Below are 229,434 nucleotides of genomic sequence, written 5' to 3' on the forward strand. Positions count from 1 at the left end.
TCTTCAATACCGCGGGAAAGCTTGTTGGTGTTTGTAACAAAGAGGTCATCGCCGACGAGCTGAACTTTGTCACCGATTGCGTCGGTAAGCTTCTTCCAGCCTTCCCAGTCGTTTTCGTCCAGACCGTCTTCAATCGAAACGATCGGATATTTCTCGACAAGCTCCTGATAGAAGGAAATCATCTCATCCGCCGACTTCACGACGCCTTCGCCTTTCAGGTTATAGCTTCCGTTTTCATAAATCTCCGAAGAAGCAGCATCCATGGCCAGCTGTATTTCTTCTCCCGGCTTGTATCCTGCCTTTTCAATGGCGGTTACAATGGTCTGCAGCGCTTCTTCATTGGAACCAAGATCCGGCGCAAATCCACCTTCGTCGCCTACACCGGTGTTGTATCCTTTGTCTTTCAGTACTTTCTTCAGGTTATGGAAAATTTCCGCACCCATACGAAGCGCCTGTGGAAAGTTCTCTGCACCGACCGGCATGATCATGAATTCTTGAATATCAACGTTATTGTCGGCATGCTCGCCGCCGTTCAGGATATTCATCATTGGTACCGGAAGCGTCTTGGCGTTAAATCCGCCGAGATATTCGTAGAGCGGAATGCCGAGGTCATCCGCTGCAGCATGCGCGGAAGCCGATGATACGCCGAGAATTGCATTGGCTCCGAAATTCTCTTTATTGTCGGTGCCATCAAGCTCCAGCAGCAGGTCATCGATACCGGTTTGATCGGTCACTTCCATCCCAATTACTTCCGGTGCAATATCTTCATTGACGTGATCCACCGCTTGAAGGACTCCTTTGCCCATGTAGCGGTCCCCGCCGTCGCGCAGTTCTACGGCTTCGTGTTCTCCTGTCGAAGCACCGCTTGGGACGAGGGAGCGTCCAAAGGCTCCTGTTTCTGTATAGACTTCCACTTCCACGGTAGGGTTTCCGCGGGAGTCAAGCACTTCGCGTGCGTATATGTCTGTAATCATACTCATTTCTGCATTACTCCTTTGTTATTTTATTAGGGACTGTCCTGTCATTTCTTCGGGTTTGTCCATCTGAAGCAGGTCCACCGCTGTCGGGCATAAATCGGCAAGAATACCTTCCTCCCGAAGGGTCAGCCCCTGTTTGGTCACAATGACGGGAACCTGATTTGTTGTATGAGCTGTCATCGGCTCGTCTTCAAGCGTAATCACTTCGTCCGCGTTGCCGTGATCGGCGGTGATAATCGCCTGTCCGCCTTTTTCGGTAATCAAATCCACAACCCGGCCAAGGCATTCATCTACCGCTTCCACGGCTTGAATGGTGGCGTCAAGTTTCCCGGAGTGTCCAACCATATCCGGATTGGCAAAGTTCAGGACGATAAAGTCATGACGATCAGCGTTAATCTCGTCCAGAAGAGCCTCCGTTACCTGATAGGCACTCATCTCCGGCTGCAGGTCATAGGTGGCAACTTTCGGAGAATCGATGAGAATGCGGTTCTCTCCTTCGAATTCTTCCTGGCGTCCCCCGTTGAAAAAGAAAGTGACATGGGGATATTTTTCCGTTTCCGCAATCCGGAGCTGGCTGCGCCCCGCTTCAGCGAGTGTTTCCCCCATTGTGTTCTTAAGGTCCTGCGGAGGGTAGGCGACTTCGGCCTGCACCGATTCACTGTAGTTCGTCATCGTGACAAAGTGCAGATTCTCCGGAGCTTTCTCCCCGGTATCAAAACCGTCAAACTCTTTACTCGTGAACACTTCCGACAGCTGGATGGCACGATCCGGGCGGAAATTGAAGAACACGACGGCGTCTTCATCTTCAACGAGTCCGGTTGGTTCCCCGTCTTCGTTTTTCAGCACGCAGGGTTCGAGAAACTCATCCCAGATTTCATTTTGATAAGATTGTTCGATCGCTTCTTCCGGGCTGTTAAAGGCCGGACCGTCTCCGTATACAAGCACGCGGTACGACTTTTCAAGACGCTCCCAGCGCTGGTCCCGGTCCATCGCATAGTAGCGCCCATGCAGACTTGCCAGGCGGCCGACACCGATGTCCCTCATTTTCTGCTGAAGCTGTTCCACATACGACTTGGCCGTTGTCGGGCCGACGTCGCGGCCGTCCAGAAAACCGTGCACATACACATTTTCGACGCCTTGAGCCTTGGCAGTGTCGAGCAGGGCAAAAAGATGATGGAGATGGCTGTGAACGCCCCCGTCGGAGAGCAGCCCGTAGAGATGAAGGCTGCTGTTATGTTCTTTAGCGTGTGTCACAGCTCCAGTCAGCGCTTCATTCTGGTAGAACGTTCCTTCTTCAATGGCCTTATTGATGCGCGTCAGGCTTTGATACACCACTCTGCCGGCTCCGATGTTCATATGGCCGACTTCAGAGTTTCCCATCTGTCCTTCCGGGAGACCAACCGCTGTGCCGCAGGCTTCAAGACGGGTATGGGGATACATGTTCCAGTACCGGTCAAAATTCGGAGTAGCTGCCTGCTCCACAGCGTTGCCTTTGGTCTCCCCGCGGAGGGCATAACCGTCCAGGATAATCAGTGCTACCGGCGCCTTGCTCATTTTGCTCCCGCCTCTACAAGCTTAAGGAATGCGTCCGGCTTGAGGCTGGCTCCTCCGACAAGCGCACCATCAATATGTTCTTTTTCCATGTAGCCGTCGATGTTTTCCGGCTTCACGCTGCCGCCGTACTGAATCCGTACTTTTTCCGCTGTGTCCTGATCATACAGTTCCGCCAAAACTTTACGGACCGTGCCGCACGTTTCATCCGCATCTTCAGCGCTTGAGGACTTCCCTGTACCAATGGCCCAGATTGGTTCGTAGGCTACGACAACGTCGGAAGCTTTCTCCGCACTAATTCCTTCGAAACCTTTTGCCACCTGTCCGCGTACGACCTGTTCTGTTTCATTGTTTTCACGCTGTTCAAGGGACTCCCCGCAGCACATAATCGGTGTGATACCGTAGCTGAACGCAGCATGGACCTTCTGGTTGACGCTTTCGTCGGTTTCATTGAACATCTCACGGCGCTCGGAGTGTCCGATGATCGAATACGTGATGCCAAGGTCTTTCAGCGCAGCCGGACTGATTTCACCGGTGAATGCGCCGCTTTCTTCAAAATGCATCGTCTGGGCCCCGATGTGTACATCCGAGCCTGCTGCTTTATCGTTCATTTCCTTTAAAAACAGAGCTGGTGCGCACACTACCGTTTCCACTTCGTTACCGGAAGGGACATGTCCTTTGATTTCTTCGATGAAGGACACGGCTTCTTCATGCGTTTTGTTCATTTTCCAGTTTCCTGCAATAATCGGCTTTCTCACACGTAAAACTCCTTCCTGTCTTCTGTAAGTTTTATCTGTCATTCAGTGCTGCGACACCCGGCAGTACTTTGCCTTCCATAAACTCAAGCGATGCTCCGCCGCCTGTGGAAATATGGCTCATCTGATCGGCGAGACCAAATTTCTCAACAGCTGCCGCCGAATCGCCGCCGCCAATAACCGTGTAGGTGTTGTCAGCCTGCGCAAGCGCTTCGCCTACGCCTCTTGTACCTTTGGAAAACAGGTCAAATTCAAACACACCCATCGGTCCATTCCATAGTACCAGTTTGGAGTTCTGAACGACATCGGTATACGTATCGATCGTTTTCGGTCCGATATCAAGCGCTTCCCAGTCGGAAGGGATATTATCAATGTTGACGATTCTGGTATCCGCCTCATTGCTTAAGTCATCCGCGATGGTGACATCAAGCGGCATATAAAAGTTGACGCCGTTTTCTTCGGCTTTTTTCATATAGTCTTGCGCCAGCTGCAGTTTATCTTCATCCAGCAGCGATTTGCCGATTTCGTATCCTTTGGCTTTGACGAATGTATAGGCAAGTCCCCCACCGATGATAAGGTTGTCGACTTTATCGAGCAGGTAATCGATGACTCCGATTTTGTCTTTTACTTTCGCGCCGCCGATAATAGCGGTGAACGGGCGGTCCGGATCTTCAAGCGCCTGGCCGAGCACTTCAAGTTCTTTTTCCATCAGAAGTCCGGAAACCGACGGCAGATGACGGGCGATGCCTTCTGTGGAAGCGTGGGCGCGGTGGGCGGCACCGAATGCATCGTTGACATAAACATCCGCAAGGGACGCGAGGTTTTTGGAAATAGTTTCATCATTTTCTTCCTCGCCCGCTTCAAAGCGGAGATTTTCAAGAAGCAGCACTTCTCCTTCAGTCAATTCTCCCGCTGCTTTTTCAGCTTCTTTTCCATAAACTTCATCCACTTTTTTTACGTCTTTCTGGAGAAGTTCTCCAAGCCGCACCGCTACAGGGCCGAGACGCAGTTCGTCGTGGGCTTCGCCATCCGGACGGCCGAGGTGGCTTCCGAGAATGACTTTTGCCCCTTGATCGATCATATGCTGAATCGTCGGCAGAGCAGCCCGGATCCGTGTATCATCCGTAACCTCTCCTTCTTTCATCGGTACGTTAAAATCAACACGGCAGAAAACCGTTTTTCCTTTTAAATCGATATCTCTGATCGACTTCTTATTCATGAAAGAGCCTCCTTTATTTCCTTCCCTTTTGTCCATGTTCCCGGAGAACCAGGATGAAAAACCGAAAGTCTGCGGGGCATCCGCAGAAAAGGTCTTTGACATGGAAAAGAAAGGGAGTATCTGTTACTCCCTTTCCGTTATTTTCCGGTTTGTTTTACTGCTGTTTGGCCATATAAGCAACAAGGTCTACGAGACGGCTGGAGTAGCCGAATTCGTTGTCATACCAGGAAATGACTTTTACCATGTTGTCTTCCATGATCATGGTGGAAAGCGCATCTACCGTGGAGGAAGTTGGTGTGCTGTTGTAGTCTCCTGATACGAGAGGCTCTTCACTGTAGCCGAGAACGCCTTTCAGTTCATTTTCGGAGGCTTCTTTCAGCGCATTGTTTACGTCTTCAGCCGTTACATCCTGTTCAAGCTCTGCAACAAAGTCAACGAGGGATACGTTTGGTGTCGGAACACGCATCGCAGCGCCGTTAAGCTTGCCATCCAGTTCAGGAAGGACAAGAGCAACCGCTTTGGCAGCACCTGTTGATGTCGGGATGATATTCTCAGCAGCTGCGCGCGCACGACGGTAGTCTTTATGCGGCAGGTCGAGAATCTGCTGGTCGTTTGTATAGGAGTGAACCGTGTTCATCAGACCACGTTTTACACCGAACTTGTCGTGAAGAACTTTCGCTACCGGTGCAAGGCAGTTTGTTGTGCAGGACGCATTGGAAACAACGTCGTGTGCTGCTGGATCGTACGTATTTTCGTTAACGCCCATAACAAACGTAGCGTCTGTTTCTTTACCAGGCGCGGAGATGATAACTTTTTTGGCGCCGGCTTCAAGGTGCTTGGCAGCGTCGTCGCGTTTTACAAACAGACCGGTCGATTCAACAACCAGTTCAACGCCGGCTCCGCCCCAGTTGATGTCAGCCGGATTTTTCTCCGCTGTTACGCGGATTTCTTTCCCGCCGATTACGAGGTTATCGCCGTTTACTTCCACTTTTTCTTCAAGACCGCCGTGCACGGAGTCATAACGGAGAAGGTGTGCCAGCATTTCCGCGTCTGTCAGGTCGTTGATCGCTACAACCTCTACATCGTCATTTTTAAGTGCAGCGCGGAATACAACGCGTCCGATCCGTCCAAAACCATTAATACCAATTTTCGTTGCCATAAATAAAATCCTCCCTTTAATAATAATTCCTTTATTAACAGTCCGTCGGCGTCCTTCTGGAAGCGCCGGCAGAATGTGAGCATGATCAACATCCGGGACGGGTCAATCCCCAAGCACCGCCTGGGCGGCCCCTTCATCTGTAATCAGTACATCACTCGGTCTGTAATTCATGTAGGCGCTGATAGCCTCAGCCTTTGAAGCACCGCCTGCCACCGTTATTACTTTCTGGTTTTCCTGCAGTTCATCAAGCTGAAGCCCGATTGTCTTTTCCTTATGAACGATTTGTCCATTCCGGTCAAAATAGTACCCAAATGCTTCTGCTGCTGCCTCTTTTTCCTGGAGAATGTGAAGGATGTCATCTTCGGCTCCTCGGCGCGCTGCCATGGTCGAGGCCGCTCCAACGCCGTGAACAACCACTCCTGCGCGCCGTATCAGGCGCAGGAGTTCTTTAATGCCGGGTTCCAGTACGAGAGACTCTCTGGCTTCCCGGCTCAGCTGATCCGGTACATGCAGCAGCCGGTAGTTCCCTTTTGCTTTAACGGCCATCGTAGAGCTGATGGTGTTGGACTGGATTTCCACCTTTTCACCAAGTCCGCCGCGGGCCGGGACAAATGTAACGGAACTGAATTTTTCATCGGGGGTCATCATCTCTGCCACATCCGCAAGAGTTGTTCCTCCTGCAACAGCAACAATATCTTCCGGCTGCAGCATGTTTTTCATCTGCTGGATGCAGGCTCTTCCTAATTCTTTTTTTACCCACGAATAGCGGTCACTATTCCCGGGTACGATAATGACCCGGTCAATCTGAAGCCGTTCAGCTACTTCTTTTTCCCGGTCGGCAAGGCCTGTGACAGATTTCATCGTCTCTTCCAGACCTTCAAGCAGCGCTTCTCCGTCTTCGGTCAGCACCATACCTCCCGATCCGATATGGATGAGGTTCTGTTCTTTTAAAAACAGCACTTCACCTCGGAGAATACGCTCCGAAATCTCAAGGCTCCCTGCCAGAGTCCGTCTGCCGACTGGCTGCATCAGACGCAGGTACTGAAGAATCCGGTATCTTTTTTCCATCACCTCTAGTACATCCGGCTGGAGTTTTTTTTGTAATTCAATTAATTGTCGCATATGTACTCCTCACCAGATTCACATACGGGACAAAAATTGTCCCGGTGTGACATTTTAAGTCCCGCTTAAGGGCAAAAAAAGAAAGGTTCCTCTCTCTTATATTTTATCAATATATGAACAGACAGGCAATAAAAGTTTTTGTTTATGATGCCCGTGTTCAAAGCTGCAGAAAATATTCTTTCCCACCGGTATCATCAGAAGTTTGAATCCTTGAAAAAACGGATAGTATACAAAAGGATTACCGTTTCCCTTATCGAATAAGAAAAGATAGTGAAATCTCTTCCGGTAAATTGTTCGAGGTTTTTGTTTCCATCGTGTACAATGAAGGACGAAACATCATTCAGTAAGCAGTCCTTATCATTTGACCAATATTGACCATTAGGGTATGATGGGATCATCAGCTGAGCAAGGGCTGCACGCACTTAACGAAGGAGGATGTAATACATGAACTTGATTCCTACAGTAATTGAACAGACCAACCGCGGAGAACGCGCGTACGACATTTATTCAAGGCTGTTAAAAGACCGCATTATCATGCTGGGTTCCGGCATTGACGATAACATTGCCAACTCGGTGGTGGCCCAGCTGCTTTTCCTCGCTGCTGATGATCCGGATAAAGATATTTCCATTTATATTAACAGTCCGGGCGGCTCGATTACAGCAGGCATGGCTATCTATGATACGATGCAGCACATCAAACCGGAAGTTTCCACTATCTGCGTAGGTATGGCTGCCTCCATGGGCTCCTTCCTGCTTGCTTCAGGTCAGGAAGGCAAACGCTATGCGCTTCCTAACAGTGAAGTCATGATTCACCAGCCGCTTGGCGGCACGCAGGGTCAGGCAACAGATATTGATATTCATGCCCGCCGGATTCTTGAAATCCGCTCGAAACTGAACAGTATTCTGTCCGAACGTACCGGCCAGCCGATTGAAGTCATCGAGCGCGATACCGACCGCGATAACTTCATGACAGCTGACGAGGCAAAGAACTACGGCCTTGTCGACGACGTTCTGTACAAATAAGTTTGTCCCATACGCTCCCGATTATCCCGGATAGTCGGGAGCGTATTTATTCTCAGCCCATTCCTTTAAAGAATGGCAGCGCACTTTTGATCCAGCATAAAAAAACCGGCACCTTTCAAAAAGGATGCCGGTTTTTTTATTCCTCTTTTTCCACAAAGCGGGCCAGTTCTTCCGCTGCTTCCTGTTCATCTTCTCCATCCACCGAGAACTTAATCGTTTCCCCGGTTCTCGCGGCCAGACTCATGATGCCCATGATACTTTTGGCGTTCACTTTTTTATCTTCTTTTTCAATAAACACATTGGATTGAAAGCGGTTTGCTTCCTGAACAAATAAAGCGGCGGGCCTGGCCTGCAAACCCGTCTTTAATCTCACTTCAGCTTTTTTTTCTATCAACCGGTATTTCCTCCCTTTCCTTATTTACTCTGCATGCACCCCGTTTTCCGGTATCACAATCTCTTCCCCGTTGCGTATCTTCTCAGCCAGCTGATCGATTTTGCGAAGCCTGTGATTGACGCCGGACTTCCCGACAGGGCCGCTTGGCACCATCTCTCCCAGTTCTTTCAAGGTAACATCCTGATATTTCACCCGCATCTCTGCCATCTCCCGGACTTTCTCAGGAAGGTTTTCAAGACCGATGCGTCCTTCGACAAGCTGAATGTTCTCCACCTGCCGCAGTGCCGCTCCAACCGTCTTGTTCAGGTTGGCTGTCTCACAGTTCACCAGACGGTTCACCGAATTACGCATGTCTTTCATGATTCTGACATCCTCAAAATAGAGAAGGGCCTGGTGGGCACCAATCACATTTAGAAATTCCGTTATTCTTTCACTTTCTTTAATGTAAAGGATAAATCCTTTTTTTCGTTCCAGACTTTTTGAAGAAAGATCAAATTCCTGAAGCAGTTCCCTGAGAGACCGGTTATGTTCTTCATACAATGAAAATATTTCCAGATGATACGAAGAGGTTTCCGGATGATTAACCGAACCTCCTGCGAGAAACGCTCCTCTCAGATACGCGCGTTTGCAGCAGGTGTCTCTCAGTATATCGCGGGATATCGTGCGGATAAAACGGTAACCATCCTCCATGATGCTTAAATCCCGGAGCATGTGCCTGGCTTCCTCTACAATCCGTACGATATATACATTGTTTTTTTTCAGCCGCATTTTTTTACGTACCATTAATTCGATGATGGTCTCGGGATACACTCTTTTAATAAGTTGATAAATACGGCGGGCAATAGCCGCATTTTCCGTTGACACATCAAGAACCAGTTCCCCGCTGCTGAAAGAAATCGAACCATTCATGCGTACAAGCGCGGCAAGTTCCGCCCTGGCGCAGCAGCCCTCTTCTTCAAACCGGGTCAGTTCTTTTTTTGTCATAGCTGCAAAAGATGACATTTTATCACCTTCACCGCCTTTCCCTTTCCACCTGTCTGACCTCTCATTACATTTGGGCAAGCAGCGACTGCGAGACTTTTACCGCATCATGACGGAACAAATCGTCCCGGTAATGCATAAAAGCATCCTGAACAACGCGGCAGCCCAGACCCTTCACCCGGGCTTCATCAAAAACGACCGGATAGGCCGATTCTTCCTTGTAATTGGCAAGTATTTCAGAAGGTATCTCGGTATTATTAACAAGCACCGTTTCTATCAGACTGCGGCCGGTATGTTTCTGAATCGCTTCGACATGGTCGGCGACTGTAAAATAATCAGTTTCTCCGGCCTGGGTCATTCCGTTGCAGATATACACCTTCCGCGCCCGGGCTTCTTCCACCGCTTCTGCAATCCCGGGGACAAGCAGGTTCGGAATGACGCTGGTATACAAGCTCCCGGGACCAAACACTATCACATCCGCTTCCCTGATGGCGTCAAGACTCTGCTCGAGCGGATGGACGGTGTCGGGCGAGAGGTATACCCGGCGTATCCGTTTCCCGGAATTGGGAATATTGGATTCTCCGGATATGATCGTGCCATCTGTCATTTCCGCATGCAGTTCAATGCTTTGATTGGATGCCGGAAACACGTTCCCCTTCACGTTCAGCACGGTACTTAATTCACTGATTCCTCTTGCGAAGTCCCCTGTGATGGATGTCATACCGGCAAGAAGAAGATTCCCGAGGGAATGACCTGTCAGTCCGTTTCCATTTTCAAACCGATGCTGAAACATCTGCTCAATCATTGGTTCCACTTCGGCCAGTGCCACCAGTACATTTCGTACATCTCCCGGCGGCGGAATATCAAGTTCTTTACGCAATCTTCCTGAACTGCCGCCGTCATCGGCTACTGTCACTATCGCTGAAATGTTAACAGGAAATGTTTTCAGTCCTCTTAACAGCACGGACAATCCAGTCCCCCCGCCGATGACGACAATATTTGGTTTCTCCACGATGACTATTCCTTCCCTTTCTCCATATCGCGGTGGGTTTTATGCACAGCATATCCCCCGGCGAAATAATCAGCTGTATATTCGGCCAGCGCGACCGAGCGGTGTTTGCCTCCGGTACAGCCGATGGCAATAATCAGCTGGCTCTTTCCTTCCCGTTTGTATTGTGGAAGCATAAAGCTTAACATATCAAGCAGTTTTTCCATAAATTCTTTCGTCTCTGTCCATTTTAACACATAGGATGATACTTCTTCTTCCAATCCGGTTTTTGGCTCGAGGTGGTCAATATAATGAGGATTGGGAAGGAAACGCACATCAAACACGAGATCAGCATCAATCGGCAGACCGTATTTGTAACCAAATGATAGAATATTAACCGAGAACGCATCCTTTTCCGGTGCTGAAAACGTCTGTATAATTCTCTCCCGCAGCTGCTTTGGATGCAGCCCGGTTGTATCAATAATCTGGCGCGCCCGTCCTTTCAGATCTTCCAGAATCTCCCGTTCCTGATGAATTCCCTCAAGCGGTGTCTCCGCGGCTGCAAGTGGATGAGAACGACGCGTCTCTTTAAAACGCTGGACAAGCACGTCATCTTTGGCATCCAGAAATAGAATGTGAGTGCTTAAATGAGCTTTCAGCCGCAGGTTATCCACCGCTTCAAATAAGTGGTCAAAAAATTCTCTTCCCCTGAGGTCAATAACAAGCGCCACTTTATTCATCTGCCCGCCTGAATTTTCAATCAGTTCCACAAACGTGGGAATCAGCGCCGGCGGCAGATTATCCACGCAGTAATAGCCCATGTCTTCAAAACTCTGGACGGCAACAGTTTTGCCCGCTCCGGACATACCGGTAATAATGACAATATGAATATCCTCCTGCGGTTGTTCCATTTGTATATCCTCCCCCTCGCTATCTGCCAATCACAGCTCCTCCTTATCAAAATGAGAATGCAGGAGATGGAAATCCCGGTCATAGTGAAACGTGCCGTAAAGGATTCCTGTATCTTCCAGAACATGACGAAAAATCGTCCGGTCCCCCTCAGCCATCGGAAGGCCGGCCGTTCTTTGCACCGGAACCATCTCCAGTTTTCCTTCCGGCGACTCTTCCAGCATCGTGCCGCGGCTGGACCGGGCTTCAAAACTGAACATCATCCACTCCGAGAACAGATCCTTATGATCCATCACCATAAATGTGAAAACTCCCCGAAGCAGTGGATCAAGCAGTGTCAGACCTGTTTCTTCCCGGTATTCCCGCAGAACAGCTTCCCTTACAGATTCTCCTCTTTCCATTTTTCCACCCGGCGGAACCCACCAGTTCCGGCTCGGTTTCTGCAGTAAGAGAACATCTTTTGTATTGTGAAGAAAACAGTTTGTTATCCGCTGCATGGTACTCCCTCCGCTCTTTCTCTTCTCAGTATACTATGCAGGAGGGCATCTGCTCAATTTTTTCAGTAAGAACAGACGAAGAGAACCCTGCGGCAGACAGTAAGGAATCCGTTTTTTCTGTCAAAAAAAAAGAGCACAGGCCTATGCCTGCGCTACTCCATATCATATTTTAAAGGGGGTCAATTACTGTATTCATCTTATCATGTTTACTGTTTCACAGTAGTTACAGTTCCGTTAAAATCCCTTTAAGTTTTGTAAAGAGAACGTTCAGACATTGACCGTGCTCATCAGTTCTTCGACGTATTCCTGAGCCGTCTGCGCTGCGATGGATCCGTCTCCGGTCGCTGTCACAATCTGGCGGAGTGATTTTTCGCGGAGATCTCCCACTGCATAGACTCCCGGAATTTTTGTTTCCATTTCTTCATTCGTTTCAATGTAGCCTTCTTCGTTGGTGATACCAAGTCCTTTGACGGCATCATTCAACGGAATCATCCCAATATAGATGAAAGCACCGCTCGTTTCGAAATCGTAGTCCTCGCCGGAATTCAGATCGGTGAGTGTTACACTGCCGACTTTGCCGTCTTTATCGTTGATTTCTTTGACGACATGGCTCCATTTAAAGTCAATTTTGTCGTTCACAAACGCCCGCTGCTGCAGGATTTTCTGCGCTCTCAGTTCATCCCGGCGGTGGATCACCGTTACTTTGGAAGCAAAGCGGGTCAGGTATACCGCTTCTTCGACAGCAGAATCCCCGCCGCCGACGACAACGATTTCCTTGTCACGGAAGAAAGCTCCGTCACAGACCGCGCAGTAGGATACACCGCGGCCGCCGAGTTCCGATTCACCGGATACGCCGAGCTCCTTGTAGACAGCACCGGTTGCCACAATGACCGAACGGGCTTTGTATTCTTTTTTGCCGGCCCGGACAATTTTGTAGTCTTTGTGATCTTCAATTTCTTTCACGTCGCCGTAGGCATACTCGGCTCCGAATTTCTTGGCGTGGCTGAACATTTTATTAGAAAGGTCCGGTCCGAGAATGTGTTCAAACCCGGGAAAGTTCTCCACATCTTCGGTATTGGCCATCTGTCCTCCAGGGATTCCCCGTTCGAGCATCAATGTCGACATTTCCGCTCTGGATGTGTAAACAGCTGCCGTCATACCAGCCGGACCGGCGCCGGCAATAATAACATCATAAATTTTTTCTTCTGTCATGATGATTCACTCCTCTTCCTCCTCCATAATATCCCCTTAGGCATTCGTACACATGCATTTGTGTCTGCTTTACGGCTATCTTAAGCAATTCCTGCGCTTACGTCCAGAAATGTGCCTGATGATTTACAGCAGGGGGCCGGACCATAATTCGTGCATCACATCACTGGAGAATAACAGATCATGTTCCATCTTATCCAGTAGAACATCTGCTCCTGTGTGGTCTTTGGCGCGGGCGGTGTTCCATCGTTTCTCCACTTCCCGCACGTAACCGGCCTGATAGGCAGCAGCTCCGTAGTAAAAGAAAAATTCCGCTTGTTCAGGAGCAAACCGCTGCCGGTACCTGTGGAAGAAGTATAAGGCGTCCTCCCCTTCTTCCAGCAGCGTAAGTGCCGCTGCTGTCCGGTATAAGTGGTCACGGTCAAGCGGGACAATGTGTTTCAGCACATCGGTCATCTCTGAGGATTCCCTGTCCCTGCCCGCTTCTTTATACAAAAGCGCAAGCTGGCATGCTGCCGGCACGTAGTAATGCTCGTGCCAGACTTCTTTTGCATACACCAGTGCTTCCTCCACCTGTCCCTTTAAATACAGAACACGGACCAGACTGCTCTGGGCTGCCGGATAGTACGGGTAGGCGGCGATAAGATCTTCCAATGTGTTCCCGGCTTCAAACAGACGGTTCTCTCCTATCATACGAAGCGCTCGTTCATACGTTATAATGAGTTCATCATCGGCTTCGGAATCGTCTGAAAGAGAACCTTCCTCTTCATTTTCGGTTTCCAGCATTTCCAGAAGATACTTTGCATCCTCGGCAAAATCCCCCTGCGGTGCCAGAACAAGATACTGCCCCGCTGTTTCCCCGGCTTTATCAAACAAGCCTTGATAGGCATAATTATTGGCCATAAAAAAATAACATTCATACAGCGTTTCATCGAGATGTTCAAGGACATGCGACAAAAGGTCATTAGAGGCAGTATAGTGGCCCATATCAGAATAGATGGCTGCCAGCTGACACTGAAAGACGCCCTGTTCCGGATTCAATTCCACAGCGCGTCGAACATATTTAACGGCGCGCTCCAGCTCTTGTTTCTGGTAAGCATGAACGCCCCGCTTGAAAAAATAATCACTATGATGAATAAATGGGATTACCTGTCCCTGAGATTGTTGTGTTTTCACCGGCATCCCCTCCAACGGAGAAAAGCATTCGCGTTGAGCCTAGTATATCATCAAAGAAACCGTAAGAAAAGTGAGGGGATTAGAAGTCTCCGCCCTGCAGCAAATTCAAAGTTTGGCACAGCATTGATCTTAGTCTTTTTGGGGCGCTGCGACATGTTCACCTGCATTCCTGCCGCCCCGGGAACGGATGCAGCGTGAGGCCGGCGTGATAGGAGGCAGCCAATAAGAAAAGACGGAGCGGGATCTTTCTCCCAGATTCCGTCTTTTAGAATAAGCTGTTACTTCCCGTGCCGTTCATTCAGTACCTGGAGTACATCGTTAAATGGAAGGCGCTGTTCCCGCAGCAGGACAAACAGATGATACAACAGATCGGCACTTTCCATGCTCAGTTCTTTCGAATCCCTGTTTTTAGCGGCGATGAGCACTTCGCTCGATTCTTCCCCGACTTTTTTCAGAATTTTGTCCACGCCTTCGGTAAACAAATACGTGGTGTAGGCCCCTTCGGGCATTTCAGCGGAGCGCTTGGCAATCGTCTGTTCGAGAGTGTTCAGAATCTCAAACCGCTCCCCGGACGCCGGCGTCGTTTCCGCGTGTAGAAGAGATTCGGTAAAACAGCTGTATGTACCTGTATGGCAGGCCGGTCCGTTCGGGATGACTTCCACCACAAGCGCGTCCTGGTCGCAGTCGTACCGGATATCGGTCACCTGCTGGGTATAGCCGGAACTTTCCCCTTTGTGCCAGAGCCTGTTTTTGGAGCGGCTGTAAAACCACGTCTCCTTCGTTTCCATTGTCGTTTGAAGCGATTCTTTATTCATATAGGCCAGTGTCAGCACTTCCCGGCTTGCCGCATCCTGTACCACAGCGGGAATCAGTCCGTTTTCATCAAATTGAAGGTCGTCTATATTCATCGCACCCGCACTCCTTTTTCACGTAAATGCTTTTTCACTTCTTCGACGGATGTTTCTTTGTAATGAAAGATGGAGGCCGCCAGCGCTGCGTCGGCATTGGTTTCGGAGAACACTTCGCTGAAATGTTCTTTTGCTCCGGCGCCTCCCGAGGCAATCACCGGAACAGATACGGCGTTGTTTACCGTTTCGGTGAGAGAGAGGTCAAATCCGTCTTTGGCTCCGTCCTGATCCATGCTCGTAAGCAGAATTTCACCGGATCCGCGCTTCACCACTTCCTTCGCCCAATCCGTCACTTCCCAGTCCGTCGGTGTTCGTCCGCCATGGGTATATATTCTAAAGGACCCAAGTTCTTCATCAAACTTCGCATCTATGGCCGTCACCATGCACTGGGAACCAAAATAATCCGCCCCTTCACTGATCAGCTCCGGCCGTTTCACCGCGGCGGTATTCAGTGATACTTTGTCCGCGCCGGCTCGGAGAATCGTGCGCATGTCATCGAGCGTGTTAATGCCGCCTCCGACCGTGAAAGGAATGGCCAGCGTCCCCGCCACTTCTCGAACAACATTCACCATCGTTTTGCGTCCTTCGTGAGACGCGGAAATGTCGAGAAAAACGAGTTCATCTGCGCCCTGCTCGTCATAAAAAGTAGACAGTTCCACCGGATCTCCGGCGTCACGCAGACCAACAAACTGCACCCCTTTCACGACACGACCTTCCTTCACATCCAGACAAGGGATTATCCGTTTTGTAATCACGGCCTGTTCACCTCCTGCAGTGCTTCTTCCAGGTTCAGCTTCCCGGTGTATACGGCCTTTCCGGTGATGGCCCCTGCAATGCCGTCCCCGCGGTGCGCGGCCAGTTCTCTCACATCCTCAATCCGGCTCACTCCGCCGGAAGCGATGACCTCTGCTCCGGTTTCCCGGGCCAGCTCCGCCGTTGCTTGGACATTCGGTCCTTCCATCATGCCGTCCTTGGAAATGTCGGTAAAAATAAACGTCTCTGCTCCGTATTCCACCATTTTTCTGCCGAGAGCCACCGCTGTCACATCCGACGTTTCAAGCCAGCCGTTCACCGCGATACGACCGTCCCGTGCATCCAGTCCGATGGCAATCCTGCTGCCGCCGTAGCGGGCAAGCATGTCTTTGGCAAAATCCGGATGGTGAAGCGCCACACTGCCGAGAATGACACGGTCTACACCGCGTTCAAGGTAATAGGCCGCGTCCTCTTCGGTCCGAATCCCGCCGCCTGCCTGTATGTTCACATCCAGAGACCGGGCAGCCTCCACGATATGCGCGTGGTTCACGCGCTGTTTCTCTCTGGCGCCGTCCAGGTCAACCATATGAATCCAGGAAGCCCCCGCCTTCTGAAAGTGCTCCGCCATAGCTGCCGGGGAGTCTCCGTAGACCGTCTCTTTTTCATAATCTCCCTGAAGAAGACGAACGCATCTGCCGCCGCGGATATCGATGGCCGGATAAAGCTCGAATTTACTCATAAGTGTTTCTCCCTTCCGCCACAATACGGCCGAAGTTCTCGAGAATCTTCATGCCGATGGTGCTGCTTTTTTCCGGATGAAACTGCGTGCCGAGTACACGCCCGCGCCCGACGACCGCCGGAACGTTTTCATAATAATCACTGTCAGCGACCAGCACATCGTCGTCTTCAGTTTGAATCACGTACGAGTGGACAAAATATACGTGACCTTCTTCCACATCTTTTAAAAGATCATGCTGCGGCTGCTTAAAGATAAGCTTGTTCCAGCCCATATGCGGTACTTTGTACGCCGTGCCGTCTTCTGTTATGCCGGGGAAGTGTTTCGCATAACCGGGCAGAAAGCCAAGACCGGCTGTATGTTTGTTTTCTTCACTTCCGTCAAACAGAAGCTGCATGCCAAGGCATATCCCAAGCAGCGGCCGGCCGTCCGCCGCCCATTTTTTGATAAAATCCTCCTGGCCTTTTTCTTTCAGCAGATTCATCGCATCGTGAAACGAACCGACTCCCGGGAGAATCAGACCATCCGCTTTGGCAAGCTCGTCCGGATCTTCCGACAGAAAATACGAAAGATCCAGCCGCTCCAGTGCCTTGCTGACACTATGGAGATTTCCCATTCCGTAATCAATAACCCCGATCATGTCCTTTTCCACACCCTTCCTTACAACATTCCTTTTGTCGAGGGGACTCCTTTCACCCGGTCATCCAGCTGCGCCGCTTCATCGAGCGCTCGTCCAAGCGCCTTGAATACAGCTTCTACGATATGATGGGTGTTGTGTCCGTAATGGACGATGACATGCAGATTGATTCTTGCTTCCAGTGCGAACTTCCAGAGAAATTCATGCACCAGCTCCGTATCAAATGTACCAATGGATGCAGCCGGGAGCTCCGCCCGGTATTCCAGATGAGGACGGTTGCTGAGGTCAACAACCACCTGCGCGAGCGCGTCATCCATCGGGACCATCGCCTGGCCGTAACGGTGAATGCCCTTTTTATCCCCAAGAGCTTCCTGAAAGACATGGCCGAGACAAATGCCGATGTCCTCTGTCGTGTGATGATCATCCACGTCTGTGTCGCCGTCTGCATCAATCGTGACGTCGAAATGACCATGTTTTGTGAATAAGTCAAGCATATGTGTTAAAAAAGGGACGCCGGTCGAGATGGATCCGTTCCCTTCCCCGTCCAGGTCCATATCCAGCCGGATATCCGTTTCTTTCGTTTTTCTTTCAATGGAACTGCGGCGTGCTGTCATTGGTTGTCTCCTTTCCCGCGGCGCTCCACGGCGCGCGCATGACCTTCCAGTCCTTCCAGACGGGCGATTTCAGCAATATCATCGGCATGTTCTTCAAGCGCTGCACGACTGTAGGAAATAACACTCGATTTTTTCGTAAAATCATCCACACTGAGCGGACTCGAAAAACGGGCGGTGCCGTTTGTCGGAAGCACATGGTTCGGTCCCGCCATATAATCGCCGACTGGTTCCGAGCTGTAGGGACCGAGAAAGATGGCGCCCGCGTGCCGAATCTTTCCGAGCAGGGCGTGTGGATCGTCCACAAGCAGTTCCAGATGCTCTCCGGCAAGCTGATTCACAGCCTCAACGGCCTGCTCCATTGTATCCGCAAGGTACACAGCTCCGTGATTGTTCAGTGCTGATCCGGCGATATCTTGTTTTGGGAGGGTCTCAAGCTGTTTATCGACTTCGGCTTTCGTCCGCTCCGCTACGCTGCGGGAAGTAGTGACAAGCACGGCCGAAGACATTTCATCATGTTCAGCCTGGGAGATCAAATCCGCCGCTGCCAATTCGGGGGATGCCGTTTCATCGGCAAGCACGACGATTTCACTGGGGCCTGCGATCATATCAATATCCACCTGCCCGAACACCGCCCGTTTTGCAAGAGCGACAAAAATATTGCCGGGGCCGGTGATTTTATCCACCCGGGGGATGGTGCCGGTACCGTAGGCAAGAGCTGCCACCGCCTGAGCACCGCCTGCTTTCAGAATGCGGGTGACACCAAGTTCAGCCGCCGTCACAAGCACACCGGGCGTCAGGTTTCCTTCTGCATCCGGCGGGGAGGTCATAATAATCTCTTTGACACCGGCAGTCTGGGCCGGGATGACATTCATCATAATCGTCGACGGATAAGCAGCCTTCCCGCCCGGCACGTAAACACCGGCACGATCGAGCGGCGTGATTTTCTGCCCGAGCATCGTTCCGTTTTCCTCTGTCGTCATCCAGGACTGCCGGACTTGTTTTTCATGGAAAGAGCGGATGTTTGTAATCGCCCGGCGCAGCGCTTTCAGGGTTTTTTCCGAAAAATTCTGGTACGCGTCTTCCATTTCCCCGCGAGTGACAAAAAAGGAATCCATGCGGACGCCGTCATATAATTCCGTCATTTCACGCAGTCCTTCGTCCCCTTTCTCCCGGATTTTTGCCACAATCGCTTCCACCGTTTCTCTTTCTTTTTCCGTATTCTGTTCCAGGTTTCGTTCCAGGCTCACTTCAGCGCCGAGTTCCATGATGTTCATTGTACGTCCTCCTCTATCACTTCCGCGAGCCGCACGGCTATTTCATCAATCCGGCTGTCTTTCATCCGGTAACTGACCGGGTTCACAATCAGCCGGGAGGTGATGGATACAATCGTCTCCAGCTCCACAAGGCCGTTTTCCTTCAGCGTCTGACCGCTGGAGACAATATCGACAATACGGTCGGCGAGACCGACAAGCGGAGCAAGTTCAATAGAACCGTTTAATTTAATAATTTCCACCTGTTCGCCTTGTTCCTTAAAATACCGGGAGGCTAGATTCGGATACTTGGACGCGACTTTCGGGTTGATGTCTGTTTTTTCATACCCGGGAAGCCCCGCTACAGCCATGTAGCACGGGCTGATTCCAAGGTCGAGCACTTCATGCACGTCGCGCTCTTCTTCTATCATCGTATCCTTGCCGGCTACGCCGATATCAGCCACTCCGTGCTCCACATACGTCGGTACGTCCATCGGTTTGGCAAGGATGAACCGCATACCTGCATCTGGGGCGTCGACAATCAATTTTCTTGAATCATCAAATTCCGGAGGCAGGGAAAAACCAGCCCGGCGGAGAAGTTCGACCGCTTCTTCAAAAATCCGCCCTTTTGGCATCGCTATTTTTAATGGCTCTGTCATCAGCCCTCGTCCTCCTTCTTCGTTCCGTTCAGATCAATCCATTCACTGAAAAGACTGCGCAGCTGCTCCACATTCTCCACGCCGTCCTCATCCTGAAGCACCACCCGTTTTCCGAGATTCCGCTGCCGGCGCGCCTCTTCCACCGCTTCGCTTCTTCGTTCACGGCTGAATAAAATGCACGTCTGAGCGGGTTTTTCTCCTGTATAGCCGAGCGCTTCCACAAGAAGGTCGAGACGGATGCCGAATCCGGTGGCGCGGCCCGGGCGTTCGAATTTTTCAAGCAGTTCATCGTACCGGCCGCCGCCTGCCAGTGGAAAACCAAGCCGGCTTCCGTATCCTTCAAAGACAACACCGGTGTAGTAACTCATATGAAGCACAAGGTTAAAATCAAAAGTAACGTGCTGTTCCACTCCATAGCACTCCAGCACATCACGGATCTGACGGAGGTTCTCGAGTGCTTCTGCGGCGTTGCCGTTATGAACGAGCGCGTCCGCTTCATCCAGTTTTTCCGCCCCGCCCCGCAGCTGGAGCAGCCCCAGCAGACGGTTTTCGTCCTCTTCGGGAAGCTCGAGCGATTTCACGTGCTGCCGGAATCCGACATGATTTTTTTCATATAAAAAGCGGCGCAGATTGTCCACCTGGTCATCGCTTGCGAGAACATCAAACAACAGGGCATTGACGTAACCGATATGGCCGACCGCCACCTGGAAATCTTCGAGTCCCGCTTCTTTCAGGGCGGCTGCCATCAACGCAATCACTTCTCCGTCTGCACTGGCGGTGCTGTCGCCTACCAGTTCCACGCCCATTTGTTCAAATTCAGCCGGCCGGCCGCCTTCGCGCTGCTGGGCCCGGAACACATTGGTGTGATACGACAGACGTATCGGAAAAGACTGCTCCTTCAGGCTCGATGCCGCAACTCTTGCGATCGGCGCTGTCATATCAGGACGCAGAACCAGGGTATGTCCCTGCTGGTCCAGCAGTTTGAAGAGCTGCTGGTCAAGAATGGCCGAGGCACGGCCTACCGTGTCGTAGTACTCCAGAGCGGGTGTTTCGATGGGAAGATACCCCCAGCTTCCAATTTCAGACTCCAGGCGGTCCGCCACCCCGCGTTTTGTCTGGTAATAAGCCGGAAGTGTATCCCGCATGCCTAGTGGTTTTTCAAACATAAATGGCTGAGTCAAAACGGGAACTCCTTTCGTATCGATGTATTTTGTTCACTGCATCTATTATGTATGCAGGGAAATAGTAGATTCCCTTTTTTCATTTCAAAATAGAAGAAACACGATGCTTTAGTCTGCTAATGCAATAGAGAGATAAAGTGTATATCATGTAGTTTACACCCCTTCGCAGGCCGCGTCAATCGGGAAAGTAACCGATGAAAAAAGCCCTTTTCCGGCGCAGACGGGTGCACTGGTAAAAGGGCTATCTGGAGGTTTGAAGGAGCTGAAGCGGATTTCCTCCGACAACGGTCCCGGCCTCCACATCTTTATGGACGACCGAACCTGCCGCTACCACCGCATGATCCCCGATCCGCACCCCGGGCAGAATAGTTGAATTCGCTCCAATCATGACGTGGTCGCCGATTTCAACGGCACCAAGCCGGTATTCGGTAATCAGGTATTCATGCGCGAGAATCGTTGTGTTATATCCGATGACGCTGTTATTTCCTATCGATATCTTTTCAGGATACATCACATCCGGCATCATCATTAACGCAAATGCCGTTTTGTCCCCTACCTGCATGCGCAGAAAAGTTCGGTACATCCAGTTTTTAAGCGGCAGAAAAGGAGTCAGGCGGGCGGTCTGAATGACAATGAAATTTTTGACGACTTTCCAGAAAGACACCGTTTTGTACATCTGCCACAGGGAGTTCGAGGACTCGACCGGATACCGCTCCGTACGCCTCATGCCTGCTTCACGCCAAGATACGAAAGAATGTCCGGCATTGTCTGCAGCATAATATCCGGCTCATAAGACTGCAGGTGTTCTTCTCCTTTAATGGTCCAGGCCACACCGGCTGTCGTCACCCCGGCGTTTTTTCCGGCAAGAATGTCATACTTGCTGTCTCCGACCATCATCGTTTCCCCGGGCTTTGATCCGAGCGCTGCCATCGCCCGCTCGAGCGGCTCCGGATCAGGTTTTGCCCGTTCTACATCGGCAAGCGTAATAACGGTTGGAAAATAAGGAGCCAGACCGGACGTCGCAAGGCCCATCAAGGCTGTTTCCTTTCGTTTTGTCGTCACCACAGCCAGATGATAACCCTGCTCGTGCAGGGTCTGGATGGTTTCTGTGACTCCCGCGTATTCTTCCAGCAGCGCATCATGATGATCAAGTGTGAACTGCTGATACATCCCAATCATCTCCTCCGACCGATCAGGGTCGATGGCGCGGAAATTCTCGGGAAGGGGGGTGCCGATAAAGCCGATGATATCCTCCCGCGAATACCGCCCGGGATAATACGCGTCCAGCACGTGTTCAAACGAAGATATAATGAGGGGATTGGTGTTCACAAGCGTACCATCAAAATCAAACAAAATCGTATCTACCTTCATAGGATGCCTCCTCACGGTCCGTTTTTACTTTTTCCTGCTGGATGAAGATTTCTTTTTTGGTTTGGGCACTCCGCTTCCATCCTCATCCAGATAACGCGCGGAGGCAAGGCCGGTTTTCCTGCGGTAGGCCCACACGAGAGCCGAACCAATAATCAGAACAACGGAAATGACCTGGGCAGCCTGCAGGGTGTCACCGATCATCAAGCTGTCTGTCCGCATCGCCTCGATAAAAAAGCGGCCGGCGGAATACCAGATGAGGTAGCTCAGGAACAGTTCGCCCCGCTTCAGATTAACGCGCCGGAGCAGAAGCAGAAGAATAAGCCCGAGCACATTCCAGACGGATTCATACAGAAAGGTCGGGTGATAATAGGTGCCATCAATGAACATCTGCTCGATGATGAATGGCGGAAGCTGCAGGTTCTCCAGAAAATCCCGGGTGACCGGGCCTCCGTGTGCCTCCTGGTTAATGAAGTTACCCCAGCGTCCCACAGCCTGTCCCAAAATAATACTCGGAGCGGCAATGTCTGCCATTTTCCAAAACGATACCCCGCGTTTTCTTGTGAATATGACGGCTGTGAGGGCGGCTCCAATCAGTCCGCCGTGAATGGCAAGACCGCCTTCCCATACAGCCAGTATCTCCCCGGGGTTATCCGCGTAGTATCCCCACCGGAAGATCACGTAATAAAGGCGGGCGAATAATATCGAAACCGGAATGGCAAAAATAAGAAGATCTGCAAAAATATCTTTAGGAAGGCCTCGTTTTTTCGATTCCCGGTTAGCAAGCAAAAACCCGAAGAGGGCTCCGAGCCCGATAAGAATGCCGTACCAGTAGACCGGCCACGACCCGATTTCAAACGCGACACGGCCAATCGGTGGTGCTGTATATATCATCTGTCTTCTCTCCTATCCTTAAAAATCCTCCCGGTTCCCCTCTTCAATGACATCGGTGAGACGGTCGGAAAACTGCTTTGCTGTGTTGATTCCCATTCGCTTCAGACGGAAATTCATCGCTGCCACTTCAACAATAACAGCCAAGTTCCGCCCGGGCCGGACAGGAATCGTATACTTCGGTATTTCCGTGTCAATAACCTGAAGGGTTGCTTCTTCCAGGCCGAGACGGTCGTATGCTTTGTTTTCATCCCAGAGTTCAAGATGGATTGTCAGCCCGATACGTTTAAAGGGACGCACTGCTCCTGCTCCAAACAATGTCATTACATCAATGATACCCAGTCCCCGGATTTCAAGCAGGTGCCGTATCAGTTCCGGCGCGCTTCCGACAAGCGTATCTCCGTGCTGCTGGAAAATTTCAACCGAGTCATCCGCTACAAGCCGGTGTCCGCGGCGGACAAGGTCCAGGGCGGTTTCACTTTTACCGACCCCGCTTGCTCCGGTTAACAGCACACCGATACCGTAGATATCAACGAGAACCCCGTGAACAGCGGTGGACTTTGCCAGCCGTGCCTCGAGAAAGTTGGTAAGCTGACTGCTCAGCCGCGTTGTCGTTACATCTGAACGCATGACCGGAACACCCACATTCTCGGCGCTTTCCAGAAGTTCAGGCGGCGCAATCAACCCACGTGAAATAATAATGCCGGGTGTGTCATATGTACAAAGGTTCGTCATTCGTTCATTTTTTTCTTCTTCACTCAGCTGCTGGAAAAAAGAAAGTTCGGTGCGTCCAAGGAGCTGCAGCCGTTTGGCGGGATAATACGTAAAAAACCCGGCCATTTCGATTCCGGGCCGCGAAATGTCACTTGTCGTAATAGCCCGGTATACCCCGTCCTCCCCGGCGAGCACCTCCATATTGAATTGTTTTACTAAATCATTGGCGCTTACTTTAGGCATACATACCCCTCTACCTTGGTCCATCCCGGAGGACCATGCTCCGGAATCGAATCATCAGAATTTTTCTAGTTATGCTTCTATTATTGTAGCACGATTTCACCGTCTATTGGAAATCAGGTTTGGGAAAGGTTATGTCCAGCCGGGCAGATAAAGGGGCAGGCAGTGGACGCTAAATCATGGAACAGAAGCTTTAGTATCCACAAAAAGTGCTGCAAGGGACATTAGACCGGCAGCCCGGACGAATAGGGACCCCCGGCCGTTCTCAAGGAACCACTACGGCCAAGTTTTGGCGCCGTAGTGTCCACAATAATGATGTTTTACAGACACAAAGCCTTTCTACTATCTGACAGCAGACGGAGACGAAGTACCGGATACCAAAAGAAAGAGCGCTTCCGACAATCATTTTTGATCATCGGAAACGCTCTTCATCCTTTAGAGACTCAGGACCGCTCCCTGCGCAGCGGCTCTACAATAAAGTTGTTGATAAGCACATTCAGCAGAGCAATAAGTACCGCTGCGAGCAAAGCCATGCCAAAGCTTGAAATCTCAAATAAATCCCCCATCAATTCGGATGTGAGCATGAGCAGTGCCGCATTGATGATAAAAACAAAGAAGCCGAGTGTCACTACCGTAATCGGCAGGGTCAAAATGACAAGCAGCGGACGAATCAGCATGTTAATGATGGACAGCAGCAGCGCCGCGGTAAACGCTGCCCCGGGACCATCCAGTTCAAAACCGGGGAAGAAACCGGCCACGACCATCAGGGTTACCATGTTAACGAGAAACGGGACGAGACACCCCATTATTCTACAGTGTCTCCCTCATTCGGCAGGACAAATGTGAGCACAAGGTAAGCGATGGGAACCGGGAAAAACCATGTTACAAAAAACAGAACAACGGTAATAATGCGGATCAGCGTCGGATCCACTCCAAAGTAATCGGCAATTCCGCCGCATACCCCGGCCAGTTTTCGGTTTGTCCGGCTTCGAACTAATTTTTTCATCCTATCTGCCTCCTCAGCTGTCTTCGGGTTTCACAGAAATGGATCCGGTCTTCGTCTGTGCGTTCAGACGCAGACGCGGGGATGCTCCCATATTGGATGTGAAGCGCAGCGATTTCTGAATAAAATCTTTCTTCTCTTCATGAATCTCCATATCGCTTAACGAATGATTATAGTTGCCCACATTGGTACGAAGGTGCCCTTCTGTTCTTATTTCCCGGGGTACTGTAACAAAAATACTCCCCGTTGTTGCAGAAAGGGCGGCTCTTGCATCCTGACTGACTCTCATTAATGCATCGATGGTGCCGTTGACCGACTCCGCCTCCAGATCGCGTATATCTGAATTCAGTTCAATCGTGCCGTTCATTGTTTTCACATCACCGACATCCAGACGGCCTCCCGTCACTTTGACCGGACCGTTCACCGTTTCGAGGTGACATTTCATCGTATCCGGCTGTGTGATGGTGAGACTGCCGTTCACGGCTTTGGCGGAGAAACTGTTTACTTTTACATCTTCCCCTCTCAAGTGCCCGTTAAACGTGTACAGATGCAGGCTTTCATACGTCCGGCGCGGGACATACATTACGGCGTCGACTTTCAAGGCTTTCGTTCTCGTGTAGAAACGCAGATGCGTGTCGTCCACTTCAAACACTGTTTCCTTCAAAAATTCCCGGCGTGCCTCTTCCCGGGTCCGGCTTTTGTATACTTTTACGTCACATTCAAGTTTCACATCCGCTTCATCCCAAGGTTTCCATTCGAGTGATCCATTTTCCAGCGATATATCAAGAGACGTCTGTTCCATGTTTTTGTGCTGGAAAATATGATGCACTTCCTGGTATGGACCGAAATTAAAATCCAGATCCAGCTCTTTGATTTTCCGGACAGCACTGTCGATGAAATCAGAGAAACCGGTCGCTGCCCCTGAACTGTCTTCCTGCTTTTCCCGGTCCCACTCCGTATCCCAGCCCGAACGGCTGTCCTGACGGTTTCCGGAAGCCTGGGTCGGCAGACTGGTCTCCGCGGGAGCTTCTGTTTTCTCTTCATTCTGCCGGGAAGCACCTGACTCCGGACCGGAAACCGACCGGCTGTTTTCCTGCGTCTCTTTTTCCCCGTCGTCCGAATTCATGGCTTGCAGCAGTTTGGTTCCGTCTTCAGGCGAAATCTTTCCGTCTTCCACCATTTTTAAGATCAGCTTGCGTTCTTCCTCCATGATTGATCCCTTCCTTTTTAAGTAATATGAGGGTACGGTGCAACCATTCAGACTGTCTTACCTGTTTTTACGCAAACGGTGCCGGTACGGTTTCAGCTTCCCGGGAAAAATCAGCCGCTGCGCCGGCCGGCTTCGGGCAGCGGACGGACAGCGCCGTCTCAGGATGAAGACGGCTCGGCGACCTGTTCGGCTTCCGCCAACCGATCAGCCATGCGCCGCTTTTCGCGTTCGAGTATCGGCTTGAGGTAATAACCGGTGTAGGAATCCGCATCCCCGCCCACTTTTTCCGGTGTGCCGGATGCAATAATACGGCCGCCGCCGTCTCCTCCTTCCGGTCCAAGATCAATAATGTGGTCGACGGTTTTAATCACGTCGAGGTTATGCTCGATAATGATGACTGTGTCCCCGTTATCCACAAGACGCTGGAGTACTTTCATCAGACGGTCGATATCATCCACATGAAGCCCTGTTGTCGGTTCATCGAGAATATAGAGGGACTTACCGGTGGAACGGCGCTGCAGCTGACTTGCGAGTTTCACCCGCTGCGCCTCGCCTCCAGACAGGGTTGTCGCCTGCTGTCCGAGCTTAATATACCCAAGTCCGACATCATACAGTGTCTGGATTTTGCGCTGGATTTTCGGGATGTTTTCAAAAAAGTCCAGAGCCTCTTCCACCGTCATCGCGAGAACATCCGCGATATTTTTACCTTTGTAGCGTATGTCCAGTGTATCACGATTGTACCGCGTGCCGCCGCATTCCTCACAGGTGACGTACACGTCAGGCAGAAAGTGCATCTCAATCTTGATGATGCCGTCTCCCTTGCACGCCTCGCAGCGGCCGCCTTTCACGTTGAAACTGAACCTGCCTTTTTTATATCCCCGCGTTTTCGCTTCATTTGTCATCGCAAAAACTTCGCGGATGTCATCAAACATGCCTGTGTACGTAGCCGGGTTGGAGCGCGGTGTCCGGCCGATCGGCGCCTGGTTGATGTCGACCACTTTTTCGAGCTGCTCGATGCCTTCCACTTTTTTATGGGCGCCGGGCTTTTCTTTGCCGCGGTGAAGCTTTTGGGACAGGGTTTTATACAGGATATCATTAATCAGCGTACTTTTTCCGGATCCGGACACGCCGGTCACAGCGGTCAGAAGACCAAGCGGAATGGACGCGTTCACATTCTGGAGATTATTTTCTTTTGCTCCTTTGATCTTCACCTGTCGTTTATCCGGTTTACGGCGCGCTGCCGGGAGCGGGATGAATTTTTTCCCGGAAAGATACTGACCGGTAAGCGAACCTTCATCCTCTTTCACTTTTTCCGGCGGTCCTTCGGATACAATATAACCTCCGTGGACGCCGGCTCCAGGACCAATGTCCACAAGATGGTCGGCCGCGAGCATCGTATCTTCATCATGTTCCACAACAATCAGTGTGTTGCCAAGATCCCGCATCCGTTCCAATGTCCGAATCAGACGGTTGTTATCACGCTGATGCAGGCCGATGGAAGGTTCGTCGAGAATGTAGAGCACGCCCATCAGAGAGGAACCGATCTGGGTGGCCAGCCGTATCCGCTGCGCTTCCCCGCCTGACAGTGTTCCGGCTGCCCGGCTCAATGTCAGATAATCAATACCGACATTAATCAAAAAACCGAGACGTTCCTCGATTTCACGCAGAATCAGACGTGCAATCGTCAGTTCTTTCTCCGAGAGATTCAGTTCTTCAAAGAACTGTTTGGCATCCTTGATCGAGAGGTCTGTTACCTCTCCGATGTGCCGCCCCGCTATTTTGACAGCCAGGCTTTCTTTCCGGAGCCGGTTCCCGTGACAAGTCGGGCAGTTCGTGCGGGCCATATACTGCTCCATCTGATCCCGGATAAAATCCGATGCGGTTCCGTAGTAGCGGCGCGAGATATTATTCAGCACGCCTTCAAAGTAAATGTTTCGTTCTGTGATACCGCCGCGGTCATTTTCGTAACGAAACGTCATGCGTTCGTTATTGCTGCCGTGCAGCAGAATGTCCAGTTTCTCTTTCGGCAGGTCTCTCACCGGAACCTTCATATCAATATCGAAATGACGGCACGCAGATTCAAGCAGCTGCGGATAATAATTGGAACTGGTCGGCTCCCATGCTGCAATGGCATGATCATTCAACGTCCGGTCCCAGTCAGGAATGACAAGTTCTTTGTCCACTTCCAGACGGCTGCCGATCCCGTCACACGTCGGGCACGCACCAAATGGACTGTTGAACGAGAACAGACGCGGTTCCAGTTCACCGATCGTAAATCCGCAGTGCGGGCAGGCATGATGCTGATTAAAGAGCAGCTCTTCACCGTCCATGACGTTTGCCATCGCTTTGCCGCCGCTTAAATCAAGTGCCGTTTCGAGGGAATCCGACAGCCGTGTTTCGACTCCCTCTTTTATCACAATCCGGTCCACTACCACTTCAATATCATGATTTTTGTTCTTCTCCAGGTTGATTTCTTCACTTACTTCACGCATTTCCCCGTCCACGCGGACACGGACGAATCCTTTCTGTTTCAGGTCTTCGAGCAGTTTCACGTGCTCTCCTTTACGTCCGGAAACGACTGGTGCGAGAATCTGCATCTTCGTGCGTTCGGGAAATTCCATCATACGGTCCACCATCTGCTGCACCGTCTGCGAAGAGATTTCAACACCGTGGTTCGGGCAGATCGGCCGTCCGACTCTGGCGAACAACAGACGCAGGTAGTCGTAAATTTCTGTGACAGTGCCAACCGTGGAACGCGGGTTGCGGCTCGTCGTTTTCTGGTCTATGGAAATCGCCGGGGAAAGGCCTTCAATGGAATCGACATCCGGCTTCTCCATCTGGCCGAGAAACTGACGGGCGTAAGCTGACAGGGACTCTACATAACGGCGCTGGCCCTCGGCGTAAATCGTGTCAAAAGCAAGAGAGGATTTCCCCGAACCTGACAGTCCTGTCAAGACGACCAGATTGCCGCGTGGAATGGTTACATCGATGTCTTTCAGGTTATGGGACCGTGCTCCCTTAATCTCTAAATTATCTACCGGCATTGTACGTCATCCTTCCGCTTTTAATTCAAGTAACATGTCACGAAGTTCCGCCGCCCGTTCAAACTGAAGATCTTTGGCGGCCGTCTTCATTTCTTCTTCCATCTCATCGATTACTTTCTGCCGTTCTTTTTTGCTCATCTTATCGAGCGCCGGTTTGTCAAAGTCACTCGTTTCCTCGGAAGAAATCGTCGCCTGGATCAATTCCGGAATTTCTTTCTGGATTGTCGTCGGCGTAATATGATGAGTGTCATTAAACTCTTTCTGGATTGCCCGGCGCCGGTTGGTCTCCTCCATCGCCGTATTCATCGAGCGGGTTATCTTATCTGCGTACATCACGACATGTCCATTAGCATTTCTGGCCGCACGCCCCATCGTCTGAATAAGCGAGCGTTCGGCACGGAGAAATCCTTCTTTGTCAGCGTCCAGGATGGCGACGAGGGAAACTTCCGGTATGTCAAGGCCTTCCCGGAGCAGGTTAATGCCGACCAGCACATCAAATTCACCGAGCCGCAGCTGCCGCACGACGTCAATGCGCTCCAGCGTCTTCACTTCGGAATGCAGGTATTTCACACGGATGCCGACTTCTTTTAAGTAAGACGTCAAATCTTCGGCCATCTTTTTCGTCAGCGTCGTGACCAGCACTCTTTCCTTCCGTTCCCGGCGTTCATGGATCCGTTCGATCAAGTCATCAATCTGACCTTCAATCGGCTGGATTTCAATGGTCGGATCAAGCAGACCGGTCGGCCGGATAATCTGTTCCACCACGCCCGGGGAATGTTCCAGTTCATACGGCCCCGGAGTTGCCGAGACGTAGACCGCCTGCTGCATCCGGTTTTCAAACTCATCAAACTGGAGCGGACGGTTGTCCATGGCGGATGGAAGGCGGAAGCCGTGGTCTACAAGCACCTGCTTGCGGGCCTGGTCGCCTTTGTACATGCCGGTCACCTGCGGAAGTGTCACGTGGGATTCATCAACGATAAGCAGGAAATCCTCCGGAAAAAAGTCCATCAATGTGTAGGGGGATTCTCCGGCGCTTCGGAACGTCAAATGACGGGAGTAGTTTTCGATCCCCGAGCAGAAACCCATTTCCCGCATCATTTCCAGGTCGTATTTCGTGCGCTGTTCCAGGCGCTGGGCTTCCAGTTCCCGGCCGTTATCACGAAAGGCCTGCAGCTGTTCTTCCAGTTCCTTCTCAATATTTTCGATGGCGCGTTTCATCTTCTCTTCGCGGGTTACAAAGTGGGAAGCCGGGAAAATCGCGACGTGCTGGCGTTCCCCGAGTACTTCTCCTGTCAGCGCATCGACTTCGGTAATCCGGTCGATTTCGTCACCGAAAAATTCAACGCGGACACAGTGTTCATCCCGGGACGCCGGGAAAATTTCCACCACATCACCGCGTACCCGGAATGTTCCGCGCACAAAATTCACATCGTTTCGTTCATACTGGATATCAACAAGGTCCCGCATTAAAGCGTTCCGTTCCTTCTCCATATCTTTACGGAGCGACAGAACAAGCTCGCGGTACTCCTCCGGTGAACCAAGTCCGTAGATACAGGAGACACTCGCCACGATAATCACGTCATTTCGTTCAAAAAGCGCACTCGTGGCAGAGTGGCGGAGTTTATCTATTTCATCATTGATGCTGGCGTCTTTTTCTATAAACATATCAGTGGAAGGAACGTAGGCTTCCGGCTGATAATAGTCATAATAGCTGACAAAATACTCGACAGCATTGTTTGGAAACATCTCTTTAAATTCATTGTACAGCTGGCCTGCAAGTGTTTTGTTGTGAGCCATAACGAGGGTGGGCTTATTCACATTCTGAATAACGTTGGATACCGTAAACGTCTTCCCGGTACCGGTCGCACCAAGCAGGGTCTGGTGTCTTGTGCCCTCTTCAATGCCTTTTGTCAAAGCTTTTATCGCTTCCGGCTGGTCACCCTGGGGGTCATAGCCGGAAGCGAGATCGAATGTTTCATTCATCGCATTATCCCCCATTTTATACACTCAAATGTATTCCTTCTTATCTATTACCGCTTATACATTATACCACATCTTCCATCAAATTAAACGGCTTGTTCGAATATATGTTCGTTTTTATTTCGAGTAAAAAGACATGGTTCAAGCGGGGCACAGTATGCAGAAATAAGCTCCCATAAGAAAAGACGGAGCGGGATTTGTCACCCCGGCTCCGTCTTTTCAACGATCCTTTTCCTATCAACCCTGTATACCGGACGCCGGCAAGTCGTCGTTTTCTTTTACCGTCAGTACTCCGATTTCGTGATGCTCATTATCATATAAGGCGGACTGTACGTGGCGGCGTTCCCCGTTTGTATCCATCACTTCCAGCCGGCAGTGGGCGGAATTTTTCTGAAGAGCATAGTAAAGTTCCTTTTTCGAATGAACCGGAATGTTGTTCACTTTCCATATAATCTCTCCTGCGGTCATGCCCATTTTTGCTGCCGGCGACTCCGGAAGAACGGCCAGGATTTTCACCCCGCGGGAACCCGGCTGAAAAAAGGGCTGCCTCCCGTGGTCTTCCATGCGCTGCCAAACTTGAAGAGCTGTGCGCAGCACAAAGACGGCAGCTGCCGTGTACAGAACAGCCTGCGGATAGTAGAAGGAGAGCCCCGCTCCTGCTCCGGCGGCAAGACCGAGCAGGCAGAGCCGTCGTCCCATCTGCTGCAGAGCTGGTCTTGGCAGCGTATGATAAATCGTGTAGTCCGTCCCCACAGCAAGAGGAAAGAAAAAGAGTGCCAGTCCTCCCTCTCCAACCGGAAGAAGCGGCCACCAGGACACGGCATCAAGCATACCTCCGGGAATAAAAAAGACGGAGGGAAGGAGCCAGATCCGCCGCATCCGGTGCGCTCCGAGCCATTTTCCGCGGCTGCTTTTCACCGTCAGCGGCGAGGTGAAAAACCGGGCGCTCCGGAAAACGAGCACGCTCTCCAGAATAATCAAAACAGCGAGCCAGAAGAGCACTGCCTGGTAATCAGATGCTCCCAGCTCCTGCAGCCACGCATCCACACGGGGGCTTCCCGTATCCCAAAGCGGGAGAATCAGAGCCAGCAGAACCGCTGCACTGACCGTGAATGCCGGGGACAGCCACTTCACTCTTCCAGACAACAGAATCAAACCTGTGAAAAGAGAAAGAAGCACGAGAAAGGAGAACGGGACTGTAACACCGAGGAGCAAAGCGGCTGCAGAGCCGGCAAGACCCGCAGCCAATCCCGGGAGCAGCGGTGCGGTAACGTCAAATACCGCACGAAATACCCGGGTGTGAAAGTCGCGGCGTTCTTTCACCACTCTGCGCCATCCAAGAACGAACATGACAATCGGAATCAGATAGGTCAGCGGATGCGCGAAAAAACGCCCTATCCCATATAACAGCTCCCAGCCGATATCATTCATCCCGGTTCCTCCTTCTCCAAGCAGACCTTCCTTTAAAAAAGAACGTCCGGCTGATTTAGGAAGCCGGTGCCACTGTTCTTCCCTGCTGACAGCGCCCGGCCTCTTTGTTCCATTACTGGTTCGTCAATTTGTCATTCATCAAATCCAACGCTTCATTGAACTGTCTGTCGTTTTCACGGTTCTGCACCTTTTCCATCAGATCCTGATTCATCCGCCCGGCTGTTTCTTCGTCAATCGTACCGGTAACAGGCAGTTCGCCGGCAGATTCCTGGTAACTGCGCACCGCTTCAGACGTCTGTTCATCAAAATATCCGTCCGTCCGGCCCGGGTTATGACCGAGAGCCTGCAGCATCGTCTGAGCGGTTTTCACCTGCTCTCCGTTGGTTTCTATGGTCAGCTCCTCTTCCGGAGACAGTGCCGCAGAATAGAAATACTCAGGCTGCTCCACTTCCACCGTAGGTTTGACGCCTTCCTCGTTAATCCAATTGCCGTCTGAAGTAAGCCATTTAAACATCGACAGTTTCAGCCGGCTTCCATCTCCGAGCTTCATGGACTGCTGTACCGTTCCTTTGCCGTATGTCGTCTGACCGACGAGATCGTATCCGCCCGCCTCTTTCAAAGCGGCAGCCAGAATTTCAGAAGCAGACACACTGCCTTCATCAATCAAACCAACGATCGGATAATCTTTCTTCTCTTCAAGCGCAGAAATCGACCGGGTTGTTTCCCCGTTAGGATCTTCAATTTGAACAATCGGTTCTCCTCCCGGAATAACAAGATCTCCGATGCTCTGGACGCTGTTCAGATAGCCTCCCGGATTCCCCCGTACATCAATTAACAGCCCGTCAATATCCTGCTCCTCAAGGTTTGTCAGCTGCTTTTCAAACTCTGAAGCTGTATTTTCGGAAAAAGAAGTCAGTTCCAACAGCCCGATGGTCCGCCCGTTCTGCTCTATCGTGTCGGATGTCACCGTTTCAATTGGAATTTCATCCCGTACCACATCAACTTCAAACGGTTCCGAGGCACCCTGGCGCTGGATCGTCAACGTCACTGTCGAGCCTTTTTCCCCGCGGATTTTCAGCACGGTCTCATTCAGCGTGCTTCCTTCCGTGCTTTCCCCATTCACTTCGAGGATTTGATCATTCGGTCTTAATCCTGCCTTCTCCGCAGGGGATCCCCCGAACGGCGACACGATGGTCGGTGTGTCATCGACCATGCTTACTTCCGCTCCTATTCCTTCAAATGAGGATTCAAGAGATTGATTGAACTGGGAGGCTGTTTCCTGATCCATGTAAGCCGAATGAGGATCATCCAGCTCATTCACCATTCCTTTCAGTGCCCCTTCCCAGAGCGCCTCTTTATCGACATCTTCCACGTATTCCGATTCAATCATCTGGTAAACCTGCTGTACTTTGTCCAATCCATCCATGGACTGCTTCTCTGTATTTTCGGTCTGTCCGGAAGCACTGGAGGCGGCGGATGGTTCACTCCCGGCCTGTTCGTTTATATTAATTCCGGCAAAAACGCCGCCGGCTCCGGCAATAAGTACGGCACCGGTTACCACTGATGCCAGTTTTACTTTCCATTTCATGTTTTACACCTCAGCTCCATCATTAAAATCACCGCGGGTCAGAGAGGTTTTTATCGTCTCTTTCATTCTAGCATGAATTCACGTATTCCAAAAATAAATTTTCCATGATGCGGCGGTCTGTGAAACGGTTCCGTTATCATGTCATCATATAACGAAAAAAGGGACCGTCCCATGAGACAGCCCCTCTCTTTTCATTATGGCAGATAGTTTCTTGGGTTGACCGCGTTGGATTTGGCTCCGTTCCATGGTCCTTCATGAACTTCAAAGTGAAGATGTTTCCCCTGGGACGCACCGGTATTACCCATCATTCCGATATTTTCGCCGCGGGATACGCTCTGTCCGCTGGATACATTCGTCGAGGACATGTGGGCGTACAGCGTTGTTATCTGCTGCCCGTCCACCTGATGGGAAATCATCACGGTGTTCCCGTATCCGTTCATGTACCCGGCTTTTACTACCGTTCCCCCTGCTGCGGCAGAAATCGGGACGTTGGGGCGGCCGCCCCCGCCGATGTCAATGCCGTTATGCATGCGGCCCCAGCGCTGTCCAAATTCGGACGTGTACGTGCCGGTCGCCGGCCGCATTAATGCACCACCGCTGTCGGAAGGAGCTTCGCCCGCTGCCTGTGCTGCCGTGCCGCTGGACTGTTGTTGACGTATGGCTTCCTGACGTTCTTTATAATTCTCCAGTTCCTGTTTGGCAGTTTCTTCCTGCTGCTTAAGAAGTCCTTTTTCATCTTCCAGCGAGAGCAGCGTTTCCTGGAGGGAATGTTCCTGGTTTTCCAGATCTCCGAGTATGCTGTTCTTTTCCCCGCGCCGCTCTTTCTGATCGGCTTTCAGATTTTCAAGTTCCGTCAGCGAACCTTCCAGGGAACTGCGCTGCTCTTCCACTTCTTTTTTCGCATCTTCAAGCTCATTCTGGTCTTTGATATGGGCTTGAAGTATGTCTTTGTCCTGATCGGCAATCGTGTTCAGCGCCGATACCCGGTCCAGAAAGTCTCCGAAACTTTTTGCTCCCATCAGCACTTCCAGGTAATCGACTGAGCCGCCGTTTTTGTACATGGCGTTCACGCGTTCCTTCAGTAGTTCATCCCGTTCCTCGATTCGTTTCTGAAGTTCATCAATCCGGCTTTCGAGCTCTTCGATGCGCTGTTCCGTCTCATCGATTTCTTCTTCTTTTTTCGTAATTTTATCGTTTGTTTCGGTTATTTTTTTATCCAGTTCACGGATTTCATCACTGATATTCTGTATTTCTTCTTTCAGTGCTTCGATTTCCTTTTGTGTTTCTTCAGAATCCGCCTGGGTGCTCTCCTGTTTATCCTGCAGTTCATTAATTTTCGTACGGAGTTCTTCTCCGTCTGCCGCTGCTGCAGGAGCTGAAGCGGCAAGCGCAATACCGGAAGCGGTCATCACCGCCGCCAGTGTCTTTAACCATCCCTTTTTCATTCCGACAGTTCCTCCTCTAACTCATTCCAACTGTATTTATTTAGACTTTCAAGAATTTACGCACCGACGTGATGCTTCCCCATACACCTACCAGAATGCCGATTCCAAGGAGAACGGCGGAGATCTGCAGAGTTAACGGATAGACGGGGAGAATCTCGGCAAAGTCAATGCTCAGCCTCTCCGCGTAATTGCTGTAAAGGTAGTGATACCCTCCTGTCACAGCGGCAATAGGAATAACCGCCCCGAGAACACCAAGCAGCAGCCCTTCGACGAAAAAGGGCCAGCGGATAAAGCCATTCGTCGCACCTACCAGTTTCATAATCTGTATTTCCTGCTGTCTGGCGACAATAGTCAGTTTAATCGTGTTGGATATCAAAAACATCGCCGTGAACATGAGACCTACAACAAGCACCAGGCCGGTGACACGAAGAATTTTGGTTACATTGAAGAGCTGCTCTACAACTTTTTCTCCGTAATCGATGGAATCAATGTAGGAAAGTCCGGACGCAGCTTCTGCCACCTGCTCGGTCTGCTGGGGTTCGTCGGCCTGCAAGATGAACGCATCATTCAGAGGATTTTCATCCCGCAGTGATTCAAATGCTTCACTGGACTGCCCCAGACTGTCAATCAACTGGTCGAGCCCTTCATCCTTGCTTAGATATGTAACACTGTCCACATGCTCCAGATTCTGAAGCTTCTGTTCGAGTTCCGCCTGTTCCTGATCCGATGTACCAAGCTCAATATAAACCCGGACTTCCACATCTTCTTCCACTGATGAGATGAAACTGTTCATGTTCATGATCAGAAGCAGAAATACTCCTACAACAAACAACATGATAGTAACCGCGCTTACCGAAGCGAAGCTCATCCAGCTGTTCCGTCCAAGATTCTTGAGGCCTTCTTTCCCGTGACGTGCAAGGGTTCTACCTTTCATAGCCGTAGTCCCCCTTCAGCTCATCACGGACAATTCTGCCGGACTCGATGGCAATCACCCGTTTCTTAATCGCGTTTACAATCTCGCGGTTGTGGGTAGCCATGAGAACAGTAGTACCGTTTCGATTAATGTTTTCAAGAATCTCCATGATCTCCCAAGACGTGTCCGGGTCAAGGTTACCGGTAGGCTCGTCCGCAATGACGACACGCGGATTATTGACAACCGCCCTTGCTATGGAAACACGCTGCTGTTCTCCGCCTGACAGTTCATCCGGAAGAAAACGTGCTTTATTTTTCAGCCTGACCACATCAAGCACTTCCATGACCCGTCTGCGGATGACATCTTTTGGTTCTTCAATGACTTCAAGCGCGAACGCGACATTTTCAAAGACCGATAGTTTCGGAAGAAGCTTGAAATCCTGAAAAACGACTCCTATCTTCCGCCGGAGAAACGGGACGTGTTTTTCTTTGAGGGTCATCAAATCGGTTCCGTGGATCTGAATGGAGCCTTCGGTGGGTTTTTCTTCCCGGTAAATCATTTTAATAAAAGAAGACTTGCCTGCGCCGCTCGGTCCGACAACATAAACGAACTCTCCCTTTTCAATGAGAATGTCAATGCTGCTAAGTGCGCTGACGCCGTTGGCATACGTTTTCGATACATTATTCATTTCAATCAAAACAATCACTTCCTGAAGCAAACATACTCTTTAGATGGTTTTTCGTGGTGGTTGTCCACTTTCTTAATAGGTGACAAATTTCCGGCAGAACCGCCAGCATAATAGGTGTTTTCCCCGGACGATACCGGAAATCGTGTTGAATAACATTACGTTTTGTCTTTTTCCATCTCACATTATATCATCTTTAACAGCTGAAAAATGCTAAAAAAGTATTACATTTTGATTTCAATGAAACTTCACTTGATTACTATATATATAGAAAGTCTGGAATGATGGAGCATGAGAAATCAGCAAAATGTAATAGAAGGATTGAAATTTTCATTTATGAGGAAAAAGTCCTTCAACAGCCAAACGGCGTATGCAATAAAAAATCCGAGCGATATCAAATGCTTCCACGCAGCATGATGATTATCGTTCGGATTTTTAGTGGAGCTGTATTTTTTTGCTTCAGTCTCTATTGATTCGCGATCCAGGCGGCCAGGTTCTCAGCTTCAGAGCCACTTACCAGACTGTCCGGCATGCCGGCGGCGCCATTTTGGATCATGCTCAGCACGTGGTCCTGCGATAAATCCTGTCCGGCCAGCGGCGGTCCGTTCATACCTTCCAGATTTTCGCCGTGGCACTGGAGACAGTTCTGATCGTAGGCACTGCGGGCTGCTTCAGCGTCTACAGAATCTCCGCTGCTGTCAGCACCGCCGCTGTCTGCGGAGTCTTCTGTTTCCCCGCCGCCGCCTCCGCCGCAGGCACTGAGGGCAAATACAAAAGCTGCTACCAGTGTCATTACCATTTTTTTCATCATTCATGACCTCCCAAACATCTCATTTTATCTTTTATGACGTTCCGTTATTATACCCAGCGACCTCATTTTTGAAACCCTTTCCGAGCACTTCCGCAGCATCGGTGACCACCACAAATGCCTCGTGATCCGCTGACTGCACCCAGTGTTTGAGCGTGGCTACTTCATTTCGGTTCACGACGCAGAGAAGGACGGGTCTTGCGTCTTTTGTATAACCGCCCTCTCCCGGCAGGTACGTGACCCCGCGGTCCACCTGGTTTAAAATGACGCTGCGGACTTCTTCTTCTTTCTGCGTGATGATAAGCGCTACTTTGGCATATCCGATACCTGTCTGCACGATATCAATCGTCTTGCCGGTCACAAACAGCGCAATCAACGCGTACAGCGCGTATTCGATGCTGAACACAAAGGCTGACATGGTCACAATCAGCCCGTCCATCATAAACACGCAGGCTCCAAGGGATACGCCGGAAAACTTATGTATAATCTGCGCCAGTAAGCCGGTGCCGCCGGTGGACGCTGCTGCCCGGAATACCAGTCCAAGACCGGCTCCGACTCCAATGCCGCCGAATACTGCGGCCAGAAGCGGATCATCCACCCCTGCATCCAGATGGCGCGTCACATAAATAACAAATGGCAGAAACAAGGTGCCTGCCAGTGTTTTCCCGCCGTATTTCCATCCTCCAAGCAGCAGAACCCCTGCAATAAACAACGGTATGTTGAGCACCCACATCGTCACCGCCGGTTCTATCCCGGATACTTCATACACAATGGTGGCAAATCCGCTGAGACCGCCGGAGGCAATCCGGTTCGGGAGCAGAAAAAGGTTATAGGATAATGCCAGGATAGTGGATCCTGCCAAAATATAAACCGTCTGCAACGCCATCCAAAGCTTTTGCGGCATCGGCTCCCGTCGTTTTCTCCAGTTCATCATTCCTGTTTTCCCTCACTTCTTGTTGCTTTGCAGCATAAGGCTGTTTTCTACGGACACAAAGTCCGGGGTGCCCCTGCTTCAGAGGCACCCCCTTTCTTTTAAATATCCATGCTTGCCCGCAGGTATCCATCTATGAATGGATCAATATTTCCGTCCATCACTGCGGAGGTATTTCCGATTTCTTTATTGGTGCGGTGGTCTTTTACCATATTATATGGATGGAAGACATAAGACCGGATCTGGTTTCCCCAGCCGATTTCTTTTTGTTCGCCACGGATTTCATCCATTTCTTTCTGCTGCTCTTCGAGTTCACGCTGATACAGTTTCGAGCGCAGCATTTTCATGGCGGCATCTCTGTTTTTCAACTGGGAACGCTCATTCTGGCACGTCACGACAATATTGGTCGGAAGGTGGGTAATCCGCACCGCCGAATCGGTTGTGTTGACGTGCTGACCGCCTGCGCCGCTGGAGCGGTACGTGTCAATCCGCAGATCTTCGCTGTTGATTTCCACTTCGACGGTGTCGTCCATTTCCGGCATCACTTCACACGAGGCGAAAGATGTGTGCCGGCGTCCCGAAGAGTCAAACGGCGAAATCCGGACGAGCCGGTGGACTCCTTTTTCAGCTTTCAGGTAGCCGTAGGCATTGTGGCCTTTAATGTGCAGGACGGCACTTTTCAGACCGGCTTCATCCCCGTCCAGGTAATCCAGCACATCGACGGTGTATCCCTTGCCTTCCGCCCAGCGTTTGTACATGCGGTACAGCATCTGAGCCCAGTCCTGGGATTCGGTGCCGCCTGCACCGGGATGAAGTTCCAGAATGGCGTTATTTTTATCATATGGTTCACTGAGCATCATGTTCAGTTCAAAGTCATTTACGCTTTTTGTCAGATTCTGTACGCCTTCTTCAAGCTCTTCCATCAGATCTTCATCGTCCTCTTCTTTCACGAGATCATAGGTGAGGACGAGATCATCATAGGCCTCCGAGAGTTTCCGGTATCCTTCCACCGAATTCTTCAAGACATTGGATTCATCAATGACTTTTTTCGATTCGTCCGGATTGTCCCAGAAACCAGGTTCCGTCATTTTCTGTTCCAGTTCAGCTATGCGCTCTTCTTTTTCAGAGAGGTCAAAGAGACCCCCTGAAGTCCGCCAGACGCTGGCGGATATTTGACAATGCATGCTGTATTTCAGCCATATCCATCGCGTGTCACCCCTGTTTTAATAAATTACTGTGCCTGTTCCGCGCGTCCGTGGCAGTGTTTGTATTTCTTTCCGCTGCCGCACGGACACGGCTCGTTCCGCCCGACATTTTCTGTTTTGCGGACCGGACGGCGTTTACTGTTGTTTTCATCGCGTTCGGTGTTCTCTCCGTGAACAGCTTTGCCTTCCGCAACTTCCTCGCGTTCCAGGTTGCTGCGGACCTGCGCCTTCACGATATACATAGCCACTTCTTCTTCAATGGAAGCAACCATTTCTTCAAACATGTTAAAGCCTTCAAACTTATACTCCCGGAGCGGGTCGTTCTGGCCGTAGGCGCGCAGGTGGATGCCTTCGCGGAGCTGGTCCATCTGATCGATATGGTTCATCCATTTGCGGTCGACAGCGCGGAGCAGCACCACCCGTTCGAATTCCTTCATCGTTTCTTCAGGCAGTTCTTCCTGCTTCTGTCTGTAATGGGTATATGCTTTTTCAAGTACCGTTTCGATGATTTCCTCCGGTTCCATGCCGTGAATGTCTTTCACCTCAAGGTCGTCCGCCCAGAGCACCGTTCCTTTCAGGTAGTTGACGAGACCTTCAAGGTTCCATTCTTCCGGAACTGTTCCTTCCGGTGTATACTGCCCTACCGCACGTTCCACGACGGACTTGATCATCGGCTGGACGATATCCTCAAGGTTTTCGGACTCGAGCACTTCATTGCGCTGGGCGTAGATGACATCACGCTGCTCACGCATCACATCGTCGTACTGGAGGATCTGTTTCCGGGCGTCAAAGTTGTGGCCTTCCACACGCTTTTGCGCCTGCTCCACGGCCCGGCTGACAATTTTGCTCTCAATAGGCTGATCATCTTCCATGCCGAGCTTTTCCATCATGCCGCGCATGTTATCGGTACCGAAGCGGCGCATCAAATCATCTTCCATCGAGAGATAAAACTGGGAAGCACCCGGGTCTCCCTGACGACCGGAACGTCCGCGGAGCTGATTATCGATACGGCGGCTTTCGTGACGCTCCGTACCAATCACAAACAGACCGCCGAGATCGGTGACACCGTCTCCGAGTTTGATGTCGGTCCCGCGGCCGGCCATGTTGGTCGCGATAGTCACTGTACCGGGCTGGCCGGCATCTTCGATGATTTTCGCTTCGTTCTCATGGTGCTTGGCGTTCAGCACGTTATGCGGAACGTTGCGTTTCTTGAGAAGCTGGGAAATCAGCTCGGACATTTCCACACTGACAGTGCCGACAAGAACCGGCTGGCCTTTTTGATAAAGCTCTCCCACCGTATCGGCAATCGCCCGGTGCTTACCTTCTTTCGACTTGTAAATCATGTCCGGCTTATCATCTCTGATGACCGGTTCATTCGTCGGTATCGACGTCACGCCCATGCCGTAAATATTGCGGAATTCTTCTTCTTCGGTCTTTGCCGTACCGGTCATACCGGCAAGTTTATTGTACATCCGGAAAAAGTTCTGGAAGGTGATCGAAGCGAGTGTCATGCTTTCTTTCTGGACTTCGAGACCTTCTTTTGCTTCAATGGCCTGATGGAGACCGTCACTGTAACGGCGCCCTTTCATGAGGCGTCCGGTGAACTGGTCGACGATGACGACCTGCCCTTCGTCCACGACGTAGTCCGAATCCCGGTTCATTGTCACGTGGGCTTTCAGGGCCTGGTTAATATGATGAAGGAGCTGGACGTGATTCTGGTCAAACAGGTTATCGATGCCAAAGGCCTGCTCGGCTTTGTTGACACCTTCTTCGGTCAGCTGAACGTTTTTTGTCTGTTCATCATACGTATAATCTTCTTCCAGCTTCAGCCGCCTGACAAAAGCATCTCCTGCCATATACATTTTCGTCGACTGCTGCACCGATCCTGAAATAATCAGGGGTGTCCGCGCCTCATCCACTAAAATCGAATCCACTTCGTCGACAACGGCAAAATGAAGCGTGCGCTGCACCATGCGTTCTTTGTACAGCACCATGTTGTCCCGCAGGTAATCAAAGCCGAATTCATTGTTCGTTCCGTACGTGATGTCGGCTGCATACGCTTCGCGTTTTTCATCTTTGGTCATGCCTTTCTGGTTAAGACCAACCGTCATACCGAGAAAACGGTACAGTTCACCCATATCTTCGCTGTCACGCCCGGCAAGGTAATCGTTGACTGTGATGACATGTACACCTTTACTGGTCAGTGCATTCAGATACACAGGCATGGTGGCGACAAGGGTTTTCCCTTCCCCTGTCTTCATTTCCGAAATATCGCCCTGGTGCAGCACGATACCGCCCATTAACTGGACACGGAACGGCTTCATTCCGAGCACCCGGTACGCTGCTTCCCTTACTACCGCATAAGCTTCCGGGAGCAGGTCCTCAAGCGATTCTCCGTTCTCGTAACGTTGTTTGAACACTTCCGTTTTTCCGCTCAGCTCCTCATCCGAGAGCTTCTGCATCTCTTCGTCCCACTGCTCAATCTGTTCTGCCGTTTTTTCCAGTTTTTTCACACTTCGTTCGTTTGTATCGCCTATTACTTTCTTTAATAAGCCGATCATGCCGCGATCATCGTCCTCTCTTTTGGTCGGGAAATCTATAAAGTATAACGCAGGTTCCGCATTTCACAGTTATTGTTATTTTATCAGTTTCCTCTGCTCGTTACAACGTGGAGGAGAGGTTGACGGTGTGAAAAAGGCAGGCTGTGGCTGTGAGCTTGGAGGGCGGGGGCCGGACGATTAGTGTCCGTCGGCCGCAGCCGGAAAGGCAGCATACCAAAAAAACTCCCGACTATCGTTTCAGATAATCGGGAGTGCTTATTACACTTCAGCCAATATTAGTTATTCCGGCTCAATGAGCCCGTACCGCCCGTCTTTGCGGCGGTACACGACGTTGGTGTCGCCGTTGACCGAGTTCGAAAAGACGAAGAATCCGTGACCGAGCATGTCCATCTGCAGAATGGCTTCCTCGGCATCCATCGGTTTCAGGTTAAACCGTTTGGTCCGGACAATCTGGTTATCCTCTACGTCTTCCTCTTCTTCCTCGGCGAGACCATTGCCGTTGGAAAGACCTCCGTTGGCAATCTCTTCGTTGAGGGCTTCAATGTCCTCTTCTTTAAACATATGCTTTACTCCGTCGTTTTGACGGAATTTTCGGTTAACTTTCGTTTTGTGCTTGCGGATCTGGCGTTCCAGTTTTTCCACCACAAGATCAATTGCCGCGTACATGTCGTTATGCTCTTCTTCGGCACGCAGGAGCAGGTTAGGCATCGGAATGGTCACCTCTATGTTATTTCCGGTATTATGCACCTGCAGCTTCACGTGGACATCCGCGACCGGTGTTGTATCAAAATAGCGTTCCAATTTGCTTACTTTCTTCTCTACATAGCTTTTCAGTGCCGGAGTTACCTCTAGGTTTTCACCTCGAATATTGTAATTCATCAAGTAAACTCCTCCTTTCGTTACTCCTAGTTTCTATATTCACTTTATAATCCCCTTCTAAAACTCAAAATTCGTCAAAATTTTTTACAACATCTTAACAAAGTGTGACGAATGTACAGCTTGGCAGGGCTTACCGCCTGTCATCAGGGAAAATCAAAAAGGGAGGGGGACAAAACCATCTATGGATAAAATGTTCCGAACGATTTTTCTATGAATCGTTCGGAACATTTTTGGTGTCCGGTTTTTATCCATCGTTTTATTTTCTGTCCCAGTCTCTTGTCATTCTTACAGACCAATGGAGATATATTTTGTTTCAAGAAACGGCTTGATGCCTTCATGGCCGCCTTCACGTCCGACACCGCTTTGTTTCCAGCCGCCGAATGGGGCCTGGGCGGCAGACGGGCGTCCATCGTTCCACCCGACAATGCCGAATTCAAGGCGTTCTGCTACTTTCACACCGCGGCTCATGCTCTCGGTGAAAAAGTAGGAGGCAAGCCCAAACGGTGAATGGTTCGAATGACGTACTGCTTCTTCGTCGCTCGATACTTTCTGGATTGGAGCGACAGGACCGAATGTCTCCTCTTCCATAATAATCATGTCGCTTGTGACATTCTTGAGGACCGTCGGCTCATAAAACCAGCCGCCGTTTTCTTCCCAGCCACGTCCGCCGGTAACAATTTCCGCTCCTTTATCGACTGCGTCTTTCACGTGGCGGTCCACTTTCTCCCAGCCTTCTTTATTAATCATCGGGCCGATTGATGTACCTTCGGCAAAACCGTCACCGACCTGAAGTTTCTCTACTTCTTCTTTCAGGCGGTCGACGAACGTATCGTATACCGCTTCTTCTACGTAAACACGGTTGCCGCAGACGCATGTCTGCCCGGCGTTCCGAAACTTCGATGCGACCGTGCCGTCGACGGCTTTTTCCATGTCCGCGTCGTCGAGGACGATAACCGGTGCGTGGCCGCCCAGTTCAAGCGACAATTTCTTGATATCGGAAGCGCCCTGTTCCATCAGCTTCTTTCCAACTCCGGTGGAACCGGTGAATGTCATCTTCCGCACAGCCTGGCTGCCCATCAATTCACCGCCGATGGCTGCTGCATCTTCTCCTGTAATCAGGTTGAATACACCATCAGGCAGTCCCGCTTCTTCGCAGATTTCAGCGAACCGCACGGCCGAAAGCGGCGTGTCTTCAGCCGGTTTCAGGACAACCGGGCAGCCTGCTGCAAGAGCCGGTGCGACTTTTCTTGTTACCATCGCCTGCGGGAAGTTCCATGGGGTGATTGCAGCGGTGACACCAACGGGCTGGTGCAGCACCATCATCCGCTTGTCCGGTGAACCGGTCGGAATCGTATCGCCGTAGATCCGTCTTCCTTCTTCAGCGAACCATTCGAGAAAAGAAGCCGCGTAAGCCACCTCGCCTTTTGCCTCTTGAAGCGGTTTGCCCATTTCCAGCGTGATCAATTCTCCGAGTTCATCCTGTCTTTCCATCATTAAGCGGTGTATTTCTTTTAAGTAGGAAGCTCTGTCGCCCGCACTCCGGTGAGCCCAGGACGGAAAAGCATCTTCTGCGGCTTTGATGGCTTCTTTCGTTTCTTCGGCTCCGCCATCAGCTGCCTGTCCGATTTCTTCATTGTTTGCCGGATTTTTGACCGCGAAGGTGCCGTTGGCTGCTTTTTGCCATGTACCGTTTATAAAAAGGCGTGTCTCCATGAAAATCTCTCCTTTAATCATGTCTCTTTGTACTACATACCCGGCTTCGGATATTCCTATGCAGTTTCCGCCAAATTTTTCTACATGGAAATAGTATCGTCCTTCTGTTTCGGCTCTCTTTTTCTTCTGTAAAGTCTATCCAACTTCCTCTTTGTATGATATATTTTAGTGACAGGCTTACGCAGGAGGAGGAAAAATCATGCAGCGGATTCTTACAGGCATGTATGGTCTCCTGATCGTTCTGCTTCTCGCATCCTGCATGTCAGAAGCGGATACAGATGAAAACGGGGACAGCGCCGCCCCCTCTGAAGAAGAACCGGATGACACCGAAGATACCGAACCGGCAAAAGAACCGGAGAAGGTCATGCCGGCGGGGGACGTTCTGCAGCAGTCTATGGACAAGATGAATGATATAGAAAGCTACACTATTTCAACAAATATGAACCAGCACCTGGAACTCGATGGGGAGCAGACACTCCAAAACCGGTACCGCTCCAGTACGCTCGTCAATCTTGATCCGGTACGGTATCACGAATCATCCACCATCGAAAAAATCCAGACGACCGCGGAGGAAACAAATAACAGCTTCGTCGAACTGGAGCGTTATTTTACAGACCGGGGTTTTTATATGTTTGACTCCTCGGAAAGCCGCTGGGTGCAATTCCCGGAACAGTTCAACGAGGACTTCAAGTCTTTTGACAAATCGTATGAGAACCCGGGCCGCATTCTTGAAATGATTGAAGCCTACAGCAGTAACATCCATATAATAGAAGGAAACCGTCATTATCAGCTTACGTTCAGCGGCGGGGAAGACCAAACCCAGGAAATCGCCCTTGAAATGATCGGCATGGTTAACACCGGCTTCTCTTCTTCGATGGAGGACATGATGTACATGGCGGAGATGGAAGCCTTGACGTTCCAGCTTCAGATTGACAAAGAAACATTCTACCCGAAAAAACTGAAAATGAACCTCGACATGAACATGAATAATGCAGAAGGTGAGCCGAATGGCTCGGATCACCTTGTTGTCGCGCGTTATTCTGATTTCAATGAAACAGAACGTGTCGAGATTCCAACGGACGTCCTGAACGTTGCCGAGGGCATGGAATTGGATGAATTCACTGGATTTGAGCAGATGGAAGAATTCGACTCCGTGGATGGGATGGAAATGGAACAAATTTACGAAGACGACACCACGGAATCCCAGGATGACCCTGCGCTTGACTTCGACCTGAGTGAACACCTGAACGACGGCAGCGGCAGTGGAGAAAATGAAGATACGAACGAACAGCCATCATCCGGGGATTCCTCCGGGTAGGAAGCTGTCCTTTTAAAAGGACGGCTTCTTTTTTATGGGACGTGGCGCGGTTGGATACAGGGAGCGGTGTTTCTCGATCGATTCTCGTAGTTTCTTGATTGATTCGATGATTTCTCGATCGATTCCCGGCACGTGCGGGGATTTCTTGATCGATTCTCTGGATTTCTCGATTGATTCTCCACATTTCCCGATTAATTCTCCGAATCTACCAATTGATTCCTGTAAAAGTGGTCCACGATGATCCTCCAGCAGCGCTGAAAAGCGGGGCGTTGTGTTTCTCGATCGATTCTCCCGATTTCTTGATCGATTCGATGATTTCTCGATCGTTTCCAGGATCGTGCGGGGATTTCTTGATCGATTCTCTGGATTTCTCGATTAATTCTTCGCTTTTATCCATCGATTCTCTGCTTTTCTTTATGGATTCCGGTAAAAGTGGTCCACGATGATCCTCCAGCGTTGAAAGCCGGGGAGGAAATCCACGGTCAGCGCTGACAGTTTCCATGTCGCAGAGTCCATATCAGGAATAGCGCGGGCTTTTCCCAGTTTTTCGTGGAAGGCGTCCATCTCTGCGCCCCGGTCTGCTTTCTGCCCAAACAGATGCATCAGCGTGACGTTACCTTCCGCGAGCGGCGTGAATCCGTCCAGCATCTGCTGCAGCAGACGATCTCCATTTTCGTCCAACCCTTCCCGGTAAAAATACGCGACCGACGCAATACCTTCCTCAACCGTTTCCAGATAGCCGAGATACTGCTTGAGAAAATCCTGTTCCGCCTGCTCGAGCGGCATATGCTTCACCAACCCTTCTGTTGTTTTGAGAATAACACAACGATAGCACAAAAAAACAGCCGCACGAGGCGGCTGCCCACTTCAATTTTTCTTGTCAAAAAACACACCGTCCACCGTCGTCCCGGAGTACGGACGCGCATAATGCCGGTTAGACTTCTTTTTCTTGTGCAGCTGCTGCATGACAAGCCGCAGTTCTCCGCGGGACGCCTCCATCCAGCGCTGAATTTCCTCATTCATCTTGAACATCTCCGCGCCGAGCTCTCGTTCTTTCTCAGAAAACGACGTCTGCTCTCTCATCTTCTCCAGCAGTTCCGCCCGCTGCGCCAGATACTGTTCCAGTTTCTCCACGTACGTGCCGCGTTCCTCGATATGCTTCGGCATCGGTTCTGCCATATGATCGTACAGGGCTTTCGTGACATCATAAAGCTCTTTCACGACAGCCATATCAAGCCTGGCCTCCGCCGCCGAAGCGCTCCTGCCGGTCTTTCTTAATAACTTCTTTCCACGTATCACGGAAATCAACGACAAGATCCCGCGCTTCCTGCAGCACATCACGATCGTTCTGGACGTTCGCGTCAATCAGCCGGCGGTGGATAAAGTCATAGAGACTGTACATGTTCGCGCCAACTTCCGTATCAGTCCGAAGCGTCACCATCAGCTCGCGGATAATATCCTGCGCCCGTTTAATGAAATTATTTTTATCTTCGATCTGCTTGTCCTGCATCGCCTGATCCGCTTTATCAATAAACTTCACGCATCCGTTGTACAACAGCAGCGTCAAATCCCCGCTCGACGCGGTTTCGAGCGCATTCTGCTGATATGGATTGGCCGCTGGTTTCTGCTGCGCGCCCGGCTTCACACTGCCGATTGCCGTTCCCCCGGAGGACGCCGATCCCGGCGTGAACGTCTGATTTGTATTTTTCCCTGTCGATTTTCTATAGTCTTCAGCCTGTTTCATCGTCTGTTGGTAGGCCGTCTGTGCGTTTTGAAAGGACATGATCCCGTTCCCCCATTTTCTTAATGAAAAAATGTTCTAAAGCTTATATCGGCGGGAATCCGTAATGCTTTAGGAGAAATTTTCGCAAAAGACGGGCCGCCAGACAGAAGCATACAATTTATTGCTCTTCCCACTGCTGCCGGGCAAGCATGGGAAGCAGGTTGTCAAAAATATGAGTGTTATCGTCATGGATGGAATATCCGCCGTAATACGGGCTCGTCCGGCGCGTCACCTGGAATGCTTCCATCCGTTCATACAGCGTCTCCGCCAGCTCCGTCTCGCCGATTTCGATCGCATACATGACAAGCAGCGCGTAAATGGCAGGAGATTCGTAAGAAACGACCGGTTCTGCTGTGTCCAGGTCATACATCCCGTGCATGAGCCCGCGCTCTTCCAGTTCCGTCTCCACAAACGCCAGAAACGGCTCCGATACAGTGCCTGCTTCAGCCTGATGCAGCGCCGCAAGTGCCTGGTCGAGGATATTCACCTCTTCATCATACTCATATTCCCCGCGCTCCACGTTGTACGCTTTTGGATAAAACGGACCGGACAGCGGTGCATCCATTAACAACGCACCGGTCGCTGCCACCGGTCCGGCCGACAGCATGTCCGCTTCAGCAAGATCCTGAAGCAGCGCGGCATCAATATAGGACAGCGTGATGGTATCTTCTGCATACTTATCCCGGCGCTCGTAAAAATCGGTCAGCACCCCGTCATATATGTTATGGTTCTCCACAAACGTCAGTATCTCCCGGGCGGTTTCTTCATAATAGTCATTATCCCAGCGTTCGGCCGCCTTCATCAAAACCCCGGCAATCCGAATATCATCAATCAGAGCATTCGACGTCACATCCGCTGTTCCGTCCTCCTCCAGTTTCCAGTACACAAACCCGTCTTCTGCGAGAAACAGACGGCGGAACTGGGAATAAGCACGGTCGAACCGTTCGTCGTCATCTTTTTCATACACATACTCCATCCATAAGCCAAGCGTTTCCGCCAACGCTTCGCGTCCCCTCACCTCATCTTCGTCTTCCTCTCCGCCTTCCTGGATATAAGTCGCAAGCGTCCCGTTCTCATTCGTCAGCCACCGCGTGAGAAAACGTTCCGCTGCTTCTTCCGAGAGGCTGCGTGTGTTGTCATAGAGCCGGTACAAGCCGGCCGCTGCCGCCAGTACCAGCACCAATACAAGGAAGAATACCGTCACCTGCTTCACCCCGCTGCCTCCTGTTTCTACCTGGATACAACCTTCTGTCCTCCGCTTGCCGCGGCTTGACCCTGCAGCACATCAATGATTCGGCGCGCGGCGTCTCCTTCGCCAAACGGATTGCGCACTTCGGCCATGCGCCGGTATGCCGTTTCATCCTCAAGCAGCGTACTGCATGCTTTAACAATCCGCTCTTCCGACGTGCCGACAAGTTTCAGCGTCCCGGCTTCCACTCCCTCCGGCCGTTCCGTTGTTTCCCGGGCGACAAGAACAGGCTTGCCAAGCGCCGGAGCTTCCTCCTGAATCCCGCCGGAATCGGTCAAAACGAGAAAGGAATGCTTCATCACGTGCACAAATTCCGCGTAGGCGAGCGGTTCCACCAGATGAATCCGGTTCCGTCCAGTCAACACCTGCATGACGCTGCGGCGAATGGCCGGATTTTTATGCACAGGGAAGACGACCTGCACGTCGTCATACTGATCCACGATCCGCTCCAGCGCCCGGTAGATGTGCTGCATATCCTCCATGTTTTCACGCCGGTGCGTCGTGACGAGAATCGTCCGCCGCCCGTTTGCAAAAATCTCCTCCAGCTCCGTACGGCACCGGACCGGACGCTCGGAAATTTCAAGCAGGGCATCAATAACTGTATTGCCGGTGACCGCGATCGAAGCCGGATTGACATTCTCGTTTATCAAATTCTCCCTGTTTGCCTCCGTTGCCGCGAAATGATACGCCGCCATCCGGCCGACAAGCTGCCGGTTCAGTTCTTCCGGAAACGGGGAGTAAAGGGTGTTCGTGCGCAGTCCGGCTTCCACGTGACCGACGGGAATCTGCTTTAGAAAGGCAGCGTACGCGCCGACAAAAGTGGTGGTTGTGTCCCCGTGCACGAGCACAACATCTGGTTTTTCCTGCTCCAGCACAGGCTGCAGCCCTTCAAACAGACGCATCGTCAGTTCCTCCAGCCCCTGTCCCGCCTTCATCAAATCAAGGTCGTACTGCGGTTTGAGACCGAATAGTCCAAGCACCTGATCGAGCATCCCGCGGTGCTGGGCGGTATTGACGAATACACTTTCCATACCCGGAGTGTCCTGCAGGGCTTTTATAACCGGTGCCATTTTAATGCCTTCCGGTCTTGTGCCGATAATCGTCATCACTTTCATAAAAAGGAACCTCCTTCGATTAAGATGTTTTCGCCCGTTTTTCTTTTTTTACCTTTTCGCGTCCGCTCGTCTGAAAACGCTGCGTCTTGTACCAGGTCACTTCCTGTTTCGTAAACATCCGTTTCGCTTCAAGAAAAGTGGCGTGAACAACGAGAGCGAGCCACAGCTGCGAGTAGGTAAAGTACATGAGCACCGCGGTACCGGCGTTTTTCAACGTCAACTGCCCCCGTTCAAGACTCAGCGCCAGCAGCACTTCTACAAGAAAGAGCAGAAAACCGGTAACAAGCAGGACGTAGGACACCATGCCGATCGTTAAATCAAGATCAACAAACAGGTTCGTAACAAAAATCGTATGCGACAGCAGAATACCTGTGAAAAATAGCAGATACGTGAACAAAAAGTAGAACAGATCAAGGGTGATTTTCCTGTGTTTCAGCCGGTGCAGGCCGAGCAGGTATTTGCCGATCACGTATTCATTGCCCCTCGCCCAGCGCATCCGCTGCTTCCACCATACTTTCAGGGTTTCCGGCTCCTGCTCCCACGTCACCGCCGCTGGAAAAAAGCGGATGTGCCAGCCGAGGTTGTAGACGCGGAAACTGAGTTCTGTATCTTCCGAGAGCGCCTTTTCATCCCAGCCCCCGAGTTCATCGAGAATCTCCCGGCGGATCGCAAAGTTCGTTCCCGGGATCGTCGCCAGGCGGAACCAGAACCAGCGCCCGGCCTGGGCGAGCCACTGAAAGGTCAGGGTTTCCATATTAATAAGACGGGTGAGCAGATTCCGGCCGCCGTTTTGTACCCGGAACTTTCCGACAACCGCGCCGGCGTCCGGATCCTTGTTCAGACCAAGGGCGAGATACCACACCGCGTCCGGCTCCGGCATGTTATCCGCGTCATACACGGCAATCACATCTCCGCGGGCGCGCTTCAGGCCCTGGTTCAGTGCTCCAGACTTCCCTTTTCCGCCCTCGGGCGGACGTGTATGCACCGCGTGGATAAACGAATAGCGCGCCGCAAAGCCTTCGACAATCTCTCCCGTTGCGTCACTTGAGTTATCATTCACCACAATCACTTCCAGTCTGTCTTTCGGATACTGCAGCGCCGCCATCGCCTTCAGTGTGTCGGCGATAACCATGTCCTCATTATGCGCCGGAATGAGGATGCTGAAGGAGGGGAGTTCCCCGGGATCCTTTTCCCATGCTGCTTTCAGCTCCCGGTGGCGCCGGTGGTGAAGGTAACCGCCCTGCATAAGAAACATGTGGTAAAACAACATGAACCATATAATGAAGAGAGACATATACAGGAGAAAATCAGCCATGATGAATGTCCTCCTCCTTTTTACGCTGCCGGACGGCATAGACACCGAACAGCAGCACCGCCGACATGCCGACCCCGGCTATGCCCCACATCGACTTCTGCGCCAGAACTTTGGCGTGGTACACAGGATAGTCGAGGGACGCTGTCATTAATCCGGTTCGGTCAATAGTGGTATCAATGGTTCCGTCTCCGCTTGAGATCACGACGTTCTCCGCACTCGTCGTATTCTCCATCTCTTTCAAATCCATCCATTCCACATTCGGAATCTGTTCCATTTCCCCCAGCAGCTTCTCCAGCCGCTCCACCCCGAGATAAGGATGGTAGAAACCACCTGCCATGCCGCCGTCTGTCACCTGATACTGATGCACGCGGTCCATCATTTTCTGCACTGCCTGCTCATCGTCCGGATGCACGTAGCTGAGCGTTTCCGGCAGCAGGTTCATCCCGTGGAAAAACGTAGGATTCGAGGCAAGCGGTGTCGTTTCCATCGTGCGCCAGTCCTTGTCATGCAGCTGCACCTGACCGACGTACGTCGAAAAATAATCGGATACAACATTATAACCATTTTGCGACATCGTATAATGCGGCGCTTCAAACGCAAGCGGGTACAGCCCGTAATTCGCAAGCTCCTGAATGCCGCGGGTCAGGCGTTTTTCAATATACTCCCGTTCAAAAGCAAGGTTCTCTTCCTGCCACACTTCATAATCCTCCGGGCTGTCAAAATCCGCTTCCGTTCTCATATCCGGATTTTCCTCCTGCCCGTGGTAAATCGGCATATCGTGCTCCACGTCCCAGAATTCAAATCCCTCCCCGGTTTCACTGTCACGGAACTGATGGGTATAGCCGTGCAGCACGACGCTCCCGCCGTTATCCTGCATATACCGAAGCGCCTGCAGTACCTTCGGAGAATCACTGAAATGCAGTTCCTCCCCCGTCTCCGGATGCGTATACACCGGAATAACCGCCATCATATACGGAATATTGTGCTCTTTCAGCAGCTCCGCCACATCCATCAGCTGCTCTGGATCCGCCATCGGGTGAATATCTTCCAGGCGGATGAACGCCGGCGTGTCGTCCGGTGCCTCTTCATCAAATATTTCATACAATACCTGGCTGAAATACGTCGAGAACGGCGGCACAAGAGAATCAACGGCTACATGATAATGACCCTGGTTTTCCACGATGACCGGCTGTTTCGTCTCCGCTCCGAGTCCTTCCACAATCACCCGGGTTCCTTCCTCGATCGTGATCCCATCCAGTTCATGCGGCTCAATCTGCCGCGTTTTATCCGGCTTCCCGGGCATCGACAGAGCCGTAACCGTTCCACAAATCGCCGGACCGACAAAATCAAATCCTCCTCCAAGCTCCGCCGTGTTATAACCGATGGCCGTGACCGGTCCGTTAAAGGTGTCGATTACCTCCGCCGTCCGGCCGGGAAGTGTTTCTTTTGTGACACCGTAATAAAAGATGTGCGACTTTCCTTCAGTGTCCCCTGCTTCAACGTCCGCAGCGTTCTTAAAAGTAATCGTGTCAGCAAACGCCCCAAGCGCCATATCGAGAAGGCGCACATCCGCATTCACTTCTCCATCCGTCGTCGTATACAGAACAAGTACGTCCTCTTCCTTTTCTTCCGCCGCCTCTGCCAAAGCTGGTTGGATCCATAACATGATAATCATTGCAAAAACCATCAGACGTGCCTTCCCCTTCATCATGCTCCTCCTCTGTTCTTTGACGTTGTTTTTTGTTCTCAATAAAGAACATAAGATATTTCTATATAGAACACAAATCCCATAGAAACCGCCCTGCTATGTTTATTCGCTATTAAGAACATATATGCATCGAATTTCGTCGATTTTCTTTTATTTTTAAAATAATTAAAAACAGATCGCTACTTATACAGGGGAAACACCCGTAATAATGGATTGTTCCATATGTTCACTATAACGCACATTAAATATAAAAAAAGAAGCCTTCCGATGCGCTCTGTCATCGAAAGGCTTCTTTTTCATTGACGGCAATGCTATTACATCATTCCCATACCGCCGAGCTGCTGCTGGATCTGCTGGGCCTGCTGGTTGGCATCGGCGATCGCCTGCTCCATCCGGGTGAACTGATCATAATACCGATTTTCGGTACGTGTCATACGGCGTTCAAAATCACTGATTTCGTCGTCCATCTGATTCATTTCCCGGCCTATCGTAAACTGACTCGGATCTAATGTGTTTGGTCCGCCGGCACGTTCAGAAATATTATCCACCGTCTGATCCACTTGTTCCCGGAGACGGCGGGCCAGCCCTTTATCTTCAGCATTTTCGCCGTCTGAGGCAAACAGCTGATACACCGATTCCGCATCCTGGGAAATGGCCTGCTCCAGCTGATCTTCATCCACTTCAAGCTTTCCGCCGTCCTGGTAGTTGCTGGTCGTTGTTATTCCGATTTCTGTCAATTGATCAAAAGACCCGCCGGTATTTACTGTGTCATAAAGGCTGCGCCGCATCGACGTGGTTGCATTAGACAAAATGTCATCACTGCGGAGATACCCGCTCTGGGATTTCTCCTCCCATTGTGAGATTTCTTCATCACTCATCTCACTGCGCTGGTCATCGGTCAGCGGCGGATACTCCCGGTCGCGCTCTTCCGACAGCTTGTCATTTGTTTTTTCAATCAAACTATTGTACTCATCCACGAAATTCATAACCGTTTCCTTGATGCCTTCTGTATCCGGACTGACCTGCAGGGAAGCTGAATTACCGTTTTCTGCACTTGTTCCATTCAAGGTAATTTCGATGCCGTTTTCTGTAAATGTATTGGATCTTCTATTAGTTTCAATACCATTCAATGTAAATTCAGCATTTTGCGCTCCTCTGTATTCTGTATCAGCAAAGGAATTGAGGTTCAGTTGATTCGTTAAAAAATCGCCTTCGAAGGCCATTTCATTGCCGCCTTCATTGAACACTCCCGTTTCACTGCGGGTGACGGAAATATTCCCCGTCTGTTGATCATAGAAAGCACTTACTCCGGCATCAGACCGGTTCACCTCTGACAGGACATCATTCAAGGAATCGGATCCCTCGAAGCTGAATTCTTTTTTCTCTGCTTCACCATTTTCGTTGTACGTTGTGATGCCAAAATCAATGGTTGAGCCTTCATTGTAATCGTCAAACTGGTCTGCCAGTGATGCTTCAGGGTCAACATTCCCACCACTGCCACCTGTTATAGACGAACTTGACTGTACAGAAGCCGCCTCCGCAAGCTGGGTGACATCGGATACCGTGAAGGTCCCACTTTGTGCATCCGACGCCGCCGATGCCGATACCAGACTTTCGTTACTGCTGGAAGTCTGCTTCGCGGACAAGCTCGACCGCATAAACATATTGTCAAAAATCGAGGTGCTGAAAGACCGATACTCCCGGTTCATCTCCCGGTAATCTTCCATTTTATACTGCATTTGCATCTGTTCCTGCTCCATCTTAATCAGCGGCTGACGCTCCGCCCGCATCAAATCGCTCACCGTCTGGTCAATGTTCATGCCGGATGCAAAACCTGTAATTCGATTCGTATTGCTGCCCATACCACTATCCATGATTGGTTCCTCCTCTTGTGATAGAGAACATCATATCCCGAGTTCATTTCTGTAAGTAATATCGGATAAATCTTCATAAAATGAAGAGAAAACTGGAAAATAGGTAGAAGGTCGGAACGAAGAAAGGGGCTGTATCAAAAGCCATTAAACGTTAAGAAGGCATCCGCTGCAGGCGGACGCTTGCCGCGGGCAGCGCCTCAGCTACATGGTGGTAAAGGAGGATCGGCTAAGTTCGGCACGTCCTGTGCCGACGCCGATGTGACTCACATCGTGTGAGCCTCCGTTTGATGGGATCTTCGGCTGCTGCTTCGACGAACAGGATGTTCTAGTGCCGGCGTTGGTCACAGGACGTGACCGGTTTTAGCCGGCGAACTGCTAAAATGGCGTCGCCGCCTTCCGCTTCTGCCTGGGGTGAATTTTCTATATTGGTGAAAAAGGAGCTGTACCAAAAGGTACAGCTCCTTCTTCTCACCGGTCAGGCTTTTTCGTCCACAATCAGTCCAGCCTGCTGAAGGATTGCTGCCTTCATATCCAGAAATTTTTCCGGAGGCACTTCGCGGATGACTTCATCGGTGTCCCGATTAAGTACTTGAACATACACCTGTTCCAACTTATCGTGAACATTGAACTTCAAGTCGGTAAACGTCATCTCAAGCAGTCCATTCATCTCATCGGCCTGCTCCTGCAGCGTTTTCATATCGGGCATCATCGAAGACTCATCCTGCGCTTTCTCCGAAACTGTTCCTGAAACAGAATCATTCGTGGACACCTGTCCCCCGGCAGCCTGACCGGCCCGCATCAGATCAGATACTACGGTACCCGACACATGAGCACCCATAACCCTTCCTCCTCCCTATACAGGCTCACGCATTATATCGGATAATTTTTGAAAAATTGCACGCCTCCATACAAAAAAAGCCCTCCCTTTTGAAAGAGAAGGCTTCCATCATTCCATTAGACGGAAAGATCAACAGATGCACCTTTGTGCGGCTGGGCCGCCTGTTGAATAGCCTGCGCACCAGATTTATCAAGCATTTCGGTCATCAGATTGTTCTGCTGCTCACTCGTATCCATCGCTTTCTTCATGATCGACATGTTCGCCTGCTGTTTCACCTGCGCCTGGCTGTGCGCGATCGAAGCTCCTGCGATATCCATGGAAACACCTCCAAACCGAGAAGTAATTGATTCCATTAATTATATCGTCAATCTATTATAAAGCTTAAATGTCTTTAAAATTATCTTTACTTTTAATTCCAAACACTTTCCTCATATTCGCTTATATAATCTAAATGCTCCACTGATATATTATTTTTCATAAAATTAATATACTTGGTTTGAATAGTTCGTTGCAATGCTAAAGGTAAATTCACTTCTAATATTTCTTCTCCCGGATATGATAGGTTAAGAATGTCATACATATCCTCTACCTGTGTTTCATCTGCATATTCTACAAATCTTCTGTAACCCACTGGCCCCCATTGGAATATTGGGAAATAATTTGATTCTTCTCCTGCTGCATACGGTATTCTTTTGAGTTAATTAGAGTATCTGTTAATATTGTAGAAAGTTTATTTAAATGAGAAAGTAAATGGGTTCGCTTTAAATCCAAAGAAGGATTAATATTCTCTTGAATTCTAGTTTTAGGGAAAGGTACTTCAAACCTCTCAGATAGAAGCTTCCAAAATTTATCTTCATCGTTCTTAAATAGTTCATAAGGCATAATATAAACATTAGAAAAATATCTTTTGTAACAATTCACGATATGTTCCAGATCCATGGAGTGTTGCAAAAAATCAAAACTTTTTGTCATAAAATCTTCCATAGTTCCGTGTGAACCTTGTTTTATAGACTGTACATATATAGATTGTATCCATGAAATTGGATCTCTTACTACTAATAAAACATTGGGGGTAGATTTAGATAGCTGGCTTAATGCAGAACTCGTGTAATTTATAAAGTCAGGAATCTTATGGTGTAATGCATGCTGATTCAAAAATGAAGTTGAAAACCCCTCATTACTAAGTACTAATTTCTGTCCTTTTTGATAAGGGATATCAAGTTTTATCTGATCGACAGCAGGTGGTGCAGGCAGGTTTTGTTTAGTTATGGAGTCTCTAAGAACGTTAAGATAATTTATTGAACCTTTCCAGGACAATGAAAATTTATCATCTTTCATCCAAATGTTCTGCATATAAGTAGTACCTGTTTTCATCATTCCTATGTGTATGAAACCAATGTCCATGTCAAACGCTCCTTTCTTTATATTTCGAATTTGTTTTACAAATCAAAGATTAATCATTTAGTTTACCACGTTCTCTTAATAAATAGTCAGTTATCATAAAATCTTGTTCTGTATCGATGTCATAAGAACGCTCTTTCGGCATAATGTATGGTACTGTTTTTTCTTTTATGAATTGGCTGAACTCTACAATCCAATTAGTATCGGCTGCATATACCGCCCCATTAAGAGAATACACATTCGGCAGCTCTTGTCTTAAAGAAGCAGCGTTTCTGAATAAAGGAATCATTACTTCTTCATCCTCAATTCTATACATCCAATAGGGTGATTTATCGGCTTCGGTTACTGTTACACAGGAAGGTGCGCTGGAGTTCAAAAGTGTTTCAATGCACCCATCTATATCTTCAACAGTTCTCAGTGGCGAGGTAGGTTGTAACAATACGACAACATCATAGCCCGGAAGTTCATTTAATGCGTGAATAACAGGGTTGATGCCAGGTGTATTATCTTCTGCAAGAGTTTGAGGACGGATAAATGGTACTTCGCAGTCGTATCGAGACGCTACAGATATAATTTCTTGATCTTCTGAAGATAGTATTAAACGGTCTATATATTTGGATTTTTTTGCTTCTTCAATAGTCCAAGCTATTAAAGGCTTATCAGCTAAATAGCGGATATTTTTTCTCGGTACACCTTTAGAACCTCCTCTAGCAGGAATAATAGCTAAGATCTTCTTTGTTTTTTTATTACTCAATTAAAATACCTCACGGTAATCATTATTTGCTTGCTGATAATCATCGTACCTTCCAATATCCAGCCAATATTCACGCAGAGGAAAAGCAGATAACGAGTAATTCTGCTCCATCATTTTTCTGAAGAGCTCCGGCATATCATAAAATTGGTTGTAGGGGATAAGTTGCAACAGTTCAGGATCAAGTACATAAATTCCTGCATTTACGAATTCTTTGTGCAGAGGTTTCTCTTCTATGCTTGTGAGTTGATCACCATTGGTCCGGATAACCCCATACGGTACTTGAAATTCATATTCTCTGACACACATCGTGCCATAAGATTGATTATCTTCATGGAATCGGAGCAGCTGCTCGAAATTAATAGTAGTTAATAAATCCGCGTTCATAACGAAAAAAGGCTCCTTTATTTCATCTTCCAGCAACGATAGTGGACCGGCTGTACCAAGGTTTATCGATTCATCTATGTATGTGATAGACACTCCAAAAGACCGCCCGTCCTGGAAATAATCTTTAATTAATTCACGTTTGTAATTAACGCATAGATATATGTCTGTAAAACCATACATTTTAAAACTTTCAATTATTATTTCCAAAATTGGTTTTTCTCCTATCTTTAATAGCGGCTTGGGCATCGTTTCTGTTAGAGGTCGCAGCCGTGTCCCTAACCCTCCTGCCATCAGCACTACTTTATTCCGTTTCTTCGGAGCTTTTTTCACTTCTTGTTTAGAAATAACATTGATTAATTGATAATCATCGTTAACAACAGGAAGATGCTCCACAGTTGAATGTTGAAAAATAACTGTTGCATTTTCATCACCAACAGCAACAGTCGGGTTTGGGTTCATAATTTGTTCTGTCTTTTCATCAAGAGAGATTCCTTTCAGCAAACCACGTCGCACATCTCCATCTGTAACTGTTCCTAATAAACGGTTATTATCATCTATTACGGCAGCAAATTGACTTGCAGCCTGATCTATTATTTTCATTGTTTCCATAATAGAGCAATCAGGTTGTACTATTAGTTGTCTCCATTCCATCATGATGAAAATCACCTCTCTTTTGCAGGGACACCATAAACTTTTTTATTGTCAGAAACATTTTGCACCACAACAGATCCCGCACCAATGATGGTAGAATGCCCTATTTTTACTTCATGAATTACTGAAGTACCCGTACCAATAAGTGATTGATCCCCGATAATGACTTCTCCGGAAAGAACAACTCCCGGTGCCAAGTGAGCATGGGATCCTATCCGGCAGTCATGATCTACACTTGCTTTTGTATTTACTATGGAGTTATGACCTATACTCGATTCTGGTTGTAACACACTTCCCGCCATTATCTGCACACCTTCTCCTAATTGGACAGAGGAAGATATAATGGCGGAGTTATGAATAACAGATAAAAATTGATATCCTTTATGTTTAAAATACTCGAATAATTGCTTTCGTAATTCAGGAATTTTCGTCGAGCCTACACCGTTAACCAGCATTATATCATTTGGATCATAAGATTCTATTACGTCATCTTCCCCTAAATATGTAAGTCTACTTCCCTCTTCTTGAGGTGCTGTATAACCTAATATATAATAACCTTGGTCATCCAATATGGAGACTAACACTCGCGCATGACCACCATTTCCAATTATAATTACCGGGCATTTCATAACATTTCTCCTGCTTTGTAATTCTTCTCCGCTGTTGTTCCGAGAATGCTCCATAAGTATTTCGGAGAAGTACCATTTCCCGGTCTTTTAACAGTAATATTATCTCTTGTGAAGTACTGCCCTTTTTGTATATCTCCCACCACAACCAAACTCTTTCGAGCAGGGGCAATATTATTTTTTTCTATGGAGAGAGAGTCTTTTTGATAAACACCCTGTGCCTTCTCAGCCAATCGAATTCCTGCCACCATATCTTTTAATTCATTTGGTTCAAGTGATGCCAGGTGATCTGGACCCGGGAGATTTCTGTCCAACGTGAAGTGTTTTTCAATCACCAAGGGAGTGTATGAGACCGAAGTGATCGGTATGGCAATGCCTTCAGAATGATCGGAAAAACCGGTAGAAAGATTGAATGTATCTTGTAAAAACGGTATAGAGTGCAAGTTTATGCTTTCTGGAGGAGCAGGATAACTGGTAGTACAGTGCAGTAGAGTAACATATCGTTTTAATAATTGTTGTGCTTCTTCGCTGGGGTAGAAGTCAGCTACTTTTTCCGGATCCATATTTGTTTTTTCAGCGTACCCGTAAGCAATATAAGAAAGGGCTTCTTGAATCTCAGCGATACTCGACATCCCTGTTGATAAAATGATAGGTAATTGTTTGGTGGCAGCATGATACAATAAGGGCACATTGGTTAAATCTCCGGATCCGATTTTGATTTGCTGCACCCCGATATCATCAACAAGAAAATCCACACTGTCCTCATCAAATGGTGTAGATAGAAATTCGATATCTTTTGAATCACAATAGTTTTTTAGATGGACGAAAAGGTCACGAGTAAGTTCGAGCTGTTTCAGCATCTCATATTGAGATAATGTTTCACCCATATTGTCTTCTTGATACGATGCCTGTTTTGCATCCCTCGTCACCAGCTTTTCAGCTTCGAATGTTTGAAATTTCACCGCATCAGCGCCAGCTGCTGCAGCCGCGTCTATCAATTTTTCAGCAGTATTCACATCGCCATTATGATTCACGCCGGCTTCAGCAATAATGTATATTGCCATGAATTACTCACGCCTTTCTTTGATCAACATAAATGCTTCCGCCGCTTCAAACCCAGAAGCACTCCCACGAAGGTAAGCCAATGAACGTATAGCTTTGTCACTACGTGGAAAAGGATGGGGTTTTATTTCTGATTCATAGATATTCATGATTTCTATTTTTTTGTCCAAATAAGGAGTTATGTTTTTGAATACGTTAGGATGAAAGCCATTTACGGCTGGATCATGGGAAAAATTCGTTTCCGACAAGGTTTCATATGCCAACACACTTTTTATACTTGGGAAACGAAACCATTTTGTACATGCCATTACTGCATCATACACTCTACAGTGGTCGGTATGCGTATCATATCGGTATGGGAGATATATTGTTGTAGGTTGTTCTTGTTGAAAAATATCAGCGACACCTGATATCATCTCTTTCAATTCAGTTTCATCCAGAGAAGCCGCGGGAAAGTTCAATTTATGCAGTTTGGAAAATTGATATTCTTCCGCTGCGCGTTTGATTTCTTCTTCTCTATTATTCCGAAGTACAGCAGAGTAATCCTCACTCATATCAGTAAAAATAACCCATTGGATGTCATCATTATTGTCTCTATGCTGTAACAAGCTGCCTCCACAACCCAGCGTCTCGTCATCTGGATGTGGCGTTATCATCATTACCCTTTCCTTCATGCTTTCATCCCTTTTCTACATCAAATATTCCCCTGCCTCAGGTAATGTTTGAAAATCATGTTCGATCAATTCTATTATTCCATCAGAACACTTAACTTGAATACGAGAGCCATTTACAGCAACAACCTTGCCAGGTTCAATATTTACAAGTGTTTTATTGCTCACTTCGACCGGAAAAGCTTCCAAAACTTTTATTTCTTGTGTTTGATATTCTACATGGGCACCTATATATGGCGATGTTAATGCACGAACTAGCCGGTCAATGGCTGCTGTTGACATCCTCCAGTCAATACGACCATCTTCTTTACAGCGTTTCCGCCAATAATTAGCATGGCTATCGTTTTGTATTACCGGAGTCACGTTATCTTTTGCAAGGTGGTATGTCATTTCAATCATTTGATCTTTAGCTGTATGTATTATTTTATTATACAAGGTCCTGGCATTTTCACGATTCTCCAGCGGGATTATTGACTGACTTATTATTTCTCCATCATCGGCATTTTCTTTCATATAAAAAAAGGTGGATGCTGTTTCGTTCAATCCTAACGCTAGAGTCCATACGATGGGGTGCCTCCCCCTGTTTTCAGGGAGTTTCGTGGGATGAAAACCTATCACCCCTTTTTCCGGAATAGACAGAGTATCTTCATTTAAAAGATGAGACCATCCAAAACAATAAATGATATCAGGTTTTATGTGTTTCAACCAATCATTCATCTCTGTTTTATTTTGATTATAATTAAATAATGGAATATTAAATCTCGCCGCCAGCGGTTTTAGTGATTGAAAATCTGAATGAAAAGTAGAGCTTTCTTTTGTAACCACTCCAACAATTTTGACTCTGTCATTTGCATTTTCTAATAGATGGTTAAGCAGCTGATAGCTTGTCTCTACACATCCAATAAATACGATATTCAGTGTTTCCACCTCCAATCAAAAAAGGGCTTGGGAATTAATTTCTGCAAATCGGCTTTTTTAATAGTATCAAATATAATATTTGCCGCATTTCCATTCCCATATGGAGATTGAACTGTATGCAATTTCTTTTGAAACTCATCTGTTCCAGCCTGTTTTACGGCCCGTATAATTGCTTCAGAATCATTAGCACATGAAATAACGGATTCTGGTTTTATTCTACCTTTTTGTCTATCACCTATATCAATCGTCGGTTTTCGAAAGTAAGGAACTTCCAATATTCCACTGGAGGAATTGCCAATAACAGCATCTACATATTGTATTACACTTAAATACCTTAATTGTCCAAGGGAGTCATATAGTTTTACACGATGAGGATACTGATCAGCATAGCCTTTTATCGTTTCATTTATCATTCTCCCTTCAGTATCTGCATTTGATTTTGTGAAAATAAAGGCAGCATCAGAGAAATGTTCGACAACATGCATAATATTCTCGATGCCTATTTTTGCTTGTTCTCTGTTTAATGTCTCTGGATGATAAGTAACCAAGTATAGCGTTCCTTGAAAATTTAAGTCCAGAGATTCCATTAATTCATTTCTATTCATTAAAGATATTTGTTTGATATTGTCCACCCCAGGTGCGCCGGCATTAATGACCGTCGACGGCTGTTCTCCCAGTTGAATGACTCTTTGTCGATACCTTTCTGCCGTAACAAAATGAAGATGAGCCATTTTTGTTATAGAATGGCGGATGGGATCATCTATTAAACCTTCCGTGAGTTCTCCTCCATGAATATGAGCAACCGGTATATTAGCCGGCAAAGCTGCCTGAACAGCTGCCAGTATCTCGTAACGGTCACCTAAGACTATTATAAGATCCGGCTGCAGCTCTTCATAGGCGTCGGAAAAACCAATCACTCCCAGGCCGATTGATTTGCTGATGCCTGCCGGGGTATCACTTGATAACAGTATTTCCACTTTTTTTGTAATGGTAAATCCGTCTTCTTCAATGGTTTGGTACGTTAAACCGAACTCAGGGGATAAATGCATTCCTGTTACAATAAGTTGAAATTCAATGGAATCATCGTTTTGTAACTTTTTCATTAAGCCATAAAGCAGTCCATATTCTGCCCTGGTGCCGGTTACGACAGATATTTTCATTTACATCACACCACTCGGTAAATTAATGATTCTCGCATAAAGACTCTCCGTCTGAGTTAAGTCCATTTTCGGCATATTCCGGTACATCTCTAAATAATGCATCGGCTTCCAAACCGGTCTTGCCAATATCTGATGGTCATGAAGTTTCTTTATTATACGATCTCGTTGTTCCATATCCGGCTCATTAAGTAACAGTCCATTTAACCAATAGTTACTCCTCGTTCCTGCTCTTTCTTTAATAAAAGAAATGCCTGATATGTCGCTTAAAGCTTCAGCATACTGCCCGGCCAGCTTCCGTTTTGTCTTTAAAAAGAAAGGCAGCTGTTCCAATTGCGCACACCCTAATGCAGCATTGATGTTGGGCATTCTGTAATTATAACCAACTTCATCATGAACAAATTCAAAGGAGTGAGAAACCTTCGCAGTGGAAGCAAGATGTTCAACCTTATCCGCCATGTCTTTATTATTGGTGAGGAGAGCTCCCCCGCCTCCAGTAGTTATAATTTTATTACCATTGAAACTCACTGCTGCTATGTCTCCGAGTTGGCCGACATGTCTGCCGTCTTCATAAGATCCCAAGGCTTCTGCCGCGTCCTCAACAATTTTTAGGTGGAATCTGTCTGCTGTCAATCGCAGTTGATTTATGGCTGCTGGGTGGCCAAACGTATGCATAGGTACAACCGCTCGAATCCAGCGGCCGGTATGTTTATTGTAGCTGCCCTCAGAAGTGATAACTGCGTGTTGCTTTAGGTACATTTCTAACTTTGACACATCGATACCCAGCGAACTCTCTTCTACATCTACGAAATGAGGAACAGCTCCAGTGTGGGAAACAGCATTAGCTGTTGCAACAAATGTCAACGCCGGCACCAGCACTTCATCACCCTGTTCTACACCTGCTGCAAACAAAGCCAGCTGCAGAGCAGCGGTTCCGTTGACAACAGTAACAGCTCTATTAATTCCTGTGAATGAACAAAGATCCTCTTGGAGCTTGTTTACATAAGTGCCGGCGGATGAAACCCATGTAGATTCTATCGTATCCTGAACATACTTCGATTCATTTCCTTGAAAGACCGGCGCGTGCAGTGGTTTAAGTTCATCATTCTCCGGCAGCACATGCTGGACTGCCTGCAGTATTTGCGATTCCAGTATCATATATTATATCTCTCAGTTTTATAATTTTTTAAGTTATGTTTCTGCAAAAACCAGTCCGCTGTCTGCTTTAATCCAAGTTTCAATCCTTCGACGCCTGAATAATTTGGTTCCCAGCCGATGAGTTCTTTAGCTTTCTGATTGGCTGCCCATAATCTTTCCACTTCACTTTTGGCAGGACGGATTCGTTGATCTTCTGTTTCAATATTCAGAGATGATACATCCATAACCTCAGCTATGTAGTCTACCAAGTCCCCAATCGATACCTCATAATTACTTCCGATGTTAATAACCTCACCAATAGAAGCTTCATGTTTCATCATATGAATAAAACCAGTTACTGTATCGTCGATATAATTAAAATCCCTGGTTGGATGGATGGATCCTAACTTTATATCGGTTTTTCCTGCAGCTAACTGTGTAATGATTGTTGGGATGACAGCACGCGCAGACTGCCGAGGACCGTATGTATTGAACGGACGGATAACTGCAACAGGAAGATCAAAAGACCGGTAAAACGATAATGCTATCTGGTCAGCACCGATTTTAGATGCCGCATAAGGGGACTGACCCTGGGTAGGATGATTTTCATCAATCGGAACATACTGAGCAGTACCATACACTTCGCTTGTAGACGTATGAACAACTTTTTTTACATTCTGCTCGCGGGCTGCCTGCATGACATTCAACGTTCCCTTAACATTCGTGTCCACATAAGTATCCGGGGAATGATACGAATACGGAATCGCAATCAACGAAGCCAGATGCAGGACAGCATCACATCCCTTGACCGCTTCTTTCACACCATGAGGATCCCGTATATCACCGCTGAATACGTCCAAACTGTGCTGTAATTCCTCCGGGCTGTCATCCAGCCATCCCCACGAATTAAACGAATTATATTGAATAAAAGCCCGGACATCGTAACCGGCTCGAATCATTGTTTCCGTTAAATGAGAACCTATAAAACCATCTGCACCTGTAATAAGAACCTTTTTAAATGTCATAGTTACTCCTCATTTAATTTATTATGAGTTCTTGATTTATAGTGTTATATACTGAACGCACAATGCGCATGTTTTCGCTGCATGCGTATAAAAAAGATCCGACCACTTGAAGTATACGTTCCGCTTTACTTACACTGTTTTTTTCAAATTTGACGTTCGATATTGTCTGTATATAATTTTCCCATTTATTTCTTTCCATAGGTTGTAAGAACAGCTGGAAAACTTCATTTTTCCTTAGCTTTTTCATATCTTTATCAATTTGAGTGAAAATTTGAGAGAGCATGGATACATCTGTGTTTTCTATGGTTTGATTTAAATTTTTCAGTGTTTTGCTTATTCTTTGTATCAATGAAAGAGCATTCTGCACTTCTTGATCCAGCAATTCCAGTTTTTCAAAAGTATATTGTCGATTATAATTATTTTGAGCAGTATTACACCATTCATCTGTTATTTTATTTTTTTCTAAGGTCTCCAATAATACATGATCCAAAGGCTGAAAAGGTGCACCTGATATAGAAGCTCCCCCTTTCGTTGTATTTATCACTGTGAAACCTTTCATAGCAGATAGTAAAAAGTGTTCAATCTGTCTTCTTGATTCCTGAAATGCATAATTTGTTGGAATTTTATTTCCATATACATCATCTACCATTTCTTCATATTCATTTTCCTGAACATCGTTTGATACGTGCGAATAGGAAATACTGTCCGCATACCGTTTATCATCCAAAAATCCGAGATTCTGCCCTGTTAAAATAATAGGATTACATCCAAGGTTGCCTAGCATCTGCATAGCCAGAACTGCAATGGTTGGTGCATCTTGAACTACTTTTAACTTATTATTATCTTCCCTTTGTAAACAATGGGGAGAAAATGTATCCTGGTTTGTGATCATATGAAACTTATTATCACCAGGGTAATTCTGCAACACTTCATGAGCTATACTGGTACCAAATATTAAAGGAATACTATCAATTTCCTCATCAACGATTTTTTCAAAAACCCGTTGATTTAATGTACTTGGATCATAAGAAATAGCTGCATCGGGATGTATATTATGATAAAGGAGAGAATTTACCGCAGATCCTACACTAAATACATGAGCTCTCTTATTCTCCTTTATATCTCTTATATACTCTATATCTTCTTCGAGTGATGGTCCGGCTGCCACAATTACAGCAGGCTTATTTTCAAAATAACCTTTTGAAACATCATGTAGTATATTTGGGGTCTTCAGGATGTCAGGGCTGTTGATCCAACTGTTCACCACCCAGCGTTTCTCGTACGCCATATTTGTGTGCAGGGTACGCTTTCTGTTCTTCACACTTTGTTTAAATGATGCTGCGAATTTTTCATATAATTCCGGGAAGTTCTGTTTATAACTTGGCAATTCGATTAGAAGAACTGTTCCGGTAATCTGTTGGGCCAGGTGTGTAACATTCTGATGTACAGCACCGTCATGAATATCAAAATAGATATTATTTAACTGTTTGACCGGCAGTGCATCTGTGATGGTTTTCACAGTGAGCAAATGATAAAAATTAGTCGGCGATGGTTCATAAATGGTATACTCTTTCTCTGGATCTGCTGACATTATTTCATTGATATGATATCCCATTCCAGTTCCATAGAATAAAATGTGATCGTAATTATGCAGCAGTTCTTTATACTGTGCTGCAATTGTTTTAGCCTCTCGATCAGGGGCGTACTTACTGTGAAAGGGATAAGACTGATTTCCTTTGTTAAGTTCTAATATGTCCATACCATTTTTGGCTTGAATCACCTGGATGGAATCATTCAGGTTCATTTCATGTTCTTTCAAAATTTCTCTGGTTTTCGGAAAATGTTTTCGTAAATAATTGATATTATCAATTAACATCATCTCGTGTCCCTCTTTGATCAATATAAGTTGTTATACTCTGCTGCAACTGTTCCAAGCCTGGCAGTATCTCAAATTGCATGATATCAGCTGTACTGATGTGATCATTTGATTCTACAGCATTCATCAGTTCTTCTAAGTGATTATTTATCTCTTTTTGGTTGTGAACAAATTCGGCTGTATCAAATGACTTTTCTACAGACTGATCAACCGTTTCGATAGAATCATTTATCCATTGTATTCCCTGCAGAAATTCCTGAAATTTTCTCCACGTGGTTTCCACCGGTTCTGTGTAAAATTCATGAATAATCTTCTTCACTTCTCTGTTAACATTTAATAAATATGTTTCCAACAGCAATAGAACGTCATTCAAAAATTCACTTTTTGTTTTTACGACAACTTCAACTATTTCTATATCTTCTGCATTATCTTGAAGAAAGATATCAAGCTTTTCATAGACTTCCCGGCCATCAACATTTAAATGACTAATAAAATATCCTGTGTCTTCAAGCTCCATTCGAACCGCCTTATCTATTGCTTCTACATCATCAATGTTATGAATATATGTTCTATTTAGCACGCGTAATTCCATTAACTAAAACCTCTTTGTAGTCTTTTACTTATTATATCGTATTTCAGCCTTAAACATTAATAGCAATATAAAAAAACTCCGGTTGATAACCGGAGTTTTTCTGACATCTTATTGTAGAAGTTGAAGAACTTGCTGCGGCTGCTGGTTTGCTTGCGCGAGCATGGACTGCGAAGCCTGTGCCAATGTGCTTGCACGAGTCTGCTCCATCATTTCCTTCGCCATATCTACATCGCGAACACGTGATTCCGCTGCCTGCAGATTTTCGGATGAGTTATCCAGGTTGGAAATGGTATGATCCAGACGGTTCTGGCTTGCACCAAGTTTGGAACGCTCTGCTGAAACACTTTCAATTGCATTATCAATGGTTGTAATGGCTGACTCTGCAGATTCTGCAGTGTTAATATCAATACCTTTTTTGGCTGAAACATCGATGTTACCGGAGCCATCATTATTACCTACAGATACAGAACCATGTGTGAACGATTCTCCCAAGTCTATAGCACCGGATGATGCTACAGACGTGCCACTTCCAAGTTCTTCTGCAGCTGTCCCGGAAGATAAACTGTCAAAACTTTGTCCACCGCTGCTGACAGCTACTATATTACCTTCATCATTTTCCAGTCCATAATTAGCTGCATTTCCACCGCTAACTGTGGTACCTTCTTCCAATGATACTACATTATATGATTCACCTGATGCAATTGCACCTGCATCTCCTGATGCTAAACCACTAGCTCCATCCATACTAACTTCGGTACCAACTTCAAGAGCTTCAGATCCCATATCTTTGATATTGAGAGAAATATTCTGCCCTTCATTGGCACCTGTCTGGAACTTTTCTTCGAAACTTCCGTCCAGAAGTTTTTTCGTGTTAAATTCTGTATTTTGTGAAGTCTGTGTAATCTCTTCAGTAAGCTGGTCCACTTCTTTCTGAAGTTCCGCACGGTCAGCGTCGGTGTTGGAACCGTTAGCTGACTGAACAGCAAGTTCACGAGTACGCTGAAGCATGCTCTGTGTTTCGGAAAGGGAACCTTCTGCTGTCTGGATCATGGAGATTCCGTCCTGGGAGTTACGGCTCGCTTGATCCAAACCGCGGATCTGCCCGCGCATTTTCTCGGAAATCGCAAGGCCGGCTGCGTCGTCAGCTGCTTTGTTAATACGCTGACCGGAAGATAGTTTCTCCATGGACTCCTGCATGTCGTTGTTGTTCTGGTTCATCTGATTGTAAGTATTGAGCGCCGGAATATTACTGTTAATAATCATAAAATAGTTCCTCCTTGAGTTTGTGTTTTACGTTCCGCTGCCACGTCCTTGTGGCGGAAACGTCCGCTTGGGTGCTCGGAAGATCCTGTCGGCCGCCAGGTTCTTCTGCGCCCTTACACCCTTTATATCGGCAGGGATGTTCCATGTTTTAGCATCTTTTTTATCTTTTTTGGAGAAGGATTGTTTTTTCTGAAAGGAGGTTGTTCTTTTGTTCTGCACATGTTTCCTATAATATTGCAAAATTGTGAGAAAATAATGGATTTTTCTGTAAAGCTGTGGTTATATAGTAGGTATAGATTCGGCACCGAGACTTTTCATCTACTATCAAAACAGGAGTTGAACAATGTGGAAAGTACACTGGAATTTAGAGCGGTATACGAAGTGACAAAGAATACAGTCGGGGTCGTGTCGATGCTGGACGGGGAAGTCAGAACGAAAGTATATGAAAAAGATGGTTCGATTATCTTCACGAAGCAGCCGGTGGATAGCATTTTGGAAGAGGCCTGCCTGGAAGGCGGGTCGTCGATGGCGGGACGGCTTACATACGTCAGGAAGAAGCTTGGATTTAAGTACCGGCGGCCGGTTCCGGTCCATGAGAAAGAGGGAATCTATGCGTTTCCATTGCATGGGAGCCCTGGAAATGAAGACAGTTGGTTTTTCTATTCCCATATCCTCCGCGCGGAAGTGGACAAATATGACCAGCGGACGTATCTTGTTTTCCGGAACGGGCAGCGCGCGGAGGTGAACGCTTCCTATTATCACGCACAGCAGCAGATTCTGAAAACGAGCCGCTGCATCACGATGATAAAAGCAAACGAGGAACAGGTGCATTAATCAAGATATAAGGATCCAGCCTTTTTCAATCGCACGTTTTATCGTGTGGGTGCGGTCATTCGCGCCCATTTTTCTCGTGAGATGACTGACGTGGTTATTTACGGTGGCGACGGCGAGAAAGTTTTCCTCCGCTATTTTGCGGTTGCTTTTGCCCTCGACGATTTTCTCAAATATCCGCAGCTCCGCATCTGATAAAATGGTGCGGATTTTTTCAATATTCAGATGAAGTTCGCGGATGGTTTCTTCGCGTTCTTCGTGCAGTTCTCGGTACTGTTTCACCAAATGCGGCTGGAACATTGGATCTATATATATCGGGAATTGCTGGGATTGCTGAAAGTGCTTTAACCACTGGCTTTCCTCCCGATCGGAAGCCAAAACGATGGAGATTTCATAAGGAAGAAGGTGCTTTACCAGTTCCTTTTTGTCCGACGGAAGATTGAGTCCCAACCTGAAATACGTCTCTGCTGCCTGCAGTTCATGGACTTTCTCATAGATTGTCTTTTCATTACAGGTCGATTGATAGATGGTGTTTTTCTTCAGTCCACCTGCTAAAGCATCCATTAAATGAGATGCTTCTGTTTCGACCAGTGGTTTGTCCAACTGCGCCGCAGCCCTTTTCATCCGGTCAGACCCATCAAAATCGAGAAAAAGGGTGGGGAGTTTCGCCGCTCCATAATCGTTCTGATATACGGTCCTGGCCATTCCTTGATTCCCCCTGATTATTATCCTGGCTTAATGAGAGTGTTGGTTTTAATCTGCGTATCGATTTCTGGCAGTATTTACTCTTCTTACGTAAATATTACCTTCCAACGGGGTTTTGCGCAAGGAACGACAGTACCTTTCTTCCTGATTATACAGATTCCGCGACCCAAAAAATCCTACCTTGAGCCTAATTCAGCCAATATTCGACGAATTTTTTATTTTTTCAATTGTTGGGAAAGAGCTTCCAGAATGGATAAATTATCATCGCCGGCGGCTTCGTTGTTTTCTTCCTGAATGGAAAGATAGACTTCGCGCCGGTGGATGTCCACGTGACCCGGAGCATTAATGCCGAGTTTGACCTGGTCGCCTTCGACGGCGATGACCTTGATCTCGATATCCTCCCCTATCTGAATGGATTCGTTCGGTTTTCGTGTTAATACGAGCATATCAGCGAACCCCTTTCTGCTCCGCGTGTTCCTCCTGCGGAAAGATGAAATGCTTTCTCTCGTACGGGGATTCGCTGAGAATGTGCTGTTTACCTTTCTGGTGTTTCATATTGAGGAGCACTGGAGCCTGGAGGTTGGCCGTTGTTTTTGAGAACGGCTCTTCCAGGGTGAGCATGACAAACAGCGCCACATCTTCCTCTTTTTCAATCTCGAGCTGTTCAATGACTGAATCCGGCACTTCCACCTGGTAATCGTTAAAAAACTGAAATGGATCTGTCACGACAAATGCAAGCTGCGGGGTGTGTACAGACTGCAGAATAAAAAATACCTCATCGCTGCTGAAGGGGAGCAGTACGAATGCTGTCTCGTCTTCAAACGCGGGGAGGCCGTGGTCAAAACGTATGATACTATTGTCGTCAATGGTTACTTCTCCAAAATATTTCGTATGGATATTCAAGGATGTATCCCCTCTTTATCGGTTGTGATTACAACGTACGGTTGACTTCAAGGCCGCGGACGTCAAACGAAATGTCGGAGCGCTGTCGCAGGTAGTGCTGTACTTCCCAGCGTGGAATGTTGGTCTCCGGTTCGTGCGTCTGTACATCATAACGGGTCTGCGGCCGTTCGACATCAAAGCGGACGTCATGCGGTTCCACTTCAAATTTCACCGATTCTATGCTTTTTGGAATCCAGCCGGGTTCGAGTTCGTGCTCAAACATACGACCGTTCTTTTTTGCCAGCTGGGCGAATACTTTGCCCCCGCCCCCGTTTTCATGAATGGCTTTTATCTGTTCGCCTTCGCGGGCGGTCTTGGCCATGTATTCCGAAACGTTCTGTTTCGCTTCCTGCAGCCACTGGCTTTGCTGCTCGAGCGGAGGGACCATGCCTTTCTGCCTTCGCGCTTCCGACTGATCGATGTGTACTTTTGCCGGCTTGATGGAGATATCCACCGTGTCATGAAGGTTCTGTTCGATGTTCACCTCAGCCGGGCGCTGCTTCATTTGCATCGGCGGTCGTGAAATATTGGTGCCGATTCTGGCATCTGTTGTCCGTATTTCAACCATCGGCATGTTCATTCACACCGCCTCCTTATTCGTTAACGCAGGAAATCCATAAGTGTTGGCTGGATGATACGTGCGCCTGAAGAAAGCGCGGCCTGATGCACATTTTCCTGACTCATCAGGTTCATGATCACTTTCTCCATATCGGCGTCTTCGTTCTCCGACATGATTTCTTCTGCTGTTACTTCCTGCTGACCGAGCCGGTTTTCAATCATTTCCACGCGGTTCTGGCGGGCACCGACTTCCGCACGCTCGTTTACGATGTTATCGATGTGATTGTCCATCGTGTCAAGATGGTTTGAAATTTCTTCTGACCCAGCGTTTTCATCACGAAGTGTAGCGCTGAGGCTGGTGAGATCCTGAAAAAGACCATTCTGGAACGTGTTTTCCGGATTGGAGTTTACCGGCATTTTCACGCCCTGCATGACTTCCATTTCTACATCATTTGTATTTGCATCAGTACGGGTCATTACTATTTCTTCTTTATTTACCGCATCGGCGGTCCCATTTTTGGAGATTCCGGTTAAGTTCCCTTCCCCATCATAATTCAGCTCAATCGTATTACCCGCATCGTTTTCAAACTCCGTGCCGCCGTTGTGCTCGTACACTTCCCCATCATTGATGACCTGATAAGCAGCAAGATCCGCATCTGCTCCTTCTTCCGGTTTAAGAACAGGGGGAGTCGTTGTTTCGGTTCCATTAAATATATGTTTGCCATTCACCTCAGAGTTCGCCATGTCCGCAACATGCTGTGTCAGCTGCGTGACTTCTTCAGCTATATTTCCACGCTGTCCTTCTTCATAGGAACCATTCGCGGCCTGAGTCGTCAGTTCACGTACACGCTGCATGGCATCAGTCGTCTTACCCAGCGCGGAATCGGTGGAATCCATCCAGTTATTCACTTCCCCGACGTTACGCTGAAACTGCTGAATCTGGTTCGTTTCCCCGCGGTACCGGATGCCGCTCATGGCAACGACCGGATCCTGGGAAGCTTTTGTGATCTTTTTTCCGGTGGAGAGCTGTTCCTGCAGCACACCCATCCGCTCGAAACTCTGATTGAGGTTATTAAGCGAATTCTGTGCCAGCATCGATTGAGTTACCCGCATGGGGGTCACCTTCCTTCATTCACGTATTATCTTCCGACGCGTCCCATGTTATTGATAATCCGGTCGAGCATTTCGTCGACCGCGGTAATATTCCGCGCGGCTGCGTTATAGGCCTGCTGAAACTTAATCATGTTCGTCATTTCTTCGTCGAGCGAGACACTGCTCACTTCCATACGGCGGCTGTCGACATTGTCGCGAAGCGTGGCGCTGTTATCCATCATCTGCTTTGCTTCCGCCGTCTGTACCCCGTATTCGCCTATGAGGGACTGGTACTCCTCGTCGAAATGATCTTCTTTGATGTTCGAGAGTTCTGTCGCATTGGAACCATCTCCGGCGTTACCATCCGAGGAAGCGGCTATTTTATCCGTATCCTCTTTAATCGCATCCGTCACTCCTATGTTGGAGGCAGCATCTTCACTGGAACCGGCATTAACATTAAAAAAAGCCGGGGTTCCTGCGTCAGTTGAGTTATTCAACCCTTCTCCTTGTTCATGCTGATCATTGAACTCCGTGGCAAAATCATGAGCAAGTTGGTCGAGTTGATTTTTCAGATCCGGATACGTGCCGCTTAAATCATTCCCTTCTGCATCCACTCCATCATGCATCTCAAGCATTCCGGCAAGCGATCCCGGAGATTCTTTTATGTCTATGGAGTCTATATCTTCACCGGTTCCATTACCATTTTCCCAGTTCAAAGAGACGTCACCAATTTCGTCGGAGTCTTCCTCTATTCCAATCGAGCGGTGATCCAAGTTTTCACCGTCTATAAGCTTCAACTCCGTATCAGCGTTTCCATCGCCGTTGGAGTCGTATGTCATCCGCTCTCCATCACCATTAAGAAGATAAACGTTCACTTTACCTTCCGCGACATCACTCGCGAGACCCTCGGGTTCCATTTTCTCCACTTCGATATTCATCCGCTTCGACAAATCATCGAGGAGGCGGTCGCGCTCGTCGTACATATCATTGGGCACCTGCCCGTTCGGTTCAACATTGCCGATCTGTTTGTTCACGCTGTTGAGGTTGCTGAGCAAAGAGTTGATCTCGTCTTCATTGGTTCCGATCTGGTTGGCAAGATCCGCTTTGTTGGACTCGAGCGTGTCGGACATGTAATTGAACGAATCCGCAAGCGCGACGCCCCGTTCTTTCACGACCGCGCGGGCTCCGGAGTCTTCGGGGTTCGTTGATAAATCCTGCAGGGCATCGTAAAACTGGTTCATCCGGCTGGAGAGTCCCTGATCCGACGGTTCATTCAGCAGTTCTTCCGTCCGCTCAAGCGAAGAGTGGCGGGCTTCCCAGTACCCCGACTGGGCGTTTTCGCCGCGGAACTGCTGGTCGAGATAGCCTTCGCGGATGCGCTGGACGGATTCGGCCTCCACACCGGTTCCGATCTGCCCCGGCATCTGCGGCGCATTGCGGGCGGCGGCTGGATAAGGTTCCGTCTGTCCGAAATTGACGCGCTGGCGGCTGTACCCATCTGTGTTGGCGTTGGAAATATTATGGCTGGTCGTTTGCAGCGCCGCCTGCTGGGTTCTCATGCCGCGGCTCGCTGTCTCTAATCCATGAAACGTGGACGTCATGCTCTCTCCTCCTGTTTTTTAAGGGTTATTATGCTTTGGAATCAAAAATCGAAAAGCCGTCTCTCTTTTTTGGTTTCTGTTCATCCGGATGGCTGTAATGCACCGCTTCCGGGTCCGGCTGGATCATATCCAGGGTCATCTGCACGAACTGGCGCGAATCCTCCACCATCTGCCGGTTTAACGCTTCCTTGCTGCGGAGGGAGGCCATTTCCTGCAGAAGACCCTGCTGCAGCTGCAGGAGCGGCTCATGATGACCTTCGGGAAGGTACTGAAGAAGAACGCTGACCGTCCCTTCTGTTTCACCGGCTTCCCGGCTTTTTAGATAGGAATCCACGGCCTCCTGCCGTTCTTTCTCCGTTTGTTCTATCGCGCGGATCTGTCGGCTCTCCTGTTTCAGAAGCTCTGCCAGTTCCTTCGTCTGGTTCGACTTGATCAGTTCCGTTTTCCGGGCGGACATCGTATTCAGTTCTTTATGCTGCTGCACAAGTCGGGCCATCGTTTCAAAAATGGCTTTTACGGACATAAGCTACCCCGCTTTCTATCCAGAACAGACACCGATTATTTACCGGACCAGAAATCCAGAAATTTCTGTGCGGACTCCTGTGCATCGAACTTGTAGTTTCCGGAGCGCACGTCGTTTTTCAGTTCTTCGATCCGCTCACTGCGCGCCGTTTCGATATCGCCGCTCTGCTGCATCTGCTTGGCCTGGCTTGATATTTCCACTTTGTCTTGTTCCTGCTGCTGTGTTTCCGGTTTCCCTTGACGCTGGGCGTCGGCTTGTTTTTGATACGGGTTGTTGACCGATCCTAGTGGATTGATATTCAACACGCTCACCTCCCTGTATCGTTTCATCTATAATAAAGTTAATGGTATCTCACCTGTATCATTTATTATATCGGAAACAATGCGCCGGTTTTAACCGGTACAAATGTCTCAATTCAGGCGGTTGTCCATGGAATGATAGGTCTGGTGGCGTTTTCTTTCTTCTTCCTCTTTCTCCAAACGCTCTTTTTCCCGCTCTTCTGCCTGCAGACCACTTTCGATGCCGCTTTTGCAGGAGGAACATATCCGGCCTTCCCTTATGGGACTTCCGCACGATTCACACGAATACGTCAGATTCGGAAACTGGTTCAGGTGAATGCGTCCTTCTTTAATAAAACGTGTAATGTCCTCTTCCGGTACGCCGGTTCCTTCCACGACTTCCTCCATTTTAGCCTTCCGGTTATCGCGTTTTCGGATGAATGTGTATACTTTCTGAAACATATCTTCTACTTCTTTGTGGCATTTATTGCATACCGGCCGCAGGGATTTAACGAAGAGATCCCCGCAGCGCGGGCAGTTTTCCAGACTCTGCACGTCATGTCCTCCTTTTTTTCTATCCTCTTATCAGTGTAATGGAACATACATCGGCCGCACCGTTTTCCACAAGAGGAAGCGCTGCTTTTCTAAGTGTCAGTCCCGTGGTGTATATATCGTCAAAAAGGACAAAATGTTTACCTTCAATGTCTTTTTTATCCACCCTCAGCTCAAACGGCCGCGACGTAGAAGAGAGCCGCTCCGCCCTTGATTTCTTGCTTTGTTTTTCTTCATGGGTCGAGCGCACGAGAATGTCGGCCGGCTGCGGGGTGCGGCGCAGCGACAAGCCGGCAGGGGTGGTAAACGAGGCAAGGATGGCAGCCTGGTTAAATCCTCGTTCCTGCAGGCGCTGCGGACTGAGAGGCAGCGGAACCGGCACCGCACCGGCAGCATAGGTGAGGTACAGTTTACGGATCCGGTGGCGAAACGATGCAGCAAGCACAGCGTCTCCCCTGTATTTCCAGAGCGCCGTCCAGTCCTTCATCGCGTCATTGTACGGAAAGAGGGAAACATTCCGGCGGAGAATCCCCCGCCAGTGCGGATCGGCTTCCCAGCGCTCACAGTCCATGCAGCGGCCGGGATGTTCCACTGGCCGGCTGCACGTCTTACAGGCCGGCTCCTGAATCGGTGTAAAGAGGGACCGGCACGCCCGGCACAACCCTGAATGGTCAGGGAATAACAGGGTTCTCCAGCTTGCAGTGGATGTGTCGGGACTCCCGCAGTACAGGCATTCTGCCATATCAGCGCTGCACCTCTTCTCTATTCATTGACGTAATATGACGTTTTGCCGCGGTCATCGTCTCTGTCTTTCCTGCGTGAAAAAAGACGACATCCCCATCTGGATGATTTGCACTTCTACCGGCTCTCCCGGCTATTTGAACGAGGGCGCTTTCTGTAAAAATGGCAGCTTCCGCGCCGAGGACGGCGACGTCTACGTTTTCAACCGTCACGCCGCGCTCCATGATGGTCGTTGTCACAAGGAGCGGCACGTCTCCTTTCCGGAAACGGCGGACGGTGTCATGGCGGTTGTCGTCGGTGCTGTGTACCCCTTCGACAGCCGGTTCGATTGTTTTCAGGGCAGCTTCGACCTGTTCGAGCACAGAAATGGAAGGAACAAATAAAAAGGCAGGGGTCCCGCTGTCGATGCGCCCGCGGCACCAGTTTTCCACCGCGGCGGGGAGGCGGCCTTTCTGAAGCAGCCGTTTCCATGAAGCGGCCCACTGGAAACGCGGCACCGGGAGCGGATATCCGTGATAACGGCGGGGGATGCGCACGCATGGAAGCTGCTTTCTTTTTACCTGCCGCTGGAGAGAGACAGGGGGTGTTGCTGTCAGCCGGATAAGAGCGGCATCCGGACGGGCGGCTTTGGAGACAGCGTACACAAGCGATTCATCGGCCGAGTAAGGAAAAGCATCGACCTCATCGATGATGACCGTGTCAAAAGCGTCTGTGAACCGCATGGCCTGGTGGGTGGTGGCTGTTATGATCCGGGCCGCTTTCTGTTTATCTTCACTTCCGCCATACAGCGCAGCAAGAGGAATGTCCGGAAAGGCAGCTTGGAGTCTTGGTGCCAGTTCAAGAACCACATCGGTGCGCGGGGCGGCGATCAGAACGGTTCCGCCGAGCTCCAGTGCTCGTGCGATACCTTCGAAAAGCACCTCTGTTTTGCCTGCTCCGCAGACCGCCCAGATTAATATTTCTTTTTTTTCTTCCACAGCCTGTACGACGGCGCCGGATGCTCTCTGCTGGCCGGGGGAGAGGGTTCCCTGCCACTGAAGTACTGGTTTGTCCGGCTTTGGATAAACAGGGGAAGCGGTCCAGGAATAAAGAATGGAACACGCGCAGATTCTTCCCATCTTTACGCAGTGGCGGCAGTAAACGCACTGCCGTCCGCAGCGGGCACATGGAATAGTACCGAAACGGTCCCGCTTGTTGTTCCCGCAGCGCCGGCATTGGTATGTTTTTTTGTATGGAACGAGACCGGGACGCGCCTGCATCCAGCCCGCGAGAAGGAGTGATTTCAATGTATGGGGATCGGTGTCTATTTCGTCGAAAAGCAGTTCTTTGCCGCTGTCGCGTTCCTGCAGATAGTGGTACGCGGCAGGGAGAGGCGTGCCGGGGTTGGGGGAGAAAGGCAGCATGGGGAGGCGGCTGATTACGTCCGGACCGGCAGTCATCTGCATGGTTTGCTCCACCCAGGGTACGGGCAGACAAACCGGATCCGGACGACCGGGAACAACCGCATGCACAACATCCATCGGCATCTTCCTTTTTTTAGTGGGATAAAAGACAGGATTCAGAAGGCAGTCTGCACCAGCCGATGCCAAGACCGCCTTCTCCCAGATGCGTACCGATGACCGGCCCGAACCAGCCGGTATCCACTTCGACATTGGGATACGCATCCGTCAGCTGCTTTCGGAGACTGTCCGCTTTCTCCGGCCGGTTGGCGTGAATCACCGTGGCCCGTACCGGTTCGCCGGTCCGGGCATCTTCATCAAACAGCTGCAAAACACGGTTCCACGCTTTATTTTCTGTGCGCACCTTTTCAAACGGAACAATCAGCCGGTCGTCAAAATGCAGGATGGGCTTGATTTTAAGCAGACTTCCAACGAGAGCCTGCGCGCCGTTCAAACGTCCTCCGCGGTGGAGATGGTTCAAATCATCCACGATGAAATACGCCCGTGTCCGCTGTTTCATTTTATCAAGCCGCTTTAGAATCGTTTCCGGATGCCCGCCGCTGCGCGACATCGCAGCCGCTTCCAGCGCGAAGTAACCCTGGGGCATGCAGCTGATTTCAGAATCGAAAACATACACGTCCAGGCCTTCGACTTCCTCTCCGGCAGCGGATGCGGTCTGAAAGGTACCACTGATGCCGCTTGAAAGTGTAATGACTATTGCGGCATCATACTGCCGGGCCAGGGTTTCAAATGTTTCGATGAACAGACCTGGTGCAGGCTGGGAGGTCGTCGGCATGTTGGACGTCGTTCTCAGTTTTTCATAAAAAGCTTCCGTGGAAAGTTCTACTTCTTCCTGAAGGGCCTGTCCGTCAAAAATAACGTGGAGCGGGAGCACCGTTATACCGTTTTTCTCTGCTTTTTCTTTCGGCAGATAGGCTGTACTGTCTGTCACAATGGCAGTCGAAGTCATAGCAGGACCCTTTCTTTTTTCCGTTGGATCGGTATTACCTTACTTTTACCCAGCCTTTTTTAATGGACTCTACAACGGCCTGGGTGCGGTCGTTGACGTTCATTTTCTGTAAAATATTGCTCACGTGGTTTTTAACGGTTTTTTCGCTGATGTAAAGAGTCTCGCCGATCATCCGGTTGCTGTAGCCATCCGTCATCAACTGCAGCACTTCACATTCACGCCGGGTAAGAATATGGAGCGGCTTCCGGTATTCGACTTCCTTGTAGCCGATTTCCGCTGCCGGGGCTTCCACATCGGCATCACCATAAGCCAGGCGCCGGTATTCCTTAATCAGATTATGGGTCACTTTCGGATGGATGTAGGCGCCGCCGCGGCCGACTACTTTCACCGCTTCAATCAGGGCATCGGCATCCATTTCCTTCAACAGGTAGCCTGCTGCTCCCGTTTTCAGAACATGGGTCACGTAGGACTCATCGTCATGAATCGAGAGGATCAACACTTTCACATCCGGATATTTCCCGATTAAATCGCGTGTTGCTTCCACGCCGTTTGTCCCCGGCATATTCACGTCCATCAGGACAACGTCCGGATCGTTTTCTTCAACGAGAGATACGACTTCGTCCCCGTCGTCGCCTTCTGCAACCACTTCGAAGTTCTTCTCCATATCGAGAATGCGTTTGACTCCTTCTCTAAATAGCTGATGGTCATCTATAAGTACTAATCGTATCATCTGTTCTTCCTGTTCCTGCATGGATCGTTTCATCCTTTCCTGTTTTCGTCTCTTCTGTTTTTTATTCTGTTACGTTTAAGCGGAATCACTGTCCTGACCCGCTGAACCGTCAAACGTCAAATGAAGCATGATGACGGTTCCTTTACCGGGAGCGGAATCAATCGTCAATTCTCCGCCAAGGGCGTTGATACGTTCCCTCATCCCCATCAATCCGAAAGAATTCTCATTCGCAGCGGATGGATCAAATCCTTTTCCATCATCTTTTATGACGATAGAAACATAGGAGGGTTTCAGTTCAATTTTCACTTGAACATCGGATGGTTCTGCATGCTTGTAAGCGTTCTGGACGGCCTCCTGCACAATTCGGAACAACCCGACTTCAAGATTTGGAGAAAGCCGGATGTCACTCTGCCCGAGAGAAGAGAACCGCACATTCATGTTTGTGTCTTCTTCCAGGTTACTCAAATACTTATTCAATGTAGGGACAAGACCGAGATCATCGAGCGCCATCGGACGCAGGTCATAAATAATCCGCCTTACTTCAGCAAGGCTGGACTTGATCATCGTACGTAGATCCTGAATTTCTTCCAATGCTTTGTCCATTCCCTGCTCATTTTTAACTCTTTCCACGAGTTCCGAACGAAGGAGAACATTGGCAATCATCTGGGCAGGGCCGTCATGAATCTCCCGTGCCACACGTTTCCTTTCTTCTTCCTGCGCTTCTATAATCTTCAAGCCGAATTGCTGTTTTTCTTTCGCATCTTCGACCATTTCCCCTACTTCTTTGAGATCACCGGCCAGAAAATTGTACACAACCGTGACCTGGCTGACAAGCGTTTCCGCACGCTCCATGGTTCCTTCAAGCTGGAGAAGACGCCGCTCAATCGTATCGCGGCGTTCGCGAAGCTGCTTTTCTTCCTGCTGCAGCACCGCAAGATTCACCTGGAGCTCGTTTGCCCGTTCATAGGCTTTTTTTACATCTTCATTCGTGTAATCTTTAAAATGACGGCTGACTTCGGCGAGACGATTTCTCGCAAAACGGGCCTGCATTTCTGTTCTTTCCGTTTTATCAATGACCGAGGCCACGTTGTCGCGTACGTCATTCAGTTCTTTTTGAAGCGATTCATATTCTTTCCTGGACTTCTCGCTGATTTCAAAAATCTGTTCCTTGCTGTCACCAACAGTGCTCAGCATCTGGTCGATAATTTCATCCAGTGATAGCTTTGTTGACAATAGTGTCACCACGCTTCTATTGTTTGACAGAACCTCACAGTTCGTTATGATTATTTTAGCACACTCTGAAGGACCTATAACCCTTTCCTAAGAAAAAATCAAACTTTTCCATATTCTGCGTTTATTTGAGAAAATACTTTCTCTACCTACAGGATATCATGTCTAATGCTTTCATAGTTTTACAATATGATTATAGTATAATTACACCAAAAGGAGGAATGCTCCATCATGCCGGATACCTATTATACCGTAAAACAACGAAAAACGAATGAAATAACCATTAATAAGTCCCGTTTCATTGCCCACCTCGCTCGTGTTACAACCGAAGAAGAGGCACAAACCTTCATTGATGCTGTAAAAAAAGAACATGCCGGCGCGACACATAACTGTTCCGCTTATCTGGCGGGCGAAAATGATGAGATTCAAAAAGCGCACGATGACGGAGAACCATCCCGCACCGCGGGAGTCCCCATGTTGGAAGTACTGAAAAAGAAAGAATTAAAGGACACATGTGTCGTTGTTACCCGCTATTTCGGCGGAATCAAACTCGGTGCGGGCGGTCTGATCAGAGCTTACGGGCAGGCGGTCAGTGCAGGTCTTGAAGCTTCCGGCATTGTGCAGCGGACACGTATGAAAGTGATGAGCGCTTCGGTGGATTACACGCTGCTCGGCAGACTCGAAAACGACCTCCGTCAGTCTTCCTATCTGCTGAAAGATATTTCTTATGAAGACATTGTGACATTCTACGTGTATGTGCCGGCCGGCGGAGAAGAAGCATTCACTTCATGGGTGACAAACACCGCTAACGGTCAGGTGGAGATCAATGAAATCGAAGAAACATACCTTGAGCAGGATGTAACCAGTTAAGGGGAATTTTTCGACATAAGGCGGCATTATTTCCCCGGAAATAATTTTTTTGCTGGAGAGTGTAACGATACCCTTGGTTTCGCCGTCTCATAGACAGAAGCATAGTAAGGCTTTTTTTCTGGAAAAATAATATATTTACGAACGTAGTGCGGTTATGTAAAATGATGGAGACGAAACATCCGGGAATTTACCTATATGAAGGAGAATACTATGGCAGACAGCGAATTTCATACAAGAGTAGGGCGGCGCAAGCGGAAAAAACGCCCTGTGTTAAAGACATTTATGATTCTTGGGTTGGTTTCCTTCGTGCTTCTGGGCGCGATGGTCGGCTACTTCGCCTGGAAGTTCACCACGGTCGCAGCAGATACCCAGGAAACATTGGAACGGGGCGATAAATCGGAAAAACGCGATGTCGCTGTGGATCCAAATGAAGACAATATTTCCGTTCTTTTTATGGGTGCTGACGACCGGGACGGCAAACTCCAGGGACGCACCGACGCGATGATTCTTGCTACGTTCAACCGGGGAGAAGGATCGGTCAAGATGACGAGCATTCCGCGTGATTCCCTGGTGGATATCCCGGGTCACGGCGAAGATAAGATTGCGCACGCTAATGCATTCGGCGGCACCGATCTTGCTGTCGAAACAGTCGAAAATGCGTTGAATGTGCCGGTCGATTATTATGTGAAGCTGAACTTTGAAGCATTTATCGAGATCATCAATGCGCTGAACGGCGTGGAAGTCGATGTTCCGTTCGCTTTCACGGAACAGGACAGTGAAGGCAATGACAATGCCATTTCTCTTGAAGAAGGCACGCAGATGCTGGACGGCGAAGAAGCTCTCGCTTTTGCGCGTATGAGAAAGCAGGATCCGCGCGGTGATATTGGACGCGGAGACCGTCAGGAACAGATTATTTCTGCTTTAATCCAGCGCAGCGCCTCCATCGGCTCCATCCACAAATACGATGATGTGATGGAAAGCGTGCAGAACCATATGAAGATGAACTTCACCGTCGGCGATCTCGTTTCCTTCCATAAATATGCCGGCTCTGTCGACGACATTGAACGCCTGCAGCTGAAGGGATCCGATGTGAGATACGATGGCATCTATTATTACCAGCTGCTCCCGGAAGTAACCGAAGACGTATCACAGAAGCTGCGGAACCACCTTGAACTGGACGAAGAATCCTCTTCGGACAACAGCGCTGAATCTCCTTAAAGGAGGTTCAGCTTTTTTGTGTATGGGGGCTGGAGACTGGGCCCGCGGTTGTGTTTCTCGGTCGATGCTCGGGATTTATCGATTGATTCTGCTTTTTCTCGATTGATTCTCCCCCATTTTCGGTTTTTCTTGATCGATGCTCCAAGTTTCTTGATCGATGCTCCGGATTTCTGCATCGATTCAGGTAGGCATCGCTTCATGGAAGCGAACCCCTGCCCCGCTTCCGGAAACGGTGCTGCCTGCGCCCCTTTATCGATCGATCCGCTCTTTTCTCGATTGTTTTTTCCCCATTTTCGATTTTTCTTGATTGATTCTCGGGGTTTCTCGATTGATGCTCCGGATTTCTGCATCGATTCGGACATGGACCGCTTCCTACCAGGGCAGCCCTGCTCCGCTTCTGAAAACAGAGACACTGCGTCCATTTATTGATCGATGCTCTGAGTTTATCGATTGATTCACTAAATATCGGTCAGATCATAGACTCTTCCTTTGTTTTTCCGGTTATGTGGAACGTTCAGGGACTGGAGCAGCCGGCGGGTGAACTGGCTGGAGGGAAGGTTAAGAAAATCGCAGCATTGCTCGGTGGTAAGGAATGGATGGATAAGAGCATTATAGTCCTGAAGCGCAGACCGAGGCGCGTCTTTTGAGCTGAAGCCGCAGAAAGGACAGCACCAGTGCCCGTTTCTGCCTTTTTTCATCGGCAGTTTCGCGCATTCCGGGCACTGCACTCCGCGTTGCACATCACCCGGGGTGAGGTCGAATTCCTCCAGAATATCCACTTCTTTCGGACGACAGGCTGAGATCAGCTTGTCCGAAACCCTTTGGATGGATGAAAACGGTGTGGCTGCCTTTCCTTCCCTGCGCTTGTATGTTTCGATTTCAAATGGAAGCTGGGCGGCGTGAATGACATTGGTGAGAGGAGCCTGAATAATAGTAGAGGGAAAGCTGATGACAACAAGGGGATAGATGGGCGGGAGAACGAGGGAATGGTGTTTCAGCCACTCTTCCAGCTGCAGCTTATGCCGCTGCACTTGCAGACGCGGGTCCGTAAATCCTTCCTCTTCTCCGTGCAGCCGCCGGGTCATCTGATATCGGTGTTCATCAAATTGAAGCGTGCCGGCCAGATTTTTCACTTCTATTATTAATGTGAACGACGGGGTGAGCAGGAGGGTATCCATCTGGAAGTGGGACGTCCGGCTGAAGAGGCGCAGGTCATGCAGAATAAGATGAGGGGGATCGAGAAACGATAAATGATAGTCGATGGCTTTTTCCCCGCGGTAGCCTGCCGCATAACGCAGGTAATTCTGTTTCACCTCGTCCCGTTTTGGGTGCAGCTCCAGCAGCCGCCGCTGCAGAACCTCCAGTTTCTCGAGAATCTCCGGTTTCGTCCGGTGTTTTTTGATCATGGCGTCTTCTCCTTTTGTATGTGTCTCTTTGATATTCGACGAGTATTCGCTCGTTCCTTCTTTTTTCTCGATCGATTCTATCGATTTATTGATTGATCCGCTCTTTTCTCGATTGATTCTCTGAGTTTCTTGATCGATTCTCCGGATTTCTGTATCGATTCGGGCGTGTACCGCTTTATACCAGCAATCCCCTGCCCCGCTTCCGAAAGTGGAAATGCTGCGCTCATTTCTCGATCGTTTCTCCCGATTTATTGATTGATTCTGCTTTTTCTCGATTGCTTTTCCCCCATTTTCGATTTTTCTTGATCGATTCCCGCCGTTTCTTGATCAATGCTCGGGATTTCTGCATCGATTCGGGTGGATACCGCTTCACACCAGCGAACCCCTGCCCCGCTTCCGAAAACGGAGATGCTGCGTTCATTTCTCGATCGTTTCTTCGGATTTATCGATTGATCTGTTCTTTTCTCGATTGCTTTTCCCCCATTTTCGATTTTTCTTGATCGATTCCCGCCGTTTCTCGATCGATGCTGGGGATTTCTGCATCGATTCGGATGGATACCGCTTCATAATCAGCGAACCCCTGCCCCGCTTCTGATAACGGAAGAGCTGCGCTCATTTCTCGATCGTTTCTCCCGATTTATTGATTGATTCTCTCGTTTCTCGATTGCTTTTCCCCCATTTTCGATTTTTCTTGATCGATTCCCGCCGTTTCTCGATCGATGCCCGGGATTTCTGCATCGATTCGGATGGATACCGCTTCATAATCAGCGAACCCCTGCCCCGCTTCTGATAACGGAAGAGCTGCGTTCATTTCTCGATCATTTCTTCGAATTTATCGATTGATCTGTTCTTTTCTCGATTGCTCCCCCCAATTATCGATTTTCTTAATCGATTCCCGCCGTTTCTTGATCAATGCTCGGGATTTCTGCATCGATTCTCATAAAAATGATAAAAAAAGCTCCCTGCCGGAAGCAGGGAGCGGTATTTATGGTCGTTTCGGTGGATTGAGTTTGTTCATCAGACGCATGACCGGGCGGTACTGTGTGTTGACGAGACCGACGAATTCGGCCATCAGTTCAATCGCGATGAGAAGAAGCATCATAATCACAAGCGATACCCACAACGTGGAAATGGTGAACATGACGGCGGACATGCCGAAAAACAGGCTCATCGCGTAAATAATCATGACGGTCTGCCTGTGAGTATAGCCGAGCCGCAGCAGGCAGTGATGCAGATGCGACTTATCCGGTGCGGAGAGAGGCTGTTTGTTCACCACCCGGCGTATGATTGCAAAAAACGTATCAGAAATCGGTACCGCCAGTATAATAACCGGCACGACGAGTGAAAATATCGTTACATTCTTAAACCCTAAGAGCGAAATGACGCCGATCATGAACCCGAGAAAGAGCGCTCCGCTGTCCCCCATGAAAATCTTAGCGGGGTTGAAATTGTGGACGAGAAATCCGAGTGTCCCGCCGAGCAGCGCAATGCCGAGAGCGACGATGAAAATGTCTCCCTGTATGATGGAAAGTACCGACACGGTCGCCAAAACGATGGAGGACACCCCTCCGGCCAGTCCGTCGAGACCGTCGATCAGGTTTATCGCATTTGTAATACCGATAATCCAGAGCAGTGTGAGCGGAATGCTGAACCAGTTCAGATACAGCCGGCCGTCAAACGGAAGGTTGATAAATTCGACCTGGACTCCTCCCATAATGACAATGACAGCTGCGGCAATCTGACCGAGCAGCTTCCATTTTGCGGATAACTCCATAAGATCATCAAGAAATCCTGTGATGAAAATGATGGTGCCCGCTGTCAGAATATACGGCATATAGGCATTTTCCGGCTGCAAAATGAGCAGTCCGACGAGAAAGGCTGCATAAATTGACAGTCCTCCTAAACGGGCCATGGCTCCTTTATGAACTTTCCGGTGATTCGGCTGATCCGTCGCTCCGATTTTAAACGCCAGTTTCCTGACCACCGGAGTCAAAATGAGCGAAAGAAGAAAACAAGTGGTCAGCGCCAGTCCAGTTATCATTTTGAACCTCCTCCATTACCGTTACCTATTCTGCGAAGTTTTATGTATGTTGTATATCACAGGGCAAATCGTTCAGATATTCACCTTATTTTTTCTAATCAAAAAACGCATTCCACCGAATTATATCATATTTTGCATAAAACCGTACCATTTCTTTATAAAATTTTTTGATTTCTTCTTTCTACGTATTAGACGTGTTTTTTTCCATGAAGGTTTCATATCTATTTTTAGTTCGGAAGAAATCTTTTTTCTTCCGCTGAAAATTGGTATAATTTTCTCCAGCACATGTTTTCATATTTTACGACATATTTCCTGTGAACCCTATTGTTCTTTTTCATAGTTTCATAGGAAAGAAGGAGGATGAAGATATAATGAAACGTTATTTTCTGGCAGGGGCGGCAAGCTCTATTCTTGCTGTAGGCGCTGTTGTGACCACTCCGGCACTTGCTCAATCGGAACCGGTTCTTGCAAGCGTAGACTGGGTCGTTTCCCAGATTGAACCACTGGAGGAACGAATCAATGATCTGGAAGAACGTATTGGTGAACTGGAGAGCGACGTCGAAGAGCTGCAGCAGCAGGAAGAAAACTAGGTATCTATTTTGAATCTGTACATAGAAAGAAGGATCTTTAGATGTATAAAAAAATAACCGCAGCCCTTCTGTCGGTTCCAATTGCCGCATTTGCTGCGTCCACAGCCGGTGCCGAGGAACCGCAGGATTTGTACAACGAACCGATGACGATTAAACTCGTCCCCTCTTCCAACTTTAACGCCGAAATTCACGGCTCCTACCAGCTGATCGACCAGGCTGACGGAGAAACCGTTGAAATGGACAATGATATTCAGTTTCGGTACGGCGAGGACAATGTGACCGTGAAAGTTTCGGATGATGACAGCACCATGCACACCTCTTCGGAAGGTTTTATCCTTCAGGAGGACGGCGTGTCGGACAGTAATTACGTGGAGATCAGCTCCGTAAAACGCGCCGGAACCTCTTTTCAAACGACGGCGTACCGGGGATCTTTCGTAGTGGACCCGGAAGAGGAGCGCAGTCCCGACGATGCAGCAGGCGAGGAACAGAACCGCAGTGACAGCGAACAGCCGGATACAGTGGAACGCCTCCAGTTATTTAACGTGCTGGACATGCAGGATTACTTGAAGGGTGTCGTGCCGCGGGAGATGTCAGCGTCATGGCCGATGGAAGCGTTGAAGGCCCAGGCAGTTGCCGCCAGGAACTATGCGAAAGTAAACATGGACGCAAACGAGTTTCTGTATGACACGACCACCCACCAAGTCTACCACGGTTTATCCGGAGAAAGCAGCCGTCCCAACCAGGCGATACGGCAGACGGATGGAATCTATGCCGAATACAACGGTAGACTGATTAATGCCTATTTCCACGCTAGTTCCGGGGGGCACACTGAAGACAGCGAAAACGTCTGGGCCAATGAAGTGCCTTACATACGCGGAGTGGACGACCCTTACGACACCCACAGCGCCAATCCAAACACGGAGTGGACCGAAGAAATCAACCAGGAAGCCGTCAGCGAAGCTGTCTTTCCTGATAGCAGCTGGGTATTGTCGGATCTTGAAATTGTCTCAAAAAGTGAAGCCGGCCGCGTGCAGCAGATGCGTGCTGTCGGTGTAAATGAGGAGTCAGGAGAAACGACAGAGAAGATGCTGCCGGCAGGCTCTAATTCTGCCGATTCCATCCGCTGGGACCTCGGAGCTACGCTGCGCAGTACGATGTTTGATGTATCCAAAGATACAAACAGCGTTTCAGTAAAAACAGCAGACGGCTCCGAACAATCTTATGATTCTGCTGTCGGCATGAAGATCCGCCAGTCCGACGGATCCGATGAAGCGGTGGCCTATGATAATGTGGCCGTCCAGACCGGGTCCGGTGTTGAGTACCTGAAGGCCTCCGCCTCCGCTTACACGTTCACCGGAAGAGGCTGGGGACACGGCCTCGGCATGAGCCAGTGGGGAGCCTATAACATGGCCCAGCAGGGAATGAGCTACCGCGACATTCTTAACCACTATTATACGGACATTAATATTGTAGAACGCTGAGATTAAACGACCCCGGTCGGTTCATTGCGAACCGCACCGGGGTTTTTTGTATGTTCGGCCGAGGAGAGTGGATTTCTCGGTCGATTCTCCCGATTTCTTAATTGATTCTCTCTTTTCTCGATTGCTTCTCCCCCAATTATTCATTTTCTTGATCGATTCCCGCCGTTTCTTGATTGATTCTCGGGATTTCTCGATCGATACTCGCCGTTTCTGCATCGATCCCGGCGGGCGCCGCTTCATCGCAGCAATCTCCTTAAAACGGAGCCGCCAGCGCCCTTTTCTCGATCGGTTCTCCCCATTTATCGATTGATCCGCTCTTTTCTCGATTGCTTCTCCCCCATTTTCGATTTTTCTTGATCGATTCTCCCGATTTCCCGATCGTTTCTGCCCTTTTCTGCATCGATTCTCCGAGTTTCCCTATCAAAAACCCCGGCGGGCACACACGGCCGCCGGGGTTCGTCTTATTCTACTGCTCTATAAAATAATCATTCATCGTGCGCGACATGAAGAGGGCGAACTGGGCGCGGGTGGTTGTTTCGTTTGGACGGAAGGCGTCGCCGGCTTCCGAGGTGATCTGCTGATCGGCGATGATGTTGATTTCCTCATAGTTCGGGTAATCTTCGCCGATGTCGGTGAACGAATGCTGCGTCCCGGCGTCCGGCAGATCATACGCCTCAACAAGCAGCGCCGCCATCTGGGAGCGTTTCAGGCCCTCCCCTGCCATCATCTCGCCGCCGCTTCCGGTCATGATGCCGTAATATTCCAGTGCGGCAAGGGCATCATACGCGTGATGGTCCGGGTTCACGTCCTCCGCCTTAATCTCATAGTCTTCCGGGGCTTCCAGATCAAGCTCGGCTGTCAGCATCTTTGCGGTCTGAGCACGGGTGATCGTCTCCCCGGGTTCAAAGTTACCGCTCGGGTAGCCGCTGATGACGCCCTGATCGGATAAGTACTGAATTTCTTCAAAAGCAAAATAATCCGCGCTGACATCAGGATAAGTCGGTTCTTCCGGGATGGTTGGTTCCCCGGCACCGAGGCTTTGAATGTCGCTCTCCAGGTCATCCATACGCTGCTCGGTGGCAGCAAGGCTCTCTTCGGTTTCAGCGAGACGCTGTTCTGTCCAATCCACGCTGGCAGCATTTTCAGCTTGATCGGCCTGGGCCCCGTTTCCGGAACACCCCGTCAGAACAACTGCGCCAAGCAGGCTTCCGCCGAGCATGGCGTACTTCCACTTCATTCCCATGATGATCTCCTCTCCTTCCAGTCGCTTATTTTCTTCCAATTCCGTGATAAATGATACCTTCGGCTTTCATGATGCCGGGATCCAGTGCATTGCGTCCGTCTATGACGACAGGGCGTTTCAACTGCTCCTTGAACTGGGAGGCGGTGAGTGCTTTGCATTCCGCCCACTCGGTGACAAGAAAGGCAGCGTCTGCATCTTTCAGGGCATCGAGCGCCGTATCGGCATAATGAACGTCAGCTGTGATCATCTGTTTCGCATTATCGACAGCCACCGGGTCAAAAGCCTGAACGTTCGCCCCTTTTGCATCCAGATCTTCAATAATTTTCAGCGCTGGTGCTTCCCGTATATCATCGGTGTTTGGTTTAAAGGCAAGCCCCAGCACCGCAATCGTCAGCCCTTCAATGTCATCGTCGAAAATCCGCGTGAGATGTTCAATCATGCGGCGGTTCTGCTGTTCATTTACATCATTGACCGCCTGCAGCAGAGACGGGTGGTAGTCTTTTTCCTCCGCCAGGTACTTCAACGCCTTAACGTCTTTTGGAAAACAGGAACCGCCGTAGCCGATTCCCGCTTTCAGGAATTTCGGCCCGATTCGGTGATCCAGCCCCATGCCGCGTGCCACAGCATTCACATCCGCCTCATAGATATCACAGATGTTGGCCATCTCATTAATAAATGAAATCTTCGTAGCAAGAAATGCATTGGAGGCATACTTGATCATTTCCGAACTGCGCGGATCCGTCACCACAATCTGTCCGGTGAGCGGCTGATGAAGTTCTTCAAGCATATCGGACGCCCGGATCGAAGAAGCCCCGATCACGACGCGGTCCGGATGGAACGTGTCTTTCACGGCAGAACCTTCTCTCAAGAACTCCGGCACGGAGCAGACATCAATATCGGCTTCGGGCTGCTGCTTCTCTATAATCTGCTGCACAGCTTCGGATGTTCCGACCGGAACCGTTGATTTATTGACGATGACTTTATACGTATCATTTACTGCTCTGCCGATTTCCTCGGCCACTTTATAGACAAACGACATATCAGCAGCTCCGGTTTCGGTTTCCGGAGTGCCGACAGCAATAAGAATAATATCGGACTCCCGGACAGCCATCCCAATATCGGTGGTAAAGGAGAGTCTGTTTTCTGCTTTATTTTTTCCGACAAGTTCTTCCAGACCCGGTTCATAAATCGGTATTTCGTTTTCGTTTAACCGGTCCACTTTTTCCTGAACATTGTCGACACATATCACCTGATTGCCAAGCTCCGCAAAACAGGTTCCGGAAACAAGTCCGACATATCCTGTTCCAATAACGGCTACATTCATTTTGTTTTCACAACCTTCTTTTTTGCGTAATCCAGCAGATCATCGATTTCCCGGAACCGCAGCAGCTTCATAAACACAATCAACAGTACGGCTGCGGCTGCTCCGCCGGAAAGTAAAGCTATGTAGGGGTTCATGCTCCCAACGAGCTGTTTAACTGCATACAGCCCTCCCGCCATCAAAAGGAGGAGCGCGGCGGGTTTTGCGATGGTTGCTGCCCATGGTACATGAGACACCTGATGTAATTTTAACACAGATCGGGTCCCGAACAGGAGAAGACAAAAGTTGCATATCGATGCGATGGATGTTCCCCAGGCCACACCGGCGGCACCAAGAGGGTCGAGAAGAAGCAGGGCGATCCCCGTGTTAATGCCGAGCACCGACAGAAGACTGACGACCACCGGATAAATGGACCGTTCATACGCGTAGAAAAACCGGGTGACATACACGTTCGCCGCATGGAAAAACATTCCGATAACAAGAATCTGGAGAAGCGGTACTGTCATCGCTGTCGATTGATCGGTAAAACTGCCGTACTGAAACACAACGCGGATGATGTCTTCCGCGAAAAAGACGACAAATACCGCGACGGGGAGAATCGACAGCGCCATCCAGCGCAGCCCTTTGCCGTAAAGATTGCTGATGCCTTCCTGTTCGCCGGCGGCCACTTTTCTTGACAGCATCGGATAAACAACCGTCGTCACCGCCATCATAAGAACGCTCTGCGGCAGCTGCACGATTTTTGCCATATAGTTCAGGGCAGATATACTGCCTTCTTCCAGAAAAGAGGCAAACACCCGGTGCATCAGAAAATAAAGCTGAAGGGTTGCCCCTCCTAGGAGGATGGGGACTCCCAGTTTAAAGGTGCGCCATACTTCCGGACTGCGCCTGAAGCGGAATCCAAAGTGAAAGAATCGTTCCCGGCGGATAAGATAAACGAGAAACGCGCACATGAGCGCCGCGCTGATCACCGCTCCCCAGGCGTGGGAAAAAGCACCGAGCCACGGGAAAAAGACGACGGCGATCGCAAGAAACGATCCGTTTAACAGCAGGGTGGCAGCTGCCGACCAGGTAAATCGGTCATTCACATTTAACAAACCGGTCAGCCACATGGAGATCATTAAAAAGAATGTCGCAGGCGCCATTATCCGGAACAGGTCTGTTGTCAATTGAAACTGCTCCGCAGAAAGGCCGGAGAACAAAAGGCCGATAACCTGATCCGAAAAAACAACCAGCCCGGCGCTGAACAGGACAAGTCCCAGCCCGAGCCATGCAAATACCTGCTCCAGATAGTCCCGTCTGCCAAGCGGCCCTTCTATTTTCGTGTAGACGGAGATAAAGGCGGTTGTCACCGCTCCCCCGACCACGACATAAAAAAAGTTCGGAAGGGTGTAGGCGGTGATAACACTGTCGGCCGCTTCGTTTGTTCCAAACTGATAACCGATAACAATCTCTCTGAATATCCCGAGAAAACGGGACAGCAGATTAATAAAGGCGACCGCCCCGATGACCTGGATGAGCCTTTTGCCTTTCATGAGTTACACGTTCCTTTCGGGTTCAGGCGTCATACCCGGTTGATGAAATCCCGCAGGATATCAAGGATGTTATCCCTTCCGCTCACAAACGGAGCCGGTTCAAACGTTTTTGCCTCCTGCAGCGCCCGCTCCAGACCTGTTGGATGATCGATCGCGATAATATGGCCGGTCGACTGAAACTGTTCCACAATTTCGGTCTGATGATCGTCATTGTGCTCGCCATACGCAGAAAGACGCGGCACAGCGATCACCGGTTTTTCTTTCTTCACACCAGTGATAATCGATCCGGTGCCGCCGTGAGAGACAATGACACGGGCTTCATCAAACGTTCGTTCCATTTCATCAAACGCAAAGAACGGAGTGAGATTCATGTCCCCCGATGAATAGTTGGTATGACCGGACTGAACGACCACGTTTTCTGTCACGATACCGTCGTCAATGAGGCGCTGCATTTCATCCAGCAGCCTTGTGAAAGGCAGTTCATGGGTTCCCAGTACGACAAAAATCAATAGATCGACCCTCCATGCACCGCTTTCGGGTAGTGTTTGAGCATCGTTTCCCATTGTACGATAAACAGGTCGGCAATGGGATACACGAGACGTCCGGATAACGTCGGCGACGAGGTTTTGGCAAAGCTCTCAATAAAGACGACCTTACGCCGGAAAAGTTTCGCAATCCAGCACATCGGTACAGCGGTATGCACGCCGGTGGTAACCACGACATCCGGCCTTTGTTTCAGAAAAATACCCAGTGATTTGAGGCAGTTGAACGAGAACTTGAAGAGGTAGCTCACCGGGTAATTCCGCGCTCCGTAAACGAGAAAGGACATCGGGTGCTCTGTTTTCATTCCTTCAGTGACAACGGTTTTTTCGGTGACGAGATAATAGTCATATTCCTGAAAAAGCGGCTTCAACTGCATCAATTGCGTCAAATGGCCGCCGACAGAGGAAATAAACAATACGGATTTCTTTTTTTTACTCATAATTTTTCGTTCCTTTGCTGTGCTTGTCGGTAAATCTCCAGCACCTGTTCGGTGACCGTTTCTGCGTCATTTGCGGCTGCCTTTTTGTACCCTTTTTCGATCATCGCCGCGCGTTTGTGCCTGTCTTCCAGGACGTGCGCCATCTGTTCGGCAAGAGATACCGGGTGTTTCGGTTCTGTTACCGCTCCGGCGCCTCCGGAAAGAACCCGGCCGAGACCTCCGGTGTTTGTTCCGACGACCGGCGTTCCGCACGCCATGGCCTCTACCGCGACGAGGCCGAATCCTTCCATATGCGAAGGCAGCACGAACAGGTCGGAAGCTGCCATCCATTCCGCTGCTTCCTGCTGGGTTTTGGCTCCGTGAAAGGTCACAGCCTCGGCTGCATCAAGTTCTGTGAGCCTGTCTTTCAGCTTCTGCAGGTACTCTTCCTGTTTCGCGGGCCCGATGATATGCAGGCGGGCATTGGGCAGCTCATACTTTACTTTAGGAAAAGCCTCTATCAGGTCTTCGATTCCTTTTTCTTCAATGATATTACCGACGTACAAAATATGTTTTTCATAAGGAGATAGTTCCAGCACTTCCTGCATATCCATCTGCGGCCGTGGATAAAACACCCGGCTGTCCACGCCCATGCTGAACATGGAGACCTTATCTTCCGGGACACCAAAATCATCCACCACCTGTTGTAGCAGGTCCTCTCCCACCACGATGACATGCGCGGCATCCTGAAGAATCCGCTTCGTCTGATTTCTGATAAAACGACCTTTTTTGGCCATTTTATTCAAGTCGCCCCCGTGGCAGGTCACGACGTAAGGGATGCCGAATTTTTTGGCCATCATCCGTGCCGGTACGCCGGAAGGAAACGCGTAATGGGCATGAATGACATCGAAATCCCGTCCGGAAGCACGCAATCTCCGGAAGGTGCTCCACATCCAGGAGCTGTATTTTTTAAGGGCATTCTTTCTGCCTCCTTCCGGATTGGTAACGGCTGCGACGTCCACCTGGTTCCCCTTATTCATTAAGGCTTCCACCTGGTTTTTGACGAAAATGCCAAACGTCGGAGCAGAAGCGGAAGGATACATGTTGCTGATCACAAGAATCCGCATAGCTTATTCCTCCGTCTTGTCGTATTTATACCAGTTCACCGCCACGGCAAGAAACAGCCAGAACAAAAGGGCAATCTGGTGATTTTCCCAGGCTGTGGAGAGCGTCCCCATCAACAGCCAGGCAACGGTGAACGTGATGATGAAGAGCCCGACCCACCGGTGCTTCGGATCAGCTGCATGGGTCATTTTTGCCATTGTCTTTAAAATCGCCACGAATATGAGCGCCAGCAGGAGGACGCCGACCACGCCGTATTCAACAAGGACGTAGAGTGCGTTATTATCTACGGTTCCCATCGTAGTCGGCAGATCTTCATGCATGAACTGATGCATTTTCGAGTTAAATACAAAGGCGGCGTTGCTTCCGAACATGCCCGGCCCGACGCCGATGACCGGACTGAATGTGAAGACGGTAAGTCCGCTTAACACAATCAGGTACCGGTAGTTGCTGGAGAGGTCAAACGTATTCGCATTCCGCTGGGCGAATCCTTCAAACATGAACAGCGCCGCCACATACGCCAGGGCAAATACGAGAAATAACCCTATTGCCCCGTACAGCATCATCCGGAACGCTTTGTTTTTTCTGAAAATCAGACCAACAAGGCCGAAACAGCCGATCATAGCAAGAAATGCCTGGCGAGAGAACGTCAGTCCCAGTCCTGCAAGCAGGAACAGTCCAATCGCACTGTAGATCAGCAGTTGTTTTTTCGTCAGCTCCTTGCGGTACACAAACAGGTAGATCACAAGCAGCAGAATAATCCCCATGAGATATCCGCCGAGGGTGTTACTGGAATCCATGAACCCGAAGGCGCGGACTTCTTCTCCAATGGACACGCTCCTCCGCTCTTCCACGTCCCGGAGCGGAAGCGGGATTTTGAAAAGAATCTCAAAGATTCCCGCCGCCGACTGAAGCACACCGAGCCCGAGCAGGACATGAAAGACCTGCCGCACGAACCTGCCTGGAATATCAACAGCAAGCAGAATGAAAAACAGTATCAGAAACTGAAAGATGGCGCGCACCCCAAAGACCCCTTGCGCAAAGGGAACATTGTTGACAAACATACTGAACAGCGCAAAAACGAAAAAGACAATCAGACTGGTGTTCAGTGGATTTTTCAAGCGCTGCAGCAGGCGCCGGCGTCCGATATCCGGATGCAGGAGCACCACGGCGGCCATCAGCATCAGCAGCCCTTCGGTGACGTAACCGAGCAGGGTGGGGATAATAGGCAGCCAGTTCGACCATATTCTTGTGAAAAGCAGCTCAAACGACGTCCATATGACAATCGCCATCGTTGCCATAAGAAGCAGTTGATTCGTCCTTTCTGCCGGCAGGTATTGATAAAATAGGTTATTCAGCCTCTTCATCCTAGTCTCGTCCTTTCAGGCGGAGCAGATTCATGCCTTCAGCCGCTTGTTCTTTCAATGCTTCGGAAACAGTTCGGACCTCCACCTGCAGGCGTGCCCAATCCTGTTCCGCTTTTTCAAAAGCCGGCAGAATCTGCGTTAAATCTTCTACATCCGCTGTATAATCCTGGTGATTGATTTCTTCCATAAAGTCTTTTACTTTCTGGTGGTAGGCTACGCCGATGACCGGCGTCTGTGCAGTGACCGAGAGAATCAGGGAGTGAAGCCGGGTGCCGATAACAAGGTCCAGCGCTGCCGCTTCCTGCGCGATTGCCTGCGGCGTAAGGTTCGCCTCCTGAATATGTACATCGTTTCGGTGGTTCATGCGTCCGGCAATGGCTTTTGTCACTTCCACATCCTCGGGATACTTCGTCGAAAAGAACGTAACCTCCACTCCTTTTTTGTCGATAAGTTCATCAAGCGATGCAGCCATCCCGTCCAGATACGCCTCGTGCCTGGCGGTGTCTGCCTGCGGCCAGTACTGCGTACTGAAATACGGCACAGCCGTCACTCCAACGCTCTGCACCGCTGCTGACGTTTCATGAACCGTGTTCACCGGCACGGAAAAGGCCGGATCGTATATGACGTGAATATCCCCCGGTGCGCCGATCTGCTGAAGCAGCCGGCGTGACTTCTCATCCCGGACAGCAACGGAAGATGCCGCGCGAAGAAGACGTTTAATAAAGAACGCCCCTGTCTTTGTCTTAATCGGACCAGCTCCGACGCCGTGGACTGCTACCCGGCAGCCTGCCCGCTTTGCTGTCAGCCCAAGGACGCTGTATAACGGAGCGTCCCGTTTATACATGTCCATTAAGAGACCCCCGCCGCCAATGATGACAAGATCCAGATGTTTCATCACCTTCCGGCTTTCACGTATCGTTTTCAGACCGGACTTAAGCGTCCCCCCTTCTTTGTATAAAAGAGGGTAAGATACCGTGCCGTGGCGCTCTTTTGTATTGGCGGGGTCGTTACTGAACACCACGATGTCTTCTTTTTTTACGCCTCCCTCCGTTGTCAGTTGATGGAGGAGTCCGGCAAGAATCGCTTCATCGCCGTTGTTGTTATGCCCGTAATTGCCGATAATTCCAACCTTCATATGTTTACGTACCTGACCTTTTCTTATATGTAGAATCGCAGAACAGTGCTGCGTGCTTGTGCAGGCACGCAGCACATACATTCACCTTTTTTTCCATTATACACCCGATATCTGCTCAATCCTAGTTTTGATTTTTTTACAACATCGTCTTGGTTAATAGAAAATACGAAGCCGCTTACGCTGCGGGCAAAAAGACTCATTTATAGACAGACAGACTCTGAAAATGTCCCCAAAACTCATATTGCGGACATTTTTTTGCCGGCGGGAGAAAAAGTGTCCGCAAGTCCCCATTTTCGACCCATTTCGGCTCCTGAAGTGACAGATTGTGGTTCCTATCTTGTGTTACCAGACATTCTGCACTAAAACGTGTCCATAAAAAAAAGAGCCGTCCCGTTTGGAACAGCTCTCTTCCTGGGTACACGTACCGTTTTTTCTCTTATTACGGTACCCTGTCGTTCATTGCCGCTCAACTTGGTCTTTCAGAAAAGCATCGACGTCCTGGCGCTCCGGCATGCCGCCCTGGGCTCCCATTTTCTGCACGGACAGAGCAGAAGCGGCGTTGGCCCAGCGGCAGGCATCTGCCAGTGGATACTGCCGAGTCAGTGCAGCCGCAAGCGCCCCGTTAAACGTGTCCCCCGCCCCTGTCGTATCCACCGGTTCCACCGGGTAGCCGGGGATATGCTTTTCCTTGTTGTCCTGGGTGAACAGCACACCGTCCGCCCCTTTTGTCATAATACATCTCGAACGATAGATGGATGGATCGGCTTCATTCTGAAAAAGGTGCAGCAGCTCATGTTCATTCGGGGTAAAATAATCGACGTTATCCAGCAGCGCTTTCGGGAGATGCTGGACCGGTGCCGGGTTCAAAATAACAGTCGTATCGTGCCGAGCCGCCAGTTCTGCCGCTTTCGTGACGCTTTCCACCGGAATTTCGAGCTGCAGCAGCAGGATGTCACTGTCAGCAATCACGTCTTCATGTGCTGCCACAACCTCCGGAGTAACCGCAAGATTGGCTCCGGGCACGACAATAATGCGATTATCCTGCTCGGCTAAAATAATGGACGCTGTACCCGACGGCTCATCAGGGACCGGCTGCAGATCCCGGGCGGACACGCCCTGCTCCTTCATATGCGTTGTTAACCGTCCGCCAAACACATCACTGCCCACGCGGCCGACAAAATGAACATCCGCCCCCAGTTTCGCAGCTGCCACAGCCTGATTCGCGCCCTTTCCTCCGGGAATAACGGAAAAATCTTCTCCAAGAATGGTCTCCCCCTGCTCCGGCATACGTTCCGTACTCGTCACAAGATCCATATTAATGCTTCCCACGACTGTAATTTTTTCCGGCATGCCTATCACCTCTGGATTATTATTGCTTTCTTCTATTGAAATAAAAAGGAGCCTCTCTGTGAGAAAGGGCTCCTCTTACCGGAAGATGCCGCTTCGTGGCACGCTTTTATTCCGGGGTGTAGAAATTCTGGGTGTAATACGGCTGCTTTCGTATTTCGTCGAAAGCCACACCGACACCGAGACGCCCGTACTTACCGAGCAGTGCTTCGCGGTGTCCTGTATCAGAATTCATCCAGCTTTGATGCGCCTTGATAGGACTGACCTGGCCGTAGGCAATATTCTCCGCTGCATTTCTGTACTCGATGCCGTCTCCGGACATCCGGTCAAACGGATCTTCCCCGTCCTGATTTTCATGGGAGAAAAAGTGGTTCGAAGCCATATCAACACTGTGAGATCTTGCTGTCGAAGCCGCCTCTGCGTCCCATGTCAAAATACCTCTGCTGTAGCGCTGGCGCTGGGCATTGGCCAGATGAAAAGCAAGGCGCTCATAACTCTCCTTTAAACTCTGGTCCGGCTCGGCATAATATTTCCGAAACCCTTCTTCCACCTGGCTGTCGATAACGAGTACCGCTGTAATCCGGTGATCGCGGTGTTTATCGTAGAAAAAGGTTTCATACTGCCCATCTTCTTTATACGTTCCTGCTTCCTTGGTATCTATACTAAAGCGGGCACCGCCTTTTTGAATATGGGAGAGCGGATCCCCGTAAGCATCGATCACGTCCGGCTTCGTGTCATCCATTTCGATATTACGCGCGCCCTGCCATGTATCCTGGTTCGAATAGGCAGCCACCACTTCGTTATTTTGAACACCAAACTGTACGTACTCATTATAGCGGGTGTGATACAGATACCAGTCAAATCCGTAGCGGCTCTCAAGCACTGCCTTTTCCTGCCCGAGTTCTGCTTTCATCGACTCCTTGGAGTCTCCCAGCGCAATGCCCCGAAAGTGCCAGACCTGTTCTTCACTGTCCACACCTGAAGAAGGCATGTGAACCTCATCCACCCGGAACTCCTCACTTAATGCCCGGGATAAAAAGACAGAAAACTGAGCTCTTGTTGTGTCTTCTCCGGGACCGAAGCTGCCATCTTCACGGCCGCTTGTTATCCGCTTTGCTCCCAGCGTTTCAATGGCGTCAGCTGCCCAGAAATCTTCGGACACATCGGAAAACATTTGTTCCATGCTTCCTTCAAGCCCAAACGCGTTCGATAGAACAACAGCCATTTCAGCCCTTGTCAACGAATCGTCCGGCTCAAATGTATTGCCGCTTCCGGTCATAATGCCTGCTTTGGCGACTGCTGCTATATAAGGGTACATCGCAGCCCCTTGTTCAACATCCTGGAAATCAGAATCACCTTCTTCCACCAGCTCCAGATCAAGCGCTTCCGTGAGCATTTTCGCGGTCTGAGCGCGGCTTACGTCTTCCTGAGGCTGGAAGGATCCATCTTCATATCCAGTTATAATACCCTGATCCGCAATATATTCGACCTCTTCTGATGCCCAGTAGGTTTCATTCACATCGTCAAATGTTTCTTCAGCAGAAATTGAAAATGAAGAAAAAGCCAGCACACAGGCTGCGGTGATAGATACATAGGTTTTTGGTTTCATTTGTATTCCTCCGTTTCCCCGCTTACAAGATATCTTCTACTCCTCTATCTTAGTTATGTAATATTACCTTCATTTTACCATTAATAAACAGGAAATGTAGGGTGATTTCTCGTATTTTCCTCATTATTTATTGAAACTGGGTTGACTTTTCAGATATTTGGTTTAAAATTAATTATACAAATTGAACAAACTAAATATATTAAACAAACGATAAAAGGTGGGTTATCATGTCTTCCGAATGGGATAAGCTCGAAGAAACACGTGATGTGATGGAGAGCGCCATCGCCCAGTCAATGGTTATTTACGGCGTCACCCCCTCTGTCGGCCGCATTTACGGAGTGTTGTATTTTGCCGGCGAACCGATGTCGATCGATGAAATCAAAGTACAGGTGGCCATGAGTAAAGCATCTGTCAGCAACGGGCTCCGCGAGCTGCAGGAAACAGAAATGGTAACCAAAGTATGGAAAAAAGGAGAACGGAAAGATCATTTCATCGCTGAGAAAGATTTTCTGCGGAATTTCATTAATTATTTTGTGAAAAAGATTCGGCAGGAGCGCAATCTATTGATGAAAGCCGCTGAACAGACAAAACCGGCTCTCCAGGAAATGGCGGAAAAAACCGATGATGAAACGGTACGGGAAACAGCCCGCCGAGACCTGGAACTGATACAGGAAGCTCAGAATTATCTGGACTGGACCACCCGTTTTGCCAACACCCTTGAGTCCAGAGAAATGCTGGAATATATTCCGCCGACAAAAAAAGAAATAAAGGAGTTCCACAATGAATAAACAACAGACCGCTTTAGTACTCATCGATCTTCAAAAGGAAAGCAACTTCGGCTTAATTCAGATGGACGACGTCATTGCTAACACTCAAACCCTGATTGATGCCTGCCGCCGGGAGAATATTCCGATCATTTATACCCGGCAGATTAACCGGAGTGATCAGGCCGGGCTTTCTAAAGATGAACCGTTGAAAGAAGACGATACACCGTATTATTACGCCTCCCACACCGAAAACATCGAAATTTTTGACGAAATTGCGCCGGAGAACAGCGATATCGTCATCGACAAATACCGCTGGAGTGCCTTTTATGAAACGAGCCTGGATCTCATGCTGAAAAGTCTTGGGGTTGAAGATCTTATTATAGGGGGTGTCGTAACAGATGGCTGTTTGATGACGTCCGTGTTTGACGCTTATTTCAGAGATTATCATGTTCATCTCGTCAAAGACATTTGTACTTCTTCCAATGAAGGATCTCATATGGCGGCTATGATGATTATGGCCAACTGGGTATATAACCTGGAAGTCTATGAAACCAAAGAGCTTATCAAACGGTTTAACAATGAATCGTATCAACACTGGAGCTGCGACCGTCCGGATTCCCTTCCGTTCACACCGGAAACGATGCGCGAATCCTATCAGCAGCTGCAACCACGAAAGGAAGTGCAATAACATGAAGAAAGTATTACGATTTTTAACTCCGGCAGTTCTGGCAGCACTCACGGCCTGCGGCGGAGGCGGTGAAGAAGCTTCCGAGAGCGGAAGTTCCAGTAACGAAGGACAGTCCGAACAATCAGAACAGGAAAGCAGCAATGATAAAGGGGAAACCATCACCTTCGGAAAAACATCCTGGACCAGCACAGCAGCGCCAACCCAGATTGCAAAACAGCTGCTGGAGGAAGCAGGATATAACGTAGAAATCGAACTCCTCGATCAGCCGGTAATCTGGGAAGGCATGCAGTCCGAAGAAATTGATTTCTTTATGGACGCCTGGCTCCCGTACACCGAAGAGCAGCTTTGGAGTGAATACAAGAGTGATCTTCAGAAAGTATCCACCAGTTACGAACAAGTACCAACCGGCTGGGTGGTACCGGAGTATGTAGAAGCAGAATCGATTGCGGATATTAAAGAAAATCCGGAGAAGTTCGGTGGTAAAATATACACAATCGGTGCCGGTGCCGGCATTGTTAATACATCGGAAGAAGTCATGGCGGATTATAACCTCGAAGAAGCCGGATTTGAACTGCTGCCGTCCAGTGAAACAGCGATGATCAGCGAGTTAAAGTCAAAAATCAGCAATGAAGAACCCGTCATTATCACCGGCTGGCGCCCGCACTCCATGTTTGTTGATTATGATTTGAAGTTCCTTGAAGAACCGAAAGAAAACTTCAAATATGACAACGTATATGTGCTTTCTTATAAAGGCGTTCAGGACAAATACCCGGAAGCATATGAGATTCTGTCCAACTGGAGTATCAGTGTCGAGGACCTGGAACAGATGATGTATGAATACGCCCAAAATGATGTTCCGTTTGAAGAACTTGCTGCAGACTGGATCGAAGAAAACCCTGATAAAGTAGACGCCATGATGGAAGGACAGGAATAAAAAGAGTCCGAAGCACAAGAGAATAATGATGAATCTAAAAAAGGTTCCGATTATCCACAAAGGATAATCGGAACCTTTTTTGCGAATCAGGTAGAAACGCAGCCGTTCTTCGTACTCCGGAGTACAGAACTGCAAATAGAAACAAAAAAATCCCCATTCGGATGTTTAATCTTTCATCCGAACGGGGATTTGCATGGCAGTTACCAACTGTAATAGTCGTCGATACCATTTACGACTGCCTGTGCCGCTTTGTTCTCATAGCCGGATTGTTTCATCCGGTTGGCGTCATGGGTGTTCGTGACAAAACCAAGTTCAATAAGTGTACTTGGCATCGTCGTATTACGGATGACGTAGAACCCGGTGTTTGAGACCCGGCGGTAATTCATATCTGTTTCCCGAACGAGCCGGTCCTGGATGGACTGGGCAAGTTCACGGCTTTCTCTTGCTCTGTGGCTGCCGTCGTAAAATGTCTCGGCTCCGTTGGCAGAGGCCGTTGCCGCATTGGCGTGGATACTCACAAAGGAGTCCGCATCCGCGCGTTCAGCGATATTCACCCGGCCGCTCAAGCTGACGAAGGTATCATCGTCTCTCGTCATGACAACATTGACACCTTCATTTTCGAGTTTGGACTGCACACGGAGCGCCACATCAAGAACAATGTTCTTTTCGATAATACCGTTACCCTGGGCGCCTGGATCGTGATCGCCGTGACCCGCATCTATGACAATGGTTTTACCTGCCATGCCGCTCTCACCGGGTTCCCGTTCATCCAGGTAACCGCTGTGGGTGTAGGCCCAGTCACCGTTATACTTAATGAGGACCCAGCTTCCGTTGGTCTCTTCATAAATCTTCACGGTCTCGCCGCGGCTGAGACGGCCGAGCGAATCATTGGATGCACTCGGGCCTTCCCGGACCATCAGGGTGGAGGCGGTGACTTTGCCTTCCAAAATAGGTTCGGCAGAGCTGTTTGTGTTGTCCTGGTCCGAATCCACCTCGTCCACATTGGTGACATAGTTCCCGTGAACATAGCCCTCACCACCGTGGCCGTCGATTTTCAGCCAGCTGCCGGTACGTTCATGTACATCAACGGTACTGCCGTCCTGAAGGGTGTACAGCACACCGTTTTCCGTTCCGGGACCGCTCCGGACATTCAGCGGCGTATCGGCATCAACAACACCTTCATAGAGTACGCGGCTGTCCGTTTCTTCCTGAGGCTGTTCCTGACTGCCATCGTTTCCATCTTGAATATCCCCATTCATCGCTCTGGCGATGTAGGCGGAAAACTCAGCCCGTGTTGCAGCTTCATTGGGATTGAACTGTCCTGAATCTTCTATGATATCTTGATCAACGAGGGTTTTTATGTACCCTTTTGCCCAGAAATCATTATCTATATCTTCATAATCAACCGATCCTGCTGCATTTTCGGCATCCTCACCAAAAAACGCACGGGCGGTTACTGCTGCGACTTGTGCTTTCTCAATATTGCCACCTGGATTGAAGTGTCCGTTACTGCCTTGAAAAATATCGAGCTGTGCTGCTCTTTCGATGCTGTCATAAGCCCAGTAACCAGCGTCTACATCTGAAAATGACGGGGAACCGGCGTACGGTGCCTGCTCATTCAGTGCGTTGGTTATCATAATCGAAGCCTGTGCCCTTGTCAGAGATTCATTCGGCCGGAAGGTTCCGCTGGCATCACCGGTTGCTACCCCTTCTTCTGCCAGATACTCAATTTCATCCGCCGCCCAGTGACCGGACCCGACGTCGGAATACCGATCGACTGCTTCCGCTGTGTTTCCACCTGCTACCGGCAGAACAGTCAGAATCAAGGCAGACGCAAGCCCTGCTAATATATTATTTTTCAAAGACCTGTTCCTCCTCTCTGTTGTTTTCCCCATTGCTGTGATTGTTGTACTTCGTCCAGGGAATGCCTTTGAATGGTGAAGTACTTGTTTTCATGAAAAAGTTCCAGACATATGAAGAGTCCGGCATCTTTATCCAACCCGTTCCTTCTGCTCCATAGAATATCATGACTTCACCCCGGAGACTAGCAGATTTCACGAAAAGATAGAAAATGGTAAAATACTAGCGTCTCAGGTTACACAACTGTTACAAATGTGATCTTACTGTAATGTACATGGTAATTTCTGTTCTTTTTTTTCTCCCGATTTTCATATAAAATAAAGACGTTATGATTAACATAAATGACATCAGCGTTTGCTTCATGCGGACGCTCATACCTTGAAAATCAGGTGATATAAACATGAAAAAATATGTAATCAGCATGTTTGGCGCGTTGATCGTTTTGTCGGGATGCTCTACCTACGGCATGAACCAGCATCTGGCAGAGGAACAGCGGATCGACACCCAGCAGTACGCCTATGACGATGAGAACTTTGTTTATGACACGGAAACGCTCCAGGAGCTCGCCGAACGTTTCCGGCTTGACGAGCTGTCGGAAAGCAACGTCAACAGTATTATGGAAGAAGAAATTGAAAACGGAAATTTTAATGAAATTATTATTTATCTGCGGGAACTTCAGGCTGAAGAGGAAGAGGAGGCCGCTGCTTATTCCCAGCGCTATACCGAAGCCCTTCAGGCCCACATTGAGCAGAATGATGACCCCGCCACGGCTCTCGTGGAAGACACTGCGTCATTACTGCAGCAGCAGTATGAGCTGAATCCCGAAAGTGAAGAGAATCTGATTGATTATGCCAACGTACTGATTGAATCCGGGTATAATGTGGATAAAGGAACGCAGCTTCTATTTGACCTGGAACAGCAGATGGAAGAAAACAATGAACAACCCGGACGGGACCTGCTGCTTGCGCTGGCGAAGGCTTACCGTGCTGCCGGTGATTATCAGGAAAGTCTGCAGCGGTATGAAACGTTGACCGCTCTCGATTCCGAAAATCCCACCCATTATTACCGGATGAGCCAGGTGTATGCGGAGATGGGAGACACGCAGGGCGAACAGGAAGCTGTCACCCGCGCCTTTGAGCCTACCTCCGAATTTCTTAATAACTACGGCGACGACTCCTATCAGCTTTACAAAAACTATCTCGACTCCTCCATCGAAGGGGAATCGTAACAACACGGCACCAGCAGTCTCTGATGAGTAAAAAAGCTTCCGGTTATCGAATGTGATAACCGGGAGCTTGTTTTATGGAAAAATTCATCGTCCATCAGCTGTGAAGCGGTGTTCCATGGACACTAGGGCATTGAATCCAGTCGGTAGTGGCTGCCGGCGGCCGGGGCGGAGCCACTATTTTCTTTGCGATAGACTCATAGTGTCCAGAGAACCCGACTCCGTGGACACTACGGGCTCTACTCCCCCCTCCCAATGTCCACAAGCTCCTCTCTCAAGCTTTTTGAAGGATCGTGATCAGCTGCATCTCCCTTTCAATATGCCGGTGTGATAGGGGATCATACAGCATAAAAAAATCCGAACGATATCGAGCGCTTAAAGCAGCACTCCGAATAGTCGTTCGGATTGGTACCTGCCCTATTCTGCTGCCGCAGAACGGTTCTGTTTAATCCGTCATCGCCGCCTTCAAAAACAGCGCAAACTGGGACCGTTTCAGGTCTTCATTCGGCCGGAAAGCTTCCACGGTGGTGACTTCGTTATGATACAGGGTGTTGATTGCTTCATAGTTCCAGAAATCTTCCCCGATATCTTCAAAGGAATGAGAATCCGCCGGTGTTTCCAGTGTTTCTTCAAAACCCGAAACCAGAATGGAAGCCGTCTGTGCACGCGTCATGTTCTCATTTGGACGGATATTCCCGTTACTACCTGTCATAATTCCGTTGTACTCCAGAATACGCATCGCATCATAGCCGAGGTCTCCCGCTTCCATATCAGCAGCCTGCAGCTCGTAATCACCCGGGGCTTCCAGGTTCAGCGCATCCACCATCATGGAAGCGGCGTGGCGGCGGAGAATCGACTCATTCGGCCGGAACTCTCCACCTGGATACCCGCTCAAGATACCACGCACTTCCAGGTAGCCGACAGCCTCTATTAACGGCTGTCTCCGGACGTCATAAAAGTTGGTAATGCTGCCGCTGCGGGCATAGGCACTGGCCATGTAACCATCACGGATATCTGCGTAATGGACCGGATAGTACACAAAATGATTGGTCGGGCTGTTGTCATGGGCCGCTGCTCCTTCCACCTCAAGCGGTGTATAAAGAGAAATACCCCCGACCGTGCGGGCCGTTGTTGAAGGTCCTTCCCGGTAATTTACCTGCATACCGGAATCTTCCGCGTACGTGTAAATATTGTCTCCACTCCGGGCCATCTGAGTAGATCGTGTTTTTGTATCTGTTTTTACTTCCTGCTCTTCAAACCGGATACGGTCTTCTCCGTCCTGATATACTGCGTTCCATTCCGGAACATCAACCTGGCTGCTGCCGAGCAGACTGTTGTTTTCAATGACACCGTAAACGTCTTCCTGGTACACGCTTTCTCCTTCCGCCGGATCATTGCGGCGGTCGAGGCCGTTGTAGGCAAGAATGGCAAAATACCAGTTCTCAAGCACCTGTTTACTGCCGTCATTCACAGTCGGCAGGACAGAACCTGCCCAGTTCCATTTTTCGTTCAGAAGATCGACCCCGACTTCAATATTATAAGCCGTGTCCTGTTCCAGTCTGCCTTGATCAACGCTGCGGTCCTCCAGATCATTTTCATCCAGAGTCACCTGCATGATGCCCACGCCCCCGTCTTCATTTTGGTTCATGACAGGGTTCCCATTCTCATCAAACTGCCGCATAGCGGTTTCCTCATATGCAATCGCTTTAACAATCTCGGGAGGAATGTCATGTTCCAGTGCGGCTTCTGTCAACAGTTCCTTCTTTTCCTTAAAAGACAATGCCTGCTCGTCTGAGCCGCTTCCTTCCTCTTCTGCAGCCCCGGCTGTTCCAGCTGCCGTTATGCTGCCGGCAAGAGCCAGACCTGTTATAAACTTTTTCATCGTTCCTCCCCTTTCTATGTATCTATCTACCTCTTATTATAGCAGAAAATCCTGAATCTTCCTATTTATTTTCGTGCCTAAGAATTAATGAAATAATCGGGGATTTAATGATATACTGAGGAAGTGACTTTTTTGAAGGTAGGCGGAATGGGGATCTTCCACCCGCGGAGGCTCTCTGCCGTCTGCTTCGGAACATCCCCCGACCGGGGATTCAGCTATCCGTGATTGCTTTTTCAAACGGAATGTCACGGATGTTTATACCGGGATCAATAAGGAGAGAGCGCGGCATGTTAGCTTCTTTGAAAAAAATCATTGGAGACGAACAACAACGAAGACTGAAAAAATATAACAAAGTAGTAGAACGGATCAACAAGCTTGAACCGGAAATAGAACAATTGAGTGATGAACAGCTGCAGGCGAAAACCGCAGAGTTCCGGGACCGCCTCGACAAAGGGGAAAAACTGTCGTCCATCACAGAGGAAGCCTTCGCCGTCGTACGTGAAGCGTCCCGGCGAATTATAGGGCTTCGTCATTTTGATGTTCAGCTTCTCGGAGGACTGACACTTAATGACGGTGATATCGCGGAAATGGCGACCGGGGAAGGAAAAACGATTGTCGCTTCCCTGCCAAGTTACCTGCGCGGACTTGAAGGAAAAGGCGTTCACGTCATTACCGTCAACGAATACCTGGCCCGCCGTGACCGTGATTTGATCGGGCAGGTGCATGAATTTCTCGGCTTGACCGTCGGCCTGAACGTTCCAAAGCTCGCCAAAGACGAGAAACGTAAAGCCTATGAAGCAGACATTACATACGGCGTGAGTAACGAGTTCGGTTTTGACTACCTGAAAGACAATATGGTGCAGAGTACGATTGAAAAAGTACAGCGTCCCTACCATTTTGCTATTATCGACGAAATCGACAGTGTTCTTGTCGATGAGGCAAAAACACCGTTGATTATTGCCGGAAAAACCGAAGTTAACCCTGGACTCTATCAAATCTGCGCCAAAATGGCCCGTAGTTTTGACCCGGAAAAAGACTACCTGTTTGACCCTATTACACGTTCTGTCAGCTTGACCGATCCTGGTATTACAAAGGTCGAGCGCGCGTTTGGGGTCGACAACCTGTATGACCTCGAGCACCATACCCTGTATCACTTCGTGCTGCAGGCTTTGCGCGCCCGTGTCATGTTCAGACGCGATGTCGATTACATCGTGAAAGAAGGGGAGATCAAGCTCGTTGACATGTATACCGGTCGCATCATGGAAGGCCGTACGTTCAGCGATGGTCTTCACCAGGCACTCGAAGCTAAAGAGGGACTTGAAATTACCGAGGAGAATAAAACCCAGGCCCAGATCACGATTCAGAACTATTTCCGGATGTACCCGGCCCTTTCCGGCATGACCGGAACAGCCAAAACAGAAGAGGAAGAATTCCGCAACCTGTACGGGATGGATGTTATCCAGGTTCCAACCAATAAACCGAGAATACGGGAAGACCGGGACGACCTCATTTTTGCGACAGCTGAAGACAAATACCGGGAAGTTGCCAAGGAAGTTTCCAAGCGTCATGAAAAAGGACAGCCTGTGCTGATCGGCACGACTTCCATCATTCAGTCAGAGACGATGGCTCGTTACCTTGATGACCGGAAAGTGCCTTATGAGCTTCTCAACGCCAAAAGTGTGGAACGCGAAGTTCAACTGATTTCTCTTGCCGGTCAGAAAGGCCAGGTTACCATCGCCACCAATATGGCCGGGCGCGGTACCGACATTATGCTCGGCGAGGGAGCAGCCGAAGCCGGTGGTCTCTTTGTACTCGGCACGGAACGTCATGAAAACAGACGGATCGACAATCAGTTGAAAGGCCGTTCCGGGCGGCAGGGCGACCCCGGTGAAACACAGATGTACGTCTCTCTTGAAGATGAGATGCTGCTCCGCTTCGGGGAAGAGGATATTGAAGGATTGAAAGAAAAACTAAAAACCGACGAGAACGGCGTCGTGCAAAATGATGACGCCCACACCATTATTAACCGGGCTCAGGAAATGTGCGAAAACGCGAATGCATCGCTGCGTGAATTCACATTAAAACTGGACGACATCGCCAACGAACAGCGCCGCGTCATCTATACGCTGCGTAATCAAGTACTGGAGAGCGATGATCCGCTGCAATCCTGGATAAATATCGTCAAATCCAGCACGAAAAAGCTTGTGGAATCCTACTGCGGGGATGAATATGTACCGGAAGAATGGGATCTGCGGGCACTTGAAACCAGACTCAACCGCATCATCGTAACCCCGGGCATCCAGCTCCCTAAGAAGGCGGAAAATCAAAAAGATATCATGGAGCTTGTCGAAGAAAAAACCGCTGCCTTCCTTGAAGAAGTGGAACAGCTCCGTGAACGCAAAGGTGTCCAGAACCAGGCCCGCAAAGTGCTGCTGACCAACATCGACCGGCACTGGCTCAGCCATCTTGAAGAAATGACCCGCTTAAAAGAGGGCATCGGACTTCGCAGTTACGGGCAGGAAGATCCGATGCGGGTTTATACAAGGGAAGGCTATGAATTGTTTTCCCGTATGTATGATTTAATTGAACAGGATGCTTCCGTTCATTTATCCAAACTCATCCGCCCGCTGATTTTACCGGAAGAGGTGAAAAAATAATGCTTCCTTTTTTTCGTAAAAAACGAGACGGAAAACCGAAAATGGAAGGAAATGAATCAACCGTTTCCTCCGAAGAACTATTGAATGAAACAAGTGACACCGAAGGCCGGGAAAAACAGATCGACACGGATCTTTCGTTTCATCCAGAATGGGATGTATCCAAAGAGGATCAGTATTCCTTTCAGTTTCTGAATATGGAATGCCCGCCTCTTGCGCCGAACCAGATTTCGCTTTCGGGCATCAGTCTGCAGCAAAACGAGGAACAGGGTTCGGTTGAGGTATCGGCTTTTATCCGCAGCAGCCTGAATAAAACCATTAAGCTGCACGAAACGACACTTGTACTTCTCGACAGTTCCGAGCAGGTGCTTGGCCGCAAAACCATGGATCTTGAAGAAGCAGGGGACATTCCGCCGTACAGCAGCCGGCCCTGGAACATGACGTTCAGTGATCAGGAACTGTTCACAACCGACATTCCGTCGGAAGGATGGAAGCTTGCGTTTCAGCTGAAACCATCTTCGCGCAAACACAGTCTGGATCTTCAGAACAGCTGGGAACAGTCTCTTGCAGAAAAAGACAAGCATGAACTGCAGAACATGGTGGAGCGGCTCGATCCTCCGAAACCGGGTGAAGTAAATTTCATGGGACTGAAAGCCGTCCAGAAAGACAACGGCGATCTCCATGTGACGCTTCTCATCCGCAACGGCAGTGAGAAAAATGTAACACTGGAACAGATTCCGCTTCAGGTCGAAGACGCCGGCGGTACCACCGTAGCAAAAGGCGGCTTCACAATGAATGATTTCGGTGTCAAAGCCAATACAAGCAAACCCTGGACCTTTATTTTCCCAAGCAGCATGGTTCAGGAAGACGATATTGACCTGAGCAGCTGGAAAGCCTATCCGATTCAGAAAAATACAGCTCATTAAATCGCTGAAACCGGGGATGCAGCGCGCATCTCCCGGTTTTTTTGTACGTCTGGATGATTTCTGCCGGGGTTTTGGTGTTTCCAGCTCAATTCCCCAAGTTTATCAATTGCTCTTTGCATTTTCTCGATCGGTTCTCGGGGTTTATTGATCGATTCTCTTGTTTCTCGATCGATTCTCCTCCCATTTCCGATTTTCTTGATCGATTCTTTCGATTTCTCGATCGATTCCCGCCTTTTCTCGATTGATTCTCCACTTTTATTCATCGATCCTCGACTGCAGAAAGAAACCTGGATCCATTGAGGAGCCGGGTCTATCAATCGGAGCGCAGTTTTTATTGATTGATTCTCCGGATTTATCGCTCGATTCTCTTTTTTCTCGATTGATTCTGGTGGGCTTGCGTGATTTCTGCATCGATTCTCTAGGTTTCTCGATCGATTCTCCAAATTTATCGATCAATTACCTCCCCCCTGCCACAGCGAAAATGTGACCCAATAAAAAAGCTTTCCCCTATTCTATTAGGAGAAAGCTTTTTTCCATCTTATAAATCTTCCAGTGCCCGTTCCATAAAGACGGTGAATTGAGCTCTGGAGACGGCTTCGCCGGGACGGAAACTGCCGTCACTGCCGCGGGCCACGCCGTAGGAGGCAAGTGTTTCGATAGCGCCGTGCGCCCAGTAATCTTCATCTACATCATCAAAGGAACTACTGCTGCTCTCATTTTCCAGGTCAAACGCCCGGACAAGAATGACAGCCATCTGAGCACGAGTCAATTGTCCGTTTGGACGGAATGTATCCCCGCTGCCACGCATCAATTCTTCATCCGCGACCGCGGCAATGTCCTCGTAGGCATGAAAGTCAGTTGTTATATCGGAAAACTCAGGAGACGGACGGTCTCCGCGCTCCAGATCAAAGGCGCGGACCATCATGCTTGCAGCTTGGGAGCGTTTCAGTTCTCCCCCGGGGCGGAACGTTCCATCATTGTATCCATTAATGATACCACGGCCCGCCAGGTATTCAATGCTGCCGGAGGCCCAGTAATCACGGGGCACGTCGTTAAATGCAGACGGCGCATTTACTTGAACCGGTATATCAAAAGAATTGCCGGCCAGTTCTACTGTAATACTTCCGGATGCACTTTCCCCGGAAGCGGTGAAATGACCGCTGCTGTCTATTGATCCGACATCTCCCTGTACGCTCCAGTTGATCCGGCTTTTGTCAAACAGCAGTTTGCGGCCGTCCGACAGCGCAGGATCAGCAGAAAGACGGACCGATTCACCGGTGTTCACATTCAGTTCCGAATGAGAAAGGTTCCATGTGTCAAAGCTGTCCGTCACACTCACGCCGGTAGAGCCAACCTGATTCCCGTCCACACTGGCCTGAATCCGGCCTTCGCCGGCGTTTTCAGCTGTAAACGTTGTGCCTTCCATACTTCCGGCGCTGCTGCTGAAGTTCCAGGTAATATCAGCCGTACTCACGTCAATAGGGTTAAAATACTCGTCCATTCCGTAAACTGTCGAAACATTCATTTGATGGCCGGTGAGAAGGACTCCATCGTTTCGTGATAGAATCAGCTTATCAAGCGGCGACCGCGGTGCTGTACTGACGGCCTGCAGCGTGGAAGAAACGCGGCGTTCCGCGCCGGAGAGCTCGTTCATGACACTTGCGTATCCGTCCCCGTGCTGCCGGGCCACCATCGTCGAAGAACCTCCGCCGTCAAAATTCAGCGCCCGCTCGGCACCTATGTCACGCATGTACTTCGCCATATCACGGATGCTCGCCCTGTCCATCGTAACCATGTAGACATTATCTCCGCTTTCATCCACACCTACAGCGGTACGTTCCGTTTTGGATGTATACCGCCAGCTGTCCGAATTCATCGTAATGGCAAGTTCGCCGTTACGGACAAGCTGCGGCCCGCTTCCGAGCACAAAAGACGCATCTTTCCACTTATCATTAATAGAAGCATTTACTGTAATTTCGTCTCCTATGCTCACATTCTGAAGCTGGTCATACCGGTCTCCGCGGGCGGAGAGGACAAATCCATTCTCCGGAATCGGAGCATTTCCTGCTTCATTGTAAGCACGGATATCTGTCACCGATCCGCTTATTTCGTCCCCGAACGAAAAACTTCCCGGATTGCCGGATGCCGTCTCCACAACAATTTCCATACCGTACTCATTCGTACCGGTACGATTGTTAATGTAAGAGGAGGTGAAAAGAACAGCTTCATTGTCCAGACGCTGTGTATTGATATTATCCACCGTCACAGACGATCCATTCACTTTTGCTGACACATTGGCATCATACTGGCCGATGGCTGCCTTCCCGTTCCTTTTCTCCCCAAAAACGATCGGTTCACTGCGGTAATGTTCTCTGGAATTGGAGATACGTCCAAAACTGATGATTTCATTGTCTTTCGTTATAATACTGAAAGGCAGCTGAGTCGAACCCGATCCCATATCGAAGAAAGAAGCATTCACCGCGCCTATGACTCTATTCCCTTTTCTTGTGTTATTTTCCGCCTGCTGGGACGTGGTACGCAGCTGATCAAGCGGCTCCGGCACATTGACATCGAGCTTGCTGTATTCTTCGGTCAAATCTACCTGAAGAATGTCAGCGCCGGTCGCGTCATCGCTTTCATATGATACCCCCGGTCCCACCTGGAACGAAGAAGCCCCTGCTCCCTGGGCAGCTGAAAAAAACAGCGCCCCGGACACCATGGACACGATTCCGCGGGTCATGTATTTCTTTATTTTCATTATGTATAATCCTCTCCTGTGTTTTATTCTATGAAGCTATGAACATCACGCTAATTGTAGATTATTCCAATTGGTGGAGCGTGTCAATCCAAACCCCAAAAGTTAGGAAAAAAGGTCGAACCTTCAAGCGGGTCTGTTGATAACCTTTTACCACACCTGTCTTTTGTAAAAAGAAGGGAAGGCAGCCGCTCCGCCGCAGTGAAAATACCGCCTGCGCGAAAAGACGAAGCAGGGACCGCTTCCCGTACTTCGTCTTTTCTACTATACTGTCTCATTTTGTACGCGCCTCTTGCAGCAGACTGCCGGCGCGGGCAAAAGCGGTGGTTATTTGGTTTTGTGCAGGACGTCTTCCAGGTAGGAACGGACCGGTTCGTTCAAATCCTCCCGTCCAAGGGCAAAATCGACAGTAGCTTTGACAAATCCAAATTTATCTCCGACATCATAGCGGATGCCGCCGAATTGGTAGGCCAGAACGTCCTGGTTCTGATTCAGCGCCTTTATTGCATCGGTCAGCTGAATCTCATTACCTGAACCTGGTTCGAGGTTGTGCAGGATATCAAAGATTTCCGGACGCAGAACATACCGCCCCATAATCGCATAATTCGACGGAGCCTCGTCCAGTGCCGGTTTTTCCTTTAAATCCGCAAGTTGAAGAACACCGTTTTCATCCTCTTGTCCCTTCGGTTCTACAATGCCGTATTTAGACACTTCTTCATCAGGAACCTGCTGCACACCGACCACAGAAGACTCGTGGGCATCATACGTTTCGATCAGCTGTTTCAGACACGGCGTTTCCGATTTAACAATGTCATCCCCGAGCAGTACGGCAAACGGCTCATCCCCGATAAACCGGCTGGCACAGGCAATGGCGTGACCCAGCCCTTTCGGTTCTTTTTGACGGATGTAATGGATATTAGCCATATTGGATATGTCCTGGACTTCTTCCAGCTGTGACCATTTTTTCTTTTGAGCCAGTGTTTCCTCCAGCTCGTAAGATTTGTCAAAATGATCCTCAATCGCCCGTTTCCCGCGGCCGCTTACGATAATAATGTCCTCTATTCCCGATTCCATCGCTTCTTCTACGATATATTGAATAGTCGGCTTGTCCACAATCGGCAGCATTTCTTTCGGCTGTGCTTTTGTTGCCGGCAGAAAACGGGTGCCAAGACCAGCTGCCGGAATAATCGCTTTTCTTACTTTCACACGTATCACTCTCCGTTCTATGAGCTGTTTTTACTGCTGTTCATCCCATACCAGAAAGACATCACTCGGGCGCGGTGTGATTTCCACCTGACCCGCCGTCTGTGTGCTGCCACTTTCATCTGCTTCTATTATACCTTGCAGAATGCGTTTGGCATCGGCCGGTGCACCGAGTCTTTCTGCTGCCTGCGCCGCCAGTTCAAAGTTCGCTCTGCTTGTTCTTGCCACCGCAAATTCTCTCATTTCACCCTGATAGGCCTGGTACAGATGATAGAATTCCTGATTGGCTGTACCAAAACTGTTGTCATTCCTGGCATAAAGGGTGACACCGGCTTCTCTGTAAAGCGGCCGGACCATTTCGGTATACTGGTTGGATCCTTCAGACGTGAGATCCACCATTTCTTCGGCTCTCCACACCGAATGACCATTGTCATCGATCCGCTTTAAAAATACCGCAGCCTGGGCTCTTGTCAGCTTACCATTCACATCAAAGCGCTCTGTCTGTGTTTCTCCGTCCTGGCGCCCTGTTGTCAGACCTTCTTCAAACATCCAGGCTGCTGCTTCCTTCAATCCGGGTTCACGGGCCTGGGACTGAGCAATGACCTTAGCCACCGTCCCTCTTGTCACGGCCCGGTTCTTCACAGCATTATCACGCAGACCGGGCATCCTCAGTTCATGTTCAGACAGCGTTACATAGGCGGGCTGCGCCCAGTGCTGCAGCTCCGAGGGAGTACCGGTTTCCATGTCGAAATACCTTGTCAGCATGACAGAAAACTGCGCTTCTGTCATATCGTCTCCCGGATGAAACGAGCCGTCTTCATATCCGTGAATCAGGCCTTCCTGCTCTGCCCATTGAATCTCTTCAGCGGCCCAGTAGCCATTGTCCACATCTGTGAATCCAGCTGCATCGGCGGGTATTGTTATGTAAAGAAAAGCAGCCGCCCCACCGGCAAACGCAGCTGTAAACATACGAAGCAGTGCTGGTTTTTTCCTTTGTTTATTATTACCCATTATTATTGGAATCTGATATTCCAGACTCTCTCATCCACCTCCTGACATTTTCTTCTGCCTTATTATACCGTGCTTTCCTTCTTCATGGCTACCATCCATGTACCAAAATAGGAGAAGCAGCACAGGAAAGGCGGATTATGTCGAAACATTGTTGTGGTTTTTTTCGAAAAATCTGGTATATTTATAATAATCTCAGTTGAAAGGAGGACCGTAGGTTTAGTTATTTTATCACCCATCTCAGGAAGCCCCCGATATTTTATGCTTCCCCTCTACATTCTTTTTCCATTAACAACTGTGTTCCTGATTGAACCATGAAAAAGGAAGTATGTTCCGCCATAACAGCAGGTATCTGTTCATGAAAAGAAGCGTCCGCCCCATCAGCTTTTTTGCGCACGATACTGGAATATGCTATGTCATTACCCTCATTATGGATTCAAACCCATCTAAAAGGAGGTCATTCATGTTTAACAATGTGACACTGGTCGGCCGTTTCACCCGTGACCCTGAGCTTACCTATACAAAAGACGGAACCGCAGTATGCAATTTCACACTCGCTGTGCAGCGTTCGTTCCGGAACATGCACGGTGACATCGATGCGGACTTTATCCCCGTCACCGTTTGGCGCAAGCAGGCGGAAAATACATCCCTTTACTGCCACAAAGGAGCACTCGTTGGTGTAACCGGAAGAATCAATACGAGAATCTATGAAAACAAAGACCAAAAAAGAGTACAGATGGTGGAAGTGAACGCGGATCAGGTTCGTTTTCTGAAATTAAACGGTTCCTCTGAAACACGTCCATCTCCTGCAAACAGAGAAGAGAAGCCGCTCACACCGGTGCATCCGTCCGAAGCTGCCGCCATGACAAAAACAACATAACCCCGGTATCCGTCCTGCTTTTCACTGAAGCAGACCCCTGTCTTTCTTCGGAATTTCTCCTCTATTCTTCCTCTTCACACCGCTGAAAACCCCGTTTCAGCGGTGTTTCTGCACGTATTCGTTCACAAAATTCCCGGTTTTTGATTATACTTTTATATCGGAATTATAATGATTATTTGTTAAAATGGAGACAAAGGGATGCTTGTCCGGCACAATGCCTTCCCTTTCAGAATAACACATTACTGATACCACCCGGAGTCCGGAGAACCATTACTTTGCGGCCGTTCCCTTTTTTTGTTCGCGGCTGGTTTGAACAAAAAACAGTCAGGATATATAATGGGAAGAATAGTTAAACTATTTCCTCTGCCGGCCGGAAAGGCTCAAGCAGGGTCGGACACGGGTTAATTTATAAGGAGGTGGAACGTATGGCATTTGTAATCACTCAACCATGCCAGGACGAAAAGTCCGGAGATTGTGTAGACGTATGTCCAGTGGACTGTATTGAAGAAGGGCAGGATCAGTACTATATCGATCCGGACGTCTGCATCGACTGCGGGGCATGCATTGTCGTATGTCCGGTAGAAGCGATTGTGGAAGATACAGAACTCACACCTGAAACAGAACCTTTCCTTGAAAAGGCAAAGCAGTTTTTCGGTACGACATAAAACGTCATAGAGCCAAAGAAAGGGGCATCCACCGTGGATGTCTCTTTTTTACGGTTAATGAGCCTGCGGGTGCAGCCACCCCTTTTTTGTGCTGCTTTGTCAGATTTTCTTCCGAGCAATCCTCATTTTTACACTCTATCACCCTGTCTGGTCTTCTTATTCATGTTAAAATGATGAAAACATACGGGTGAGCAGGAGGGATAGCTTGGATAAACAACAAGTAACAGATACAAGAAACCGGCCGCTTCGGGATCTACGGATATCGGTCATCGACCGTTGTAATTTCCGCTGCACCTACTGCATGCCAAAAGAGATCTTCGGGGACGATTATCCCTTCATGACAGAAAAGGAACTATTATCTTTTGACGATATTGAAACACTTGCGCGCTCGTTCACAATGCTCGGTGTCGAAAAATTAAGAATAACAGGCGGAGAACCACTTCTGCGAAAAGATCTTCCCACCTTAATCGAGAAACTCTCCTCCCTGCCGGGCATAAAGGATACCGCCCTGACAACGAACGGTGTGTTTCTTGTGAAACAGGCCGAAGCGCTGAAACAGGCAGGACTGGACCGCGTGAACATCAGTCTGGATGCTGTGACTGAGCACATTTTTCAGAAGATGAACGGCAGAAATATGAAGCCGCGCGCGGTCCTCAACGGTATTGAGGCTGCACAGGAAGCAGGACTTGGGGTGAAAGTGAATATGGTCGTCCAGCGCGGAGCCAATGACGAAGATATACTTCCCATGGCACGTTATTTTAAAGAACAGGGGGTCACGCTTCGTTTCATTGAATATATGGATGTCGGCACAAGCAACGGCTGGAATTTCACCGACGTCGTTCCTAAAAAAGAAATATACGAAAAATTGACCGGACTGGCTCCTCTGCACCCTGTCGAAGATGCTTATTTCGGAGAAGTCGCCAACAGATACCGGTACGACGGAACCGATACCGAAGTCGGCTTCATTTCCTCGGTATCCGATACGTTCTGTTCCAGCTGCACCCGGGCCCGCATCTCAGCGGACGGCCGGCTGTATACCTGTCTTTTCGCAGAAGACGGACATGACCTCCGCCCTTTCCTCGGGGAGGAGCCGGATACAGCGGGACTTGAAGACCGGCTTTCTTCCATATGGCAGCTGCGCAGCGACCGTTATTCAGAAGAACGGACCGAAGAAACAGTACGGAACCGCCGGAAAATTGAAATGTCCTATATCGGCGGGTGAAAGGAGAGCAGCCGGATGGAATACCGCTACAGCAGACAGGAACAATTCGCGCCCATTGGAAAAGCAGGTCAGGAACGGCTTTCTTCTTCGCACGCGCTGATTATGGGCTGCGGCGCCCTCGGCAGTGCCTGTGCGGAAATACTCGTCCGTGCCGGTATCGGAGCTGTTACACTGATCGACCGGGATATCGTGGAACCTTCTAATCTCCACCGCCAGAACCTGTATGCAGAACGTGATGCGGATGGTTCTGTGCCTAAAGCAGAAGCTGCAAAAGAGAGGCTTTTGGAAATCAATTCTGCGGTGAACATTCATACTTATGTTATCGATGCCGGGTCCGATCAGCTCGACAAACTTGCTCCGAGGTGTGATGTTATGGTTGATGGCAGCGATAATTTTGATCTCCGCTTTATCCTGAACGATGCCGCGGAAAAACACGGAGTGCCATGGGTGTTTGGAGCGGCTGCCGGGAGCTTTGGAATGAGCTGCCTTTTCCTGCCGGGAGAGCTTCCCTGCCTGTATTGTCTCATGCAGGGGATGCCGGACGGGGCGATGACCTGCGAGGCATCCGGCATTATCAGCCCGGCAGTGCAGATGACGGCATCCTTTCAGACAGCCGAAGTGATGAAGCTGTTAACGGGAAACACCGGAGCCCTTCACAAAAAGCTCGTCCTGTTTGATATTTGGAATAACACCCAGCAGCAGTTTGGCTTTTCTTCCATGAAAAATCAGAACTGCCCGTCCTGTGGCACTGTACCAGAGCACCCTCACCTGAATAAAACGGCCCGTTCCAGCATCCGCACCTTATGCGGCAGCAACACAGTACATATTAATCCCGGGGAGGAGGTTCATTACGACTTTCTGATGCTTGAAGAGCATCTTAAACAGCACGGCAAAGTGAAAAAAAATGAACACCTGCTCACCTGCCTGCTGCCGTCACTGCGGCTGGCCATTTTCACCGACGGGCGCATTTTGATCCACGGAACGAACAACCCGGACGAAGCAGAAGCCGTCTATCGTCATTACATTGAAACAGCGGCTTATACCGCAGAAAAGGAGCCGGAAACATGATGGAAAAAAGAAACCCGCTGCCTGTGCAGGAAGCAGTCGCAAAAATCATGGAGCAGCCGGTGAAAGGCAGAACGGAGTGGACCGCTCTGGAAGACGCAGGTGGATGTGTTCTTGCGCAGGATATCCAGGCGGACCATGATGTCCCGCCATTCGACCGCTCCCCGTATGACGGATTTGCCATACGGGCACGCGATACCACGGAAGCCTCCCGCGAACATCCGGTGTCACTCCACGTCATAGGCGACATCGGCGCCGGAACCATATTCGGTGGAACGGTGGAAAAGGGACAGGCCGTCCGGATTATGACCGGGGCTCCGATTCCCGGCGGCTGCGATGCCGTCGTCATGCTCGAACTGGCCCATGAATACGAAGAAGAAGACCGTCAATACGTTGAAGTAAAACGACCGTTTCAAAAACATGACAATATTTCATTCCAGGGAGAAGACACCAAGCAGGGCACGACCGTCATTCAACGCGGAACACTCATCCATCCTGGTGTAACGGCGGTTCTAGCCTCCTTCGGTTACGGGCAGGTCCCTACTGTCCAGCGTCCCCGCATCGGGGTGATCGCAACCGGCAGTGAACTGCTTCCTATCACCGCACCACTGGAACCTGGAAAAATACGAAACAGCAACGCCTATATGATTATGGCTCAAATCGAACAAGCGGGGGGAGAAGCTGTGTCTTTCGGCACCGTGGCCGACGATTTTGAGAAAACTTTCTCCACTGTGAAGGAAGCGCTCCGTTCCGTTGATATCCTTCTCACCACCGGCGGGGTATCTGTCGGGGATTATGACTACATCCCGGATATTTTAAAAGAACTTGGGGCAACGGTCCATTTCAATAAAGTAGGCATGCGTCCTGGAAGTGTCACCACGGCTGCAACGCTTGGTTCACAGCTGATTTACGGATTGTCAGGGAATCCTTCCGCCTGCTATGTAGGATTTGAGCTGTTTGTGCGGCCGGTTATCCGAAAATTCCTTGGTTTTTCCGCTCCGCACCTGAAAAAAATGAAAGCCCTGCTCGGAACTGATTTTCCCAAACCCAATCCATTTATGCGGTTTGTGCGGGCAGAGCTGAAAGAGGAAAATGGGAGCTGGAAAGCGTATCCGGCCGGTCTGGATAAATCCAGCTCGGTTACCTCACTGTCTGACGCATCAGCTTTGATTGCCCTTCCCGGGGGAACAAGAGGATACGAAAAAGGAATGGAAGTGGATGTATTACTCCTTCATTCCATGGAAGGCAGTGAATGGCCATGGGACAACATTGTCCGGTCTTACAGGTCGTAGGATTCCAAGGAAGCGGAAAGACGACACTCATGGAAAAACTGATTCAACGCGCCGCCCGGTATGGTATGAAGCCGGCGGCTTTGAAACATCACGGCCACGCGGAGCCTTTAAAACCACCGGATTCCCGTCCAAAAGACAATATGCGCCATCATCAGGCCGGAGCTTTCCTCACCGCGGCATCAGGAGCCGGCCAGCTGCAGATGGACGCGGATACCAGCCGGACCCTGCCGGAACTGCTCGCGTTCTATCAGTTCTTTGAACCTGGTATCATTTTTGTGGAAGGATATAAACAGGAATCTTATCCAAAGGTAGTGCTGCTCCGGAACAGCAGCGACCGTTCCCTGCTCCATGAATGCAGCCGTATCATCTGCGTAATCACCCCTGACTCCCTGGAGGAAGATACGGATATCCCCTGTTTTCTACCACACGACGAAGAGCATTATCTTCCTTTCATCCTGAACGAAATGGAGGTGCCGGACAACTATGGCTCTCTTTGAAATAACGACCGATCCGATTGCCGCCGATGCCGTAGCGGGTAAAGTGAAACGTCCGGAAGCCGGAGCTGTGGTAACGTTCAGCGGCACCGTCCGGGAATGGACAAACGACCGCCGGACACTGAAACTGGAGTATGAAGCATACCACAGTATGGCGGTAAAACAAATGGAAAGAATCGGGCAGGAGGTGCAGGACAGATGGCCGGACACCCGGACAGCCATCACCCACCGCGTCGGTGAACTTCATATTACAGAAACCGCTGTTGTCATCGCCGTCTCTTCCCCGCACCGTCGTTCTGCTTATGAAGCAAATGAATATATCATAGAACGTATCAAGGAGCTGGTACCGATCTGGAAAAAAGAATACTGGGAAGACGGAACCGCATGGGTTGGAGATCAACTTGAAACACACCCCTATTCAAAAGGAGGGCCCCCGCTCCATGATTAATATACTATTTTTCGCCCGTCTCCAGGAAGAAGCCGGCCGGGAAAGCCTCCACGTGGAAAAGGCCGGATGCACCATCAGGGAACTGAAAGAATGGCTCAACGAAGAATACCGCCTCACCGGATTGAATCGTACGATGACCGCGCGGAATGAAGAATTCACAAACGAGGATGCGGTCATAGCAGACGGCGACACCATCGCTTTTATCCCGCCGGTGAGCGGAGGATAAGTACCGGTAAACACTGCAGCGTTGATTACAAAAAAGGAGCCCATCCCAAATCGGGTGAGCTCCTTTTTTATCGTCGGCTTTTATTCAGCTGGTGTTAGGTCCTCGATGGAATCAACATCCATGTATTCCGGAACAACCAGACCGGTGCGTACACCTTCCAGGTTATTACCAAGGTCTTCAAGGCTGTCTTTATGTTCTTCATAAAGATCACCGTGTGTCAGCGGAAGCCACGCAGCAACCATGCCGTCTGCTTCTCCACCGGCAACGGACTGCCACATTACTGCGTTGTCAAGCGGAGTTGTGGTTACTTCGAATCCCATGTTGGAAAGAACTTCGCCTACAACGTGAGTAGAAGCAACTTCTGTCTCCCATTCAACGTAAACGAGTTCAATTTCTTTGCCGTCTACCTCTTCAGCACCCTCTGTCCAGGAATCAACCATGTCCTGATTTTCCTCAACGAAGGACGTCGCTGCTTCTTGTGGAGAAGCACCATTTTGGACTTCAAGCATAACGCTGTTCATGGATTCCTCATCCCACTGGAACTGATCAAGAACTGTGTATGCGTTTGGCATATCTTCTTCCAGTCCCTGACGGACCATTGTCTTGATATTTTCAGCGTCACCGAATACATTTTCCGGATCTTCGAGGTATTTCAGGTCATACTCCTGGAATTTCCAGTGTGGGCTCCAGCCTGTTACGATGATTGGCTCTTCATTGTCAATGGCTTCTCCCAAAGCTGTAGTCATCGCACCACTGGAAGAAGTAGCCACTTCCCATCCGGCCAGGCTGTCATACGTTTCTACAGCCTCTTCCGATGCTCCTACAACGCCGGATCCGGCTTCTATACCAGTAATCTGGTAATCCATTTCTTCCCCATAGTTAGCGGAACTCGAACTGTCCTCCGAACTTTCACCGCCGGATTCACTGTCTGTCTGTTCTTCCTCTGATCCACCGGATTCTCCCCCGGAGTCACCCGATTCTTCTTCTCCTCCACTGCCGCAGCCTGCGGCTGCCAGTGTCATTGAAAGACCAGCAGCAAGACCTAGATGTTTCCAGTTAAATTTCAACATTGTTAAAATGTCCCCCTTAATAGTGATATATATGGTTAACTTTTCTATGATGAAAAGTATCCACCGTAGTCATAAAATCATGAAGCCTTTTATTTTGATGTGTTCAAGCTTTGTGTAAAGCGGTCAATAATAATGGCCAGAATGACGATACCAAGACCTGCCACAAACCCTGATCCGACTTCCGCACGCTGCAGGGCGGAAAGAACATCCCTTCCAAGCCCCGGTGCTCCGATCATGGAGGCAATAACAACCATGGAAAGGGCGAGCATCACCGTCTGGTTAATACCTGCCATGATGGTCTGTTTGGCCATCGGCATCTCTACTTTAAACAGCTTCTGGGAACCGGTGCTTCCAAAAGCCTCGGAAGCTTCAATAAGTTCCTCCGACACCTGTCTGATACCAAGGTTCGTAAAACGAACGGTCGGCGGCGTCGCAAAGACGATGGATGCAAAAACACCCGGTACCATTCCAATACTGAAAAAGGCAACCGCCGGAATCAGATAAACAAAGGCCGGCATCGTCTGCATGAAGTCCAGAACCGGTGTGATGATGCTTTGTGCGATTCTGCTTTTGGACATGAGAATTCCAAAGGGAACACCAATAATGACACACAACAGACTGGAAATGAGAACCAGTGTAAATGTAGACATCAGTTGTTCCCAGGCTCCCTGGTTATAAATAAGCAGCAGCCCGACCAGCGAAAAGGCGGCAAGTCCGAATTTCTTTCCGCTGGCGAAGAATGCGCCGATCACAACAAGCAGAATGACAATAATTGGTGGAACGGAAGCCAGGAAATTCGAAGTATTTTCCATGAAATTGCCGAAGTGTTCCTGAATTGGTTCAAAAATGAACGAAAAAATATCTGTAATTGTATCTGTCAGCCAGGTTACCCCTTCAGCGAGCGGTATCTGTGGAACATTTTCCATAAAGTCAAGCATTTTCTGTCGTCACTCCATTCTCTCCTGCCAGTGCACCGATGACGGCGCCACGGACAATCACTCCAAGTAGTTTTCCATCTTCTACTACCGCAATTGGGACCGGAGAATCATAAATCTGTTCAAAGATCTCGTTTAAAGGTGTGTCTTTATCTACCGTAGGAACGTCAGTGTTGAGTATATCATTAATGTTACGTACATCTTGATTCCGGGCATCCGAGGCTGTATCAGCGGTTACATACCCTTTCAGTACACGTCTGCGGTCCGTAACATAAATGCTCGAAAGACCTTCCTCCCGCATTCTCTCCAGTGCCACACGGGGGCCGTGTTTATCGATATCAACTGTTTCCGGACGTTTCATAATATGTTCAGCGGTCAATATCTTCGAACGGTCCACATCTTCCACGAATTTTTCTACATAATCGTTGGCTGGATTAACAAGGATATCCTCCGGCGTGCCGATCTGTACAATGGAACCATCCTTCATCAGAGCGATACGATCGCCGATCCGAAGCGCTTCATCCAAGTCGTGGGTAATGAAAATGATGGTCTTCTGCATCGTTTCCTGAAGGTCCAGCAGCTCATCCTGCATCTCTTTACGGATGAGTGGGTCGAGTGCCGAAAATGCTTCATCCATTAAGAGCACCTGGGGGTCATTTGTCAGGGCGCGGGCAAGCCCGACACGCTGCTGCATCCCTCCGGAAAGCTGTCCCGGTTTCTGGTTCATGTAGCCGTCCAGACCAACGAGTTCCAGTGCTTTTTCTGCTTTTTCACGCCGCTCTTCTTTGTCAACACCCTGGATTTCCAGGCCGAATTCCGTATTGGAAAGTACGGTTCTATGTGGAAACAACGCAAAACGTTGAAATACCATGCTCATTTTTTCGCGGCGGATTTTGCGGAGGGATTCTTTATCCATGGTGGCAAGGTTTTCCTCTTCCACATAAACATTGCCTTCTGTCGGTTCAATCAAGCGGTTCAAAAGCCGGACAAGCGTTGATTTACCACTGCCGGACAAACCCATAATGACGAATACTTCGCCTTCCTCTACTTCAAACGACGCTCGGTTCACCCCGACCGTATTCCCTGTCTGCTCTAAAATTTCATCCTTAGACTTATGTTCGTCTAACAATTTTAGTGCTCGCTCAGGGTGCCTTCCGAATACTTTTGATAAGTCTTCTACTTTAATAACGGGCACTATCTTCCACCTCTTTGTTTGATATAGCCAGATTCTTTTTTTAATCAGTAATTATCGTGACAATATAAAGCATCACGGCTATTATTCATAAAATTGCGATGACTATTTACACTTTACGCTACCAGGCAGAAAGTATCAAACAGCATATGAACCGCATGCAGTTTATTTAAATCGTAAAGTACAAACTGTACGGATTTTATCTCTTTCTTTCTACAAATGGCTCTTCCTATCGACAATTTTGCTCTTTAATGCTCCGTTTTGTCTTTCAACATTTGTCTGTTAAGATTTTTTTAACAAATCACTTATGACTGCGGTGGGACTGTCTGACTGAAGAAAGGGGAACCACAATGGCAGAACATGAAGATGTATTTCCTGCGGGCTGGGATGAACTACAGAGTATCCGGCACCGCTTTATTTCTGTAATGGCACAGAATATGGGACTTTATAATATTACAGAAACGAACGGAAGATTGTACGGTTCTGTTTTTTTCTCCGAAGAGCCGATGACGCTGGATGACATGAGCGAAGCGCTTGAGATGAGTAAAACCAGCATGAGCACCGGCGTACGACAGCTTACGGAAGCTTCCATGCTGACGCGGATCTGGGAAAAAGGAGTACGTAAAGACCTGTATGCAGCAGAAGTGGACTGGTATCAATCGTTCACCTGTGTTTTTGTCAACCGCTGGCGGGAAGCAGCCGACAATAACCATAAAGCTGCAATCGGTGCCAGAGATCAGCTGAAACAACTGCAGCAGAAAACAAAGGACAGCAGGCTGCAGGAGCAGATCAACCGTGACCTGGAGAAACTGGATTATGCCATTCATTACTATAGTTGGCTGGATGAGGTCATTACCCTTTTTGAAAACGGAGATATATTTGAGATTGTACCTAAGAAATAAAGGAAACAGTGTCTTTTGACCTGCTTCCTTTCTATCTGTTTTTAATATGCTTTTTATATGTATATTATGTTATAGTGACATGTACCAGTATTTCTTATACGAGAAAGGGGCGGCTCCTGCTTGGAATTACATGAAATCATTCAGAATCGGCGCGAAATCACCGACTTCAAAGACACACCCATTCCCGAAGATATCATACAGACATTAATGGATGCTGCTGCGCTTGCTCCTGCGGGCAATAATCTTCCTTCCCGTGAATTCATTCTCGTCCGCAGAAAAGAGACATTGGCACGCCTGGCTCAGACGCCGGCCACTGTATCCTGGGTGGAACACGCAGCGGCTGCTATTGTTGTCACCGGCAGGCCGGATGTCAGTAAGTACTGGCTGCAGGATTCTTCCATTGCGTGTGGATTCTTGTGGCTGACCGCTGTAAATCATGGACTGGGTGGTGCGTTCGGGGCCGTATACCACGCCCTCGATGCGGAGGAAACAGAGAAACGGGAAGCACACGTACGCGGTGTCTTGGATATTCCAGAAGACAGACACATTACCGCCATTCTAGGGTTCGGCTGGCCCAATTCCCACCCAGGCCCAAAAACCCCCCCCGAAAACAGCGGCCTTGTACATCAAGAAACATTTCAAAGCTAACTATAGGAGGGGCTGTCTCAAAAGTCTACTAACAGCCCGAAAATACTTCGCTAACATGTTAGGCATGCGCTGCAGGCGGACGCTTTCCGCGGGCAGCGCCTCAGCTTCTTCATACGGTCTATCGCCCGTATGAAGGGATCTTCGACTGCTGCTCTTCCCGCTGGAGTCGCCGCCTTCCGCTCCCGCCCGTGATTCCATTCTCTTTATCAAAAGAAGAGTCTGGGACAGAAGAACATGAGGCGGTAGATAACACGAATGTTCCGGGTCACTGATCAAAAGCCGTATAGAAGCGGTTTTCTTCCGAGGGCCCGAAGGATGGGGGTCAGGTCGGCGCCCGCCAGGAGGTGTCGATCTTAGCCGATCTTCCTCCTTTTGAGCCGTGCCCGCGGCATAGAAGACACGATGAGCCCCAGCGAATCGATGTCGCCCTTGTGCTCTGGAGTAAAAGCGAAGCATTTTGGCGCAGCGGCTTGTCTCAGCAACGAAAAATACCGAACGATTTCAAAAAATTGTTCGGTATTTTTCTATCTTATAGAAGTTTTGTCCCAGACTTTTCTGCTTACCCTTTCACTGAACCCGCGAGCAGTCCTCTTACGAAATACTTTCCAAGCAGAATATAGACAAGCAGCGTCGGCATAGCAGCAAGAAGTGCGCCGGCCATCTGTACGTTCCACTCCACAATCTGACTGCCGGACAAATTCTGCAGAGCCACCATGACCGGCTGACTGTCCGAGTTGGTAATGGTAACAGCAAACAAAAATTCATTCCATATATTCGTAAACTGCCAAATGGCAACAACAACAAAGCCGGTAATCGAAAGCGGAATCATGATTCTTCTGAAAATCCCGAGAAATCCTGCGCCGTCTATTTTTGCCGCTTCAATCATGGTGTCTGGAATACTTGCGTAGAAGTTGCGGAACATGAGGGTCGTAATAGGGAGACCATATACAACGTGGGTTAAAATAAGCCCCCAGATCGTATTGTAAAGATCAATCGTGCGCAGAAACTGAATAAGAGGGATTAAAATACTCTGGTAAGGAATGAACATTCCAAACAACATGAGCGTAAACAACAATTCAGAACCTTTAAACTTCCACTTCGACAGTACATATCCATTCATGGCTCCAAGAAGAGCCGAAAGCAGCGTGGCCGGAATAACAAGATAGAAACTGTTCATCACATTTGGAGCAAGTTCCATAAACGCCCGGCCGTAGCTGCTGAAATCAATACCAGAGGGCAGTTCCCACATCGTACTTAACGATACCTCTTCAAGCGGCTTCAGACTCGTCACGATAATCACGTACACCGGGGATAAAAAGACAACAGCCAGAGCCAGCAGTACCGCGTATTTAAAGATATTCGTCCAACGAAGAACTGTCATCGGTTTTCCCCCTTCCGGTTATACCAAAGATACGGCACGATGAAGACCGCAACCAGTACCAGCATAATAATCGCAATCGCCGCCCCTTGCGCGTAATAGTTTCCCCGGAATGTCGTCTCAAACATATAAACACCCGGTACATCGGTTACAAAGTTAGCTCCCGACCCTGTCATTGCATAGACGAGGTCGAAAATTTTCAGCGAAATGTGTGCCATAATAATAACGACACTTACGGTTATCGGCATCAGCATCGGGATAACCACTCTCCGGTAAACCTGTCCTTCACTTGCTCCGTCCACACGCGCTGCTTCCCGGAGTTCCTCTGGTATTCCCCGGAGACCGGCAAGATACATCGCCAGCGAAAAGCCGGTCATCTGCCAGACTGCCGCAATCACAACAGCAAGGATGGCCACCGGCAGACCAAACTCGATCGCCCCCCACTGAAATCCAGCCAGAATATTTGTATCCGTGTACCATCGCGGCTGTATGCCAAATACTCCAAGAAACTGATTGAAACCAGTGGAAGGGTTCAGAAGCCACTGCCATACCACACCGGTAACAACAAACGACAACGCCATCGGAAACAGAAAAATATTACGAAATATCGATTCCCCTTTCAACTTCTGATCCAGAAGAATGGCTGTCCCCATACCGAGCACAATAACCATTCCAATGAAAAACAAGGTGAAAAAAAGCGTATTCCGAAGGTCCGCCTGAAAGCGGAAGTCACTGAATAAATACAAATAGTTCGATAAGCCGGCAAATGAAAAGTCAGGGGTCAACGTGTTCCAGTTACTAAACGAAACGTACCCCGTCCAGCTGATAAATCCATAGACAAACACGGCAATCAGAATCAGCGAAGGAGCAAGAAAAGCCGCCGCTGTCCACTGATCCCGCGTGATACGTCTCCTGCGTACCGTTTTTCCAGCCATAACAATCCTCTCCTGATACAATCCTGATTTCTTCCTGCGATAAGAAAAGCCCGGCCGTTCTCAGCAGAAGGGCCGGACCCTGTACAGCATGTTATTCCTGCGAACGGGCACTCTCCAGTGATTGCAGCAATCGCTCTGTATCCCCTTGGGTCACAAAGATATTTACTGCCTGATTGGCTTTGGTCAAGTATCCTTCTGATGCAGCCGACCCGTGGGCGAGACTCGGTGCCAGGCTGGCTTCCCGGAAATCTTCAATGGTATCTGTTCCGTACTCATCGTAGTTGCTCTCATCGGCGTCCACCCGTGCCGGTATCGAGCCTTTCAACGGATTGAACGTGTCCTGCCCTTCCACCGAGCCAAGCAGCGCGAGGAATTGCTTCACCTGATCTTCATTCTCCACTCCGCTTGGAAGTCCGAATGTGTCCGAAATCACCATGAAGTTCCCTTCTGTTTCCGGAAAGGCAAAGTAGCCGAAATCTTCGTTTACTTCCATCTCCAGATCGTTACTGAAATAGCCTTTCGCCCAGTCCCCCATATTAATCATCGCTGCCTCCCCTTCGCTGACAAGCTGCGCAGAATCCTGCCAGTTCCGGGACGCATGATCTTCATTGACGTAGCCGAGCATCTGTTTAAACGTTTCAGCCGCTTCTACCACGCGCTCATCATCAAACGCAATCTCTCCGTCCCAAAGCGCCTGATAATCTTCAGGTCCGAGTGTTCCAAGCAGAATATTTTCAAAGATCTGTGTAGCTGTCCAAGCCTCTTTATCTCCAAGGGCAAGTGGTGTCACACCGGCTGCCTGCAGTTCATCAGCAACTTCCATGAATTCTTCAAAAGTCGAAGGCGGCTCAAGACCGTTCTCTTCAAACACACTCATGTTATAAAAAATGACGTTGCCGCGATGAATGTTGACTGGTACCGAATAAATATTCCCATCCTGGCTGACCATATCTATCAGCTCTCCCGGAAATTTGTCCATCAACCCTTCTTCTTCATAAAAATCGTTCAGCGGTTCCATCTTATCCGCGGCCACCCAGCTCTGGTTCAGCTCTTCGCCGGCATGAACCTGGAAGGTGGAAGGCGGGTCATTTCCCTGCATCCTCGTGGCAAGCACCGCTTTAGCATTCGTTCCAGCCCCTCCGGCTACGGCTGCATTTTCCACCGTTATGTCCGGATGCTCTTCCTGAAATAAATCAATGAGCGCATTCAATCCGGCTTCTTCCCCAGCGCCGGTCCACCAGCTGAAAATTTCAAGATCCGCCTCGGAACCATTTCCACCGGACGCTTCTTGACTTCCGCCGCTTTCTCCGGTTTCACCAGTCTCCTGTTCTTCTTCTCCCCCGCTTTCTGTCCCTGAATTCTCAGCTCCACAGGCCGCCATCATCATAATGAGCCCCAGCAGTCCAATCCAAAGCATTCCTTTTTTCATGATTCTCCCCCTTTTCGAGCGAAATTATGATAACGCTTACAAATATAATTATAAAGGGTGACAGGCTGTTTCTATAAGATAAACAATCTGTACATTCTTATGAATATCTTCATTTTTTTAAGATGCTGTTCTGATACTGTTTCGGAGATAGAGAGTAGTGTTTTTTAAACACGCGGCTGAAATAGTTTGGATCTCTATATCCGACCATATAACTTATTTCTTTCAGGCTGTATGTCTGCTTTTTCAAAAGCTCAACTGCTTTTTCGAGTCTTTTCCGGGTAACATAGTCCGTCAGGTTCTCCCCCATTGTTGTTTTAAACAACTGCGAGAAATAGGAAGCACTTATTCCTGCATGTGCCGCCGCATCTTCGAGCGTTAACGAAGCTGCAGGATTTTCATCAATCCATGCTTTCGTCCGCTGCATCTTATCAAGGGAGCGGTAGTACTGCCGGACTTTGATACAGCTCGACCGAATCAGTTCAAACCAGTCGTCATCGCTTTTCATCCGGTGCGGCTCTTCTTCCGGTCCATCGATACGTCTGTCACGGAGTATCTGCTTGATACTATAGTACAGTTCCTCTGTCTTCCTGTTTTTCTCCGACGCCTCCATCAACTGCAGCACGTACGGCATGGCCTTTTGAATATCAGCTTCCTTTACGGCTTCCCGGATTTTATCCAGCGTGTTGTGCGTATCATTTTCAAACGAACCTTCATTTTCCTTTTTTTTCTGAAGGTGAACGAGGGCTTCCACATAGGAGCGGGATAGGTTTCCGCCCTTCCCGGACAGCTTTCCTGTCCCAATCAGAAATGAACCCCCGCGTTCGCGCTGGATTCTTTTTTCGAGCCGCGCTGGTTCATTTAGAGACAAGCGTGAACTGCTTATCATACATACGATGACCTGCTGTCCCTCTTCCTGATTTACAATCACGTCATCCGATGTCCATCTGTTCAGCTCCTCAGCAGTTAAAACAAACGTTTGATGATGTTCTTTTTCGATGACGAGAAAAAAACCGGATTCCATTTCCGGATACAACTCGTTCAACAGGCCGTCTGTCCCTGGTGTATCGTGAATGATATAAGAGAGCAGAAGCTGCTTTGCGCGTTTTAGATTATGCTCCTCCTGCTTCCACTGCTTCCTTTCTTCCTTGATATCTTCCATAACCCGGCGGACTGCTTCCACGGTTTCTTCTTTTTTGCCCGGTTTCAGGATATATTCCTTCACCCCCAGTTTCATGGATTTCCTGGCATAATCAAAAGAATCGTAGGCTGTTACCATAATGAAATGAACGGACGGGAGAAACGTCTGAATTCGTTCCACGGCTTCCATCCCATCGATTCCCGGCATTTTAATATCCATCAGAATAATATCCGGTTCATGCTTTGCTGCAAGCTCCACCGCCATTCTCCCGTTTACTGCTTCTGCGGTAACGGAATGCGAGGGAAACTGTTCTTCCAGAAACCTTCGCATCGCTTTACGTTCCAGCATTTCGTCTTCAGCGATCATAATATTCATCCTTCTCCTCCTCCCGCGGCACCCGGCTCCTGTTTTGGCAGATAAAGCCGGATTCTGGTACCTCTGTTTTGTACCGACGTCATCTCCATTACCTTGTCCGTCTGGTAGAATAATTGCAGGCGCCGGCGTACATTCACCAGACCAAGCCCGGTGGAATGCCCGACATGATCATCATCCGGACGGTCCGGGTCAAATATATGCTGCAGTTGATGCTCTGTCATGCCAATCCCGTCATCCATCACTTCCACCACCGCCTGTTCTGCTTCATTATTGATTTGAACAGTTATCGTGCCCCCTTCTTCCAGCGGCTCTACTCCGTGAATGAAGGCATTCTCAACAAGAGGCTGCAGAACCAGCCGCGGCACACGTACAGACAGCGCATCCTGATCCATATCCATATGAAAGGCAACCCTCCCCTGAAACCGCGTTTCCTGGATATGAAAATAACTTTCCACCGCGTTCACTTCTTCTCTCAAAGCCACCGACTTATCAATGTTTCCCAGATTATACCGAAGGAGCACTGACACAGACTCCATCAGCCTCGATGTATGATCCGCCTCTTCCAGATAGGCCATCTTTGAAACCGTATTCAACGTATTGAATAAAAAATGTGGATTTATCTGATTCTGCAAATGTTTCAGTTCCAGTTCCTTCATTAAATGGTCCATCTCTGCCTTTTCTTTCATTTCTTCCACGTACGTACTGATGTCTTCACGCATCTGATTAAACGTGTCACCCAGCAGTTTCATTTCATCACTGGATTGAATACGGACTGGTTCTCCTTCAAAATTCCCTCCCGACACTTCTTCTGCGGCTTCGGAGAGCTGCTGCAGCGGCCGGTTTAATCCGGCTGCGAACCAGAATGCAAAGAAGACCGCAATCATAACTGTCGTCAGAAACAAAAACATCGTAAAGATCCCAAACGCTTCTTTTCTTTGCTGCAAATCCGCATAGAACTGTTGATATTCTGTCAGTTCCCTATCAATGAGAGTCAGCGTATTCTCCTGAATATAAGAGGCTGTGTTCCGCGTTTCCTGCAGATAAGCGGTGTAGCGCTCAATATCGTCCTGAAGAACAAAACCGACGGTAATCTCACTGTTTTCAATTAAAGAGTCAATCAGATTCAGATAATTCGACTCCTGAATTTCACCTTTTGCAGCCCCGCTTTCCTCCAGCTTGGCCGCCTGTTCGCTTAAATCCGTACGGCCGGCATAATAGGCGTTCAGATTCTCCTGCGATGGATCGCGGACATAAGCGTTGGTATCTTCATAAAGGGCATCGGCCTGCTGGGAGATCGTGTTGAAAAGAAGGAAGCGTTCAAAACTGGTATTATATTCATCCATCAACCGGCTCGAACTGATATATATGGAAACGGAAACAATATGGAATAATAAAATGAATACAAAGAAATAGAAAAGGAGTTTCCCCCGTATGGAAGTGAAAATAGTCTTCAAGATGCCACGTCTCCCTGCCGTATGACTTTTGTCTTCGTGTGTTGAAGCGGCTCGGTATATCCATTTTCAAGCACGTCGATCATAACTTCGATTCCCTTTTTCCCCATTTGTTCCGGGTACTGGGCAATCGTTGCATCCAATCTGCCCTCTTCAATCAGTGTCATCGTTTCCGGCAGAATATCAAAGGCCAGCATAAACGGCCTCTCCCCTACCGTAATATCCTCCACGCCCTGTACCATTCCGATTCCATCCAGCGCACTTGTGCCGAATAGGGCATTTATATCCGAATGCTGTTTTATCATCGTGTAAGCAGCTTCTGCCGCTCCCACTTCAGAAATGTTGGATTCGCGTACATCGACAACTTCCACTCTGTCCCGCCCTGCCACCGCTTCCTCAAATCCTCTGATCCGCTCCTGTTGATTCAGCGATTCCAGATTTCCTGTAATAATACCAACACGCTGTCTTCCTTCTGTGGCCCGAAGCATCTCCTCACCAGCCAGACGCCCTGCTTCCACATTGTCCGTTCCGATATAGGCACGTCGTTCACTATCCGGACGGTCGCTGTCGACGGTAAGAACCGGAATCCCTTTGTCTTCAGCCTTTTCCACAAGCTCCCTGAATCTCGGACCAGGAAGACCCTGCGTCAATATACCATCCACCTCGGCGGCAATCATCTGATCCATCGTGCGGAGCATCTCCCCGCGGTCCGCTTTTTCCGGTCCGATGCTCTCCAGGTAGATATCATGTTCCTCCGCCGTCTGCTGTGCGTGCTTTTCAATCATCCTCCAGTACTCATTGCCGGTTTCCTCAACTAACAGAACGACGTGGTAGTCATACTCCTTGGATAACGTTTCTGTCCCCTCCACATAGAACGTTTCCTTGCCGTAATAAAGCATGAATAAAAAGCAGATTCCAAATACTAAACCTCCTCCGGCGTATAAAACGGTTCGTCTTCCCCCGATCATCCTGTTCCCCCTCTCTTTTTTTCTGTCTATCTCATTCTTTCGACAACCCCTGTCTTTTTCCTTCTTTTTACAAACGAACGTTCGCTTTTCATTTCTGTTCGGTTCTTTCATACTGAAGAAAGGAATGGATTATACGACATAAGGAGGAGTACACGTGGATCCATCTTTTTTAATACAGGGGTTATACGGGAGGGCAGCACACGTTGCACCGCCGGAGATTTTTGAAGGACTGGATTGGAAAAAGGCAGGGGAAAAGCCGGAAAACAGCCCCCATTCGGTATGGGATATGCTGTTTCATATGACGTGGTGGCAGGATCACCTGCTGCAGATGCTGGCAGGGCAGCATCCGCCTTATCCGGAACATAACCAGAGCACGTTTCCGGACTCCTCTCTGCCGGAGAACGCAGAGCAGTGGAACAGCACGCTGCAGCGGTTCCGGGACGGGTTGAAGGAAGCAGAACGTGAAGCCCGAAAGGAACTGGAAGAAACCGGCTTTGATGACAACGGGACAACGAGAGGCGAATTGATGATGGACTTGATTACCCACAACAGCTATCACGGTGCGCAGGCCGCCCAGATCCGGCGGACGACCGGAACCTGGCCCCCGCCCTCCGGAGGACAGACATGGTAAATCCACCCTTTTAAACCAAATGAGAGACGAATTGTCCGCATGTGACGTACTTCTACAGGATAATGACATTCAGGGGCGAGTTGATTGCCTTAGGACTATTCATCCCTCTTTTCCTGCAGCGGCAGGCGCTCGTTGCTGCGTCGACCCGTTCATTTTCCCGCTAGCACACAGCCTCGATTCGTTCCTAATGACGTTTACGGGGGCACGGAACCCTCTAAAGTGCTTTCGGCATCCTTCCTAGTGACGTTTAGGGGTGCACCGGGGGCTCTAAAGTGCCTCCGGCGTCATGCCGAACGACGTTTAAGGAAGCACGGAACCCCCTAAAGTGCCTTAGAAGCCATTGAACGTCCGTCCCCCAACCTGAACGCAACAAACAAACGTCTGCATTTTTCTGCATCTGTACTGCCAGAGCTGCTCCCTTTTCCTCCGTTATACCAACTGACGTCGTGGTCACACCGCGGAGCAGCTCAGGTGCGGTTTCGATTCCGGCAAACGGGGATGGAACGGCCAAGGTCCGTCGGCTTCAACGAGCAGCTGATCCGGTAGTATCACAGCCGCAAGCCGTGCTCCAGGAACGAAGAATGCCGGACGATTCACTTAAGAATCGTCCGGCATTCTTCGCTTCTTTTAAAGATTTTCTTCCAGAGACTTTTATTTACGCTGTTCCTGTCTTCGTTTGGCTTCTCCTGCCAGCACATAGAGAATAATGTTGGAAGCTGTGTGCGCGGAGAAACGGTTCACGTCCGTTTCCGGATAGACTTCCACAAAGTCCATGCCGGCGAGACCTTTTTTCCCGAATTCATGAATAAGCGTCAGTAGTTCATACGAGGTCAGGCCGTTCGCATCCGGCGGTCCGCCCGGGTTGAACGCGAAGTCGAGCACATCGCTGCAGATAGTGAGATACACGACATCGACATCGGTGGAAGCCTGCCTGTAAATCTCATCGGCCATTTCGTAAATACTGCCGGCTTCACGGATATCACGGGTCGTGATCGTCACGGCACCGGCGTCTTTGGCGTAGCGCCCGGCTTCGGGTTTGTTGCGCGGCCCGTGAATACCGGAATGAATCAAGCTCTCGTTACGGACGCCTTCCAGCTCATAAAGACGGGCAAACGGTGTGTTGCGCGCGTATTTCTCATTGCCGTGTGCGGGCATATTGTCATAATGTGCATCCAGATGAATGATACCGACTTTTTTGCCCTGTTCTTCTACGAGTCCTTTAATGATCGGATACGTAATGCTGTGATCGCCGCCGAGTCCGATTGGAAAAACATCTTTGTTCCACAAGTGATTCCGCGTGAAATCGGTGATCCGTCCCATCGTTTCTTCTGAATCGTTCCAGTTGATCGTGACATCCCCGATATCCCCGAGCGACAGATGATCAAATACGTCAATAAAATCAAGTTCCGGGAGAAAACCAGAGTACCTGCCGGACGCGAGCCGCATCGATTTCGGTCCGAGTTCACAGCTCGTATAATCGCCCCATGTCACGCCGCCTTCCCATGGAACTCCATAAATAACAGCATCGACTTCTTCTGCATCGTTGACTTTTTTGCTATGTAGAAAACCCGGCGTATTGCCGTACACATATTCCATCGTCACACCACCTGCTCCTTTCCTGTCTTTCTTCATTTAAGTGTAGCGAATACATATCCTTCGTGCAAATACCATAATCTATCCTTATATTGACGTTCTCATACGATTTCTTTACGATGGAACACACGCTGAAGCGGTTCAAATCAAAGGAGGAATGCAAAATGGAAACTTTTACGTTCTGGACATGGTTCTGGATCTTTTTCCCGATGCCTCTGCTTGTCATCTGGGCCATTCTATCTTACGTGAAAGAGAATGGAGGGAATAAATCATGAGTCCTGTTTATGTCACGTTTGGCTTATACCTTTTATTATTGCTTACGGTTGGTGTCATTACATACCGGATGACACATTCGATGTCGGACTATGTTCTCGGCGGCCGGAAATTAAACAGCTGGGTGACAGCATTTTCGGCACAGGCCAGTGACTTCAGCGGGTGGCTTCTGCTCGGCCTGCCCGGCGTAGCGTATGCCTCCGGTATGAGTGAAGGAAGCTTATTTCTGGCCATTGGTCTTGCTGTCGGTGCTGCGTTCAACTGGCATTACGTCGCCAAACGCCTCCGGAATTATACATACACCGCAGGCGATTCCATTACCATATCGGAATTTTTCGAGAACCGTTTCCGCGACCAGTCCCACTTGATTCGAATCGTATCAGCTGTCTTTATTGTGATTTTCTTTATGTTTTATACATCTTCCGGCCTCGTTGCCGGCGGTAAGCTGTTTGAAACGACATTTGGTTTCGATTATACCACCGCTCTGACCATCGGTGCTCTCATTATTTTCGGTTATACTTTTCTCGGGGGTTTCATTGCGGTGAGCTGGACAGATTTTATTCAAGGGTTTCTCATGTTTCTTGCGCTTCTCATCACGCCGATTATTGCCATCCAGCAGATGGGCGGTTTCGGTGAGGTTCTGGCTGCGCTCGGACAAATTAATCCGTCGCTCCTTTCGATCGGGGAAACAGTGGAATTCAGCTTTTCAGACAACATATTCTGGGAATCGGCCGGATCCGTTTCCTTTATTGCGATTATCTCTTCGCTTGCGTGGGGGCTTGGCTATTTCGGACAGCCTCACATTCTCATGCGTTTCATGGCGATCCGCAGTGTGAAAGAAATTCCAAAATCCCGGCTCATTGCTATTATATGCGGGCTCGTGCTGCCGCTTTACGGCTCGCTTCTTGTGGGAACGGTCGGGATTGCCTATTTCGGACCGGAGAACCCGCTCAATGATCCGGAACAGGTATTCATTGAGCTTGTCCAGATGACATTTAATCCATGGATTGCCGGAATGCTTCTGGCTGCAGTGCTGTCTGCGATTATGAGCACCATCGATTCACAGCTGCTCGTTTCGTCCAGCGCGCTGATTGAAGATTTTTACCGGGTGTTTATCCGTAAAGACGCCTCCCAGAAAGAACTCGTATGGGCGAGCCGGACCGCTGTCTTTCTTATCCTGTTGATTGCCTTTATTCTGGCCTTTAATGAAAACAGCACCGTGCTGGAACTGGTGTCGTATGCGTGGGCCGGATTCGGAGCGGCGTTCGGACCGGGACTGCTTTTCTCCCTATTCTGGAAACGCACCACCATGCCGGCAGTCGTCACCTCGATTATACTGGGCGGCGGAACCGTCCTTCTCTGGGGATTCACCGGCTCCGATCTGTATGAACTGGTTCCCGGCTTTCTGCTTGCTTCCCTTGCGATTGTCGTGATCAGTCTGCTTGGCTCCAAACCATCAAAAGAGGTAATGGATGAGTTCGAACAGGTGAAAAACATGTAGAAACGCTGTATTCCATACCGGACGCCGGACGTGTTTTACAGCCATTTTCCCTCACAAAGTGTCTGATATTTCCTTATTAGAACCATTCCAGCGTCCAATTTGTCCATAATACAAACATGAGAGACATGTTGAGACGCTTTCTACCGAAAAAATGTCCACTAAATCATTTTAGTGGACATTTTTATATACAGAATGACTGTAAATTTCCCTGCGGTCAGGGTCAGCGGCTGGTCCCGCGGAGTGTCAGGGTGGTGGCAATCTCTACTTTCTTGGCGACGGTCCGCTCTCCGCAGAGTTGTTCCTGGATCAGGTCAACCGCGCTTTCCCCCATTTTTTCCGTGTATACTTTCACGGTGCTGAGCGGGGGATACATGTATTTGGAAATACTGACGTCGTTCACACTGATCAGACTGATCTCCTCCGGGACCTGCACACCGTTTTCATGAAGCACCTGCAGGCACCCGACCGCCATCGTGTCATTGGCGCTGAACACGGCATCCGGCAGATTGTCCCGATGTTCTTCGAGCATGCTTTCCATCAGTTCCCGCCCGGATCCGACGGTGAAGCTGCCGACATAAAACAACGCTGGATCATACAAACCCCGCTCCTTCAAAAAGGATTGAAACGTCGTTTCCCTGGCGTCTTCAATCGGTTCGGATGCAAGACGGTACGTTTCGCGCCCGCCGATGTAACCAATCCGCCGGCTGCCTTCGTTCAGAAAATGCTGCAGTCCCTTTTTCGCTGCCTTTTCAAAGTTCACCGTCACAGCATCATACCACTCGCTGTCCGGAGAAGAATCGACAAACACAATAACAGGACTGACACCTGTCAGCGCCTCCGCCTGTTCTGTGCTGAATTTCCCAACCGCGATAATACCGTCGGTTCCACCTGGTTTCTGCCGGATAAAGTCGTCATAGACATACTTCACGAACTGAATACCCTGCGTTTGACAACGTTCTTCCACCCCAAGCCGGATGGACATGTAATAAAGGTCTTCCAGTTCTTCTTGTTCTGTGTACCAGTGCACGACCGCGACAGAAGCAGAAGCGGGCGCTTTTCGCTTCCCTTTTTTATAGTCCAGCTCTTCTGCTGCTTCAAAAATCTTTTTTTTCGTCGATTCTGTCACTGACAATGATTCATCGTAATTCAGCACCCGTGACACCGTCGCGAGGGAAACCCCGGCTTTTTCTGCAATATCCTTGATGGTGGCCATGTCTATGAATCTCCTTTTTCACTATATGGCGAACGAAAAGGTGGTGACCGCTTTATAGGTTTCTCCCGCCTGCACGAGACAAGTCGGCCGGCCAAGTTCCCGGAACGCTTCCGGGAGGCGCTGGGTTTCAATACAGATTCCTGCGTACGGTTCTCCATCTCCCTGTTCCAGTTCGAGGGTATTACTAAGCTTATTACCGGTATAAATAACGGCTCCAGGTTCTGTTGTATCCACTTTCATCGTGCGTCCGCTCTCTTCTTCTTCCAGGTAAACAGAGCGCCCGCTGTCTTGATCAAATACAAAAAAATGATCAAAGCCGCCGCCTCCTGTATCGATCTGCGGGTGATCCGCATCGAGAACTTCGGCGAGACTGGTCTCCTCTCTGACATCAAACGGCGTTCCCTCTGCCGGAACGAGCGTGCCTGTTGGAATCAATTTATCATCAAGTTCAAACACAAATTCCACCGGCGCCTGAAGCGTATGAGCCGCGAGTCCGCGTTTTTTGTCTCCACTTAAATTAAAATACGCGTGGTTGGTCAGACTGATCCACGTCGTCCTCTCCGGAACGGCTTCGTATTCGATCGTAAGGTTCCCTTCCCGGTCCAGGGTATACGTTACCGTTACCTCCACTCTGCCGGGATAGCCTTCCTCTCCGTCTACACTCTGAAGCGTAAACGAAACAGAAGGCTCCCCGCCATCGCTTTTCACCTCATAATTCCAGAAGCGGTGGCTGAATCCGGTGGAACCACCATGAAGATGATGATCTCCTTCATTCAGGGACAAATGGTGGATTTCATCTCCAAGCTGCAGGCGGCCGTACGGTATTCTTCCTGCCACGCGTCCAACCACAGCACCGAGGAACACGCTGTCCGTCCGGTAATCGGCCGGGTCGTTGTAGGCGAGGACAACATTTTCAAGCCGGCCGTCTTTGTCCGGAACGTACAGTCCGCGGAGCCTGCAGCCAAAATTCAGCACATCGGCACGCACTCCCTGTTCGTTCTCAAGAGTGATCTGAATCAGCGCTTCCCCGTCCCAGTGATCAATGGTTTCTTCTTTAATCATCTTCGATTTCCCTCCTGCTATTTCGTATCATTAATCGTCTGCAGCAATGCATGAATACCTTGTTTCCCGTCTTCCGTACGTTTGAACACTCCGGCATCCTCCAGCACCCGCAGAAATTTCCTGCCTGTTTCTTTTTCCACGATATCCGCCGCTTCCGCTTCGTCTTCCACCGGCTTATGCGCCGCTTTCATCTCCTCGGCCCAGGCCTGGTGTTCTTCTGCGACCGTTTCCTTCCTGCCTAGAAGGTACTCTTCCACTTCTTTCAGATCACCCGCCAGACGTTTTGGCAGTACCGCGAGCCCCATCACTTCAATCAGACCGATGTTTTCCTTTTTGATGTGGTGCACATCTTCATGTGGGTGGAAAATGCCCATCGGATGCTCTTCATCCGTGCGGTTGTTCCGAAGAACAAGATCCATCTCAAACGCTCTTCCTCTCCGCCGGGCAATCGGGGTGATGGTGTTATGCGGGGTTTCGCCGGTATGGGATAAAATCCTGCGTCCCGGGTCATTATACGATGTCCACACATTCAGAATGTGGCTCGAAGCGCTCACTAACGATGCCGGGTTATCCGAGCGCAGCCGCAGCACCGTCATCGGCCACTGGACAATCGACGCCTGGACGTCCGGATGCGCATCCAGCGGAAATGATTCATCATCGGGGGCTTCGGCAAGCGCAAAGTCATAACGTCCGCCTTGATAATGATCATGGGACAAAATGGAACCGCCGACAATCGGAATATCTGCATTGGAACCCATGAAATAATGCGGGAACCTGCCGACAAAGGAAAGCAGCCGCTGAAACGTCTGTGTCCCGATAACCATATCCCGGTGTTCCTCAGATAATAGAATACAGTGTTCCGGATAATAGACATAAGGAGAATATTGAAGATACCAGCGTTCTCCCTCCAGCGGCACACGGATGAGCCGGTGGTTGGAACGCGGAGGGTGTCCAATCCTGCCGCCGTATCCCTCATTTTCCATGCAGAGTACACAGAGAGGGTAAGAAGCTTCTTTTTTCAGCTCTCTCTCTTTTTCAATCTCTTTCGGATCTTTTTCGGGCTTCGACAGGTTGATCGTAATATCAAGCGTGCCGTACTCCGATTCTACCTCGTAGTGGACATTTCTTGCGATCCGTTTCGTCTGGATATAGTTTGAGGACCGGCTCAGGTTGTAAAAATAATCGGTCGCTTCTTTCGGATCTTTTTCGTATTTCGCATAAAACCGTTCATTCACAATGGATGGAAGCGGGATAAATACGTTCATTAAAGACGCCTGCAGCTGTTCTTTTTCTTCTGTCATGGAACCGGTAACGCCAAGAGTTTCGGCTGCATCACTGATTTTTTCAAGAATACCCGGAATGTCTTCGTCCAGCCGCTGCGATTCATCCGGACAAAAATCATCAATGCCGAGCTGCAAAAGCAGCTGATTCCGGCAGTATACCGTATCTTCTGAGGCGATCAATCCGAGGTTTCCGGCCTGGTGGACAAGAGATTCGACCCATGCACATACTTTTTCTACAGTCATCATGAATGTCCTCCATATCCGTTTGGATTTTTGCGGTGCCAGTTCCAGGCATCCCGGATCACAGTTTCCAGTTTTGTACGCACCGGGTTCCAGCCGAGAATGCTTCGTGCTTTTTCCGACGAAGCAATCAGACGGGACGGATCGCCGGCTCGTCGTTCTCCGTTCTGTACCGGGATGCTTCCGCCGGTAATCTTTTCTGCTGCTTCAATCATTTCCTTGACCGAAAACCCTTCACTGCTTCCAAGATTGAATACATCGCTCTCCCCGCCTTTTTTCAGATGCTCGAGAGCCTGCAGATGGGCGCTGATCAAATCTTCCACGTGCACGTAATCACGGATGCATGTGCCATCCCTTGTGGGGTAATCATCACCGAAAATAGTAACCGACTCCCGCTGACCAAGTGCTGTCTGCAAAATAAGCGGTACAAGATGGGTTTCCGGCCTGTGGTCTTCCCCGACCCTGCCGCTCTGCCGCGCCCCGGCGACATTGAAATAACGCAGGGAAATATAACGGATGCCGTGGGCCGCACCTGCCCATTTGATCATCTTCTCCATCCCAAGTTTCGTTTCCCCGTATGGATTCTGCGGGCGGGTCGGCGCCTCTTCAGTAACCGGCACTTCGCCGGGTTCTCCGTACACAGCGGCCGTGGACGAAAATACGATGTCACGGACACCGAATTCAGCCATGATTTCAAGCAGAACCTGAGTGCCAAACATATTGTTATCGTAGTAAGCAAGGGGTTTTTCCATAGATTCTCCAACAGTGGAGTGCGCGGCAAACATAAGCACCTGTTTGATTTTTTTACGCCGGAACACGCTTCGCATGAATTCTCTGTCCCGGATATCTCCTTCATAAAACACAGCACCTTTGGGCAGTGCTTCTTTGTGGCCGGTCCCGAGATTATCAATAACGACCGGCTGCTTTCCCTGATCAAGCAGCTGATGGACAGCGTGCGATCCTATATATCCCGCACCTCCGGCAACAAGAATACTCATTGTATCACTACCTCTCCCTGTAATCGTTTAGCGCCGTCGCCTGCCTTTGCTTCATAAATAGAGGGGGCGTATCCGATAACGGCTTCATACTGCTTTGCGACATGATCCCGGAATATATCTGCTTTTTTCGTTTCCACCAGCGCGATGGCACATCCTCCAAAGCCTGCTCCTGTCATCCGGGCCCCGATCACACCATCCTGTTCCCATGCTGCTTCCACGAGCGTATCCAGTTCCGCACCTGTCACCTCGTAATCATCCCGAAGTGATACGTGGGAAGCATTCATCAATTCTCCAAATCCGTCCAGATCACCGTCTTTCAGTCTCTTTAACGATTTTTTCGTACGGTGGTTTTCGTACACGGCATGGCGGGCGCGCCGGAGCTCTGCTTCACCTTTAATATGCCTCTTCCATTCTTCAAACTCATTCGGCTCCAGCGCACCAAGAGCTTCGATATCAGCATATTGTTTCAGATTTTCAAGCGCCGACTCGCACTCCCTGCGCCGGTCATTGTATTTTGAGGAGGCCAGGGTGCGTTCTTTGTTCGTATTCATAATCATCAGCGTATAATTTTTTAAATGAAGAGGGGCGTATTCATAGAGAAGAGTCTGGCAGTCGAGCAGGATGCCGTGATCGGCTTTCCCCATCCCGATCGCAAACTGGTCCATAATACCGCTGTTCACCCCGATAAATTCATTCTCTACTTTCTGTCCGAGTTTCACGAGTTCCACCCGGTCTATCTCAAGATTGAACAGATATTCCAGCATCACCCCGGTTACAAGTTCAATGGAAGCCGAAGATGACAATCCTGCCCCGTTTGGTATATTCCCGTAATACAGCACATCGATACCGCCTGAAATGTCCCAGCCCGCTTCGAGCAGCTTATACATCATGCCTTTCGGGTAATTCGCCCAGCCATCGTCTTCTTTATAATCCAAACTGTCCAGGCTCATCTCAATTATGCCGCTTTCAGGCATATTCTCAGAATAGAGCCGTACCTTCCGGTCGCTGCGTCCGGCAGCAAGCGCATAGGTTCCTTTCGTAATCGCACATGGAAAAACATACCCGCCGTTATAATCCGTGTGCTCCCCGATCAGATTAATGCGGCCCGGCGCAAAAAACAATTGTATGTCCTTGTCTCCAAACTTTTGTGTGAACGCTTTCTTCAAATCGTTTACCTGCATACCGTTTCTTCCTCTCCCTTTTCCTTTCTTTCATCTTACGGGTTCATCAGGTAAAATTTCAAGTAAAATTTTAATGTTTTTACCTGTATTTTTACTAAAGTGAAAAAATAACGATTCCTGTTGATTCAGGAACCGCTTCTCTTTCAGATATGACGCAGTTGTTCAGTGAGGAATGTGCAGAAGCAGCACCCCCAAAATAATACATGCGATGGAGGACAGCTTTCGTTTATCCGCCGACTCCTGGAAGAACACAATACCTAAAAGGGTGGTAGCAGCAATCGTCACACCGGACCAAATCGCATACGCCGTACTGATTTCAATGTTCTGAACGCTGAGCGTCAAAAAGTAGATGCAGAAGATATAAAAAACAAAAATCAAGACACTTGGCAGCCGGCGCCGGAAACCATCGGATAACTTCACAGAAACGTTTCCAATCACTGCAAAAATAAGGCTGAGCGTTAAAAATACGTATCCCACTCACTACACCACCTTTCTTGTATCGATCCGTGGTTTTGGTAAATGTAATCCAAACACACCAGCAACTATGAGAAGAATGCCGCCCATTTTAAACATGGACATCGATTCCTGAAACAAAATAATCCCGCCAGCAGATACAATAACCGTTCCTATCCCCGACCATAATGCATTAATCAAACCAAGCCCATGCTGTTTTGTAAGCAGCACATAGAATATAAGAGCCAGTACATAGGTGGTGATAATCACCAGTGAGGCAGCGGGTTTCGTAAACCCCTGCGACACTTTCATGAATCCTGCACCGATTATTTCAAGCAGGATAGAAAAACTTAAAAAAATGTAGTATCGTATCATAAAGACCCTTCTTTCATTTTTTTCAGGGAGTGAATGCCTGATGAACCTGCAGATGCTGGAATATTTTTTAACAGCAGCAAAAGAAAAAAGCATCACAAAAGCGGCAGATAGCTTATTCGTTTCACAGCCTGCCTTAAGCAAACAGGTCAGCAAACTGGAAGAAACACTGGGCTTTCCGCTGTTCATCCGTACGTCCAAAGGGATTAGTCTCACTCATAAAGGACAGAAACTGTATGATGATGTGGAACCAACCCTTAGAAAGCTGCAGTCTGAGTTATACAGCCACATGCATGATCGGGAAATACGCATGGGCAGCGATCCTTTTTTAGCGTCTTATTTTTTCCCTGATTATATTGAACAGGCAAACCCTTTCAATATAAAGCTGACATACGTGAAAGACGATTCCCTGGAATTACTACCATTGCTTGAGTCCGGCGGTATTGATGCAGCTGTTATCCAGGATGTTTCCCGCCACAAAGGCTTGCAGTCGACTTTTTTATTTCATGATACGTTCTTTGCGGCCGTTTCTTCCAATCATGACCTGGCGCAGCAGCATACGGTGTCTATTTCCGACTGTCTGCTGTATACGCAGCTCCTGCCGCCCACCTCCACTCCTTTGTACAAAAGAATTCACCTGCTGGCGGAGGAACAAGGGTACACTGTGCCGCCTGTTATTGAACTGCCTTACCATGCACTGATCGGTTTTGCCGCTCAAGGGTACGGCGTAACCTACCTTCCTTCTATCATGGTGAAAAAAATCCAGTACAAAGGTGTGGAGTTTCTTCCTATAGAAAACAACCCGATTCAACGGGAAATGCATCTGTATGCCCTTGATAGCAGCACATTAAAAATATTGAAAACCGGGTTCGATACGTAAAGTATAAACGACGGGATAATCTGTGACTAATACTCTTTTTTCATTTTTCCATAACCAAAAGTTATATCAACAGCATATAAAAAGGACGCTTTTATCGATTGCAGCGTCCTTTTTGTAACAGAATCAATTATTTGTTGATAACAATGGACAGCTTGTAGTTGGCGTGTTCCTGCAGGCTTTCCAGAAATGTATCCACATGCTCGTGTGATGGAAACTTACATTCAAGCAGGTAACAGCCGTCACCACTTATTCTATAGTTATTAATAATATAAGGGTCCTGTGTCTGAATGAAAGAAAGATACGGCTTATGAGCTGTGTGGATGATAATATGCAGGAAAACTTGGACAGGATACCCCATTTTGGCATCATTCACCTTCACGGAATATCCTTCGATTACCCCGTTTTCCTCAAGTTTCGCCACCCTGTCCGACGCTGCCTGACCGGTCAAATGAACCTTTTCTCCAAGTTCTTTCATCGTCATCCGGCTGTTTTGAGACAATTCATTCACTATATGATGATCCGTGCGGTCCACTATTTCTCCTCCTTCTTTCTTTACATTTTCAAGTGCATCCGTTGTCATACTTGATTCGTTCTATGTATACAGCCCATCCTTATCCCTTATAATAAATCCAGATTGAATAAAAGGAGGCCTTTAGTCATGAACATACAACTTATTCGAAACGCAACACTGCACATCGACTATGCGGGCAAGTCGTTTCTTATCGATCCATTTTTGTCCGAAAAAGGGGCGCAGCCTGCCTTTCAAAACGCACCGCGCGAAGACCAGAATAATCCTTTAGTGGAGCTGCCTGTTTCGGTGGAAAATGTCATCGATGTCGATGTTGTCATCGTAACACACCTCCATCCCGACCACTGGGATCAGGCGGCTGTCGATGCGCTGCCTAAGGACATTCCGCTCTTCGCCCAGAACGAAGAAGACGCGGAACATATCCGTCATGAAGGGTTCACCCACGTTCACGTACTGCAGAAGAATTCTTCCTTTGAAGAAATCCAGCTCGCGAAAACCGAAGGAGAACACGGACGCGGGGACATCGTAGACATAGCCGGCCCTGTATCCGGTGTCGTTTTCAACCATCCGGATGAAAAAACACTGTACATCGCCGGGGATACCGTCTACAACGAGTACGTCAAAGAAGAAATCGACACGCATCAGCCGGACGTCATTGTAGTCAACGGCGGCGACAACCAGTTTAATGAAGGCGGGTCGCTAGTGATGGGCAAAGAAGACATTTATGAGGTACACCAGGCTGCGCCTGCCGCCTATATCATTTCCGTCCACATGGAAGCTGTCAATCACTGGACCCTGTCGAGACAGGAGCTGAAAGACTACGCCGAAGAAAAGAGCTTTGCTTCCCGCCTTGCTGTACCGGATGATGGACAAACATACTCCCTGTAGGAAAAATACGTATGAAAGAACGGTTTATCGTTCCTTCATGCGTATTTTTTATTGGTACGCCTTTTTTGACAGAGGCTCGTCCGGTGCGTACCAGCCAAACTTCTGCGTTTACCTGCCGAAGACGGCCATTTACATGCCAAATGAAGATTAATACTTTCCGAATGTAAAGATACAAGCCGACAAAGCGCAGATACATGCCAAGTCATGCGGTTTACATGCGGAACAGAAGCCGTTACGAGCGAACCCCGCTGCATGGATCCCCCGGCGTAATTACTTCCGATGCTTTTTCTTGAGAAAACCGCAAACAAATAGACCCGGACGATTCATCCAGAAAGTCGGCAGCACCAGGTAAAGCACCTTCCCATAAGAATCGTCCGGGTCTTATTTATCTTTGCATGTCCGTTTTAAAGAACATTTTTTGAATCCGCTCTCACACTCTGCTGCAAAGCACAACACACAACTGTCTTACGATGTATGCTGGACCAGCAGCGTTTCTGCCATAGAAATGGAGTACTCTGTCGCTTTTTCTGCACCTATCAACGTTGTCATGGAAGTTGTCCCTTCGAGAAGCAGTGTCAGTTGATTTGCTAAATCGCGTTCGTTATTTTTCCCTTTCTCTTCAGCCAGCTGCTGAAAATACCGAAGCAGCTTAAATTTGTGTCCCCTTGCAATGTTTTCAATTTCATTATCCATTCCCGCGTAGTCCTCAATCGCCCGCAGGAACATATCGCCTTTGTAGGACTGCTCCTTCAGCCAGCGGCCGTGAGCTTCCACGGCGGAAATGAACGGGGACTCTGAATTCACTTCCACATAGGAATCCAGGTAGGACCAATAACGTTCCTCCCGCTGCCTCAATACTTCTTCCACGAGATTATCTTTGGAAGAAAAATGATTATACAGCGTCATCGTGGCAATATCTGCCTCACTGATGATTTGCTTCAGACCAACTCCGCGAAATCCATACTCGTAGAACAGTCTTTCAGCTGTTAAAAGTAATTTATCCTTTTTTGCAGATCGACTCATATACTATGCTTCCCCTTTTTTTAGAAAGAACAACCTTTATGCTTCAGATTATCAATCAATGATGTGACAGTCAAACCTATTCTCCTCATTCCGCAGACATAACATTTAAAGGGAGCCTGTTTACGGCCTCCTTTATTCCATCAAAAAGGTTCGCAAGTCTATTTACTGCTCTGCAGATTTAAGGTCTTTAATGGAGTTAACGTCTTCCATATATTCCGGCACTGCCAGTCCGATTTTTGCACCAGTCACGTTTTTTCCAAGGTCCTCAAAGCTGTCTTCATATTGGGCGTACAGATCTCCATGAGTGATTGGCATCCATGGTGCCAAAGAAGCATCGCTTTCCCCATTAGCGACCGATTCAAACATAACAGCTGGATCAACAGGAGTAATCGATGTATCGTAACCCTTCTGATCCAGGACAACTTTCATAATATTGGCGGAAACACGCTGATCGTCCCAAGGAGTCATTGCCAAGTCCACAGAAGTACCGCCGCCGTCTTCAATACCTTTCGTCCATTCATTCACGGTTTCCTGGTTGTCTTCCACCCAGTTTTCAGCGGTCGCTTCTATTTCCTGATCCTGAATAGTAAGCATGAAAGATTCTACGTCACTTATATCCAGCTCAAACCTGTCCAAAATGGTATAGGCGCCGGGTTTATCTTCTTTCAGTCCTTCTCTGGCAATAGTGGTTACATACTCTTCTTCACCAAAAACGCCTTTGGGATCTTCTAAATACTTCAAATCATATTTCGCGAAAATAAAGTGGGGAGACCATGCAGAAACAACAATAGGTTCTTCATTACTGATAGCATTTTCCAAAGAGGTCAGCATGGCCATGGCAGAGGACGATTCCTGCTGCCAGCCAGTCAGATTGTTATACTGGGACAATGCGTCTTCTGTTGCCTGATATGCACCGGAACCAGGTTCAATACCTGTGATGGTATGTTCGAGCTGTTCACTGACACTTGCCGAATCTCCGGACGAATCATCTTGTCCACAACCAGCAGTCACCAAAACAAATGACAAACCGACAAACAACACGCTGCTTTTCCACATCCCCATTGTTTTAACACTCCTTTGATTTTTATTGTGTTTACCTACAATTTCATGGATTCACACAGCAATGGGATTTTTAACAAAAATCACAAAAATAATATTTTGTTTAAATGATGTTATAAATATCCATGTCATACTTGCAGAAATAGTTCCTGTCATCAGCCTGCCGGACCATATGAACCTTAACGATCCCGGACCAAACCTGCGGCACTTGGACCGAATTTGCAAAAGGGAATTCCCGGGAAACAGTTATCCCTCCTGTTTCCCGGGGTCAGCACCTTATACTCTGTTACTTTGCGGGGTAGTCCTGCCGGAAGGCTTTGATCAGAGATACCATCATGAGCAGTAGAATGAACATAAATGGAAATGCTGATGCAATCGATGCCGTCTGAAGGGCACTCAAACCTCCGGAAGCGAGCAGTACCGAAGCAAAAGCCGCCTGAATAACACCCCATGTCATCTTAACGCTGTTGGACGGGTTAAGATCACCGTTTGTTGTCTGCATACCGAGTACGAACGTTGCCGAGTCGGCGGAGGTAACAAAGAATGTGCTGATTAACAGCAGGGCAATGACGATAAGTACCATGCTCATATCAAATGATTGATAAACACCAAATAGGGTTTCTTCCTGAGCCAGATCTGTAAGGCCGGTGTTGATTCCATTGAGTTCCTGATAAAGACTGGACCCGCCGAAAACAACGAACCAAAGCACACAAAACAAGCTTGGAGCAAATAAAACGCCGGTCACAAACTCCCGGATGGTTCTGCCTTTGGATACGCGGGCAATAAACGTCCCGACGAATGGAGACCAAGCAATGAACCAGGCCCAGTAAAAGATTGTCCAGCTTTCAATCCAGCTTGCATGCTGCTCATCCATTCCACCGGTCTCAAAACTCAAGGAAGGCAGTGTTTGAATGTATGAGAGTAATGTCGAAAAGAAATTGTCAAATATGAATACAGTCGGACCGAGAATAAACGTCAGTACAATAAGCATCGTAGACAATGTAAGGTTTATATTACTTAAGTATTTAATGCCCCGGTTAATACCCGTCCATGCTGAAATCATGAATAGAATAGTAACAACAATGATAATGATAAACTGCAGACTAAAAGTGTTTTCCAAGTCGGAAACGAATGAAAGTCCGCCTGAAATCTGTGATGCGCCGAGTCCAAGAGAGGTGGCTACACCAAAGATTGTTGCAAATACCGCGATGACATCAATCACCGTTCCCATCCATCCTTGAGTTTTATCGCCAAGAAGCGGTTGGAACGTCGAACTGATAGCTCCGGGTGCTTTTCTTCTGAATTTAAAATAAGCAATCGCCAGTGCAATAACCGTGTAGACAGCCCATGTCTGCAGCCCCCAGTGGAAAGCAGTGTACCGCATAGCGTTCTCCGCTGCCTGGATGGATTCAGGTTCAGCGTTCGGCGGTGCAGCAAAGTGACTTAAAGGTTCAGCAGCACCCCAGAAAATAAGTCCGATTCCCATACCGGAACCAAAAAGCATGGCAAACCATGTAATTCTGCTGTACTCCGGTCTGTCATCTGGATCCCCAAGTCTCAATTTTCCGTACTTGCTGAACATCAGATAAATGGAAAAGATAAGAAATGCTGCAACAGAAAGAATATAAAGCCATCCAAATCTTGACGTAAGGAAAGACTGAATTGCATTTGAAACAACACCAAGGTTATCCGGTGCAGCAGCCCCCCATATTACAAAAATTACGGATATAGCGAGCGATATCCAAAAAACATTGCCGACTTTAGACATGAAACAGTTCTCCTCTCAATAGTGTATATAACGTTCATTATAATAAAAGCAGAAAATTTTAGTACATCTTTCGGACTGATAGAGAAAGAAATGTACTAAAATCAGCTCCTCCACTTAATAGAACGTTCTTTATAGTTTTTATCACGATTTTCTCCATTTCTCAAGCATGATTACCTTTTTAATTAAAAATCCAAATCATTCTGAAAAGTCTTTCTTTAGTAAAATTAGTCTAATATCTGACAAAATGTAAATCCATTGATTATGGGAATAGTGCGTGCTAAAGTGTATTATATCAAACGTTCTACCTATTATCTATGCCGACTCGCATACCGCGCAAGGATTTCAGCATAAATAGTATGTTTTTTTATTCTTTTTTTAGAAAGATCATTCTTTATATTTAAGGAGGTGAACGTTGTTGCGTTTTTCGACATTAGTACCCCCGGGTATTACTATGATCGCTGTTGCATACGGACTCGCCAGGTTCAGCTACGGGCTGCTTCTGCCCAGTATCAATTCGGATCTTGGAATGAGTTCATCAACATCCGGGTTCATTTCGTCCCTCTTTTATCTCGCTTACTGCCTGGCCATCGTCGCTGCCACAGTGTATACAACAGAAAAGGGACCACGCGGCATGATTCTTGCCGCAGGGGCCTCTGCCTTTGTCGGATTATTTGTGATGGCATCGAGCCCTAACGTATGGCTGCTCGGACTCGGCGTGTTATTTGCCGGTGCGAGTACCGGGTTCGTATCCCCGCCCTACGGAGCAGCGATTTCCCTCTGGCTGAAAGTCAACGAGCAGGGACGGGCGAACACATGGATTAATTCCGGAACCAGTATTGGTCTGGCTCTTTCCGGTACAGGAGCTCTTATGCTGGCTTCGGAATGGCGGATGACGTATTTCATTTATGGAATCATCGCACTGATTGCGCTTTTATGGAACGCCAAAGTCGTACCGCCGCTTCCGAAAAACCCGTCCGTACAGTTTGAAAAAGGACACTTTTCTTTCCGCGGGGTGGAAGGTGCCCTTCCTTTGATTATCTGTTCGATTGTACTGGGCATATCAACAGCTGCTTTCTGGACATTCGCCGTCGATTTCATATCATCCACCAACAACTATGGCAGTACCGGAGTATCATTGTTCTGGGTAATGATTGGGGTTTTCGGCATTTTTGGAGGCTTTTCCGGGTTTCTTATTGAAAAACTCGGGCTTCCCTTCGCCTATAAATGGGGCGGACTTGTTATCAGTTCGGCTTCCCTCATACTCGCCTGGTTTCCCGGGCAGTGGCCGCTTGCCTATCTTGCCGCCGCTTTGTTCGGCATTTCCTATATCTTTATTACCGGTGTTCTGATGGTCTGGGGCATCCGGGTCTTCATCAACAACGCATCGCTTGGAATCGGCACACCTTTTCTCCTTCTGGCAGTCGGTCAGGTTGCAGGTTCAGCAGGAGCCGGCGTGTTAATCGGGGTCTCTGATTATATGTGGACATTTACGATCTATGGTATAGCGGGGATCATTGCCGTTCTTCTCGGACCGAAAGAAATCAAAAAAGCCAAACGAAAGAGAGTCATGCGGCAAAGCATGTAACTGGAAGACAGGCACTTTTTCGACGTACAATAGGTTTATCTATTTCTTAAACCAGAACCTGTATGTCTATAAGAAGGAGAAAAACGTAATGAAACTAAGTATTTTAGAACAATCCCCTATCTCTTCCGGACAAGACGCTGCAGACGCGCTGCGAAGAACATCCGATCTGGCGCGTTACGCCGAAACGCTTGGTTATACCCGTTTCTGGACGGCTGAACATCACAGCACCTCCGGGCTTGCCGGCAGTTCTCCGGAAGTGCTGATTTCCCACATCGCCTCGGTTACCGAAACCATCCGGCTCGGTTCCGGCGGAGTGCTTCTGCCGCAGTACAGTCCATACAAAGTAACCGAAAACTTTAAGGTTCTCGAAGCCCTGTTTCCCGGGAGAATCGATCTTGGCGTCGGACGATCTCCCGGCGGCGGCCAGACAATACGGAAGGCACTGACCGATGGGAGCCCGAAAAGTATGAATGAATTTCCGAGGCTGCTTTCCGATCTTCAGGGATTCATCGACGGTACCCTCCCAAAGGAACACGACTATGCCTCCATCAAAGCTTCGCCGCTGACGAGCACCCTCCCACAAACCTGGGTCCTCGGCTTGTCGAGCCGCGGCGCCCGTCATGCTGCCGCAAACAGTACAGCCTTTATGTACGGTCATTTCATTCAACCGGGTAACGGAGCGGAGGCGATGGCTGCGTACCGGGAACATTTCCAACCTTCAGAGCGCCAGCCCCATCCCGAAGCAGCCGTCTGTGTATTCGTCGTATGTGCGGATACCGAAGAAGAAGCGGAACATCTCGCACACACGCAGGATATGTGGCTGTTAAATGTGGAAAAAGGACGCACAACAAAGATCCCTTCTCCGGACGAAGCTTCTGGGAGAACGCTCACTGCAGAAGAAGAAAATAAAGTTCAGGAAAACCGGAAACGTGCGGTCATCGGTACCCCGGAGCAGGTAAAAACAGAGCTCCGCCGGCTGGCAGAGCTCTATCAGACCGATGAAATCATGGCCATTACCAATATCTTCGATGAAGAAAAGAAAAAACATTCGTTCCGTCTTCTGGCGGAAGCCTTTAAATCAGACGACTTCTGATTCTGCTTGAAATCGCATCAAGGATCGTAACCATTACAATAATGCCAAGCAGAATAATGCCGACCCGCTCCCAGTCACGAACGCTTAATGCAAAAATAAGAGGGGCTCCGATGCCGCCTGCGCCAATCACACCAAGAATGGTAGCGGCCCTTAAATTCACTTCAAAGCGGTACAGCACAAACGAGAAAAAGTTCGGGAGCACCTGCGGTACGACGGCAAACATGAATGTTTTCACCGGGTTTCCGCCTGTCGCAATCAGTGCTTCTCTTGCACTTAAATCAATGCTTTCCACACTCTCTGCAATCAGTTTGCCGAGCATGCCGACCGCCCCGATACCAAGCGCCAGCACCCCTGCAAACGGGCCCGGTCCGACCGCCTTGATAAAGAGCAGGGCCAGTACAATATCAGGAAACACCCGGATAAAACTGAGGACAGACTTACTCGTCCCCACCATGAATTTTGTTTTGGCGATATTACGCGCCGCCATAAACGAAAACGGGATACAGAGCAGGGATGAAATGAATGTCCCGAGCAGGGCAATAGCAAGTGTCTCCAGAAGCGTCCGCAGCAGATCCTCACCGGCCGGGTCATACACATACCCCCAGTCCGGCGAAAAAATCCCTGACATGATGGAGGAAAACACTTCTCCCGAGGTTTCCTTGATTTGAATAACCGGTATGCCGGAGAACGCCCATATGTAAATCAGCAGCACAACCACAGCGATGAGAATTCTTTTCGTATTTCGTTTCCATATTTCTTGTGGCTTCATTGTAATTTCTCCCTTATCCGGGTGCTGAGAAAATCAATCACGAGCACTACGATCAACGAATAGACGATAATAGTGGACACCCTCGCGTATTCAAAAAAACCGAGATTCTGTTCATAATAAAGACCGATGCCTCCTGCTCCTACCAGTCCGAGGACCGCCGCAGCACGGATATTGATTTCAAAAGCGTACAGGAAAAAAGACATAAAGGATGACATCACCTGCGGCACAACACCAAACATCATCCATTTCAGCTTGTTGGCCCCAACGGCTGTCATTGCTTCCATCGGCCCCGAATCAATGGCTTCCACCGACTCAAAAAACAATTTCGCGATAATACCGAGGGAAAACATCATCAGTGCAAACACCCCGGGCACCGGACCGATGCCGAAAATCGCGACAAACAACGCCGCAAGCAGAAGCTCCGGAAGCGTCCGGATCAAGTTCAGCAGCAGGCGGGACGGCACCGTGATCCAGTTCGTATGAAATATATTACTGGCTGCAAGCATGGAAAGTGGAAAGGCAATCAGCCCTCCGAATGTCGTACCGAGCACCGCCATCTGAATCGTTTCCATCATCGGCGACGTGACTTCGCCGAAATAAGTCCAGTCCGGAGGTACAAGCTGCACGAGCAGGCTCCCCATTTCCGGGAGACCGGCAGTTAAATCGGTGATGGAAAAGCCAATCTGCCACCCGCTTCCTGTGACAAGTACAAGAACGATGAAAATCGTAAACAGCGGTTTCTTTTTCGACGGTGGCATGGGCGGCGTGCAGCTGGATAGTTCAACCGGTGTTTCTTTCATTTACATCTCCCCCAGCATTTCATCTTTATGAACCGGACGGCCGTAAATGTCTGAGAATATTTCATCCGTTGCCTGTCCGACAGGACCATCAAACACGACCTCTCCCTCGCGCAGGCCGATGATCCGCGTAGCATACTGTCTTGCTACGTCAATAAAGTGAAGATTGACCACCATTGTCATGTTCAGTTCTTTATTAATACGGGCCAGGTCATCCATTACCTGCTTTGTCGTCATCGGATCAAGAGACGCCACCGGCTCATCTGCAAGAATCAGTTTGGCTTCCTGGGCAAGAGCTCTTGCGATGGACACCCGTTGCTGCTGTCCGCCGGATAATTCATCCGCGCGGCTGTAGGCTTTCTCCTGAAGATTCACCCGCTCAAGCGCCTGCATCGCGATATCCTTGTCTTCACGCGGAAACAGACCGAGAATCATGCGGAGCGTGGAATGGTAACCCACCCTGCCGGACAACACATTCCGCATCACCGACGAACGTCGTACGAGGTTGAAATTCTGAAAGATCATTCCAATCTCTCTACGCATCCGGTACAAGCTGCTTCCCCGTGCCTTTGTGATGGATTCCCCATTTATGAGAATCTCCCCTTCCGTCACTTCATGCAGACGGTTGATGGAACGCAGAAATGTTGACTTTCCGGCTCCAGACAAACCGACAACGACGACAAATTCTCCATCTTCAATCTGCAGATCTACCTCGTTTAATGCGGTCGTACCGTTTGGATAAACTTTTGAAACATGATTAAACTCTATCAAATGTCTCCCCTGCTTTCTTCAGGTAGTAAAAGGAGGCTGACCGGAGTTATTCCGGCAGCCTTCCATCTCCATCCTATACTCAATGTTTGTTTTCCGGTTTTTAGTTCTCTGTAACTTCTGTGCTTATCAGTTCTTCGTATTCACGGACTGTATCAAAGTTGCTGTCCTGTGATTCAACGTAACCTTCATGGGAATAAACGTCCCGGATAATCTCTTTTCCTTCTTCACTCTTGCCGATACTGATAAAGGCATCCGTCACCGCCTGTTTCATATCTTCATTGATTTCCGGGCGGACCGTTACCGTGTCATTAGGAATCTTCTCTGTGAATTCAATAATGCGGGTGTCTTCAAAGACACTTTCATAGTCTCCGGAAACAATGTTACGCGCATCCTGGAAGGTTACTGCTGCGTCAACATCTCCATTAAGAAGGGAAATGACCGCTTGATCATGTCCTTTCAATGTCACCGGCTCCACATCGTCAAGTGGATGGATGCCTGCATCTAGCAATGTGGCTGCAGGCCACACAAAGCCGGCGGAGGACGTCACGTTCTGATAGCCGATCGGGCGTCCTTCAAGATCTTCCACCGACTGGATGTCGGAATCTTCTCTAACGATGAAGATCGACCGGTAGAAATCCACAAGTTCTTCTGTCGCGGACCCATCATCATTCACACCGTAACGCTGGGACTGCAGTATAACTTCTGCTGCATCCTGCTCCTCGGCCAGCACGTAGGCGGTAGGAGGAAGGAAACCAACATCCACCTGATCAGATCCCATCGCTTCGACAATGGTATTGTAATCTGTGGACACACTGACGTTTACAGGAATGCCCAGTTCATCGCTTAACAATCCTTCAAGAGGTTTTGCTTTTGCTTCAAGTGTATCTGCATTCTGGGACGGTACGAACTGTACGTTCAACTCGTCCAACTCCTCACCGGACGCTTCTTCCGACTGTTCACCGCCGCCATTTCCTGAGGAACCACCTGTGTCTTCTCCACCGCCGGCTCCGGAAGTGCTGCTGTCTTCACTGCCTTCGCCGCAGGCTGCCAATAGACCTAGAGAAAGAAGCATAGTCATACCGGCTTTTGTGAATTTTTTCATCATGTTACCCCCATTTTTTTTATAAATTCTATCTTGTACCAACATAACAACCATTTGTAAATGTATTATGATTTCCTCATGTTGTTTTCGTTAAATTTATTAACGATTTGTAAATTCATCTTATTTTTTCCAGTAAGAAAGAAATGTTTTCTCTACTTTCTTTCCTGCCTGAGCCTCCATTTGGTGGAGCAGTGCGTTCCATTTTCCATCGCGGGAAGGGTTATTTTTTGCCCGCTGTACGTTTTCTGCTTTTCTCTCCAGCCGATCCGCTGTTTTGCCGTCTTTAATATAGCCCTGGCTTTCTCCCAGCTGAACGAGTTCATCGATTCGATCCATACCGAGTTCCATTTCTATGGAAAACGAACGCTTCGACGTGCGGCCCGTTTCATCTTCGGCGGTTACGATGAGTTCATAGTCACCGGGTGTTAACTGCAGCGGAGATAGAACCGGGGCCCCGTCCCATTCCTGTTCTTCTATTTGTGAAGTAACCGAAACGGGGCCGCCGTCTTCATCGTTTACCTCAACAGGTATTTCTTCTGTTTTGGTAATGTCAAAGACCGTCGTGTCAGGTGCTGTAATCTCCGGTGCACTTCCATATTCCTCGATATCCGCCGCTGCCAGCGGAAGAAGCTGATACGTCTCACCGAAGATAGATGCAATGCCGGATACCGACACCTGGTCTCCTTCCTGGACCTGGGATGTAAAATCATCAAACGAGATGTTCGTTCTGTTATCTACACGGACTCTCGTAACCTCACCTGCGGCGTGAAGATCAAACTCAAACGCATTATAATATTCTTCCATATTCTGCACCGTACCGCCTTCGATGGTCACCCGTTCCGCTTGATAACTGCCATCGAGCGTGTTCACCGTTTCATAGTCCGGAAGATCCTGTGTCCCCTGCACCTCAATGGAAGAAACACTGTCTATTTCTTTCATTCCCTGATAGGTAGTAAGTCCTCCCGTGATACGGACCTGCTGCCCTTTCTCAAAACCGCTGTCCTGCTGATATACATAAATGCCGCCGGTTTCATCCTGAAGATAGAACCCCTGTCCACCGAATGTACCGGGGTCGGAAGTAATAACCCCTTCCACGGTTACATCGTTTCCATCAGCTGTTCCGCGTGCTTGTTCGATACTTACGAGCTGCGGGCCGCCGCTTCCGTCATCTTCCCCGTTTTCTCCAATCGTGACAGTGGTCGTGTAAAGATTATTACCCGACTCTCTCAGACGGAGATTGGCCTGTCCTTCTGCTCCTTCCTGCAGCCTCACGGTCCGTTCTTTTACCGCGGTTCCATTTTCGCCGGCAGTCACCGAGAACTCTTCACTGTATCCGTATCCGGCTGGCCAGCTGCCGTCTTCATTCTGAACCTGGGCCACCTGCTGGCCGCCGTCCAGATAAATTCCGGTATCATATCCAGAAACCGTCTGTCCCGGATTCAGGCCATCGATCGTTACAGTCAGAGTAAATGCTTCACCGGCTGGAAGAGTGTCCGGGTATTCAAAGGCATACTCCGGCTCCGGCACTGGATCTTCTTCGGCTCCGTAAGCGCCGTTTGCAAAGGTGGACTGATCATACCACTCATACCCCGAGTCGGGCTGGGACCACGGCTCCGGTTCCGGCTGCTCCGACTGTTCCGGGATTTCTTTTGACAGAAGCGGAGAAGGATTATCCAATGTAATATTCGTTTCGCTGAACGTCTGATAGTCTTCCTGTTCTGCCAGCCAGTCCACCATGTTCAGCAGCAGTTCAGCATCATCGGCTTCCTGAAAACCATCATAGGTCGTTTTCGGATCACCGGTTTGTTCATTGCGGTATTTCGGCGTGGCATCCTCGACCGGAGAAGAATCACCGATAAATGCTGCTTTGCCATCCTGTTTCTTGGCAATGGCAGCAAAAGGTCCCTCTTCTTCTCCCCCGCCGTGATAAATTCCTTCATCCACAGACGGTCCCCACTTATCGCTTTCTGTCAATCCGTCCGGGAGGTAGACAATGCCTTTGGCTTTTTCAGGATCGGTTACCGCAAGCGTGGATCCTGCGTGCATCGCTGCTTCTTCCACTCCTTCGGTGATGCCGAATGTTTCATCCGGTGTTTCAATCTGATCAGCTGTCACGGTCCCCGGCGCATTGTATCGAAAGCGGATGCCGAATTCATCGGCAAGCCAGTCCGAGCTTTCCACTCCTTCCATAGCTTCCGAGAAGACCTCGTCATCTTCCATCCCTTTGGTTGGATTATCGTAGGCTCCGCGCCGGTAACCGTTCATAATTTCAGAAGAATCCCAGCGGTTCAGATTCCGGTCTGCATTATAGTGATCCGAGATGAAAAAGATACTGCCGCCGTTTTCTGTGTATTCGGCCATCGCTTCCTGTTCTCCGCTTTTAAACGGAATATTTGCTTCCGGTATGATGAACACGTCATACGGTTCCAGATCGTCAATACTGATAGGTTCGGTCTGGCGGAGCTCGTCCACTGCATATCCATTATCGGCAATCCCTTCTGCAAATTCAGAAAAAGCCCCGTCTATTACCCAGTCCGCCTGACCGGCAGTCTGCCCGTGCGTATTATCAAATAAAACAGACTTTCCGTTTGGATCTTCCGGATTGATAGACGGTGCCGGATCATCCGGGCCTTCAGCATCCATTGTTTCCGGAAGCAGCACCATACTGACAGCCAGTGAACCGCAGGCAACCCATTTTCTCCCTTTTTTCAGCATATTTCTTCCTCCTCATTCATATTTCTTCCATACGTTAGTGTAACTAAATAATATGTAGCCAGTATAAACAGCATATTAAATTTTCATTTAGCTGCTGGATATCTCCTGTAGAATAAGGTAAAGTAAGAAAACAGCAGTTCTTTTTCCTTCTGGCTGTAAGCCTTTTAATACTTTAGTGATAATAGTTTACCTTCTTTTCAATAAAAATGTGAGAATATTGTAAGTTTATTTGACTATCAATTTTCAACCAGGGGGAATTTCATTGGCTTTTTCAAAAAACACCATACGTATTGCGGTCTTTGATCTGGATGGTACGTTGTACGAAGATACTACGCATTTCAGGTACTACGCGGAGCGGCTCGCAGAAAAACTGCCTGCAGATAAACAGCCGTTATTCTGGCATGATTATAGTGACATGCTGGAAGGGAATCATCCGGTTGCCGTCGGCCGGGTGTATGATGCAGCAAACGATAGAGTGCTTGAAGTGGATCCGGCTTCCTACAGGGTGACGAAGGTATGGAACTGGGAAGGAAAGGAGACAGGGGAGGAAGATGCATACACGACTCCGGTCGCTTTTGATTTTGATTCGATGATTGCGGTGGGGGATGGATGGTGGCTTCCGGCTGCGGCAGCAAAGCATCACGGCACCGGTTCTACCTTTGATGCGTATCAAAAAACAAAGGCTTACATGCAGACGGAAGATTTTCAGTTTACCGAAGATCCGGGGCGCCGCTTTTCGCTGCAGCAGCTCGGCGGACAGATGCATCTCATTCTTCTGACAAACTCCCAGGCTGATGATGTGGGACAGCTGCTTCGGACGCTGGATCTGGAGGGTGTGTTTGATGAGGTGATACCAGAAGCGGCAAAGCCGGCCCGTACCGAAGCACACTTTTCCACCATCCTTAAAAAATATGAGGCAGAACCGGGGGAGGTTGTTTCCATCGGCGACAACTACCTGAACGATATCGTGCCGGCTGAGAACCTGGGCATGGCTTCCGTTCTGATTGATCCTCTCGGTAAAACCCCGGTCCGCTCCGAAACAAAACGGATTACGACACTGCGTGAACTTTTTCCGCTTCTTCGTGGGTAATCGTTTGGGAAGCGGGTGTGGACCCTGGGAGAAAGATAGTTAAAAGAGGCTGTATCAAAAGTCTACTACCAGCCAAAGTGTGCTCGCTAACATGTTAGGCATACGCTGCAGGCGGATCTCGAATACGGCTCCGTACGAAACGTTCCTGCCTATTAAAAAAAGCTTCCGGCCGTTTTTACGATGACCGGGAGCTTCTCCTACTTCCACATTATGATTTTGCGTTTAACAGATCATGGTCGACGTGGCGTTCGCCGTTCATTTCCGTCAGCACGTTGATAGCTTTTTTGGCGCCGTCCCCGGAAGTGATGATCGTATGGACGCTCACTCCGGCGGCTGTTCCGGCTGCCCAGACACCTTCTACACTTGTTTTGCCACGTTCATCGGTATCAATAATCGACTTGATTTTCGGTTCCGTTCCTTCTGTCGTTTTAATACCGGAAGCTTCGGCCAGTTTAGTGTTGCCGCCGGTTGTCATCATAACATGAACGGCTTCATATTCTCCGTTGTCCGTTTCCACTTTCACACGTTGGTTATCTGTTTTTTCTACTGCTGTGACGTGCGCATCAGAAAATTCCGCACCGAACTTTTCCGCCTGTTCCCGTCCTGTTTTCAGCAGTTCGGGACCTTCAATGGCCGGAGCACCGTAATGATTCTCCACCCAGGCTGCTTTCGTCATGCTCTGATCATTATCAAATACCAGCGTTTTCTTTCCGGCTTTTGCGGTAAAAATCGCAGCACTGGCACCGGCCGGACCGCCGCCGATGATAATAACGTCATACATGTCAACGTCCTCCTTCTGCTTTTTCTTCCTTTTAGTCCCTTTCCCATTTCTCTATATTATGAATCCTCTTTTTTCTTTTGCTTCTCTACATGTTTTTTCAGATGAAAATCATGAACGAGCCGGATTGTGGGACGGATAATCAGCTGAAAACTGCCGATGACAAACAACCAGATACCGGCATCTTTTAATGGCTCGGAAAAGAAAAAAAAGCTTCCTATCAGAAACTCCAAACCAATTAGAAAATCATTCACTGTGTTCAGGACCGTATACCGTTTCTGAAAGAAAAATTCATAACGACCGAGCGATATATCTACATAATTTTCCTTAGGTTGTTTCTGGCTCACGGTACTCCCCTCCTCTGACAATTATTATTTTCCCGGCCCCCTCTGTTTTCCAAACCTCCAACACAAGTAAACCCCCGATCGCTGCCATCGGGGGTTTACCTGGTGAAGGAGACATATGGGCGTTTTCTGCTTCATGGCGAAAATCAGTCCAGCCGGTCTGATCCGGCTGTATTTTAAGGAGGAATTATCATGTTCACCAGAAGAAGGGTCTTTATGCGCTGCTTTTGTCTCCTTCCAAAAAGGGGGACAGGATAGTAAATGGTTATGTCTGCTATCCTTATACCTTCATATTAAAACCAGCATGTGTCAGTACGATGTCAAAATAATAATTTTTTATTCTTTCTGTTCTTCATGATACACTCCCAACCAAGGAGGGATAGAATGATATCACCTGAAAACATGTACGACAAACTCGGAACAGGCATCGATCCTGAAACGTTTATGGAAAAAATGGACGGGCGCTACCGCACGCAGCTTGATGAGTGGTATGATTTGTTCAGCTGGAGTGAACATGATGCCAAAGCACTTGAACCTCTGCAGCAGCGCAGCAGTCTCCGCTGCGAAATCCTCGCCGGCGATTGGTGCCCCGATGTTCACCGCAACCTGGGGCCTGCTCTGGAAGTCATGAAACAGGCCGACATTCCGGTGGAAATGTTCATTATGGAAGAACATGATGACCTGATGGAACATTTTCTGACCATGGGCGGCCGCTCCGTTCCCAAAGTTATTCTGACAAACGACAACGGGGATGTTTTGTTCTCCTGGGGACCGCGTCCGGCCTACATCCAGGAGCCGATGGCGGCGTACAAACGAAGCAGCTTCACTCCTGATGATCCGCAGGCCGAAGAGGCTAAGAAAGCGGCATACGAAGGAGTGAAGGCACGATACGGAAGCGGCAGCAATTATCAAAAACTTGTCGTCTATGAACTCACAAACCAGCTGCTTCAGCTTTGATTCCTCCCGTCTTCACGCTTGATGCTTTGGCATCTCAAGAGTGAAGACGGTTTTTCCTTTTCCGGTTTCTGTGAGCACAAGATCCCCGCTCATGCTTTTTGCGATTATTTTACTGAAAGGCAGGCCGAGCCCCAGGCCATGCGTATTATATTTCTTGTTTTCCCCTCGGAAGAAACGTTCAAAAATGAGATACTGTTCGTCCTCAGAGATACCCGGGCCGTTATCCACAATGTCAATGCCGGCCATGTCGTTATCCTTGTTGTACAGCAGTACATCAATGGTCCCTTCATCGTTCAACGCCTGTTTGGCATTGTTCAAAAGGTTCACTATAATCTGCTGCAGTCTCATCGAATCAACATGGACAAACACCGGTTCCTCAAGCGTATGGAGAGATAATTGCAGAGACTCTTCGTCATTTGCGACTTCCCACTGATGAATGATTTCTGTAAGAAGCGTATTCAGGTTATAGTTATCCGCAGATATCGGCACCGTATGGGCCGAGAAAGAGTTGAATTCAAGCAGGTCTGCTACCATCGTTTTCATCCGGTTGGCTTCGTTCAACGATACATCCAGAAATTCCTTCGCTTCCTCTCCGGTTACCACATCGTCCCGAACCGCCTGAATCAGCCCGGTCATGGAAGTTACCGGCGTTTTCAGCTCGTGGGTGACTCCAGCGAGGAGTTCCAGGCGGAGTCGTTCGAGCTCCTGCAGCCGCCCCGACATCTCACGGAAAGAATGAACGAGCTCATGGACTTCACGTTCCTTGATATCAGCAGGAAGGGTGAAATCATAGTCCTGCTCCTGCACGTGCCGGGCTGCCGTTGCGACATCCTGAATCGGGCGGGAAAGCCTTTTTGACAGAACATAAATCACCGCCCAGCCGATCAAAGCAAGGGATACAAGCATAATCGCAAGCAGCCGGTATTCCTCGTTCATCTGGGTAAGCTGGCCGGCCGACTGAATGACCACGACCCATCCGGCTGTACCTCCTTCTGCCTCAATCGCTGTCTTCACAAGATAGGATTCTTCCCCTGAAGCCAGCTGAATACGCTGCACGTCACTATTATTCTCCAATAAACTTACCGGGAAAATATCAAAAGAAAACGGGTTCCTCTCCAGCGGATTGGAAAGGATTCTGCCGCTTCGGTCCACTATATATATAATTGGATCCAGTTCCGTATCCAAAATGCCCTGCCTCTGTTCGATGTAATCAAAAATACCTCCCTGAGGGACCATCTGACCCGACTGGGTTTCGACAAATCGGTCTGAAATTTCCTGCCCGAGGTATCTGGTCATATCCAGCCTGTGTTCCAGATTCGTCTGCCGCAGCCATATAACGGATAAAATACCGACAACAATCAGACCGAGAACGAGCGTAATCAGATACCGTGTCGTCCAGTACCGGAGCAGAGAGATCTTTTTCCCTTTTTTATTCATAAACACAGAATTGATACCCCAATCCACGGAGTGTTTTTATCTCCCCTTCAGATTCGGGCCAGTTCTGCAGGGACTTGCGGATACGTTTGATGGAAAGATCGACGGCACGGTCGCTTCCTTCATAGTCCATCCCCCACACCCGCTCAATCAGCTGCTCACGGTCAAAAGTCTGATTCGGATGCCGCGCCAGAAACAAAAGCAGCGATAGATCCCGTGGTGTTAACGGAACGTCGACTCCATTCAGTTTCACCGTGTGGGCTTTTTGATTAATTGTCAGGCTGCCGTAGTGATTGACTTCGTCTTCCAGCAGAACAGATCCCGACCTCCGCAGGACGGCTTTTGCTCTGGCGACGACTTCGCTGGAATCAAAAGGTTTGCTTATATAATCATCCGCACCGCCCTCAAGTCCTTTCAGTCTGTAATCTACGTCTCCGAGAGCAGTCAGCATAATAACAGGCACAGCTGACTCTTCCCGGATGCTTTCCAGAATACTCCATCCATCCTGACCGGGAAGCATGACATCCACAATCGCGAGATCCGGCTTATTCTCCCGGAATGCGGGCATGGCTTCATTTCCATGCAGAATCGTAAAGACTTCGTATCCCTCTTTCTGAAAATAAGCCGTCAGCACTTTGCTTATGGCAGGCTCATCTTCAATAATGAGTATTTTCTGCATAACACGTCACTCCTTGGCTCCATTATATAAGAAAAACGCAGCAGAAAGCTATGTATAGTAAAGAAATCCCTGATGAGACCATCAGGGATTTCGTATTTAAAAAGGGGGGTCAATGAAAAAAAGTCAGCTGCTTTTATCGCTGTGCCGGCTGCTGCATGCCGGCTGGAAGTAAAATGCTGGGGGACACTCCACTTCCCTGCTTGTTCTTCTGCGCGCCATTCATGCAAGGGGTAAACATCACGGCCTGCTGCAAAAGGGGGAAGCAGCTTTTCGTATTGCATATTCCTGCGGCTTCAACCTAAAGCCTTGTTTCGTTTGTTTCGCTTGATGATACCGGTTCTTCATCAACCAAGGGGGGGAGATGTTCCTTAAGAGTTGATGGTTCGGTATCTGTCTGTTGTTCTTTGCTTCTTACTTCCTGGACAAGATTTGACATTTCCTTATCCCGGATATTGATGCCCAGTTCAACAGCTCGCTCTGTTAAAACGGCTTCCCGGACTTCAGCGGTCAATGTATCAAGGTTTTTTCCGAGCGCTGCAATCCCTAACTCTTTGGCCCGCTGTTTTACGGCGACTTCTTTCACTTCATGAGCCAGCTCGTAAATGTCTTTGTTTCCGGTATCAATATCCAGTTCCCGGGCGTAATGTTCGAGATCCTGCGTTTTCATAGAGCGTTTGATTGGATAAGCGGCTGAACTGCTGTTCTGCTCTTGAGTAAAGCCGGCTTCTTCGTGTGAAGCTTGATCGCTGGTTCCTAAATCGGCGGCGGTATCTTGTTCCGCTTCTGCCATTCCCGGCACTGCTCCCATCATTCCGATTGACAGAACAGAGGCCAGTAAATAGTTGCCTTTTTTGTTCCACAGCACCTCGCTTCCCTCCTGATTGTCAACTTGTGATCAGCCCTGTGCCGATCACATTTTTTACTTTAAAGGCGTTAGATGTCAACGGAGTGTCAGCCGGACATTTCTTTTAAAAAATTTTTTATCCCCCCTGCTGAAACTGCGAAGGAATGCTCTGCAGATCGATGCTCCATACCGCAGGCAGATACAGATTTACAGCCAGCACGATAAGAATGATGGAGAGTACGTTCAGCCAGAATCCGTTCTGCACCATCTGAATAATTTTCAGTTTCCCGGTTCCAAATATTATGGCGTTCGGCGGTGTGCCGACCGGCAGCATAAAGGCACAGTTAGCGGCCATCGCACAGGGAACCATCAAGGCATAAGGATGGACGCTGAGGGCTGCCGCAAGCGACGCTACAACAGGCAGAATCATCGTACCCGTCGCCGTGTTGGACGTAATCTCTGTGAGGAAAAGAACAAGTGCTGTAGAAATAAGCACGATCAGGACAAAGTTCGCTCCCTGAAGCACCGTCAGCTGCTCGGCCATCCAATTGGATAAGCCTGTATTTTCAAATCCGGAGGCAATAGCAAGACCCCCGCCGAAAAGCAGCAGAATCCCCCACGGAATATCTTTGGAATCTTTCCATTCCAGCACTTTCGTTTCCTCCGGGTGCGGTGATGGAATAGAGAACAGCAAAAGCGCTGCGGTTACCGCAATCATACCGTCACTGATACCAGGCAGATTGATGAGATCCTGCCATATAAATGATCTCGTTATCCACATAAAAGCGGCAAACAAAAATACACCAAAAACGGCTTTCTCTTCAAAACCGATGCGCCCGAGCGCTGATTTCTCCTCTTTAATGAGCTCTCTTCCACCGGGAAGCTGTTTTAGATTAATAGGATACACGATTTTCGTTAAATACAACCAGGCACTGAACAGCAGGATGATAACAACCGGCAGGGCATAAGCCATCCAGCCCGCAAAGGAGATTTCAACCCCGTACAGCTCTTCCACCGTACCGGCGAGCAGGCTGTTCGGGGGAGTGCCGATCAACGTGCCGAGACCGCCGATCGTGCCGGCATAACCGATTCCAAAAATAATCGCCTTTTCAAACTTTTTCAGATCATTTTCTTTCTGCTCGTCTTTCAGAGCTTCGCTCACTTGATACACGATAGCCAGTCCAATAGGTATCATCATCATGGTGGATGCTGTATTGGAGACCCACATGGATAAAAACGCTGTCGCTGACATGAATCCCAGAATAATCCGGTTCGTGCTCGTCCCTATTAACTGTATAATATTAAGTGCTATTCGTTTATGGAGATTCCATTTCTCCATGGCAGCAGCGATAAAAAAGCCGCCGAAGAATAAGAAGATGATATCATTTCCATACGAAGACACGACCGTGTCCACATCCACCGCTCCAAAGAGAGGCAGCAGCACGATGGGCAGAAGCGACGTTGCCGGAATGGGAATGGCCTCGGTAATCCACCACGTCGCAATCCAAAGAGTCGAAGCCAGAACGATTTGAGCTTCCGGACTTAAATCAGGCGGGTGAAAAAAGAGCATGGCCATCACAAAAAGCAGCGGACCCAGGATCAGACCGACAAGCTGAGCCCTTGTATAAGCGGGTTTATGATTGTCATTGCCTGATCCGCCATTTCCGCCGTTTGATCCTCCATTGCTTCCTATTCCTCCTGAATCAGCCGAAGCACCCCGGTCCGCTCCCTGGGATGCACCGGGTGCTTCCCGGACTTGTGAAAAAGTCAGGAGTTTCTTCGTATTCGAGCTTGATTTCCAAAGTCCTTTCCAGATAGATGCTGTACTTTCTTTCATCAAGGTTATTCCCTCCTTGTTGTAAACGCTTTCTTCCAATCAATATACCTTTCCCCGCCTTATTTGGTCTACGTTGATTAAGTAACGAAACCTTTCCATAAATAAAAAAAGCAAAGCGGCGGCTGCAGATCTTCATTCAATAGAAGGTCTGCAGCCGCTCCTTTTTATCTGAAGGAATCCGGTATTGAAGCTGAGGACGTCCCACGGGCCTATATTTCATATCCGCTTCTATCAATCCTTTCTCCGTTAAAAAATGAAGGTATTTCCGGACGGAAACCTGCGATATACCTGCTGCTTCAGCAATGTCAGCTGCAGAAAAGGGAGATGGTACTGTGAGTACCGCCTTTGTAATGTGGGATAACGTTAAGGTTGTTAACCCTTTGGGAAGATCCATACCCTTCACAGGACTCTCTGAATCGTGCAGAAGAAATGGATCAATATCTTTTTGGGATACCTGCTCCTCCTTCTGCATCATTTCCTGCTGGCGCCGGTACTGCTTTAACGATTCCTCGAACCTTTCGAATTCAAACGGCTTAATCAAATAATCAACCGCCCCGTACCGCAGAGCAGTCTGTACGGACGCATTATCATCGGCTGCCGTGACGACAATAACGTCCACCGGTGTTTCGTTTTTTCTGATATCTCTCAGCATCTTCAGTCCGCTCGTGTCGTCCATGTATACATCAAGCAGAATCAGGTCCACACTGTTTTCTTCCAAAAAAGCCCAAGCCTGATCGACATTCTCCACCGCTCCGGACGTCTCAAAGCCTTCAACCCTTTCTGCATACTTACGGTTGAACTTGGCCACCATCGGATCATCTTCCACAATTAACATGCGGATCATACGTCTTCCCCCTCGTACGGAATCGTCACTTCCACAACTGTTCCGTTATCTATTTCCGAGAACCATTCCATTTCTCCATTCAAGACCTGCAGGCTTTTTTGAATAAGATCCGTTCCGTGGCCCCTTCCCGCTTCTTTCGTGGAAAAACCAGGCTGCATCATGCTCTTTATTTCGGCAGGGGTCATGCCTTTTCCATTATCACGGACCGTGAAGTAAAAAACGCCGTCGATATGATTGATGGTGAGCTGAACCCGCCTGCTGCTCCGTCCCTCTACAGCTTCCACTGCGTTATCAAAAAGATTACCGATGATCGTGATCAAGGCGTCCATTCGTTCCGTGTGCTGCAGGACAGGAAGCGGTGCGTTCCCGTAGAACTCGACTTCAATACCTTCCTCTCTGGCGGAGCTTGTTTTATTCAAAAGAAATCCTGCCAGCACAGGATCTTTCACCAGCCTGGAGACTTCCCCGACTTCCTGTTGGTAGGAATCGGATATATGATGGATATAGTCATTTAATTCTGCGTACGATTCGGTATGAATCATGGCAGAGATGACGTGAAGTTTATTCATAAATTCATGGGTCTGAGCCCTAAGTTTTTCCGCATAATGCCTGGCTCCCGTTAATTGATTGACAAGCGACGTTAATTCCGTTTTCTCCCGGAAGGTTGCGACCGCCCCTGCAATCTGACTTTCGGCGAGTACCGGCATCCGGTTCACAATAACAGCGTGTCCGCCGACCACCATTTCACGGTCATATTCCGCCTGCTGGTGTTCCAGTACTTCCTGCAGCCCCAATTCCGGCAAAAAGGAAGCAGCAGATTGATAGAAGGGGTCTCCTGTCAGTCCTGCGCGTTGAAACAACTCCTTTGCCGCGTCATTTACCATGACAATTTCTCCCTTTGTGTTAACTGCAGCAATCCCCTCCCGCACCGAGGAAAGCATCGCTTCTCTTTCTTTCAAAAGGTGGGCAATTTCACGCGGTTCCATGCCGTACATTGTTTTTTTGATCCGGCGTGCCAGCCCGAATGCTCCGGCCAGACCAATCAAAAGCCCCGCCCCTGAACCAATGTACACCATTTTTTGACGGTCCATTATAACATGCTGAACATTATCAAGCAGGATACCAACCGACACAACCCCTATCTGCTGCCCTTCTTCATTTTCTATCGGTACGAAAGAACGCAGAGATTCTCCCAGCGTCCCTTCCGCTGTAGACGTATAAGTCTCTCCCTGGAAAGCACGGTCCTCATCATTACCGGCAAAATACTGACCGATCCGGGCTTCTACCGGATGAGAACGGCGGATGTGATTCATGTTCATCACTACAATGTAGGCGACCCCCGTATCCTGTTGGATTTTTTCTGTGTACCGCTGGATCCGGCGGTCGTTTTCCTGATCCTGCAGCCCTTCCCGGACAACAGCAGAATAGGCGGCTGCATGAGCAATATCCATTGTTTTTTCCACCTGGGCATTTCTCGCATGGCTTGCTGCATCCCGTCCGATCAAAATGCCGGTGATGCAAAAAGCTGTGACGAGCACGAGCGATACAAGCAGCGTAATCCAGGTCTGCAGCTGCAAGGGCTTTCTGTGTTTCCATTTATGTATCATGATCATTCTATCCTTTTCAAGCGGAGCCGTCCGCAGCAAAAAACCTGCTGCTTCCAAGCAGTAGGTACATTTGAGCAGATGGATGCCAACGTTTTGTTAGGTATTCCTGTGAAAAACGGGTTCATCAAAATAACGAGTAACGTGGGTACATCCTGCCTTATAACGTAAAACAATTACAACTTTTTCAGCATTTTTTACAACAATATTACATGATAGCATGAACTTGAAACATGCTGCAGCACGTCACTGACAGAACAGCTGCATGGAAAAAAGCTTTCTTTCATGGAGGTTTTTCCAGCGTATGTACCGGGATAAAGGGGGAAAGACAGTGAACGAAAATAAACCGTATGTGGAAATGTTAATGCACTCATCCAATCCGCACACCAGTTTCTTATCTTTGTCTCAGACCATTATCGATCAGCCGGACGTCACGACATGTACTAAAAAAAATGCACTGCAGAAGGTTGTGGAAGCCTACGAGGAAGTCTGCCGGCAGCCACAAAGTTAACCAAACAGAAACCGTACTTATTTGTCATTACTACTTGAAATAAATGAAACCCACTCCCGTCCGGACGGGAGTGGGTTTCATTGTATCATATCTTATTTTACAAGCACTGTCTTGATTGATGTGAAGAATTCTTTGGCGGCTTCTCCCTGTTCTCTGGAGTGGGAGCTGGAGTGTTTCATGCCGCCAAACGGCGCCTGCAGTTCCACGCCGGCACTTTCAGCATTGATACGTACAAGACCAGCTTCGATATCATCCATAAAGGACAGAAACTCCTGGATATTCGTCGTGAAAATGGAGGCACTCAAGCCATATTCGGTATCGTTGGCTGTTTCAATCGCTTCTTCCACCGTTTCCACTTTCATGAGGGCAAGTACCGGTCCGAAGATTTCCTCTCTGGCAATCGTCATCTCCGGTTCAACGTTGTCAAAAACAGCCGGGGTAACATAATATCCCTCTTCTTCAGGTATTGTTTCACCTCCGCAAAGCAAATCTGCCCCTTCTTCTTTTCCTTTCTCAATGTAAGAGGTGACGCTGTTAAATTGACTTTCACTGGCGCAGGGTCCCATCCAGCTGTCTTCCTTCATGCCGTCTCCTACTTTTATCTCCCTCACCTTTGCAAGCAGCTTTTCTTTAAACGTATCATATATACCGTTTTGAATAATAACCCGGCTTGTAGCCGTGCATTTCTGGCCGGTAGATTTCAATCCTCCGCTGATCACAGCATCCACAGCCGTATCCAGGTCAGCGTCTTCTGTGACGATGACCGGGTTTTTCCCGCCCATCTCCAGCTGGTACTTTGCTCCACGTCCAAGAGCAGCCTGCCCGATGCCGCGGCCGACCTGTTCGGAGCCGGTGAAGGTTATACCGTTCACGTCAGGGTGTTCTGAAAGTCCCCGGCCGATGACGGATCCGCTTCCTGTTACAAAGTTCAACACACCATCCGGCAGCCCGGCTTCTGCCAGACACTCTACCACTTTTGCCGCTGTCACAGCCGATTCCTGTGCCGGTTTAAAGACGACCGTGTTACCGTAAACGAGAGCCGGTGCAATTTTCCAGACCGGGATGGCAACCGGAAAGTTCCAAGGTGTAATGACACCAACAACGCCAAGAGGGGTCCGGTTGGTGAACATCAAAGCATCCTTATCCGTCGATGGAATGACATCTCCGGACTGCCTCATGCCTTCTCCGGCGTAATACCGTAGAATCTGGGCGCCGCGCATCGTTTCTCCTTTGGCTTCAGGATACGTTTTTCCCATCTCCCGAGTCATCGTTTCTGCGATCTCTTCAATCCGTTTCTCTAGAAGAGCCGCCGCTTTGTAGAGAATGTCACCCCGGGCCGGCTGCGCCATTTTTCTCCAGTTCCGTTTGGCCGATGCGGCAGCTTCCACCGCTTCATCAAGTGTTCTGGTGCCGGACATCGTATAATATCCGACGACTTCACGAGGATGTGCCGGGTTCATGCTGGCCTTTGTCTCTTCGGCATTCGTTTTCCAAGCACCATTAATGTAATTACTGTACATCTGCTCTACTGTTATTGTCATAGAACATCCTCCTTATCATTTGGTACCGGCTGTGCGGTCCTGAAGCTGGTGAACCGTTACATCGTTCCAGCTTAAATCGGGAACGGAATACTGTTCCATCTTCGTTTCATCCAGTTCTATTCCAAGTCCTTCCACATTTCTGGAAGGTACGGTTAACCATCCATCCTCGTAACGGACTTTGTCTTTCACGACATCGTCTACATACAACTCAGGACCAGTCGGGTCCGAGGTATAATCAAGATTTGTCATGGTACTTCCGAGATGGGCCATGGCTGCCGTTCCGATGGAGAGCTCCTGTGTCGTGCCGAGCAGGCAGCTCTTTTTCGCTGTGTCAGCCGCTGCGACCGCCTTTTTTGCGCTCGTCAGACCACCGATGAATACCGGGGATATGTTGAAGATATCGACGGCTTCCTGCTTTATCATTTCAAACTGCTGGCGGGTGCTCCATACATGTTCGCTCACCGGATGATCCACTTTGTGGCGGAAATGCCGGAGACCGTCAAAGTCGTTTTGATAGGCTGGGCTTTCTATCAATTCGATGGGGTAGTTTGAGAGCCTTTTGACGACACGGGCCGCTTCTTTCCAGTCGAGGAGGTGGCTGAAATCAAGTGATTTAATGGTCACCTTTGAACCGAATTCCTTATGGACCGCTGCCAGAAATGCTTCGTCTGCCTCTACATTTTTTCCGGCATAAAGACGGAACACATCAAACCCTTCGGCAAACCGCTGCCTCACCACGTCTACGTTTTCCTCCACTTCTTCCATGAAACGATGGCGGAAAATCGGGTAACAAACTTTGATTTTCTCATGGTATCTGCCGCCGAGAAGATCAGCCACCGAAACCCCCAGATATTTGCCGCATAGATCATAGAGGGCGTTATCGACGCCGTTGCGGATGAAGCTGCCTTTTTCATAGTAATACATCGCTTCAGGGAAATTATCGAGCAGTTCTTTATTAATAAGGGCCAGATCAAATGGATTCTTCCCGACGAGAATCTGTTCCAGCACCCGCTTGAGGTCTTTCACGTCCGGTGCATAGCGTGGAAGATGGGAAAAGTCCGACATTTCCCCGATTCCAGTTACGCCTTCGTCTGTGTGAAGCCGGACGATAATATGCTTATTCACAAAACCAGTGTGACGCGGTACTCCCACTACTGTCAGGGTGATATCCGTTAGTTTCATAGGTTCACAGCCTTTCCTGGCATTTTAGACGTTCAGAAATGTATCCCGGCCGAGTTTCCATGTATGGAGTAGATCCATCACTTCCTGGTTTTCTTCAGGAGACAGTGCTGAAACAGGTTCTCTCGTCGGTCCCGCTGGAAAACCGAGCATCTCAAGCGCTTCTTTGATAACTACAACATTATTTCCGGCATGATGCCTGGCACGCAGATCTTCAAACGGAACCATCTTCTCCCATAAATCCCATACCCCCGGCCAATCTCCCTCCCGGAGTTTCTCCAGCAGATCAAAGGAAATCTCCGGATACAAATTAACAAGACCGGACGTAAACCCTTCTGCACCGGCCGCCCAGAAATACGGCGCCCATTTCTCGGCGGTACCGCAAATCCAGGTCACACCATGCTCAGCGGGAGTGTCCCGCACAATTTTCGTGAAACGAGGCAGGTCATTAATGGCATATTTCACACCAATTAACTGCGGAAGCGCGGTCAGTTTTTTCAGTACATCATCACGGAGGGCGGGATTTTTGAAATAAATCACCGCCGGCATATCGACCTCTTCCATAATCCGGCGGAAATAAGCAGCTGTTCCCTCTTCATTCATGTAAGGATGGACCGGCATATGAATCAGTACAGCATCCGCCCCTGCCTGTTTTGCATCGAGTCCCATTTCTACCGCCGTATCCACAGAATACCCGATTCCCGCGATAATCATCGCACGATTTCCTGCCCATTCGGTCACTTTCCGGTTCTCCTCTTTTGCCTCTTCGACTGTCAGGGAATAAAATTCACCCGTGTTGCCGGACGGAACAATAACATCCAGTTCTTTTTCCAAAAGAAATTCCACGTTCCGCCGCAGCACCTCCCAGTCGATCGTCAGATCATCACGAAACGGCGTAATGTTAATCGCTGAAATCGCTTTCAAATTTTCCGAAGCTTTCTTTATCTCCATATTATTCTCCTTTCCTCTGATGTTTCATCACCTGATTCAGCGTACGCAGGATATGCGATTTCATTTCCTGTTCCGCCGTATCTGCGTTCCGGCTTTCCATCGCCTGAAAGATACTCCAGTGTTCCATCAGCCCTTCCTCCTGTTCTTTGTTCTGCTGCAGCGCCAGTTTTCGAAACGCTTGATCAAAGGCTGATACGGTATTCCATGTCTGCTTCAGCACCGGGCTCCGGGCATAGGTGACGACCATCTGATGAAAAGACGTATTTTCCTCCACCAGATTATCCACCCGCTGTTCCTGTTTCATGTCATCCATACGCATCAGCTGGTGTTTCAGGCTTTCCATTTCTTCATCCGTCATTTTTTCTGCAGCCAGCCGTGCACACAATCCTTCTACGGAAGCCCGGAGCATTAAAATCTCCTCAATCGACGTGTCAGCCATATCCGATACAAAGGTCCCTTTTCTCGGAACAGTGACAACCAGCCCTTCATACTCAAGCGTCCGGAAGGCCTCTTTCACCGGAGTGGTGCTGATGTTCATCTTTTCAGAGAGCTGTCTCTCCCGGATTGGTTCCCCTGGTTTATAATAGCCCATCACAATGGCTTCCCGGATCGTATCCACAGCCAGCTGCCGGAGCGACTGAACATTCGTTGTGCGTGATGTCAAAAGCTGCTCAAGTTCTGCGTCCATTTCTACCACCTTAATTGATATCTGATATATCAGTTAAATCTATATTAAAACCTTTTAAAGAGGATGTCAATATTTTATGTGTCACACGAGGTCAGACACCCACCGCAGCAGGGATTTATCCTGAAATCGTCCTGCGATGAAGGATATTCCAACAGGAAGCCCCTCTTTATTTTGTAATGGAATGGTCAACTGAGGCAGTCCCCCCAGACCTGCTAAACAGGTCAGCTGCATATTGGCCCGGCGCCGTTGTTCTCCTTTTTCAGCCGGCAGCTGCTGGTACGGTGCGGGCCCCGCCGAGGTCGGTACGGCCATCACAGTCCGGCTTCCCAGCAGGGCATGCAGATGACGGGCGGCTGCTTCACGTTTGGCTCTCATTTCCTCGTACCGCGGCGCATCAAGGGAAGATGCCCACTTAAACCGTTCTGCGATGCCGGGGCCAAACGCGGGGCTCTCCCGTTTCACCCAATCACCGTGTTCTTTCCAGATTTCGATACCCTGCATCACCCGGAAGGTTTCCGCCCATGACTGCAGCCCGTTTTCCGTTATACTTTGTTCTTCCCATGTATCAACCTTTTGTTTCACCAAACGCAGGAAGGCCTGACACGCATCCCGGATGCTTTCTTCAGCGAGCTCCCATGCTTCTTTCGGGAGCAGCAGGCGGTGGAAACCCGGGTGTTCCGAAACGTCTGGAAGTAACGCCTCTCCCGCTCGTTCCATTGTATTGATATCACGTGTCATCCACCCTATCGTATCAAAACTTTCCGCCAGCGGTATGACCCCGCTCATGTCCAGTGATCCGTGAGAGGGACGCATGCCCAGTAATCCGCAGTATGAGGAAGGGATGCGGATCGATCCGCCCGTGTCCGTCCCGACTCCGATATGCACGTCTCCTGTGGCCGCGGCAGATGCTGAACCACTGGACGACCCGCCGGGAATCCGCTCCGGAGCTTTGGGGTTCAGCGGCGTTCCATCGTGGATGTTTTCCCCGTTCAGACTGTACATCAATTCATCGGTAATCGTCATTCCCCTAAGGGCCGCCCCGTTTTCAAGCAGGCTGCGGACGACCGCGGCATGACCCCGGGCCGGAGAGGCGGTGCGCCGCCAGTCCGGATTTCCGGCGCCGTTGACCACACCTTGAACAGCTATAACATCTTTCAACGCAAACGTAAGACCTGATAAAACACCGTCCCGCACCGGCTCCACCAATACCGTTTTATCTGTATAAGCACTTGATTCCTTCATTTTTGTCTCCCCCTTCCCTTTATTATCAAAGCCGGGGAAACATCTGTCATGAAGCAGAATCACTTAAAACAAGTTACTGTTTTGTATACTTTCACCAGTTACAGCGATACGGCCACCGGTTTTTTGTTGCGGAAAAAATACCATTCCCTGTAACCGACCGCTTTCAGATGATTCCGGACCTGCTCCAAATCATCTCCGATTCGTTCAGGATCATGGCTGTCCGATCCAAGCGTGATTGGCACATTATAGTGATGCGCCCGTTCCAGAATATCATCAGATGGATACCACCCTCCGCAGTCTTTATTTTTGCCGGACGTATTGACTTCGATCGCTGTCTGTTCTTCTCCGATCGTCCGCAGCGCCTGATCCACTTTATCCGTCGGGACATCAGAAATGTCCGGAAAGTAGCCTTTAATCGCATCAATGTGGCCGAGAACCTGAAACATGCCGCTTTTCGCTGATTTTTCAATCAGTCGGTAGTACTCTTCTTTTACATCAAGAATTTCTTTCTCACCGAGGCCGAACCACCGGGTTTTATCAAAAATATTAATCCCGTTCACAAAGTGCACCGAACCAATGATATAATCCATCGAATACGCCTCATATACACTCTGATACGTGCGCGCCGAGGCTTCCAGATAATCCGATTCCACCCCGAGCAGCACTTCAATCCGGTCTTTGTATTTTTCTTTCAGCTGCTGCACTTCCTTCACGTATCCCGGGAAATCACTTTTAGCCATTGTAAGCCCCGGATACGGGTGATCAGCCTCCAATCCGAAATACGGTGAATGGTCGGAAATGCCGATAACATCAAGACCCCGATCCAGCGCCGCCTGAATGTAATCTTCGATGTCCCCGCGTGCATGTCCGCAGCGGTAGTGATGCGTGTGCAGGTCAAACTTCATCGTTTTCCACTCCCTCTCCTTTTTCTATTATAAGAATATCATATATACATGAAAAAGTGATCCTGCGGACACCGTCCCGTTTTTTGTATAAGCGAGCCGGATTTTTCCGCATACTGAAATGTCTCATGCGGATACTATGAAACCAGGGGGTCTTCCTACATACAATGACACTTGTCACATCTCATCCGTGACATCTATGTCTTATCTAAAAAGAACGAAACCTCTAAGATAAAATATAGATGATATGAACACCAAACGAATATTAACTAATAAAATGCAGGGGGCATCATAGTGAGTAAACAACAGCAAAAAGAACTTAAACAAAGTGTAACACCCTTTGCCCAGCCCAATATAAAAACAAGTATTATTCAAATAATTAATTCCATCCTTCCCTTTTTCGTAATTTGGTTTCTCGCCTATCAAAGTATAGCCGTCTCATTATGGCTGACAATTCCTTTAACCATTGCAGCAGCAGGGTTCGCTGTCCGGATTTTCATCATTTTCCATGACTGTGCCCATGATTCTTTTTTTGAAAAAAAGAAAACGAATCAAATCGTTGGCACCATCACCGGTATCATCACTCATTTTGCTTTTGCGAAATGGAAAAAAACCCATGCGATGCACCACGCCACGAGCGGTAATTTAGACAAACGCGGAACCGGGGATATATGGATGATGACGGTGGAGGAATATGCCGCAGCCTCGAGGTGGAAAAAAATCACGTACCGGCTGTACCGCAATCCTTTCGTCATGTTTGGATTAGGCCCCTTTTTTCTCTTTCTGCTCGAAAATCGATTTAATGATAAAACGGCAAAAAAAAGTGAAAAAAGAAATACGTACCTGATCAACGGTTCTATTGCAGCAATCTATGCTCTGTTGATTTGGGTCATCGGCTGGCAGGCCTTTCTGATTGTTCAGCTCCCTGTTTTGTATGTTTCCGGAGCCTTGGGGATTTGGCTCTTCTACGTGCAGCATCAGTTTGAAGATTCTTATTTTGAGAATGAAGAGAGATGGAATTTCGTGAAAGCTGCCGTAGATGGAAGTTCCTATTATAAGCTCCCTAAAATCATGCAGTGGCTGTCGGGGAATATCGGGTTTCATCACGTCCATCACCTCAGTCCGAGAGTTCCTAATTACAATCTGGAAAAAACGCATGAACAGGTGACACCACTGCAGCAGGTAACTACCATCACTCTCTGGTCCAGCTTACAATCGATTCGTTTCCGCTTGTATGATGAAGATAATAAGCGGTTTGTGAATTTCAGGGAAATGAAATATCTTATGAAACAAAAAAACCACCAATATAACTAAACAGAGACCCCTTCAGCAGATGACTGAAGGGGTCTTCCCTGTTTTTTTGTTATAATGAAAAGACGAAGACACACCAAAGGAGATGCCGTATTGCAGAACTGGTTTCATATTTTCCCGAAAAATACCGGACTGAGCCTGTATGCCTGGATTATATTTTGTCTTCTTCCTTTTTATTTTGTGATCACCTCTTCCGGACTGTTGGAAGTCTTTATAGGTATTTTATTGATCGCTCTGTTTTTCACGACCTACCGGCTGTCCTTTATAAAAAAAGGCTGGACGGTTTATGTGTCGGTCGGCATAGAAATGATGATAAGTATTGGGATGACCATGTACTTTGGGTATGTTTATTTTGCCCTGTTTCTTGCCTTTTTTATTGGGAATATACGAAATAAAGCAGGCTTTATTTCTCTGTATGTGGTCCATATTGTTACGGCCAACACCGCCATCGCTGCCGGCTTTTTTATGCAGAGAGAAGCATTTATGATGCAGCTTCCGTTTATTGTGATATCTGTAATCGGCATCATCCTGCTTCCCGTGAACATCTATAACCGGAACAAGCGCGAAGAATTGGAAAGTGAGCTCGAAGACGCAAATGATAGAATATCGCAGCTTATGGTGGTGGAAGAACGCCAGCGGATTGCGCGGGATCTGCATGATACACTGGGGCAGAAACTTTCGCTCATTGGATTCAAAAGCGATCTTTCGCAAAAACTGATGGATGTTAAGCCTGAAGACGCTAAAAAGGAAATTGGAGATATTCATCAGACGGCTAGAGCCGCATTAAAAGAAGTACGGGAAATCGTGTCGGATATGAAAGGCACCAAGCTGAAAGACGAAATACATCACGTTCAGGAAATATTGAAAGCGTCGCAGATTGAATTTTACCTGGAAGGGGATCCGCCGGAATTAATGAATCTGCCTGTATTAAGTGAAAATGTATTAAGTATGTGTTTGAAAGAATCCGTGACGAATGTCGTCAAACACAGTCAGGCCGATACCTGTCGTGTCTCCTTCTTACAGGAGCCGTCTGAAGTTGTCATGACCGTTCGGGATAATGGAGCCGGGATGCCGGGGCTGGACGAAGATTCCCTTGAAGAGAGCGGCCTGCAGGGGATGAAGGAACGTCTCGATTTTGTAAATGGAAGTCTCCATTTACAATCAAACGAAGGGTTAACCTTAACGGTAAGAGTCCCATTTGTCATTCAGCCGCCAAAACAGGGGGAATCTTTATGATTCGAATCGTCATTGCTGAAGATCAACAGATGCTGCTCGGAGCGCTTGCCTCGCTGCTGAATTTAGAAACGGATATGGAAGTGACGGGACAGGCAGCGAATGGGGAAGAATCGATTCGATTAGTGAAAGAGCAAGAGCCTGACGTATGCATTATGGATATTGAAATGCCGGTAAAAAATGGGTTGGATGCGGCAATGGAATTAAAAGACCACTCCTGTAAAGTGATTGTTCTTACGACGTTTGCCAGAACCGGCTATTTTGAGAGAGCGCGTAAAGCCGGTGTGAATGGTTATTTATTAAAAGACAGTCCAAGCGAAGATCTGCCGACTTCCATTCGTTCTATCATGAATGGACGGAGGGTGTACGCTCCGGAGCTCATGGATATGGCCTATGAACAACAGAATCCACTGACAGAAAGAGAAGTCCAAATTATACAACTGATTGCGGATGGAAAAACGACCAAAGAAATTTCAGATACGCTTTTTATTAAGACGGGAACAGTGCGTAATTACGTTTCCGTCATCTTGGACAAACTTGAGGTCAATAATCGTATAGAAGCCATTTCCAAGTTCAGGGAAAAGGGATGGTTTAAATGAAAAAGAGAGGATGTCCTAAGGCAGACGGACATCCTCTCTTTCATGTTCTATCAGTAACGGATATTTGATTTTTTCTGGGTCCGCAGCGCTTGATATGCAGACTCCACCAGGACGTTGACGTCTTTGGAGTCTTCCATCGTATAACCCGGCTGCACGCTTTCCCGGATGCATTGATGAAAGTGTTCGATTTCATTCTTATAGGCATCATCTTTTACATTGACCGATGAAACGATATTTCCTGCATTGTCTTTCACGATGACCGTTCCGCAGCCGTTTGCCGACTTATCCGGCCGGTAGGCATCTTCCACTTGAATCGAACCGTTTTCGCAGATGATTTCATACCGGTTCGACGCTGGAAGGTCAAAGCTTGCAAGAACCTCTCCGATGCGTCCGCTTCCATCTTCAAACAGGGCCAGAGCCAACAGATCGACGCCGCCGTTTCCACGGGTTTTTCCTCTTGTGGTCACTTTTTCCGGCTTCCATCCGAGAAGCTGGTTCATCGTATGAATGCCGTAGCAGCCGATGTCATAGAGCGCACCGCCGCCGAGTTCCTTGTTCAGACGGATATTGGTGTCATCCTGAATCTGAAATGAAAAATGAGCCCTGAACAGCTTCCAGCCGCCGAGTTTGTTCGACTGAAGTACTTTTTTCACCACGTCATGCTGTTTGTGGAATTGGTGCATAAACGCTTCCATAAGCACGACCTGATGCTGTTCCGCCGCGGCCTTCATGTTCCGTACTTCTTCGGCACTGATACCGGCTGGTTTTTCAAGAAGTACGTGTTTTCCCTTCTCCACTGCCTTATGGGCCCATTCTGCGTGGAGGGCGTTTGGAAGGGCAATATAGACAGCATCTACCGCGTCATCATCCAGCAGCTCTTCGTACGTTTCGTAAAAGACAGGGACATCTTCAAAATCGGCGGATGATCCGGACCGGCTTGCAACAGCCCGGATGCCGCCTCCCGAAGCTCTATGTAACGCCGGCAGGAAAGCTTCCTTCACAATTCCCGCCCCTCCAATAATGCCCCACTGCAATGTTTCTTCCATGTGAAACACTCCTTTCCCGATTTTATTTATCCTTCATCTGCTTCGGCGAGAAACCAGGGGTTGTGCAGGTCTTTTTTGTTATACTTCAGGGTTTCGTCCGTTCCGGCGATTCGTACGGATCCTCCGGCTGCTTCCACAATAGCATGTCCGGCGCCGGTGTCCCACTCCATCGTCGGTGCAAAGCGGGGATAAAACTGGGCTTTTCCTTCTGCGATTAAGCAGAGTTTGAGGGAACTTCCGGTGGAAATCGTTTCAACCTGTTCCCCGGTGCTCTTCAGCTGCTCTATGAACTCCTCTGTCTCTTTTGACATATGCGAGCGGCTTGCGATCACGCGGATAACGTCTCCGGCATATTCAGCAAACGGCAGCTGCGTCCCCATGTGGAACCAGCTTTCGACGTCTGCCGCATTCTCCCTGGAAGCGGCCGCCTGCTCTACTTTCACCGCTCCTTTTGCCGCGTCCCCTATATAGAGCAGATCAAGAGCCGGCGCATAAATCACGCCGGACACCGGACGGCCGTGTTCCACACGTGCAATATTAACGGTGAATTCCCCGTTTTTCTTGATAAATTCTTTCGTACCGTCCAGCGGATCAACGAGAAAGAAGGTATCCCATGAAGTCCTTTCCTCATACGTTAAAGGTTGTCCTTCCTCACTTAATACCGGTATATCCGGAAACGCCTGCTGCAAAACATCAGTAATCAATTGATTGGCGCGCTGATCGGCCATCGTCAGCGGTGAATCATCGTCCTTGTATTCCACGTCGAAGTCTTTTCCGTATATCTCCATAATGGCAGAACCGGCATCCAGTGCTGCATCAATAACAGTCTTCATCCTTTTGCTCCTTTATTTTAAAAATAAATAGTCGGCAGATTGAGATTATACCTCTGCTGGAGATCACGGTTGCTCTCCACGTACCGCGCTTTCAACTCGTTTTCAAGCTCTCCCGGCAGATGATACCGCTTATAGTGCAGCTTAAAACTAAGGTTGCTCTGCAGTACCTTTCTCGGCGAAATCTTCCCCTTAATCGGAGAAGGATTTGCCGGAATGATTCCTTTGGGATGCAGCTTGGTTTTAAATAGGTGGTTGGCCCGTCTGCCGATGGCCATCTGCAGTGTGCCGTAGCTGCGGTTTATCTGTTCGTTCTCGTAAGGAGGAATCTCGTCTTCGCCCATGTATTGAAGCAGGTCGAGCATATGGGCGTCCATATCATTTTTGAGCTGCTCGTAGACAAGGAGATAATAATGAGTGTCTCCAAAGAGTTCCCGCACTTTATCAAGGTAGTACTCGTAATGATAATGATCGAGAATGCCCTGGCGCTCCAAGTTCTTCAGGTGACGTTCCGGCTTGTTCACCCCTCCCTGATGAACGTACTGGACATACAGGGAAGTCAGCAGGTTAACCTGCTCTCGGATTCCCACAATGATATGAACATCATATTCCTCCTCCGGAAATACACGCCGGATGTCTTCCAATACGCGGATGTTGGACTTGGACCGCTTCTGGGAAAACGGACTGCCGGAAAGCCCTTCGTACGAAATCAAGAGCGGTTTCTTTTTATAAAAAGAGTCGACCTTCTCCCGTATTTCCTGGATACGGTCGTCGGAAAGGTTTTTCAGCCGCAGGTCATACAGCTCCTGCTTCAACTTGCCGTACTTTACGTACCGCACGTTGCTTAGATTCGGGTAAATACAACGCTGCAGAAAGGACGTCGCTGTTTTGTGAAATCCTGTATGTACAAATATCTGTTTTCTCATACCAAACTCCATCTCTTCATAGTCGTTTCCTCTTATGATACACCATTTTTCCCTGTCTTTGCTACATTCAACCATACACTCTGCCGGCTTTCACGTATAAATAACAAAATCATGACGATACTGAATCACATATTTTCCATAGAAAGAGAGTGTTTCTTGTGACCTATCCGATACACGAACATCTATTATTCAAGGAAAAAAGAGAACGGTTTGCGCATTCCTTTCACGTACTGGCCGAAGAAATGCGCCTAAACGGTATCGACGTCTCGCTTCTCGATGACGTTATTGACGCATCGCAGGCAGTCGGGGACATCCAGGCAGACACCGCCTATAAACAGGGATATGAAAACGGATTTAGAAACGGCCGAGCCAACCGCCATTACGACATATTGCGGAAACAGTTATCAAAACGAGCTGTGGAATAATTTCTTTTTCGATTGCCGGGACCTATTCTATTTTCCATCAGAACGACTGTATAAATCTATTTCTTCCGAGACATTTTTCCTTTCATCTGTGTTCCACCATTCAATAGCCATATAAATCTTCGAAATATCATCGAGTCTGACAGGATTCCCGTTTTCATTCAGGTGTGCTGCACCTTCATTGGCTCCTGTTGTTTCTTCTGTTATATCTATCTCACTGCCGCTCACAGAACCGGAATGAATGACGGTGTCTTCCCCACTTATAACCGCATGGGTTTCAAAGTGAAAAAAATCTGTAAGATATTCGTTCTCATTTTTCATATGTATTGTTCCGTTTCCTACCAGGAATGACTCCGGCGTCATTTCAATTTCATATTCATCTAGTTTCCAACTGCTGCTCTCCCCCATAAGAAGAAGATAATCATTACTATTCATTTCCTGATTGCTGCATCCGGCCAATGCACCAAGGGACAAAATCAAAAACAACCATGGTACTGATTTTCCGTGTGTGAAAATTTTCACTGGATACTCCCCCTTCGAAATTTCACTTCGATATTAACACAAATTTCTTTCTCCCATGTTTCCATAGATGGTGTTGTTGAACAGAACAATAATGATAGAAAAAGATGTTATGATAAAGATATCTACACATCAACCGGAGGGACAGTTATGAAAGAATATACAGCATTTGATATCGGGGGATCCTTTATCAAATACGGCATTGTGACGGAAAATGGTGATCTGCGGGAACAGGATAAAATGGAGACGCCGGACTCGTTTGAGGTTTTGATCCAACGCATCACAGACATTGTCCATCGGCACCCTGATTCGACAGGTATTGCCGTCAGTGCTCCCGGTGCCGTTTCAGACGAAGGTATCATTTATGGTATCAGTGCTCTTCGCTACCTGCACGGACCCAATATCAAACACCGTCTGGAAGAGAAAACCGGGCTGCCTGTGTTAATCGAGAACGATGGGAACTGCGCCGGTGCTGCGGAAATATGGCAGGGAACAGCGCAAGGAAAAAAGGATGTGCTGACGGTCGTAATTGGCACAGGCATCGGCGGTACGGTGATCAAAGAGGGGCGGACACATAAAGGAGCCAATCTGCATGGAGGCGAATTCGGTTTTATGCTTCTCGGCAATCCTGATACCGGCCGCCTGGAGAGCTGGAGCCAGCTTGCCGCCACACGTGCTTTGACCCGATACGCGGAAAGAGAAAAAGGAGTGGAGGCGGACACGCTTACCGGGGAACAGGTTTTTGAGCTGGCGGACGAAGGCGATCCGGTATGTGTAAAAGCAGTCGATCGATTTTACCGTTTTCTTGCGCTGGGGCTGTATAACCTGCAGTACATATACGATCCAGAGCTGATTCTGATCGGCGGCGGCGTAAGCGCCAGAGAAGAGCTTGTGCGGTGCATTAATGAAAAATTGGACGACCTCTTGAGAGAAGCGCCCGTCGGGACCATCCGCCCGGCCCTTGATGTCTGCCATTTCCGGCAGTACGCGAACCTGCTCGGTGCGGTTTATCGTTTTATTCAAAACACGCCGGCCAGCTGGATGAATAATATGTAACCTCATAATCTTTCTTACGTCGATTTCTACAGATGGAAAGGAGAATACGGATGGTAAGTCTAACAGGAGCTTTCCTCGTTTTTATGTCTATTGGTCTGGCTGCCGCCTTTATCATTCTATTTTTCAGAAAAGAAAAGTATAGAAAGAACCCATTTTTCGTAACCTATATATTGGCAGGCTTGATTACAGTTAACTGGATCCTGTACGGGAGTGGTTTTTATACGTTATTCCCGGTAACCGGCGGTGCTTTTTTCCTGCCGGTCTGGTTTGTGCTGTGCGGTTGGGGATTTATGGGGTGCCTGCTGGAATCTAAAAACAACACCAACGCCGTGGCAGCGTTGGGTTCTCTCTCGCTTTTCAGTACGTTATTCGGAGTGTTTCTGCAGGGACTGTCGAGAATGTAATTCCATCTACCCGGCTGCCTTCATGGCGTGTTAATCAGCATAGGAATATTCCAGTGCATCTCCCAATGTTTCTATTTTCTTTTTAAGGGAACCGCTCTCTGACTGCAGCTGAAGTCCAAAGCCATTCTCCCTTAATGTCCCCTGTAACGCTTCCCAATCTTTTTGATTTTCCGTTGTCACTTCCGCTAATTCATATTGCGTATCACGAGGATAAGAGGACAGGACGGAGTGCAGACGTTTAAGGTTTTCTTTCTCACCGCGTGCGACCATGTCCAACTGCTGCATATACATCAGCCCATTCAGCACTTCGTTCATGTCCCTTGTCACCATGTCGGGATCATTCCAACCTGCTTCTCTCTGATTGGATATGGCACCTTCCAGTTCTATCAGATTACCCTGAACGACCTCTTCGTAGAGCTGCTTTTCTGACGCCTTCATCTTCAGGTAAGCATGACCGGCTCCCACCAGGGATACTACGATAACCATAACAGCCAACGCCGTGATAATATGCGGTTTCTGTATGTTGAACTTCATCTCGTATCACACCGTCTCTTTTTCAGAATCAATCACCCTTTCCCCAATTGAATCCTTGTGCCGTTGATCAACAGCGTATCTTCGTTTTTCCAGGTAACATCCGCTTCGTCGGTTCCTTCTTCGGAATAGATCGTTTTCGAGAACCACAACGGTCCTTCCTTTTCCCCGATAACGAAGAAGGATGTCGTGGCTCCTCCGTTTCGCAGGTACACATTCACCTCATGTGTGCCGTCTGGAGATTCCGTGGTTTTCAGTGTCTTATTGGCCTCCGGCATAATCCATACAAGAAAAGCAAACACGATGATCAGGAAGAATGAAATAAATATGGTGAAAAGACCTCTTGTAATGGTCAGCAGGTTTCTCGCACGAAAACCAACCGCTCCAAGAAGGAAGATTCCTACGCTGCCTGTCAGCATCACCCAAACCGGCGGAAGAATCCGCCATTCTGCTATGCAAATATGAACCGCTGAATAAAGAAGAAACAGGAGACATAAGTAAAATCCCCATCTCCCGCATTTTTCTACCATGACCGCATCACCTCCCGCTCCATTTTAACAAAAAATGGAGGAAGCAGCCCCCGCCTTTATTCTTTTACATATTTCATAAAAATAAAGCGGAGGAGCGGCCCTATCACTATAATCTGCAGCGGCAGCGCCACGATGAAATTCTTCCCAAACACAGCGGGATAGTCCAGAAGAATGGAATCCGTTTGATATCCGGTATGGGTGTAGGTTGTGATTAAACCGTATATCGACATGAAAAATGCCATACCTATGACCATGCATGTGGAAACAGCAAGGCTCATGTATACCTTATTACCAGCGCCCCCTACTGCTTTTCCGGCTGTTTTTTTCGCATTAGGGCCGACGACGAACATGTCCAGCATAAAAGCTATGACAAACGCCGTTAGAAAATGAAGCATACCTTCCGTAAATGTTATGGTGCTGAACATATCATTGATATAAAGATTGTATACAGTCATGACCAACACCATACCAAAACACATCATAAAGCCAAACTGCTTCGACCCCTGCTGAGAACGGCACAAATTGCGGGTACCCCGCAGTATGTGCGGTCAGGGTCGGCGTCCGCACGTGACCTTCCACAGGATAATGACGTTTAAGGGCGCACCGAATACTAGAAAGTGCCTCAGGCGATGTCCCCAACGACGTTTACGGGAGCGCGGAACTCCCTAAAGTGCCTTCGGACTATTCATCCCTCCTTTCACGCAGGGATGCGGGCTTTTTGATGCATTGGTCCGTGCGTGTCTCCTCTTAACGCAGCCTCGATCCGTTCATGATGACGTTTACCGGGGCACGAAACCCTCTAAAGTGCCTTATGAATCATTCATAATAACGTTTAAGGGCGCACCATATACTATAAAGTGCCTCAGGCGACATGCCTAACGACGTTTACGAGGACTCGGAACCCCCTAAAGTGCCTTCGAACCCATTCCAAACGAACGTCTGTGATCCCATCGCGGAGCAGCTCAGGTGCAGTTTCGATTCCGGCAAACGGGGGCCTGGAACGGCCGGGGTCCGCCGACTTCAACAAGCAGCTGATCCGGCAGCACCGCAGCCACAAGCCGTGTTCAGGCATAGAAGACACGATGAGCGCCAGCGAATCGATGTCGCCCTTGTGCTCTGGAGTGCATAGAAGACACGATGAGCGCCAGCGAATCGATGTCGCCCTTGTGCTCTGGAGTAAAAGCGAGTATGTTGGCGCAGCGGTTTGTCTCAGCAACCAAGAATGCCGAACGATTTAAAAAAAATCGTTCGGCATTCTTCTCTTCTTACAAAGGTCTTGTCCCAGTCTCTTCCTGAATACCGGCATTCTACCGCATCAAGGCACCGCCGTTCACTTCAATTGTTTCACCAGTGACAAAACTTCCATAGTCAGAAACAAGATAGAAAACAGTTCCGAGCACATCTCCCGGGGTGCCCTCCCGTTTTAACGGAAGGCCTGCGACGATGTTTTTTCGTGCCTCGTCCGATGTAAATGTGTCATGAAACGCCGTCTCTCCGATAAATCCAGGAGACACGTTGTTAACGGTTACATTTGGCGCCAGTTCTTTCGCCAGCCCTTTTGTAAATGTCATCAGACCCCCTTTTGAAGCAGCATAGGCCGCCGCTCCCGGTCCGCCGCCATTCTGCGCGGCAAGAGATGTCATATTAATGATGCGTCCGCCGTTTCCTTTCATCATCGGCACCGCGCGCTGGGACACAAGGAAGGCGCTTGTCAGATTCAAGTCTATCACCTGCCGCCAGAGCTCTTCCTTCATCTCTTCAACCGAACTCCGTTCCACCATGTTGCCGGCATTGTTCACAAGGATATCCAATGTACCATCAAATTCGGCCCCCACTTTATCGAAGAGGTTATCGATTTCTTCTGTTTTCAGCATATCCGCCTGGACGATGATGCACTGCCGCCCCATGTTCGTAATGATTTCTTTCACTTCTTCCGCGCCTTTCTGGTTGCTTCCATAATGAACAGCCACATCAGCACCGGCCTCTGCCAGTCCAAGGGCAATTTCGCGCCCGATGCCGCTTGCACCGCCGGTAACGAGGGCTTTCTTTTGATCCAGTTCTATTTTTATCATATCTCCACCTCCAACACTTTACTTCCACGTAGTCTGTCGAAATCCCTGCTGGGTTCAGAAAATGCCGCTCTGTCTGTGATGTGGTAGGATGGAAATGAAAAAGACTTTCAGGGAGGGATACGATGAAAGCGTTGATTCATGAGAAAGAAATTGGCATGGAAGGCCTGACATACCGCGAAACCGACACACCGGAACCGGAACCCGGTGAGGTTCGGGTACGCCTGAAAACGGCTGGAATGAACCACCGGGATTTGTCGATTTTAAACCGTCATCAGCCGGACGACCCCGCCTGCATTATCGGTTCAGACGGCGCCGGAGTGATTGAAGCGGCAGGTACAGAAGTTACGGCTGTTTCAACAGGAGATGAAGTCATCATTAATCCGGGGCTTGGCTGGGAGAAGAACAGCGATGCACCACCGGAAGGTTTTGAAATTTTAGGGGTGCCGAATGACGGCACATTCGCTGAGCAGATCGTTATTCCAGCAGCCAATGTCGAACCAAAACCGAAACATCTCAGCTGGCAGGAATCCGGCGTTCTGGCGCTTCCTGCACTAACGGCATACCGCGTACTGTTTACCAGAGCGCGTGTTAAGCCCGGCGACAACGTCTTTATCCCGGGGATAGGCGGTGGTGTCGCCACCTTCCTGTTACAGTTTGCCAGAGCGGCGGATGCTGACGTTTACGTCACATCCCGGTCCGAATTAAAACGAAAACAGGCTCTGGATCTCGGTGCCGTGCAAGCGATCGACAGCCACGAAGACTGGTCGGAGGCGCTTGGCGGTAAAAAAATGGATGTTGTGGTTGAATCCATCGGCGGCGCCACGTTCAACAAGTCGCTCAGCCAGCTCCGCCGCGGCGGCACCATGGTCACGTTCGGATCTTCCACCGATGACACCGTGGAGCTGAATATCCGACCGTTTTTCTACGGCCAGTACAATCTGCTCGGCTCTACGATGGGAAGCACCGAAGAATTGCAGGAGATGCTGGCGTTTATTAAAAAGTATGACATAAAGCCGGTCATGGATCAGACGTATCCGCTTGCTTCCTATGAAGAAGCTTTTAATCGACTGCACCAAGCTGCACAAATAGGCAATATCGGGTTCAGCATGACATAATTCCATAGCAATCGTTTTGATGTTTTACACGAAGCGCTTCCGGCTGTCCCTATGATAACCGGGAGCGTTTTTGAGCTCCTCCCCCCTTTTTGGCTGCCGCAACTATTTGCGATACTCTGTTATACTTTTTTGTTAATTCTGTTATACTTCTGAACACTCAGTCTTAATAAGTTTATGTCGATCAAATTCCCTGATTTTTCAATATTTCTACCGTCTTTTATTTTTTTGCAGCTCCCTGTACATTGTTTTTTTGTGATTTTTATATAGTAGAACTTTATACCTTATTAATTTTATTATTTTTCCAAAAATTCACCCATAATATATGTAAAAAGAACTGCTACTAAACTATTGATTTTGATTTTTTTGAAAAAAAAGATTTCTAAAAATATTAAAGATAGCGCTTTCATTGCTTATTTGTCAGTGTTTGAGCTTCTTCAAGCTGGATAGTTAACATACCGTTGCAGATTTGGTAAGGTATAATGAACCTTTCATTGATACAGATTGTGATGAAAGATTAATACAGAGAATACAAAGAGGAGGTTTTTATGATGACAACCCATAGTGTCGAAGCTTTTCGTCAAAAAAACGTTCTCTTGGGTGGAGAATGGCAAGAGAACGAACAAGGAAATAGAATTACGCTGGACTCCCCATCAAGCGGTGAGGACATTGGTAGTGTACCGGCTCTGAACGAAGCGGAAGTCGACAAAGCCGTTGAAGCCGCGCGCGGTGCACAGAAACAGTGGCAGAAAACCCCGCTTCATGAGAGAAAACAACTGCTTCTCCGCTGGGCGGATAAGCTTGAAGAAAATAAAGAAGCCATCGGAACCGTGATTATGCAGGAAGTCGCCAAGAAGAAATCTTCTGCGGTGGATGAAGTCGTCCGCACAGCCGATTTTATCCGCCACACGGCTGAAGAAGGCGTGCGGATCAACGGAGAACTGCTGACAGGAGACAGCTACAATGGTGGTCCCGCAGGAAAAACTGCGCAGGTCAGCCGCGTCCCCCTCGGTGTTGTTCTTGCGATTGCACCGTTTAACTATCCATTGAACCTGTCCGCTTCCAAAATCGCACCGGCGCTGATGACTGGGAACAGTGTGATATTTAAACCAGCCACTCAAGGGTCGCTGAGCGGCATTATGATGATGGAAACACTCGAAGAAGCAGGTCTTCCGAAAGGCCTTGTAAATGTCACAACCGGCCGCGGCTCCGAGATCGGCGATGTGCTCGTCACGCATGACGGCATTGACCAGATTTCTTTCACCGGCGGTTCCGGCACCGGTATTTCCATGGCGGAAAAAGCGGGAATGGTACCGATGGTTCTCGAACTGGGAGGCAAGGATCCGGCTATTGTACTTGAAGACGCCGACCTCGACAAAGCAGCCAAAGAAATCACAGGGGGCGCGTTCTCCTACTCCGGCCAGCGCTGCACTGCGATCAAACGGGTGCTCGTGAAAGAGGAAGCGGCCGATGAACTGGTCGCCAAACTGAAAGAAAAAGTAGAAGCTCTCTCTGTCGGCAAGCCTGAAGATGACGCCGACATCACACCGCTCATCAATGATAAAGGCGCCGATTACCTGCAGGGCCTCATCGATGACACCATCGCAGACGGTGCTGAAGTAACTACAGAAAACAAACGGGACGGCAGGCTGTTTTCTCCGGTACTGTTCGACCATGTTTCGACCGAATCCCGCATTGCCTGGGAGGAACCGTTCGGCCCGGTGCTCCCGGTCATCCGTGTGAAAGATGAAGACGAAGCCGTCAAAATCGCCAACGATTCCGAATATGGTCTCCAGGCCAGCGTCTTTACTCAGGATATCAACACAGCACACCGCATAGCGGACGAGCTGGAAGTCGGAAGCGTCCAGGTGAACGGAAAAACATCCCGCGGCCCGGACCACTTCCCGTTCCTTGGTGTAAAGAACTCCGGCATGGGCGTCCAGGGCGTACGCTACAGCCTGCTCAGCTATACCCGCGAAAAAGTAACCGTGATCAATCAATAAGAAAGAAAAAGGAGAAGGGCGGCGCCCTTCTCCTTCTTTTTATGCTCTGCTCTAAAGGAAAATCACCTGCCCGCACCGCATGCCGGCATTTTCCGGCTGCCGCTTCGGTTCACCGAGCTGTGTACACTATCACCTGAAAATAACAGCATAGTGTTCACTGACCCTCATTTCGCTTCCACTACGCCGCTGAAATCATTCATTAGTCGATGCCGGCAGAAATCAATGGACACTAATCTCCGGCAATAAAAGTCCAGTGTCCAGCTATACTGTCTTCGCGGATACTACGCATGCTTCCGGGCCATTTAGTGTCCACAGAGCATCTCCGCTCCGGAACAACCGCAGTCCAGCTCCAGCTGCCGGGCTTTTTTTACCCGGCGGATTTAATCATTTCCGGCGTATCGCCGGTGATTAACTGACAGAGGGAATGATCGCCTGCATGCTGAAATTCTTCAAACAGCTGCACCACTTTTTCCGATCCTTCCCGGTTTTTCAATTTCTCCACTTCTGCACGATACATGCGGAGAATGGAAGGATAGACATTAGGCTCCGTTCCTTTGTCCGTTTCCTGATTCCGCAGCAGAGTCCCGAGATAACGGCAGCGGAATTCCAACCGCTTGGTTAAATGAACGACGTGGCGCAGGTGGGCCATGAGTTCCGGCGAATAATGTTCAAGTCCATCGATCTGCCGTCCGGCGTCCCGAAGAACCTGCAGGCTGCACAGTGCAATCATGAATAAGCCTCCTTCTTATCTTCCCACGGTTTCTGAAGACTGATCGAGCCGGCCAGTTCCTTGCTTTTCTCCCGTTTCAGCTTCCGGATCTCCTCCCGTTCCGGGGCGGTCTCAAACAATTTGAGTTCCTCTTCTGTTTCCGGTTCAATGTCCGGTACTTCAAGCGGTCGTTTGTTTTCATCGAGGGCCACAAACGTCATAAAAGCAGTTGTTGCGATGCGGCGCTCGCCCGACATCATATCCTCGGCAATCACCTTACAGAAAATTTCCATGGAACTTTTGCCGGTATAGGAAACAAACGATTCCACACATACAGAATCCGACTGGTAAATCGGGCTGAGAAAGTCTATCGAATCCGTCGAGGCGGTCACGCATTCTTTTGCGCGGGAATGGCGCCGGGCCGACAGTACGGCACATCCGTCCAGCTTTTTCATAAGCGTTCCGCCGAACAATGTATTATAGTTATTTAAATCACTGCACAGCACCTGATCAGTGTTAACAATCTTGCTTTCTTTCGGATGTTTCTTCTCCATAATGATGCACCTTCCATCCTGAATCATTTCTTATTCATCATAACGACGGAAGACGTATGCGTAAAATGGAATCCTTTCATGATGTTCTATAACATATGTCTATGAAATCGGTCCCTCATCCGGAAGATGAGTCTCAGCAAACCGGATCCATTCTTTCGCGGCGTGGGACAGATAACTGTCTCTTCTCCAGATGATGGCGAGCCTCCAATACATCGCCTCCTGGTCCACATCCTGAATACAGACCTCCCCTTTCACTTCACGGCAGATGCTTTCCGGAAGCAGGGTCACGCCCAGTTTGGACGCTGCCATTTTGCCAAGCAGGTCCCACTGTGAACTTTCAAATACAACAAAAGGGGCGAACCCTTCCATGCGGCAGGCTTCCATAATACGGTTCCGCAGGGCAAAATCACTGTTTAACAACATGAAATGCTCGTTTTTAAGCTCAGATAAAGGAACGGACTCCCTGCCGGCAAGCGGATGATCAGCAGCAGCTACCAGCTGGATAGGTTCTGTACCGAATGAAAAATAGGAAAAAACATCCTCTTTCACCGGCTCTACGACAACACCAAGATCAAGATGTCCGTTCTCGACATCCGCGGCTATCTTATTGGAGCCGTCCTCCATCAATTCGATGGTGACCGCTGGATACATCTCCCGGAACTTTCCGATAATCATCGGAAAGTAGCTCGATCCCACCATTGGAGGCAGGCCGATGCGAATCCGGCCCTGTTTTAATTCTGATAGATCTTCCAGTTGGCTCTCCAAATCTTTGAACGCCTGATGAATTACCTGCGCCTGTTCAAGAATGATGTTGCCGGCATCGGTTAAAACAACCTGTTTTTTGGAACGGTCAAACAGCGTCACATTGAATTCCTTTTCCAGGTTTTTGATCATTTTGCTGATCGTCGGCTGCGTAACGTATAAATGTTCCGCCGCCTTGCTGAAACTGTTAAACCGGTTGATCTCAATAAAATACTGCAGCTGTTTGATATCCATTGGTTTTCCCCGCTTCTCTACTATGTTTTGCTTTTATCTTACTATAAAAAACCGGACCTTTTCATCTTTCTATATAACGGTGCCGGCATAAGCATCGGCATTCTCCCCTTTCTTTTGATATGATATAAGAATAAGGAGGCCGTGCGATGAACCTGGAACATTTGAGAGCCTTTTATATCCTGGCAGATCACCAAAGTTTTTCCGAAACAGCAAAAATTCTGCATCTGGCCCAGCCGACAGTCAGCATGCAGATCAAACAACTCGAGCAGGCACTGGAGGCAACCCTGTTTGAACGGACAACAAAAAGTGTGAAGTTAACACCTTCAGGAGAGATTTTATATAAGTATGCGGATCAGATTTTTTCGCTTGTGAAACAGACGGAAAAAGAACTGGACAGTTTATCTGAAACCATTCACGGCGACCTCGATATAGGGGCCAGTCTGACCATAGGAGAACATATTCTTCCTTACGTGCTGGGACAGTTCCGCAAAGAATATCCTAATATCCAGATGAAATTAAAAGTGTATAATTCGGAGCAGATTATGGAACATCTGGGCAATGATGATATTGATCTCGGATTTATCGAGTCCACCAAGTCGTACCCTGATTATGATCAGCTTGCCTTTTTGGAAGATGAACTGGTTGTGACAACAGGGACTTCGGTTTCTTCCCCTGTCAGTCCGCAGAAACAGACGATCCAGCCTGAGGAACTGTTTGAATTTCCGATTATTATGAGGGAACCGGGATCGGGGACGAGGCAGGTTGTGGAGCAGCATCTAAGGAATAACGGCCTGCACCCGGAAAAACTGGATGTCATCATGGAACTCGAGCATACCGAATCAATCAAATCCGCCGTCGAATCCGGCCTTGGTATTATGATTATTTCACGGAATGCCATCCAAAAAGAGCTCGAACTCGGCACGCTCCGGGAGATTCCGATTAACGGAATCCGTCTCCGCCGATTCTTCTACGCGGTTTACAATAAAGAGAAATTAACGTTGCCGGGTGAAACCTTTTTATCGTTTATTCAAACGTATTATGTAAATGAAAACTTTCAGTTGTGAAACCATTCTATGCTGATCCGGTTAGTGCCTGCAATCAGACAGAAAAAAATGTGTTGCTTCAATATGCAGCACAGACAGAAAGAAGGGGCTGTCCCTTACCAGGAACGCCCCTTCTTTCATCCTTCACCTGCTGGCGAGGTCATTATTATTACTTAAATACCTGCTTCAACTGCTTCACAACATTTTCCGCTGTAAATCCGTATTTTTCTACGACAGTATCTCCTGGAGCGGACGCACCGAATGTTTCAATCCCAAACACGTATCCATGATCCCCTGTATACTTGTCCCAGCCGAGTGGGCTTGCCATTTCAAACGCTGCGCGCTTTTTAATTTCCGGTGGAATGACCGACTTCTTATACTCATCGGTCTGCTGCTCAAACAAGTCCCATGACGGCATACTGACAACATTCGGACGGTATCCTTCTTCTTTGAGCTTAGCGGCAGCTTCCAGTGCCAGAGCCACTTCGGATCCGGAAGCAAGCAGAACCAGATCGGGACTGTCCGATTGCGAGACGAGATAGGCACCCCTGGACATGCCTTCTTCCACTTCTTCCAGAGAAAGCGGAAGGGATGGAAGCTTCTGCCTTGAAAAGATTAACGCAGACGGCTGTGATTGATTCGATAACGCTGTTTTCCAGGCTGCCGCTGTCTCTTTCGCATCAGCCGGACGGAGCACGTTCACATTCGGCATAGCGCGTAACGATGCAACATGTTCCACCGGTTGATGCGTCGGACCATCTTCACCTACCGCTATGCTGTCATGGGTGAAGACATAGGTTACCGGGTTTTTCATAATGGCTGACGTCCGGATGGCTGAACGCATGTAATCGGAAAAGGTCAGGAACGTTCCGCCGTATACATGCAGTCCCCCATGCAGAGCCATTCCGTTTAATGCGGCTCCCATGCCGAACTCTCTTACACCGAACCATATATTTCTTCCGCTGTAATCGCCTTTTTTCATGTCCTCTTCTGCATCGATCATCGTTTTATTGGAAGAGGCAAGATCAGCAGAACCTCCCACAACGGACCTCAGATGAGAAGCAAGTGACTGAATCACTTCACCGGAGGCGGCTCTGGTGGCTTTTTTGCCTTCCACCTCCAGCTCTTGAAAAATGGAATCCCATAGGTTTTCACTGATCTCGGCATGCCCCTGTTCCCAGCTTTCATACAGCTCCGGATATTTTGTGCGGTATTCCTGCATCATCCGGTTCCACGCTTCTTCTTCTTTTTCAGCTTGTTGTTGCAGGGAAGACATATGATCCCGAACCGTTTCCGGTACGTAAAACGGCTCTTCCTGTGTCCAGCCGTAGGCTTTCTTAACCTCTTCTATTTCTTCTTCACCCAATGGAGCGCCGTGGGAAGCGGATGATCCGCCCTTTGTCGGTGCTCCGTAACCGATGACGGTTTTCACTTCAATGAAAGTCGGCTGCAACGTATTCTCTTTTGCCTGCTCCAGCGCATGTTCGACAGCTTCGGTATCATTGCCGTCTTCCACATAGAGTACCTGCCAGCCGTAACTTTCGAAACGCTTCTGCGCGTCATCGGAATAAGCTTTCTCGAGATCTCCATCGAGTGAAATATCATTGGAATCATACAGCCAGACGAGCTTTCCTAGTCCAAGGTGACCTGCCAGTGCCGCAGCTTCATGAGATATTCCTTCCATGAGGTCTCCGTCACTGCAGATCGCGTACGTCCAGTGGTCCACTACAGGAAAATCCGGACGGTTGTATACAGAAGCCAGATGCCTTTCTGCCAGTGCCATTCCCACGCTCATCGCTATACCCTGTCCAAGCGGACCGGTTGTTGCTTCGATGCCGGGAGTATCACCAACCTCCGGATGGCCCGGCGTTTTACTGTCCCACTGCCTGAATGATTTCAAATCATCCATCGTCACGTCATAGCCGAATAGATGCAGCAGGCTGTACTGCAGCATCGAGCCGTGGCCCGCTGATAAGATGAAACGGTCCCGGTCTTTCCAGGATGGGTTACCGGGGTTCTTTTTGAGAAAACGAGACCACAGCACGTACGCCATCGGAGCCGCTCCCATCGGCATGCCGGGGTGTCCGGACTGTGCTTTTTCGACACTGTCGATGGAGAGCATCCGGATTGTTTGTATGGTTTCCTGTTCTACATTTTTCAAAATGGATGATGTCACGTAACGATTCTCCTTTCTATGATTAATTTGTGAAACCGAGATTACAACGCATTTCCGGAAAGCTGTGATTTTACATGGACGGACTCAACGACGTGGTACTGCCGGTCCACTGCCAGGAAAGTGTGGGACTGCAGCATCTCTTCATTGATTGACTTGACACCTTTTAACAGCGGGCCGTCTGTAATTCCGGTTGCGGCAAAAAAGCACTGATCCGTGGAAACGATATCATCAAGCGTCAAATAACGGTCCGGATCGGCGATTCCCATATCCCGGCAGCGGTTATACTGTTCTTTGTCTGCAGGCCGCAGTCTTCCCTGAAAATCACCGCCCAGGCTTCTCATCGCAACAGCTGCAATCACGCCCTCTGGTGCTCCGCCTGTTCCAACAAGCATATCAACGTCTTTTCCCTCTACTGCTGTGGCAACGATGCCGGTAATATCCACATCCGAAAATAACGTGACGCTGGCTCCCATGCGCTGGATGGCCTGAATCAGGGACTGATGCCGTTCTCGATCCTGCACCAGCACATTCAATTGGGAAATGGATTTTCCGAGTGCTTCTGAAACCGCTGTTACGTTTGCTTCTATAGAAGCACTTACATCTATTCTGCCTTTGGCTTTCGGGCCTACGGCTATTTTATCCATGTACATATCCGGAGCATGCAGCAAACATCCGCGCTCGGCAGCGGCTAATACAGCTATGGCATTTCCCTGCCCTTTTGATACAAGCGTCGTTCCATCAATGGGGTCTACTGCAATATCGACTGTGGGATCCTCAGATGCTCCAAGTTCTTCCCCGATATAAAGCATCGGAGCATTGTCCATTTCTCCTTCTCCGATCACCACTCTTGAATGGGCATTCAGTGAATGAAGCGTTCCCCTCATCGCTTCAGTAGCTTTATGATCGGCAAGTATTTTGTCGCCTTTGCCAATGTAGGGAAAAACAGAGATAGCTGCTTCCTGGGTGACGTTTAAAAACGACATCGCTAACGACTGCATCCAACCCCTCCTTTTTTGAAAAAGAATAACCGTCAGGCTATCCCAACGGTTATGACAACCACTAAGAGATACAACGAGTACTCTATTGTGCCTTCGCTCCATATTCTTCTTCTTTATCTATGATCTTCTGTACTTTCCGGCCGGAGCTTCCTCCGTTGAATGTAACACCAAGATAACTTTCGACAACTTTCTTTGCGACTTCCGGCCCGATAATCTGGGCGCCCATGGTCAGGATCTGTGCGTCGTTACTTAACTGTGCTCTTTCTGCGGAATACGTATCATGACAGAGAGCAGCCCGGATGCCCGGTACTTTGCCGGCCGATATCGCAACCCCAATGCCCGTGCCGCAGATTAGAATGCCGCGGTCTGCTTTTTCCGCTGAAATATCCTCGGCAACATCAAACGCCACATCGGGATAATCCACCGCCTCGCAACTGTAGCACCCGTAGTCTTCCACCTCATGGCCCAGTTCCTGAATATATTGCTTCACGTCTTCTTTTAAATAAAATGCATTATGATCGCTTCCGATTGCTACCTTCATTTTTTTATTCCCCTCTCTTTTATTTAATTTCATTTTATATTTATAATTTTCGTTTGTCAATTAATACTTTCGTTTATTTTCAAATGAAAACCTCTTTGTGTTTCAAAAGAGGTTTATTCCGACAGGAGGAAAAGGGAGAGTTCTGGTATGACAACAATGATGAATAAACTAAGCAGCATCGCAAAGAAAAATGGAATAACCGCGCGTGATATCACTCCGATACTGAGACCCGTTATGCCGGAACCGACAAACAGGTTCACACCCAGCGGCGGCGTTATAAATCCGATAGACAAATTGGTAATCATCAGGACACCAAAATGAATAGGGTGGATACCAAGCTGCGTTATAACCGGGAACAGAATCGGCGTCAAGATGACAATAGCCGCCACGGTGTCCATAAACATTCCTACTATCAATAGTAGAACGCATATCAGAAGGATAATAATGATAGAATTGGAAGAAATATTTGTTAAAAATGCGGCGACCTTATTCGGTATCTGTTCCAAGGTTAATATCTGCCCAAAGGCCGTAGCCGCTGCAATAACGATAATGATGGTGGCACTGGTTAGTGATGCTTTCGTGATAATTCCCGGCAGATCTTTAATCCGGAGCTCACGATAGACAAACATGCTTACAAACCATGCGTATACCACCGCAATGATGGCTGCTTCGGTGGGTGTGAAAACCCCGCTGTAAATACCCCCGAGTATAATAATGGGAGTCAGCAGTGCCCATTTTGCCCGATTCACATGAATGAGGAGTTTCTTGAAAGAAAACGTTTCTCCAAGTCCTCTGTACCCATTCTTTTTGGAATAAATATAACACCATGCGACAAGCATTCCACCTACAAAAATCCCTGGTATAATACCCGCTAAAAACATATCTCCTACCGACACACCAGCTGATACCCCGTACATAATCATCGGGATACTCGGCGGAATAATAATGCCAAGTGAACCGGCGGATACTACCACCGCGGTAGAGAACTTTTTGTCATAACCTTCTTCGATCATAGTGGGTATCATTAAGCCTCCGACAGCTGCTACTGTCGCCGGCCCGGATCCTGAAATAGCCGCGAAAAACATGGAAGTAAGAACAGCTACAACGGCCATACCGCCGGTAATGTTACCAACCAGTACTTTACCGAGATCCATCAGACGCCTGGATATCCCGCCGCCGCTCATCAACTCTCCGGCTAAGATAAAAAACGGGACGGCCAGCAGCGGAAATGAATCAACAGAGGTGACCAGGTCACGAAACAGAGAGTCTGCTGAAATCGGCGGTATGAATAACACGGTAATAAAGGAAGCCAAGCCAAGGGCTATACCAATAGGTACGGTAAGTATGAGTAATAAGGCAAGTACTCCAAATAAAATTAGTGATGTCATTCTTCATCAACCTCGTTCGTGTGTCTTGGCGATAGAACCTTCCATTGATCCTGTATAATTCTGATGCTTGTAAGTGTAAAGCCGACAAGGGTCGACGCATACACCCACGCATAGGAAATGTTTAATCCAGGTGTTGTCCGTGCAACCGAGTCCATCGTATTGAATCCGTAGTACACAGCAGCAACGGAAAAAACAAGAAAAAGCACATTAGATATTGTACGTATTACAAGTTTTCCTTTTCTTTTAAAAACCATCGACAACGTGTCGATTTTCAGATGCTTATTATTTTTCACCGCGTAGCTCACTCCGATAAATACCGACCAGATAAATAAATAACGGGCCAGCTCCTCTGTCCACGGAAGTGAGTTGCTGAAAACATAGCGCATGACGATTTGAAAGAAAAGAGTAAAAACAATCGTTACTGTCGTAATAATTAACAAATACTCTTCGATGTATCTATCCAGAAAACGAAGGATTTTCATATTTATCCCTTACTTTCTCCCTTAAGGATATTAGGAATCGGGAGAGGAGAAGAGTTTTCTCTTCTCCCGGCATGTCCTACCTGGCGTCTTCTACAGCCTGCTGCAGTTCTTCCATAAATTCAGCTCCGTATACGTCTTCATACTTGTCGTACACTGACTGTGTTGCTTCTCTAAATGGTTCTTTTTCCGGTTCATTAATTTCCATCCCCTGTTCTTCCAGGTCAGTCAAGAGCTGTTCTTCATTCTCCTGATTGGCATCACGGTGATACTGACTGGCATCGCTGGCTGCCTGCTGCACTACTTCCTGCTGATCACCGGAAAGAGACTGCCAGAACTCATCAGAAATAGCCAGTGGCAGCGCATTGTACTGATGGCCGGTCAGGGAAAGATAGTCCTGCACTTCATAAAAACTGGCTGCATGAATATTAGCAAGAGGGTTTTCCTGTCCATCTACTGTGCCCTGCTGCAGTCCCAGATACAATTCGCCGAATGCCATTGGAGTGGCGTTGGCTCCGAGCGCATCAAGAGTGTCAATCGATACGTCAGCTTCCGGTGTACGGATACTTAATCCATCAAGGTCATCCGGGCTTTCAATCGGATGCTGACTGTTTGTAATATGACGGATACCATTCTCAAAGTAGCTTAAGATGCGGATATTATCTTCCAGCAATGGTTCTGCTACACGATCTCCCATCGGACCATCGAGAACTTCCCAGGCGTGTTCATATCCATCAAAAAGATAAGGCAGTGCTGTCGCTCCAATAAGATCATTATATTGGGTGTAAATGCCAGCACCGGCAAGCGCCATATCCAGATCATTCAGAGATATGTTTTCAATCATCTCTGATTCGCTTCCAACCTGCTCATTCGGATAGACTTCGACTGTAAGAGAGTCGGAATTTTCTTCGACTATACTTTTGAATTCCATAACCGCCTCGTGTCTCAAATTGGATTCAGCAGCGCCGTGACCAAACTCAATGGTTACTGACTCTTCCGAGTTTCCCCCTTCACTGCCGCCGCTTGTTTCTCCTGATTCTCCGGATTCACTGCCACCCGAACATCCGGCGGCAAATGTCAGACCTACAGCTGCTGCAATACCTGCGTATAATCTATTTTTTTTCATTATTAATGTCTCCCCTTTTTTACTGAATAATCGTTAGATACTCTTTAGAATAGTTTCAAATGAGGATAAGTCCCAAGCCGCTCTTCCAATAAACAAGCCGTCCACTTCATTTACATGCAAGTACTCCTTAAAGTTCTGTTGATTCACACTCCCTCCATAAAGTAATGGAATGTCTGCTGCCGCACTGCCGAATTGTTCTCTCAATTTCTCCCGGATAAATTGGTGGGATTCTTCCACATGTTCCGGTGTTGCCGGCTTTCCATGCTCACCGATGGACCACACCGGCTCATAAGCAATCCAGACTCGTTGAACCTCATCATAAGAAAGCCCTTCCAAAGAAATTTTCAATTGAGCGCTCAATTTTTCCCGGCCCACCCCCTTTTCTTTTTCATCAAGGGTTTCTCCGATGCAGATTAAAGGGGTCATGTTATAGGAAAGAGCTGCTTCAGCCTTCTTCTGTACAGCATCGTCTGTTTCATTAAACAGCTGTCTCCGTTCCGAATGACCCAGCTCTACCATATCCACGCCTATCTCCTCCAGCATAACCGGGGAAATTTCTCCGGTATAAGGTCCGTACGGCTCGGCATGCATATTCTGTGCTCCCAGTTTAATATCTGCTCCTTCCAACTCCTGTTGCAGCGGATGCAGTGATGTAAAAGGAGGAATAATAAATAATTCGATACGGTCGGAAATGTCTGCACGGATCTGCTTCAGCTTCCGGCAGTACTCCCTTCCTTCTTTAATCGTTTTATGCATTTTCCAGTTTGTCCCGATGTAAACTTTCTGATTATCCTTCATGCTGTTCGACCCATTCCCTCATGCTTTTGAAGATCAGCCACACCGACGTAGCACCGGCATCCTGGTATCCTTTCGTGCGGTCCCCCAATGTTTTCGCGCGGCCGTGCTTGGCAGTAATCTGTTTCGTCTCCTCTACCCCGTTCCACGCTGCTTCTTCTGCATGCTTGAGAACCACTGCCAGTGTCAATTCCTTAGAGGAATCCGCTTCCAGGGACTGTACTGCCGGATCCAACGCATCGATCATCGTTTTATCACCGACATCAGCCTTTCCTCTTTTTTTCACAGAATCGAGCGAACCTCTGAAAATCTCTGACAGTCCGGTATGATCAATAGAAGATTTGGATTCCAGCTGCTTCACGCCGTCACTGAACATCGTGCCGAAAATGATCCCGGATGCTCCTCCCATTGATTTCATCATCTCCATGCCGGTTGTTTTAAAGACATCATTTACTGTTTCAAATTCAGACTCCTGTAGTTTTTTCGTAAACGCTTCCGCTCCGGTGGCCATGCCTGTTCCATGATCCCCATCACCAATTTCAGCGTCGATTTCTCCCAGATAGTCTTTGGAGGCGGTAATGTTTTCACCGACGTAAAGCAGCATTTGTTTCACATCATCAACACTTAAATGATTCATTGTCTGCTTTTCCATGTTTTCACTCCATTCCTTTATTTGTGGTAATACGGGGAATGAGCAGGTGCGTCATAATACGTTTTCAGTTCCTCATCCAGTTTGAGGATGGTAATAGAAAATCCGCCCATTTCCTGTGTCGTGCAGTAGCTGTTAACATCTGTGTCATACACCGTTATACCTTTGGCACGCAGCTCTTTGTGTACTTTCTGATTCGCAATGAGCAATTCCATCAATGTGGTGGATCCCAGTCCGTTCAGCAGAACGACTGCTTCATCACCGCTTTTCAGCTCCGCGTCGACCAACAGATGATCCAGCATTTCATCTGTTAAGTCATCGGCACTCATCATTTCTGCCCGGCGGATCCCTTTTTCGCCGTGGATGCCAAGCCCAAACTCAATTTGATTGTCAGGCAGTTCGAACATCGGTGCTTTTTTTCCAGGACTGGTTCCCGGTGATATACCCACGCCGATAGAATGGGTGTTTTCGTTTGCTTTTGCGGCTATCCGTGTTACTTCATCAAGGGACAAGCCGGCATCTGCTGCTGCTCCGGCTGCTTTCAGGACAAAAACATCCCCGGCGATACCGCGCCGCTCTTCTTTGTTTTCTTTCGAGGCAGAAGCTACGTCGTCTGAAACTTTAACCGTTCTGGTTTCAATGTCCTCCATTTCAGCCAGTTCAGAAGCCATATCAAAGTTGAGGACATCACCGGCATAATTGCCGTAAATATAAAGAACCCCGGCTTTGTTTTCAACGGCTTTGGTTACCTCAAGAATCGTGTCCGGGTTCGGAGCGGCAAAGACATTTCCCATCACTGCACCACTGGCCAGGCCCTTTCCGGCAAAGCCGACAAACAATGGTTCGTGGCCGGCGCCTCCACCTGTGATCACGGATACCTTATCTGGGTCCATATGCCGGTAAATCACTCCATTAACGCCGTCCACCCGTTCGTAATCATCAGCGTAAGCGTCAATAAATCCCTGAAGCGTCTCTTCCATTACGTTTTCTTCCTGATTCATTATTTTTTTCATAGGGAAGTCTCAAGCTCCTTTGTTAAAATAATGGAGCGGTTAAACGTGCTCCCGGTTTAATGCCTTTTTCATGTTTTTCAGGCTGCGCTCCATCCATTCATCTTCCACGTCAATCGTTTCCCGGATACTGTTCTGAAAAGGAAGCCACAATTCCACGATGGCGTTCACCTGTATGTTTTCTTTCTGCAGACTTTCCAGCAGATAGGTCACGTCCAGCTGTCCTTCCCCAACCGGGGCTCCGATTAAGTCAAAGCCGATCGATTTATCTTTGCGCTGAAACACGAAATCTTTCAAGTGAACATTGGTTGCATAGGAAACGCCCTGATCGATCACATCCCTTGGGAATTCCAGTTCCGATATGGAGTTGCCGGGATCCAGGCAGATACCGATATGAGAACTTGCGACCTCTTCCACAATATCCACGAGATCCCCGGTCTTAACGGGCTCGTATGTTTCAAGAGCCACTTTCACATCATGTTCCTCCAGATCCGGAACGACTTCTTTCAACCAATCTTTTGCTTCTGTCATCGAGGGATGGGCCTCTTTGCTGTGAACCATCGTTCTCAACGTTTTAGCGCCCAGCGTGCGGGCAATGCTGGTATATTTTCTTATATGATCCGGAGTGATGCCCTGGGTACCTGCTTCAAGCTCAATCCCCTCGCTGTCAGCGGCCTCTTTTACCTGTAACAGCTCCTCTTCCTTCAATTGTTCAATCGGGGGATGGTCGCAGATCTGAAAGACCTCGCCACCCAGCTCTTTTGTTTTGCGTACAAAGTAGAGGATTGTCTCGAGTCCAGGTTCCATCTCGTCCATTTCCCATCTGAACGCGTAAGTGCTTATACCTAATTTCATCATTTTCCCCCTATTATCTTCCGGGAGTGTCTGCCCCAAAGAATTAGTCTATATGAGAACCGCCATTAATATCGATTTCTTCACCAGTGATATAGCTTGATTCTTTTGTTGCCAGGAATGCCACCGCATTAGCCACATCTTCCACCGTACCTGCACGCTTCGCCGGAATATCATTTTCAAGCTGCTTTTTCTTTTCATCGGTCAGCATTCCACCGGTGATGTCCGTTGCTATTAATCCGGGAGCTACCGTATTACTGGTAATGCCAAACGAAGCCATTTCACGTGCAACCGCTTTAGAAAATCCTGTAACAGCTGCTTTGGCTGCCGAATAATGGGAGCCGCCGAATATCCCGCCGCCTCGTTTACCGGAAACAGAACTAAGATTGACAATTCTTCCATAGTTGTTTTCCTTCATATGAGGAAGCAGATGCTGGGTGACGAAGAAGGTTCCTTTCATATTCACATCAAAAATCAGGTCCCACTCCTCTTCCGAAATATCCAGTACTCCGGTCGGCCGTGTGATGCCGGCATTGTTCACCAGAATGTCTATTTTACTGAATTTTCCGATTAATTCGTCTAATGATTGCTTTACTTTCTCTTCACTCGTAACATCCAACACTGCGGAGTAGGCACTGCCTTTTTCCTGGTCTATATCTTTCACGGCATTTTCGAGCATTTCCTGATTAATATCTGCGATGATTACAGTACCACCGCCTTGGCTGATCTGTCTGGCAATCTCTCTGCCAATTCCGCGTTTTGATGCTGCCCCCGTAACTAGTGCTGTCTGTCCTTCAAAATTCATCGTGTCATCCTCCTCTATGTATTTTGTTAACGTTCATTCATTTTCGGTCTGTCCGGAAATGATTGACAAATGGTTAATGTAAGTTAAACTGAAATAAGTAAAACGTTTAACCTCTGTTAGTACACACAATAAATTGTGAAAGCGCTTTTGTCAAACTCTTTTTTCGATTCCTTTTGTTTTGCTTTATTTGGAAATTGTTTTATCATATAAAGAAAGCGGTTCAACAGAAGGTGATTGGGAGGTTTATACCGAATGAAAGTAACAATGAAAAAGATTGCAGAAGAGGTGGGTGTTTCTGTTACGACAGTGTCGCACGTAGTAAACGGCACCAAAAAAATCTCCTCTGAAAAATACAATCAAATCATGGAGATTATTAGAAAACATAATTACGTGCCAAACTATTCTGCTAAAAATCTGCGCAGCCAGTCCACGAAAACTGCAGGACTGATTGTGCCGAGTTTTCCTGACTCCTATGTTACCGGCTATATCAACAGTATCAGCAGGCGAGCCAAGGAAATGGGATACAATCTGCTGTTCATCAACACAGACGAGGACGTGGATTATGAACAGGAAACTCTTAAACTGCTGCACTCCAACATGGCGGACGGCATTATTTTGTCCCCTTCAGCTAAAATCGAGGAGTACGGAAGCTACAGCGAAGAACTTCTTGACAGTTCGCTTCCTATTGTGCTGATAAGCCGTTATCATGAGGCTTTTCAACATGCTCCTTTTGTGACGCAGGATGACTTCCAGGCAGGGTATGATGCTGCCATCCATCTACTCCAGCACGGGCATCGTGATATCGGTCTGATTTATGCAGTCAGCGGCATTTCACCTACCAAGTACCGTATAGACGGCTATAAAAAAGCACTGGAAGAGTACGGGGTTTCATTTAATGAAAATTATCTGGAAAAGGGACACGCCACGGTTGAAGGCAGCCGCAAAGCTGTCAAATCACTTTTGGAGAAAAACAGGGAAATCACAGCTGTGTTTGTCCTCAGCGACCTGATGACTATTGGAACAATGTCCGGATTAAAAGAAATGAACAAAAAAATTCCTGACGAAGTGGCCTTGATCGGCTTCGGCGATTTCCCGTCAGCATCGATTATGGATCCTCCCGTCACAAATATCAGTCTATCACCTGACACACTGGGACAAACGGCATTTGACTTGCTGCTGAACAAAATTAACAATCCCGGCTATGATAAAACGGTTCATATCCCCAACTTTCTAATCACCCGAAAATCATGCGGATGTTGATATTTCTACAGAGTATCTAAACAGAAAAATTAAAGGTTAAACGTTTAACATTCTATATAAAAAATTGAATGATTTTTTACTTTTGCTTATCTTCATTTTTTTTCATATCATAGAGATAGGAAGCGATAAAAAGTAGGTGAACGTATGGGAAAACTGTTCGTAACAGAAAGACGCCATAAGATTATGGAAATATTGAACACGGAAAGACGACTGACAGTGAAAAGACTGTCCGGGGAATTAGACGTGTCAGAAGTCACCCTCCGCTCCGACTTAAAGGAAATGGAGAAAGAAGGTCTCTTGAAGCGTACCCACGGCGGCGCGGTTCTGCCTTCATACCCCGAGGAGGAAGTATCCTTTTCAACCAGGGAAAAGCAGAACAAAGACGAAAAAGAAATTATTGCACAGCAGGCGCTCGATATTATTAACGAAGGACAGTGTATTCTGCTCGATGCAAGCTCCACGGCTCTTGAACTTGCAAAATTGTTAAAACAGACCAGCATGAAGTTGACTGTCGTCACAAGCGGCATCTATACCGCGCTTGAACTAAGAGAAAACCCGGATCTGACTGTCATTTTACTCGGCGGGGTTGTACGGAAGGGGTCCAGCTCCCTCGAAGGTATACTCGGGTCCAGCATCCTGGAACAGGTTTACGTCGACCTCATGTTCACTTCCGGTAATGGCTTTACATTTGATACCGGTCTTACGGATTTCAATGTGTATGAAGTCGAATTAAAGACAGAAATGGTAAAAAAAGCGACATCTCTTGTTGCCTTAATGGACCATTCCAAGATCGGCAAAAGTTCGATTTCTTCTTTCGCCGATACTGCAGACATTTCTTATTTCATCACGGACCAACCGCTGAGCGAAAAGCAGCAGGCTGACTTTGATAACCAGAACATTGAAGTACTATGCCCGGTTGAGGCATAGAAAGGGGGTTTATGAAATGAGTGAACACAAAAGCAATATCACCATCAGCATTGCTGAATCGCAAACGATTGTGGAATTAAGTACATTACTTCAGAAATACCAGTCTGAAGTCTATCTCATCAACCAGACCGAGGGAAATGTGCAGGAAGTGAATGTGAAAAGTCTGTTGGGACTTGTGACACTGCATCTTCAGAACGGAGATACGGTCACTGTCCGGGCGGTTGGAGAGGACGCGGAGGAAGCTGCTCAGGAAGTTATTGATTTTTTTACAGAGTAGCAGGAATCGAGGTTGAGACAAAATTCTCCTTTGAATGTAAAATTCCGGACGATTCAACGTTGAATCGTTCGGAATTTTATGTTGCGGTGCATCCTGCACCGGCAGGAAGTTTCTTCTTCCCATGCTCCATCGTTACTAGAAAAAGAGCTGTACCTTTTGATACATCTCCGTCGATTGAATAGGATACAGTTCAATCCATTTCACTCCAGTACAAAATAAATGTCGTGCCGGTTCCCTCCTTACTTTCAACGGATATCCCCCCGTGATGGGCATCCATAATCGACCTCGAAATGGAAAGTCCCAGTCCCGCCCCGCCGCTTCGGCGGCTGCGGGAGGAATCTTCCCTGTAAAACCGATCAAAAATATGTTTCTGATTTTCTGCACGGATACCGGGACCGTTATCCTGAATCCTTAACTGTACGCCGTCTCCGGTTTGTTCCAGGAACAATTCAATTTTTCCGTCCTCTGCATCTGTATGCTCCACAGCATTATGAAAGAGGTTCAGAATAACCTGTCGTGTTTTATCCGCATCACACATGATGTCAACATCGTCTGCCAAGTCCATGACCAAATGCCGGTTTCCTGCGAGAAATGCAAGCTGTGGTTCCATATCCCGGATAAGCATGCTCAAATTCGTATGCTGGAGTTCAAGTTCCGGAGTCTGGTCGAGCTTGGCTAACAACAACAGTTCTTCCACCAGTTTCATCACCCGTCTTGTTTCCCCATGCATACTGTGCAACGCCTTAGATAACTGCTCCGGTTTCTGTGCCGCGCCACGGAGCAGCACTTCCAGATACCCATGAACAGAAGTGATCGGTGTCCGCAGCTCATGGGAGGCGTCTGCAATAAAACGCCGCATCTGTTCCTTTGTTTCTTTTTCCTGCTCAAACGATTCATTCAACCTCTCCAGCATGTCATTAAACGACCGGCTCAGACGGTCGATCTCCTCCTGACCCTGTGAATCTGGAATTCTGTCATCCAGACGGTCTGCATTCATATGTTTGACGGATTCTACGATATTGGAGAGCGGGCGCAGCGTTTTGCGGATCACGGAGAAATAAATCACGAGACCTGCCGCCAGAGCCAGAGCAGACAAGGAAACAAAAATCAGCAGCTGGCGCCACAGAAGCTGCTGCAAAGGCGCGGTGCTTACTCCCATCTGAATGATCTGAACGTCTCCGGCCTCCACCCCGCCTGGACGCTGAAAGGCAGGACGAAACACCACCATCTGCCTGTTTCCGTTCGGATCCGTCGTAACAACATGCTGCTGCAGGTCTTCAGGCTCCATCATCTGCTCATAGGTGTCTTCGCTTAACTGCGGAACCGCCAGACCATCTTCTCCCAATACATTTGAGGCTTCTCCATCCTCAATCAGACCGAGAGAAAATTCCTGTACAAAAATAGGTTCCGCGCCATTTTCCTGCCGGGGCTGCGGCAGGTTTTCCTCGTTGATCAGCCTTTCTGCCGGAATGGACATTAACCGGGCCTGAAGAGTTTCTGCTTCGTTCTGATACAGGAAACCTTTCATAACAAAAAACTGGAGAATGCCGATGATGAAAAGAATAAAAGATAAGATCAGCAGCATTCTGACAAGCAGCTGATACCGCAGCGACTGCGGGAGTTTCCATTTGAATGGAAGTATATTCATGAGATATCCAGCCGGTACCCGGCTCCCCTTACTGTCCGGATTCGTTCATGTCGTGAGTCTCCCAGTTTATCCCGGAGCGACCGTATGTAGACTTCCACAATATTGTCCTCTCCCTGAAACGTATAGCCCCACACTCTGTCCAGGATCATCAACTTGCTCAACACAATGCCGTAATTGAGCACGAGATATTTCAGCAGTTCATACTCCGTCGGCGACAGCGGCAGCGTTTCTCCGTTGTATTGAATCTCTCTGCGGCTGTCATCAATCGTGAAAGGCCCGTATACGACAACACTGAACAAGTCCGGAAACTGGTTACGGAGTCTTGCCTGAATCCTTGCCAGTAATTCTTCAAAGCTGAATGGTTTAACCAGATAGTCATCTGCCCCCAGTGTCAGTCCTTTCACCCGGTCATCTACCTGATCTTTGGCTGTCAGCATAATAACAGATAATGGTATGCCGCTCTTTTTTATCATGCGGCATACTTCAAACCCATCCATCCCGGGCATCATCACATCGAGGATCACCACGTGGGGCTGAAACGTGTTTACGAGATTTACGGCACTCATCCCGTCCTGCGCGGTTTCCACTTGATATCCTTCATTCTGCAGTCCGAGTTCCAGAAACTGCAGAATACTCTGTTCGTCATCCACAATCAGAATGTTCACCCCGGTATTGTCCATTCCCATCTTCCCTTCTGCTGTATAACTTGATTCCTATTATAAAACGGACCGCAATGAAAAAATATCATGTTCAGCGAACATTCAGCTGATATTCAAGACCGAATCAGTTCCATCTTCCATTTCACCCGCCCGAATATCTTCGGAATCCCCGAATGCCAGAGGTGTCATGTCGTAGCTACCTTCAATTTTCAATACAGCGATATCAGTGAGGGCATCTGTTCCAACCAGTCAGCTGTCACTTCTTTTCCATCGTTAAGGGAAACTTGAATTTCGGATGCCCCTTCTACTACGTGATTGTTTGTGACGATATAAGCGATATCATCCGTAACCTTATAGATGACACCTGTGAACCCGTTCCACTCTCTACCATCTCTATGACATTTTGGGACGGACCATTTTGCATTGCCATATTAACGACTCCGACTATTGCATTGGATGTATCAGCAACAATATCAGCAGTATATAAATTTGAATATTCATACATCTGTGATACATCGACATCAACCGCTTCTTCAAATGTACTTTCAACAGCAGTCAGATTCACATCTATATTGTCATCGTAAGAAATTATCCCTAACGTAAGCGCAGAACCTAAAACACCGGCGGACAAAGACAGCCCTATTAATTTAAAAAGGTACGGTTTTTTCTCTCATTTCCTGAGCCCTCGTTTCTTAAGATCTATATCTTTCACCAAACCTTTCGCTTATTTACCGTATCCATCCCGATGTGTCCGAAACCAATCCCAAGCGGTTTGAATCATCGTATCTAATCCCGCGTACTCTGGCTCCCATCTGAGCTCCTTGATCACTTTTTCTGAGGATGCAACAAGCTGAGCAGGATCGCCGGGCCTACGTGGAGCTACTTCAGCAGGGATGGGATGAGCGGTAACTCTTCGTGCTGTATCAATAACCTCTTTCACGCTGAATCCTCGTCCGTTTCCCAGGTTATAGATCGCGCTCTTCCCATCATTCGCCAATTTTTCAATAGCAAGAAGGTGTGCATCCACTAAATCATTGACATGGATATAATCACGGATACATGTCCCATCTTCTGTCGGATAGTCATCGCCAAAAATCATGATCTTCTCACGCTTTCCTTGGGCAACTTGTAAGACAATCGGGATCAAGTGGGTTTCAGGACGATGGTCTTCCCCAATCCTGCCATGCGGATCAGCACCTGCCACATTAAAGTATCGGAGCACTACATGCTTAATGTCGTGAGCTTGTTCTGCCCATTGAAGCATCTTTTCAATAACAAGTTTGGTTTCCCCATACGGATTGGTTGGTACTGCCCAAGCGTCTTCTTGAATCGGTACTTGCTTTGACTCTCCATAAACAGCAGCTGTTGAGGAAAAAACTATCCGTTTCACTTCATATTTCGCCATCGATTTTAAAAGACAGGTGGCACCGTGAACGTTGTTATCATAGTATTGTAAAGGATTTTCTACACTTTCTCCGACAAGGGAATCTGCCGCAAAGTGTATGACTGAGTGGATCTCGTTTTCTTGAAACACGCGATCGAGAAATGCTTGATCACGCAAGTCACCGTTGCAAAAGGTGACCCCGTCCAAAATCGCCTCACCGTGTCCTTTTTGTAAGTTATCCACTACGACCGCTTTTTCGTTACGATCGAGTAGTTGAGCAACAGCATGGCTTCCAATATATCCCGCTCCTCCACATACTAGAACCGTCATATCCTCTATCCCCCTCCAAACCATTACTTATATATGAATCTACTTCATCTTTATTCACAATTTTGAACGTCCAGCCACCAAAATCGGTGCGGAATTTTTAACAATACAAACGTTCCTTCACTATAAATAATCCCCCACAACTCCTTTTTTAGGTGTGACTAAATGTGATTATCACCTGCAGGAAATCCGAGCTATTTTATTTAGCCGCTTATTCTTTTTAGAACCTCGACTTTCACTTACACCTTCTTCATTACATGACACCTTTCTTTTCATTTTCGACAAAGTTTCTTAGCAATGCAAATAAATCTTCATTCAGATCCGAACGTTTCAATCCTAATTCTAGAGTAGCTTGTATATACCCAAGCTTATGGCCAACGTCATAGCGTTCCCCTTCTAATATAGATGCATTGATACATTCATACTCTAAAGATTCTTTTAAGGCGTCTGTTAGTTGATATTCGTCTCCAGCTCCTTTTTTCAAATCCCTTAAAAAACGAAAAATAGTTGGCTTTAAAACGTACCGCCCCATGATAGCTAGGTTGGAGGGTGCTTGATCTCTGGATGGCTTCTCAATTAAGTCCTCAATAACACAGGGGTTTTGACTTGATTGTCTAGGTTGAATAACGCCATACTTGCTCACATTATCATAAGGAACTTCTTGCACCCCCACAACAGATTGATTGGTTCGTTCGAAAACCTCTATCAACTGTTGAATCCCCGGAATAGAACTGTCCATAATATCATCACCTAGAAGGACAGCAAATGGCCCATCACCGACAAATTGTTCAGCACATAGAAGAGCATGACCTAAACCAAGAGGTTCTTTTTGACGTACGTACTGTATGGTCGCCATGGATGATATTTCAATTATTTCATTCAATTGAGCCTCTTTGTTTTTTGCTTCTAAATGCTGCTCCAATTCAACGGATCGATCAAAGTGATCTTCAATCGACTTTTTGTTCCTTCCTGTTACAAATAGAATGTGGTCAATGCCTGCTTCTACCGCTTCTTCCACAATATATTGAACCGCTGGTTTATCAACGATTGGCATCATTTCTTTGGGTTGAGCCTTAGTTGCTGGTAAGAACCGTGTACCAAGTCCTGCCACTGGAATAATTGCTTTCTTTACTTTCATTAGTTATCTCTCCTTTTTATTTCGGAATACCCATCGATCCGAGAATATAAAGTTCACTCCCATACCACCTAGAGTGGCTATTACCTTTGCAAATACAAGAGCCCATCCAAGGTATTGATATCCTAACTGTAATAGTAGGATGGATAAAAGCAACGTTCCTCCGTTGACAACTAAAAACCTGAAGAACTCTTTCTTATTCTTTTTATCTTCTAGGTCAAAAGTCCATTGCCGATTAATCAAATAACTGTTCACAACACCACAGCTATAAGATATTGCTTGGCAAAGAGCATAGGGAATCCCAACATAGGATAATAGAAAAAAGATCGTAAAATCTATGAAGGTATTTAATCCTCCTACAAGCCCGAATTTGATAAACTTGCCCAAGTTAACTGTGTTTAAAAAGTGTATCATTGTCTTTCAATCCATTAATTCCATAAGTTTGTTTAACAATATAAATGGGCCGTCCTTTTGATTCATCGTAAATTCGGCCAATGTACTCTCCTATGACACCTAGAATCGATAATACGAAGCCGAAAAATAATAATTGAATAACAATTACAGAAGACCATCCCGTCACGGTGCTGTCTGTAAATAACTTTTGATAGATGACGACGAGCATATAAAGAAACCCAGCAAGAGATAATAAGACTCCGGCAAAACTTGCCAGCTTTAAAGGTTTATACGAAAAGGACGTGATCCCATCGAGAGAAAGCTTAAGCATTTTTTTAATTGGATACTTGGACTCACCATGCAGACGCTCATCCCTCTCGTATTCAACTACAGTCTGATTAAATCCGACCCAACTAACTAACCCACGTACAAACCGATTCTTCTCATGAAGCTGCTTCATCTGGTCACATACCTTACGATCAATCAAACGGAAATCACCCGTATTTACAGGGATATCAATCTCTGTTAATGATTTTAATAAGCGATAGAAGAGAAAGGCAGTGGCTCGTTTAAACGCTGTTTCTCCTTTACGTTTTGTGCGTTTTGCATACACCACTTCATAGCCATCTTTCCATTGATCTGTCATATCCTTTATTAATTCAGGAGGATCCTGTAAATCAGCATCGATGACAATGACCGCGTTCCCATTTGCAAAATCCATTCCGGCGGAAATGGCCACTTGGTGTCCAAAGTTACGCGAAAACTCGATCAATTTTACCTTTTTATCCCATCTAGCATATTCTTTAATGATTTCTAAGGTAGAGTCTTGACTCCCGTCATTTATAAACAAGAGCTCATAAGACTCTCCTATTTCATCCATGACTTTTTTCAAACGACGATACGTTTCTTGAATCACTTCTTCTTCGTTATACATAGGAATGACAACGGAATATTGAACTTGGTCACTCATTGTTCTCTTCTCCTTCCGATAATGTTACTTTATATAAAGAGTTAGATCCTTCAGATCCGCCAGGCCCTTGACTTTGCTCATCGGAATCATTTGTACTCCATTCTTCAGCTGGTATCTCTTGTCCATTGTCCATAATCCATTCCGACACTTCACTGCCACCTCTACCGAATCCGCGTTCAGATAATAAGAAATATTTAACCTTACCTTCAGAGACCAACTCTTCCATTTCACTGACGCTGTAGACAGGATCTCCTCCAGAGAAGCCTCCCATAATAATGACGGACTCGTCTTTATCAATAATGTAAGGGGCTGCCACTGTGTAACTGATTGTAGCAAATAGATATTCTTCATCCGTCTGGTTCTCCCTTAAATAGGTTAAGGTTTTCTCATCAAGGCTCTCTTCCTGTTGTCCCCCCATCATCGGGGTACCGCCTCTACCAGGAGACATTCCTTCATCCATATATCCCTCTTCCTCTAGACTCGTTGAAGGGTCAGGCATTTGTCCGTCTTGCGTTCTCCCCCCCTGGGGCATACCCATACCACCTTGTGGACCAGCTTGAGGGAGCATGCTGTTTCCACCATAAACAATCGGCGTAGCCGCCCAATAAAGTGGCCCTACTAACAAAACAAGAATAAACATCACACCTAAAGGTTTCATGGTTACAGCCTTTATTTTAAGAATAACTAAGGTCAGGAAGACGGCTACACTTATAACAAGGACTCCGATGGACCATTCTTGTCCAATAACATCGTTATAAGGTTTCATGGTATACCAATGGAAAATTGCTGTAACAAGAATCGCAAAAGGAAAGATCCATCCCCGCCATCCATTTCTGCTACAATAATCCTGGAAGATTTGTACTGCTCCACTCCCGAATAATGCTGCTATAGGTGGGGCGAGCATAATTAAATAATAATGGTGGAAGAAACCTGCGATACTAAAGAAGCCTGCGACAGGAACGAGCCACGCTAACCAAAAAACAACTTCTTTCGTTCTCTGTCTCATCTGTCTAATTGGATCTCTTGACATAAGACTTATGCTTGCCAATAAAACAAATGGAAGAAGCCAGCTGGCTTGACCAGATAGACTCTGTTTAAATAGCCTTAATGGCCCTTCTTCACCGGTACCAAACATACCGCCTGGTCCTCCTCCTCGAGGTCCGTTTTGCATATTCGGCCCTCCTGCTCCAGGTCCTCTTTCGTTCGTTCCATCTGGCAGTTGCTGACCTTGATCACCTTGGTCTTGAGAAGGCATTCCTTCCGGTAAGGCTCTGTCATTAGTTCCGCTTTGATTCCCAGGAGAGCCCCCACCAGTGGGATTGCCCCCTTGATTGCCAGTCAACCGGGAAATACCGTTGTAACCAAAGGCGAGCTCAAGTACAGAATTGATTTCACTACTGCCTACATAGGGACGTTCATCTTCTGGAATACTATCTACAATGACTGCCCAAGATAAAGAAATAACGATAAGCACGGCTGTAGCCCCTGTCACAATGCCGAGTTTCTTCTTCCAATTCACCTTAACTGCTAACCAATAGAAAAGGTAAAAAGCGGGAAGTACCATGTAAGCTTGGAGCATTTTCATATTGAAGGCTACTCCCACAAGAGCAAAAGCTCCCATCACCAGCCACATATTTTCTTTTTTTACTCCACGGAATAAAAGCGATGTTGCCAACAACAGGGTGAAGACAAGCATACTGTCAATATTATTCGTCCGACTGACTGCCACAGCAATTGGCGTTATAGCCATGGCTAGAGCAGCTAATCTTGCCGCTAACGTTCCAAAGGATGGTTTGATCAAAAAGTATATGAGCAGTACTGATCCAATCGCAGACAAAGCCTGCGGGAGAATGACGCTCCACCCCTCTAATCCGAATATTTTTGCACTAATTGTCTGAATCCAAAACGTCACTGGCGGCTTGTCTAATGTAACTGAGCCCGCTGAATCCAGAGAGGCAAAAAAGAAATTATAAAAACTTTCCATCATGCTGCCTACCGCTGTTGTATAGTAGGTATTTACATATTGATCTGTCCAAATGTTGTACATGGTTAGAAATGCCGATAACATAACAATAAAGACTAAAGGCAAATCTAATCGATGGAACCATCTCTTTCCCAAGAACGATCACTCCTTACGTTCAATTTGATAATAATTCCACTATGAAGATTTTAAGCTAATATTCAAATGAATATTAGCTTAAAATCTGCTGAAAATTGCACGATTATCAAAAGTAAAGATTTATAATTAGAAATATAAAGGAAATCATTGGGAGGACTAGATAAAGCATGGATAAAAAAGATATCAGTATTAATTGTTGACGATGAGGAACATATCTTACACTTATTAAAACTCGGTCTGATCAATGAGGGGTATGAAGTAGAAACCGCTACTGAGGGAATGAAGTCACTTCAATTAATTAAAGAATTTCATCCACACGTAACTATTCTTGATACTATCATGCTTGGTATGGATGGGTTTAAAATATGTCGTTTAATCAAAAAAACAGGCATACCTACTTCAGAAAATATACTTACAGCTGGAGATGAAGTAACTGATAGAATAAAAGGACTTAATGATGGGGCAGATGATTATCTTGTTAAACTCTTTAGCTTCGAAGAATTGCTTGCAAGAATCCAAGCTCGACTCCGAAACCAGTTCCCGGATATGTTTAGTGAAGTAAAGCACGGACCTTTTACAATAGATAACAGAAGGAAAGAAATAAGCTATCACGAAAAACTTTTGAGCCTTTCACCAACGGAATATTACCTTCTTAAGTATTTGATTCTTAACCATGGGATGGTACGAAGTTTGTGATCAAAGGGATAGGAAGCTCCCTCTGTCGGTTCCAAAGCCTGTGACGAGGGCTTGGTTTTTGGACAGATGCTGTCATCGATGATAAGCATGAAAGGATCCATCTGCTGAACTTGTTGATAGATAGACCTCTGCAGCTTTCGCTGAACGCCCTGCTCGTTCCACTGTCCATATTGAAAAAATCGCGTTACCGATGGGAGATGGCGCTACCAGAAACTGCTGTTCCGTAGTACTGTTATACCTCCATTCCGCCGCTCTTGAATCATACCCTGCAGAAGATGGGAAAGGTGCTGATATGCAGGCTTTGGTACATGGAGAGACACATTAATATGATTTAAGAAATGGTCGATAGATGATGACTGTGCTACAGTAGACATATGGTAGAACCCCTCTGTGTACGTGTTTGTCAGCGCATCCATCGCATGAGCAGACTTGGAGGTTCTGTCTTTTTATGAACATTTATGGAATTTTTTCTATTAATTATGCAACTTCAGAGTGAAATTGATGTTTGTAATTATTGAGTTGGAGGAGATTGGTGTGAAAAAGATGTTTTACTTTTATCCCTGGTATGTATCATAGGATTATTTGGATGTAAAGCCGAAGGAATGCCGGTTAACCAAGATATAAAACGTGTAAATATAGCATAATATTCTAGTTTTGGAATTTTATATGAAATTTTTTTACTGAGTATTGAAGATAGTAAGAAAATAGAAGACTTCCAAACGTTAATGGAAAGTGCTGAAAAAGAAGAAATAAAAGTTGATAAACCAACTTATGATATGCAGATTATATATAACGATGACACGAACCGAGGTTTACTTTTATCTCAAAACAAGAATGGAAAGCTGACACTAATGTTTATCGGCCATGAAAAAAATGTCTATGTTGCAAATTCCAAATCTTCAGGAAATGTAGTGGAAATTTTGAACAATTTGGATTAACTCTTTGATGAATGTGCCAATAACCGGGACCATTATTCCCGGCTTTTAAAATAGCGGGCAATACGGATGGCAGCTTCGCGTAAGTGTTTTTCATCGTTCAACAGACCCACACGTATGTACCCTTCTCCCTGCTCTCCAAAACCACGTCCGGAAGCGACAGCCACGTGTTCATTTTTTAGAAGAATGTCTGCGAAAGTATTTGACGTATATCCCTGCGGCACGGGAAGCCAGACAAAAAAGGTGCCGGATGGGGCTTCTCCCTCCCAGCCCTGTTCTCTAAGTGCTTCCACAAAAATGTTCCGCCTCGATTCATATGTACGGACAAGATTCCAAACCGGCTCCTGATCCATGGTCAGTGCCCGGGCAGCCGCTTCCTGAATCCCTCCGAAAAGACTGACATGCAAATGGTCCTGAATCATATTCAGTGCTTCAATCACTGACGGATTTCCAACAGCTGCCGCGACCCGCCATCCTGCCATATTATACGTTTTGGATAATGTATACATTTCCACGCCGACCTCTTTGGCCCCTTCCGCCTGTAAAAAGCTCGGCGGCCGGAAACCGTCATACCCGATAGCCCCATACGCGAAATCATGAACGACACATATCTGATGCCGGGCAGCCGTGTTTACCGTTTCTTCGAAGAAAGTGATGTCTGCTGTAGCTGCCGTCGGATTATTGGGGTAATTTAAAAACATCAGCTTTGCTTTATCCAGTGTTTCCTCGTTGAGTTCGTTATAATCCGGCAGAAAATGATTCTCCTCCCGCAAAGGCATGTTCACCGTTTCAGCGCCGGCAAGCGCCGTACCTGACCAATAATCCGGATAACCCGGGTCCGGCAGCAGCGCCGTATCTCCTTCATTCAAAAAGCATTCGCTGATTTCCACCAGTCCTGTTTTGGCTCCGAATAACACGGCAACTTCGGATTCCGGATCCAGTGTCACACCGTACTCTCTGCTGTAAAAGTCAGCAACGGCCTGTTTCAGCTCTTTTCTCCCCCGGAATGGGGAATATTTGTGATGCTCCGGCTTTTCTGCCGCTTCCTGCAATGCTTCAACTACAGCAGCAGGAGCGGGTAGATCCGGGTTGCCCTGTCCTAAATTAATAACATCTATCCCTTCGTCCTTCATTTGTTTGACCTGCTGCACCAGACCTGCGAAAAACTGATCCGGGAGCCGTTTAAGTTTCATTGAAGGTTCAAATTGCATGTTCTGCTTTCCTCCTTGGGTGCATCATTTCTTTTATTCTATCACAACAGGCATGTACCGAGTATTTTCCGGGAAATATGCGTTCTTTTTCTCTTTTCTGCTGTCGATTCACACAGATTGATATAAACGACAAACATGAAACAACAGAAATATGCGCGTATTAACGTTCCGATGCAGGATGCATAACAAAACTCCCGAACGATTTCCTGAAGAATCGTTCGGGAGTTTTATATCTATCAATAGTTTTGGCCCACACTCTTTTTGTATATATCGAACCTTTTGCTGGAAGACAGGTGCGGCTACGGGGACATTCGTTTTTCCAAGTTCCTTTGGCATTATAAACAGCTATGCTTTTTCGTCTTTTCAGCGTACAATGATAGGCAGATGAGTAAGGAGGTTACCGTATGCTTGTTTCTTCCCTTCAAATGGATATAGTACCGGGTGATCCGGCGGCTAACCGCGCCAACGTGGCGGAGGCGGTGCGGCAGGAGGCAGATAATACCGGGCCGGATATCATCGTTCTTCCTGAAATGTGGACGACTGCCTATACTCTGCCAGAGCTTCCGGATACAGCCGATCATGCGGGCAGTAAGACCATTCCTTTTCTGCAGGAACTCGCAGTCAAACACGGGGTGCACCTTATCGGCGGTTCCATCGCCTGGAAAGAAAACGGGGACATATTTAACCGTGCTCTTGTCATCAACAAACATGGTGAACTTATTTATCAGTACGATAAGCTCCATTTGGTGCCGATGCTCGATGAACCGGCTTATTTAACCGGCGGGCGTCATAAGTGTGGGATTTTTGAACTGGATGGCATCAAAATGGGTGTGGTTATTTGTTATGACCTTCGTTTTCCAGAGCTTTTACGTCATCTTGCTCTGCAGGGGGCACAGGTTATATTTGTTGTTGCGGAATGGCCCGATACCAGAAGGGATCACTGGTATTATCTGCAGATTGCCAGGGCCATCGAGAATCAATGTTATATTGTTTCATGCAACCGCATCGGCAGTTACAACGATATTGATTTTGCTGGGACGTCGATGGTTATCAATCCATCGGGACATGTGCTGGCACAAGGACACCGGTATCAGGAGCAGTCGGTGCGCAGCAGCATTCAACCGGAACAAGTACCCGAAGTCCGAAGACAGGTTCCTATTTTCGAGAGCCGGCGTCCGGAATTTTACGAGTGACACAGCTGCCTAACGAAACGAAGGAACGCCGTGCTGCCGAAACGACTTCACATCCTCCACACGCTGCCTCTGCGAATCTGTCATCGGGAGCGCAGCCGCATCCGAGGGAGACACCCATGCGTAATCACTGGATTCTGCGTCCAGCTGCATCTCTCCCCCTGTGATACGAGCTTCGTACAATATCAGAAATTCCCGCCGTACTTCACCGTCGGAGTAAGCAATAACGGTCCCCGGGTTGGTGTAAGTGCCGACAATGCCGGTCACTTCGATGCCATATCCGGTTTCTTCCCTGGCTTCCCGCTTCACACATGCTGCAAGGTCCTCTCCTTCTTCCATCACACCGCCCGGCATCGCCCATTTTTCATTATCGCGGCGTTTCACAAGCAGGATTTCTTCGTTTTCATTGACGAGAGCCGCAGCTGCGGCGGGTTTGACCGAGTTTGGGCGCGGCGCTTCAGGGTCATTGCGGTAATCGGTGCGTGTCGTTTCAATAGAAGCCTGCCTCCACGTGAATACCGCGTCCGGCTCTTCCACCACGACCTTGTCATTGCCGGGCGGTGTTTTAATAAAAAGCAGCTCTGTCCCCGGCCTGGAGCGCTGGGCATATATGGTACCCGGGGTAATCTGAAAAAAATCGCCCGCATAAAAAGTGTATTCCTCTTCTGTTTCCAGGTTCATATACTGAGTCATTCCGCGCATCAAGTACATGTACTCCACAGCCCGGATGTGGTAATGCGGGGCTTCTGAAGCCGGTTCATCATACGAAGTAACACCGATTTCCACTGCATTCTCATGAAAATGCGGAACGGTCTGCGGTTTTTTTAAATCACCAGCCAGATACTGCCTCGTTGTTTGCTTGAGTGCCTGTCTAATACTTTCATCGCTGATGCGTTTCATCGTTTGATTCACCGCCATCCTACGAAAAAAGCCAGCTTTATCCGCCGGCTCTTTTGTCTATTTTTCTTTTTTCTGCCGCTTTTCTTTTTCATCCAGAATGTACTTCCTGAACTCCTCTTTTGTTATATCTGAATCCATCGCGGTCTGCACCAGATCCAGCCATTCTGCTTCAAGGTTTTCTTCAGCGGGAGCAATCGAAGACACTGGAACCTGGAGTGCTGCTGCAACATTCTCCAGTTCAGAACGTGTCGGATCATGCTGCTCTCCTTCCTCCACTGCCCTCAGAGTCCTTTCCCTGATTCCGGCTTTCTCTGCCAGTTCTGCTATAGTTAATGCCTGTTCATGCCGTTCACGGCGTATGCGTACCCCTATCATGCATACAAACATCCTTTTTCTACTATCATACAAGATTCTTCACAAAACACCAAGACTTTTAGGAAAAACCTTTTCATACGTACATGATGTAAACAACACTAACCGTTACTGCCATACATATCATCGTAAGTGGAAAGCCAACACGGGCGTAATCGGCAAATGAATAACCCCCCGGACCGAATACGATAAGGTTGGTCTGATACCCAATCGGCGATAGAAAACTGGCAGAAGCCGCCACCGCCGTCAGAACAGCCATACCTATCGGCTCTATCCCTATCTCTCCACTGATTTCATAAGCAATCGGAAACATAATGACGGCCGCAGCATTATTTGTAATCAATTCTGTAAAAATGTTCGTCATGAAATAAAGGCACACGAGAACAGCAAGAATACCAAGAGGCTGCAGGCCGCTTATCAGAAGCTCTGCCGCCCACTCCGCCGTTCCTGTCTCCGTAATCACACGCCCAATTCCCAAAGCGCTCGCAATCAAAAGCAGCACCTGAAACTGAACAGCCTCTTTCGCTTCAGATGGCGACGTGATTTTCAGAACAAGCAACGCACCGACCATAATAACCATCGCTTTAAAAATGGACAACCATCCTATCATGACACAGCCGATTAACGCCATCAGCAGAATCAGTGTCAACCACCCTTGAGATTCATCTTCATAAAACTTCTGCTCTTCAAGCGGTGTCGTGATATAAAAATCTTTTCTCTCCCGCGTCCGCTCATGAAACTCCGGACCACTTACGAGCAGCAGCAGATCTCCCGCTTTCGGAACAATATCTCCGACTTTTCCTTCCACTCTTTCATCGTTACGGTGCACAGCCACAACCGCAGCATCATACGTCTGCCGAAAGCGGCCCTGTTTGATCGACTGCTGGGTTAAGGAAGACTGGTGGGAAACGACCGCTTCTACAAGACGACTGTCTCCGCTTTTTATATTCTCAAGAGATAAATCGGTCCCTGTATTAACAACAAGCCCTTTTCGTTTCTGTAGATCGGCAATTGTTGAAATCACTCCAGTGAAAATTAAACGGTCTCCCGTCCAAATTGTCGTCTGGCTGCTCACCGGGGAGATCCGCTCCTTCCCACGGATAATCTCAACAAGATACAAATTTTTTAAATTCCGAAGCTGTGCTTCTTCCACTGTCTTTCCGGAATAAGCGAATTCCGGCGTTACTTTCACTTCACTCAAATAATCTTTTGTACTTTCATTCACACGCTGGATCATGCTGCGGTGATCCGGAAGCAGCCTTCTGCCGAACAAGAGCAGATAAAAAAGCCCGGCAATCGTAATCGGTACACCTACCCAGGCAAGCTGAAAAAAGGAAAATCCCGTCTCTCCTGCATCAATCAATAACCCGTGCACCACAAGGTTCGTGGACGTGCCGATTAACGTTATCGTACCGCCCAGAATGGAAGCGTAGGAAAGAGGCAGAAGATATTTGGAAGGGGAAATATTGCGCCTTGATGTCCAGCGGCGGACGACCGGAGTCAGCGTCGCAACAATGGGAGTATTATTGAAAAAAGCGGAAAACGCCGATACCGGAAAGAGCAGTTTTCCCATCGCACCGCGGTCTGTCACCGCATCCGCCAGAAAAGAGGACATCAGCCTCTCGATTAGTCCGCTTTTTTCAAAAACCCCGGCCACAACAAAGAGAAGCGCCACCGTCATCATTCCCTGATTGGAAAAGCCGGCCAGCGCCTCATCCGGGGTCACAAACCCAAGCATCAAAAAAACAAACAGCGTGAAAAACACAAGCAGATCGGGCCGGGCTGCTTCTAAAAAGAGCCCGGCCATCATAGCGGTTATTCCAATTAATACGACCGCGATTTCTATCGTCATACGTAACCTTCCTTATGTATCATTCCTCTTCCCATCATTATATAGCAACCAATCCCAGCCGGCAATAAATATGAGTTTTCTGATCGGAATTATTAATTTAATGACTGTGCATACAATAAAAGAAGTACCAAAGGTCCGCGAAAAGAATTCAATTTGTCCCGCGTTTGCCCCAATGCACATCAGTTCCGTGGAACTATACCGCCGGGTGGGTAAATAACATTCGAAATCACCCCACTGCACATTGAACCTGCACTGCAGGCGTATTCTTACCGCTGCTGCCTTTCCTTTCAAATGAAAAAGAGAACTGTACCTTTTGATACAGTTCCCCCGATAGTTCACATTTCCTGAATATTAAAAGAAACAACGCGGTCGGTTTCGGGATTGTACGTGACGGACGCTCTTACTTTCCTTGTCTCCTGCGGGGACTGGAGTGTGAATTCAAACGTAGTCCGGGTTTGATTCTCATTCACCTGGGACGAACCCAGCGGCTGATAGTTCGTCACGTTGTAATTGGGGTAAGCATTCTGCGTCATTTCAAGCAGATATTTTCCCCAATTTTCTTCTTCCAGTTCCGGAGAAGGAGTGATTTCAATTGGAATAACCCCTGTAGCAGGATCAGCTCCAAGTGCTTCAAACACCTGTTTTTGAAGGTTGAGACGGTTCGGCGGATAACCGGCAACCTGGTCGACAACCGTTACAATCATCTCTCTTCCCGTAACAGGGTACCTGATTTTTAAGTTCTGCCCGCATGAATAAGGGGAAGATTCTCCCACCGCTGCTGTCATGTAATGGTAGGATGACCAGGACATGCCGCATTTTGTTACAGGTCCTCCCTGCGTCCATGTCGCCTGTCCCTGAATGGTCTGCTGCCTGGCTTCATAATCAAAAGTACGGGGCATAGGATGCGGCACAGGCGGCACAGCCTGCATCACATAAGGATAATAATACATCTTGTTCCCTCCTGTTCAACCTGCCTTTCTTTCTCATCCTATGCATTCCGCGCCCAACAAGGAACACCCGCATTCAAAAAAACGCTTTTTACTACCTTTTAAAATAGTAAAAAGCGTTTTCAATATGTATCAAGGACGAAGACGTTCCGGATTCCCTGTTTATTTTCCGAGTGGCACGCAGCCGTCTGTATTTTTGATTCTTCCTATGTAAAAAAATGGTTTGCATGTTTCAGACATCTTCAGAATATCTTCTGCGTTTCTCCTGTACACCCGGATCATACCCGTGCTCGTATGGAGGACTTCATCCTTCTGAAAATCCGGGCTCTCTTCCTCCACTACAAAGTGAAAGAGGTAGTTGTCCGTTACTTCTTCTTTAATAAACACATTGGCTGTGTCAGAAAAATCCAGAAGTTCAGCCAGCTTTGACCAGTTCATGTAACGCTGCACCAATTCACAAATATCATTGTACGCTTCATAATCCGGGTTGGCTCTGTAGATTTTCAGGTTCTTTTCCATTCGGTAAGTGAGCATATTCTGATCCACAAAGCGGTTCAGTTCCACCCTCACAGCATTTGTCGAATCCCCGAATTCTCTTGTAATGCTCCGAAGGTATCCTTCCGTACCGGGATTCAGAAAGAATTTCAGCATGAGCCGGAGTCGTGTTTTGGAAGTGATTAAATGATGCAGCATAACTCGTATTCCCTTCCTTGCCTGAACTTTCTTATTATATCGTTCACATTTCGAATGGTATCAACTGTTAATATTGTACCGCTGCATGAGTCAAAAGTAAACTATTTCACCAAATAAATAGAGTCTTTTTTCTTAAATTTAAGCAATATTATAAAATTTCCATCACTCGTTCTTTACTAATGAAATCCCCTTACAATGCCCAATACGTCCCTATCCTCCTTTATTCCCGTGAAGCCCTGTTCCAGGAAAAGCACTGGACTTTTTTCACATATCACTTTGGACTTTTTTAAAGCAAAGATTGTCACAAAATGAGTATGTCCCGGGAAATACATTCTTTTCTGCGAAAGAGGTCTTATACGTTTTTTAAGAAAAACACCAACATGAGATACGTTTCGGTCTAATCAAAAAAAGTCTGGCTTTTCCCAGACTTTTTTAACAAACTATATTTCTATCGTTTTTTCGTTCATGACTTTCTCTATAATGTCATCCCTGCCGACCGTTGTAGAAGTGATATACCTGCTTCTCTGCGGGGATTCAGGATTTCTCAGTATTCCAAGGTGAAACGCTGTGCGGAAAAGGAGCGTTACAAATTGACGCAGTGTCGACGTTTGATACGTCGCATAAGATTTCAGTGTTTCTGAAAACTGATCGAAAAAGTCTTTCGAACTGAAGGGTTCCTGATGCCGCCATTCTTCCAGCTTTTCCAAAAATACTTTAAAAAACTCCATATCAACAGAATACGTCTGAGGGGATTTTCTGAATTTTATAATATTTCTGTCCTCTATGTAATAGATTGTAATGCCTTCTTTATCAGGGTTTTCCGAAGGGGTTTTTTCAGTCGTGGTTCCTTTAGCCTCAGTGTTTGTCTCCCGGCTTTCCGTCGACCGGGGCGTACTGTCTGCAGCAGGTGCTGTTTCCTGAATAAAAGACTCCAGAGCGGCCAGCTGCCGTAAATGGTGTACACCCTGCTCCGCGCGGTCAAACTGTTGATTATCTATAGCGTTCTGCACAATATCCCGCAGCTTTTGCTTTTCTTCCCATGACAAGTGTAAAACTCCTTTCTCCACACGACTTTCATCGTGGTATATGTTTCCATAATATAATATTTCTTTTATACTATTATACCCATACACATCAAAAAGAAGAAAGATATTTTTAAAAACTCCTGCATTAAAATATGCAGAAGTTTTTTCCTTCACTCTACAATAAAGGAATTGCTGTGATAACAATTTTTGCAAACCATGTAACCCTTGGTTTTTATCAGTACATCTACATAATCATTATCGTGAGACACTTCCCGCTCCTCAACCGGTGTTTCATTAAACCGGCAGGCGTCTCCTGCATAAGCTGTTTTATGAATTCGTTGTGTTTTGTGATCGATTAAATAATTCAAATGATTCCATCCTCTCTGCTGCGGTTAAAACAAACGTTTGATGAACGCCTGACCTAAAGAAAAGTAACCTGCGTCTAAAACGCTGGTTTTATATGCGTTTGTATGAACTAAAAAAGCCGAAAAGGAGTCATATCTCCTCTTCGGCTTATG

Annotated in this window: 230 protein-coding genes (1 of these 230 only partly in view); 47 read left to right on the forward strand and 183 right to left on the reverse strand. The window is 48.3% G+C overall.

The features are described 5' to 3' along the window. The 6 genes from eno to ACFSUB_RS08785 form a co-directional block, all read right to left on the reverse strand. Window positions 1-980, reverse strand: the 5' portion of a protein-coding gene (gene eno / locus ACFSUB_RS08760; RefSeq protein ID WP_380712802.1) for a phosphopyruvate hydratase. The gene continues 304 nt to the left of window position 1, outside the view; the window shows 980 of its 1,284 coding nt (coding positions 1-980); the start codon lies at window positions 978-980; its stop codon lies off the left edge, out of view. A gap of 18 nt (window positions 981-998) precedes the next feature. Beyond that, on the reverse strand, window positions 999-2,531 hold the full coding sequence (gene gpmI, locus ACFSUB_RS08765; RefSeq protein WP_380712803.1) for a 2,3-bisphosphoglycerate-independent phosphoglycerate mutase: 1,533 nt from the start codon (window positions 2,529-2,531) through the stop codon (window positions 999-1,001). After that, entirely contained in the window at window positions 2,528-3,286 is a 759-nt protein-coding gene (gene tpiA, locus ACFSUB_RS08770; protein ID WP_380712805.1) for a triose-phosphate isomerase, read from the reverse strand. The genes gpmI and tpiA overlap by 4 nt, the downstream gene beginning before the upstream one ends. A 31-nt stretch (window positions 3,287-3,317) precedes the next feature. Beyond that, window positions 3,318-4,502 (reverse strand): phosphoglycerate kinase, encoded by a 1,185-nt coding sequence (locus tag ACFSUB_RS08775; RefSeq protein WP_380712807.1) that lies wholly within the window; start codon window positions 4,500-4,502, stop codon window positions 3,318-3,320. A gap of 154 nt (window positions 4,503-4,656) precedes the next feature. Next, window positions 4,657-5,661 (reverse strand): type I glyceraldehyde-3-phosphate dehydrogenase, encoded by a 1,005-nt coding sequence (gene gap / locus ACFSUB_RS08780; protein WP_380712808.1) that lies wholly within the window; start codon window positions 5,659-5,661, stop codon window positions 4,657-4,659. Window positions 5,662-5,763: 102 nt separating this feature from the next. Continuing rightward, window positions 5,764-6,783 (reverse strand): sugar-binding transcriptional regulator, encoded by a 1,020-nt coding sequence (locus ACFSUB_RS08785; protein ID WP_380712810.1) that lies wholly within the window; start codon window positions 6,781-6,783, stop codon window positions 5,764-5,766. Between the two features lie 444 nt (window positions 6,784-7,227). Here ACFSUB_RS08785 and clpP point away from each other — a divergent pair, with 444 nt between their 5' ends. After that, complete coding sequence (clpP, locus tag ACFSUB_RS08790; protein ID WP_380712812.1) at window positions 7,228-7,806, forward strand: ATP-dependent Clp endopeptidase proteolytic subunit ClpP; 579 nt, start codon at window positions 7,228-7,230, stop codon at window positions 7,804-7,806. Window positions 7,807-7,942: 136 nt separating this feature from the next. On the opposite strand, the gene ACFSUB_RS08795 is transcribed toward clpP, so the two are convergent. The 35 genes from ACFSUB_RS08795 to ACFSUB_RS08965 form a co-directional block, all read right to left on the reverse strand. Further along, window positions 7,943-8,200: an HPr family phosphocarrier protein gene (locus ACFSUB_RS08795; RefSeq protein WP_380712813.1), complete on the reverse strand. Its 258-nt coding sequence runs from the start codon at window positions 8,198-8,200 to the stop codon at window positions 7,943-7,945. Between the two features lie 24 nt (window positions 8,201-8,224). Further along, on the reverse strand, window positions 8,225-9,202 hold the full coding sequence (gene whiA, locus ACFSUB_RS08800) for a DNA-binding protein WhiA (RefSeq protein ID WP_380712814.1): 978 nt from the start codon (window positions 9,200-9,202) through the stop codon (window positions 8,225-8,227). A 46-nt stretch (window positions 9,203-9,248) separates the two neighbouring features. Continuing rightward, the gene (locus ACFSUB_RS08805; protein ID WP_380712815.1) at window positions 9,249-10,193 is read right to left on the reverse strand and encodes a gluconeogenesis factor YvcK family protein; all 945 of its coding nucleotides are present in this window, start codon (window positions 10,191-10,193) and stop codon (window positions 9,249-9,251) included. Between the two features lie 5 nt (window positions 10,194-10,198). Further along, window positions 10,199-11,080 (reverse strand): RNase adapter RapZ, encoded by an 882-nt coding sequence (rapZ, locus tag ACFSUB_RS08810; protein ID WP_380713223.1) that lies wholly within the window; start codon window positions 11,078-11,080, stop codon window positions 10,199-10,201. Between the two features lie 30 nt (window positions 11,081-11,110). Then, complete coding sequence (locus ACFSUB_RS08815) at window positions 11,111-11,575, reverse strand: NUDIX hydrolase (RefSeq protein ID WP_380712816.1); 465 nt, start codon at window positions 11,573-11,575, stop codon at window positions 11,111-11,113. 267 nt (window positions 11,576-11,842) lie between these two features. Next, the gene (gene trxB / locus ACFSUB_RS08820) at window positions 11,843-12,787 is read right to left on the reverse strand and encodes a thioredoxin-disulfide reductase (protein WP_380712817.1); all 945 of its coding nucleotides are present in this window, start codon (window positions 12,785-12,787) and stop codon (window positions 11,843-11,845) included. Window positions 12,788-12,910: 123 nt separating this feature from the next. After that, window positions 12,911-13,960, reverse strand: a complete 1,050-nt coding sequence (locus ACFSUB_RS08825) for a tetratricopeptide repeat protein (protein WP_380712818.1) — start codon at window positions 13,958-13,960, stop codon at window positions 12,911-12,913. Between the two features lie 278 nt (window positions 13,961-14,238). Then, entirely contained in the window at window positions 14,239-14,868 is a 630-nt protein-coding gene (gene hisIE / locus ACFSUB_RS08830) for a bifunctional phosphoribosyl-AMP cyclohydrolase/phosphoribosyl-ATP diphosphatase HisIE (RefSeq protein WP_380712819.1), read from the reverse strand. Continuing rightward, complete coding sequence (hisF, locus tag ACFSUB_RS08835; protein WP_380712820.1) at window positions 14,865-15,623, reverse strand: imidazole glycerol phosphate synthase subunit HisF; 759 nt, start codon at window positions 15,621-15,623, stop codon at window positions 14,865-14,867. The genes hisIE and hisF overlap by 4 nt, the downstream gene beginning before the upstream one ends. Further along, entirely contained in the window at window positions 15,620-16,360 is a 741-nt protein-coding gene (hisA, locus tag ACFSUB_RS08840; protein WP_380712821.1) for a 1-(5-phosphoribosyl)-5-[(5-phosphoribosylamino)methylideneamino]imidazole-4-carboxamide isomerase, read from the reverse strand. The genes hisF and hisA overlap by 4 nt, the downstream gene beginning before the upstream one ends. Next, window positions 16,353-16,997: an imidazole glycerol phosphate synthase subunit HisH gene (hisH, locus tag ACFSUB_RS08845; RefSeq protein ID WP_380713224.1), complete on the reverse strand. Its 645-nt coding sequence runs from the start codon at window positions 16,995-16,997 to the stop codon at window positions 16,353-16,355. Before hisH ends, hisA begins: the two co-directional genes overlap by 8 nt. Before the next feature lie 20 nt (window positions 16,998-17,017). Continuing rightward, entirely contained in the window at window positions 17,018-17,608 is a 591-nt protein-coding gene (hisB, locus tag ACFSUB_RS08850; RefSeq protein WP_380712822.1) for an imidazoleglycerol-phosphate dehydratase HisB, read from the reverse strand. Further along, entirely contained in the window at window positions 17,605-18,882 is a 1,278-nt protein-coding gene (gene hisD / locus ACFSUB_RS08855; RefSeq protein ID WP_380712823.1) for a histidinol dehydrogenase, read from the reverse strand. The genes hisB and hisD overlap by 4 nt, the downstream gene beginning before the upstream one ends. Further along, window positions 18,879-19,517 (reverse strand): ATP phosphoribosyltransferase, encoded by a 639-nt coding sequence (hisG, locus tag ACFSUB_RS08860; RefSeq protein ID WP_380712824.1) that lies wholly within the window; start codon window positions 19,515-19,517, stop codon window positions 18,879-18,881. The genes hisD and hisG overlap by 4 nt, the downstream gene beginning before the upstream one ends. After that, window positions 19,517-20,698: an ATP phosphoribosyltransferase regulatory subunit gene (locus ACFSUB_RS08865; protein ID WP_380712825.1), complete on the reverse strand. Its 1,182-nt coding sequence runs from the start codon at window positions 20,696-20,698 to the stop codon at window positions 19,517-19,519. Before ACFSUB_RS08865 ends, hisG begins: the two co-directional genes overlap by 1 nt. Before the next feature lie 241 nt (window positions 20,699-20,939). Next, window positions 20,940-21,425, reverse strand: a complete 486-nt coding sequence (locus ACFSUB_RS08870; protein WP_380712826.1) for an acyltransferase — start codon at window positions 21,423-21,425, stop codon at window positions 20,940-20,942. Beyond that, window positions 21,422-22,069 (reverse strand): pyrophosphatase PpaX, encoded by a 648-nt coding sequence (gene ppaX / locus ACFSUB_RS08875; RefSeq protein ID WP_380712827.1) that lies wholly within the window; start codon window positions 22,067-22,069, stop codon window positions 21,422-21,424. The genes ACFSUB_RS08870 and ppaX overlap by 4 nt, the downstream gene beginning before the upstream one ends. Before the next feature lie 24 nt (window positions 22,070-22,093). Continuing rightward, window positions 22,094-22,960 carry a prolipoprotein diacylglyceryl transferase gene (lgt, locus tag ACFSUB_RS08880; RefSeq protein WP_380712828.1) on the reverse strand — a complete coding sequence of 289 codons (867 nt, stop codon included), beginning with the start codon at window positions 22,958-22,960 and terminating at the stop codon, window positions 22,094-22,096. Between the two features lie 18 nt (window positions 22,961-22,978). Further along, the gene (gene hprK, locus ACFSUB_RS08885) at window positions 22,979-23,914 is read right to left on the reverse strand and encodes an HPr(Ser) kinase/phosphatase (protein ID WP_380712830.1); all 936 of its coding nucleotides are present in this window, start codon (window positions 23,912-23,914) and stop codon (window positions 22,979-22,981) included. Between the two features lie 440 nt (window positions 23,915-24,354). Then, a complete protein-coding gene (locus ACFSUB_RS08890; protein WP_380712832.1) occupies window positions 24,355-24,717 on the reverse strand; it encodes a phage holin family protein in 363 nt (120 codons plus the stop codon). After that, the gene (locus ACFSUB_RS08895; RefSeq protein ID WP_380712833.1) at window positions 24,717-24,917 is read right to left on the reverse strand and encodes a PspC domain-containing protein; all 201 of its coding nucleotides are present in this window, start codon (window positions 24,915-24,917) and stop codon (window positions 24,717-24,719) included. The genes ACFSUB_RS08890 and ACFSUB_RS08895 overlap by 1 nt, the downstream gene beginning before the upstream one ends. A 13-nt stretch (window positions 24,918-24,930) precedes the next feature. Then, complete coding sequence (locus ACFSUB_RS08900; protein WP_380712835.1) at window positions 24,931-26,124, reverse strand: DUF4097 family beta strand repeat-containing protein; 1,194 nt, start codon at window positions 26,122-26,124, stop codon at window positions 24,931-24,933. A 158-nt stretch (window positions 26,125-26,282) separates the two neighbouring features. Next, the gene (gene uvrA, locus ACFSUB_RS08905; protein ID WP_380712836.1) at window positions 26,283-29,168 is read right to left on the reverse strand and encodes an excinuclease ABC subunit UvrA; all 2,886 of its coding nucleotides are present in this window, start codon (window positions 29,166-29,168) and stop codon (window positions 26,283-26,285) included. Window positions 29,169-29,174: 6 nt separating this feature from the next. Further along, entirely contained in the window at window positions 29,175-31,151 is a 1,977-nt protein-coding gene (gene uvrB, locus ACFSUB_RS08910; RefSeq protein ID WP_380712837.1) for an excinuclease ABC subunit UvrB, read from the reverse strand. Window positions 31,152-31,385: 234 nt separating this feature from the next. Then, a complete protein-coding gene (locus ACFSUB_RS08915; RefSeq protein ID WP_380712838.1) occupies window positions 31,386-32,579 on the reverse strand; it encodes a PDZ domain-containing protein in 1,194 nt (397 codons plus the stop codon). 112 nt (window positions 32,580-32,691) lie between these two features. Further along, on the reverse strand, window positions 32,692-34,167 hold the full coding sequence (locus ACFSUB_RS08920; RefSeq protein WP_380712839.1) for a S41 family peptidase: 1,476 nt from the start codon (window positions 34,165-34,167) through the stop codon (window positions 32,692-32,694). A 194-nt stretch (window positions 34,168-34,361) separates the two neighbouring features. Then, window positions 34,362-35,612: a murein hydrolase activator EnvC family protein gene (locus tag ACFSUB_RS08925; RefSeq protein WP_380712840.1), complete on the reverse strand. Its 1,251-nt coding sequence runs from the start codon at window positions 35,610-35,612 to the stop codon at window positions 34,362-34,364. Window positions 35,613-35,652: 40 nt separating this feature from the next. Further along, on the reverse strand, window positions 35,653-36,546 hold the full coding sequence (gene ftsX, locus ACFSUB_RS08930; RefSeq protein WP_380712841.1) for a permease-like cell division protein FtsX: 894 nt from the start codon (window positions 36,544-36,546) through the stop codon (window positions 35,653-35,655). Further along, a complete protein-coding gene (gene ftsE, locus ACFSUB_RS08935) occupies window positions 36,536-37,222 on the reverse strand; it encodes a cell division ATP-binding protein FtsE (RefSeq protein WP_380712842.1) in 687 nt (228 codons plus the stop codon). Before ftsE ends, ftsX begins: the two co-directional genes overlap by 11 nt. A gap of 454 nt (window positions 37,223-37,676) precedes the next feature. Further along, the gene (locus tag ACFSUB_RS08940) at window positions 37,677-38,021 is read right to left on the reverse strand and encodes a c-type cytochrome (protein ID WP_380712843.1); all 345 of its coding nucleotides are present in this window, start codon (window positions 38,019-38,021) and stop codon (window positions 37,677-37,679) included. A gap of 31 nt (window positions 38,022-38,052) precedes the next feature. Next, window positions 38,053-38,952, reverse strand: a complete 900-nt coding sequence (locus tag ACFSUB_RS08945; protein ID WP_380712844.1) for a YitT family protein — start codon at window positions 38,950-38,952, stop codon at window positions 38,053-38,055. Between the two features lie 98 nt (window positions 38,953-39,050). Further along, window positions 39,051-40,155 (reverse strand): peptide chain release factor 2 gene (gene prfB, locus ACFSUB_RS08950; RefSeq protein WP_380712845.1). Its coding sequence is split into 2 segments (ribosomal slippage): window positions 39,051-40,082 and window positions 40,084-40,155, totalling 1,104 coding nucleotides; the frame shifts between segments, so codons are not numbered across the junction. A gap of 25 nt (window positions 40,156-40,180) precedes the next feature. Next, complete coding sequence (secA, locus tag ACFSUB_RS08955) at window positions 40,181-42,715, reverse strand: preprotein translocase subunit SecA (RefSeq protein WP_380712846.1); 2,535 nt, start codon at window positions 42,713-42,715, stop codon at window positions 40,181-40,183. A 279-nt stretch (window positions 42,716-42,994) separates the two neighbouring features. Next, window positions 42,995-43,594, reverse strand: a complete 600-nt coding sequence (gene hpf, locus ACFSUB_RS08960; protein WP_380713225.1) for a ribosome hibernation-promoting factor, HPF/YfiA family — start codon at window positions 43,592-43,594, stop codon at window positions 42,995-42,997. A gap of 285 nt (window positions 43,595-43,879) precedes the next feature. Next, the gene (locus tag ACFSUB_RS08965) at window positions 43,880-45,307 is read right to left on the reverse strand and encodes an NAD-dependent succinate-semialdehyde dehydrogenase (RefSeq protein ID WP_380712847.1); all 1,428 of its coding nucleotides are present in this window, start codon (window positions 45,305-45,307) and stop codon (window positions 43,880-43,882) included. 199 nt (window positions 45,308-45,506) lie between these two features. On the opposite strand from ACFSUB_RS08965, the gene ACFSUB_RS08970 reads away from it, so the two are divergent. Then, on the forward strand, window positions 45,507-46,625 hold the full coding sequence (locus tag ACFSUB_RS08970) for a DUF6612 family protein (RefSeq protein ID WP_380712848.1): 1,119 nt from the start codon (window positions 45,507-45,509) through the stop codon (window positions 46,623-46,625). A 205-nt stretch (window positions 46,626-46,830) separates the two neighbouring features. Here ACFSUB_RS08970 and ACFSUB_RS08975 read toward each other — a convergent pair whose 3' ends face one another. From ACFSUB_RS08975 to ACFSUB_RS09095, 25 genes are all read right to left on the reverse strand, one after another. Further along, complete coding sequence (locus tag ACFSUB_RS08975; RefSeq protein ID WP_380712849.1) at window positions 46,831-47,022, reverse strand: hypothetical protein; 192 nt, start codon at window positions 47,020-47,022, stop codon at window positions 46,831-46,833. A gap of 17 nt (window positions 47,023-47,039) precedes the next feature. Next, entirely contained in the window at window positions 47,040-47,420 is a 381-nt protein-coding gene (locus tag ACFSUB_RS08980) for a hypothetical protein (RefSeq protein ID WP_380712850.1), read from the reverse strand. A gap of 72 nt (window positions 47,421-47,492) precedes the next feature. Continuing rightward, entirely contained in the window at window positions 47,493-47,855 is a 363-nt protein-coding gene (locus ACFSUB_RS08985) for a flagellar protein (RefSeq protein WP_380712851.1), read from the reverse strand. Between the two features lies 1 nt (window position 47,856). Continuing rightward, complete coding sequence (gene fliS / locus ACFSUB_RS08990) at window positions 47,857-48,408, reverse strand: flagellar export chaperone FliS (protein ID WP_380712852.1); 552 nt, start codon at window positions 48,406-48,408, stop codon at window positions 47,857-47,859. A gap of 118 nt (window positions 48,409-48,526) precedes the next feature. Further along, window positions 48,527-49,621 carry a glycosyl hydrolase gene (locus ACFSUB_RS08995; protein ID WP_380712853.1) on the reverse strand — a complete coding sequence of 365 codons (1,095 nt, stop codon included), beginning with the start codon at window positions 49,619-49,621 and terminating at the stop codon, window positions 48,527-48,529. 17 nt (window positions 49,622-49,638) lie between these two features. Continuing rightward, entirely contained in the window at window positions 49,639-50,772 is a 1,134-nt protein-coding gene (gene wecB, locus ACFSUB_RS09000) for a non-hydrolyzing UDP-N-acetylglucosamine 2-epimerase (protein ID WP_380712854.1), read from the reverse strand. A 19-nt stretch (window positions 50,773-50,791) separates the two neighbouring features. After that, window positions 50,792-52,087, reverse strand: coding sequence for a glycosyltransferase family 2 protein (locus ACFSUB_RS09005; RefSeq protein WP_380712855.1), 1,296 nt, complete (start codon window positions 52,085-52,087; stop codon window positions 50,792-50,794). Then, entirely contained in the window at window positions 52,080-53,798 is a 1,719-nt protein-coding gene (locus ACFSUB_RS09010) for a DUF2334 domain-containing protein (protein WP_380712857.1), read from the reverse strand. Before ACFSUB_RS09010 ends, ACFSUB_RS09005 begins: the two co-directional genes overlap by 8 nt. A 311-nt stretch (window positions 53,799-54,109) precedes the next feature. Further along, window positions 54,110-55,669 carry a flagellar hook-associated protein 2 gene (locus ACFSUB_RS09015; protein WP_380712858.1) on the reverse strand — a complete coding sequence of 520 codons (1,560 nt, stop codon included), beginning with the start codon at window positions 55,667-55,669 and terminating at the stop codon, window positions 54,110-54,112. A gap of 475 nt (window positions 55,670-56,144) precedes the next feature. Continuing rightward, a complete protein-coding gene (locus ACFSUB_RS09020) occupies window positions 56,145-56,507 on the reverse strand; it encodes a flagellar protein FlaG (protein WP_380712859.1) in 363 nt (120 codons plus the stop codon). Between the two features lie 116 nt (window positions 56,508-56,623). Further along, window positions 56,624-56,824: a YjfB family protein gene (locus tag ACFSUB_RS09025; RefSeq protein WP_380712860.1), complete on the reverse strand. Its 201-nt coding sequence runs from the start codon at window positions 56,822-56,824 to the stop codon at window positions 56,624-56,626. A 92-nt stretch (window positions 56,825-56,916) separates the two neighbouring features. Next, complete coding sequence (locus ACFSUB_RS09030) at window positions 56,917-57,138, reverse strand: hypothetical protein (protein ID WP_380712861.1); 222 nt, start codon at window positions 57,136-57,138, stop codon at window positions 56,917-56,919. After that, window positions 57,117-57,911: a hypothetical protein gene (locus ACFSUB_RS09035; protein WP_380712862.1), complete on the reverse strand. Its 795-nt coding sequence runs from the start codon at window positions 57,909-57,911 to the stop codon at window positions 57,117-57,119. Before ACFSUB_RS09035 ends, ACFSUB_RS09030 begins: the two co-directional genes overlap by 22 nt. A gap of 49 nt (window positions 57,912-57,960) precedes the next feature. Then, window positions 57,961-58,662 (reverse strand): acylneuraminate cytidylyltransferase family protein, encoded by a 702-nt coding sequence (locus tag ACFSUB_RS09040; protein ID WP_380712863.1) that lies wholly within the window; start codon window positions 58,660-58,662, stop codon window positions 57,961-57,963. Beyond that, entirely contained in the window at window positions 58,663-59,700 is a 1,038-nt protein-coding gene (locus ACFSUB_RS09045) for a nucleotidyltransferase family protein (RefSeq protein ID WP_380712864.1), read from the reverse strand. Between the two features lie 8 nt (window positions 59,701-59,708). Next, on the reverse strand, window positions 59,709-60,326 hold the full coding sequence (locus ACFSUB_RS09050) for an acetyltransferase (protein ID WP_380712865.1): 618 nt from the start codon (window positions 60,324-60,326) through the stop codon (window positions 59,709-59,711). Next, window positions 60,323-61,387: an N-acetylneuraminate synthase gene (gene neuB / locus ACFSUB_RS09055; protein WP_380712866.1), complete on the reverse strand. Its 1,065-nt coding sequence runs from the start codon at window positions 61,385-61,387 to the stop codon at window positions 60,323-60,325. Before neuB ends, ACFSUB_RS09050 begins: the two co-directional genes overlap by 4 nt. 3 nt (window positions 61,388-61,390) lie before the next feature. Beyond that, complete coding sequence (locus tag ACFSUB_RS09060; protein ID WP_380712867.1) at window positions 61,391-62,059, reverse strand: PIG-L deacetylase family protein; 669 nt, start codon at window positions 62,057-62,059, stop codon at window positions 61,391-61,393. 15 nt (window positions 62,060-62,074) lie between these two features. Further along, window positions 62,075-62,983, reverse strand: coding sequence for a formyltransferase family protein (locus ACFSUB_RS09065; RefSeq protein ID WP_380713226.1), 909 nt, complete (start codon window positions 62,981-62,983; stop codon window positions 62,075-62,077). Beyond that, a complete protein-coding gene (neuC, locus tag ACFSUB_RS09070; RefSeq protein ID WP_380712868.1) occupies window positions 62,971-64,134 on the reverse strand; it encodes a UDP-N-acetylglucosamine 2-epimerase in 1,164 nt (387 codons plus the stop codon). The genes ACFSUB_RS09065 and neuC overlap by 13 nt, the downstream gene beginning before the upstream one ends. Then, window positions 64,135-65,289, reverse strand: a complete 1,155-nt coding sequence (locus ACFSUB_RS09075) for a LegC family aminotransferase (protein WP_380712869.1) — start codon at window positions 65,287-65,289, stop codon at window positions 64,135-64,137. Then, on the reverse strand, window positions 65,286-66,293 hold the full coding sequence (locus ACFSUB_RS09080) for an NAD-dependent 4,6-dehydratase LegB (protein WP_380712870.1): 1,008 nt from the start codon (window positions 66,291-66,293) through the stop codon (window positions 65,286-65,288). Before ACFSUB_RS09080 ends, ACFSUB_RS09075 begins: the two co-directional genes overlap by 4 nt. A gap of 13 nt (window positions 66,294-66,306) precedes the next feature. Then, a complete protein-coding gene (locus ACFSUB_RS09085; protein ID WP_380712871.1) occupies window positions 66,307-68,172 on the reverse strand; it encodes a motility associated factor glycosyltransferase family protein in 1,866 nt (621 codons plus the stop codon). Continuing rightward, window positions 68,159-68,761 carry a hypothetical protein gene (locus ACFSUB_RS09090; protein WP_380712872.1) on the reverse strand — a complete coding sequence of 201 codons (603 nt, stop codon included), beginning with the start codon at window positions 68,759-68,761 and terminating at the stop codon, window positions 68,159-68,161. The genes ACFSUB_RS09085 and ACFSUB_RS09090 overlap by 14 nt, the downstream gene beginning before the upstream one ends. 108 nt (window positions 68,762-68,869) lie before the next feature. Beyond that, on the reverse strand, window positions 68,870-70,024 hold the full coding sequence (locus tag ACFSUB_RS09095; RefSeq protein WP_380712873.1) for a flagellin N-terminal helical domain-containing protein: 1,155 nt from the start codon (window positions 70,022-70,024) through the stop codon (window positions 68,870-68,872). A gap of 345 nt (window positions 70,025-70,369) precedes the next feature. Here ACFSUB_RS09095 and ACFSUB_RS09100 point away from each other — a divergent pair, with 345 nt between their 5' ends. Continuing rightward, window positions 70,370-70,858: a competence protein ComK gene (locus tag ACFSUB_RS09100; protein ID WP_380712875.1), complete on the forward strand. Its 489-nt coding sequence runs from the start codon at window positions 70,370-70,372 to the stop codon at window positions 70,856-70,858. Here the strand turns inward: ACFSUB_RS09100 and ACFSUB_RS09105 are convergent, their stop codons facing one another. From ACFSUB_RS09105 to ACFSUB_RS09170, 14 genes are all read right to left on the reverse strand, one after another. Further along, complete coding sequence (locus tag ACFSUB_RS09105) at window positions 70,859-71,560, reverse strand: response regulator transcription factor (RefSeq protein ID WP_380712876.1); 702 nt, start codon at window positions 71,558-71,560, stop codon at window positions 70,859-70,861. A 215-nt stretch (window positions 71,561-71,775) separates the two neighbouring features. Further along, the gene (gene csrA / locus ACFSUB_RS09110; RefSeq protein WP_380712877.1) at window positions 71,776-72,006 is read right to left on the reverse strand and encodes a carbon storage regulator CsrA; all 231 of its coding nucleotides are present in this window, start codon (window positions 72,004-72,006) and stop codon (window positions 71,776-71,778) included. Between the two features lies 1 nt (window position 72,007). Then, a complete protein-coding gene (gene fliW / locus ACFSUB_RS09115) occupies window positions 72,008-72,463 on the reverse strand; it encodes a flagellar assembly protein FliW (protein ID WP_380712878.1) in 456 nt (151 codons plus the stop codon). A gap of 28 nt (window positions 72,464-72,491) precedes the next feature. Continuing rightward, entirely contained in the window at window positions 72,492-73,082 is a 591-nt protein-coding gene (locus ACFSUB_RS09120; protein ID WP_380712879.1) for a DUF6470 family protein, read from the reverse strand. Between the two features lie 20 nt (window positions 73,083-73,102). After that, window positions 73,103-74,173, reverse strand: coding sequence for a flagellar hook-associated protein FlgL (gene flgL / locus ACFSUB_RS09125; RefSeq protein ID WP_380712880.1), 1,071 nt, complete (start codon window positions 74,171-74,173; stop codon window positions 73,103-73,105). Between the two features lie 26 nt (window positions 74,174-74,199). Next, window positions 74,200-75,753 carry a flagellar hook-associated protein FlgK gene (flgK, locus tag ACFSUB_RS09130; protein WP_380712881.1) on the reverse strand — a complete coding sequence of 518 codons (1,554 nt, stop codon included), beginning with the start codon at window positions 75,751-75,753 and terminating at the stop codon, window positions 74,200-74,202. Between the two features lie 28 nt (window positions 75,754-75,781). Beyond that, window positions 75,782-76,276, reverse strand: a complete 495-nt coding sequence (locus ACFSUB_RS09135; protein ID WP_380712882.1) for a flagellar protein FlgN — start codon at window positions 76,274-76,276, stop codon at window positions 75,782-75,784. Window positions 76,277-76,311: 35 nt separating this feature from the next. Beyond that, a complete protein-coding gene (gene flgM / locus ACFSUB_RS09140; protein WP_380712883.1) occupies window positions 76,312-76,581 on the reverse strand; it encodes a flagellar biosynthesis anti-sigma factor FlgM in 270 nt (89 codons plus the stop codon). A gap of 105 nt (window positions 76,582-76,686) precedes the next feature. Then, entirely contained in the window at window positions 76,687-77,109 is a 423-nt protein-coding gene (locus ACFSUB_RS09145; RefSeq protein ID WP_380712884.1) for a TIGR03826 family flagellar region protein, read from the reverse strand. 19 nt (window positions 77,110-77,128) lie between these two features. Further along, entirely contained in the window at window positions 77,129-77,848 is a 720-nt protein-coding gene (locus ACFSUB_RS09150; RefSeq protein WP_380712885.1) for a ComF family protein, read from the reverse strand. Window position 77,849: 1 nt separating this feature from the next. Beyond that, window positions 77,850-79,367 carry a DEAD/DEAH box helicase gene (locus tag ACFSUB_RS09155; RefSeq protein WP_380712886.1) on the reverse strand — a complete coding sequence of 506 codons (1,518 nt, stop codon included), beginning with the start codon at window positions 79,365-79,367 and terminating at the stop codon, window positions 77,850-77,852. A 16-nt stretch (window positions 79,368-79,383) separates the two neighbouring features. Further along, the gene (locus tag ACFSUB_RS09160; RefSeq protein ID WP_380712887.1) at window positions 79,384-80,256 is read right to left on the reverse strand and encodes a DegV family protein; all 873 of its coding nucleotides are present in this window, start codon (window positions 80,254-80,256) and stop codon (window positions 79,384-79,386) included. A gap of 34 nt (window positions 80,257-80,290) precedes the next feature. Next, a complete protein-coding gene (locus ACFSUB_RS09165) occupies window positions 80,291-81,007 on the reverse strand; it encodes a response regulator transcription factor (RefSeq protein ID WP_380712888.1) in 717 nt (238 codons plus the stop codon). 54 nt (window positions 81,008-81,061) lie between these two features. Further along, window positions 81,062-82,219 carry a sensor histidine kinase gene (locus ACFSUB_RS09170; RefSeq protein ID WP_380712889.1) on the reverse strand — a complete coding sequence of 386 codons (1,158 nt, stop codon included), beginning with the start codon at window positions 82,217-82,219 and terminating at the stop codon, window positions 81,062-81,064. A 228-nt stretch (window positions 82,220-82,447) separates the two neighbouring features. Between ACFSUB_RS09170 and ACFSUB_RS09175 the strand changes: the two genes are divergently transcribed. Both ACFSUB_RS09175 and ACFSUB_RS09180 read left to right on the forward strand, forming a co-directional pair. Then, window positions 82,448-83,086, forward strand: a complete 639-nt coding sequence (locus ACFSUB_RS09175) for a YigZ family protein (RefSeq protein ID WP_380712890.1) — start codon at window positions 82,448-82,450, stop codon at window positions 83,084-83,086. 210 nt (window positions 83,087-83,296) lie between these two features. Beyond that, window positions 83,297-84,304 (forward strand): LCP family protein, encoded by a 1,008-nt coding sequence (locus tag ACFSUB_RS09180; protein ID WP_380712891.1) that lies wholly within the window; start codon window positions 83,297-83,299, stop codon window positions 84,302-84,304. Here the strand turns inward: ACFSUB_RS09180 and ACFSUB_RS09185 are convergent. The 7 genes from ACFSUB_RS09185 to ACFSUB_RS09215 form a co-directional block, all read right to left on the reverse strand. Then, window positions 84,301-84,666 (reverse strand): hypothetical protein, encoded by a 366-nt coding sequence (locus ACFSUB_RS09185; RefSeq protein ID WP_380712892.1) that lies wholly within the window; start codon window positions 84,664-84,666, stop codon window positions 84,301-84,303. The two genes, ACFSUB_RS09180 and ACFSUB_RS09185, sit on opposite strands and share 4 nt — an antisense overlap. 96 nt (window positions 84,667-84,762) lie before the next feature. Beyond that, window positions 84,763-85,710 (reverse strand): nuclease-related domain-containing protein, encoded by a 948-nt coding sequence (locus ACFSUB_RS09190; protein WP_380712893.1) that lies wholly within the window; start codon window positions 85,708-85,710, stop codon window positions 84,763-84,765. Window positions 85,711-85,787: 77 nt separating this feature from the next. Continuing rightward, complete coding sequence (locus tag ACFSUB_RS09195) at window positions 85,788-85,937, reverse strand: hypothetical protein (protein ID WP_380712894.1); 150 nt, start codon at window positions 85,935-85,937, stop codon at window positions 85,788-85,790. Further along, on the reverse strand, window positions 85,934-86,131 hold the full coding sequence (locus ACFSUB_RS09200) for a hypothetical protein (protein WP_380712895.1): 198 nt from the start codon (window positions 86,129-86,131) through the stop codon (window positions 85,934-85,936). Before ACFSUB_RS09200 ends, ACFSUB_RS09195 begins: the two co-directional genes overlap by 4 nt. A 21-nt stretch (window positions 86,132-86,152) precedes the next feature. Continuing rightward, window positions 86,153-86,326, reverse strand: a complete 174-nt coding sequence (locus tag ACFSUB_RS09205; protein WP_380712896.1) for a hypothetical protein — start codon at window positions 86,324-86,326, stop codon at window positions 86,153-86,155. Between the two features lie 21 nt (window positions 86,327-86,347). Beyond that, window positions 86,348-86,521 (reverse strand): hypothetical protein, encoded by a 174-nt coding sequence (locus ACFSUB_RS09210; RefSeq protein ID WP_380712897.1) that lies wholly within the window; start codon window positions 86,519-86,521, stop codon window positions 86,348-86,350. A 174-nt stretch (window positions 86,522-86,695) separates the two neighbouring features. Next, a complete protein-coding gene (locus ACFSUB_RS09215; protein WP_380712899.1) occupies window positions 86,696-87,751 on the reverse strand; it encodes a glycosyltransferase family 4 protein in 1,056 nt (351 codons plus the stop codon). A 371-nt stretch (window positions 87,752-88,122) separates the two neighbouring features. Between ACFSUB_RS09215 and ACFSUB_RS09220 the strand changes: the two genes are divergently transcribed. Together ACFSUB_RS09220 and ACFSUB_RS09225 are read left to right on the forward strand one after the other, a co-directional pair. Continuing rightward, entirely contained in the window at window positions 88,123-88,341 is a 219-nt protein-coding gene (locus tag ACFSUB_RS09220; protein ID WP_090926370.1) for a hypothetical protein, read from the forward strand. A 41-nt stretch (window positions 88,342-88,382) separates the two neighbouring features. Further along, window positions 88,383-89,822, forward strand: a complete 1,440-nt coding sequence (locus ACFSUB_RS09225; protein ID WP_380712901.1) for a SpoIID/LytB domain-containing protein — start codon at window positions 88,383-88,385, stop codon at window positions 89,820-89,822. A gap of 21 nt (window positions 89,823-89,843) precedes the next feature. Here the strand turns inward: ACFSUB_RS09225 and ACFSUB_RS09230 are convergent, their stop codons facing one another. The 12 genes from ACFSUB_RS09230 to ACFSUB_RS09285 all read right to left on the reverse strand — a co-directional run bounded on the left by ACFSUB_RS09230 (window position 89,844) and on the right by ACFSUB_RS09285 (window position 101,462). Further along, window positions 89,844-90,062 (reverse strand): hypothetical protein, encoded by a 219-nt coding sequence (locus ACFSUB_RS09230; RefSeq protein ID WP_380712902.1) that lies wholly within the window; start codon window positions 90,060-90,062, stop codon window positions 89,844-89,846. A 13-nt stretch (window positions 90,063-90,075) separates the two neighbouring features. After that, on the reverse strand, window positions 90,076-90,222 hold the full coding sequence (locus ACFSUB_RS09235) for a hypothetical protein (protein ID WP_380712903.1): 147 nt from the start codon (window positions 90,220-90,222) through the stop codon (window positions 90,076-90,078). 66 nt (window positions 90,223-90,288) lie between these two features. Then, window positions 90,289-91,065, reverse strand: a complete 777-nt coding sequence (locus tag ACFSUB_RS09240) for an S-layer homology domain-containing protein (protein WP_380712904.1) — start codon at window positions 91,063-91,065, stop codon at window positions 90,289-90,291. Between the two features lie 25 nt (window positions 91,066-91,090). After that, a complete protein-coding gene (locus tag ACFSUB_RS09245) occupies window positions 91,091-92,389 on the reverse strand; it encodes a UDP-glucose dehydrogenase family protein (protein WP_380712905.1) in 1,299 nt (432 codons plus the stop codon). Continuing rightward, on the reverse strand, window positions 92,386-93,921 hold the full coding sequence (gene murJ, locus ACFSUB_RS09250) for a murein biosynthesis integral membrane protein MurJ (RefSeq protein WP_380712906.1): 1,536 nt from the start codon (window positions 93,919-93,921) through the stop codon (window positions 92,386-92,388). The genes ACFSUB_RS09245 and murJ overlap by 4 nt, the downstream gene beginning before the upstream one ends. Before the next feature lie 29 nt (window positions 93,922-93,950). Further along, complete coding sequence (gene pssE / locus ACFSUB_RS09255; RefSeq protein ID WP_380712907.1) at window positions 93,951-94,430, reverse strand: PssE/Cps14G family polysaccharide biosynthesis glycosyltransferase; 480 nt, start codon at window positions 94,428-94,430, stop codon at window positions 93,951-93,953. Next, window positions 94,427-94,903: a PssD/Cps14F family polysaccharide biosynthesis glycosyltransferase gene (gene pssD, locus ACFSUB_RS09260; RefSeq protein WP_380712908.1), complete on the reverse strand. Its 477-nt coding sequence runs from the start codon at window positions 94,901-94,903 to the stop codon at window positions 94,427-94,429. Before pssD ends, pssE begins: the two co-directional genes overlap by 4 nt. Continuing rightward, window positions 94,900-96,009, reverse strand: coding sequence for a glycosyltransferase (locus tag ACFSUB_RS09265; RefSeq protein ID WP_380712909.1), 1,110 nt, complete (start codon window positions 96,007-96,009; stop codon window positions 94,900-94,902). Before ACFSUB_RS09265 ends, pssD begins: the two co-directional genes overlap by 4 nt. Before the next feature lie 3 nt (window positions 96,010-96,012). After that, window positions 96,013-97,371, reverse strand: coding sequence for an O-antigen ligase family protein (locus ACFSUB_RS09270; protein WP_380712910.1), 1,359 nt, complete (start codon window positions 97,369-97,371; stop codon window positions 96,013-96,015). Between the two features lies 1 nt (window position 97,372). Then, window positions 97,373-98,506 carry a polysaccharide pyruvyl transferase family protein gene (locus ACFSUB_RS09275; protein WP_380712911.1) on the reverse strand — a complete coding sequence of 378 codons (1,134 nt, stop codon included), beginning with the start codon at window positions 98,504-98,506 and terminating at the stop codon, window positions 97,373-97,375. A gap of 456 nt (window positions 98,507-98,962) precedes the next feature. Next, window positions 98,963-99,856: a ribokinase gene (gene rbsK / locus ACFSUB_RS09280; RefSeq protein WP_380712912.1), complete on the reverse strand. Its 894-nt coding sequence runs from the start codon at window positions 99,854-99,856 to the stop codon at window positions 98,963-98,965. Between the two features lie 106 nt (window positions 99,857-99,962). Beyond that, window positions 99,963-101,462 carry an S-layer homology domain-containing protein gene (locus tag ACFSUB_RS09285; protein WP_380712913.1) on the reverse strand — a complete coding sequence of 500 codons (1,500 nt, stop codon included), beginning with the start codon at window positions 101,460-101,462 and terminating at the stop codon, window positions 99,963-99,965. 227 nt (window positions 101,463-101,689) lie between these two features. Here ACFSUB_RS09285 and ACFSUB_RS09290 point away from each other — a divergent pair, with 227 nt between their 5' ends. The 3 genes from ACFSUB_RS09290 to ACFSUB_RS09300 are packed head-to-tail and all read left to right on the forward strand — an operon-like array spanning window position 101,690 to window position 103,851. Next, complete coding sequence (locus ACFSUB_RS09290; protein WP_380712914.1) at window positions 101,690-102,250, forward strand: GbsR/MarR family transcriptional regulator; 561 nt, start codon at window positions 101,690-101,692, stop codon at window positions 102,248-102,250. After that, the gene (locus ACFSUB_RS09295; protein ID WP_380712915.1) at window positions 102,243-102,917 is read left to right on the forward strand and encodes an isochorismatase family cysteine hydrolase; all 675 of its coding nucleotides are present in this window, start codon (window positions 102,243-102,245) and stop codon (window positions 102,915-102,917) included. Before ACFSUB_RS09290 ends, ACFSUB_RS09295 begins: the two co-directional genes overlap by 8 nt. 1 nt (window position 102,918) lies before the next feature. Continuing rightward, on the forward strand, window positions 102,919-103,851 hold the full coding sequence (locus ACFSUB_RS09300; protein ID WP_380712916.1) for a glycine betaine ABC transporter substrate-binding protein: 933 nt from the start codon (window positions 102,919-102,921) through the stop codon (window positions 103,849-103,851). A 200-nt stretch (window positions 103,852-104,051) separates the two neighbouring features. Here ACFSUB_RS09300 and ACFSUB_RS09305 read toward each other — a convergent pair whose 3' ends face one another. Further along, window positions 104,052-105,713, reverse strand: coding sequence for an N-acetylmuramoyl-L-alanine amidase (locus ACFSUB_RS09305; RefSeq protein ID WP_380712917.1), 1,662 nt, complete (start codon window positions 105,711-105,713; stop codon window positions 104,052-104,054). 398 nt (window positions 105,714-106,111) lie between these two features. Between ACFSUB_RS09305 and ACFSUB_RS09310 the strand changes: the two genes are divergently transcribed. Beyond that, window positions 106,112-106,939, forward strand: coding sequence for a tetratricopeptide repeat protein (locus ACFSUB_RS09310; protein ID WP_380712918.1), 828 nt, complete (start codon window positions 106,112-106,114; stop codon window positions 106,937-106,939). Between the two features lie 442 nt (window positions 106,940-107,381). Here ACFSUB_RS09310 and ACFSUB_RS09315 read toward each other — a convergent pair whose 3' ends face one another. Next, window positions 107,382-108,818, reverse strand: a complete 1,437-nt coding sequence (locus ACFSUB_RS09315; protein ID WP_380712919.1) for an S-layer homology domain-containing protein — start codon at window positions 108,816-108,818, stop codon at window positions 107,382-107,384. Window positions 108,819-109,105: 287 nt separating this feature from the next. Between ACFSUB_RS09315 and secA2 the strand changes: the two genes are divergently transcribed. Beyond that, on the forward strand, window positions 109,106-111,475 hold the full coding sequence (gene secA2 / locus ACFSUB_RS09320) for an accessory Sec system translocase SecA2 (protein WP_380712920.1): 2,370 nt from the start codon (window positions 109,106-109,108) through the stop codon (window positions 111,473-111,475). Continuing rightward, the gene (locus tag ACFSUB_RS09325) at window positions 111,475-112,398 is read left to right on the forward strand and encodes an accessory Sec system S-layer assembly protein (RefSeq protein WP_380712921.1); all 924 of its coding nucleotides are present in this window, start codon (window positions 111,475-111,477) and stop codon (window positions 112,396-112,398) included. The genes secA2 and ACFSUB_RS09325 overlap by 1 nt, the downstream gene beginning before the upstream one ends. Here the strand turns inward: ACFSUB_RS09325 and ACFSUB_RS09330 are convergent. The 5 genes from ACFSUB_RS09330 to ACFSUB_RS09350 form a co-directional block, all read right to left on the reverse strand. Continuing rightward, window positions 112,395-112,661 (reverse strand): hypothetical protein, encoded by a 267-nt coding sequence (locus ACFSUB_RS09330; protein WP_380712922.1) that lies wholly within the window; start codon window positions 112,659-112,661, stop codon window positions 112,395-112,397. The two genes, ACFSUB_RS09325 and ACFSUB_RS09330, sit on opposite strands and share 4 nt — an antisense overlap. Then, a complete protein-coding gene (locus ACFSUB_RS09335; RefSeq protein WP_380712923.1) occupies window positions 112,654-112,854 on the reverse strand; it encodes a hypothetical protein in 201 nt (66 codons plus the stop codon). The genes ACFSUB_RS09330 and ACFSUB_RS09335 overlap by 8 nt, the downstream gene beginning before the upstream one ends. 82 nt (window positions 112,855-112,936) lie before the next feature. Next, window positions 112,937-115,156: an S-layer homology domain-containing protein gene (locus ACFSUB_RS09340; protein ID WP_380712924.1), complete on the reverse strand. Its 2,220-nt coding sequence runs from the start codon at window positions 115,154-115,156 to the stop codon at window positions 112,937-112,939. A 324-nt stretch (window positions 115,157-115,480) separates the two neighbouring features. Further along, window positions 115,481-116,359: a UTP--glucose-1-phosphate uridylyltransferase GalU gene (gene galU, locus ACFSUB_RS09345; RefSeq protein ID WP_380712925.1), complete on the reverse strand. Its 879-nt coding sequence runs from the start codon at window positions 116,357-116,359 to the stop codon at window positions 115,481-115,483. A gap of 30 nt (window positions 116,360-116,389) precedes the next feature. Further along, window positions 116,390-117,367 (reverse strand): S-layer homology domain-containing protein, encoded by a 978-nt coding sequence (locus tag ACFSUB_RS09350; protein ID WP_380712926.1) that lies wholly within the window; start codon window positions 117,365-117,367, stop codon window positions 116,390-116,392. A gap of 460 nt (window positions 117,368-117,827) precedes the next feature. On the opposite strand from ACFSUB_RS09350, the gene ACFSUB_RS09355 reads away from it, so the two are divergent. The 8 genes from ACFSUB_RS09355 (at window position 117,828) to moaD (ending at window position 123,656) form a co-directional block, all read left to right on the forward strand. After that, window positions 117,828-118,244: a single-stranded DNA-binding protein gene (locus ACFSUB_RS09355; RefSeq protein ID WP_380712927.1), complete on the forward strand. Its 417-nt coding sequence runs from the start codon at window positions 117,828-117,830 to the stop codon at window positions 118,242-118,244. A 425-nt stretch (window positions 118,245-118,669) separates the two neighbouring features. Beyond that, window positions 118,670-118,909: a DUF362 domain-containing protein gene (locus tag ACFSUB_RS09360; protein WP_380712928.1), complete on the forward strand. Its 240-nt coding sequence runs from the start codon at window positions 118,670-118,672 to the stop codon at window positions 118,907-118,909. Between the two features lie 205 nt (window positions 118,910-119,114). Next, on the forward strand, window positions 119,115-120,131 hold the full coding sequence (gene moaA / locus ACFSUB_RS09365; RefSeq protein ID WP_380712929.1) for a GTP 3',8-cyclase MoaA: 1,017 nt from the start codon (window positions 119,115-119,117) through the stop codon (window positions 120,129-120,131). A 15-nt stretch (window positions 120,132-120,146) separates the two neighbouring features. Further along, on the forward strand, window positions 120,147-121,199 hold the full coding sequence (locus ACFSUB_RS09370; RefSeq protein ID WP_380712930.1) for a ThiF family adenylyltransferase: 1,053 nt from the start codon (window positions 120,147-120,149) through the stop codon (window positions 121,197-121,199). After that, entirely contained in the window at window positions 121,196-122,488 is a 1,293-nt protein-coding gene (locus tag ACFSUB_RS09375) for a molybdopterin molybdotransferase MoeA (RefSeq protein ID WP_380712931.1), read from the forward strand. Before ACFSUB_RS09370 ends, ACFSUB_RS09375 begins: the two co-directional genes overlap by 4 nt. Further along, a complete protein-coding gene (gene mobB, locus ACFSUB_RS09380) occupies window positions 122,449-122,985 on the forward strand; it encodes a molybdopterin-guanine dinucleotide biosynthesis protein B (RefSeq protein WP_380712932.1) in 537 nt (178 codons plus the stop codon). The genes ACFSUB_RS09375 and mobB overlap by 40 nt, the downstream gene beginning before the upstream one ends. Then, window positions 122,972-123,430 (forward strand): molybdenum cofactor biosynthesis protein MoaE, encoded by a 459-nt coding sequence (locus ACFSUB_RS09385; protein ID WP_380712933.1) that lies wholly within the window; start codon window positions 122,972-122,974, stop codon window positions 123,428-123,430. Before mobB ends, ACFSUB_RS09385 begins: the two co-directional genes overlap by 14 nt. Beyond that, window positions 123,423-123,656: a molybdopterin converting factor subunit 1 gene (moaD, locus tag ACFSUB_RS09390; RefSeq protein WP_380712934.1), complete on the forward strand. Its 234-nt coding sequence runs from the start codon at window positions 123,423-123,425 to the stop codon at window positions 123,654-123,656. The genes ACFSUB_RS09385 and moaD overlap by 8 nt, the downstream gene beginning before the upstream one ends. 80 nt (window positions 123,657-123,736) lie before the next feature. Here moaD and ACFSUB_RS09395 read toward each other — a convergent pair whose 3' ends face one another. From ACFSUB_RS09395 to ACFSUB_RS09405, 3 genes are all read right to left on the reverse strand, one after another. Further along, the gene (locus ACFSUB_RS09395; RefSeq protein ID WP_380712935.1) at window positions 123,737-124,726 is read right to left on the reverse strand and encodes a glycine betaine ABC transporter substrate-binding protein; all 990 of its coding nucleotides are present in this window, start codon (window positions 124,724-124,726) and stop codon (window positions 123,737-123,739) included. Between the two features lie 89 nt (window positions 124,727-124,815). Continuing rightward, a complete protein-coding gene (locus ACFSUB_RS09400) occupies window positions 124,816-125,664 on the reverse strand; it encodes an ABC transporter permease (protein WP_380712936.1) in 849 nt (282 codons plus the stop codon). Continuing rightward, window positions 125,657-126,856, reverse strand: coding sequence for a quaternary amine ABC transporter ATP-binding protein (locus tag ACFSUB_RS09405; protein ID WP_090926404.1), 1,200 nt, complete (start codon window positions 126,854-126,856; stop codon window positions 125,657-125,659). Before ACFSUB_RS09405 ends, ACFSUB_RS09400 begins: the two co-directional genes overlap by 8 nt. A gap of 347 nt (window positions 126,857-127,203) precedes the next feature. Between ACFSUB_RS09405 and ACFSUB_RS09410 the strand changes: the two genes are divergently transcribed. Together ACFSUB_RS09410 and ACFSUB_RS09415 are read left to right on the forward strand one after the other, a co-directional pair. Further along, on the forward strand, window positions 127,204-127,755 hold the full coding sequence (locus ACFSUB_RS09410; protein ID WP_380712937.1) for a GbsR/MarR family transcriptional regulator: 552 nt from the start codon (window positions 127,204-127,206) through the stop codon (window positions 127,753-127,755). 120 nt (window positions 127,756-127,875) lie between these two features. Then, window positions 127,876-128,403, forward strand: a complete 528-nt coding sequence (locus tag ACFSUB_RS09415; protein ID WP_380712938.1) for a nitroreductase family protein — start codon at window positions 127,876-127,878, stop codon at window positions 128,401-128,403. A gap of 559 nt (window positions 128,404-128,962) precedes the next feature. Here ACFSUB_RS09415 and ACFSUB_RS09420 read toward each other — a convergent pair. The 6 genes from ACFSUB_RS09420 to ACFSUB_RS09445 all read right to left on the reverse strand — a co-directional run bounded on the left by ACFSUB_RS09420 (window position 128,963) and on the right by ACFSUB_RS09445 (window position 136,077). Next, window positions 128,963-129,784 carry a carbohydrate ABC transporter permease gene (locus ACFSUB_RS09420; protein ID WP_090926407.1) on the reverse strand — a complete coding sequence of 274 codons (822 nt, stop codon included), beginning with the start codon at window positions 129,782-129,784 and terminating at the stop codon, window positions 128,963-128,965. After that, on the reverse strand, window positions 129,781-130,716 hold the full coding sequence (locus ACFSUB_RS09425) for a carbohydrate ABC transporter permease (RefSeq protein WP_090926408.1): 936 nt from the start codon (window positions 130,714-130,716) through the stop codon (window positions 129,781-129,783). The genes ACFSUB_RS09420 and ACFSUB_RS09425 overlap by 4 nt, the downstream gene beginning before the upstream one ends. Window positions 130,717-130,807: 91 nt before the next feature. Further along, a complete protein-coding gene (locus ACFSUB_RS09430; RefSeq protein WP_380713227.1) occupies window positions 130,808-132,148 on the reverse strand; it encodes an ABC transporter substrate-binding protein in 1,341 nt (446 codons plus the stop codon). 106 nt (window positions 132,149-132,254) lie between these two features. Continuing rightward, a complete protein-coding gene (locus ACFSUB_RS09435) occupies window positions 132,255-133,658 on the reverse strand; it encodes a response regulator transcription factor (protein ID WP_090926410.1) in 1,404 nt (467 codons plus the stop codon). Then, window positions 133,655-135,112, reverse strand: coding sequence for a sensor histidine kinase (locus ACFSUB_RS09440; protein ID WP_380712939.1), 1,458 nt, complete (start codon window positions 135,110-135,112; stop codon window positions 133,655-133,657). Before ACFSUB_RS09440 ends, ACFSUB_RS09435 begins: the two co-directional genes overlap by 4 nt. Continuing rightward, entirely contained in the window at window positions 135,109-136,077 is a 969-nt protein-coding gene (locus ACFSUB_RS09445; protein ID WP_245736888.1) for a sugar-binding protein, read from the reverse strand. The genes ACFSUB_RS09440 and ACFSUB_RS09445 overlap by 4 nt, the downstream gene beginning before the upstream one ends. Window positions 136,078-136,231: 154 nt before the next feature. Here ACFSUB_RS09445 and ACFSUB_RS09450 point away from each other — a divergent pair, with 154 nt between their 5' ends. Further along, window positions 136,232-136,708 carry a DinB family protein gene (locus ACFSUB_RS09450; protein ID WP_090926411.1) on the forward strand — a complete coding sequence of 159 codons (477 nt, stop codon included), beginning with the start codon at window positions 136,232-136,234 and terminating at the stop codon, window positions 136,706-136,708. A 651-nt stretch (window positions 136,709-137,359) separates the two neighbouring features. Here ACFSUB_RS09450 and ACFSUB_RS09455 read toward each other — a convergent pair. Continuing rightward, a complete protein-coding gene (locus ACFSUB_RS09455) occupies window positions 137,360-138,304 on the reverse strand; it encodes an agmatinase family protein (protein WP_090926412.1) in 945 nt (314 codons plus the stop codon). A 268-nt stretch (window positions 138,305-138,572) separates the two neighbouring features. Here ACFSUB_RS09455 and putP point away from each other — a divergent pair, with 268 nt between their 5' ends. Continuing rightward, on the forward strand, window positions 138,573-140,075 hold the full coding sequence (putP, locus tag ACFSUB_RS09460; RefSeq protein WP_380712940.1) for a sodium/proline symporter PutP: 1,503 nt from the start codon (window positions 138,573-138,575) through the stop codon (window positions 140,073-140,075). A gap of 220 nt (window positions 140,076-140,295) precedes the next feature. Here putP and ACFSUB_RS09465 read toward each other — a convergent pair whose 3' ends face one another. The 7 genes from ACFSUB_RS09465 to ACFSUB_RS09495 form a co-directional block, all read right to left on the reverse strand. Further along, complete coding sequence (locus tag ACFSUB_RS09465; RefSeq protein WP_380712941.1) at window positions 140,296-141,288, reverse strand: LacI family DNA-binding transcriptional regulator; 993 nt, start codon at window positions 141,286-141,288, stop codon at window positions 140,296-140,298. Window positions 141,289-141,309: 21 nt separating this feature from the next. After that, window positions 141,310-142,350 carry an aldose epimerase family protein gene (locus tag ACFSUB_RS09470; protein ID WP_380712942.1) on the reverse strand — a complete coding sequence of 347 codons (1,041 nt, stop codon included), beginning with the start codon at window positions 142,348-142,350 and terminating at the stop codon, window positions 141,310-141,312. 17 nt (window positions 142,351-142,367) lie between these two features. Beyond that, window positions 142,368-143,876 carry a UDP-glucose--hexose-1-phosphate uridylyltransferase gene (gene galT, locus ACFSUB_RS09475; protein ID WP_449329209.1) on the reverse strand — a complete coding sequence of 503 codons (1,509 nt, stop codon included), beginning with the start codon at window positions 143,874-143,876 and terminating at the stop codon, window positions 142,368-142,370. Continuing rightward, entirely contained in the window at window positions 143,876-144,871 is a 996-nt protein-coding gene (gene galE / locus ACFSUB_RS09480) for a UDP-glucose 4-epimerase GalE (protein ID WP_380712944.1), read from the reverse strand. The genes galT and galE (ACFSUB_RS09480) overlap by 1 nt, the downstream gene beginning before the upstream one ends. Further along, complete coding sequence (locus tag ACFSUB_RS09485; protein WP_380712945.1) at window positions 144,868-146,052, reverse strand: galactokinase; 1,185 nt, start codon at window positions 146,050-146,052, stop codon at window positions 144,868-144,870. The genes galE (ACFSUB_RS09480) and ACFSUB_RS09485 overlap by 4 nt, the downstream gene beginning before the upstream one ends. A gap of 162 nt (window positions 146,053-146,214) precedes the next feature. Then, window positions 146,215-146,529: a DMT family transporter gene (locus tag ACFSUB_RS09490; RefSeq protein WP_380712946.1), complete on the reverse strand. Its 315-nt coding sequence runs from the start codon at window positions 146,527-146,529 to the stop codon at window positions 146,215-146,217. A 3-nt stretch (window positions 146,530-146,532) separates the two neighbouring features. Then, complete coding sequence (locus ACFSUB_RS09495) at window positions 146,533-146,880, reverse strand: DMT family transporter (RefSeq protein ID WP_380712947.1); 348 nt, start codon at window positions 146,878-146,880, stop codon at window positions 146,533-146,535. 40 nt (window positions 146,881-146,920) lie between these two features. Here ACFSUB_RS09495 and ACFSUB_RS09500 point away from each other — a divergent pair, with 40 nt between their 5' ends. Further along, window positions 146,921-147,757 (forward strand): LysR family transcriptional regulator, encoded by an 837-nt coding sequence (locus ACFSUB_RS09500; protein WP_380712948.1) that lies wholly within the window; start codon window positions 146,921-146,923, stop codon window positions 147,755-147,757. A gap of 127 nt (window positions 147,758-147,884) precedes the next feature. Here the strand turns inward: ACFSUB_RS09500 and ACFSUB_RS09505 are convergent, their stop codons facing one another. Further along, window positions 147,885-148,292: an Lrp/AsnC family transcriptional regulator gene (locus ACFSUB_RS09505; RefSeq protein WP_380713228.1), complete on the reverse strand. Its 408-nt coding sequence runs from the start codon at window positions 148,290-148,292 to the stop codon at window positions 147,885-147,887. A gap of 123 nt (window positions 148,293-148,415) precedes the next feature. Between ACFSUB_RS09505 and ACFSUB_RS09510 the strand changes: the two genes are divergently transcribed. After that, window positions 148,416-149,174, forward strand: coding sequence for an MBL fold metallo-hydrolase (locus ACFSUB_RS09510; protein ID WP_090926419.1), 759 nt, complete (start codon window positions 148,416-148,418; stop codon window positions 149,172-149,174). A gap of 465 nt (window positions 149,175-149,639) precedes the next feature. Here ACFSUB_RS09510 and ACFSUB_RS09515 read toward each other — a convergent pair whose 3' ends face one another. The 3 genes from ACFSUB_RS09515 to ACFSUB_RS09525 all read right to left on the reverse strand — a co-directional run bounded on the left by ACFSUB_RS09515 (window position 149,640) and on the right by ACFSUB_RS09525 (window position 153,024). Then, window positions 149,640-150,197 (reverse strand): TetR/AcrR family transcriptional regulator, encoded by a 558-nt coding sequence (locus ACFSUB_RS09515; RefSeq protein WP_090926420.1) that lies wholly within the window; start codon window positions 150,195-150,197, stop codon window positions 149,640-149,642. Between the two features lie 162 nt (window positions 150,198-150,359). Next, window positions 150,360-151,259, reverse strand: coding sequence for a glycine betaine ABC transporter substrate-binding protein (locus ACFSUB_RS09520; protein WP_380712949.1), 900 nt, complete (start codon window positions 151,257-151,259; stop codon window positions 150,360-150,362). A gap of 283 nt (window positions 151,260-151,542) precedes the next feature. Continuing rightward, window positions 151,543-153,024 carry a glycine betaine uptake BCCT transporter gene (locus ACFSUB_RS09525; RefSeq protein ID WP_380712950.1) on the reverse strand — a complete coding sequence of 494 codons (1,482 nt, stop codon included), beginning with the start codon at window positions 153,022-153,024 and terminating at the stop codon, window positions 151,543-151,545. A gap of 415 nt (window positions 153,025-153,439) precedes the next feature. Between ACFSUB_RS09525 and ACFSUB_RS09530 the strand changes: the two genes are divergently transcribed. After that, window positions 153,440-154,609, forward strand: a complete 1,170-nt coding sequence (locus ACFSUB_RS09530; RefSeq protein WP_380712951.1) for an MFS transporter — start codon at window positions 153,440-153,442, stop codon at window positions 154,607-154,609. 88 nt (window positions 154,610-154,697) lie between these two features. Beyond that, window positions 154,698-155,702: an LLM class flavin-dependent oxidoreductase gene (locus ACFSUB_RS09535; RefSeq protein WP_090928921.1), complete on the forward strand. Its 1,005-nt coding sequence runs from the start codon at window positions 154,698-154,700 to the stop codon at window positions 155,700-155,702. Here the strand turns inward: ACFSUB_RS09535 and phnE (ACFSUB_RS09540) are convergent. From phnE (ACFSUB_RS09540) to ACFSUB_RS09560, 5 genes are all read right to left on the reverse strand, one after another. After that, entirely contained in the window at window positions 155,683-156,471 is a 789-nt protein-coding gene (gene phnE, locus ACFSUB_RS09540; RefSeq protein WP_090928924.1) for a phosphonate ABC transporter, permease protein PhnE, read from the reverse strand. The two genes, ACFSUB_RS09535 and phnE (ACFSUB_RS09540), sit on opposite strands and share 20 nt — an antisense overlap. Continuing rightward, complete coding sequence (gene phnE, locus ACFSUB_RS09545) at window positions 156,468-157,271, reverse strand: phosphonate ABC transporter, permease protein PhnE (RefSeq protein ID WP_090928927.1); 804 nt, start codon at window positions 157,269-157,271, stop codon at window positions 156,468-156,470. The genes phnE (ACFSUB_RS09540) and phnE (ACFSUB_RS09545) overlap by 4 nt, the downstream gene beginning before the upstream one ends. Continuing rightward, window positions 157,272-158,039: a phosphonate ABC transporter ATP-binding protein gene (gene phnC, locus ACFSUB_RS09550; protein ID WP_090928930.1), complete on the reverse strand. Its 768-nt coding sequence runs from the start codon at window positions 158,037-158,039 to the stop codon at window positions 157,272-157,274. Window positions 158,040-158,139: 100 nt separating this feature from the next. Then, window positions 158,140-159,144, reverse strand: coding sequence for a phosphate/phosphite/phosphonate ABC transporter substrate-binding protein (locus ACFSUB_RS09555; protein WP_380712952.1), 1,005 nt, complete (start codon window positions 159,142-159,144; stop codon window positions 158,140-158,142). A gap of 117 nt (window positions 159,145-159,261) precedes the next feature. Further along, window positions 159,262-161,856, reverse strand: a complete 2,595-nt coding sequence (locus tag ACFSUB_RS09560; protein WP_380712953.1) for an endonuclease — start codon at window positions 161,854-161,856, stop codon at window positions 159,262-159,264. Between the two features lie 262 nt (window positions 161,857-162,118). On the opposite strand from ACFSUB_RS09560, the gene ACFSUB_RS09565 reads away from it, so the two are divergent. After that, window positions 162,119-162,946: an HAD family hydrolase gene (locus ACFSUB_RS09565; RefSeq protein WP_380712954.1), complete on the forward strand. Its 828-nt coding sequence runs from the start codon at window positions 162,119-162,121 to the stop codon at window positions 162,944-162,946. A gap of 208 nt (window positions 162,947-163,154) precedes the next feature. Here ACFSUB_RS09565 and ACFSUB_RS09570 read toward each other — a convergent pair whose 3' ends face one another. After that, window positions 163,155-163,727: an FAD-dependent oxidoreductase gene (locus tag ACFSUB_RS09570; RefSeq protein ID WP_380712955.1), complete on the reverse strand. Its 573-nt coding sequence runs from the start codon at window positions 163,725-163,727 to the stop codon at window positions 163,155-163,157. A 56-nt stretch (window positions 163,728-163,783) separates the two neighbouring features. Continuing rightward, a complete protein-coding gene (locus tag ACFSUB_RS09575) occupies window positions 163,784-164,071 on the reverse strand; it encodes a YrhK family protein (RefSeq protein ID WP_380712956.1) in 288 nt (95 codons plus the stop codon). 381 nt (window positions 164,072-164,452) lie between these two features. Here ACFSUB_RS09575 and ACFSUB_RS09580 point away from each other — a divergent pair, with 381 nt between their 5' ends. Next, window positions 164,453-165,025: a thioredoxin family protein gene (locus ACFSUB_RS09580; protein WP_380712957.1), complete on the forward strand. Its 573-nt coding sequence runs from the start codon at window positions 164,453-164,455 to the stop codon at window positions 165,023-165,025. 12 nt (window positions 165,026-165,037) lie between these two features. Here ACFSUB_RS09580 and ACFSUB_RS09585 read toward each other — a convergent pair whose 3' ends face one another. The 6 genes from ACFSUB_RS09585 to dcuS form a co-directional block, all read right to left on the reverse strand. Next, complete coding sequence (locus ACFSUB_RS09585; protein WP_380713229.1) at window positions 165,038-166,462, reverse strand: sensor histidine kinase; 1,425 nt, start codon at window positions 166,460-166,462, stop codon at window positions 165,038-165,040. Next, complete coding sequence (locus ACFSUB_RS09590; RefSeq protein WP_380712958.1) at window positions 166,455-167,138, reverse strand: response regulator; 684 nt, start codon at window positions 167,136-167,138, stop codon at window positions 166,455-166,457. Before ACFSUB_RS09590 ends, ACFSUB_RS09585 begins: the two co-directional genes overlap by 8 nt. Window positions 167,139-167,436: 298 nt before the next feature. Next, window positions 167,437-168,003, reverse strand: a complete 567-nt coding sequence (locus ACFSUB_RS09595; RefSeq protein ID WP_380712959.1) for a hypothetical protein — start codon at window positions 168,001-168,003, stop codon at window positions 167,437-167,439. A 115-nt stretch (window positions 168,004-168,118) separates the two neighbouring features. After that, entirely contained in the window at window positions 168,119-169,819 is a 1,701-nt protein-coding gene (locus tag ACFSUB_RS09600; RefSeq protein ID WP_380712960.1) for an SLC13 family permease, read from the reverse strand. A gap of 136 nt (window positions 169,820-169,955) precedes the next feature. Further along, entirely contained in the window at window positions 169,956-170,663 is a 708-nt protein-coding gene (locus ACFSUB_RS09605; protein ID WP_380712961.1) for a response regulator, read from the reverse strand. Continuing rightward, window positions 170,660-172,270: a DcuS/MalK family sensor histidine kinase gene (dcuS, locus tag ACFSUB_RS09610; protein WP_380712962.1), complete on the reverse strand. Its 1,611-nt coding sequence runs from the start codon at window positions 172,268-172,270 to the stop codon at window positions 170,660-170,662. The genes ACFSUB_RS09605 and dcuS overlap by 4 nt, the downstream gene beginning before the upstream one ends. A 328-nt stretch (window positions 172,271-172,598) precedes the next feature. Here dcuS and ACFSUB_RS09615 point away from each other — a divergent pair, with 328 nt between their 5' ends. Continuing rightward, window positions 172,599-172,778, forward strand: coding sequence for a hypothetical protein (locus ACFSUB_RS09615; RefSeq protein WP_380712963.1), 180 nt, complete (start codon window positions 172,599-172,601; stop codon window positions 172,776-172,778). Between the two features lie 92 nt (window positions 172,779-172,870). Here the strand turns inward: ACFSUB_RS09615 and gucD are convergent, their stop codons facing one another. The 6 genes from gucD to ACFSUB_RS09645 form a co-directional block, all read right to left on the reverse strand. After that, on the reverse strand, window positions 172,871-174,319 hold the full coding sequence (gene gucD / locus ACFSUB_RS09620) for an alpha-ketoglutaric semialdehyde dehydrogenase GucD (RefSeq protein ID WP_380712964.1): 1,449 nt from the start codon (window positions 174,317-174,319) through the stop codon (window positions 172,871-172,873). Between the two features lie 15 nt (window positions 174,320-174,334). Continuing rightward, complete coding sequence (locus ACFSUB_RS09625) at window positions 174,335-175,501, reverse strand: mandelate racemase/muconate lactonizing enzyme family protein (protein ID WP_380712965.1); 1,167 nt, start codon at window positions 175,499-175,501, stop codon at window positions 174,335-174,337. Between the two features lie 24 nt (window positions 175,502-175,525). Then, on the reverse strand, window positions 175,526-176,449 hold the full coding sequence (locus ACFSUB_RS09630; RefSeq protein ID WP_380712966.1) for a dihydrodipicolinate synthase family protein: 924 nt from the start codon (window positions 176,447-176,449) through the stop codon (window positions 175,526-175,528). 1 nt (window position 176,450) lies between these two features. After that, window positions 176,451-177,137 (reverse strand): GntR family transcriptional regulator, encoded by a 687-nt coding sequence (locus ACFSUB_RS09635; protein ID WP_380712967.1) that lies wholly within the window; start codon window positions 177,135-177,137, stop codon window positions 176,451-176,453. An 81-nt stretch (window positions 177,138-177,218) separates the two neighbouring features. Further along, window positions 177,219-178,379 (reverse strand): amidase, encoded by a 1,161-nt coding sequence (locus ACFSUB_RS09640; RefSeq protein ID WP_380712968.1) that lies wholly within the window; start codon window positions 178,377-178,379, stop codon window positions 177,219-177,221. A gap of 98 nt (window positions 178,380-178,477) precedes the next feature. Then, the gene (locus tag ACFSUB_RS09645) at window positions 178,478-179,284 is read right to left on the reverse strand and encodes a histidinol-phosphatase (protein ID WP_380712969.1); all 807 of its coding nucleotides are present in this window, start codon (window positions 179,282-179,284) and stop codon (window positions 178,478-178,480) included. Window positions 179,285-179,575: 291 nt separating this feature from the next. Between ACFSUB_RS09645 and ACFSUB_RS09650 the strand changes: the two genes are divergently transcribed. The 3 genes from ACFSUB_RS09650 to ACFSUB_RS09660 all read left to right on the forward strand — a co-directional run bounded on the left by ACFSUB_RS09650 (window position 179,576) and on the right by ACFSUB_RS09660 (window position 182,424). Continuing rightward, window positions 179,576-180,595 carry a fatty acid desaturase gene (locus ACFSUB_RS09650; RefSeq protein ID WP_380712970.1) on the forward strand — a complete coding sequence of 340 codons (1,020 nt, stop codon included), beginning with the start codon at window positions 179,576-179,578 and terminating at the stop codon, window positions 180,593-180,595. Window positions 180,596-180,685: 90 nt separating this feature from the next. Then, complete coding sequence (locus ACFSUB_RS09655; protein ID WP_380712971.1) at window positions 180,686-181,828, forward strand: sensor histidine kinase; 1,143 nt, start codon at window positions 180,686-180,688, stop codon at window positions 181,826-181,828. Beyond that, window positions 181,825-182,424, forward strand: coding sequence for a response regulator (locus ACFSUB_RS09660; protein ID WP_380712972.1), 600 nt, complete (start codon window positions 181,825-181,827; stop codon window positions 182,422-182,424). The genes ACFSUB_RS09655 and ACFSUB_RS09660 overlap by 4 nt, the downstream gene beginning before the upstream one ends. A 50-nt stretch (window positions 182,425-182,474) precedes the next feature. On the opposite strand, the gene ACFSUB_RS09665 is transcribed toward ACFSUB_RS09660, so the two are convergent. The 3 genes from ACFSUB_RS09665 to ACFSUB_RS09675 are packed head-to-tail and all read right to left on the reverse strand — an operon-like array spanning window position 182,475 to window position 185,226. Then, window positions 182,475-183,470, reverse strand: coding sequence for a Gfo/Idh/MocA family protein (locus ACFSUB_RS09665; RefSeq protein ID WP_380712973.1), 996 nt, complete (start codon window positions 183,468-183,470; stop codon window positions 182,475-182,477). Window positions 183,471-183,496: 26 nt separating this feature from the next. Then, window positions 183,497-184,303: a 3'(2'),5'-bisphosphate nucleotidase CysQ gene (gene cysQ / locus ACFSUB_RS09670; protein WP_380712974.1), complete on the reverse strand. Its 807-nt coding sequence runs from the start codon at window positions 184,301-184,303 to the stop codon at window positions 183,497-183,499. Window positions 184,304-184,320: 17 nt separating this feature from the next. Beyond that, window positions 184,321-185,226: a hypothetical protein gene (locus ACFSUB_RS09675; protein WP_380712975.1), complete on the reverse strand. Its 906-nt coding sequence runs from the start codon at window positions 185,224-185,226 to the stop codon at window positions 184,321-184,323. Window positions 185,227-185,384: 158 nt separating this feature from the next. On the opposite strand from ACFSUB_RS09675, the gene ACFSUB_RS09680 reads away from it, so the two are divergent. Then, window positions 185,385-185,651, forward strand: coding sequence for a hypothetical protein (locus ACFSUB_RS09680; RefSeq protein WP_380712976.1), 267 nt, complete (start codon window positions 185,385-185,387; stop codon window positions 185,649-185,651). A gap of 27 nt (window positions 185,652-185,678) precedes the next feature. Here the strand turns inward: ACFSUB_RS09680 and ACFSUB_RS09685 are convergent, their stop codons facing one another. Further along, entirely contained in the window at window positions 185,679-186,170 is a 492-nt protein-coding gene (locus ACFSUB_RS09685) for a hypothetical protein (RefSeq protein WP_380712977.1), read from the reverse strand. 147 nt (window positions 186,171-186,317) lie between these two features. Here ACFSUB_RS09685 and ACFSUB_RS09690 point away from each other — a divergent pair, with 147 nt between their 5' ends. Together ACFSUB_RS09690 and ACFSUB_RS09695 are read left to right on the forward strand one after the other, a co-directional pair. Beyond that, the gene (locus ACFSUB_RS09690) at window positions 186,318-187,223 is read left to right on the forward strand and encodes an ROK family protein (protein WP_380712978.1); all 906 of its coding nucleotides are present in this window, start codon (window positions 186,318-186,320) and stop codon (window positions 187,221-187,223) included. Between the two features lie 50 nt (window positions 187,224-187,273). After that, on the forward strand, window positions 187,274-187,627 hold the full coding sequence (locus ACFSUB_RS09695) for a hypothetical protein (protein ID WP_380712979.1): 354 nt from the start codon (window positions 187,274-187,276) through the stop codon (window positions 187,625-187,627). A gap of 30 nt (window positions 187,628-187,657) precedes the next feature. Here ACFSUB_RS09695 and ACFSUB_RS09700 read toward each other — a convergent pair whose 3' ends face one another. The 4 genes from ACFSUB_RS09700 to ACFSUB_RS09715 form a co-directional block, all read right to left on the reverse strand. Next, entirely contained in the window at window positions 187,658-188,161 is a 504-nt protein-coding gene (locus ACFSUB_RS09700; RefSeq protein WP_380712980.1) for a hypothetical protein, read from the reverse strand. A 32-nt stretch (window positions 188,162-188,193) separates the two neighbouring features. Then, on the reverse strand, window positions 188,194-188,688 hold the full coding sequence (locus ACFSUB_RS09705) for a DUF5412 family protein (RefSeq protein ID WP_380712981.1): 495 nt from the start codon (window positions 188,686-188,688) through the stop codon (window positions 188,194-188,196). Between the two features lie 56 nt (window positions 188,689-188,744). Further along, entirely contained in the window at window positions 188,745-189,170 is a 426-nt protein-coding gene (locus ACFSUB_RS09710) for a DUF2798 domain-containing protein (RefSeq protein WP_380712982.1), read from the reverse strand. 825 nt (window positions 189,171-189,995) lie between these two features. Continuing rightward, window positions 189,996-190,757, reverse strand: coding sequence for an SDR family NAD(P)-dependent oxidoreductase (locus ACFSUB_RS09715; protein ID WP_380713230.1), 762 nt, complete (start codon window positions 190,755-190,757; stop codon window positions 189,996-189,998). A gap of 125 nt (window positions 190,758-190,882) precedes the next feature. Between ACFSUB_RS09715 and ACFSUB_RS09720 the strand changes: the two genes are divergently transcribed. Both ACFSUB_RS09720 and ACFSUB_RS09725 read left to right on the forward strand, forming a co-directional pair. After that, complete coding sequence (locus ACFSUB_RS09720; protein WP_380712983.1) at window positions 190,883-191,875, forward strand: zinc-binding dehydrogenase; 993 nt, start codon at window positions 190,883-190,885, stop codon at window positions 191,873-191,875. Window positions 191,876-192,423: 548 nt separating this feature from the next. After that, window positions 192,424-193,875: an NADP-dependent glyceraldehyde-3-phosphate dehydrogenase gene (locus tag ACFSUB_RS09725; protein WP_380713231.1), complete on the forward strand. Its 1,452-nt coding sequence runs from the start codon at window positions 192,424-192,426 to the stop codon at window positions 193,873-193,875. Window positions 193,876-194,242: 367 nt separating this feature from the next. Here the strand turns inward: ACFSUB_RS09725 and ACFSUB_RS09730 are convergent, their stop codons facing one another. The 3 genes from ACFSUB_RS09730 to ACFSUB_RS09740 form a co-directional block, all read right to left on the reverse strand. Then, window positions 194,243-194,605, reverse strand: a complete 363-nt coding sequence (locus ACFSUB_RS09730; protein WP_380712984.1) for a hypothetical protein — start codon at window positions 194,603-194,605, stop codon at window positions 194,243-194,245. Then, complete coding sequence (locus tag ACFSUB_RS09735; RefSeq protein WP_380712985.1) at window positions 194,602-195,138, reverse strand: acyl-CoA thioesterase; 537 nt, start codon at window positions 195,136-195,138, stop codon at window positions 194,602-194,604. The genes ACFSUB_RS09730 and ACFSUB_RS09735 overlap by 4 nt, the downstream gene beginning before the upstream one ends. Window positions 195,139-195,237: 99 nt before the next feature. Then, window positions 195,238-196,134, reverse strand: a complete 897-nt coding sequence (locus ACFSUB_RS09740) for a LysR family transcriptional regulator (RefSeq protein ID WP_380712986.1) — start codon at window positions 196,132-196,134, stop codon at window positions 195,238-195,240. Window positions 196,135-196,280: 146 nt separating this feature from the next. On the opposite strand from ACFSUB_RS09740, the gene ACFSUB_RS09745 reads away from it, so the two are divergent. Next, entirely contained in the window at window positions 196,281-197,198 is a 918-nt protein-coding gene (locus ACFSUB_RS09745; RefSeq protein ID WP_380712987.1) for a selenium metabolism-associated LysR family transcriptional regulator, read from the forward strand. 148 nt (window positions 197,199-197,346) lie between these two features. Here the strand turns inward: ACFSUB_RS09745 and tkt are convergent, their stop codons facing one another. From tkt to ACFSUB_RS09800, 11 genes are all read right to left on the reverse strand, one after another. Further along, a complete protein-coding gene (tkt, locus tag ACFSUB_RS09750) occupies window positions 197,347-199,353 on the reverse strand; it encodes a transketolase (RefSeq protein WP_380712988.1) in 2,007 nt (668 codons plus the stop codon). Between the two features lie 41 nt (window positions 199,354-199,394). Beyond that, a complete protein-coding gene (glpX, locus tag ACFSUB_RS09755; RefSeq protein ID WP_380712989.1) occupies window positions 199,395-200,351 on the reverse strand; it encodes a class II fructose-bisphosphatase in 957 nt (318 codons plus the stop codon). An 82-nt stretch (window positions 200,352-200,433) separates the two neighbouring features. Next, window positions 200,434-200,892 carry a ribose 5-phosphate isomerase B gene (gene rpiB / locus ACFSUB_RS09760; protein WP_380712990.1) on the reverse strand — a complete coding sequence of 153 codons (459 nt, stop codon included), beginning with the start codon at window positions 200,890-200,892 and terminating at the stop codon, window positions 200,434-200,436. 113 nt (window positions 200,893-201,005) lie between these two features. Next, the gene (locus tag ACFSUB_RS09765; protein WP_380712991.1) at window positions 201,006-202,280 is read right to left on the reverse strand and encodes a TRAP transporter large permease; all 1,275 of its coding nucleotides are present in this window, start codon (window positions 202,278-202,280) and stop codon (window positions 201,006-201,008) included. Further along, entirely contained in the window at window positions 202,277-202,762 is a 486-nt protein-coding gene (locus ACFSUB_RS09770) for a TRAP transporter small permease (RefSeq protein WP_380712992.1), read from the reverse strand. The genes ACFSUB_RS09765 and ACFSUB_RS09770 overlap by 4 nt, the downstream gene beginning before the upstream one ends. 76 nt (window positions 202,763-202,838) lie before the next feature. Then, window positions 202,839-203,885, reverse strand: a complete 1,047-nt coding sequence (locus ACFSUB_RS09775) for a TRAP transporter substrate-binding protein (RefSeq protein ID WP_380712993.1) — start codon at window positions 203,883-203,885, stop codon at window positions 202,839-202,841. 33 nt (window positions 203,886-203,918) lie between these two features. Then, window positions 203,919-204,683, reverse strand: a complete 765-nt coding sequence (locus ACFSUB_RS09780) for a triose-phosphate isomerase (RefSeq protein WP_380712994.1) — start codon at window positions 204,681-204,683, stop codon at window positions 203,919-203,921. Further along, window positions 204,673-205,332, reverse strand: coding sequence for a dihydroxyacetone kinase subunit DhaL (gene dhaL, locus ACFSUB_RS09785; protein ID WP_380712995.1), 660 nt, complete (start codon window positions 205,330-205,332; stop codon window positions 204,673-204,675). Before dhaL ends, ACFSUB_RS09780 begins: the two co-directional genes overlap by 11 nt. A 17-nt stretch (window positions 205,333-205,349) precedes the next feature. Then, window positions 205,350-206,342, reverse strand: a complete 993-nt coding sequence (locus ACFSUB_RS09790) for a dihydroxyacetone kinase subunit DhaK (protein ID WP_380712996.1) — start codon at window positions 206,340-206,342, stop codon at window positions 205,350-205,352. A 39-nt stretch (window positions 206,343-206,381) separates the two neighbouring features. Then, the gene (locus ACFSUB_RS09795) at window positions 206,382-207,197 is read right to left on the reverse strand and encodes a sugar phosphate isomerase/epimerase family protein (RefSeq protein ID WP_380712997.1); all 816 of its coding nucleotides are present in this window, start codon (window positions 207,195-207,197) and stop codon (window positions 206,382-206,384) included. A gap of 40 nt (window positions 207,198-207,237) precedes the next feature. Beyond that, entirely contained in the window at window positions 207,238-207,996 is a 759-nt protein-coding gene (locus tag ACFSUB_RS09800; RefSeq protein WP_380712998.1) for an SDR family NAD(P)-dependent oxidoreductase, read from the reverse strand. Between the two features lie 252 nt (window positions 207,997-208,248). Here ACFSUB_RS09800 and ACFSUB_RS09805 point away from each other — a divergent pair, with 252 nt between their 5' ends. The 3 genes from ACFSUB_RS09805 (at window position 208,249) to ACFSUB_RS09815 (ending at window position 210,460) form a co-directional block, all read left to right on the forward strand. Further along, on the forward strand, window positions 208,249-209,256 hold the full coding sequence (locus ACFSUB_RS09805; protein WP_380712999.1) for a LacI family DNA-binding transcriptional regulator: 1,008 nt from the start codon (window positions 208,249-208,251) through the stop codon (window positions 209,254-209,256). Between the two features lie 144 nt (window positions 209,257-209,400). Next, window positions 209,401-210,183, forward strand: a complete 783-nt coding sequence (locus ACFSUB_RS09810) for a DeoR/GlpR family DNA-binding transcription regulator (protein ID WP_380713000.1) — start codon at window positions 209,401-209,403, stop codon at window positions 210,181-210,183. A 16-nt stretch (window positions 210,184-210,199) separates the two neighbouring features. Then, complete coding sequence (locus ACFSUB_RS09815; protein ID WP_380713001.1) at window positions 210,200-210,460, forward strand: HPr family phosphocarrier protein; 261 nt, start codon at window positions 210,200-210,202, stop codon at window positions 210,458-210,460. Between the two features lie 190 nt (window positions 210,461-210,650). On the opposite strand, the gene ACFSUB_RS09820 is transcribed toward ACFSUB_RS09815, so the two are convergent. The 7 genes from ACFSUB_RS09820 to ACFSUB_RS09850 form a co-directional block, all read right to left on the reverse strand. Next, window positions 210,651-212,108, reverse strand: coding sequence for a sensor histidine kinase (locus tag ACFSUB_RS09820; protein ID WP_380713002.1), 1,458 nt, complete (start codon window positions 212,106-212,108; stop codon window positions 210,651-210,653). Further along, window positions 212,105-212,788: a response regulator transcription factor gene (locus ACFSUB_RS09825; protein ID WP_380713232.1), complete on the reverse strand. Its 684-nt coding sequence runs from the start codon at window positions 212,786-212,788 to the stop codon at window positions 212,105-212,107. Before ACFSUB_RS09825 ends, ACFSUB_RS09820 begins: the two co-directional genes overlap by 4 nt. 703 nt (window positions 212,789-213,491) lie before the next feature. After that, window positions 213,492-214,481, reverse strand: a complete 990-nt coding sequence (galE, locus tag ACFSUB_RS09830; RefSeq protein WP_380713003.1) for a UDP-glucose 4-epimerase GalE — start codon at window positions 214,479-214,481, stop codon at window positions 213,492-213,494. Window positions 214,482-214,731: 250 nt separating this feature from the next. Further along, entirely contained in the window at window positions 214,732-215,616 is an 885-nt protein-coding gene (galU, locus tag ACFSUB_RS09835; RefSeq protein ID WP_380713004.1) for a UTP--glucose-1-phosphate uridylyltransferase GalU, read from the reverse strand. A gap of 3 nt (window positions 215,617-215,619) precedes the next feature. Beyond that, entirely contained in the window at window positions 215,620-216,027 is a 408-nt protein-coding gene (locus ACFSUB_RS09840; protein ID WP_380713005.1) for a GtrA family protein, read from the reverse strand. After that, the gene (locus tag ACFSUB_RS09845; RefSeq protein ID WP_380713006.1) at window positions 216,002-216,976 is read right to left on the reverse strand and encodes a glycosyltransferase family 2 protein; all 975 of its coding nucleotides are present in this window, start codon (window positions 216,974-216,976) and stop codon (window positions 216,002-216,004) included. The genes ACFSUB_RS09840 and ACFSUB_RS09845 overlap by 26 nt, the downstream gene beginning before the upstream one ends. After that, window positions 216,969-219,095: a glycosyltransferase family 39 protein gene (locus tag ACFSUB_RS09850; RefSeq protein WP_380713007.1), complete on the reverse strand. Its 2,127-nt coding sequence runs from the start codon at window positions 219,093-219,095 to the stop codon at window positions 216,969-216,971. Before ACFSUB_RS09850 ends, ACFSUB_RS09845 begins: the two co-directional genes overlap by 8 nt. A gap of 147 nt (window positions 219,096-219,242) precedes the next feature. Here ACFSUB_RS09850 and ACFSUB_RS09855 point away from each other — a divergent pair, with 147 nt between their 5' ends. Then, the gene (locus ACFSUB_RS09855) at window positions 219,243-219,791 is read left to right on the forward strand and encodes a response regulator transcription factor (protein ID WP_380713008.1); all 549 of its coding nucleotides are present in this window, start codon (window positions 219,243-219,245) and stop codon (window positions 219,789-219,791) included. A 725-nt stretch (window positions 219,792-220,516) separates the two neighbouring features. Next, a complete protein-coding gene (locus ACFSUB_RS09860) occupies window positions 220,517-220,729 on the forward strand; it encodes a hypothetical protein (RefSeq protein ID WP_380713009.1) in 213 nt (70 codons plus the stop codon). A 32-nt stretch (window positions 220,730-220,761) separates the two neighbouring features. Here ACFSUB_RS09860 and ACFSUB_RS09865 read toward each other — a convergent pair whose 3' ends face one another. Further along, a complete protein-coding gene (locus ACFSUB_RS09865) occupies window positions 220,762-221,937 on the reverse strand; it encodes a pyridoxal phosphate-dependent aminotransferase (RefSeq protein ID WP_380713010.1) in 1,176 nt (391 codons plus the stop codon). A gap of 404 nt (window positions 221,938-222,341) precedes the next feature. On the opposite strand from ACFSUB_RS09865, the gene ACFSUB_RS09870 reads away from it, so the two are divergent. Continuing rightward, window positions 222,342-223,130, forward strand: a complete 789-nt coding sequence (locus ACFSUB_RS09870; RefSeq protein ID WP_380713011.1) for a carbon-nitrogen family hydrolase — start codon at window positions 222,342-222,344, stop codon at window positions 223,128-223,130. Between the two features lie 9 nt (window positions 223,131-223,139). Here ACFSUB_RS09870 and ACFSUB_RS09875 read toward each other — a convergent pair whose 3' ends face one another. From ACFSUB_RS09875 to ACFSUB_RS09905, 7 genes are all read right to left on the reverse strand, one after another. Then, the gene (locus ACFSUB_RS09875; RefSeq protein WP_380713012.1) at window positions 223,140-224,045 is read right to left on the reverse strand and encodes an NUDIX domain-containing protein; all 906 of its coding nucleotides are present in this window, start codon (window positions 224,043-224,045) and stop codon (window positions 223,140-223,142) included. A gap of 39 nt (window positions 224,046-224,084) precedes the next feature. Beyond that, window positions 224,085-224,402 carry a helix-turn-helix domain-containing protein gene (locus ACFSUB_RS09880; protein WP_380713013.1) on the reverse strand — a complete coding sequence of 106 codons (318 nt, stop codon included), beginning with the start codon at window positions 224,400-224,402 and terminating at the stop codon, window positions 224,085-224,087. A gap of 73 nt (window positions 224,403-224,475) precedes the next feature. Further along, window positions 224,476-226,251 (reverse strand): SLC13 family permease, encoded by a 1,776-nt coding sequence (locus ACFSUB_RS09885; RefSeq protein WP_380713014.1) that lies wholly within the window; start codon window positions 226,249-226,251, stop codon window positions 224,476-224,478. A 335-nt stretch (window positions 226,252-226,586) separates the two neighbouring features. Next, entirely contained in the window at window positions 226,587-227,201 is a 615-nt protein-coding gene (locus ACFSUB_RS09890; RefSeq protein ID WP_380713015.1) for a DUF3889 domain-containing protein, read from the reverse strand. A gap of 159 nt (window positions 227,202-227,360) precedes the next feature. Beyond that, window positions 227,361-227,891: a hypothetical protein gene (locus tag ACFSUB_RS09895; protein ID WP_380713016.1), complete on the reverse strand. Its 531-nt coding sequence runs from the start codon at window positions 227,889-227,891 to the stop codon at window positions 227,361-227,363. Window positions 227,892-228,331: 440 nt separating this feature from the next. Next, the gene (locus tag ACFSUB_RS09900) at window positions 228,332-228,937 is read right to left on the reverse strand and encodes a hypothetical protein (RefSeq protein WP_380713017.1); all 606 of its coding nucleotides are present in this window, start codon (window positions 228,935-228,937) and stop codon (window positions 228,332-228,334) included. A 149-nt stretch (window positions 228,938-229,086) separates the two neighbouring features. After that, window positions 229,087-229,284: a hypothetical protein gene (locus ACFSUB_RS09905; RefSeq protein ID WP_380713018.1), complete on the reverse strand. Its 198-nt coding sequence runs from the start codon at window positions 229,282-229,284 to the stop codon at window positions 229,087-229,089. Window positions 229,285-229,434: the final 150 nt, after the last annotated feature.

The sequence above is a fragment of the Salibacterium lacus genome, from assembly GCF_042684865.1.
GTDB lineage: Bacteria > Bacillota > Bacilli > Bacillales > Marinococcaceae > Salibacterium > Salibacterium lacus.

Excerpts from the sequence above, each read along its gene's own strand:
- gpmI (WP_380712803.1), bottom strand. The coding sequence starts at position 2,531 with ATGAGCAAGGCGCCGGTAGCACTGATTATCCTGGACGGTTATGCCCTC.
- ACFSUB_RS08775 (WP_380712807.1), bottom strand. The coding sequence starts at position 4,502 with ATGAATAAGAAGTCGATCAGAGATATCGATTTAAAAGGAAAAACGGTT.
- gap (WP_380712808.1), bottom strand. The coding sequence starts at position 5,661 with ATGGCAACGAAAATTGGTATTAATGGTTTTGGACGGATCGGACGCGTT.
- ACFSUB_RS08785 (WP_380712810.1), bottom strand. The coding sequence starts at position 6,783 with ATGCGACAATTAATTGAATTACAAAAAAAACTCCAGCCGGATGTACTA.
- clpP (WP_380712812.1), top strand. The coding sequence starts at position 7,228 with ATGAACTTGATTCCTACAGTAATTGAACAGACCAACCGCGGAGAACGC.
- whiA (WP_380712814.1), bottom strand. The coding sequence starts at position 9,202 with ATGTCATCTTTTGCAGCTATGACAAAAAAAGAACTGACCCGGTTTGAA.
- rapZ (WP_380713223.1), bottom strand. The coding sequence starts at position 11,080 with ATGGAACAACCGCAGGAGGATATTCATATTGTCATTATTACCGGTATG.
- ACFSUB_RS08815 (WP_380712816.1), bottom strand. The coding sequence starts at position 11,575 with ATGCAGCGGATAACAAACTGTTTTCTTCACAATACAAAAGATGTTCTC.
- trxB (WP_380712817.1), bottom strand. The coding sequence starts at position 12,787 with ATGACAGAAGAAAAAATTTATGATGTTATTATTGCCGGCGCCGGTCCG.
- hisIE (WP_380712819.1), bottom strand. The coding sequence starts at position 14,868 with ATGAATATAGACGACCTTCAATTTGATGAAAACGGACTGATTCCCGCT.
- hisA (WP_380712821.1), bottom strand. The coding sequence starts at position 16,360 with ATGAGTAAATTCGAGCTTTATCCGGCCATCGATATCCGCGGCGGCAGA.
- hisH (WP_380713224.1), bottom strand. The coding sequence starts at position 16,997 with ATGATCGGGGTTATTGATTACGGAATGGGAAATCTCCATAGTGTCAGC.
- hisB (WP_380712822.1), bottom strand. The coding sequence starts at position 17,608 with ATGACAGCACGCCGCAGTTCCATTGAAAGAAAAACGAAAGAAACGGAT.
- hisD (WP_380712823.1), bottom strand. The coding sequence starts at position 18,882 with ATGAACATCATGGAACTCGGCGCTGAAGTGAGCCTGGAACGAAACCTG.
- hisG (WP_380712824.1), bottom strand. The coding sequence starts at position 19,517 with ATGACAGAGCCATTAAAAATAGCGATGCCAAAAGGGCGGATTTTTGAA.
- ACFSUB_RS08870 (WP_380712826.1), bottom strand. The coding sequence starts at position 21,425 with ATGAGGCGTACGGAGCGGTATCCGGTCGAGTCCTCGAACTCCCTGTGG.
- ppaX (WP_380712827.1), bottom strand. The coding sequence starts at position 22,069 with ATGAAGGTAGATACGATTTTGTTTGATTTTGATGGTACGCTTGTGAAC.
- lgt (WP_380712828.1), bottom strand. The coding sequence starts at position 22,960 with ATGATATATACAGCACCACCGATTGGCCGTGTCGCGTTTGAAATCGGG.
- hprK (WP_380712830.1), bottom strand. The coding sequence starts at position 23,914 with ATGCCTAAAGTAAGCGCCAATGATTTAGTAAAACAATTCAATATGGAG.
- ACFSUB_RS08890 (WP_380712832.1), bottom strand. The coding sequence starts at position 24,717 with ATGGGGTGTCTCGTCCCGTTTCTCGTTAACATGGTAACCCTGATGGTC.
- ACFSUB_RS08895 (WP_380712833.1), bottom strand. The coding sequence starts at position 24,917 with ATGAAAAAATTAGTTCGAAGCCGGACAAACCGAAAACTGGCCGGGGTA.
- ACFSUB_RS08900 (WP_380712835.1), bottom strand. The coding sequence starts at position 26,124 with ATGGAGGAAGAACGCAAGCTGATCTTAAAAATGGTGGAAGACGGAAAG.
- uvrA (WP_380712836.1), bottom strand. The coding sequence starts at position 29,168 with ATGCCGGTAGATAATTTAGAGATTAAGGGAGCACGGTCCCATAACCTG.
- uvrB (WP_380712837.1), bottom strand. The coding sequence starts at position 31,151 with ATGAATGAAACATTCGATCTCGCTTCCGGCTATGACCCCCAGGGTGAC.
- ACFSUB_RS08915 (WP_380712838.1), bottom strand. The coding sequence starts at position 32,579 with ATGAATGATATCGGCTGGGAGCTGTTATATGGGATAGGGCGTTTTTTC.
- ACFSUB_RS08920 (WP_380712839.1), bottom strand. The coding sequence starts at position 34,167 with ATGAAATGGAAAGTAAAACTGGCATCAGTGGTAACCGGTGCCGTACTT.
- ACFSUB_RS08925 (WP_380712840.1), bottom strand. The coding sequence starts at position 35,612 with ATGAAAAAGGGATGGTTAAAGACACTGGCGGCGGTGATGACCGCTTCC.
- ftsX (WP_380712841.1), bottom strand. The coding sequence starts at position 36,546 with ATGAAAGGTAGAACCCTTGCACGTCACGGGAAAGAAGGCCTCAAGAAT.
- ACFSUB_RS08940 (WP_380712843.1), bottom strand. The coding sequence starts at position 38,021 with ATGATGAAAAAAATGGTAATGACACTGGTAGCAGCTTTTGTATTTGCC.
- ACFSUB_RS08945 (WP_380712844.1), bottom strand. The coding sequence starts at position 38,952 with ATGATGAACTGGAGAAAACGACGGGAGCCGATGCCGCAAAAGCTTTGG.
- secA (WP_380712846.1), bottom strand. The coding sequence starts at position 42,715 with ATGATCGGCTTATTAAAGAAAGTAATAGGCGATACAAACGAACGAAGT.
- hpf (WP_380713225.1), bottom strand. The coding sequence starts at position 43,594 with ATGAATTACAATATTCGAGGTGAAAACCTAGAGGTAACTCCGGCACTG.
- ACFSUB_RS08965 (WP_380712847.1), bottom strand. The coding sequence starts at position 45,307 with ATGGAGACACGCCTTTTTATAAACGGTACATGGCAAAAAGCAGCCAAC.
- ACFSUB_RS08970 (WP_380712848.1), top strand. The coding sequence starts at position 45,507 with ATGCAGCGGATTCTTACAGGCATGTATGGTCTCCTGATCGTTCTGCTT.
- ACFSUB_RS08975 (WP_380712849.1), bottom strand. The coding sequence starts at position 47,022 with ATGGATAAAAGCGAAGAATTAATCGAGAAATCCAGAGAATCGATCAAG.
- ACFSUB_RS08985 (WP_380712851.1), bottom strand. The coding sequence starts at position 47,855 with ATGGCTGTCGTGAAAGAGCTTTATGATGTCACGAAAGCCCTGTACGAT.
- fliS (WP_380712852.1), bottom strand. The coding sequence starts at position 48,408 with ATGTCCTTTCAAAACGCACAGACGGCCTACCAACAGACGATGAAACAG.
- wecB (WP_380712854.1), bottom strand. The coding sequence starts at position 50,772 with ATGAAAGTGATGACGATTATCGGCACAAGACCGGAAGGCATTAAAATG.
- ACFSUB_RS09005 (WP_380712855.1), bottom strand. The coding sequence starts at position 52,087 with ATGGCTGATTTTCTCCTGTATATGTCTCTCTTCATTATATGGTTCATG.
- ACFSUB_RS09010 (WP_380712857.1), bottom strand. The coding sequence starts at position 53,798 with ATGATGAAGGGGAAGGCACGTCTGATGGTTTTTGCAATGATTATCATG.
- ACFSUB_RS09015 (WP_380712858.1), bottom strand. The coding sequence starts at position 55,669 with ATGGATAGTGGTATGGGCAGCAATACGAATCGAATTACAGGTTTTGCA.
- ACFSUB_RS09020 (WP_380712859.1), bottom strand. The coding sequence starts at position 56,507 with ATGGGTGCTCATGTGTCGGGTACCGTAGTATCTGATCTGATGCGGGCC.
- ACFSUB_RS09025 (WP_380712860.1), bottom strand. The coding sequence starts at position 56,824 with ATGGATATCGCAGGAGCTTCGATCGCGCACAGCCAGGCGCAGGTGAAA.
- ACFSUB_RS09035 (WP_380712862.1), bottom strand. The coding sequence starts at position 57,911 with ATGGACATTGGTTTCATACACATAGGAATGATGAAAACAGGTACTACT.
- ACFSUB_RS09045 (WP_380712864.1), bottom strand. The coding sequence starts at position 59,700 with ATGATGGAATGGAGACAACTAATAGTACAACCTGATTGCTCTATTATG.
- ACFSUB_RS09050 (WP_380712865.1), bottom strand. The coding sequence starts at position 60,326 with ATGAAATGCCCGGTAATTATAATTGGAAATGGTGGTCATGCGCGAGTG.
- neuB (WP_380712866.1), bottom strand. The coding sequence starts at position 61,387 with ATGGCAATATACATTATTGCTGAAGCCGGCGTGAATCATAATGGCGAT.
- ACFSUB_RS09060 (WP_380712867.1), bottom strand. The coding sequence starts at position 62,059 with ATGAAGGAAAGGGTAATGATGATAACGCCACATCCAGATGACGAGACG.
- neuC (WP_380712868.1), bottom strand. The coding sequence starts at position 64,134 with ATGAAAATATCTGTCGTAACCGGCACCAGGGCAGAATATGGACTGCTT.
- ACFSUB_RS09075 (WP_380712869.1), bottom strand. The coding sequence starts at position 65,289 with ATGATACTGGAATCGCAAATACTGCAGGCAGTCCAGCATGTGCTGCCG.
- ACFSUB_RS09080 (WP_380712870.1), bottom strand. The coding sequence starts at position 66,293 with ATGACATTTAAAAAGGTTCTTATTACAGGTGCAGATGGTTTTATAGGT.
- ACFSUB_RS09085 (WP_380712871.1), bottom strand. The coding sequence starts at position 68,172 with ATGATGTTAATTGATAATATCAATTATTTACGAAAACATTTTCCGAAA.
- ACFSUB_RS09090 (WP_380712872.1), bottom strand. The coding sequence starts at position 68,761 with ATGGAATTACGCGTGCTAAATAGAACATATATTCATAACATTGATGAT.
- ACFSUB_RS09095 (WP_380712873.1), bottom strand. The coding sequence starts at position 70,024 with ATGATTATTAACAGTAATATTCCGGCGCTCAATACTTACAATCAGATG.
- ACFSUB_RS09105 (WP_380712876.1), bottom strand. The coding sequence starts at position 71,560 with ATGGCCAGGACCGTATATCAGAACGATTATGGAGCGGCGAAACTCCCC.
- csrA (WP_380712877.1), bottom strand. The coding sequence starts at position 72,006 with ATGCTCGTATTAACACGAAAACCGAACGAATCCATTCAGATAGGGGAG.
- ACFSUB_RS09120 (WP_380712879.1), bottom strand. The coding sequence starts at position 73,082 with ATGAACATGCCGATGGTTGAAATACGGACAACAGATGCCAGAATCGGC.
- flgL (WP_380712880.1), bottom strand. The coding sequence starts at position 74,173 with ATGCGGGTAACTCAATCGATGCTGGCACAGAATTCGCTTAATAACCTC.
- flgK (WP_380712881.1), bottom strand. The coding sequence starts at position 75,753 with ATGACGTCCACGTTTCATGGATTAGAGACAGCGAGCCGCGGCATGAGA.
- ACFSUB_RS09135 (WP_380712882.1), bottom strand. The coding sequence starts at position 76,276 with ATGTCCGTAAAAGCCATTTTTGAAACGATGGCCCGACTTGTGCAGCAG.
- ACFSUB_RS09150 (WP_380712885.1), bottom strand. The coding sequence starts at position 77,848 with ATGGCAGAATGCCTGTACTGCGGGAGTCCCGACACATCCACTGCAAGC.
- ACFSUB_RS09155 (WP_380712886.1), bottom strand. The coding sequence starts at position 79,367 with ATGGATGTTGTGCATGCGGTTGTTCCCGGTCGTCCGGATCCGGTTTGT.
- ACFSUB_RS09160 (WP_380712887.1), bottom strand. The coding sequence starts at position 80,256 with ATGACTTCGACTGCCATTGTGACAGACAGTACAGCCTATCTGCCGAAA.
- ACFSUB_RS09165 (WP_380712888.1), bottom strand. The coding sequence starts at position 81,007 with ATGCAGGAACAGGAAGAACAGATGATACGATTAGTACTTATAGATGAC.
- ACFSUB_RS09175 (WP_380712890.1), top strand. The coding sequence starts at position 82,448 with ATGCCGGATACCTATTATACCGTAAAACAACGAAAAACGAATGAAATA.
- ACFSUB_RS09180 (WP_380712891.1), top strand. The coding sequence starts at position 83,297 with ATGGCAGACAGCGAATTTCATACAAGAGTAGGGCGGCGCAAGCGGAAA.
- ACFSUB_RS09185 (WP_380712892.1), bottom strand. The coding sequence starts at position 84,666 with ATGTCCGAATCGATGCAGAAATCCGGAGCATCAATCGAGAAACCCCGA.
- ACFSUB_RS09190 (WP_380712893.1), bottom strand. The coding sequence starts at position 85,710 with ATGATCAAAAAACACCGGACGAAACCGGAGATTCTCGAGAAACTGGAG.
- ACFSUB_RS09195 (WP_380712894.1), bottom strand. The coding sequence starts at position 85,937 with ATGAGCGCAGCATTTCCACTTTCGGAAGCGGGGCAGGGGATTGCTGGT.
- ACFSUB_RS09200 (WP_380712895.1), bottom strand. The coding sequence starts at position 86,131 with ATGAACGCAGCATCTCCGTTTTCGGAAGCGGGGCAGGGGTTCGCTGGT.
- ACFSUB_RS09205 (WP_380712896.1), bottom strand. The coding sequence starts at position 86,326 with ATGAGCGCAGCTCTTCCGTTATCAGAAGCGGGGCAGGGGTTCGCTGAT.
- ACFSUB_RS09210 (WP_380712897.1), bottom strand. The coding sequence starts at position 86,521 with ATGAACGCAGCTCTTCCGTTATCAGAAGCGGGGCAGGGGTTCGCTGAT.
- ACFSUB_RS09215 (WP_380712899.1), bottom strand. The coding sequence starts at position 87,751 with ATGATAACTGGACTGGCGCTGACCACTTGTTTTCTTCTTTCGCTCATT.
- ACFSUB_RS09220 (WP_090926370.1), top strand. The coding sequence starts at position 88,123 with ATGAAACGTTATTTTCTGGCAGGGGCGGCAAGCTCTATTCTTGCTGTA.
- ACFSUB_RS09225 (WP_380712901.1), top strand. The coding sequence starts at position 88,383 with ATGTATAAAAAAATAACCGCAGCCCTTCTGTCGGTTCCAATTGCCGCA.
- ACFSUB_RS09230 (WP_380712902.1), bottom strand. The coding sequence starts at position 90,062 with ATGAAGCGGCGCCCGCCGGGATCGATGCAGAAACGGCGAGTATCGATC.
- ACFSUB_RS09235 (WP_380712903.1), bottom strand. The coding sequence starts at position 90,222 with ATGCAGAAAAGGGCAGAAACGATCGGGAAATCGGGAGAATCGATCAAG.
- ACFSUB_RS09240 (WP_380712904.1), bottom strand. The coding sequence starts at position 91,065 with ATGGGAATGAAGTGGAAGTACGCCATGCTCGGCGGAAGCCTGCTTGGC.
- ACFSUB_RS09245 (WP_380712905.1), bottom strand. The coding sequence starts at position 92,389 with ATGAATGTAGCCGTTATTGGAACAGGATATGTCGGACTTGTTTCCGGA.
- murJ (WP_380712906.1), bottom strand. The coding sequence starts at position 93,921 with ATGAAAGGCAAAAGGCTCATCCAGGTCATCGGGGCGGTCGCCTTTATT.
- pssD (WP_380712908.1), bottom strand. The coding sequence starts at position 94,903 with ATGAGTAAAAAAAAGAAATCCGTATTGTTTATTTCCTCTGTCGGCGGC.
- ACFSUB_RS09265 (WP_380712909.1), bottom strand. The coding sequence starts at position 96,009 with ATGCGGATTCTTGTGATCAGCAACATGTATCCTTCCGCTTCTGCTCCG.
- ACFSUB_RS09270 (WP_380712910.1), bottom strand. The coding sequence starts at position 97,371 with ATGAAGAGGCTGAATAACCTATTTTATCAATACCTGCCGGCAGAAAGG.
- ACFSUB_RS09275 (WP_380712911.1), bottom strand. The coding sequence starts at position 98,506 with ATGAAGGTTGGAATTATCGGCAATTACGGGCATAACAACAACGGCGAT.
- rbsK (WP_380712912.1), bottom strand. The coding sequence starts at position 99,856 with ATGCCGGAAAAAATTACAGTCGTGGGAAGCATTAATATGGATCTTGTG.
- ACFSUB_RS09285 (WP_380712913.1), bottom strand. The coding sequence starts at position 101,462 with ATGAAACCAAAAACCTATGTATCTATCACCGCAGCCTGTGTGCTGGCT.
- ACFSUB_RS09290 (WP_380712914.1), top strand. The coding sequence starts at position 101,690 with ATGTCTTCCGAATGGGATAAGCTCGAAGAAACACGTGATGTGATGGAG.
- ACFSUB_RS09295 (WP_380712915.1), top strand. The coding sequence starts at position 102,243 with ATGAATAAACAACAGACCGCTTTAGTACTCATCGATCTTCAAAAGGAA.
- ACFSUB_RS09300 (WP_380712916.1), top strand. The coding sequence starts at position 102,919 with ATGAAGAAAGTATTACGATTTTTAACTCCGGCAGTTCTGGCAGCACTC.
- ACFSUB_RS09310 (WP_380712918.1), top strand. The coding sequence starts at position 106,112 with ATGAAAAAATATGTAATCAGCATGTTTGGCGCGTTGATCGTTTTGTCG.
- ACFSUB_RS09315 (WP_380712919.1), bottom strand. The coding sequence starts at position 108,818 with ATGAAAAAGTTTATAACAGGTCTGGCTCTTGCCGGCAGCATAACGGCA.
- secA2 (WP_380712920.1), top strand. The coding sequence starts at position 109,106 with ATGTTAGCTTCTTTGAAAAAAATCATTGGAGACGAACAACAACGAAGA.
- ACFSUB_RS09325 (WP_380712921.1), top strand. The coding sequence starts at position 111,475 with ATGCTTCCTTTTTTTCGTAAAAAACGAGACGGAAAACCGAAAATGGAA.
- ACFSUB_RS09330 (WP_380712922.1), bottom strand. The coding sequence starts at position 112,661 with ATGAATAAAAGTGGAGAATCAATCGAGAAAAGGCGGGAATCGATCGAG.
- ACFSUB_RS09340 (WP_380712924.1), bottom strand. The coding sequence starts at position 115,156 with ATGAAAATAAAGAAATACATGACCCGCGGAATCGTGTCCATGGTGTCC.
- ACFSUB_RS09350 (WP_380712926.1), bottom strand. The coding sequence starts at position 117,367 with ATGGGTAATAATAAACAAAGGAAAAAACCAGCACTGCTTCGTATGTTT.
- ACFSUB_RS09355 (WP_380712927.1), top strand. The coding sequence starts at position 117,828 with ATGTTTAACAATGTGACACTGGTCGGCCGTTTCACCCGTGACCCTGAG.
- ACFSUB_RS09360 (WP_380712928.1), top strand. The coding sequence starts at position 118,670 with ATGGCATTTGTAATCACTCAACCATGCCAGGACGAAAAGTCCGGAGAT.
- ACFSUB_RS09370 (WP_380712930.1), top strand. The coding sequence starts at position 120,147 with ATGGAATACCGCTACAGCAGACAGGAACAATTCGCGCCCATTGGAAAA.
- ACFSUB_RS09375 (WP_380712931.1), top strand. The coding sequence starts at position 121,196 with ATGATGGAAAAAAGAAACCCGCTGCCTGTGCAGGAAGCAGTCGCAAAA.
- mobB (WP_380712932.1), top strand. The coding sequence starts at position 122,449 with ATGGCCATGGGACAACATTGTCCGGTCTTACAGGTCGTAGGATTCCAA.
- ACFSUB_RS09385 (WP_380712933.1), top strand. The coding sequence starts at position 122,972 with ATGGCTCTCTTTGAAATAACGACCGATCCGATTGCCGCCGATGCCGTA.
- moaD (WP_380712934.1), top strand. The coding sequence starts at position 123,423 with ATGATTAATATACTATTTTTCGCCCGTCTCCAGGAAGAAGCCGGCCGG.
- ACFSUB_RS09395 (WP_380712935.1), bottom strand. The coding sequence starts at position 124,726 with ATGTTGAAATTTAACTGGAAACATCTAGGTCTTGCTGCTGGTCTTTCA.
- ACFSUB_RS09400 (WP_380712936.1), bottom strand. The coding sequence starts at position 125,664 with ATGCTTGACTTTATGGAAAATGTTCCACAGATACCGCTCGCTGAAGGG.
- ACFSUB_RS09410 (WP_380712937.1), top strand. The coding sequence starts at position 127,204 with ATGGCAGAACATGAAGATGTATTTCCTGCGGGCTGGGATGAACTACAG.
- ACFSUB_RS09420 (WP_090926407.1), bottom strand. The coding sequence starts at position 129,784 with ATGACAGTTCTTCGTTGGACGAATATCTTTAAATACGCGGTACTGCTG.
- ACFSUB_RS09425 (WP_090926408.1), bottom strand. The coding sequence starts at position 130,716 with ATGGCTGGAAAAACGGTACGCAGGAGACGTATCACGCGGGATCAGTGG.
- ACFSUB_RS09435 (WP_090926410.1), bottom strand. The coding sequence starts at position 133,658 with ATGAATATTATGATCGCTGAAGACGAAATGCTGGAACGTAAAGCGATG.
- ACFSUB_RS09445 (WP_245736888.1), bottom strand. The coding sequence starts at position 136,077 with ATGATCGGGGGAAGACGAACCGTTTTATACGCCGGAGGAGGTTTAGTA.
- ACFSUB_RS09455 (WP_090926412.1), bottom strand. The coding sequence starts at position 138,304 with ATGGAATATGTGTACGGCAATACGCCGGGTTTTCTACATAGCAAAAAA.
- putP (WP_380712940.1), top strand. The coding sequence starts at position 138,573 with ATGAGTCCTGTTTATGTCACGTTTGGCTTATACCTTTTATTATTGCTT.
- ACFSUB_RS09465 (WP_380712941.1), bottom strand. The coding sequence starts at position 141,288 with ATGGCCACCATCAAGGATATTGCAGAAAAAGCCGGGGTTTCCCTCGCG.
- ACFSUB_RS09470 (WP_380712942.1), bottom strand. The coding sequence starts at position 142,350 with ATGATTAAAGAAGAAACCATTGATCACTGGGACGGGGAAGCGCTGATT.
- galT (WP_449329209.1), bottom strand. The coding sequence starts at position 143,876 with ATGACTGTAGAAAAAGTATGTGCATGGGTCGAATCTCTTGTCCACCAG.
- galE (WP_380712944.1), bottom strand. The coding sequence starts at position 144,871 with ATGAGTATTCTTGTTGCCGGAGGTGCGGGATATATAGGATCGCACGCT.
- ACFSUB_RS09485 (WP_380712945.1), bottom strand. The coding sequence starts at position 146,052 with ATGCAGGTAAACGATTTGAAGAAAGCGTTCACACAAAAGTTTGGAGAC.
- ACFSUB_RS09495 (WP_380712947.1), bottom strand. The coding sequence starts at position 146,880 with ATGATACGATACTACATTTTTTTAAGTTTTTCTATCCTGCTTGAAATA.
- ACFSUB_RS09500 (WP_380712948.1), top strand. The coding sequence starts at position 146,921 with ATGAACCTGCAGATGCTGGAATATTTTTTAACAGCAGCAAAAGAAAAA.
- ACFSUB_RS09510 (WP_090926419.1), top strand. The coding sequence starts at position 148,416 with ATGAACATACAACTTATTCGAAACGCAACACTGCACATCGACTATGCG.
- ACFSUB_RS09515 (WP_090926420.1), bottom strand. The coding sequence starts at position 150,197 with ATGAGTCGATCTGCAAAAAAGGATAAATTACTTTTAACAGCTGAAAGA.
- ACFSUB_RS09520 (WP_380712949.1), bottom strand. The coding sequence starts at position 151,259 with ATGGGGATGTGGAAAAGCAGCGTGTTGTTTGTCGGTTTGTCATTTGTT.
- ACFSUB_RS09525 (WP_380712950.1), bottom strand. The coding sequence starts at position 153,024 with ATGTCTAAAGTCGGCAATGTTTTTTGGATATCGCTCGCTATATCCGTA.
- ACFSUB_RS09535 (WP_090928921.1), top strand. The coding sequence starts at position 154,698 with ATGAAACTAAGTATTTTAGAACAATCCCCTATCTCTTCCGGACAAGAC.
- phnE (WP_090928924.1), bottom strand. The coding sequence starts at position 156,471 with ATGAAGCCACAAGAAATATGGAAACGAAATACGAAAAGAATTCTCATC.
- phnE (WP_090928927.1), bottom strand. The coding sequence starts at position 157,271 with ATGAAAGAAACACCGGTTGAACTATCCAGCTGCACGCCGCCCATGCCA.
- ACFSUB_RS09555 (WP_380712952.1), bottom strand. The coding sequence starts at position 159,144 with ATGATGAAAAAATTCACAAAAGCCGGTATGACTATGCTTCTTTCTCTA.
- ACFSUB_RS09560 (WP_380712953.1), bottom strand. The coding sequence starts at position 161,856 with ATGCTGAAAAAAGGGAGAAAATGGGTTGCCTGCGGTTCACTGGCTGTC.
- ACFSUB_RS09570 (WP_380712955.1), bottom strand. The coding sequence starts at position 163,727 with ATGTATGACGTTATTATCATCGGCGGCGGTCCGGCCGGTGCCAGTGCT.
- ACFSUB_RS09580 (WP_380712957.1), top strand. The coding sequence starts at position 164,453 with ATGATATCACCTGAAAACATGTACGACAAACTCGGAACAGGCATCGAT.
- ACFSUB_RS09585 (WP_380713229.1), bottom strand. The coding sequence starts at position 166,462 with ATGAATAAAAAAGGGAAAAAGATCTCTCTGCTCCGGTACTGGACGACA.
- ACFSUB_RS09590 (WP_380712958.1), bottom strand. The coding sequence starts at position 167,138 with ATGCAGAAAATACTCATTATTGAAGATGAGCCTGCCATAAGCAAAGTG.
- ACFSUB_RS09600 (WP_380712960.1), bottom strand. The coding sequence starts at position 169,819 with ATGAAAGAAAGTACAGCATCTATCTGGAAAGGACTTTGGAAATCAAGC.
- ACFSUB_RS09605 (WP_380712961.1), bottom strand. The coding sequence starts at position 170,663 with ATGATCCGCATGTTAATTGTGGAAGATGATCCGATGGTGGCCAAGTTC.
- dcuS (WP_380712962.1), bottom strand. The coding sequence starts at position 172,270 with ATGATACATAAATGGAAACACAGAAAGCCCTTGCAGCTGCAGACCTGG.
- gucD (WP_380712964.1), bottom strand. The coding sequence starts at position 174,319 with ATGACAATAACAGTAGAGCAGATGTACAGTAATTACATTAATGGTGCT.
- ACFSUB_RS09625 (WP_380712965.1), bottom strand. The coding sequence starts at position 175,501 with ATGAAACTAACGGATATCACCCTGACAGTAGTGGGAGTACCGCGTCAC.
- ACFSUB_RS09630 (WP_380712966.1), bottom strand. The coding sequence starts at position 176,449 with ATGGAGATAAAGAAAGCTTCGGAAAATTTGAAAGCGATTTCAGCGATT.
- ACFSUB_RS09635 (WP_380712967.1), bottom strand. The coding sequence starts at position 177,137 with ATGGACGCAGAACTTGAGCAGCTTTTGACATCACGCACAACGAATGTT.
- ACFSUB_RS09640 (WP_380712968.1), bottom strand. The coding sequence starts at position 178,379 with ATGAAGGAATCAAGTGCTTATACAGATAAAACGGTATTGGTGGAGCCG.
- ACFSUB_RS09645 (WP_380712969.1), bottom strand. The coding sequence starts at position 179,284 with ATGAAGTTTGACCTGCACACGCATCACTACCGCTGCGGACATGCACGC.
- ACFSUB_RS09660 (WP_380712972.1), top strand. The coding sequence starts at position 181,825 with ATGATTCGAATCGTCATTGCTGAAGATCAACAGATGCTGCTCGGAGCG.
- ACFSUB_RS09665 (WP_380712973.1), bottom strand. The coding sequence starts at position 183,470 with ATGGAAGAAACATTGCAGTGGGGCATTATTGGAGGGGCGGGAATTGTG.
- cysQ (WP_380712974.1), bottom strand. The coding sequence starts at position 184,303 with ATGAAGACTGTTATTGATGCAGCACTGGATGCCGGTTCTGCCATTATG.
- ACFSUB_RS09675 (WP_380712975.1), bottom strand. The coding sequence starts at position 185,226 with ATGAGAAAACAGATATTTGTACATACAGGATTTCACAAAACAGCGACG.
- ACFSUB_RS09690 (WP_380712978.1), top strand. The coding sequence starts at position 186,318 with ATGAAAGAATATACAGCATTTGATATCGGGGGATCCTTTATCAAATAC.
- ACFSUB_RS09695 (WP_380712979.1), top strand. The coding sequence starts at position 187,274 with ATGGTAAGTCTAACAGGAGCTTTCCTCGTTTTTATGTCTATTGGTCTG.
- ACFSUB_RS09700 (WP_380712980.1), bottom strand. The coding sequence starts at position 188,161 with ATGAAGTTCAACATACAGAAACCGCATATTATCACGGCGTTGGCTGTT.
- ACFSUB_RS09705 (WP_380712981.1), bottom strand. The coding sequence starts at position 188,688 with ATGGTAGAAAAATGCGGGAGATGGGGATTTTACTTATGTCTCCTGTTT.
- ACFSUB_RS09710 (WP_380712982.1), bottom strand. The coding sequence starts at position 189,170 with ATGATGTGTTTTGGTATGGTGTTGGTCATGACTGTATACAATCTTTAT.
- ACFSUB_RS09720 (WP_380712983.1), top strand. The coding sequence starts at position 190,883 with ATGAAAGCGTTGATTCATGAGAAAGAAATTGGCATGGAAGGCCTGACA.
- ACFSUB_RS09725 (WP_380713231.1), top strand. The coding sequence starts at position 192,424 with ATGACAACCCATAGTGTCGAAGCTTTTCGTCAAAAAAACGTTCTCTTG.
- ACFSUB_RS09730 (WP_380712984.1), bottom strand. The coding sequence starts at position 194,605 with ATGATTGCACTGTGCAGCCTGCAGGTTCTTCGGGACGCCGGACGGCAG.
- ACFSUB_RS09735 (WP_380712985.1), bottom strand. The coding sequence starts at position 195,138 with ATGGAGAAGAAACATCCGAAAGAAAGCAAGATTGTTAACACTGATCAG.
- ACFSUB_RS09740 (WP_380712986.1), bottom strand. The coding sequence starts at position 196,134 with ATGGATATCAAACAGCTGCAGTATTTTATTGAGATCAACCGGTTTAAC.
- ACFSUB_RS09745 (WP_380712987.1), top strand. The coding sequence starts at position 196,281 with ATGAACCTGGAACATTTGAGAGCCTTTTATATCCTGGCAGATCACCAA.
- glpX (WP_380712989.1), bottom strand. The coding sequence starts at position 200,351 with ATGCAGTCGTTAGCGATGTCGTTTTTAAACGTCACCCAGGAAGCAGCT.
- rpiB (WP_380712990.1), bottom strand. The coding sequence starts at position 200,892 with ATGAAGGTAGCAATCGGAAGCGATCATAATGCATTTTATTTAAAAGAA.
- ACFSUB_RS09765 (WP_380712991.1), bottom strand. The coding sequence starts at position 202,280 with ATGACATCACTAATTTTATTTGGAGTACTTGCCTTATTACTCATACTT.
- ACFSUB_RS09770 (WP_380712992.1), bottom strand. The coding sequence starts at position 202,762 with ATGAAAATCCTTCGTTTTCTGGATAGATACATCGAAGAGTATTTGTTA.
- ACFSUB_RS09775 (WP_380712993.1), bottom strand. The coding sequence starts at position 203,885 with ATGAAAAAAAATAGATTATACGCAGGTATTGCAGCAGCTGTAGGTCTG.
- ACFSUB_RS09780 (WP_380712994.1), bottom strand. The coding sequence starts at position 204,683 with ATGAAGGATAATCAGAAAGTTTACATCGGGACAAACTGGAAAATGCAT.
- dhaL (WP_380712995.1), bottom strand. The coding sequence starts at position 205,332 with ATGGAAAAGCAGACAATGAATCATTTAAGTGTTGATGATGTGAAACAA.
- ACFSUB_RS09790 (WP_380712996.1), bottom strand. The coding sequence starts at position 206,342 with ATGAAAAAAATAATGAATCAGGAAGAAAACGTAATGGAAGAGACGCTT.
- ACFSUB_RS09795 (WP_380712997.1), bottom strand. The coding sequence starts at position 207,197 with ATGATGAAATTAGGTATAAGCACTTACGCGTTCAGATGGGAAATGGAC.
- ACFSUB_RS09800 (WP_380712998.1), bottom strand. The coding sequence starts at position 207,996 with ATGAATTTTGAAGGACAGACAGCACTAGTTACGGGGGCAGCATCAAAA.
- ACFSUB_RS09805 (WP_380712999.1), top strand. The coding sequence starts at position 208,249 with ATGAAAGTAACAATGAAAAAGATTGCAGAAGAGGTGGGTGTTTCTGTT.
- ACFSUB_RS09810 (WP_380713000.1), top strand. The coding sequence starts at position 209,401 with ATGGGAAAACTGTTCGTAACAGAAAGACGCCATAAGATTATGGAAATA.
- ACFSUB_RS09815 (WP_380713001.1), top strand. The coding sequence starts at position 210,200 with ATGAGTGAACACAAAAGCAATATCACCATCAGCATTGCTGAATCGCAA.
- ACFSUB_RS09820 (WP_380713002.1), bottom strand. The coding sequence starts at position 212,108 with ATGAATATACTTCCATTCAAATGGAAACTCCCGCAGTCGCTGCGGTAT.
- ACFSUB_RS09825 (WP_380713232.1), bottom strand. The coding sequence starts at position 212,788 with ATGGACAATACCGGGGTGAACATTCTGATTGTGGATGACGAACAGAGT.
- galE (WP_380713003.1), bottom strand. The coding sequence starts at position 214,481 with ATGACGGTTCTAGTATGTGGAGGAGCGGGATATATTGGAAGCCATGCT.
- galU (WP_380713004.1), bottom strand. The coding sequence starts at position 215,616 with ATGAAAGTAAAGAAAGCAATTATTCCAGTGGCAGGACTTGGTACACGG.
- ACFSUB_RS09840 (WP_380713005.1), bottom strand. The coding sequence starts at position 216,027 with ATGATACACTTTTTAAACACAGTTAACTTGGGCAAGTTTATCAAATTC.
- ACFSUB_RS09845 (WP_380713006.1), bottom strand. The coding sequence starts at position 216,976 with ATGAGTGACCAAGTTCAATATTCCGTTGTCATTCCTATGTATAACGAA.
- ACFSUB_RS09860 (WP_380713009.1), top strand. The coding sequence starts at position 220,517 with ATGGAAAGTGCTGAAAAAGAAGAAATAAAAGTTGATAAACCAACTTAT.
- ACFSUB_RS09865 (WP_380713010.1), bottom strand. The coding sequence starts at position 221,937 with ATGCAATTTGAACCTTCAATGAAACTTAAACGGCTCCCGGATCAGTTT.
- ACFSUB_RS09870 (WP_380713011.1), top strand. The coding sequence starts at position 222,342 with ATGCTTGTTTCTTCCCTTCAAATGGATATAGTACCGGGTGATCCGGCG.
- ACFSUB_RS09875 (WP_380713012.1), bottom strand. The coding sequence starts at position 224,045 with ATGGCGGTGAATCAAACGATGAAACGCATCAGCGATGAAAGTATTAGA.
- ACFSUB_RS09880 (WP_380713013.1), bottom strand. The coding sequence starts at position 224,402 with ATGATAGGGGTACGCATACGCCGTGAACGGCATGAACAGGCATTAACT.
- ACFSUB_RS09885 (WP_380713014.1), bottom strand. The coding sequence starts at position 226,251 with ATGACGATAGAAATCGCGGTCGTATTAATTGGAATAACCGCTATGATG.
- ACFSUB_RS09890 (WP_380713015.1), bottom strand. The coding sequence starts at position 227,201 with ATGTATTATTATCCTTATGTGATGCAGGCTGTGCCGCCTGTGCCGCAT.
- ACFSUB_RS09895 (WP_380713016.1), bottom strand. The coding sequence starts at position 227,891 with ATGCTGCATCATTTAATCACTTCCAAAACACGACTCCGGCTCATGCTG.